Raw genomic sequence first — 163,571 nt, 5'->3', positions numbered from 1 at the left:
ATTTGTCTCCATCAAATTTGGTGACAATGCGATTGAATTTACTTCGATTCAGAAACGAAACCAGTTGAGCAAAAACGTATTTGTCTTGATACATATGCAATCAGATTAATCTGATGCAAAACTAAAAATTCAAGTCCGTTCGCTCGCGAAATGCTTATAACCAACTAAATTTCAAATACTTCAAAGACCATTTTTAGATTTTAATGGGACAGTAATGAAGCTGCTTCTAAAATTACTATTGTAGGAGGTCGTTATCAGCCGGCGAATGCGAAGTGGATTGATCGGTAAAATGCTCTTTCAGATTTAGCCGATTATAGTTATAAAAGAACTCCTGCTTACCTTTGTGAATCATGATCGGGGAAGCTGGAGTTCTTTTATGTTATAACCTTAGTTTCTATTGGAGGATGTTATTTGATTATCAGTGGGTGATTGTTATTTGTTGTCAATGTCATAATACTTATGTCTTTTAAGGGTTTGTCAAAATGCCAATCCGATGAATTCATTTTATCCAAGTATTCGTTTATATACAGCTATGGATAAGCTCACAATTATCGTTTTGTCACAAATCTTGTTCTTTTCCATACTTATTCAATTCCGCTTTACCTACGCTCTTCCTCCACAGCAACTCCACATATGCTCCACAGTTGTCCGGAGCGGAATTCTGAAAAGTGAGTTTTGATAAAACTTCCGGATAATCCCGTTTGGGCAGTCAAAATGATTATTTTGACATTTTGCTACCTGGGAATTCGGAAAATGGGCCGTTTTTTAGGAAGTGATCCTCTAAGGACACTCTAGGGACACTCTAAGGATCCTCCAGGGATGGTCTAAGAAAAGGGTAAAATAGAAAATCGGGGAGAATGGATTGCATTTTTGAATAATCCGGCTAAATTGATTGACAAAATGACAATCCGATACTTGAAGAATATCCCTTTTCAATACAGATCGCATCGTTAAGCAGGATAACTTCCCATTACAAATTATTTCTACGCATAAAAGAATACCGTTCGGAATCCGATTTGAATCATTCCTGATGATGTAATCCGGTAGGAAATAGCGTTAAAAGCAACACTATTATGCTTATTTGTAGTGCCATTGTATATTGTACAATATCCCATGTTTGCACTAAACCGTAATAATCGTATCAGATAACTATTTACAGAGATTTCATCTGTGCGTATAGCTGTAAATGTAAAACAATAAGTATTCTATTTGCCTGAAAATGAGTGGCTGATTGGTTGTTAAATATCAGGAAAACAATAGGTTTACATGAGATAATCCCATGCTGTAATCCGAATTCAACGTGGATTTTTAGTAATATTGCTACCCGATTTTACGGCCTTAAATACATTGCATACCATGAAGAAACAGAATAACCCGGACAATCTTCTACTGTTACCAGTTATTTGACATTTTATCCCAGATAAGAATCCCTGCAATTGCCTGATAAATGCTTGCTTTGACATTTAATTAAAACCCATGATACACTTTATGATGAGCAGAAAGTCTTTCATAACAGCCTTTTTCTCCTGCTGTTCCTTGCTAACTATGGCACAACTGCCTTACCAGAATCCCAATCTGACACCGGAAGACCGGGCAAAAGACCTCACCGGAAGATTGACTCTGAAAGAGAAGATTTCCCTGATGATTGATGCCTCAAAGCCGGTTGAGCGTCTCGGGATTAAAGGTTATAACTGGTGGAACGAAGCCCTGCACGGGGTGGCCAGAGCCGGTATCGCCACCGTTTTCCCTGAACCGATAGGCATGGCAGCCACTTTCGAACCTCAAACGATTTACAATGTCTTTGGCGCCATTTCGGATGAAGCACGAGCCAAAAACAGTCGCTACTCGGCTCAGGGAAGTTATGAGCGCTATCAGGGACTCACGATGTGGACGCCGAATGTCAATATCTATCGCGACCCGAGATGGGGTAGGGGTATTGAGACTTATGGAGAAGACCCTTTCCTTTCCGCACAAATGGGTGTTGCCGTGGTAAAAGGTCTCCAGGGGCCGGAAGATACCAAATACAATAAGCTGCATGCCTGTGCCAAGCATTTTGCTGTGCATTCAGGCCCGGAGTGGAACCGCCACTCTTTCAATGCCGAAAATATCAGCAAACGGGATTTGTATGAAACCTACCTGCCGGCTTTCAAATCGCTGGTTCAGGATGCGAATGTGAAAGAGGTGATGTGTGCCTATAACCGTTTCGAGGGCGAACCTTGTTGCGGTAACAAGAAACTGCTCAACTATATCCTTCGCAAAGAGTGGGGCTATCAGGGTATTGTGGTGGCCGACTGTGGCGCAATCGCAGACTTCTACAAACCGAATGCCCATCAAACGCATGCTGATGCTGCCAGTGCATCTGCCGAAGCGGTATTGACAGGAACGGACCTCGATTGCGGTTCGAGTTACAATTCGCTTATGGATGGCGTGGAGAAAGGGCTGATTACAGAAAAAGACATCGACGTGTCGATTGTCAGACTGCTGAAAGCCCGTTTCGAACTGGGTGAGATGGATGACCCTTCGCTGGTTTCCTGGACAAAGATTCCTTATTCAGTGGTTGCTTCAAAGGCTCATGATTCCCTGTCGTATGTTACGGCGCTGAAATCAATGACTTTGCTTCAAAATAAGAACAATATTTTGCCATTGAAAAAAGAGGCTATTTCTATTGCGTTGATTGGTCCGAATGCAAACGATTCCATGATGCAATGGGGGAATTACAACGGAACACCACCTCGTACCATTACGATTCTTCAGGGTATTAAATCTGCATTTGGGAAAAACAGCAGATTGAGTTATGAAAAGGGCTGTGACCTGGTGGCGAATACTCTGTTTAAAAGTGCGTTTAACGAATGCTCTACATCAAAAGGAAAAGGCTTTACGGCCCGTTACTGGAATAATCAGGAGATGCAGGGTAATCCGGTTGTCGAGAATCGTGTCAGTACGCCATTCCGGTTTTGTACCTCCGGTGCTACGGTTTTTGCTCCCGGTGTAAACCTGACCGGTTTTAGCGCACAATACACCAGTACTTTCATACCAACACTATCGGGCGATGTGTGTATGGATTTCTACACTTGCGGATCTGTCAGGGTACTTGTCAATCAGAAGGAGGTGAAAAGCTTTGCGACCAAACACGGGGGGCGGGGCACAACTTTTACCATTCCGGTGGAGAAAGGCAAGAAATACGATATACAGATTGAGTTCAAATATTTCATGGGGGATGCGCAGTTGAATTTCGACCTCGGATTTAAACTGCCGATTGATATTCCGGCAACCGTTGCAAAGGTGAAGAATGCCGATGTTGTGGTTTTCGTAGGTGGTATTTCTCCATCACTGGAAGGTGAAGAGATGGGTGTAAATATGCCCGGTTTTAAAGGCGGTGACCGCACAGATATTGAATTACCGGCTGTACAACGGGAATTGATTGCCGCATTACATAACGCAGGAAAGAAAATTATCTTCGTCAATTGTTCCGGTTCACCCATCGGAATGACTAACGAAGTGAACAACTGCGACGCCATCCTTCAGGCGTGGTATCCGGGACAGGCAGGCGGTAAAGCGGTTGCAGATGTTTTGTTTGGCAACTACAACCCTTCCGGAAAGTTACCTGTGACATTTTATAAAAACTTAGCCCAGCTGCCCGACTTTCAGGACTACAACATGAAAGGCCGGACGTATCGCTATATGCAGGAAGAGCCGCTCTTCCCATTCGGATATGGACTCAGCTATACTTCGTTTAAATTAGGAAAACCGGAGCTTACTCCTGATGCTTCAAAAGGAAAGGATAACTTCAAACTGGTGGTTCCGGTACAAAATACCGGTAAAAGAGCTGGCGAGGAAGTGGTACAGGTTTATCTGAAAAAAGATGGAGATGCTGACGGTCCTGTCAAAACGTTACGTGCATTTAAACGCGTATCGGTTCCGGTTGGAGGTACTGTAAATGTTGAGTTAGAATTGAATCAGAAGAACCTGGAGTGGTGGGACAATGCTTCCGAAACCGTTCATCTTACTCCGGGAACCTATCAGTTGATGGTGGGGAATAGTTCGCGAACTGGCGAGCTGATTACTGTACCATTGGAAATCAAATAAATTGATAGCAGTAAATACACATATAGCCGTAGGGATGATTTCTCTGCGGCTATTTTTTTAGAAAAAGAGCACGGAGTCCTCTTCCGTTAATCCTAATTTAAATCCGGAATAATCACTTATCTTTGCAGCCTGAAACTACTAACTACATATATGGGCAAATATCCGATTGAAATTAAGAATTGTGCCCTGAATTTTTTATCACAAAACAGAAGACAATGACTTATCAATTAAACACAGTAGCAGAAGCCATCGATGATATCCGGCAAGGAAAAGTTGTATTGGTTTTCGATGATATTGCCCGCGAAAATGAGGGCGATTTTATTGCTGCCGCTGAATTAACCACACCTGAAATCATCAATTTCATGGCAAAACATGGCCGCGGCCTGATTTGCGTGGGATTGACCGCTGAACGTTGTCAGGAACTTTCACTTGAACGCATGGTTCAGAGCAATACAGCTGTCATGACAACTGCATTTACCGTTTCTGTGGATTTGAAAGGTAAAGGTTGCACTACCGGAATTTCGGCTTACGACCGAGCAATGACCGTGCAAGCCCTGGTGGACAAAGAAACCAATCCAGAAGAACTGGGACGTCCCGGACACATCTTCCCATTGATTGCACATCCGGAAGGAGTGCTTGGCCGCATGGGGCATACGGAGGCATCTGTTGATTTGCCCCGTCTTGCGGGTTTATCTCCAGCCGGAGTGATGGTTGAGGTAATGAATGATGACGGAACCATGGCCCGCTGGGATGACCTGGTAGAAGTAGCTAAACTACACAACGTGAAGCTTATCTCCATTACCCAGTTGAAAGAGTACCGAAAAGAGCATAATGTATAACAGCTAATTCAGCTGACGTTAATCTATAAAAAAAAGAGGCTTATTCAGCCTCTTTTTTCTTTTTCGGACGGTTGTGAAGTCCGCACTCTTTATGTTCGGGTGCTTCCCACCACCAACGTCCGGCGCGCAGGTCTTCACCCGGCTGGATAGCACGGGTACACGGTTGGCAACCGATGCTTGGGAAACCTTTATCATGCAGTTCGTTGTAGGGGACATCGTTGGCTTTGATATAATCCCACACATCTTTCTCCACCCAGTTGACCAACGGATTGATTTTGATGATACCGTTGGCTTCATCCCATTCCACAGCTTTTGTATTAAATCGGGTAATGGATTGTTCCTGGCGCAGACCGCAAATCCAAACTTCCAGCCCCTGGAAAGAGCGTTTCAACGGTTCCAGTTTCCGTACCTGGCAGCACTGTTTCCGTTTCTCTACACTATTGTAAAAGAGGTTGATGCCGTTAGTCTTCACCATCTCCTCCACCTTTTCGTGATTCGGGAAAAAGACTTCGATGGCGATACTGTACTTTTTATTGGTTTTATCAATCAACGAGTAGGTTTCGGGAAAAAGACGACCGGTATCCAGAGTGAAGATGCGGGTTTCTTTATCAATCTTTGCCACGAGGTCGGTCAATACCTGGTCTTCGATACTCAGGCTCGATGAGAGGGCGATTTTCCCTTTGTATTCTTTGAGAAAATAGCGTAGCACATCTTCTGTGCTGCTTTTTTCGAATTGTTGTTGTAGGGCTACTATATTCATGTTTCAGAAAATACTATAGGTAATTTGTTGTTGAGCCCTTTCAGGGCTCGGTTTGATATGGAGCTCAATCCACGGGTTTCACCCGTGGTTATTCAAATTAAACCACTTCGTGGTTTGTGGTATTTTGCAATCCAGAAAGGATTGAATCTGAATTGAAAATCGGCGGAACCAATAACCACGGGTGAAACCCGTGGTAAAAGAGTCGAAAGGATGCTGAACCCTGAAAGGGTTCAACTACTCCCTTATTTATCAGATAAATCTTCCATCAGTCACGTTCTCCAAATCATCAATAATCATACCGGCACCTACGGTTTCAAAGGTATTTTCGTCAATGAACACAAGGCTACCGGTGATGCGGTTCTTGCTGTAGGAGTCAAAGACCAGCGGTTTGGCAGTGCGGATATTGATTAGCGCGATATCATTGGCATGAATGGTTTTGTCCGCAAAGTTATTCTCCAACGTATTGATATTTACCTTGTAAACAATCTCCTTGATAATGCCTTTCGTCTCACTGGTCGCATGGCGGATGATGTATTTGTTGTTGAGTTGCAACGGTTTTTCGTTGAGCCAGCTCACCATCAGCGATACGTTTTGGCCTACCTGTGGCAGGTGCTCGTCGTCTTTTACGATGATGTCGCCACGGCTGGCATCTACCTGGTCATTCAGGTGGACGGTTACCGATTGAGGCGCAAAGGCAGTTTCCAGCTCTTTGTCAAAATCATTGATTGACTTCACGGTCGATTTTACTCCTGAAGGAAGAATAACCACCGGGTCACCCACGTTCAGTTGACCTCCGGCCAGGCGACCAGCATAACCGCGGTAGTCATGATATTTATCCTGATACGGGCGAATCACGTACTGAACCGGGAAACGCGCAGCTTCAGAATTGATTTTGTGCTCTACCGGAGTAGTCTCGAGAATGTCGAGCAGGGTTTGGCCTTTGTACCACGGCGTATTTTCAGAACGTTCCACCACATTGTCGCCATCGCGGGCAGAAATAGGAACGAAGCGAACATTGCGCAAAGGTACAGCGTTGGTGATTTTCTTGTAATCCTCCTGGATTTTATTGAATACCTCTTCGGAGAAATCCACCAGGTCCATTTTGTTGACGCAAATCACTACATAAGGAATTTGCAGCAACGATGCGATGTAGGAGTGACGGATGGTCTGTTCCAGAATACCGTTGCGGGCATCAATGAGGATGATGGACAAGTCAGAGGTCGAGGCGCCGGTCACCATGTTGCGGGTGTACTGGATGTGTCCCGGAGTATCGGCAATGATAAACTTGCGTTTAGGAGTTGCAAAATAACGATAAGCCACGTCGATGGTAATACCCTGTTCACGTTCGGCACGAAGTCCGTCGGTCAGGAGAGCAAGGTTCACCTCGTCGGTACCGCTGCGTTTGCTGGCCTCTTTCACAGCTTCGAGCTGGTCTTCGAAGATGGATTTGCTATCGTAGAGAAGACGACCGATGAGGGTACTTTTACCATCATCCACACTTCCTGCGGTGGAGAACCGGAGCAGTTCCATATTGAGGTAGCCGCTTCCTGATTCGTCTTTTTTCTGTATATCTAATGTTGTCAGTGACATAGTTCTTTTGATGTTGGGTTTGGGTAAAGTTGCTTGCTTTGATTATGCGGACAACTATATAGGGGTGTCCGTACGGAGATTAGAAATATCCCTCTTTTTTCCGGTCTTCCATTGCCGCTTCGGAGCGTTTGTCGTCTGATCGGCCACCGCGTTCGGTGATGCGGGAAGAGGCAATTTCGTCGATAATCTCTTCGAGTGAGTTCGCTTCGGAGAGGGTGAGTCCGGTACAGGTCACATCTCCGATGGTGCGGCAACGTACCCGTTTTACAACCGGTATTTCATCCGGACGTTTGTTGACGAACGGTAAGTTGGCCAACAGAATGCCGTCGCGCTCGATGACTTCACGTTCGTGGGTGTAGTAGAGGCTTGGCATTTCAATATTTTCCTGGAGGATATATTGCCAGATATCCATTTCGGTCCAGTTACTGAGTGGAAACACGCGGAAGTGCTCACCGAGGTGTTTTTTACCGTTGAAGATGTTCCATAACTCCGGGCGCTGGTTCTTCGGATCCCACTGGCCGAATTCATCCCGGTGTGAGAAGAAGCGCTCTTTGGCACGGGCTTTCTCTTCGTCACGACGGGCACCGCCGAGGGCCGCATCGAATTTGTGTTTCTCCAATGCATTGAGCAGCGTAACGGTTTGCAGTTTGTTGCGGCTGGCGTTGTAGCCTTTTTCTTCTACCGAACGTCCTGCGTCAATGTCATCCTGCACCAGACCGACCAACAAAGTGGCACCGATTTTTTTTACCAGATTATCGCGGTACTCAATGGTTTCGGGGAAGTTATGTCCCGTATCTATGTGCAAAAGCGGGAATGGTATAGCAGCCGGATAGAAGGCCTTGTAAGCCAGATGCGTCATTACGATGGAATCTTTTCCGCCGGAAAAGAGAAGCACCGGACGTTCGAATTGCGCCGCCACTTCGCGTAGGATAAAAATAGACTCCGCCTCCAGTTCTTTCAAATGGGTCAGTTTGTAGCTCATGTCCTGATATGATGTTTGGGTTTTTTAATTTCGGTTTCCGATAGTGCAAAGTACGTCACTTTCGGAGCGCTTTAAAATCCCGTAATCAGGGCATATTGCTACCTAAAATATGGTATATGGGGAGAAAAATGGGGATTTGTAGTCTGGTAGAATACGGGTCTGTTTGATGGTATCGAACAAATTTGTATTTTTGTATCAAACAGATTTGTATTCTACCATCAAATAACTTGTAAAATGATATTAGAAAGTACTATTGCAGCAATCATTGAGCAACAAAAAAGCAGGATGGTTATGCGTGATACCGGATTGAAACGGGAGTTAGTGCCGGCTACACAAAGTTTATCATCCCATGCATTGATTGTTTCGGGCATCAGAAGATGTGGAAAGAGTACCCTATTGATGCAGATGATGAAAGAAATGGATGCAGAAACCATCCTTTTTCTCAATTTCGAAACTCCCCAACTCTTTGAATTTTCTATTTCTGATTTTGCCAGACTGGATAATATCATCAACCGGCTAAATCCTAAAACGCTCTTCTTTGATGAGTTGCAACTTATACAAGGTTGGGAAATGTACGTTCGACAAAAGTTGGATGAAGGATTTCAGGTAGTGATTACCGGTTCAAATGCTTCATTGTTAAGTAAGGAACTAGGAACAAGACTGACCGGACGCCATATCACCCAGGAGCTTTTCCCATTTTCATATAGTGAATACCTCCGGTTTAAAACACTAGAGCCATCTCCGGAAAGTTTGAAATCTTATTTGCAGACAGGAGGTTTTCCTGAATACCTCAAAAGTGGTGACGATGAGCAGCTGGCAACTCTATTTGAAGATATTCTGATTCGGGATATCGTGGCACGATATGGAATTAAAGATATGAAAAGTCTTCATCGGCTGGCTAATTTTCTGGTATCGAATATTGGAAACCGTATCACTGCATCAAAGCTTAAACAACCGCTATCTATAGGGGCGACAAGTACAATATTAACCTGGTTTTCGCATTTGGAGCTCTCTTATTTAGTGAGTTTTTTACCGATGTTCAGCCATTCTACAAAGGCACAATTAATAAATCCCAGAAAAGTCTATGCAATTGACATGGGATTAGTTGATGTGGTTTCGACTACGATGACGGAAGACTGGGGGCGTAAACTGGAAAATCTGGTGTTTCTCCATTTGAGGATAAAATATCAGGAGCTTTATTACTTTGATGAGCAGGGAGAATGTGACTTTGTGGCAATAAAAAGAGGTGCTGTAGTTGAAATTGTTCAGGTCTGTTACGCTCTTACTCCGGATAATCTGGCACGTGAAGTTGCCGGTTTGGTTAAGGCAATGCGCTTTTTTGACGTCAAGAAAGCACGCATAGTGACTTTTGCCGATAATGATTTTATTCAAGAAGATAATCTTGAAATAGAAGTTATACCTGCATTTAAGTATTTGTTGGAATAAAAGGATTCATTTCTATATATCATAAAAGAGAGCCCTGATTATAACAATCAAGGCTCTCTTTTTATAATAGGTTAGATACGTAATTATTTACTTTCTACTATTTCAAATAAAACTGCACCCGCTCTTCCGTCAGTTTCCCCCGTGAAATCAGCTTCTTATCCTTCGGTAATGCACCGTATAGGCGGACGAAGTTATCTACGCACGAAGGTGACGAGAAAATAATCCCCTCCATCAGGCTCAGGTCGAGTGGTTCGAGGTGGTCGGGGAATACGTTGCGGTATGCCGCAACCGGTGTCACGTCCCATCTCTGCTTTGTAAGACCTTCGGGTAATACATTCAATGCAATCTCTGAACGGGGAATGAGGATTTTGCCTTTTGTCTCTGAATCACGGGGTGACTTGGAGTCACCCTGTGATTGATACGCATTAAACGCATCAATCAATCCGTACGAGCTTTCATCTTTTGAAGCCAGATCGGGGATGATTCCGTATTCCGCCATCGCATTCGAAGTCATTTTACCTAATGAAGCCACCTTGACGCCACATAAGAAACGAGTATCCTTACCTATACGGTGAAGCGATTCGAAGAAATATTTAACGGCAAAACGGCTGGTAAAGATCAGCCAGTCGTAGTTGTGTAGGTCCTGCACATGAGTGTCAAGATCTGTCGTATCTTCCAGCGCTGCCAGGTGAATCAGCGGTTGGTGGACTATTTTTCCATAAGAATAATAGTGATGCGCATCAGTGCCGGTAACTAAGTAAGTCGGTTTTTCGACTGTTGAAGAATCGTGATGTTTCAGTTTCACGACATCACCGATAACTGCGATAAGTGGGGTGGGGTAGTTGACCGGACCTTTGCTCAATTCCTCAAAGGTGGAGTAGAACTCCTGTTGCTCCGGTGTGGAAACTTTGGATACCAGCATGACCGCAGTCTGTGGATCGCGGCCTTCGGCGATTGCTTTGGCTGCAATGCGGTGGATGTTGAATCCCGCCATGTAGCAGACCAACGTGTCCGTATTGGGCAACCCAATCTCAGCCGCATGTCCCGAGATGAAGGAGACAGATGACGAGACATTGCGGTGGGTGAGGGGCACTTTAGTCAATGATGCCACCGCCAAACCGGTTGAGATTCCCGGAATAACCGTGACCGGGATATTATTTTTCTCCAGCAATTCGATCTCTTCTCCTCCGTGGGCAAATACCATCGGGTCTCCACCTTTTACCCGTACTACTTTCTTTCCGGCAAGGGCAGCATCCAGGAGCAACTGGTTAATGTCCTCCTGATTGGCACTGTGTTTGTGTCGGCGTTTGCCTACATATACTTTATCAGCTTTGTATTTTCCTAAAAATTCCTGGTCGATCAGGTCATCGTGAAATATAATGTCGGCTCCGGCAATCGCCTTCTCCCCGGCAATGGTGAGCAAATCGGGATTACCGGGGCCGAAACCTACTAAAGTAACCGAACCGGTAATATCGTTATTCTTTGATTTTGATTGTTCCATTTTCGAATAGTTCTCTGATTTGATTACGAATGTCCACCGACTGGTAAACGTTTTGAGCATTGGAGCCAACCGATACGGTGATATGCTCCTCTTTGTGGATGGCGGGCGATACAAAGTCGCACAACAATGGTGCGTCGCACACGCTGGCAAGGATGCCCCGCTCTTCGCAATCCTGCTTGATTTTGCGGTTTAGCTCGTGATTGTCAGTCACCACATAGACGAGGAAGTAACCATCGAGATCGCTGGATTCATACTCTTTTTCAATGATTTCGAAAGGTAATGTCCTGATTTTATCGCTGATTTCGGGAGCGATCACGGTAACGTTGGTGACAAAGCGTGCCATGATTTCGGCTTTGTGGCTCGCCACTTTTCCACCTCCAATCATCAGGATTTTCTTCCCGGTGACATTGATGGATATGGGTAAAAATTGAAGATCTGACTTGTTCATGATGTTGGGTTGTTGGGTCTTGCCACATGGATGACACGGATGTTTCACAACACGGATTTTCACAGATTATCCATTTCTCTGCAAAAATCCGTCTGATCTGTGTTATCTGTGTGCCAATCGGCTGGCAAAGTTACTAAAATCATTTATCCATTCACGATGCAAAGTTGGGCATTTTCCTCACTGCAATCAATCCCCGGAAAAGGTGATTTTCCTACCTATAATAAGGTAGGTTGAATGGCGGGTTTTCCAGTCTCGGCTTTTTTTTGTTGATTTGCACCGCATTTAGCAGTAAATAGTTTTAAACTCAATAAGCAAATCAAATTATGGTAAAACACATCGTAATGTTCAAACTCGTAGCGTTTGACACTCCTGAAGCCAAAGCGGCAAAGCTGGCAGAGATCAAAACCGGTCTGGAAGCTCTGGTTGATAAGATTGAAGTATTGAAAAGCATGAAGGTTGGAATTAACGCCAATCCGGCTGAAATTTATGACTTTGTACTGGTGTCAGAATTCGAAAAAATGGAGGATGTTGAGGTCTATGCCAAGCACCCTGAACACGTTGCCGTAGCGCAAATTATTGGTGCAGTGAAAGATAGCCGCGCAGGGGTCGATTTTATTGTATAAAAATGTAAATCGAAGGGGGGAGAATGGGAAAAAACCCGAAAAATGCCCCGAATATGAAAGAAATTTAAAGGGGGATTTGGTGATTTAACACTGGAAGCCTATATTTGTGTTAGTTGATTCACAGAGAAGCGGCTAAAATATAGCATTTTAGCCATTCTTACTGCAGAAAATCTGCGGGGTTTCTCTTGGGATTGTTAATGCTGAGAGAGGCTTAGTGTTAAACCAAAAATCAACCAATATGCGTTCTTTCAAAAGTCTGTTTCTTGCGTTATTGATCTTCATTCCGGCCACAGCTTATGTGGGAAAAGACACCCGTCCCGGAGTAGGTTTATCACCCGGCAGTACTGCCCCGGCGATCCGGATCGATAAAACAGGAAATGATTTGTTAGCAGATCTTCACGGGGAGTATCTCGTTGTTCAATTCTGGGCCGTTTATGACGCCCCTTCCCGCACGAACAATCTGCTGATGAATAACTCGGTTAGAGAACACTATTCTGACCGTGTTCGCATGGTGTCCTTCTCTTTAGACCCACAGGAGGTTGTGTTCAGGGAGACTGTCCGAACCGATGGAATTAATCCTACCAACCAATATCTGGTTGCCGGGGGAGAGAATTCCGAAGTGTACAAAGCCTATCGGTTATCAAAAGGTTTTATGAATTACCTGATTGATCCGAATGGCGTAATCGTGGCGAAAAATATTACGCCCGACCAGTTGAGGAAATTAGTGAAGTAAGATTTATCCTACACAAAAAAAGCTGTTTCAGGTAATACTGAAACAGCTTTTTTTGTTGGGTTTATCAATACCTGACAGGTTTTTAAAACCTGTCAGGTAAAGGCGAATTTATTTCTGAGTCAGGTTTCCCTTTGTTAGACTATTGTTTTTAGGTAAAAATGCAGCCTCTGAGTACTGGTTGTTGATGTTCCAGAATATCCAGCCCTTGTATCCGTTTTTATAAACCGCTTCGATTTGTTGCCTAACCTGTTCCGGACCATAAGTTTGGTAATTTCCTTCCCCGATGTAACTCGCCGTGAAGTCCTGTAACCAGGGACGGAATTTAGCCCGGTAATCTTTAACCAGACTTACACGGTCTTTGGCTTTGGCAATGGCATTATATACCACACCATAAGGTTCAAAGTCCGGTTTGTCAAAAGAGACACCGTTTACGGACTGCCCCAATCCATAATGCGAAGGATAGACCATTGGGGAGAGATAATCGACATTCTTACCGATTAACTCCAGGTACTGACCGATGCCTTCTTCATCAGCCGGACTTTCGCAAATGATGCCAAATACGTCTGCAGAGATAGTGACGTTGGGCATTTGCTGACGGGCATAAGCGAGAAATCCGTTGATAGCCTCGTATTTCGGAGGACGATTCAGTCCAAAATCCACAGTTTTCATATTGCCGGAATTGGTGAAACGTACGTAGTCAAACTGGATCTCATCAAATCCCAGTTTAACGGCTTCTTTGGCAATGTTCACCAGATAATTCCAGGTTTCTTTATTGTATGGATTAAGCCAGGATTGACCGTCGTTGTCTTTCCAGTTGCCGCCTTTCTTGTTTTTCATTGCCAGGTCGGGACGTTTATTAGGGAGAACAGGATCCTTAAAACAAACGATACGAGCAATGGCCCGGATGTGGTTTTTATGTAACTCTGAGATGATATGGGCCGGATCAAATTTTCTGGTCCAGGTCTTTAATAATTTCACTTGCGGCACAGATGAAGGATAGCTGACCAAGCCGTCGTCTTCTTTGACATCAATCACATAGGCGTTGATCTCTGTCCGGTTAGCCAGGTCAATGAAGTGTTGCAGGGTAGAATCCTGTCCTACCGCCCATCCCGAGAGGTAGAGGCCGTGTGTCTCATCGGCACTGGCTGTCGTATTATTTTCATTTTCACCCGCAAAAAGGGCGGGGGTGAATAAGATACTTAATAAGAAGATAATCAGGCAAAAGCGGATGCTTCTTTGTCTGTAATGTTTCATTTGCAGCTAAAATATTGATTTGGACTACAAATATATCCAAAGAATATTACAACCGAATGACGTACAGAGAAGGCTTTAGAAGCTATTTTATTCATTTAAAGGATTTTGTGGAATTGGGTTATAGATACACTTCTGTAGCTCACTTATTCAATATCATTTATGACTATTGAAGCTACAGTGTATACTTTTATTGCTACAGTGTACACTGTAGTTCAAATAGTGTACACTGTTTTTCCAACAGTTCGCACTGTAGAATGATCAGTGAACACTGTTGGGGTAAAAGTGTCCACTGATGTTGCTACAGTGCGCACCAATGAAACAATAGTTCACACCAAAGTTTCATCAGTGTCCACTGTTGAAATAAAAGTGTCCACTGATACTTAGAAAGTTTCCACCAAAGTCAGAGAAGTGTCCAGAGTTTTACCTTAATAATCCCGTTTGAATTAAATATGATTAAAGATTCGATATTGAGGATAAACCGACCGCTTAAACGTTAGGGTGTATTATCTTTCTTTCGGTATTGATTAATCGTGAGATTGATTGATTTAAAAATAATTAGTCCTGCGAGAAGCATTTTACGTAAGCTTCAATGCTTATATTTGTCGACTTATTGAATATCGTTTTATGAAAAGATTACTGCTCCCATTATTGTTGCTAATGGTTTTATGGAATTTCTCAGCTTGTAAAGAAGATGAACCAGCTTTAAGCTCAGATTCATCGACTTCAGTTCAACTTAGTGATACGGCGCTGACCAATCAATGGATTTACAGTGCAATGAAATTGGATTATCTATTTTATAAAAGCCTGCCGGACTCAGCTTCACTGAAATACAATCAGGATCCTCAGACTTTCTTTAACTCTCTGCGTTCCACCCAGGAAGAACGGCATGGATATTATTTTTCATATATAGAAAAGACGAATACTACAACGACCAAATCCTCTACAATTTCGACATCGTATGGATTTGAATTCATTTTGTATCCGCTATCGTCATCCACTTATACCGCCCGAATCTTATATGTTCAGCCTAACTCTCCGGCTGCAAAATCAGGACTAAAACGGGGTAACTGGATTTATAAGATTAATGGAAATAATATAACGGCATCCAATTACAGTCTGCTAACTTCGGGAGGAGCGGTTTCGTTGACGATGCTTACTTATAATACTTCAACCCAGAAATTAAATATCGGTTCGACTCTGTCTCTTTTGCCAGCTACTACAGTGGAAGATAATCCGATTTTCCTCGACACAACCTACACCATCAACAACACCAAGGTAGGTTACCTGGTTTATAATAGCTTTACAACCGGACCGACCGGATTTGACGATAAGACTTACGATAATGAACTGAAAAGTGTGTTTGCCAAATTCAAAAGCAATGGCGTTAGTAAATTTATTGTGGATCTTCGATTTAATGGCGGGGGGTATTTGAGTTCTTGTCAACTATTGACAAGTATGATCCTTCCATCCGCCAAATTGGGTAGTTTGATGTCGGTGGAAGAGTATAATGATAAATTATCCAAAGTATATACAGGTAATAAAGACTACTTCCTTGGTTCATCAGAGATAGGCTCGTACAATATTAATCAACAACAGCTATATGTTATTTGCAGCCAATTCACAGCATCGGCCAGTGAATTATTGGTAAATTCCATGAAGCCTTATATACCGGTGACATTAGTCGGAGATACAACAGTAGGTAAAAATATGGGCTCTTTTGAAGTTACCAGCTCTAAATACAATTACACGCTACATCCGATTACGATTAAGATTTATAATAGCCTGATGCAGTCTAACTACTCAAGTGGTTTTTCTCCTGATGTGGAATTCGATGAATATTATGATTTTAATGACTTTTTGCCCCTCGGTGATACCAATGAATTGTTGCTGAATAAAGTTTTGCAGACTATGGGATTAGTATCTTCAACTAAATCGGCTACGGCTCCTTCATCCGCTACCTTTAAGGTATCTCAAATATCATCTCTTCAACGAAAAGGTGAGCAACTCATCATAAAAAAACGCTAAGGGCTTGTCCTTAGCGTTTTTTTATGATACACATCTTACAAGGCTAGTTTGATGATTTCTTTCACCTTTTCAGCATCGATATTTTTATGTTCTCCGTAAACCAGTCCTCTTAGCCGGACTCTTTCCGCTACAATCTCGATAGCTTCGTTATTGATCTGGTATTCGTGTAGTCTGGTTTTTAAACCTATTTTCCGGAAAAACTGTTCCGTCATTTCTATTGCTGCATCAATCTTCTTTTCCGGGTCTTTTTCCTTGATATTCCACACCTGTTCGGCATATTGTAATAACTTATCCTGTTTTTCAGTCCGGGTCACTTTTAATAATGCCGGATAAAGAACTGCCAGAGTTTCCGCATGGTCAAGCCCATATACTGCCGTCAGGTCGTGTCCGACACGATGGGTTGCCCAGTCCTGAGGTACACCCATGCCGATAATATCATTCAGGGCCAACGTCGCGCAAATCATATAATTGGCCATCAGGTTATAATCATTGTGATTATGTACGACTTTCTCACCGATTTCAATCAGTGTTTTGAGAATTCCTTCCGCCCATCGATCCATCACAAAAGCCTGAACCGGATAGGTCATGTATTGCTCCATTACATGCATGAATGTATCGACAACACCATTAGATAACTGTTTCTGAGGAATAGAGAAAGTGACTTCCGGATCAAGGATAGAAAATACCGGAAACATATATTCAGACATAAATGCCAGCTTTTCTTTTTTAGCCCGGTAAGAAATTACTGCCCTGCAATTCATTTCAGAACCGGTTGCCGGAAGAGTCATTACAGAAGCCACCGGGACAGAGGGTTTACACAACCGGGCATCTTTAACCAGCTTCCACGGATCTGAATTGTAACTCATTGCTTGTGAAATAAATTTCGTGCCATCCAATACAGAACCACCACCAACGGCCAGCAGGAAGTCAATGTTATTTTCCTGCGCTACAATTACCGCTTTAAGTAAGGTTTCATAGTCCGGATTGGGTTCAATGCCCCAAAATTCCACGGTGAAGTGATGTTTTAATGCGTTCTTGACCTGGTCATATACACCATTCGTCCGCACACTTCCTCCGCCGAAAGTAATCATAATCCTTTTTTCTGCAGGAATTTCAGTCGCAAGCTTGCTGATTTCCCCTTTTCCAAAAAAGATTTTGGTTGGATTCTTAAAACTGAAGTTGTTCATATTATAACTTTTTTGTGTGAGCCAATTTTAAAGTGGTAAACTTATGAATTTTCATTCATTGGAGAAAAAATTTTCAGCTATCAATTGCTGCAATTTGGATGCTACAATTAAAACAAATTTGTCCCCGAAATTATTTCGAAATAACGGAGACAAAACGAATTTCATACAAAAAAACAGGCCTTCATAGGTAACATTGAAACTACCCATACTTTTTTTACCAGATAAAAATTCGTAAACTTGCACTGTTTCAGGCAATTTACATTACCCAACCCCTTTTATATGAGAAAAGTTCAGACTTTTATTTTTCTGCTTATTATGATTGTTTTACCGATTTATCTGGTAATCTCAGTTCAAAAATTCAGGAAAGAGACTACTCCATTTAAACGTTTCTATACCGTGTCCGAAATTAAGAAACGGGGAAAACTTCGTATTCTGACTCTTTACAGTTCCACCTCTTATTTTATTTACCGTGGGCAGGAAATGGGATATGAATATGAACTTGCTTCAGGATTTGCTGAATCATTGGGGGTACAAACCGAGGTCATTGTTGCTGAAAATACCAATCAACTGATCCGGCTCCTGCGTGAAGGTAAAGGGGATGTAGTTGCCTATAATATGCCTATTTCCAAACAATTGAAAGATAGCATAAGTTATTGCGGACGGCAATTTATTACCAACCAGGTGCTTGTACAACCTACCGGATCCAAGCATAAACCCTTGAAGGATGTTACCGAACTCATCGGCAAGGATGTATATGTAACGGGGAATTCACGTTATCTGCAACGGCTGATTCACCTTAACCAGGAGCTTGGTGGCGGTATTCATATCCATGTAAACAATAAAGACTCGGTTACCTCGGAAGACCTGATCGGTATGGTTTCCAATGGGGAGATTCCATACACTGTATCGGACGATAACATTGCCCGACTGAATAAAACCTATTACGAAAACATTGATATCAGCCTCAAAGTCAGCTTTCCACAGCGTCTGTCGTGGATGGTGGATAAGCAAAATAACTCTTTGGAAAGTGCCTTGAATAAGTGGTTTGCCGAGAATGTTCACTCCGATAACTACCGCGCCATCATCAAACGTTATTTCGAACAGAGTAAAAACCCATCCAGTCTGATTATCCCGAAAATTACCAAAGGGCGTATTTCGGCGTATGATCTGCTATTTCGTAAATATGCCAAAGAGATAGGCTGGGATTGGCAACTGCTGGCAGCTGTCGCTTTCGTGGAATCTAAATTTGATCCCAATGAAGTATCGTGGGCCGGTGCAAAAGGATTGATGCAGATTATGCCGCGAACAGCTGCTTCCGTTGGTGTATATGGAGGAAAGGCTTTCGATCCGGAAGTGAATGTGAAAGGTGCTGTTACCGTTTTCCATGCACTGAACCGGGTATTTTCCAAGGTAAAGAAACGTTCCGACCGGATTAAGTTTATCCTTGCAGCATACAATTCGGGGGTAAGCCATATCGTAGATGCTCAGGCACTGGCAAATAAATACGGGAAAGATCCATTGGTGTGGGAAGGTCATGTCGCTCATTACCTTGCGCTGAAAAGTAATCCTGAATATTACGATGATCCGGTCTGTAAATCCGGTTATGCACGCGGAACAGAGACTTGCAACTATGTTACCAAAGTCATGCATATTTTCGAATTCTACAAAAAGAAGACTGCTGGAAAATGATCGTTTGAACGAATAAAGACTATAACCTGTTATTTCTTAAAAAGCTTTATCCTCATTCACGCAAAGCTTAACACGAAATCAGTCTGTTTTATCGGGAAAAGCTAATTTGGATAAAGCGGTTGAAATAACTTTGCCAATCTATATTCAAAAGGTTATGGTAAAAAGAGTTTTAATCATCGTTGTATTGGTTCTGGTAGGGAAACAGCTGTTTGCGCAAAATCAGGAGAAAATCATCCCGGTAGATATTTCATTATGGCATCCAATCGCGTTGTTTCCCGATTCTCCTCAAAATAAAGTCTTCCTCAATATTGGCTTACCTCAAACCCAACAGCACAACGTTCGTGGATTTAATCTGAGTCTGCTCGGCAGTAAATTAAAAGGTTGTTTTAGTGGACTGAACCTCACTGGATTTATATCTGAAAATCAGTGTAAGGTCAATGGCGTGACCATTGCCGGCCTTGGTAATTTTACGTCCGGAGAACAAACCGGACTAGCTGTTTCTGGCGGTATCAATCTCAACTTCAATAATGTAAAAGGATTTGAACTGGCGGCCGTAAGTAATTTTGATATCGGTCACTTAAAGGGATTTCAGTTCAGTTTCTTCAACAACTTTGTTGCCGGACATTTGCACGGAATGCAACTTAGCCCGGCCATGAATGTGGCGGCTTCCAGTGTAATAGGGGTTCAGCTTTCCGGGATGATGAATGTTACTATGGAAAACCTGGATGGAGTCCAAATCGGATTTGGCAATTATGCCAGAAATTTTCGTGGGGTACAGCTGGGGCTAATAAATTCTGTTGGTCGTGGATTCAAAGGAGTGCAGATTGGCCTCATAAATTATTCTTACGACGATGCTAAAGTGAAATTAGGCCTGATAAATGTTTCCCGGATTACTCATATTCAGTGGTTGATGTACTCTGGAAATAGTTCTTACAGTAATTTTGCAGCCCGATTCAAGGATAAATATTTTTTCAACCAAATAGGAATCGGATTTCCGTCTTATTTATCTAAAAATGCTTTTTCAGGGGAAGTAAACTATCGTGCCGGAATGATTTTACCCATAAAAAGATTTTCTCTTCTGGGTGATTTGGGGTTTTCTCATATTTCGCTGGAAGACAAGGATCAAAGTTCAGCGACACCTAAAAGTCTTTACTCCCTTCAGACTCATTTAACCGGGGAATATCAGCTAATGAAAAAGATATCAGTATTCGTAAGTGGCGGATATCTTATGGCCTCCAAATATGGCGAATTAAAAGTCTTCAGCAAGAAACCTGTCTTGGAATTCGGGGTCGCTCTCTTCTAAAAGAATCACCTATGAGAAAATATTACTTTAAAATATTCTGTTTAATAGCGGTTTTGATTTATACCTCCCAAATCTCAGCCCAAACCCAACCCAAGTCACAAGTTGTTACCTGGTTCAATGACTCAACCGTGGAGAAACATCCTTGGAAAGCTGCCGCTACAGTTTTCGGTGCAAATATGGCAGTGTGGTCGTTTGACCGTTTTGTCGAAAAAACACCATGGTCAGATATTAATCTAAAATCAATCAGAGTTAATTATCATCATGGATTTGCCTGGGATAACGATATGTTTTTAACCAACCAGTTTATGCACCCTTACCACGGCAGTCTGTATTATAATGCAGCCCGGGCTAACGGACTCAATTACTGGCAGAGCATTCCTTATACGATTGGTGGTAGTTTAATGTGGGAAATGTGTATGGAAAAAGAGCCCCCATCCATTAATGACCTGTTTTCTACCTCTATTGGAGGGCTTTTTGGTGAAGTTACAAATCGTATATCAAGTGCTATTGTTGATGAATCGGCCCGGGGGCTTCCGCGTGTTGGAATGGAGGTCGCCGGATTTTTTCTGGCTCCAACCAAATCTATTACCCGCATGATAAACGGTGATATGTTTCATAGTCGTCCCCGGAAATATTACAGGGCATACAAACCATTTCCACTTCACTTTCAGGGTGGGGTAGGAGCCAGTTTCAATGCCGATCAAACCCATCTGTTTAAAGGTAAGTTCAGCAATATTATAGATGTGCAGGTTCAATACAATGATCCCTTCGAAATTGAAGATTGCAAACCATTTGATTATTTCCAGCTGAATGCCACCTTTAAACAATTTTCTAACCAACCTAGACTTAGTAGATTAAGTGCAATGGGGTTACTTTGGGGAAAGAATTTCAGACCTTATAAAAACCATAAAATGCTTTATGGAATTTTCCAGCACTTCGATTATTATAACTCTGATTCTTTATTCAAGACTTCCGATAAAGTTCCATATAAGATATCTTCATCCGCTGCGTTTGGGGCAGGATTACTTTACAACTTCCAGAATGACCTAAAAACAATATCGATGGATATGGGTATTCATTTCAATGCCATTCTGATGGGAGCAAATCTGACTGACCATTATGTGGTAAACGAGAGGGATTACAATATGGGAAGCGGGTTTGGAAATAAGGTTTATTCGCAAATTAAATTCTCAAATGTTGGAACGTTCTATCTTGGGTTGAATTTCTTACAGCTTTACACTTGGGATGGCAAAAGTCCGAACGAGAAACTTCGCCCTAATTATGACACATATAATTCCCAGGGAGATAATGGATTCACCAATCTTCTTATTATCAATCCAAGAATGGAGTTTTATATCAACAAATATCTTTCATTCAATTTGGAAGAGATGTCTCTTATTCGTCACTCTAATTACGATTTTTATCCGAATGTGAGTTACCATACATTCGAAATCAATTCCAGCCTGGTTTACAAACATTAATGGATATATGATTGATATGTCGGTTTTTAGGGTTAATTTTGCAATGTGCATTTCCCCTATAAACCGACTTTTTTCATGTATCTGAGCAATTACCACAGTCATTGTACCTTTTGTGACGGACGCAGTTATCCCGAAGATTTTGTAAAATTCGCCATTAGCAAAGGCGTTAAATCGTATGGATTTACTTCGCATGCACCCCTGCCGTTCGAAACATTCTGGACCATGAAGCATGACGATGTCAATGAATATTTTCAGGAAATCACCCGGTTAAAAGAAAAATATGGTGACCGGATTGAGCTTTACTGTGGTCTGGAAACCGACTACCTCAATGAAGAACATCACGCTGGGATTGACTATTTTGCCAATCTGCCTTACGATTATCTCATAAGCTCTATCCATTATATTTCTCATCCCGTTACAGGAGAGTTGATGGGAATAGACGGGCCATATAGCGAGTTTGAGGAAGCTGTAAACCGGGTTTTTCGTGGAAGTATAGAGGATGTTATCCGGTCTTTTTTGGTTCAAAGTATGAAAATGGTAAAAACCGGAGGCTTCCACATAGTGGGGCACGTGGATAAAATCTATATGAATGGAGGCAAGTTTCCCGGATTTTATGATCACCAGGCACTCATTGACGAACTTATGGATAAACTTCTTCTGGAGATTCAAAAAAAGAATCTGATTCTGGAGATAAACACCAAATCCTTGCTTTCGCAACAAATGACTTTTCCCAATCAGCGTTATTTCAACAGAATCCTTGAACTGAATATTCCTGTTACCATCAATTGCGATAGCCATTATCCGCATCATGTACTCCAGGGTAAAGCCGAGGCAGTCGGATTACTTAAGTCTCTGGGACTCACACATACTATGGAATTGAAAAAAGGAGCCTGGGAAGTACACAAACTCTAAACTTTCGTCTATATTTGTAGTGACATCCTAAAAGTCATACAAATACCTTCCCACCATGATTGTACTTGAAAATATCAATAAGACTTACATCAACGGTTCACCTCTTCATGTCTTAAAAGGAATTGATCTGAATATCGAACAAGGTGATTTTGTCTCTATAATGGGAGCTTCGGGTTCTGGAAAATCAACCTTGCTTAATATTCTCGGCATTCTTGATAACTATGATGCAGGTGATTATTTTCTTAATGGGAAACTAATCAAAAATCTTTCAGAATCGAAAGCAGCTGAATACCGTAACCGGATGATCGGCTTCATCTTCCAGTCATTTAACCTGATATCTTTCAAGAATGCAATGGAAAACGTTGCCCTTCCGCTTTATTACCAGAATATCAGCCGGAAAAAGCGAAACTCCATCGCTATGGAATACCTCGACCGTTTAGGTCTGAAGGATTGGGCGACTCACCTTCCCAATCAACTCTCTGGTGGTCAAAAGCAGCGTGTAGCAATTGCCCGTGCCCTGATTTCCAATCCGCAGATTATTCTGGCCGATGAGCCTACCGGAGCATTGGATAGCGTTACTTCATCTGAGGTAATGAAAATCCTATCTGAAGTAAACAGGCAGGGCATGACGATGATCATTGTTACACATGAAGCAGAAGTCTCTGCCCATACAAACCGTATCATTCACCTAAAAGACGGAGTAATCGGATAATGGATCTTTGGCAGGAAATCATCAGTACCCTTCGCGCCAATATGATGCGCACCTTTCTGACCGGCTTTTCAGTCGCTTGGGGGATATTTATGCTCATTGTATTGCTCGGAGCAGGAAACGGCCTGAAAAATGGCGTTATGCAAAACTTTGAAGGCGAAGCCACTAATGCAATTTACTTGTGGCCGGGAAATACGACAAAGACTTATGAAGGTCTGCAAAAAGGACGTCGCGTCAAGTTCAATGATGACGATGTTTTTATGATGAAAAACCAGATGCCGAATGCCGACAAGGTCTCAGCTACCATATATATAAACGGAATAACTCTTTCCCACGGAAAAGAATACGGTTCATACACGATAAAAGGGGTAAACAATAATTTCCAGGCTGTCGAATTTATTAAAATCATGCCCGGGCTGGGTCGGTTTATCAACGAAATGGACATCCGAACCAGCCGGAAGGTTATTATTATTTCAAAGAAAATGCGGGATGTCCTCTTCAAAGACCAAGATCCTATCGGACAATATGTCAATGCCGGAAATGTGGCCTATCAGGTGATTGGTGTTTATACCACCAGACGGGCTGAAGAGGGAAATGATGCTATCATACCTTTCACTACGGCGAAAAGCGTTTATAACTTCGGAGCTAAAGGGTACAGTAATATTGTTTTTACCATCAACGGACTCAAAACCGAACAGGAAAACAAGGACTACGAACAACTGTTGCGTAACCGGATGGGGCGTCTTCACTCTTTTGATCCTACAGATAATAATGCGCTATGGATTTGGAATAAGTTGCAGGGTTACCTACAGACAATGGGAATATTTAACGCCATCAATCTGTTTGTTCTTATCATAGGTATCGGAACACTGATAGCCGGAGTGGTTGGTGTCAGCAACATTATGTTGATTGCTGTCAAAGAGCGTACAAAGGAATTCGGTATCCGAAAGGCTATCGGTGCTTCACCGGCATCCATATTGCGTTTGATTATCTTTGAGTCGGTACTTATAACTGGCGTTTTCGGATATATGGGAATGGCAGCAGGAGTAATGCTGACAGAAGCCGCCAACTATATCATTTCACAAAATACGCCACCTGATGCGGAAATGACCATTTTTGCCAATCCTACGGTTGACCTCAAAATCGCTGTTTTGGCTACGCTTCTGCTTGTATTTGCCGGTGTCATTGCCGGGTATTTCCCTGCAAGAAAAGCGGTCAGCATTAAACCGATTGAGGCTCTTCATTTTGAATGAAAAAGTTACGTTGGATAATCACGAACAATAAATATAAAAACCGTTGAATATTAGTCGGTAATACGGTTTTAAACAGACCTGCCATAGAACATGACTTTGGCAGGCTTTTTGTTGACTTTACCTTTAGAAAATAATAAACATCATAATAATATGACTCAGGAACACGAAGAATTAGTACAAAAACCAGAGCTAAACACTGATAATGAGGAGATTCAATCGTTTGATGAATCTCAGGAATCGACCCTGACCGAAGAGGGGGATGAAATTGCAGCCGCTACCGAATCGGACAAAATGGCAGTGGAATTGGCTGAGCTGAAGGCAAAGTATGCCGAATTGAACAATTCTCACCTGCGCCTGATGGCAGAGTTTGACAATTACCGTAAACGTACCCTGAAAGAAAAGGCTGATTTGATTAAAAACGGTGGAGAATCAACTATTCTGCGAATCTTGCCGGTGATCGACGACTTCGAGCGTGCAATCAACGCTACTAAAAACACTTCGGATATTAATGCGGTAAAAGAAGGCGTTGAGTTGATTTACAACAAATTTGGCGAATTCCTAAAACAGAATAATGTAACCGCAATAGAAACGGAAAACAGCGAATTCAATACAGAATTTCACGAAGCGATAACAACCATACCTGCTCCAACCCCTGAACTGAAAGGTAAGATTGTCGACTGTGTGCAGAAGGGTTATCTGCTGAATGAGAAAGTGATCCGTTTTGCAAAAGTGGTAGTAGGAGAATAAGTTATGTCAGCAAAAAGAGATTATTACGAAATACTGGGAGTCGCCAAGACTGCTACCCCGGAAGAGATCAAAAAAGCTTACCGTAAAAAAGCTATTCAGTTTCACCCTGATAAAAATCCGGGAAATAAAGAGGCTGAAGAACATTTCAAGGAAGCGGCCGAAGCTTACGAAGTACTGAGTGACCAGGATAAGCGTGCCCGTTATGACCGTTTCGGCCATCAGGGTGTTGGTGGTGCTGCCGGAGGTGGATTTGGCGGACAGGGCATGTCAATGGATGACATCTTCTCTCACTTCGGTGACATCTTTGGTGGTCATTTTGGTGGAGGATTCGGCGGATTCGGTGGTTTTGGAGGCGGCGGTGGCCGTACTGTAAACCGTGGTAGCGACCTTCGCGTAAAAGTGAAACTGAACCTGAAAGAAATTGCAATCGGCGTTGAGAAAAAAATCAAGGTAAAGAAATACGTTTCCTGTAAACACTGTAATGGAACCGGTGCTGAAGATTCAAGCAGCTACTCTACCTGTACCACCTGTAACGGAGCTGGTCAGGTAAACCGCATTCAAAACACTATCCTGGGTAGAATGCAGACTACAACCACCTGTCCGACCTGTAACGGGGATGGTAAAATCATCACAAAGAAATGTACAGAATGTAGTGGAGAAGGTGTGGTTCGCGACGAAGAGGTAATTAGCATCAACATCCCAGCCGGTGTGGCTGAAGGCATGCAGCTATCCATGAGTGGCAAAGGTAATGCAGCCCGTCGGGGAGGCATAAACGGAGATCTGTTGATTTTGGTAGAAGAAGAAGAGCATCCTGAATTGACCCGCGATGAAAACGACCTCATCTACAATCTGCTCTTAAGCTTCCCAACTGCCGTATTGGGCGGAAGCGTGGAAGTCCCAACTGTAGATGGCAAGGTAAAAGTAAAGATCGATCCGGGAACTCAACCGGGCAAAGTACTCCGCCTAAGAGGCAAAGGTTTGCCAAGTGTAAACCGCTACGGAACCGGAGACCTTCTGGTTAACATCAGTGTCTATGTTCCCGAAGCATTGAGTAGCGAGGAGAAGAAAATAATGGAGAAGCTGGAAGAATCTTCCAACTTCGAACCTTCAACAGAGAAAAAAGAGAGCTTCTTCCGTAAATTCAAGCACTTGTTTGACTAAGCCAAGAGAAAAATAAATCAATATCAAACCTGGTAAGGCATTTCCTTATCAGGTTTTTTTCTGCATTGGAGAATACATAATTCTTTATTTTGTCTTCATAAGCATCTCATGACGGTAACCCAATCCATTTAAACTTTAATCAAAAAGAATAATGTTGATTTGAATAGTGATTCTATTGAATTGATATTGGAAATTTATACCTTACTTTGTGATTACGTAAAAAGAAAAGAAAATGGCGAAGAAAAGTAAGAAAGAAAAGCCAGACGGAGCAGGTTCAAAGCGAATCAAGAAAGTCGAAATGATCCGTCGCATCGTTGAGTTTTTGAGTCTCGACCCGCAACGGTCATTCAACTATAAACAGGTGGCGCATGCTGTCGGCGCAAAAACTCATCCACAAAAAGAGATGATCGTGGATATTCTCTACGATTTGGCGCAGGATGATGTCCTGAAAGAGGTCGTTACTGGGAAATTTCGCTTCATCAGCCGTGGGAAAATAGTCATCGGTACTTTTCAACGTAAAAGTAATGGTAAGAATCAGGTTATTACTGAAGATGGCGGTGAACCTATCTTTGTAGCCGAACGCAACGCCAGTCGCGCAATGAATGGCGATAAAGTGGAGGTGATGCTTTTCGCCAAGAAGAAAGGTTTTGGCCCCGAAGGAGAGGTGGTAAATATCCTCGAAAGCGTGCCGCAGGTATTTGTCGGTGTTCTTGAAGTCCAAAAGACCTTTGCATTTCTGATTGTAGATAATAAAGTTCTGGCCAATGACATATTCATCCCGATCGAAAAACTAAAAGGAGGAGAATCCGGCCAGAAAGCAGTTGTTCGTATTATTGAATGGCCACAAAGAGCTAAGAATCCAATCGGAGAAGTGGTAGATATTCTTGGATTTGCTGGTGAGAATGACACGGAGATTCATGCTATCCTGGCTGAATTCGGCTTGCCATACAAATATCCCGAACAGGTCGATAAAGCTGCGGAAAAAATTCCAACAGATATAACCGAAGAGGAAATTGCAAAACGGGAAGATTTTCGTGGAGTTACCACATTTACTATTGACCCGAAAGATGCCAAGGACTTCGATGATGCACTTTCTTTCCGTAAATTGCCGAATGGATTGTATGAGGTAGGTGTTCATATTGCAGATGTGACGCATTATGTACTACCCGGATCTATTCTGGATAAAGAGGGATACAACCGTGCGACTTCCATCTATCTGGTTGACCGAGTTGTTCCGATGTTGCCGGAACGTTTATCTAACGGATTGTGTTCCCTTCGTCCAAATGAAGAAAAGCTCGCTTTTTCTGCAATATTTGAGCTAGACGAGCATGCCGAGGTGAAAACTTCACGGGTATGCCGTACGGTTATAAACTCTGATCGCCGCTTTACTTATGAGGAGGCTCAGGAAATCATTGAGACCGGTAAAGGGGATTATCAGGAAGAGATTCTAACTTTGAATAAGTTGGCAAAGCGGTTACGGGAAAAACGCTTTACAGCCGGGGCAATTAACTTCGACCGTTTTGAGGTGAAATTTGATATAGATGAAAAAGGTAAACCCATTGATGTCTATTTCAAAATGTCAAAAGAGGCTAACCATCTGATTGAAGAGTTTATGCTACTGGCGAATCGTACCGTAGCAGAATTGATTGGCAAAGTGCCCAAAGGTAAGAAGGCAAAAACGTTTGTTTACCGCGTGCATGATCTTCCTGATCCTGAGAAGATGGCCAACTTTGCTGAATTTGTTCATCGATTTGGCTACAAACTAAAAACGGAGGGGCTTCAAACCGATGTCTCAAAATCAATCAATAAACTGCTGGATCAAGTACAAGGGACAAATGAAGAAGATATGATCGAAACTATTGCCATCCGTGCTATGGCTAAAGCGGTTTATTCCACCGAAAATATTGGTCACTATGGATTGGCATTTCCTTATTATACCCATTTTACTTCACCGATCCGCCGTTATCCCGATATGATGGTTCATCGCCTTTTAGAACGTTATTTATCAGCTGGACGTAACGTGCCACAGGAAAAATACGAAGAGATGTGCAAACATTGTTCAGATATGGAACAATTAGCGGCAAGTGCGGAGCGGGCCTCTATCAAGTACAAACAAGTGGAGTACCTCAGCGATAAGCTAGGTCAGACTTTTGATGGTGTTATTTCCGGTGTGACTGAATGGGGTATTTACGTAGAGATCAATGTAAATAAGTGTGAGGGAATGGTTCCTATCCGTGATTTGGATGATGACTACTATGAATTTGACAGCAAGAATTATTGTCTGCTAGGACGTCGTAACAAGCGTATATATCGTCTGGGTGATCCTGTGACAATTCAGGTAGCCCGTGCTAATCTGGAGAAAAAGCAACTAGACTTCATGTTGCTATCATAATCCCAGCATTATAATAAAAAAGAACAGCGTAAATGCCAATTTGAATTTGGAATTTACGCTGTATTTTTTTGATCTCTTAAATAATTAACGTAAGGTTAGCAAACCAAACGATTTCGCTTTAGAAACGTTTTCTGTGAATGCCTTTTTCTCTGATTTTGTCATTTCCCGGGTAATCAAATCCATCGTTTTAACAGCTGTATAAGAACTATTTTCTGCTAACTGCGCGGAAGGGTTTTCTTTCGTACAGAATTTCGCTTGGATATACTCTCTGAAATACTTTGTTTTGGTTTGATCTCCATCTGAAATCTGTTCTGCCATTGGATGTGAAATCGTAAAGCATAAATGGCTTCCTTCCACATAATTTTCGCCACCGATGATACCGATAGGTTGTCCGGCTTCCACCATTTCCCCTTCGTTTACGAATATTCCGTTATTCTGAAATAATCGATAAGTGGCAAATGATCCGTCGGCATGACAGATTTCTACGAAGTTCTCCTGAAATGAATGGAGCATTTTAGATTCAGTTGATGCGCTATTGGCTTTTAATCCGGTTACTATTCCTCTACGCGATGCATAAATGGTATCTCCCGGACGTGTTTTAAATGAAAGCCCGAACCAACTTTTCGGATCCAAATCACAATCAGAAGTTTTTCCGTTGTATTTCAATGATTTTACCTGGGCTGTTTTCCCATTAGAAACAGGCAGTAAATAAGTATAACCTAAATCAGGTTTTGACATCAGATTTCCTTTGATAAAGTCTGATGTAATACTAATCCGGGGAGTAGCATCTGATTTAGTCTTCAATGACAGGAATGCGTCTTGTCCTTTGGCGACAACCACATGGAGCACATCACCTTTTTTGTACTTCTGGTCAAAATTGTCCAGTTCGTCAAGACTGAGCTCAACAGTACAAGGGTAATTTTTTTCACTAAAACACGTAATTTCCATGGCTTTCTTTTTGTAATTCATTTTAGCCTGTACTTTTACGCCAGAACCGCCCGCAAAAAGCGAGCTTTTCACTCCTAAAAAGAAGAAGAAAAGAAGGGTTTTTCTGAACATTAAGGGTTTTTGATAAAGGTTTTAGGGTTAAAGGGGTTATTTTAGGGTTAAAGGTTTCTATCAATAAATTCTTCTATTTCAATTTCATCTTCTGGATGAAACCAAACGATCTCCGGATCACGCTTGAACCAGGTCATTTGTTTTCGGGAATAAACGCGTGTGTTTCTCTTTATTTTTTCAATGGCCTCTTCGAGTCTCAGCTCTCCTTCAATATAACTGAATAACTCTTTATATCCTACGGTGTTAAGTGAATTGTAACCTTTGAAAGGATATAGTTTTTCAGCTTCTCTGAGTAGCCCGTCTTTCATCATTTCGTCAACCCGCATATTGATGCGCTCATATAGTTCTTCGCGGTCGCGGGTAAGGCCGATTTTAATGATGTTAAACGGTCTTTTCTTTTTTGTGTTTGTACGCAATGAAGAGTAGGGCTTCCCAGTCATCAGACATATCTCTAGAGCGTGAATTACGCGTTTAGGATTCATTAGATCCACCTGGTTATAATATACTGGGTCGAGCTCTCTTAATTGCTTCTTGATTGGCTCTAAGCCTTCGGTTTCGTAGAGTCGGATAATTTCTTTCCGAAGTGTTTCGTCGATAGTCGGAAGATCGTCAATACCTTTACATACAGCATCAATGTACATCATTGAGCCACCTGTCATCAAGGCAATGTCGTGTTCCTGGTAATAGTCTTCAAGAAAATGAATGACGTCATTTTCAAATTGTGCGGCACTGTAGTAGTCGGTTAAGGCTAATTCTCCAACAAAATGGTGTTTAACACGGTTAAGTTGAGCTGGTGTTGGAGCGGCAGTGCCGATGAGCATTTCTTTGTATAACTGACGAGAGTCGGAAGAAATGATTTCGGCTTTAAATCGCTGTGCAATTCGTAGGCTTAATTCAGTTTTTCCGACTCCAGTGGGACCTAAAAGGACAATCAGGGTTTTTGCCATTCAGCTAAAGGCTATGGTCAAAGATTGTCTTCAAGGGAGTTACCGGAAGTTCCGTCATTAATATCGAAACCTTCTTCATCTAATTCGTCTAACTCAAAAGAGTCTTCTCCATAGAATGATTCACCGGTTTCTAATCTTGTGTTTTCTTTTTCAAAGGACTCAAATTCAACTTTTTGTTTGGGGGCATCTCCTTTGGATTTGCTGCAAACAGGCTGATCTAAATCTTCTCCCGGTACGATTTCCCGTAATTCCAGGAAGAAAGCCCGATCAGTTAAGTAGTCGAAAATATATAGCAGTTTTTGCTTTTCATCCTCCAGAAGATCACTAAGTTTGGTGTCTTTCATCACCCAACTGTCAAACTCAGGATCTGAATCCATTTCCATGAGAGTGATTTCGGTGCCTTTTTCCCAATCTTCATCACACAAGAAAAACGATGCCATCTCATCTTTTGTGTAATTTACAGAATCCAGAATGGCATTATGTAAATCTAAAAAGGTGTTTTCTGAATCAATCGTTATCTCTCTTGCAAAATTATCAACTTCGTCAGATAGGATCAAAAACTTATAAACCATATTAAGTGTACTAGATACGAATGCAAACATAATACATAAAAGCAATTCTCAGGCGAGAAAAACAGGAAATGTTCAGTCGCTTTGAGATATTAAACACTTAATATGCTTTGTTTGTTTTGCAGACGCGCTTTGTTAATAATTTGATTAGAATCAACATTGCTAATATTGATTCTAATGTTTTGATTGTAAATAAGGTAGGTGTTAAAGACCGGAGTAGCCCTTAATAATACCTCTTTGAGAATTGCGTACGAACAAAATGATATCGTCCCTTTCCTTGGATGCTGGAAGTTCAGCTTCGATTCTCTCGATAGCGTCGGTGTTATTCAGTCCTGAAAGGTAAAGAAAGCGATAGATCTCCTGGATGTCGCGGATAATCTCGTTGCTGAACCCTCTGCGGCGAAGACCGATTGAGTTGATACCTGCATAAGAAAGCGGGTTACGGCCTGCTTTAACGAAAGGAGGAACATCTTTATTGATGTGAGAGCCTCCCTGAATCATAACATGAGAGCCAATATGACAAAACTGGTGAATCAGAGAACCTCCACCGATAATGGCAAAATCATCGATCTGTACTTCTCCTGCTACCTGCACGGCATTTGACATGATGACATTATTTCCTAAAATACTGTCATGCGCAACGTGGCAATAGGCCATAATCAGGCAGTTGCTCCCTACTACTGTTTTACTTTTAGAGGCAGTACCTCTATTAATGGTAACACATTCACGGATAGTAGTATTGTCACCTATGATAGCAACAGAATTTTCACCATGGAATTTCAAATCCTGGGGAACTCCGGAAATAACTGCACCCGGGAAAATATTACAGTTTTTACCGATTCTTGCGCCTTCAAAAATCGTTACGTTTGAACCAATACGTGTACCTTCTTCGATTACAACATTTTTGTCGATTGTAACGAATGGTTCGATCACCACGTTCGGAGCAATTTGTGCGTCCGGATGGATATAGGCAAGTGGTTGTCTCATAAATCGGGTTTGTGGTTTATTTGTTTTTTATGATTTGAGCCATGAATTCGGCTTCCGAAACGATTTTTTCTCCGACAAAGGCATATCCTTTCATATTGGCACAGCCTCTACGGATAGGGGAGATCATGTCAAGACGGAACAACAATGTGTCACCTGGAACAACTTTCTGACGGAATTTGACATTGTCAATCTTCATGAAGTATGTTGAGTAGCTTGATGGATCATCAATTGAATTTAATACAAGCAACCCGCCGATCTGAGCCATTGCTTCTACCTGTAAAACTCCTGGCATAACAGGTTCATCAGGGAAGTGACCGCAGAAAAAAGTCTCGTTTACAGTTATATTTTTTACTCCAATAATATGGTTTTTGCCAATTTCGATTACTTTGTCCACCATAAGGAATGGCCAACGGTGAGGAAGCAGTTGTTTGATGCGGTTTACATCTAATACAGGTGCTTTATCCGGACAATAAATCGGTGTCGGAACTTCCATGCGCTTAATCTCTTTTCGGATCTGGCGGGCAAACTGATTGTTAATCTTATGACCGGGTTTAGTCGCAATTACCCTACCTTTTATTGGTTTGCCAATCAGGGCTAGGTCGCCGATTACATCGAGCAGTTTGTGACGTGCGGGTTCATTGTCGAATACTAACGGTTTGTTGTTTAGGTAGCCCAGTTGAGCTGCTGGTTTGTGTGCAACGCCCATCAGGTCTGCTAGTTTGTCTAATTCGTCCTGGCTTTTTACCTCGTCGTAGATAACGATTGCGTTGTCAAGGTCACCGCCTTTAATCAAATTATTATTGAGGAGAGGTTCGATTTCTTTAACAAAGACAAATGTGCGGGAGGCTGCAATTTGAGCAGGGAATTCACTCAAATCGTTCAGTACAGCGAACTGATTGGACAGGATTGAAGAATTGTAAGAAACCAATGCGTTTACACTGAATTTATCATCAGGAAGCAAAAGGATAGATGATCCGGTTGTTTCGTCTTTAATCTCAGTTTTATTTCTTACAATGTAGTAATCTTTAGGTTCGTCCTGTTCTTCGATTTCTGCTTTCAGTATTTCCTCTACATAGCGAATTGAGCTTCCGTCAAGAATAGGAAATTCAGGAGCGTTTACCAGCATCAGACAGTTGTCAATCTCAAAAGAGTAGAGAGCTGCCAGTGCATGTTCGATGGTGCTAATCTTTACGTCATTTTTACCGATTACGGTTCCACGTTGTGTGTCGATGACATTTTCAGCGACCGCATCAATAACGGGTTGGTCTTCCAGGTCAATTCGTTGGATTTTATATCCATGATTCGTTGGTGCAGGGGTGAATGTAACCGTAATTTCAAGTCCGGTGTGCAAGCCTTTGCCGGAAACGGAAAAGCTTTGTTTTAACGTTTTTTGATTTGACATCGGGTTAAGTTATTTTTTCGTTATTAGTAAATGCAATTATGTGTGGTTTCGCTGCTTGATTAAATGGGAAAAGTGAATTTATTTTGTAGTAGCTTCACTTTTAAGCAGTTCGATTTCCTTTTTCAATGAGGTAACTGTTTTTTGCAGTTCCGGCAGATTGCGGACAACTGCATAGCTTCGAGCGCAGTCTCTGGCATTCTGAGCCGGAGTGCCGAGTAATACCTGTCCGCCAGGAGTGTTATTGCCAATTCCGGATTGAGCTCCGATTTGAGTTTTATCTCCAATAGTTATATGGCCACCGATGCCAACCTGTCCTCCAAACATACAGTTTTTGCCGATTTTGGTAGAACCTGCGATGCCGCACTGTGATGCCATCACTGTGTTTGCACCGATTTCAACATTATGTGCTATCTGAATAAGATTGTCAAGTTTAACTCCTTTTCGGATAACGGTTGATCCCATCGTTGCACAATCTATCGTAGTATTTGCACCGATTTCAACATTGTCCTCAATGATGACATTGCCGAGTTGTGGTATTTTTTTGTAAGATTCTCCCTCCGGGGCAAAACCGAAACCATCAGAACCCACTACAGCGCCTGCGTGTAGAATACAGTTGCTGCCGATTTTACATCCGGCATAGATTTTTACTCCGGGGTATAAAATGGTATTTTCACCGATGGTCACATTCTCCCCAATGAATGCCTGAGGGTATATCTGTGCGTTATTCCCAATTACAGCATTATTACTGATGTAGGTAAATGAGCCGACATATACAGAGTCTCCCAATTGGGCAGATTCTGCAATTTGAGTCATTGGTTCAATGCCGCTTTTTCGTCCTTTAGCCTGTTCTGCCAATTGCAATAACTGCGCTAAAGCTGCATATGCGTTGGGTACTTTGATTAAAGTTGCAGTGATTTCTGAAGATGGAGTGAAATCGCTATTAACCAGTACAATATCCGCTTGTGTGGTGTAAATGTACTCTTCGTATTTGGGATTGGCCAGGAACGTGAGAGTGCCGGCTTTTCCTTCTTCGATTTTTGCAAAATCGGATACCTGAACATCCGGATTGCCAACTACTTCTCCTTTTAAAAAATCAGCAATTTGTTGAGCTGTAAATACCATTGCTTTTCCTTTTGTTGAATTACAATTTTGTGTCAAAATGAAAATTAACTTGCAAAGAACGCCTTTTTTTTTGAATTAGCCGACATAACCAGTCGTAAAAATGACCTTTTAGAGGAATACTAAAAAACCGAAGAGGTGAGTCTTCGGTTTCAATAGCATGTATTTTTCAAGCATTTATTTGTCTGCTATCAGGCTGTCGCAGGAGCAAACCAGATTACGATCTCCATATGCGTTATCTATTCTGGCTACATTCGCCCAGAACTTATTTTCTCTGATCCACTCTAATGGATAAGCTGCCTTTTGACGGCTATACGGATGTGTCCATTCGTCCGAAGTGACGGCGTATTCCGGGTGAGGTGCGTTGATCAGTACATTATCGCTTTTCATCAATTCATTTGAACTGGCTTCTTTTATCTCCTCATAAATATTTAGCATTGCCTCCGTAAACCGGTTTAGTTCCGAAAGACTTTCGCTTTCAGTCGGCTCAATCATCAGAGTGCCGGGGACCGGGAATGAGAGGGTGGGGGCGTGGAATCCATAATCAATCAGTCGTTTCGCGATATCGGTTTCTGTAATTCCGGTTTCTGCTTTTATGTTGCGACATTCTAATATGAGTTCGTGTCCTACGCGGCCATTATTCCCTTTATAAAGAATACCGTAAGTGTTGCTTAAACGTTTGGCCAGGTAATTAGCACTCAGGATCGCTATTGCTGTAGCTTGTTTTAACCCATCTGTCCCCATCATTCTTATATAGCCGTAAGTAATCGGCAGTACTCCTGCGCTACCAAAGGGGGCAGAGGCTACGGCTAACCCGCTTTGATAGCTGTTAGTCCGATTTTGGGTCGTAATGGGCAGGAATGGCTTCAGATGCGAGGCAACGCAAATCGGACCAACACCAGGCCCTCCGCCACCGTGTGGAATAGCGAATGTCTTATGCAGGTTGAGGTGACAGGCATCAGCACCAATGATTCCCGGATTGGTATAGCCGACCTGTGCGTTCATATTTGCACCATCCATATAGACCTGTCCGCCAAATTCATGGATAAGACGACACATCTCTTTGATTTGAGATTCAAATATACCGTGGGTGGATGGGTAGGTAATCATAAATGCCGCCAGGTTATCCTTGTGCTCCTCTGCTTTTTGCCGAAGGTCATTCATATCGACATCTCCGTTTTCGGAGCATTTTACCACTACCACTTCAAATCCTGCCTGAGCGGCACTGGCTGGATTAGTGCCGTGTGCAGAGGCGGGAATAAGGACGATATTCCGATCTCCTTTACCTGTGGCCTGATGATATTCGTGAATAATGCGAAGTCCGGTGTATTCTCCGGCTGCACCCGAATTCGGTTGAAGGCTTATGCCGGGTAGTCCGGTAATTTCACAGAGGTAGTCGGAGAGATTTCGAATTAATTCGTTATAACCTTCTGTCTGGCTTGCCGGAGCGAGCGGATGTATATTCTGAAATTCGGGGCGACTTAGCGGCAAAAGCTCTGAAGCTGCATTCAATTTCATTGTACAGGAGCCTAACGAAATCATAGAGTGTGCCAATGAAATATCCCTCCGTTCCAGTTTTTTGATATATCGCATCAGTTCGGTTTCAGTATGATAGCGATTGAATACTTCCTGAGTCAATATTTTGTCTTCCCGAAGAAGTTTTTTTTCAAAATAGATTTGTACGTGGATATTATCTATTGGCTCTGCTTTTTGTCCTGATGCTTTCGCAAATATCTCCAACAGGTTATTGAGCTCCTTTAATCCGGTTGTTTCATCCAGACTAATACTTATCCGGTTTGTATCGGGATAGTGCAGGTTTATGTTTTTAGCCAAAGCGGCCTGGCGAATGGAGCCTATTTGTTCGTTATAGGGCAATTCGACGGTTAAGGTGTCGAAAAACTGTTTGTTTCGTTGGATGTAGCCCCATTTTTTGAGATGCTGTGAAAGAATGCCGGCCAAGGTATGTACACGTGAAGCTATATTTCGGATGCCTTCCGAACCATGATAGACGGCATAAAATCCGGCCATAGTCGCTAATAGTGCCTGGGCAGTACATATATTTGACGTTGCTTTTTCCCGTTTGATGTGTTGCTCGCGGGTTTGCAAAGCCATACGTAGAGCGGGTTTACCATTCACATCTTTGGAAATGCCAATGATTCTGCCCGGTACGCTGCGTTTATATTCATCTTTAGTGGCGAAATAGGCTGCTGATGGTCCGCCGAAGTACATGGGGATACCAAACCGTTGTGAGCTGCCAAAAGCGATGTCAGCACCCCATTTCCCGGGAGGGGTAAGTAGTGCAAGGCTTAGGAGATCGGCGGCAACGGCTACTTTTGCTCCTACAGCATGAGCTTTTTCAACCAATGAAGAATAATCCTCGATTTCACCAATATTATCCGGGTATTGAATAATTACACCAAAGACCTTTTCGTCGAAAATGAAATTATTCCGTTTTCCAATCTTTAATTCGATACCCTGAAGCGTCGTACGGGTGTGAAGTACAACCTGAATATGTGGAAATATTACTTCATCGACCAGTAGGATATTTGCATTGCTTTTCTGTTGCTCACGACTACGTAATCCATACATCATCCAGGCGGCTTCGGCAGCGGCTGTCGCATCATCCAGCAAGGAGCTGTTTGCAAGTTCCATTGCTGTCAGATCCATAACCATCGTCTGGAAGTTGAGCAGAGCTTCCAAACGTCCTTGTGATATTTCCGCTTGGTAAGGCGTATAGGAGGTGTACCATACCGGATTTTCAAATACGTTTCGTAGTATTGGTGCCGGTGTTACAGTTCCATACCAGCCTTGTCCGATAAAGTTGGTAAATATTTTATTTTTCGAGGCTAATTCATGGATGTGATGAGCGTATTCATGTTCGCTCAAGGCCTGGGGGAGATGCAATTCTTTGGAGAGACGAATGTCTGAAGGAATTGTCTGGTCGATCAACGTTTTCAGATTGTCCACGCCGATAGAGGACAGCATTACTCCAAGGTCTTCGGTTTGAATGCCAATGTGGCGATCGGCAAATTGAGGTGTTTTCATGCGCATGCGTGATTTATAATGAAGTTAATATTACGCATGGAACCGGCAAAGATGGGGCAGTAGCTCATTGTGCCGGTTTCATAGGTGTGTTTTTAGATTAAGGAGAGAATGTAAAAAGCCTTTTATATATTGCCTTTTACGTAGAAGTTATTCCGTTTTTCGAATCCAATGGTAGTGTCAGGTCCATGTCCCGGGAAAACCTTGGTTTCATCGGGTAAAGTGTAAAGTTTCGCCTTGATTCCATTGATAAGAGTGTCGTAATCTCCGCCAGGCAGGTCGGTGCGGCCGATACTCTGCTGGAATAATACGTCGCCCACGAAAAGGCATCCATATTCTTCGGAATAAAAAACAATACTTCCCGGAGAATGTCCCGGTACATGAATCGCCCTCAGCGTTTGTTCTCCGAAACTAATTTCATCGCCCTCATTGATATATTGGCTTATAGTCGGATTCTCCTCGTTGACATGGAATCCAAACCGGGCTGCCTGTTCGGGCAGGCGGTGCAGAAATTCTTCGTCTCCTTTATGGGCCTGGAGTCCTACGTTATAAGTCTTCGAGACGAAGTTGATTCCGAAGCAGTGGTCGAAATGGAGGTGCGTATTGAGTATGTGTTTTACGGTAAGTTCCTTTTCCTGAATAAACTCTTTGAGTTGAGCTTGTTCGGCAGGACTGTAACAGCCCGGGTCAATGATGACACACTCTTTGGTATCGTCGTATAGCAAATAGGTGTTTTCTTCTACCGGATTGAAAACGAAGGTTCTGAGTTTCATATATTATGTCTAATTTGTAATTGGCGTTGAATTCCGGATTGCTTTTAGTGGCTCAAAAAAGAAACCACAGGTTCACAAAAATAATCAATCTTTTTGTTGCAACCTGTGGTTTCATAACTTTCTTATCTGTAATTCCGGATTATAACGGAACGTACACGATTTTCTTGGTATGGAAAAATTCTTCTTTAAAGTAGTCTTTCAAATCAACAGTCATCGTTTTGTTTCTGAAAGGTAGGATTTCGTGTTGTAATTCTCCACCTTTCAGGCAAATGAGTCCATTCGGAAGGCTGTTGATTTGTTTTTTCTTGATATTTTTCGTCACGAGTTTTACCAAATCGGCCAAAGGCATTACGGCGCGGCTAACTACAAAGTCAAACTGCCGTTTTTCCTCTTCGACTCCGCAGTGGCGAACAGTGACATTTTCCAGCCCGATGGCTTTGGCAACTTCATTGGCCACCATTACTTTTTTACCGATACGGTCCACAAGGTGAAAAGTTACTTCCGGAAATAGAATGGCAAGCGGAATTCCGGGGAAACCACCACCTGTGCCCACATCCATGACTTCGCTGCCCGGCTTGAAGTTAATCAGCTTGGCTATCCCCAGTGAATGTAAAATATGGTGGGGGTAAAGGTTTTGGATATCTTTTCGGGAAATCAGATTGATTTTACTGTTCCAGTCTGTATAAAGAGGGAAAAGTTCAGAGAACTGCTGACGTTGCTTTTCCGTCAGATTAGGGAAATATTTTTCGATAATCTCCATTGTCTTATTTTACAAAGGCTGTTAGTGGGTGATTGGGTTTGAGTAATGGCTTTAATTCTGCAAAGGGGATTGTTGCTGTAATAGTCCCCAAAGCATATGCTGCGATGTCATACGGATTGTAGGACCAGGTAATCCCTTTGTCTGTAACGTACAGATTGCCATTGGGGTATATTTCTTTTACGCTGAAATATCCTAATTCTTCAAGTTCTTCAGCTTGTGTTACTTTGTTGTCTTTGGCGATGTGTTTGACGATCAAAGCTGCGACTTGATCCATCGCATCTTCATCAAACAGATCTTCCTGTTTTAGTAATTTACCATTGTTGAGTACAATGGTATAACAGGAGTCAGTATTCATGCCGTGAGCGCCACCTGTGTAGTCGTAGCGGTGGATGACGTAGCTTAAAAGGTTGGCTTTGTTGAATTTAAGTTCAAGCTCGGTGCTGTGCTGGTAGTCGTAGGAGGATTCCATAGGTTCGTAAATGTCCTCTTCCTGGCTGCCTTGTTTTTGCTTGTATGCTTCCTGATCTTTAAGATAGATTGCTTCGAGAGCTTTATATTCTTTGAAGTAGTTCTCGACATATCCGTTTGCAAGATCCTTCATGCTTTTCGAAAAATCCACCGTTCCAAACAGTGTAACCTTGAAATTCTTTTCAATTTCAGAGAGGATGTTTTTTGAAGTATTAGGCTTAGGAACGACCAGTTTGAGCTCTATGTTAGCATTGGCCTTTGATGTGTCATTGAACAAGTGCTTCTCTTTTTGGATAACGAGCGAGTCAAATTGGATGCTGTTTTCCTGTAATTCAGATGTTTTGGCTTTGTTGCAAGAGATGAAAAAGATGCCGAATACAAATGCCAGCGCCAATTGGATGTATTTGTTGAAGCTCATATTGGGAATGTTTTTTGTTCGAACGAACGTAAATTGCATGGTACAAATGTACGCATTTTCATTGTTTTAGAGGTTTAGACGATGGAATATTTATTTTCCTTTAAAATAGAAGGCGGAGAAAATGCGGTATGGATGCGCGAGGTTATAAAAACAAGAAAAGCTCTGTTCAATGAAAATTTGGACAGAGCTTTTCGCTGATATAGGGGTGTGAGAACGGTTATTTTTCAACAAAGCGCATGACGTAATTCTTGTCAACTTCTACAACTTCGGCAATGATCTGATGATCAATCCCCTTGGCCAACATACGTTTAATGATGGTTTTCTTTTGTTCAGCCTGCTCAAAAAGCATATCGCTAAGGTTTTTAAGAGCTGTAATCATCCGTTTCTTTCCTTCCAGGGTTTTGTAATCAATTCCGCAGAACGTGGAGACGTTCTTGTGAAGCACTAGATAGTAAATGCCGGAGATGAATAATGCGGTAATTGCTTCTATGTCAATATTTACATCTTTGAAATGATCGTGTAGCAATATCATTTGTTCACCCGATTCAATTTCACGGCGTTCGGCATTGCTTCGGATGAAGGGGGTGTTTTCGTAAAGCTCCCACAGGATCATATTGCGGAAATCCCGGTTGTCATCCATTGTTTTGTACAGGTCTACCATCAGGTTTGTGAAAGTGGTGTGGATATCGAAATACCCTTCTTCATTTTTCTGGAAAGAGCGTTGAATAATGAAACGAAGCCAAAAATCATTTTTCAGTATATACTCCTCAAGAACCTTTTCAAAAGTCCCGAAGTTTCGGTAGATATATGGTTTTTCCACCTGAGCCTGCTCGGAAACAGTGTTTATACCCAGTCTGCTGAATCCCTGTTCGCCGATTATATACGATACGGCTTTCATTATTTCGTTGTTAATCAGTTTTTTGCTTCTGCGGAGTCGTTTTTTATCCGAGGATTCGGTGCTTTCATGCATGTTGTCTTGCTCTTCTTTCATAACCGTCGTATTTGTTGTGACTGTGAGTTTGGATAGGATAATTGATTCAGAAATACGAAAGTAGTTAATTTTTTTGTATTTCTAAAGGAAGAAGGAGGCTGAATAATATGAAAAGTTTCCGGATTAATCCATTTTGAAAACAAGAGATAATCAGGGGAAAATAGCCCCGAGATAATCTGGTGAAATAAATTTATCTTACAGATTGTCAATCTGTAAAATATTCGTATCTTTGCGCCCGCTAATATAAAGCAAAACTTAATTCATTAAAAACAAAATCAATGGCAACAAAAATCAGATTGCAAAGATTCGGACGCAAAGGTTATGCGTTCTATCAAGTTGTAGTTGCTGACAGCAGGGCTCCACGAGATGGTAAGTTTATTGAAAGGATTGGTTCTTATAATCCGAACACAAATCCTGCTACAATAGATTTGAACTTCGAAAGAGCTTTGTATTGGCTGCAAACCGGTGCTCAGCCTACTGACACCGCAAGAAGCATTCTCTCAAAAGAAGGTGTTTTGTTGAAAAAACACTTGTTGGGAGGTGTAAACAAAGGTGCATTCACTGCTGAAGAAGCTGAAAAACGTTTCGAAAGCTGGACTGGTACTAAACAATCTGCTGTACAAGGCGTAAAAAGCAAATTGAGCGAAGCTGCTAAAGCTGAAGCTGCAAAACGTCTGGCTGCAGAACAAGAAGTAAACAAAGCAAAAGCTGAAGCATTAGCTCAGAAAAAAGCTGAAGCAGCTGCTGCCGCTGCTGCCGCTGAAGCTCCGGTTGAAGAAGCAACTGAAGCTCCTGCACAAGAAGAGGCTCCTGCTGCTGAATAATATTGGCAAATAAAGGAAATCCCTTTTTTACTTTTTGGAAACCTCACCGATTCGGTGGGGTTTTTTTGTGTCCATCCCCTTGGAATTATCGGTGGGGTATTCCATGCTTGCTGCCAAATAATCATAGGGCATCACGTTGTGATTTAAACATTGCGGAAGCACCACGAGATTGATGGAAAAGCAGAAAGGGGACTTTCGCTTACGGATTGAGCGAAAATTCCCTTCCAGAAAAAGATTAATATGCTATTGTGTTATGGATTTACCATTGTCTGTCCACTACAACCTTTTTGTTATCGACAATATATATTCCCTTTTGCAATCCCTCTGTGGATTTGCTTCGAATAACATTGGCACGAATCAGGCGTCCGTCAATTGTATATACATTTACCGGGGCATTGAGATCTGCTGCCAAAACGGTTGTTGATTGAGTGCCCATTGATGCTGAATGGGTACTTAATATCAGGTAGGCTACAATTTGGTTTCCACTTACGGTAAAAGTAAATGAACCGGATGCAGGAGTAGCCAATGGTATTTTGTTGGTACAAACGGTATAGGTTCCGCTTGAAGTCTTTTGGGTAAATACGTAGTTTGTAGATGTAAATGAAGTTCCGTTTAATTCGCTGATGTATGAATCGGTTCCCGCATAGTTGTCATATCCCACAAACATAACGCTATCGACAACGACTCCCGTGGGTACATTAACCGTAAACTTTACACCGGTTGAGAATTTAATACCCATTTCACTTCCGGTTGCGTATGTCTTGGAATTGCTGTTTGTGATGCTGTAACCATCATTGAAGGTCCAGGGAGATGATGCCCCGGAAGTGCCACTGTATGTGCTTTGAGATAGCGTAACTTTGTTTGTTTTAACTGTGTTGTTTGTTGTGTATCCGGCAGCCGTACCTCCGGCGTTTTGATCAGAGATGGTATTCGCTACGAGGCTGTTCAGATATACTTCCAGCATTGTATAACCGTCGTTGTCCAGGGTGTTGCCATCCGAGGCGTTATTGGGATCCAGACTGTTGGCGGTTTCCCATACATCCGGCATACCGTCCTGGTCTGTATCTGTGGGGCAGGGTTTGCTGATAAGGGTAGGCCAGGCATTCCAGTCACTACCCGCATTTGCTGGCTTGTTATCATCCTGCGTATCAATGATGCCATAAACATCGCCACTTCCGGCTCCTGTGTGTGATGCTTTGCCGTAGCGGGTGTCATATACCATTAGTGTGTCCACCCAGTCGCGTGATAGCGAAGCCCCGGCATATTTTAAAACTTTATCATAAGCTGCTTCGGCGGTATGTGTAGTTGTGTAAACAAAATCAATGGGCGCAGAAATCTTCATCGTATCTTTTGTGACATCGGTAAACAAATAATCGTTGGTTGAATTAGATATCTGTGCATAAATACCATTTGTCCAGTTATCGGCAGTAACATTGCTGTAGCCATTGATGTAATTTCCGTTTACGAAATATTTTCCCCATACATGAAGCATCGGGGCGAATGCCGGGTAGGTTTCGCAATACGCAGTGGTACGTATGCCGATAGCTGCGATGCGATAAGGGATAGATCCACCTCTTTGGATGGTTCCGGGTCCCGGCTTATAATAGTTATTTACAATGTTGACCTTCATACCTTCCCCGCCATAGCAGCCGTTTCCGCCCCAATTGTAAATGACATTGTTGCGCATATCCATACGTTCGTCGGTTTGGGTTGTGGCACGCGGGCCAAGACGAGGTGCACGGCTGTCGTGGTGACAAATCAGGTTGTGGTGGTAGCTGGCTCCCGAACCACCCCAGTTACCGCCGTATCCATGGGCTCCTTTTACGTGACCGGCATTACGTAAACTCTGAGATACGATACACCATTGAACAGTCATATTTTTCATTCCATATACCGAGCAACATTCGTCAATACTCCAGCTAACCGAGCAGTGATCAACGATGACGTTTTCCTGATCCATACCTCCCAGACCATCTCCTTCATGATAAGCTACGAAGAGGTTTCCCAACCGGAAGCGCATAAAGCGGATAATAACATTGCTGGCATTGATGGTGAATGGGTAATCGGCTACGCAGATGCCATCTCCGGGGGCGGTTTGTCCTGCTATGGTTACGTACCCCGTTGAGACGCTAAGGGTAGAGGTGAGGTGTATTGTACCCGAAACGTCGAACACAATGGTTCGCTTACCGCTTTTGTTTAAAGCCCAGCGGAAGGTTCCCGCAGAACCGTCATCAGCTGTTGATGTGACGTGGTAAACTGCGCCTCCGCGTCCTCCGGTGGTATATCTGCCGAACCCTTCTGCGCCGGGAAAGGCGGGTGTTATTTCGGCCTTAACTAAAGAGATAGAGGCAAGCAGTAAAAAAGCAACTATAAAGATTCCTGATATGCAGGATTTGTGTAGAGTTGATTTAGTCATGGAGCTAGAATAATGGTTTTTAAGAATTGAAATGTGTTGATTAAAGGTGTTTGTTTTCGGTTTCCAAAGTTACATATCCCCGTTGAGTTGGTGTCTGGTAGCGACGGGTAAAGAATAGTCTTTTCTGGTATATTTTGTGGATAAATTGGTATTGGTTAAATGCTTTATAAATCACTGCGTTTTGAACTTTCTTTTCTTATTTGTTTTCTGTATCTGTAGGTCTTTGATCTTTTTCAAAAGATATTTACCCCATGCTTGTAAACAAATATTTGTTTTTTCATATATTTGCTATCTAAACACAAGAGAATGTTTGATTTAGATCGATGGCAAGAGATCTGGGTGACGATTACCCGGAATAAAATGCGCAGTATACTGACCGCTTTCGGGGTATTCTGGGGAATTTTTATGCTGGTTGTCATGGCTGGTTCAGGGAAAGGCCTTGAGAATGGCATCATGGAAGGCATTCGTGGCTTTTCGACTAACTCCTGCTTTTTCTGGACAAATTCAACTTCTGAACCTTATAAAGGCTTCCGCAAGGGACGTTACTGGAATATGAAAAACAGTGACGTTGAAATCATTCGAAGTAAAGTCTCCCATATTCAATATATTACACCGATGATCTTTGGTGGAAATTCAGCAAACAATACCGTTCACAAAGATAAAGCCGGAGCTTATAATGTTAAGGGCTTTTATCCTGTATATGATAAGATTGACCACCAACAGTTGATTTACGGCCGGTTTATCAATGATATTGATATTTATGAAAAACGAAAAGTATGTGTCATTGGACGGCGCGTTTACGAAGAGCTTTTTCAGAAAGGACAGAATCCAGTCGGAGAGTTGGTTAAGGTGAATGGGATGTACTATTGTGTGGTTGGAGTAATAAATCCGATTACTATGATTGGAATCAACGGCCCGATGGAAGAGAGTGTTATTTTACCATTTACCACCATGCAACAGGCTTACAATTATGGTGATAAAATACACTTACTCTGTATAACTGCAGAAGATGATTACAAGGTGAGTCTGATTGAGGACCAGATTAAGACCGTACTGAAAGAGCAACATAGTATTTCTCCGACCGATAGCCAGGCTGTGGGGGGCGTTAATCTGGAGAAACAGTTTACGATGTTCCATTATCTGTTTTTAGGTATTTCGATCCTGGTTTGGATTGTAGGATTGGGGACGCTATTTGCTGGTATTGTCGGAGTGAGTAATATCATGTTGGTAACAGTAAGGGAACGAACCAAGGAGATAGGAATACGAAGGGCCCTAGGGGCTAAACCGCGCGTTATTATCAGTCAGATTATCAGCGAAAGTCTTATTCTGACTTTGTTGGCCGGGATGTTGGGTCTTTGTTTAGGTGTCGGGTTGCTCACTGTTGTCGATTCGATTCTGACCGCGACGCGGGAAAATACTCATGAAGGCACATTCTTTGCGCATCCGCAGGTGAGTTTTTGGTCGGCAATTCTGGCATTGGTTATTTTGGTTTTTGCGGGAATAATCGCCGGTTTTATTCCTGCCTGGAGAGCTTTGCAGATTAAGGCCATTGATGCTATACGTGAAGAATAAACGAATCCATTTCCTAAAATCATAAATCTTATATGAAACGGGCATACACTAATATTCACCAGGGTGTATGGCATTGTTTGCGAATTCGATCTGAAGGTAAAACAAAAATAAATATTGACGTATGAAAAAAGTATTCAGGATCCTGCTTATAGTCATAATAGCAGCGGCTTTTATCGGGATATTCGTTTTCCTGTGGAAAAAATCACAACCGGCTAAAGAGGTTTTTGAGATTGTAAAGCCTAAAATCGGAAACGTGGAGAAGAAAACTGTAGCTACCGGTAAGGTGGAGCCCCGCAATGAGGTGCTTATTAAGCCCCAGATTTCCGGTATTGTTGCCGAAATTTACAAGAAAGCGGGCGATATGGTTAAGGTAGGGGAGGTGATTGCCAAGGTGAAAGTCATTCCGGAGATGGGAGCGCTGACTTCAGCCGAATCGCGGGTTAATCTGGCCGTCATCTCCAAAGACCAGGCCAAAGCAGATTATGATCGTCAGAATACCTTATTTAAGAAAGGTATAATTTCAAAGGATGACTTTGAAAAGGTTGACGCAACATACAAGAAGGCGATGGAGGAGCTCGAAAATGCAAAAGAATCTTTGCAGATCGTCCGCGATGGTATCTCCAAACGTTCGGCCAAATACAGCACAACTCAGCTAAAGGCCACTATTTCAGGTATGATCCTTGATATTCCGATTAAAGTGGGAAATTCAGTGATTCAGGCGAATAACTTCAACGAGGGAACCACTATCGCTTCGGTTGCCGATATGGGGAATATGATTTTCAAGGGGAAGATTGATGAAACTGAAGTTGGTCGGGTACGTGAGGGTATGCCTATTTCGCTGACCATTGGAGCTTTGCAGGATAAACGGTTTGATGCGGTATTGGAGTATGTTTCACCGAAAGGAGTTGAGGAGAATGGAGCGATTTTGTTTGAGATAAAAGCCGCTGCAAAGATTCCTTTAGGTGTATTCGTACGCGCCGGATATAGTGCTAATGCCGAGATTATCCTGGGGAAACGGGAAAAGGTGATGATTATTCCGGAAAGTACCGTGGAATTCAGTCACGATTCCGCTTTTGTTAATATTCTTAAAGAAGAAAAGCCGGAGCAGAAGTTTGAAAAGAAGAATATCAAAATCGGTATGTCGGACGGAATTAACCTGGAGGTGGTTTCGGGACTTTTGATGAAAGATAAGTTGCGTGGAAATAAGATAGAGAAACTTAAGGTGCAAAACAGATAAATGAAAAGGTTTATGTCATTCAATTCAAAAGGAGTTTGTCTTGTTGTTGGATTTCTAATGGTATCGCTGTTGAGTTATGGTCAGGAAAAATGGACTTTGCAACAGTGTATTGATTATGCCATGTCTCACAATATTCAAATAAAGCAAAAGACCATTGATAAAGAGTCCGCGGAGATACAGTTGCATACGTCGAAGATGAGCCGGTTGCCTGATTTGAGTGGGGGGGTGAATCAGAGTTTTGATTTTGGCCGTTCCTTAAACAGGAGTAATAATATTGTGGATAACAGTCAATCGGCTTCAACAGGATTCAGTCTGAGCTCAAATACTCCGATTTTTACCGGTTTCCGGATTACTAACCAGATTAAGGCTAATGAGTGGAGTGTAAAAGCCGCGATGGCTGACCTCGATAAAGTAAAGGAAGATATTTCCCTGAATATTGCCTCCTCTTTTTTGCAGATTCTTTACAACCGTGAGATCTATAAGGTGGCCAAAGAGCAGATCGTTTTGAATAAAGAGTTGGCAGAGCGAGCCAAAGAGCGGGTAAAAGCCGGTAGTGCTGCCGAATCGGAGGTCTCGGAAGCCAATGCTACGTTAGCTGTAAAAGAGAGTGATGCCACGACTGCATATACAAATTTACAATTGTCTTTAGTTGATTTAGCTCAATTGCTGGAGCTTGATCAGGTAAAGGATTTTGATGTAATAGAACCTCAAATAGACAGTCTGATGTTGGTCGGCTTGTCCAATATAACCGATGCAGAGCTTATTTTTAATCAGGCTTTAGGAACCCGTCCATCTGTTAAAGCGGCAGAATCCCGGTTTGAACAGAGTCGGAATAATCTGGCAATTGCACGTTCCGGGTATTTCCCGTCTTTGAGCTTCGGAGCCTCCTACAGTAATGGTTATTATCATACCTATAATTCGGTTAATCCGTCTCTCTCAGACCAGCTAAATCAAAATAGCCGCCGCACATTGGGCTTTTCACTCTCTATTCCGATATTCAATCGTTTTGAGACCAAAGATCAGGTGAAACAGGCTAAGAACAATATTATCCAGCAGCAACTGGCTCTTGAAAGTGTCAGGAAGACCCTTCGTAAAGACATTCAGCAAGCTTATTATAATGCAGTGGCTTCGCGGGATAAGTACAATGCTTCCCGAAAATCGGTAGAGGCCTCACAAGTGGCTTTTCGATTTGCCTATGATAAGCACAGTGCCGGAAAGGCAACTTCCTACGAGTATAACGAAGCCAATAACCGCCGTTTGAAAGCTTTGTCTGAGGAAATTCAGGCAAAATATGAGTTGGTATTCCGGTGTAAGATTCTGGATTTCTATATGGGAAAACCGTGGTTGAATTAAACTTAATCGTTGATTTATCGGAAGATAAACAAGGGAAAGCTTGTGGGTGAGCCGGAATATTTGTAATTTTGCACGCTTTTCGTAATCTCTGACAGGAAAAAGAGTTACCTGTGTATATTGCGTTTCGTCAAACATTTTAATTCAATAACAAAATGGACTTTATTAAAATTGCCGAACAGGCATTTGAAAGCGGTAAAGAGCATCCTAAATTTAAAAGCGGTGACACTGTAACAGTGGCTTACCGTATTAAAGAGGGTAACAAAGAGCGTATCCAGGAGTATCGTGGTGATGTAATCCGTATCTCTGGTCACGGTCAGAACAAACGTTTTACAGTTCGCAAAATTTCTAACAACGTTGGTGTTGAGCGTATTTTCCCGATCAACTCTCCGTTCATTGAAAGCATCACTGTTAACAAAGTGGGTAAAGTACGTCGCGCTAAGCTGTACTACCTCCGCGCTCTTACTGGTAAAAAAGCAAGAATCAAAGAAAAAAGAGTGTAATCTGTTTTCTGTATTCAAAAAGTACAAAGGCTTCCTGATTTTTCGGGAGGCCTTTTTTATTTTTATATGGGGAGTGCGACTAAAAGTCGTATCCCCAATAGTAAAAACAAAAAAAAGCAGAACTCAGTAAAGAGTCCCGCTTTTCAGTCTTATCGTGGAAGTATGATTAAGCGTTTTTTGCTTTTTCTACGATAGCAGCAAATGCTTCCGGGTGGTTCATGGCCAAGTCGGCCAAAACTTTACGGTTGATGTCGATGTTAGCTTTGTGCAAAGCGCCCATCAATTTAGAATAAGACATACCGTTTACGCGTGCAGCTGCGTTGATACGTTGGATCCACAATGCGCGGAAGTTGCGTTTTTTCGCTTTACGGTCGCGGTAAGCGTAAGTCAAACCTTTTTCCCAGGTATTCTTAGCTACGGTCCAAACGTTTTTTCTTGAACCAAAGTAACCTCTGGTTAATTTCAGAACTTTTTTTCTTCTTGCTCTTGAAGCAACGTGATTTACTGATCTAGGCATAATTTTTGATGTTGTGAATGTTAGCGCCACCTTCGCGGTGAACTTTTCAGGCTAAAGTCATTCGGTTAAATAAAAATCCTTTTAAAAATTGCTTTTAATGTCGGAGATTATTTCAATCTCAGCAACAGTTTAACGTTGTTTACGTCAGCTGGGTGAACTAAACCATCCTGAGTAAGATTTCTCTTCTGTTTGTTGGTTTTTTTAGTCAGAATGTGACGTTTAAAAGCATGTTTTCTTTTGATTTTTCCTGATCCGGTAAGGGTGAACCTTTTTTTGGCACCGGAATTAGTTTTCATCTTAGGCATTTTTTCTCAGTGTTTATTTATTAGTAAATATAGAAATGTCGCGTCTCCGCGATTTGCTTTTGCTCGTTATTCCGCTTTGGGCTTTTCAGCAACAGGAGCTGCCGGTTTTGGTTTTTCAGCTGCTTTCTCTTTTTTCTTCGGTGAAAGCATGATGATCATGCGTTTACCTTCGAGTACCGGCAACTGATCCACTTTTGCGTAATCTTCAAGTTCGTTGGCAAAACGAAGCAGTAAAACTTCTCCCTGCTCTTTGAACAGGATAGAGCGTCCTTTGAAGAATACGTAAGCTTTTACTTTAGATCCTTCTTCGAGGAAGCTTTTCGCATGTTTCAGCTTGAAGTTGTAGTCGTGGTCGTCAGTTTGAGGTCCGAAACGGATCTCCTTAACAACGATTTTGGTGGATTTAGCTTTCTGCTCTTTCTGTTTCTTCTTTTGCTGATACAGAAACTTCTGATAATCCATGATTCTACAAACAGGGGGAACCGCTGTCGGGGATATTTCTACCAGATCCAGCTCAAGGTTTTCAGCCATTTTAAGTGCTTCCTGTACAGGGTACACACCTTGTTCTATGTTTTCACCTACAAGACGAACCTCTTTTACACGAATAAAGTTATTGATTCTGTGTTGGTCCTTTTGTTTGTCTTTTAGTCTGTCCTTTTGTCTATTGTCTATTCTCATTAATAGAAAAATTTCCTCCTTTTACGTTTGTTTATTTGTTGGTATCAGATCAATGAAAAGGTTGTATTAATCCGAAAAACAGCGCAAAAGTAGTAATATTTACGGAATTAGCACTATGTTACGGTGCTTTTGTTTGTGGTTTTTGATTCAATTTTTGTTGAATGCTGAAAAAATGAAAAACGGAAGAGCGAATATATCGCTCTTCCGTTGATATTTAGGGGTAAATTGTTTCAAACCAAAGAATTACCAGCTGGTCATCTGGCGTTCCACTTCAGCTGTGATTTCAGCAGCGAAATCAGCCACTTTCAGTGTTCCTTTATCGCCTTCACCTTGCTTGCGAACTGATACTTCGCCGTTTTCGGCTTCTTTCTCACCCACAATTAAAAGGTAAGGAATACGTTTCAACTCGTTGTCGCGGATCTTACGGCCGATCTTCTCGTTACGGTCGTCCACTATAGCGCGGATGTCCTGTTGAGCCAGTTCGTTAGCCACTTGTTGTGCGTAATCGTTGAATTTTTCACTGATCGGCAGGATAACTACCTGATCCGGAGTTAGCCATAACGGGAACTTACCACCGGTGTGCTCGATCAATACGGCTACGAAGCGTTCCATCGAACCGAATGGTGCGCGGTGAATCATCACCGGACGGTGTTTCTGGTTGTCAGAGCCGTTATATTCCAGTTCGAAGCGTTCTGGCAGGTTGTAGTCCACCTGGATGGTTCCCAGCTGCCAACGGCGACCGATTGCATCTTTCACCATGAAGTCCAGTTTCGGACCGTAGAAAGCAGCTTCACCCAATTCCACGCGGGCGTTTAATCCTTTTTCCTGACAGGCTTCCACGATCGCACGCTCTGATTTTTCCCAAACTTCATCCGAGCCAATGTATTTCTCTTTGTTGTTAGGATCACGGAGTGAGATTTGCGCTTCGAAGTTTTTGAAATCCAATGCGCCAAAGATGATGAAGATAATATCCATCACTTTTTGGAACTCCTCTTTCAACTGGTCAGGGCGGCAGAAGATGTGCGCATCGTCCTGAGTAAAGCCTCGTACCCGTGTCAAACCGTGCAACTCGCCACTTTGCTCGTAACGGTAAACGGTACCGAACTCAGCATAACGCAAAGGCAGGTCTTTGTATGAACGGGGAGCGGTTTTATAGATTTCGCAGTGGAATGGACAGTTCATCGGTTTCATCAGGAATACTTCATCTTCTTCCGGAGTCAAAATCGGTTGGAATGAATCCTTGCCATATTTTGCCCAGTGGCCTGACGTTTCCCAAAGTCCTTTTAATCCGATGTGCGGAGTCATGATCTGTTGATATCCGAAACGTTTCTGAATACGTTTCAGGAAGTCTTCCAGACGGCTGCGAAGAGCTGTTCCTTTAGGTAACCACAATGGTAAACCTTTACCTACCGCTTCAGAGAAAGCGAAAAGCTCGAGTTCTTTACCGATTTTACGGTGGTCACGTTTTTTCGCCTCTTCAAGCAGTGCCAGATATTCATCCAGCATCTTCTTTTTAGGGAAAGTGATACCGTAGATACGGGTCAGCTGTTTGCGTTTTTCATCACCACGCCAGTATGCTCCGGCCAATGCCATCAGTTTAACGGCTTTGATCGGAGAGGTGTTAGGTAAGTGAGGTCCGCGGCAAAGATCGGTAAACGAACCTTGTGAATAGGTGGTAATAGTACCGTCTTCAAGTTCGGAGATCAGCTCGGTTTTGTACACCTCACCACGATCGCCAAACATTTTCAATGCATCTTCTTTTGAAATTTCCTGACGTACGATCTCCTGCTTTTGAGTGGCAAGCTCCAGCATTTTCTTTTCGATTTTTTCGAAGTCGCTGTCTCGAAGCGGCTGTTCGCCTGAATCTACGTCGTAATAGAATCCGTTTTCAATAGCCGGACCAATACCGAATTTAATATGAGGATAAAGCTCTTGCAAAGCTTCAGCCATCAAGTGAGCAGAAGAATGCCAGAAAGCGTGTTTAGCTTCAGCATCGTCCCATTTGAATAACTTGATTGAACTGTCAGCGTTTACCGGACGGCTCAGATCCCATTCTTCTCCATTGATGCTGGCTGCCAGTACATCCTGAGCCAGGCGCGGACTGATGCTTTCGGCTACTTGCAGAGGAGTTACGCCTGCTGCAAATTCGCGGTTTGATCCATCCGGAAAAGTTATTTTTATCATCTTGATAATCTCCTGATTGAGTGTTATTAATTTTGGAGTGCAAAAATACGATTTTTCTGTATAGTCCGGCTACTTTGGTTTGCGAAAATTGAGTTCACAAATGGGATTGGCTTTGCAATGTTAAGCTGCGCTGATATTGTGGATATTTCTGAGGTGTTTCATGTTTTGGCATTTACTATTAACTCAGAGCTCTAGAGGTCGGGTTTGTGAAATTACTGTTGAACTCTGTGCTTTTCTCTGTTAGTTACCTAAGATTAAGAAGGTCTCAAAATGCAATATTGTTTCGTTTTCATGATTTGCTTTTCAGAGGTTGCGAAAGAGGAAAGAGAAAAATCAATAAGTGGTATATACTTGTAAGAGTCTAAAGTTGGAGGGGCTTTGTTTTGATAGTGCGGATTTTTGTGTGTGATATATTGTTGTGGAGTGGGGTGTTTTGGCGATAATTCGTAGGGAATTGTGTTGTATTTGTGTTAGAAACCGTTTGAAAAATCAATTAACAATTAGCTGACTATCAGTTGTTTAGTTGGATTTGTTTTCGTGACTTTATGGATACCAAACACATAGAGTACGATGAAACAATACCCAACCAACCTTACCGATAGCCAGTGGAGCTTAATTGAAGGCGTTTTCAACAACAAACGCCCTCGAAAACATAAATTGCGAGATATACTCAACGCAATCTTCTATTTGCTTAAAACAGGGTGTCAATGGCGAATGCTCCCTTTTAATTTTCCGCCGTGGCAGACAGTGTATTACTATCTTACGGTTTGGAGGCATAATGAAACCATTGACAGAATACACGAACTCCTTCGTGATAAAGTACGCCAAAAAGCCGGTCGGGAAAAATCCCCAAGCCTTGGTTTAATAGACAGCCAATCCGTCAAAACAACCCGCAGTGGCGGTATTTGTCGTGGAATAGATGGTGGCAAGAAAACCAAGAGACGCAAAAGACACATAATTGTTGATACTTTGGGATTACTTTTGGCCGTGGCTGTGCATGCTGCAAAAGAGCACGATAGCAAGTCTGCACCAAAAGTACTCGCTCTTTTAAAAAATCGATTTGACAGACTCGTCAAGATTATTGCAGATGGTGGCTATCCTGGTGAACTAATCGAATACACCAAATCTAACTTTAAGCTCATTCTGGAAATAGTCTTACGTAAAGACGATTCTCCTAAATTTCAGGTTATACCTCAAAGATGGGTAGTAGAAAGAACTTTTTCTTGGTTTGAAAGTAATCGAAGACTGTCTAAAGACTTCGAGTTTAGAACTGACACCAGTGAAACTATGATTCGTTTAGCTATGATAAAACTTGTGCTGAATAGACTTTAACTTGACTTTTGAGACAGTTTCTTAATGTGTAGCCTGAAAATCTACGGCTATCTCTTCTTAACTGTAGAGCATCTCTAGAGGGTCTCTAGAGCATCATCGGAGTGTCTGTAGAGGATGAGCGGAGCTAGCTGTTTTAAATACCCTGAAAGCGCTAATCTGGAAGATTCGTATTTATATCCAGCTTGTTTTCTAACCGCGAAAGCGGCATCAAGAAATGGGGATATCATTACTAATGATAACGTATGATGGATATCCGGATATTTCTCTAATCCACTTTTCGAAGTATATATTATGGTGTGGTGCGCCTAATGCAGAGTGGTATTGTTCATATTTCTACAAATATCAGGGTGCTCTACCTATTATCAGCATGAGACGGGACAGAGTCCCGTAATATTTGTAGAAAAAATTGAATCTCCAGAAAACAAAGGTGTAGAGTACCATAATATCAGAGGTGACTGGATTTATAGGTAGTTATCCGGAATATTCATTTAACAATTTTACCCACATCGTCCGTAGCAGAGTTACCGTTTATTTTGTGCTGTCGCAATCCAAACCGCCTGCTATGTATGTCAGATTTCTTGCTTTTTTAACGACAGCCTATCTTTTCTTCAGAAAATATTTCATTTTAGCAATAACATAACCCGTTAAATCGTTTTACCTTTGCATTTGCAAAATCAAAATCTACATGTTGAAAAAGATTATGTCTTCTCTCCGGTTATACTGGACAAAGCTAAAAGCGTGGCGGGTGAAACGAAGAGCCCGTTTTCGTACTCTACCCTGGTATCGCAAGATTGCCAATCTGATTATCTCCTTTCTGGTACTTTTTTTGCTCTATCTTTTCTTAGTTGATATAAACTTTTTGTGGCTGTTTGGTAAATCGCCCAGTATGAAGAGTATCAAGGATCCTAACCAGAGTGTCGCTTCGCAGATTATCAGCGCCGATGGAAAGGTGATTGGTAAATATTTCCACGAGAATCGTATGCCGGTGGAGTATAACGAGATTTCACCGATGTTGATCAAAGCTCTGATTTCAACGGAAGATGAGCGCTTTTACAGTCACCATGGTGTGGATTTTAAAGGTATTTTTGCAGCGGCCAAAGATGCTATGCATGGGCGTAGTCGCGGGGCTAGTACCATTACCCAGCAGTTGGTCAAGAATATGTTTAAGACGCGTAAGCAGTATTCTACCGGAATTTTTGGCTATATCCCAGGCATAAAACTATTGGTTGCCAAGACGAAAGAATGGACTACAGCGGTTAAGATAGAAATGTTTTACTCGAAGGATGAGATTCTGACGATGTATCTCAATACCGTTGACTTTGGAAGTAATGCATACGGAATCAAAACTGCCGCTAAAACTTTCTTCAAAACAACTCCGTCTAAACTAACGACGGAACAGTCTGCTACGCTGGTTGGCTTGTTGAAAGCGACCACATCTTACAGCCCGATTTTACACCCCAAACGTTCTATGGAACGCCGGAATGTTGTGTTGGATAATTTGCTTAGTCATAATGTAATAACAGCACGGGAGTGCGACTCTCTGAAGCAGTTGCCGATTAAGCTGGATTATAGCATTGAGCAGGCTTTCGACGGTGACGCCCTGCACTTCCGGTCTTATCTGGCCAAAGAGCTTGAGGGTTGGTGTAAGCAAAATGGTTATGACCTCTATTCTGACGGGTTGAAAATTCACGTTACCATTGATACGCGTTTGCAGAAATATGCCGAAGAGGCGGTGGATAAGCAGATGCGACGCGTGCAAAAACGTTTCAACGAACACTGGCAGGGACAAAACCCATGGCAGGATGAGAACCATCAGGAGATTCCTAGTTTTATTGAGGATATAGCCAAAAGAACAGAGTATTATCGTGCGCTTAAGACGCGTTTTGCGAATAACATGGATTCGGTTCATGTTTACATGAACCGCCCTCACAAGATTAAGCTTTTCGATTACGAAAAAGGAGAAATTGAAAAAGAGTTGAGCCCTATGGACTCGATTCGTTACATGAATCGTTTCATGCACGCCGGTTTTATGGCGATGGAGCCGGAGAGTGGTTTTGTCCGTGCCTGGGTGGGTGACGTAAACTTTAAATACTGGCAATACGATAATGTAGGCCAGTCGAAGCGCCAGCCGGGTTCTACCTTTAAGCTCTTTGTTTATACGGCTGCGATGATGCACGGTATGTCGCCATGCGATATGATGACGGATAAACAAGTTTCATGGCCTTACCGTGAAAATGGTGAAGATAAGATGTGGAATCCGCACAATGCCGATGGCCGCTTTGGGGGCTATCCGATTACACTTAAGAATGCTTTTGCCCGGTCTATTAACTCTATTGCCGTGCAGTTGGCACAACAGGTCGGACTGAAAGATATCGTGAAATATGCCCACTTGATGGGTATTAAAACGCCGCTTGAAGAGATTCCGGCTTTGTCGTTAGGTGCTTCGGATGTCTCTCTGTTAGAGCTGGTGAATTCTTACTGTACAGTGGTAAATGAAGGTAATTACCATGAGCGGGTGTTGGTGACTTCCATCGAAGACCGCGACGGTAATGTGATTTATACTTACAAACCGGTGGTGCGTCCTGCGATTCCTTATGAAGATGCCTGGTTGATGCTGGAGTTGCTGAAGGGCGGTCTTACCGAGCCGGGCGGAACCACACAGGCTTTGTGGGAGTGGGATCTCTTCAAATGGAATACCGATTTCGGAGGTAAAACCGGAACGTCTTCCAATCACTCTGATGCCTGGTTTGTCGGCGTAACGCCGAAATTGGTAGGAGGTGCCTGGGTAGGAGGAGAACATCGCGCGGTTCACTTCCGGACTGGTAGTCTGGGTGAAGGTAGTAAATCTGCATTGCCTATATTTGCTATGTTTATGGAAAAGGTGCTTGCTGATCCTGCCTTAGCGCAGTATCGGGGTAAATTCCCGGCTAAGCCTAAGCAGACCATTACCCGTAACTATTCCTGTCACACTTATATGCAGCGTTCGTCTGCGTCCGATTCCCTGGAATCAACCGAAGGTATAGAGCCTATGCCTGATGCGGAGCAGCCTGCTGAAGAGACTCCGGCTGAACCTACAGAATAAGAAAATATTCCGAAATAAATGAAGGGCGCGATTTCAAATCGCGCCCTTTTTTTTGTAGTGCGCCCGGCATGGTCGTTAACTAGTCGGTGTAAGTCCGCTATGAGCTTGGTAGTAGGAATCATTAGCCAAAGGCAAGGGTGTCGTGGGTGACTGCGAATCTAAAGGAAGCCGGCGGCAAAGTCTTGGTCTGACGAACAGAAACTGCATATAAGGCTAACAGAGGGCGGATGAGTTTGCTACACAAAACAAAGTCCTATACTACCCGCCCCCTTTGGAGTAAATGCAGCAGGTATATGAGATGAAAGCTAACGATCTTACCCGGGGAGACCTGATTGGACACGTTTCGTAAAACCCTCGGAACAACACCGGCAGTGATGTCGGTCTGAGCAGTCAGGAGTCAGCAGAGGCCATAGTACCCGTGTATCGAGGGGAAGGGCTGAACATTAACCGGATTAAATGAAGCCAAGTCTAGAAAGATATGTAGACAGCAGTCAACTCCAGTTGAAGGAGACTACCGTATGATAGATAGGCTGGAAGCCGAAGGGTAATATGGAGTGCCGAGTATCAATCTGCAACCACATCAGGCGATCCAGACAAGATTTGTTGGAAAGAATCTTGTCAAGTTTAATGAACCGCCGTATGCCGAACGGCACGTACGGTGGTGTGGGAGGTCGAAACGGGAACTAATCCCGTTTCTCCTACCCGATTCCTTCTTCTAATACCATCTTACCCGTCATCTTTGAGATGAAATAAATTAAACTGAATATCCGGATATTCACCTAAGCCGCTAGACGAAACACATATTACGGTGCGCTGCACCTAAAGCTTGTTGGTGTTATCCATATTGCTGCAAATATTTTGGTGCTCAGCACCAAACATCAGCATGAGAAGGGGTAGAGCCCAGTAATATTTGTAGAAAAAATTGAATCCCGGGAAAACAAAGGAACAGAGCACCGTAATATCAGATTTCGATTGGAGCTATAGGTGGTTATTGGGATATTCATTAAATTAATTTCTCTGGCAATCATACCATTCACACTCTTCCTCTCTTTAACTTCTTTCACGTACTCTAAACCTCAAAATGCAAGATTCCACACAAATACGATAGTGCAAGTCTGCTTTAAGGTACTCCTGGCGGAATCAGTGACTGTCTGTTTGTGTGTTGTTCTGAGGTTGTTACGTAGTTGATTATACTTTTTTCTTTCATTGTTTTCAAAACATATATGTAACATCGGAGAAAGGCTTTTGTTGGAAAGGGAGATTATATGCTCTTTTTCTAAAGGCAGGATAGGAAACGTTAATAAGAAGAGGTAGGGCGATTTTGTCGTTTTATTGAAGGGGTAACTTCAAAGCCACCCCCTCAATAGTCAATGCTTTGCCCTTAATAGCCCGGTGGTAGATGTGGCAATTTATGGCGTCTGGATTTCAGGGGATGGTGGCCTAAAGTGTGTTGCTATTAATCCTTTTGCGGGAAGCAAGGGTTGGTATAGAATGCTATTTAAGTATATGGATTGATGTGTTATGTGAAAATTGATGGCATTTTCACTGTTTTGTTTTGGTGTTGTAGATGAAAAATATTAAAATTGCGGTGTTTATTGTTTGTGGATATAAATTATTGTTTGTTTTTGAGGGGTTAATGAAGAATGAGAATTATAGGATGCTCCTGAGATGAGATTCAGAGGTGTTAATGAGTAATCTTAAAAGTCAAAAGGATATGAGAAGGGTAAGAAATGAATTGATAAAGAGGGTTGCATTGATTATTGCGACACTCTTGATCGGATTATTTGGTGAGGGTTCAGTAGCCCAGGCTACGACTTTTTATTCGGTAAATAATGGTGACTGGACCAATAATACATGTTGGTCGCTCACTTCCGGTGGAGTTGTGGTTGGAGCTGGTGTTTATCCAGGGGCTGGTGATGATGTGGTGCTGGAAGGTGGAAGAACCATTACTGTTTCATCTTCAGGAGCTTGTGCCGGGGTTTCGTTCGCCGGAGGGAAAAGCCAGAATACAACATTGTTAATTGGCGCAGGTGGAAGTCTGGTCGTCTCAGGAACGATAACGATTCCCCGGTCTGACGGAACGGGAACTACATATCACAATACGATTGATGTCGGAGCCGGAACCCTGCAGGCCGGAGCCATTGCGTTTACTGATGGAGGAAGCTACAATCGTCATCAGATACTAATTTCAACCGGGACTGTGACTGTGACAGGGGATATCACCACCGCTAATCAGGGAGCTAGTGCTACTATTGCTTTTTCCGGTTCAGGAACATTAAATGTAGGTGGTGCTTTTTTAACTCAAACCGTAACCGGGACACAAACCGGAGGAGCTCTGGTTGCCGGAGCGGGAACGGTAAACTACACCGGAGGTGACCAGTCCATACATGCATTTACCTATAATAATCTTACCCTTTCCGGCAGCGGAATAAAAACACTTTCTTCTTCGATGAATTCTATTTCCGGAAATCTAGTATTGGCAGGGACAGTTTCTGTTTCTACGGCTGTCGGATTGAGCATTGGCAGGGATTTCCTGATAGGGGATGGAGTCAACAGGGCGACTTTTTCGGTGATGAATCACGACCTGAGTGTGGGCGGAATATCGGATATTGCCAATAGTTCTATTTTTACGATTACTTCGGGATATGGCACGAAGACTTTTACAGGGAAGGTTATAGTGGAGGCAGGCGGTACATGGAACAACACCGGAAATGAGGATGTTTCTTATCTTGGAGGATTGGCCAACTGGGGTACTTTCAATGCCGGTACAGGGATTCAGTCTTTTGATGCTACTCCGCAAACAGTAAATGGAAATCTTTCTATTCCATACCTGACCGTTAATGGGATCACACTAACTAATCAGAATGCACTATCAGTAACGAAGCGGTTGGCTGGAACAGGAACTCTTAGTCAGACGCAAAATGCAATTTTGAATCTCGGAGACGAGATGACGATAACCAATCTTTCTGCTTCTGACCGGGAGAACACGGTTGATTTCAACGGGACGGTTTCCCAGATAGTTCCTGCATTCAATTATTATCACCTGAAGATCAGCGGTGCGCATAATACCACAAGTGTGACCCTGGCTCCGTCTGGTATTATCGGTGTGGCTGGAGTTTTCTTACCTACAGCAACTTTTCAAAGTGGTAAAAAATATGTTACTACGGGAAGTACCATTGATTTTAATGGCGGGAATCAAAACATTCCTGCTTTTAACTACAATAATCTTACATGCAGTGGGATCGGGGTGAAAACCATGAATACCAATCTGACTTTAGCGGGCAACATGAATGTCTTGTCCGGTGCAGATCTGGAAGTTTCACCTGCGGTTCGTTTGAGTGTCAGCGGATCGATAACCAATAACGGGGTCTTTGCCCTGAAAAGTAATGGAGAAAAGGGAATAGCCACATTATTGGATAACGGCCCTGTGGGTGGAAGTGGAGAATATAGGGTGGAACAATGGCTCCCGGCGGGACGTAACTGGTATATTGCTTCCCCGGTTGCATCGGCTAAGGGAGTGGTCGCTTCACAAGCCGGATATGATTTGTGGAAATATGATGAAGCTGGTGCGTCATGGCTTACAGTCTCTGACGATGAACGTTTGTTACCGTTAAGTGGGTATGTTGTCTGTAAATCCTCAGAAGAAGATGGCCAAATCATATTTTCCGGAGGTGTTTTAAATACAAATCTTTCCTCCGTTATACTGCCCCGAACGCTAAACGGTAAGTCCAAACGGGGTTTTTACCTGGCCGGGAATCCTTACCCATCCTGTGTGGATTGGGATAGTCCCAATACGATACGGAAAAATCTCCTTCCGACGATCTGGTATCGTACTAAAAGCAGTACTTTGGGGAAGTATTTCTTTGAAACTTATAATCAGGGAGTAGGGACAAATGTGAGTGGTAATGGCAATGTCTCCAGATATATACCTCCGGTACAGGCGTTTTGGGTGTTTGCGTACGAGTCGGATAATGAATTGGGGTTTCCCAATTCGGTGCGGAGTCATCCGGTAAGTAATAATTTGCGAAGTGGAGTGGTGGATGACCAGAAAATTATCCGTTTACAGGTTTCTAATGGGAAATATTCCGATGAGGCCATAGTGCGATACACTCCGATGGCGCAAAGCGGATTTGATGATCTTGACTCCTACAAAATGTCCAATGGGAATGATTCTATTCCGGAAATTTACACCTATGTCGGTGGTGAAAAGATGGTGATTAACGGTAGGCCAGAGTTTCAGGGGAGAGATAATCTGCAGCTTGGGTTCTCTACCGGGCATGCCAATGCCTATACCATCCGTATGACGGAGTTTCTGAATTTTGGCGCCGGAGTCAGGGTCTGGCTTGTAGATCATCTGTTGAATAAGATGTATGATTTGACTGATAGTACGGCCTATCACTTTTCTTCCCCGGCTATCCAGACTAAAGACCGTTTTTCCTTGTCGATTAATACAATGCCCGAAATCGCGGCAGGCGATTGTCCTGTCGATATTGATAATCTTCAGTTGTATCTTGATGCTGATAAGAGGATTGTCCTGGAAGCTGCAAAAGAGAACAATTGGTATGGATCGGTTGTGGAGGTCACAAATATGGCGGGTCAATTGCTTTGGAGAGGTAAATTGACTGAGATGAAAACAGTCCCTGTAGAGTGTTTGTCTGTAGGGGTGTACTGTGTCATTGTCCAAAATAAAAGAGGTCGTTTTATTAAAAAAGTGGTGGTCCCTTAATGGGGAATATAAAGAAAGCGGTTCTATTCATTGATTTTTTGCTATCAGTCTGGTTTTGGCTAACGATGTCAAAATGCTTTGTTGGTATTGATTCAGCTAATCTGAACAATGCGTAAATGTTTCATGTTATTTTAGTACAATACTTAACTTAAGCCGTTTTATAGAGGGTTTCTCTTTGGCCCTATTATTGTGTCTTTCTTTTATGGTAGAAAAAATGAAAAGATAAACTGTCCTTACATCAAAATAGAGAGATAGGTTTTTTGCTCACAATTTAAAGTGATGGATTGTGTGAATTTTCAATTATAAAGGGCGTAGAAGTGTATTAGTCTTTTATTCTTTTCTGAATAAAATAATAAGTGTTCTTTGATTTAGATAGATGGCATTTATTGTCAATGTGTAGTGAATATCTTTAATTAGATGTCAATTGTTTTTTTAACCTAAACTGTGATTTTAACCTAACCTAACCTAACCTGAGATGTGATTCTAACCTAACCTAAGAGGAGAGTCCTTCCTGTAAAACAACTGTTTTTATGAAAACACGTAGAAGGGGGCTTTTTTGTAATTCGACTGAAAAGCAGTGTTCCCTAAAATTTAGATTAGCCGTTAAGTTGTTGGTATTCATTTGTTTTTTTGGAGTTGGGAATAGCCGGGCGGCATTAGTTGGCCCTAATATTTCAAGTAAAGGCGTTAATTTAACCGGAGTCGGAACTGCTCAATGGTCGAATGCGGTTAGGGTTAAAGCCATTGATGGTTCTTGCGCAAAAGTGTCGTTGGATCCGTCGGAAGTATCTAATTACTTGGTTGGTAGAGGTCTGGGCTTTTCATTGCCTATGAATGCACAGATTTCAGGAATTCAGGTTACTATAGGTTATTATAGTACTACTGGGGTTTCTCGAATACAGGATAGTGAGGTGCGTTTAGTTAAAGGTGGTGTTGTAACCGGAAATAGTAAGGCGATATCCAATACGAACTGGCCTATAACTGAAACAGCTAAGACTTATGGCCAAGACTCATCTTTATGGGGGGCAACCTGGAAAGCTTCAGATATTAACAGTGTGAACTTTGGTGTTGCTTTGTCCGTGAAAAATGCAAGCACGACAGATGTAAATACGGCTTACGTTGACTATATCCAGGTTACTGTTTACTACGGTATGCCTAAGCCTACTATTCAGGCGTCTAACCTGAGTTTTTCAAATGAAACCGGTTCGAGTATGACAATAAGCTGGAAACCCGGAAACGGAACAAATATTATTGTGTTAATGAACGATATACGACAAGTCGATAGCGATCCTGTAGATTTAATCACTTATAAATCCAGTTCTACCTTTGGGGCTGGTGATCAGATTGGTATCCGTAATTTTGTTGTTTTCACTGGTGATACTCTTGTTACAAGTGTTAATGTAACCGGATTGAATTCAAGTACAATGTATTATATATCCGTTTATACATATAACTCACCATCGAGTAAAGGAAATAATACTGAAAATGTTTATATGACACCTGGGGCAACAGGTAGAAATTCAACTAAGCCTGCTTCTCAAGACTATCAGAGTGCACAAACGGGCTTTTGGAAAGATGTAAGCACATGGCAAATCTATAATGATAAAGCAAATCCACCTGGATGGGAAGCTGCAAATTCAGCGCCGGATGCAGCTTCATCTGGCAAAATAACTATTCTAAATGGTCATATTGTCACGGTATCAACAGCTATTACTGCTGATGAGGTGCAGATTAATACCGGAGGAAAGGTGACTGTAAGTTCAACCGGAAGCTGGACGATTCAAGATGGAGCGGGAACCGATCTCTCTGTTGATGGGATAGTAGAGAATTCAGGGGTTATTTTATTGAGTGGCCCTAAACAAAACTCTATCCCAACTGTCGCATTTAATAGTGGAAGTTTTTATTATCATGCGAAAAATGATGGGAATATAATTGTAGCTTCGTGGGATGTAGGTTCGACATGTTTTATTTCCGGGGTTACGACTACAGTTCCACTTGTCGGTGGTTTAAATCAATCTTTTGGGAATTTTACATGGAAATGTCCTGGACAAACAGGTGTATTTGATTTGCAAGGTAATCTGAAAACCATTAAAAAAGACTTTTCCCTGCAAAGTACCGGTTCCGGTAGCCTGTCCTTAGGTAGCATTGCAGGAGATTTGTCTATTGGCGGCAAATATATTCAGTCTGGAGGTGTTCTGTATGGTACTCAATCCGCAATAAACCGTGTGATAACAGTTGCAGGTGACTTTGCTTTATCCGGTGGTACTCTGGATTTAAACACAGGGAGTGGGGTAGATTCGTTGAAAGTTGCCGGTAACTTTAGCCATACAGGTGGCATCCTCACTGTTTCAGGGACTTCGGTTGGTAGTGGTGTAGTTTTTAATGGAACTGTGCCTCAGATTTATACATCCGGTGGAACAGTCAGTAACAAGGTTAATTATACAGTCCTGAGTGATGCTTATCTGCAAATGGGAGCCGGTGCAATTCTGTCTGGTAATGGAAATTTTTCACTTTTGCAAGGTGCTACTCTTGGAGTAACTTCACCAGAGGGGATTTCAAAAAGTGGATCAACGGGGAATGTACAGGTGGCAGGTACAAGGGCTTATACCCTTGGAGCGAATTATGAGTATAACGGAGTTAGTGCTCAGTTTACTGGAAACGGTCTGTCTCAGAGCAAAACCGGAGATGTGAAGATAAATAATGCAGCCGGAGTAAGCCTTAGCCGATCTGTAATAGTTGGTGGAAGCTTATTTGTTAACTCTGGCGCCAAATTCAGTCAGGGGGATAGTTTAATAACATTATATGGTGACTTTGTTAACCGTGGCACATTGATCAGTAGCGGCGGAGGGTTGGAAATAACTGATGTGGCGGATCAAAGTATTGAAACTTATGTTACAACAGGAACTGTATCTATGACAAAGACTGAAGGTTTGGCGATGTTCCTTGGTGATTTTAGTGCAGGAGCCTTGTTGTTAAATGGTAATGGGGGGATATTACATTTGGGGTACGATCGGAATCATTCAACCGGAAACCTTACATTAACCGCAGGTGTATTAAATGCCGGCTCAAGTACCCTTAATATTGGAGGTAACGTTACCAAAACTGGTGGAACCTTTACGGCAAATGCAGGGACGATAAATTATAGTGGTTTGGGGAACCAAACAGTAGTAGACCTTGGTTATAACCATCTGGGATTTGCCGGAAGTGGTGTTAAAACAATATCCATACCACTTATCGTTGTAGGCAATTTGTCTGTAGCATCCGGCCCGTCTTTGGTCGTAAGTCCCGGAAAAGCTCTTACTGTAACCGGTTCAATATCCAATAGTGGGGCGTTTACTCTTTCAAGTGATACAATCGATGGTACCGCAACTCTGATTGATAATGGTGTTGTTAACGGAGGTGGAGCTTTCTCAGTACAGCAATATTTACGTGTTGCCTCACGAAATTACTATATGGCATCTCCTGTTTCAGACGCAAAGGGACTTCTTGCTTCATTTATGTATTATTATGATGAACCAACTTATTCATGGCAGAATGTTATGCCAGGTGACCCTTTGGTTCCTTTAAAGGGATACATACTAAATAATAATACCAAGGGGATTGTCAATTTTAGCGGAGGACAATTTAATACAGCGGGTAAAAGTATTGTGATCAACCGGACTGCCGGTGTCTATAAGGCCGGATTTAACCTGATCGGAAATCCATATCCGTCGTATGTCGATCTGAAAGCAGCAATGCAGAGCGCGTTGGACAATGGAGATCTGGAGCCCACTATCTGGTATCGTACAAAGACGAATACCGTGCCGAGTATATACGTTTTTGAAACAGTGAATACAACTACCGGAGTTGGAACTACTGTTTCTACGGGGGTGCCTGTTACTCAATATTTGCCGCCGATGCAGTCGGTTTGGGTGAGAGTTGCATCAGGGAAAACAAGTGCTTCGATCAGTTTTACAAATGCTATGCGATCTCATACAGATCTGAAATATGCCTCTAATAGACTTAGAAGTGCAACGGTCGATGATAACCGGGTGTTGCGATTAAGGGTTTCAAACGGGGTGAATGACGACGAACTGATCTTTGTGTTTAATCCATCTGCTTCTGACGGTTATGATGCTTACGACTCAGAAAAAATGTTGACAACAAGTGCTAATGTGCCCCAGCTCTATACGGTAGTTAATGGTGTGCAATTATCGATTGACGGATTGAATAATGTATCTTCGGTAAATACGTTGCCTCTGGTGTTTTCTACCGGCGAAGCCAACAGATATACCATCAGAGCTTCCGAAATATACAACTTTGATCCGGATACTAAATTTGTATTGGTCGATAATCTGCAACAAACCAGTTATGATCTGTCATCGGGTGGTTCATATGCATTTGCAACCACAAGTGCTGTTACAACTGCTAATCGTTTTACTCTATTGGTTGACACTAAATCAAATGTAGCTACAGCATTGAATCAAACGGAGGTTTTACCTGATGTGCAGATATATGCCGATGAAAATAAACAGATCGTGGTTGAACAGAACAGCACAAAGGTAAACGGGAAAGTAATTGTTGTAAATTCGCTGGGGCAGATTGTTGTCTCAGAAAACCTGACCGAATCAGCAACTACTTTAAAGCAACGATTATTTTCGGGAGTTTATGTGGTTACAGCAACTGTTGGTAATAGGCAACTCACAAAAAAGATTACAATAAGATAGTTTTTAGGTGCTTATCTATTGGGTAAGGATTCGGGATAAATGATTCCAAAAACTAAATAAAGTGATCTTCAAAGGCCCTTGTCAGAAACCGCAGGGGCTTTTTGTTTCTGAACATAATTAAAACTCCCGTGTAGGGAAACGCAGGGGGAAGGTTCGTTTCTGAATCTGGCCGGAAAGCCGTACTTTTGCAGTCAAATGAATAAGAGTATGCAAAAGTATATTTTAGTACTGGTGATATTGATGTTGGGAGGTAAGGTGTTTGCTTTGAATCCGGTGGATGTGTATGAGGCGACGGTTAAGATAGAGAAGGACACTGCGCATGAGTATATGTGCGGACTTGCCGAGGGTGATCAACTGATCTTTTCCTGTGAGTCGGAAAGAGGAGGGAAGCTGGAAAAGATAGAGGTGCTGGAGTACCCTTCATCATTGAAATTTTCAGATTACCTGACTTCCGAAGTAAAGCCCAAAACGATTACCATAACAAGTACCGGCATTTATCTTTTCCGTTTTACCAATGCAGAGAAGAAACCGAAGGTATTTCGCTATAAAATTCAGCGTATTCCGGCCGGAGAACAAACGGTTCGTTTTAACCCGACGGTTTACTGGAAGACAGCAACCGATACTGTTTGGTATAACGATGGCCAGCAATCAACGACTGTAACCGATACTGTAATTCATAACCTGACCGATCGGTTGGTTAAAGTACACTCTAAAATGAACAGTGGAGGCAATCGGACTTCTTTCAGCTTTACATTGCCACAGGGTACTATTGCATATAGCTACTATGTGGGAGTGAATCAGTCCGGTAGTAAAGCCTTTGCTGATGCCACCGGAAGTTTGCTTCGCTCTACCAGTCCTTTTATTTCAAAGATACCCGGGTATGGTCCGCTGGCTGCCCTGGCTATGAACGGGACTTCCTTCCTAACTACGCTGGTAAGCGGCGAGAGTGTAAAGTATTGGATTGCCGACGCGTTAAACGGAAACCTGTTTAACGTGGAAAAGCCCTTTAAATACATTAAATATGCCGAGGTGGTAAATGATTTTTCCCGCATGACTGCTCCGCTTAAAGGAACATACTTTATCTGCCTGCAAAATGAAAATAAGCTCCAGTCGATTGATGTGACCCTAAAGGTGACGGCAGTTGCACTACGCCAGAAAAAAATAATACGTCCGATTCGTAAATTCAGGCTGGAAAGCAAAAGTGAACCTTATTTGAAGAATTGATTACGGGCGAATTTATTACCACTCTGACTTGGTGTCTTTTCTCCCTTAGGATATACCTACATTTAGCGATTATACGCTTGTCGGATCGGATAACTATAACGACATAGGCACAAAAGATACATAGGATTTCCATAGAAATTCTATTGTGTTCGATGTGTCTATGTGGTTTTGTCGTTTTGTATCAGTGAAAAGTTGTTTAGACTGAATTTGTATTTTGTAATCTCTGGCTGGCAAAAGTGAAGTTTTTGCTAAAAAAAGAGGCTTGATATACCTCATTTTGACATATTTGGATTACATTTGCGCGATTTTATCAGCGACATTGTATTAAGAACACTTAACGGCTTGATTCTGAGAATTCAGGTGTCTGGTGTTTTATTTTCGGAAAGTGATTATTTTCAGTAGTTTATCTTTCTGGGCGTGTCGTGTTGTTCATTGACATCGTAGCAATTGAGACAAGGCATTTGATTCGGACTTCCTTTAAACGTTAGAAACAAGGGAGATGTTCGGTGATTCCTGATATTTTTCAGTTACCGGATAATCTACAGACAGTGTTTCCTAGATTTGCATATTCCTTCCCGGCGAAGTGATCGTTCGCCATTCGATAAATTCGACTTCTAAGTACTATTTTCCCGCATAACTTCATTCAGTAAAATAAATAACACATATTCTTTTCTCGAATATTGCCGTATCTCATTGAATACGATAAAAATAACCCTGAATTAATCTAAGCTTGAAGCATCAACGCATATCGGTGTGGAAGGCTGTCTTTTAAATTTTATATATTATCATAATGGGAAATGTAGCAGTTTTAGTCTTGCTGATTTTAGGTGTCGCGTTTGCGTTCATCGCGATTGGCATTGGGAAAATTTTCGGCATCCATTCGACGAATCCCGAGAAAGGCGAACCCTATGAGTGTGGAATTGTGACCGAGGGTGTGACCTGGGTACAATTTAACGTGGGGTATTACCTTTTTTCGCTGGTATTCCTGATTTTTGATGTCGAAATCGTGTTCTTGTACCCATGGGCTACCGTCTTGAAAGAGCTTGGTATGTTTGCGTGGGTTGAACTCGTTTTATTCTCTTTGTTCCTGTTCCTGGGACTTTTGTACGCATTTAAAAAGAAAGCTTTAACATGGATGTAAAGAAAGATTTTCTCCCCGACTTCCCGGGCGAGGCTTATAAAGATGATTCTGGCAAAACCAGCTTCATTGTAACCAGCGTGGACGCTATTGCCAACTGGGGACGAAGCAACTCTCTCTGGCCGCTTTCATTCGGTACCAGCTGTTGCGCAATTGAGATGATGAGTACCGTGTCGGCAAAATACGACTGGTCACGATTCGGATTCGAGGTAATGCGTGCCAGCCCCCGCCAGTGTGACCTGATCATCGTTTGTGGTACGATTACCTACAAAATGGCTCCGGTATTGAAACGTCTGTATAACCAGATGCCCGAACCGCGCTATGTAATCGCGATGGGTGCTTGTGCTATCTCCGGTGGTCCTTTCTGCAAACACTCTTATTCTGTAGTAAACGGTATTGACAAATTCCTGCCGGTAGATGTCTATATCCCCGGATGTCCTCCACGCCCTGAAGCATTGATTCACGGGATGATGTCATTGCAGAAAAAGGTGATGCATTCGAAAGCTTATGTGATTGAGAAACCTAAAAAAGATGAGACAGCGGAGTAATCCTCCCGGTGTTTTATTTCAATAATAATATTGTATGAACAAAGAAGAATTAAAATCATATCTGACCCAGGCCTTCCCGACGGCAACTGTGGGCGAATCATTCGATTTTCCTCAGATGTACGTAACGAAAGAGGAGCTGTTGGCTGTGTGTGAAAAGCTGAAGGATTCTCCCGAGACAAAGTTCGACTTCTTGTTTTGCGAAACTGCCATCGACTGGAAAGATCGTTTTGAAATGGTTTACCACCTTTCATCGACTACTTACCGCCACGACATGGTAATGAAAGTAACGCTTGAAGACCGCGACAACGCAGAAATTCCTTCCGTTTACTCTTGCTGGAAAGCGGCAGAGTATTTCGAAAATGAGATATTTGACCTTTTCGGTATCAAATTTACCGATCACCCATTCCTTCGCCGCATGATTCTGGGCGATGACTGGAAAGGTTATCCCCTCCGGAAAGATTATGTACATATTAACCTTGATGATACTCTTTAATCATAGATATGGAACCAATTAAAAATTATATTCCCGGAGAAGAGAAGACTGAAGAGTTTGTGGTAAATATTGGTCCGCAGCACCCGTCAACACACGGTGTACTTCGTTTCCAAACCACCCTTGACGGTGAAACCATCAAAGATCTGGTGCCCGTCATCGGATACATTCACCGCGGAATCGAAAAAATGACCGAATCTCTCGGTTACAAACAATCCATTTACCTTACCAGCCGTTTTGACTACCTGTCGGCCCACATGAACAACCAGGTTTGCTGTCTGGCTATCGAGAAAGCGCTTCAGGTAGAAGTGCCCGAACGTGCCAAAATGCTTCGCGTATTGATGTGCGAGCTTCAGCGTCTGGCTTCACACGAATTGTGGTGGGGATCATGTAGTATGGACGTGGGTGCGGTAACACCGTTCTTCCTCGCGTTCCGTGACCGTGAGCGTATCCTCGATATTTTCGAAGAGACTACAGGTAACCGTTTGACCATGAGTTATCTGGTGCCAGGCGGTGTGATGCAGGACATTCACCCGAATTTCGTGGCACACGTGAAAGACCTGATCAAACAGGTAAAAGGCTACATGCACGAGTATGAAACGCTGATTACCGGAAACATCATTTTCCAACGCCGTATGCAGGGAGTAGGTATTCTGCCTAAAGATCTGGCGATTTCGTTGGGTGTAACCGGACCGGTAGCCCGTGCTTCAGGTATCTCTTGCGACGTTCGTAAACTTCACCCGTATGATGGTTACGAAAAAATCGACTTCAAAGAGATCGTGATGGACGGATGCGACAGCTGGGCCCGTTACATGGTGCGTATGGAAGAGATGAAACAGTCGGTTCACATCATTGAGCAGATCATTGATAACATCCCTGAAGGTGATTTCCGTGCTAAAATGAAGCCGGTAATCAAACTGCCGGAAGGCGAATACTATCAGCGTGTGGAAACAGCTCGTGGTGAGTTGGGCGTGTTCATCGTCAGTGACGGTGGAACAAAACCTTACCGTATGAAATTCCGTACTCCGAACTTCTCGAATCTGGCAACTGCCAAACCGCTTAACGTAGGTGAAAAAATCGGTGACCTGATTGCCAGTATGGCGACTATCGACCTGATTATTCCTGACATTGACCGTTAATCGGAAACGTAATTAATCAGTAAAATATTCGATAAAAAAATGATTAAACTATCTGATATAATAGAATGGGTAAACAACCTGCTGACAAGTCTTTTGTCGCCGGGACTGGCATGGTTTGCCGGACTTGTTCTGGTTGCTATTGCCGTATTGGTCGGAGTTCTGGTCATCGTGATTACACAGGTGTACATGGAACGTAAAGTGGCCGGATTTATGCAGTTGCGTCTCGGGCCACACCGCGTGGGACCGTGGGGTAGCTTGCAGGTGTTTGCTGACGTAATCAAGCTTTTGCTGAAGGAGGCATTTACACCGACCCGTGCTGACGGACTTCTGTTTTGCATTGCTCCTTACCTCGTGCTGACGGTTGCATTGATGGCTTTGGCTCCCGTTTCATTCGCTCCGGGCGTACAGATGTGGGATTCCAACATCGGCCTGCTTTACACGACTGCCGTTTCGTCTCTGGGCGTAATCGGTATCCTGATGGCAGGTTGGGCAAGTAACAACAAATACTCATTGCTGGGTGCCATGCGTAGTGGTGCGCAAATCGTGAGTTACGAGTTATCGGCTGCATTGGCACTGCTTTCTGTCGTGTTGATGACCGGTTCGCTTAACTTCAACGATATCGTGGCATCACAGGCCGATGGTTGGTGGATTTTCAAAGGACACCTTCCTGTAATCTTTGCATTTGTGGTTTATACCATTGCAGGTACTGCCGAGTTGAACCGTGCGCCATTTGACCTTGCCGAAGCTGAGCAAGAGTTGACCGCAGGTTATCACACCGAATACTCAGGTATGCAGTTTGGTATGTTCTACCTGACTGAGTACATCAATATGATTGTGGTCTCAATTATCGCATCGTCGGTATTCCTGGGTGGATGGCAGCCTTTCCATATCTATGGATTTACAGCATTTAACCACGTGATGGATTATATCCCGGGTATTGTCTGGTTGTTGGGTAAGGTTTACTTTATGATCTTCCTGATCATGTGGTTCCGTTGGACATTCCCACGTCTGCGTATCGACCAACTGCTGAAACTGGAGTGGAAATACCTGCTTCCGTTGAGCATCATTAACCTGGTAATCGCTGCCCTGTTTGAAGTAATGGGATGGCACTTTTAAATGAAGAAGGGGTAATTAAGAAATTAAAGAATTAAAGGAATTAAGAAATTGATTTCATTCCGTCATTCTTTCATTTTCTTCATTCTCTTAATTTTTTTCATTTAGAATTACTTTGCAGATTAAATCTCCTGCTTGAAAAAGAGCAGGGCAGTAAAATTAATTATGAAATCAATCATTAAATATTTTCGTGAATTAGTCATGGCTTTCTATTCCCTGGCACAGGGGATGAAGCTGACGCTCTATTACTTCACGCACGTGCGTAAAGTAAATATTACGGAGCAATATCCCGAAAACCGTGAGACTACGATTCGTATTCCCGAGCGTTTCTACGGAATTTTGGAAATGCCGCACGATGAGAACAATGAGCACAACTGTACGGCATGTACTTTGTGTGAACTGGCTTGTCCGAATGGCACCATTACCATTGATACAGCAGTAGAGGTGACTGAAGATGGTAAAAAGAAAAAATACCTTGACAAATACCACTACAACCTGGGTACCTGTACCTTCTGCGGACAGTGTGTGGATGCTTGTCCTTCTGATGCTATTCACATGAACAAACAGTTCGAGTTGAGTGAATACGACAAGAACAAGTTGTTGCTGGTATTGAATAAACCGGGTTCTAAACTTAAAGCAAAGGAGAAAAAGTCATGAATATAGAAACTGTTGTTTTTTATCTTCTGTCCGGAATGACTCTGGCATTCGGAGCTCTGACGGTAACGACCCGTCATATTTTCCGTGCAGCTATTTACCTGTTGTTTGCCCTGATTGGCGTGGCGGGTATCTACCTGTTGATGGAAATGAACTTCATGGCTGCCTTGCAGGTGGTAATCTATGTGGGCGGTATCGTGGTGCTGATTATTTTCTCCATCTTCCTGACCCATCAGGTGGGAGAGAAGGTCTCCTTACCAAGTACGAAAAAGGTAGCACAATCAGCCGTGGTTGCATTGGCCGGATTGGCACTGGTATTGTCTGTACTCATTCCATTGGGCTTTGAGAAATCAAGTGCAGAGTGCGATTCGTCAGTGAAAAGTATTGGTATGCAGTTGCTCGATTACAAAAACTATGGCTACGTATTGCCGTTTGAGGTAATCAGTGTATTCCTGCTGGCAGCATTGGTGGGTAGCATCGTGATTGCGATGAAAGACAAAACCCCTGAAGAGAATAAATAATCGAAGAATCAAAATCTATTTAAACAGATATTATGGAACAAGTACCTTTAGTGCACATATTGATTCTCAGCTCGATCTTATTCTTTCTGGGAGTTTACGGCTTCTTTGCCCGCCGCAATATGCTGATGATGCTTATGTCAACAGAGTTGATTCTCAATAGTGTGAATATCAACTTTATCGCATTTAATAAATATCTCTATCCACATCAGTTGGAAGGAATGTTTTTCTCGATGTTCATCATCACCGTTGCAGCCGGAGAAGTATCACTGGCTATTGCGATCATTATTAATCTGTATCGCCGTTTCAAAACGGTAGATGTGGAAGATACCACCACGATGAAATACTAAAAGGATATGAATTACGAAATTCCTATGTTACTGATTCTTTTCCTGCCGCTCATCAGCTTCGTGTTTTTGTCGCTGGCCGGAAGAAGAATCTCACCTTCAGTCGCCGGACTGACAGGTATTACCGTCTTATCGACGGTTGCTGCGCTCTCTTTCTATGTCGCTTATAACTATTTCTTTGTAAATGGAGTAGTAAATGGCGTCTATGAACATAAAGCGGTTTTCAATGAAGTATGGTTGAAGTTTTCCGATGTGTTGAGCATTAACCTTGGAGTTATGCTTGATCCTATCTCGGTGATGATGCTTATTGTCATCAGCTTCATCTCTTGTATGGTACACCTGTACAGCTGGAACTATATGCACGGTGAAGACCGTTTCCAGATGTACTACGCTTACCTTTCACTCTTTACCTTCTCTATGTTGGGACTGGTAGTTGCGGTTAACATTTTCCAGATGTACATCTTCTGGGAGTTGGTAGGGGTTTCTTCCTTCCTGTTGATCGGTTTCTACTACACCAAACCTTCTGCTATTGCTGCTGCTAAAAAGGCGTTTATCGTTACCCGTTTTGCTGACCTGGGCTTCCTGTTGGGAATCCTGTTGGTAAGCCACAGTGCCGGTACGCTTGATTTTGCAACCATGATCGAACGTCTGTCCAATCCACAGTCGCCATTTGCTCAGTCGATGATGGCCGGTTCATTCCTCGGAATGTCAACCTTGTCATGGGGATTGATCCTGATCTTTATCGGTGGTGCCGGTAAATCGGCCATGTTCCCGCTTCACATCTGGTTGCCCGATGCGATGGAAGGTCCGACTCCGGTTTCTGCATTGATCCACGCTGCAACAATGGTTGTTGCCGGGGTATTCCTTGTAGCACGTTTGTTCCCTATTTTTGCTCAATCTGCTCCCGATGCGTTGCATATTGTGGGTTATGTGGGTGCAATCACTGCTCTGTTTGCTGCAATTATTGCCTGTACACAGACTGATATCAAACGCGTCCTTGCTTATTCAACCGTATCTCAAATTGCCTTTATGATGTTCTCATTGGGCGTTGCCGGATGGGGTGAAGAAGCGAGTGAAGGTTTTACCGGATCTCTTTTCCACCTGTTTACCCACGCATTCTTCAAAGCAATGCTCTTCATGGGGGCTGGTGCGGTAATCCACGCAGTTCACAGTAACGAAATGCAAGATATGGGCGGATTGTGGAAAAAAATGCCAATTACCAATGCTGCCTTTGCTCTTGGCTGTCTTTCGATTGCCGGTGTTCCTGGTTTCTCAGGATTCTTCAGTAAAGAGGTTATTCTTTCTGCTGCTTTCCATGGAGACAAACTGATCTATATCATTGGGTTGCTGACCAGCGGTATCACAGCATTCTACATGTTCCGTCTTTATTTCCGTATCTTCTGGTATAAGAAGGCGGCACACGGTCATGGCGAACATGGGCATGATAGCCACGAGGCTCATACTCCAGCCATGAATACTGCATTGATTCTGCTGATGATTGCGACTGTTGCATCAGGCTATATTAAATTCGGTCACTTTGTAAGTGCAGATGGTAAAGCAATCGAGCTGCCATTCCACCTTGCATTGGCTATACCTCCGGTGACAATCGGATTGCTTGGCATTTTCATTGCTTATATCTTCTTTGGTAAGGAGAGTGACAAAGCGGCTAATTTCACTAAAGCTATGGGCGGATTCTACAAAGCGGCTTACAACAAATTCTACATCGACGAGATCTATTTGTTTGTAACCAAAAAGATTCTGTTCAACCTGATTGGTCGTCCTGCTGCATGGGTGGACCGCAACATTGTGGACAACATCTACAACGGTAGCGCCTCTATCACAGCGACAACTTCAGAAGCCATTAAGAAATTCCAGTCGGGACGCGTACAGTCTTACGCTACCTACTTCTTAATCGGTGTAATCTTTGTAGCCCTGTTATTCCTTTTTGCCAATTAATCAGGCGAACGGTAAATTATTAATTATACAAGAAAAGTACAGTTATGAACATATTAAATGTATTAATCCTGATACCGCTTCTGTCTGCCGTTGGGGTGCTTTTTGCCCGCAACGATAAGGCTGTCAAGATGACAGCTTTGGCCGGAGCTGTTTTGGAGCTTCTGTTTGCCGGATGGCTGACTTACGTTTATGCTAAGTTGAGAATAGCAGGGGCTACAGGTGCGATGTTGTTTCAATCCAGCACCACCTGGTTTGAGCCATTAAACATCTACTACCGTCTGGGTATTGACGGTATCTCATTGTCGATGATTCTGCTGACCGCTACGGTGGTTGTGGCAGGTATCCTGGTATCCTGGAAAATCGAGAAACAGGTGAAAGAGTTCTTCTTCCTGATCCTGTTACTGGCAACCGGAGCTTATGGCTTCTTTATCACCACTGACGTATTTGCGATGTTCTTCTTCCTTGAACTGGCTGTAATTCCTAAGTACCTTCTGATTGGTATCTGGGGTAGCGGTAAGAAAGAGTATAGCGCGATGAAACTGGCGTTGATGCTGATGTTCGGTTCTGCGTTGGTATTCCTGGGTATTTCAGGCTTATACTACTTCGGTGGTCACACCTGGAACATTCAGGAGCTGGTAGCTCAACACATTCCGGTGGAAGTACAACGTCCGCTTTACGTGTTGATCTTTGCCGGATTCGGTGTATTTACAGCGATGTTTCCTTTCCACACCTGGGCGCCTGACGGTCACTCGTCAGCACCTACGGCAGCTTCGATGTTCCTTGCCGGTATCTCAATGAAACTGGGTGGTTATGGAGCTTTGCGTGTGGCTACATTCCTGTTGCCGGAAGCTGCACACGATCTTTCCTGGATTTTCATTATCCTGGCTTCTATCGCTATCATCTACGGTGCATTTGCAACCATGATGCAGAAAGACCTTAAGTACATGAACGCGTACTCATCGGTAAGCCACTGTGGATTCGTAATCCTGGGTATTGCTATGCTGACAAAAGCGGCTATTATGGGTGCGGTGATGCAAATGGTTTCACACGGTGTGATGACAGCCCTCTTCTTTGCCGCGATCGGTATGATTTACGATCGTGCCCACACTCGTCAGGCTAACGAACTCGGGGGTATGTTGAAGCAGGTTCCTTTCATCGGTACAGCATTCATCATCTCCGGTTTGACTTCATTAGGTTTGCCGGGCTTTAGTGGTTTCGTTTCAGAGATGACTATTTTCGTCGGTTCATGGGAGCATGCAGGTGCCGGTTACCGTTTGGCAACCATCCTGGCTTGTGCTTCTATCGTAGTAACAGCCGTTTATATTCTCCGTGCGGTAGGTTTTGCTATCTGGGGAAGCGTTACCAACAAAGAATACCTGCAACTGAAAGACGCAGCATGGAACGAACGTTTCGCTACTTTCATCCTTGTAGGCGGTATCGTGATTATCGGTTTGGCTCCATTCCTGCTTACCCGTCTGATCGAATCGGATGTAACAGGTATCATGGGTATGTTATTGCGATAAACTAGGATCTCTACTTTGTTCTGCCCCTAAATCCCCTAAAGGGGACTTAAAGAGAGTACAGGACATTTATAGAGTCTTATAAAGATCCAATAATGCACTAAAGTTCTTGTTTCTGCTACTGCAAAAGTCCCCTTTAGGGGATTTAGGGGCGGTAGGAGATAAACAGAGTCAAGCTCATATCCCGATTACCGGGCGGTTAAAAGCCTTTAAGAAATAAATTAAAGAATCATGGGCACATTAGCATGTGGCTATTAAAAAGAAATATATGAATCTGGAAACCATTTCATTGTTGCGGTTTGAATGGATACTCATTGCGATTATCTTCATTCTGCTCGTTATGAAGTTGATGGATGCCGATAAGAATACCAAGTCGATGCTGACGGTGGTAAACGGACTTCTGCTGATCAACTTTCTGGCAGGATTGCTGCCAATGGCTGAGGGGAGCGCATTCAGCGACTTTTTCCGAACCAGCCAGTTAATTGTTTTAGAGAAAAATATCCTGAACTTCGGCCTGTTGCTGATCTCTTTCAGTGGAGCCCGTTATTTATACAGCATTAAAAACCAGCTGGAGTTTTACATCCTGATGCTTACGAGCGTGGTGGGTATGTTCTTCATGATCTCCAGCGGACACGTGCTGATGTTGTATTTAGGATTGGAAATGTCAAGCATTCCGGTGGCTGCTTTGGCGAACTACAACCGTTCATTGCGCAATTCGAGCGAGGCCGGTCTGAAGATGATCTTCTCATCAGCCTTCTCAAGCGGTATCCTGTTGTTTGGTATCTCCCTGTTGTATGGTGCTACCGGAAGCCTGAGCTTCTCCGCCATCTCTATGAGCATCCAGCCAGGCGCGTTGTCATTGCTTGCCTTTGCCTTTATTCTGGGTGGATTCGCCTTCAAGATGTCTGTCGTGCCTTTCCACTTGTGGACTGCCGACGTGTACGAAGGCGCTCCTGTACAGGTGACCAACTTCCTGTCGGTTATATCTAAAGGTTCGGTGATCTTCGTGATCATCACTGTGCTTTACAAACTCTTTGGCAATATGCACGCAGAGTGGCAATTGGTGTTGTCTGTGCTGGCTATCCTGACCATGACCATCGGTAACTTGTTTACCATGCGTCAGACCAACATCAAACGTCTGTTAGCGTTCTCATCCGTGACCCAGGTAGGTTTCGTGTTGGTAGGTATTGCTGGTGCTTCTAAGGTTGCAAACGCTTCTGTGGTTTACTTCGTGTTGATCTACATGTTGAGTAATATCGCTGCGTTTGGAGTGATCGGTGCCATCTCCGAGTCAACCGGCAAAGAGAACCTGGATGCATTCAAAGGCCTTTACAAGTCGAATCCGATGTTGGCCCTAACGATGGCCCTCAGCTTCTTCTCGTTGGCGGGTATTCCTCCGACAGCCGGTTTCTTCGGTAAACTGTTCCTGTTGGCTGCCGGTTTCGGACAAGGTCTTTACGTGGTATTGGCAGTTGCTGCCATCAACCTCGTGATCTCGCTGTACAACTACCTCCGTGTGGTGAAAACCATGTTTATGGATCAGGCGGAAGTGGCTTTGCCTAACGTGAAAAGCAATGCTCCGCTTACTGTTGCATTGGTGATCTGTGTGGCTGGTCTGTTGTTGGTAGGCTTCTACAGCCCGATCTTCAACTTCATCAGCTCATTCAGCTACGGCATGTAATTGAATATGCTTTAAATAGTAAAGAGCCGGATTACGATCTTCGTAGTCCGGCTTTTTTCGTTTGGGAGATTCATCCCCCCTTTCTCTATGAGCGAAAGGGTAGAGTGGGTTCCCGAAAGGCTCACTCATAGAGTGCCTTTCGATAGGATAAACCGCAAGATTATCATCCGAATCAGATAGAATGCGGTATGCTTTCACGATTATTGGATTCTTGCTTTCTGATTAAATCTATTTTATGCCAAATAAAATAGCGTCAAGATATTTGGTTGTTAAATTTATTCTCATACTTTTGCAAATGACTGCTCCTTTAAAATTAACCAATGAATGAGTGGTCAACATGTGAATTAATATTTCACACCATTGCAAAACTGCCTGCCATAACAGTAACGCGATGGAAATCACACAATGTTTAACTTCTAAAACTTTTTGAACTATGGCACAGAATCTTGTATCAGCAACCATTTCAGCAGAAGACGTTGAAAAAGTAATTCAAAATCTTAGCGAAATTAAAAGCGTATTGCAATTCCTGACGACGCTGCAAAGCGACGATATCCAGGGGTTGTTTAAAGTGGGTAATAATTACCAGCCTTTTATCGAACAAGCCTGCCAGGCGGCTAAGTCTCATCCGGAAATTCTTCCCGGTGTATTTGATAAGGACGAATTTATCCGTGATTGCGACCTGGTTAAAGCGCTTCGTCCGATCGCTGCCCAAATCAAGGAGCTGAACGACAGCTTGCAGAACACCTTCTTTGCAGCCAATAGCGATGCCATGGTGGGGGCGCTCGAAGTTTACTCCGCCGTGAAGCAAAACCGCGATAAAGTACCCGGCCTTAATGTGGTGGCGGATGATATGGCGGTCTTCTTCAAGAAATCAACTAAAAAAGTCAGTGCAAACTAATTGGCCAAAAGTGCCTTGCTAACACTCCGGAGTGCTGTCGTGGCACTCCGGAGTCTCTTTTTTGCACTAAAGAGTGCCGGCGAGGCACTCCGGAGTGTCAAATCAGCACTCCCGACTGCCTCCGCAGCACTCCAGAGTGCTAAAATGGCACTCAAGAGTGCCGCGCCAGCACTCCGAAGTGCCTCGCCGGCAGTCAGGAGTGCCTCCGGGGCACTCTTTAGTGCTAAATTGGCAGTCGGGAGTGCCGCGAAGGCACTTTTTATGCTCGCCTGAATTTTCAAAGAAGAATAAAAAAAGAAATACCAGAATATTACAATGATTTATCGTAAGCTATTTATATTGATGATTTTCTTTTGGGCTACATCTGTTATTCTTAAAGCTCAGGATAATTTTGCCGTAATAAATGACCTGGAAGGATTTGCAAATATTCATGAAGGAAATCTACAATCTAAAGTCAGGAAAGCGATTTCTAATTATCAACCCTTTGATTGTATAGACGATAAAGAAGGTGATCATCAGTTATATCCTAACATGGTATATATCGAGTATGATAATTATATTGAGCATGTAAAAGATCATTATTTCTATTCCAATCCGATCGATAATTCACCACGGATTGGTTATATCCACAAAAGCCGTATTTGCCGATTAAATGACATGCGAAAATTAAAACCGATTTCCATATCTAAATCTCAAGCGGTTTATGGAGGGATAGGATTTAAAGTCGTTATAGAAATCGGAGATTTTGAATCATCAAAACATATCATCAAGGATTCGAAAGGACGAATTATAACAGACAAGAAGAATTATGATGTAGCAACTATTGATGAAAAGCCTATTTGGGGAACAGATGGAACAATACCTTATAGCGAAATCAGATCAATTAAAGTGATTTATTCAGATAAAACAGTCTCATTACCGGCAAGTAGTCTAAAAAATAACTTTTTGCCGAACATTAGTCCCAAGTTCACGTATATATGCATCGGACCACAAAAAGAAATCTATATCTGGATGTCGAATGGAGACGGAGCAGCTTCTTATAATATAATATGGGTTATGGTGGACCAAAAACTTAAGTATGTTTTTCGAAGGTTGAGTTGGTATGTTTAGCTAAGCCTTTTATTTTGAACGAAACGTTCAATAAGCCACAAAAAAAATCCCCTTTGTAGCCATTGTCCTACAAAGGGGATTTATATTTGAGATGAAGGGATTGACTTATGCCTGGTTCAGTTTATCCGCAATGGCTTTACCAAGCAAAACACACTCTTCGAATTTATCAGCCTTAAAGCCCTGCTTGATCTCTACCGCCTGTTCGTCCACCGATTCCCATTTCATGGTTTCGGCAAAGTGTTGAAGGCGTTTTACCGCAGCGCCCGCCCAGGTGTAGCTACCGAAGTAACCGAAGATACGGTGTTTCACGTCGCGGGTCTGTATCTTGTCGAGGATCCCTTTTACAGCAGGGAAAAGCTCGTTGCTGTATGTCGGGCTACCCACGATTAGCGCTTTGTATTTGAAGATGTCACGCACGATGTACGAAGCGTGGGTTTTGGAAGCATCATACAGCACGATGTCTTTGATGCCGTTTTCAGAGAGACCGATAGCCACCGCTTCCGCCATCTGTTCGGTATTTCCGTACATTGATCCATAGACAATCACGGCACCTTTATCGCCTTCGTAACGGCTAAGCTTGTCGTAGATACCCACCACTTTGGAGATGTTCTCTTTCCACACCGGACCGTGAGTAGAACAGATGAGGTCGATCTTCAGGCCGTTCAGTTTCTGGAGCGCCTTCTGTACAGGTCCGCCATATTTACCCACAATGTTGGCGTAGTAGCGGTACATTTCGTCCCAGTATTTATCTGTTTTGAGTTCAGTATCAAGTACGGCTCCGTCCAAGGTACCGAAACAACCGAAAGCGTCACCTGAGAAGAGGATGTTGTGCGTTTCGTCGTAGGTCATCATCGTTTCAGGCCAGTGTACCATCGGGGTGAAGTGGAAGCTCAGAGTACGTTTACCCAGGTTAAGTTTTGCGCCGTCTTTAACCTCCTCGGTACCGTCAGTCAGGCCGTAGTAGCCATCCACCATTGCAAGGGTTTTGCTGTTACCGACGATTTTGATGTTTGGATAAATCTGTTTGATGAAGCGGATAGAGCCGGAGTGGTCCGGTTCCATGTGGTTGATGATGAGGTAATCGATGGGACGGTCGCCAATGACTGCTGTAATCTTATCAAGAAACTGGGCGCCGTAGCACACATCAGCCGTGTCAACCAGTGCAATCTTTTCATCAACGATCAGATACGAGTTGTAGGAAACGCCGTAGGGGAGAGGCCACAGGTTTTCAAAAAGGGCCTTGCTTCGGTCGTTTACTCCCACATAAAAAGTATCGGGAGCTATTTCTATCTTTTTGTACATAATATTATTTTAGTTTGGTGGTGCAAAGATAAGGCAAATTATCTGCAATGCCTTTTTACATCAGTTCAAAAAGGGCGTAAAGCACCTTTTGTACAATGACAAAACGACTTAGCAGGGGTCAAGCGTTGTTTGCACCGCTCCTCCACTTTGGGGTAGGTGAGTAGGGGCTTACAAAGCCCCTTTCCAGACGTAGCAGTTGTCAAAAGCAGGTAACCATTCCGGCAGCTCTTTGAATATACCGAATACAGACGATCCAGAACCTGACATGGAGGCATAAACAGCTCCTTCATGAATCAACTGCTCCTTGATTTTGCCAATCTGAGGGTATTTAGCGAAAACGCTCACTTCGAAGTCATTCACCAAAAGCCCCTGCCACTCTTCGATAGGGCGGCGAATTACCTCTTTCAGCGGTACTTCCGGTTGTGCAGACTTCACCAGAGAATAAGCTTCAGGTGTAGAAACATGGATATCCGGTTTGACCAAAACGCAGTGATAACCTTTGAGCGAAAGATCGGTCTCTTCAAATTCGTTACCGATACCACGGGCAAAGACCGGTTTGTTCTTGATGAAAAAAGCACAGTCGGCTCCAATGCCCGATGCCATTGTGATCAGCGTCTCTTCAGGGATACGCAACGTGAACAGTTCATTCAGCAACAACAGCATCACCGCCGCATCAGCAGAGCCGCCACCCAGCCCGGCGCCGAACGGAATCTGCTTGTGCAGGTAAATGTCGAGGTCGGGGATCATGTACTGGCGTTTGATCAGGCGCAGGGCCTTCATCACGAGGTTGTTTTCAGTTGGGCCGTCCACTTCAATGCCGGAGATGTGAAGTTTATCGCCTCCGGTTTGAGAGGGAACCACTTCGAGGGCATCCTTGATACCGATAGGGTAGAAGATGGTCTCCAGGTTGTGGTATCCGTCCGGGCGTTTGGAGACAATATTCAGCCCGAGGTTTATTTTAGCGTTGGGGAATTTTATCATAAGATCAACTATTTATTTTCTCATTCGGCGACGGAACTCGGCACAGATGATAGACGTTGCAATGGCAACGTTCAGTGACTCCGAGGTTTCACGTCCCTCTGGAAAGTTGGGGATATAGAGCTTCTTAGTTACCAGGGTTTCGATTTCAGGGGAGATGCCGTTTCCCTCATTTCCCATAATGATGATACCCTCTTCGGCAAGATCAGTTTTATACATATCCTCTCCATCGAGGAAGGTACCGTAAACTGAAATTTGTGTTTGCGTTAATACTTCAGCTAAAGGAAGGTAGTGGACTTTCACCCGGGCTAAAGCACCCATGGTCGATTGCACGGTTTTGGGATTGTACAAATCCACGGTGTCTGTAGAGCAAATGATCTGTTCGATACCAAACCAGTCTGCCAGGCGGATGATGGTGCCCAGATTGCCCGGGTCCTGTATGTGATCGGACGCAAGGGTGAGCTTGCCTTTCATATCGGAAGGGGAGAATTGGTACTCCGGTTTCTTGAAGATGGCTATTACATCCTGCGGGGTGGTCAATCCACTCGCCTTGGCCAGTTCATCTTTCGAAGCAGACAATATCAGATTCGCCTTTACATCCGAATGAGCGGAAAGCCATTCGTCCGTAGCGACCAGCCATTCACATTCGAAGGCCGGTGCAAGGTCGGTTACCAGCTTATTTCCCTCTGCGATGAAACAGCCCGATTCGTTGCGGTATTTCTTCTGCTGGAGGGATTGTATGAATTTAATTTGATTTTTACTCAGCATGATTAAGTAAGTGACAATGAGTCAACAGCCTATTTTATTATCCTGAAGGTGTTGAGAAAAAAGCACAATGCGTTATCTTTGTTGCAAAAATAGTATAAAATCAGGTCGGTTGCTCATTCCACCGGTCGACTTCTCCTATGAATACTCCTGTAAAATACCTGCTTTTGCTTATGATCGGACTGCTGGCCTCCTGTAGTCTGACCAAATATGTCCCGGAAGACCGACTTTTGCTCGATAAAGTTGAACTAAAAATTGATCGTAAAGAGATCAAACCCGAAGCGTTGAAAAACTATATCAAGCAAGAGCCCAATTACCGTGTCTTTGGATTGTTTCGCACCTCGCTCTATATCTATGACTTTTCGGGAAAAGATTCCACTAAATGGTTTAACCGCTTTCTCCGAAAATCAGGGAATCCGCCGGTGCTGCTTGATGATGAACTGTCAGAGCGCACACGTGATGATCTGGAAAAAGCGTTGGTCAATCAGGGCTATATGAATGCAAAGGTTGAAACGCACGTGGTCAGGAAGAAAAAAAGGGCGATAGTTACTTATCTGGCAAAAGCGGGAGAGCCTTATCGCCTCAGAAAGCTGGCGTATTACATCGCAGACCCCCGTATTGATTCGTTGGTGAAATCGGATTCAGCTAACACTTTGTTGAAGAAGAATGTGCTTTTTGATCGTTCGCTTTTGGAACAGGAACGTCAGCGTGTTGTCTCTTTGTTGCGAAACAAGGGCTATTTTGGTGTTGACAAGGATCTGGTTAGCTATGTGGCCGATTCTTCCCTGAATACCAACCAGGTCGATCTGGAGTTTCAGCTTTTTCCGGCAGAAAGGAAAGTAAGCGCCTCCCAATCGCTTAAAGAACAGTCTGTGTATAAAATCAAGGACGTTTACATTCAGACTGAATCAGAGCAGTCCCGTTTGGGAATAACAACGACTACTTCGGCGGCAGATACGTTGTTGTACAACAAATTCCATATCATCAGCGGGAAAAAGCAATGGATTCGTCCGAAAGTTTTAACAAGCAGTTGTCTGTTACGTCCTGGCAGAACATATAATGAACGTTTGGTGGAGCTTACTTACTCCTCTTTTAGCCGTTTGAAGGTTATCAAATACATCAATATTCGTTTTGAACCTGTATATGAAGGGGATTCCTGTTTCCTGAACTGCTTCCTTGTGATTACTCCGGGAAAGCCGCAATCCGTTTCGACTGAAGTAGAAGGCACAAACTCTGCCGGAGACTTAGGTGCGGCAGTGAGCGTAACCTATCAGCACCGCAATATTTTTAAAGGCTCGGAAACCTTTTCGGCAAAGGTAAGGGGGGCCTATGAGCGACTATCTGGCTCCTCCATCAATGCCAATTTTACCGAGTTGTCAACGGATATGGGGCTTTCTTTTCCCAAATTTATTTTTCCCTTGCTGAAGACGGAGGTGAAAAGACGGGTTAGAGCGGTTTCTGAACTTACCGGGTCCTATAATTTCCAGCAACGCCCGGAATATACCCGTATCATTGCCGGTGGCGGATGGCGGTATAAATGGAGTGTCGGTCGTAATGGTATCCGGCATAGTCTTGATGTATTAGATATCAATTATGTCAAACTGCCCTGGATTGCCAGCAATTTTTTCGATAACTTTCCGGTTGATAATCCATTATTGCACTATAGTTACGAAAACCACCTGATTGTGCGTACCGGATATACTTTCAACAAAACAAATCAGACGGATGGTACAAATAAAAATAACCTCTACTCTTTCCGCTTTAATGTAGAGAGCGCCGGTAACAGCCTTACGCTTTTATCGAAATTATTTAATGCAACCAAAAAGGAAAACGGTTACCAGTTTCTGGGTGTCAATTATGCTCAATATGTTAAAACAGAGCTGGATTATGCCCGTACGAAGATATTTGATGAGCGTAACTCTCTGGCCTGGCATGCTGGTTTTGGAGTTGCTTGTCCGTATGGAAATTCAGAGATATTGCCTTTTGAAAAACGTTATTTCGGTGGTGGCGCCAACAGTATCCGGGGATGGGCGGTTCGTTCGCTCGGACCGGGAACTTATCGTCAGGTTGGAACATCTGCTGATTTTGTGAATCAATCCGGTGATATTAAGCTGGAGATGAGCACCGAGTACCGGGCAAAACTGTTCGGACCTATTGAGACCGCACTTTTTGTCGATGCCGGAAATATATGGACTATCCGGGATTACAAAGGACAGGAAGGGGGTGTTTTCAAGTTTGATAGCTTTTACAAGCAAATCGCATTAGCTTACGGAACAGGTATTCGTTTTAACTTTAACTACTTCATTGTACGCGTAGATATTGGGGTAAAAGCCTTTGATCCATCCCGTGACGGTTATGAAAAATGGAGGATACGTTATTCTCCATTAAAGAATATGGCCTGGCATTTTGCCGTCGGGTATCCATTCTGATGACAGAACAGAAGACGAACAACTTTTCTGCGAAATTCTGGTTCCCGCATCTTGCTTCTTTGGCCTGTTCTCATTTATCTATACTTCAAAAATTTCCAAAACCCTTGTGGGAATGAAATCAAATGGCTATCTTTGCAAGCCATTTCACAAGTTACCAGCTAAAGAATTGATTATTAATTAAAAACTCACAATAAGGAAATGAAAAAAGATCTTCATCCTGCTAATTATCGTCCGGTTGCATTCAAAGATATGTCAAATGGCGATGTATTTGTTTCTAAATCTACTATCAACACTCGTGAAACTATCGAAATCGAAGGCGTAGAATATCCTTTGGTTAAATTAGAAATCTCTAGCTCTTCACACCCTTTCTACACAGGTAAACAGAAACTGGTAGATACAGCAGGACGTGTGGACAAGTTCATGAACCGTTACTCAAAACATATCCAGAACAAACAAAAATAATTGTTTGTCCGGAAGGTCAAAAAGCCCCGATACGATCAACGTGTCGGGGCTTTTGCATTTCAACCAAATCCTGATGGCGGACGTTTTATTATCAAACTAATAACTGGATTACCATGATAGGATATTGCGGACTCAATTGTGATACCTGCCCGATACATCTGGCTACCATTGAACCGGATATTGAGAAACAAAAAAACATGCGCGAAACAATCGCCCGGGAAATTGAACGGGCGTACGGCACAGTCGTGACACCGGAAGAGATAAATGACTGCGATGGTTGCCGGGCTGAATCTGGCCGCCTGTTTACAGGATGTCTTGACTGTAAAATAAGAGCGTGTGCGATTGAAAAACAGATAGAGAGCTGTGGCCTTTGTTCCGAATATATCTGTGACAGGCTAAAAGATTTTCTGCAAAAAGAACCGGTAGCGAAAAACCGGTTGGAAGAAATCAGGGATGCTAATCCATTGAAATAACACTCATCACCATGAAATTCAGGCACACATTATTGATTTTCCTCATCACCTTTGCTGTCTCTTTTCTGGCAAACGTGGCGATCATTTTGTTTTGGAATCTCTTTATTAGCCATAAGGGGGGTGTGATAGATTGGGAAACCAGTTTCAGGATTCCGTTATTATTGGCCATTATTATCCCTTTTTCGAAGAAATGGAATCGCTAAGTCATTTGACTTTCCAGAACCAATGATTGTCATAATTTGTTCTTTTATAACTGGAACTTCTTTCCGATAAAGATTGGAGTGACAATGATTCATTGATATGAATTAGAATAAAGAAGTCTCTCTCAGGGGCTTCAGGGCTTTATCTCCAGGAGGAGATGTTGTGTATGGAAAGATTAATCTTCTTTTTTGTTGCTTAATCGGGTGAAACACCAATTGTAAAAATCTGAAAATTATGAAAGTATATAATGATCAAAAGCGGTCATTAGCAAGGATGATCGTCAGTTTTGTATACCTGTGGATTACTCTTTGTTCGTTATTAATGTTTACTGCTTGCGATAAGCAAGATCGGGAGACAACCGTAAAGTTTTATCTGACGGATGCACCATCTCTGCAAGGCTATAAGGCTGTATTCATCGATATTCAGGAGGTAAGTTATTCTCTTGATGGAGTAGGGTGGATGCAATTACCTATCACTCCGGGGAACTACAATCTAATGGAACTAACAAACGGTAACGATACCTTGCTCTCAAAGGTGGTACTCAATGAAGGGGAACGCATTCAACAAATGAGACTGAAACTGGGGCCGGAGAATAAATTGGTACTTAGTGATAATACTATTGTTGGTTTGGATACGCCCAGCGGACAGACTTCGGGTATTAAGATTAATATTCACGATAGCGCAGCGGTTTATAGCAGCTACTCTGTTGTCATTGACTTCAATGCCGAAAAATCGATTGTCCGTAAGGGAAACAGCGGTGGATATTTGTTGAAACCGGTGATCCGTGGATTTATCCGGGAGAATACCTCGTTGCTGTTTGGTAATCTACTACCACTCAAAGTTCCGTTTTATGTAAGCTCTATACATGGTGTTGATACTATGACATGTGTGTCTGACACAAGTAGGAATAACCTGTTTGTGTTACAGGGACTGTACACAGGAACATGGAAGGTGATGTTTAAAGATCAATCCGGAAATCCATTGAATTCTATTAACGTTGATATCGTAGGAGGGTTTAATAAGGATCTTGGCGTAATTGATTTGAGTCACTAAGAGGTATAAATACCGATGATTCTGTAATCAGAAAAAACGCGTTATTGCATCCCAATGGTGTAATGACGCGTATTTTTTGATATAACTACTCTCTTCCGTCAATTTGTGACACCATCAGCGTGAGAATGTCTCTACTTTTACCTTCGAATTTAATTTCCAGATAGTAATTGTAAAGAACTACAAAATATAACCCCATGAGATTAAATAAGTTTTCGTTGCTGGTATTCGTCTTTTTGCTGTCAGTTGGCAATTCACTTTACGCTGAAGTAGTATTGCCGAAAGTTATCGGACACAATATGGTATTGCAACGCCGCAAGACTGTCTCCATCTGGGGAACGGCGGCCAAAGGCGAGAAGGTAACTGTAACCTTTGCCGGTCAGCAAAAACAGGCTGTCGCTAATGATTCAGGAAAATGGGAAGTGAAGCTGAAACCGATGGAGGCTTCAGTGGAACCCCGCGAAATGGTTATTCAGGGGAAAAACAGCATTAAGCTGGAGAATATTCTGGTGGGAGAGGTGTGGCTTTGCTCCGGGCAGTCGAACATGGAGTATGCGATGCGCAAAAACAGTAAGTTTTTCGATAAGGTAAAAGGCAGTCATCCTGTCGAAGACGACCTGGAAACAGCCAAAAACAGCAACATCCGTATTTTTATCTCCAAGCGTAAATTTATGTCGCCCGACCCGGAGCACAAAGGGTGGGAACTGGCAACGGGTGCACCGCTACGAGACTTCTCGGCTGCCGGATATTATTTCGCAAAAGAACTTTACCAAAAACTGAATATTCCCATCGGGATGATAGAAGCTGCGGTGCCGGGCAGTCGCATTGAACCCTGGATACAGACTGAAAAGCTGGCTGTTTCTCCAAAGGTGAAAGACGGTAAAATCATGGATCAGCTATCTGCCGGAAAGGGAGAGGATGGGAAATTTTATGATACGATGGTGGAGCCGTTGATTCCTTTTACCCTGAAGGGTTTCCTTTGGTATCAGGGCGAATCGGGCTGTTTCCTGAACGAAGATATTCGCTATGCCTATAAATTTAAGACGTTGATTGAAAGCTGGCGTCACGACTGGCGTGATGCGAAACTGCCATTCTACTTTGTACAGATTGCTCCGTTCCAATACTCTGTGGATAATGAAGGCCGCGGACGTACCGTGGAGTCATTGCCTAAATTCTGGGAAGCTCAGGCGCTGGCATTACGTTTGCCAAATACCGGCATGGCGGTAATCACCGATTTGGTGGACAGTATTGTGGATTTGCACCCGCCTTATAAATGGGAAGTCGGTCGGAGACTGAGTTTGTTGGCTCTTAATCAGACGTACGGATTTCAGAATATAGAATCATCCGGCCCGATGTACAAAAGCATGAAAGTGATAGGGAATAAGATTGAAATCACCTTTACCCACGAGGGAGGAGGATTGGCGAGCCGTGACGGGAAGCCTCTTTCCTACTTTACAATCGCAGGTGTGGAAGGTAAATTTATCCCGGCTCAGGCAGTGATTGAAGGCGATAAGGTAGTGGTTTCGGCTGAAGGTGTGAAACATCCTTACTATGTGCGCTTTGCCTGGCACGAAGCAGCGCAGTCCAACTTTATCAATAAAGAAGGGCTTCCTGCCGTTCCTTTCCGGAGCGATAATCCCTGGTTGAAATTGTTTTGATAAAAAGATAGGTATGTTTTTTTGAGTTGGCCCGTTTCTGCTGTAAAAAGTGGAAACGGGTTTTTATTTTTTCAACTTACAACTTCTCATATAGTGGTTGTTTGAATATTGTCTGTGCAAGCATGTATAGCCAGAGTTCATGCTTGCACACTGACTACTCCTGTAAGAACAGTGAGTGTTACAGCATGAGCACTCACTGTTCTTGCTGTAATACCCACTATTTCCCCTTACACCAGCTTATCCTTGATCTTATCTTCGAATGCCGAAAGAGCTGCTTTTGCTCCTTCGCCCATCGCGATGACGATTTGCTTATAGGGGACCACCGATACATCTCCCGCAGCATAAATACCGGGAATGGTAGTGCGGCAATGTGCATCTATCGCAATTTCTCCCGCACGATTCACCTCTACCCAATGGCTGAACAGGTCGCTGTTGGCTTTTAGTCCGATCTGGACAAATACGCCGTCCAGCTCCAGCTTCTGAACAGTTTCGGTTGATCGGTTTTTGTAATGAATGGCTGTGACTTTGTTGCCGTTGCCTTCGATGCCTTGCGTTTGCACGCCGGTATGCACGGAAATGTTGGGAATCGTGGCGATTTTGTCCTGAAGGATTTGGTCACCTTTCAGTTCGTCGAGGTATTCAAGCACTGTCACCTCCGACGCAATGGCCGACAGATCGATGGCTGCTTCCAGACCGGAGTTTCCACCGCCTACCACCGCCACTTTTTTTCCTTTATAAAAGGGGCCGTCGCAGTGTGCACAGAAGGCTACGCCCGATCCGATATACTGGCTTTCACCCTCCACGTTCAGTCGTCTCCAGCTTGCCCCGGTGGCGATAATCAATGCCGGAGCGGAGAGGATTTCCCCGAGAGAAGTAGTCAGTTGCTTTTGTCCCTCCACGAGATTGACCTCTTTGATTTTCCTGTTATCGAGAATGTCAATCGGATAATCGTTGAGGTGCAGTTTCATGTTAGCAACCAATTGGCTACCGGTCGTTTGCGGTACGGAAATCAGGTTTTCGATACCTACGGTTTCCGCTACCTGACCGCCCACTTTCTCTGCCACGATGGCGACCTTCAAGCCCTTGCGTGCCGAATAAATGGCCGCCGAAACACCCGCCGGACCCCCGCCTGCTACCAGTACATCATACTGTCTTACTTGCGAGGACGAGGCATCATACTGTGTGCCGAACTTCTCCTCCAGCTTACCCAATAATTCACCCAAAGTGGAACGGCCCACATGGAGCAACTCCCCGTTTGCATAGACCGAAGGCACCGCCTGGATGTTCAGCTTCTCCACCTCTTCCTGATTAATCGAGCCGTCGATGATCTCGTGACGGATACTCGGATTGAGGATCGAGAGCACATTCAGCGCCTGCACCACATCGGGGCAATTGGTGCAGGTAAGGGAGATATAACTCTTCAGGTGAATGCCTGCGGGCAAAGCTTTGATGCGTGCGGCCAGCTGTTCATCGGGCAGGTTTTTGCCAATGCCCTCCATATTCAACACAGCGAGTAGCAGGGAGGTGAATTCATGTCCGTTGGGTACGGCTCGAAAGAGAAAGGAGGAGGGCGTTCCCTCTTTTTCGATGTTGAGGCTCAGTCCGTCACCTTCCGTTATTTTCACTTCCGTTTGCTCCGAACATGCGGCCACTTCTTTCATCAGGCTAACCATCTCTTCCAATTCAGAATGGGTAGATCCGGTGGTGATGTGAAAGGTGTATTGCGATTTCAACCCCGCGAATAGCCCTTTGATCTGTTCTTGTAATGCCTGGTCTAACATAACTTCCGGTTTATAAAAAGGGAGATACCGTGAAGCATCTCCCTGCAATTTACACTGTTACTAATTAAAGCTTACCGACAAGGTCGATGCTTGGTTTCAAGGTCTTGTCGCCCTGGTGCCACTTAGCGGGGCAAACTTCATCTTTGTGATCAGCCACAAACTGAAGAGCTTGCAGACGGCGCAACAGTTCGTCGGCATTACGGCCGATATTTCCGGCAACTACTTCATAAGCGACAATTTCACCGTAAGGGTTTACGATAAATGTTCCGCGCTCTGACAGGCCTACCGATTCGATCATTACGTCAAATCCTCGTGCCAATACACCGGTAGGGTCAGCCAGCATCGGGTATTTGATTTTCTGGATGGTTGCCGAAGCGTCATACCAAGCTTTGTGTACGAAGTGAGTATCGCAAGATACGGAGTAAATTTCAGCTCCGGCAGCTTTAAACTCGCTGTATTTGTTTGCCAGGTCTTCCAACTCGGTTGGACATACGAAAGTAAAGTCGGCAGGGTAGAAGAAGAACACGGACCATTTGCCCAATACATCTTCTTTGCTTACTTCCTTGAATCCGTTATTTACGAATGCCTGAACTTTGAAATCTACGATTTGTTTTCCAATCTGTGACATAATCTTCTGTATTTTAAGTTGAATAATAATTTGATTCGATACGTTTCCGTTGTTTGATAATGCAAAGTTAAAGCAGGAAAAGTGATAAGTCAAACAGATAACATCTATGAGGATATAGGTAAAATCTATACGGGTATGTTTGCTTTTGTCGGCTGATTTTCTTATTCAGGTTACTTTGATCATGGAAAATGGAGGAAAGTCTGGTCGATATTATTTACTTTTACAGAAAGAACAGCATAATATAGATGAAAGTTATTTTCAATCCCTCATTCCCTCACCCCCTCAATTCCTATAAAAATATGACTCTCCAACAACTCGAATACATTACCGCCCTCGACAAGACGCGCCATTTCGTGCGGGCAGCGGAACTGTGCGGTGTGACGCAACCCACTCTCAGCTCGATGATTCAAAAGCTCGAAGACGAACTGGGTTGCCGGATCTTCGACCGTTCGGTGCATCCCATTGAGCCCACTGTGGCGGGAAAGTTGATTCTCCAACATGCGCAGGTGATTCTGTTTCATGTGAAGCAGTTGAATGAAAACGTATTGGCACAGAAAGGGGAATTATCGGGCTCACTTTCGCTGGCGATTATCCCGACTGTTGTGCCTTACCTGTTGCCGAAGTTTATCTCCCACTTCCGTAAGGATTATCCGGATGTCTCACTAAAAGTATCGGAGATGCAGACCGAAACCATCATCCGCAAACTTCAATCGGCGGAGATTGACATGGCGATACTGGCCACCCCGCTCGAAAATCCTAAAATCTTGGAAGTACCGCTTTATTACGAACGGTTTATCGCCTATATTTCTCCGAATGAATCGATCTATGAAAAGAAAGAACTGTGTCCTCACGAGCTACCGCTGGAGCATCTCTGGATACTGGAAGAGGGACACTGCCTGCGCAACCAGGTGCTGAACTTTTGCGAAAGCAAAACCTTCACCTCCGCTGTTGAGGCCGGCAGCATAGATACGTTGGTGAAAATTGTGGATGAAAATAATGGATACACGGTCATTCCGGAGCTGCATATCGAGCTGCTGAGCGAAGAGCAAAAGCAAAACCTTCGGGAAATTGTACGTCCCGAGGCGACCCGGGAGATTTCATTGGTCATCCGACATGACTATGTGCGCGAGGGATTGATGAATGCTGTAGCCAGATGTGTCAAGGAAATTATTCCCACTCACATGCTGGATACACGATTGAAGAAATTTGCAATAAAACTGTAACCCCACAACTGCAGCGGCTCAAAGCCGCTTGCCGGATATAAAGAAATTATAGACTATGGAACTCAAACAATTTACCAAAGAAGAACTCGCCCGTTATAATGGGCAAAACGGAGCACCTTGTTACATTGCTTTTGAAGGAAAAGTGTACGATGTGTCGGATAGTACGATGTGGGAAGATGGAAACCACCAGGGCGTGCATGATGCCGGAATGGACCTGACCAGCGATATGGATGATGCACCGCACAGTGCGAAGGTGTTGTATGCTTTTCCAATTGTAGGGGAATTGGTCGACTAATTGCTACAAAACATTGCGTTCCATTGTTTTATAAGGAGAGGTTGATAAAACACAAAGCAATGGAAGCGAAGTCCGGTTTGCCGGGATTGTTTATCGGGACATCCGGCTGGAGTTATAAGCATTGGCAGGGAGTCTTCTATCCTGAAGGAGTGACGCAGGATAGATACCTGGAGCATTACCTGACACAGTTTGACTGTGTGGAGTTGAATGCCAGTTTCTACCATTTGCCTTTGAAAACAACGGTTGCCGGTTGGATAAGAAGAACTCCGGCAAACTTCCGATTCTGCACCAAACTGAGCCGTTATATTACCCATCAGAAATACCTCGTGGAGGTGGAAGAGGCGCTGAAGAATTACTTCACGCTCTTTGGCCGGATGAAGTTGCGGTTAGGGCCTGTATTGGTACAACTACCTCCGGGATTGGCTTACGATGAAGAACTGTTTTCCCGTTTCGTAGAAATGCTCAGGTCTTATCCACAATTCCGATTTGCAGTAGAGGTTCGGCATTCTTCCTGGCTCAGGGATGAATTTTTCCAAATCCTGAGAAAAGAAGGCATTGCTTTTGTGATTGCCGATTCAGGTGGACAGTTTCCTTTTGCAGAGACCGTTACATCTGATTTTGTTTATCTGCGGTTTCATGGTCGCGAATTGTTGTACGCTTCCAATTACAGCGAGGAGGAACTGAATCAATATGCTGATAAAATTGTGAGTTGGCTGAAAGAAGGAAAAGAGGTCTGGGCGTTTTTCAATAATGATTACGCCGGTTTTGCACCTTTCAACGCGATGCAATTGAGAGAAATGGTCTGTGCTAAAGTATGAATCATGGATTTAATTCCTATCAGAGTCGAAAGTTACGCCGGGTATAAGGCAGATGAATCTCCCCGCTTTTTTTACTGGGATAATATCCGCTTTGAAATTAAAGAAATTGCAGATCGGTGGTATCAGGGATATATTGATTCGGAAGAGTTGGCTGCGAACTATTTCAAAGTCATCACAACCGATGATAAGTTTTATTTACTTAAGCATGAGCTGGAAGCGGACCAATGGTATCTCCTTATTAAAGGTGAGATGATGAATGTATTGCCATGAAGTGCTAAATCGACCCTACTGTTCGGATAAATGGCATGGAGGCACGCAGAAATGCTCCGTCGGCACGTAGAAATGCGAGGGAGTCATGCAGAAATGCATCTGCGGCATGCAGAAATGCGTGGGAGTCACCCGGAAATGCGATAGCGGCAGACAGAAATGCGTCAGCGGCACGCAGAAATGCGAGGGAGGCAGGCAGAAATGCATCAGCGGCACGCAGAAATGCGAGGGAGGCAGACTCTCTCGCATTTTTTACTGCCTCCCCGAAGGTTTCGCATCATCTGAGTTTATTTTGAAGACTCATCCAGCTTCCGCCATTATAGACTTCCCGATATCCGCGGGATTTAAGTAAGCTTTTAGCCGAAGCGCTGCGCATACCCGATGCGCAACAGGTGATGATGGGTTTGTTTTTATCTTTTAGTTTACCGAGATTGGCGCTCAGAGCATCGACGGAAATATTGATTGAACCTTTGATGTGACCGCCTGCGTATTCGCCTTTGGTGCGTACGTCGAGGACGATGGCGCCTTGTTTGACCAGTTCGGCATAATCTACTTTCGGACCGAAACCCAGCAATTGTTTGATTGTATTCAGCATATTGTATTGGAATAAATTTAGGTTTGATATTAGGTAAATCGTTGGGGTTGATTATCTCCGCATCATCATCTGCATGATACCTCCGCCATTTTTTACTTTGGTAAATCCCATTTGCATCAGCGCTTGCATGGCGTAAGAGGAACGGGCACCTGATGCACAGTAAAGGGTGATGTCACGCGATTTGCTTCCCAATTCATTTACTCGTCTGGGTAGTTCGTCCAGTGGAATATTTACCGCTCCCGGATAAGCTCCTCCGGCAAACTCTTGCGGAGAACGTACATCTACGATTAGCGGTGTATTTACCGGAGCTGCTTTTTGCTGGCTCTGATTTCTTTTGGCCATCATCGCTGCGATACCACCACCATTCTTTACGTTGGTATAACCGATTTGCAGCAAAATATTCTGAGCGTATGATGAACGTGCGCCGGAAGCACAATAGAGCGTAATATCACGGTCGGCGCGGTTGCCTAATTCCTGATAGCGGCTGGGCAGTTCATCCAACGGAATGTTGATGGCTCCGGGATAAGCTCCGGTCCGGAACTCTTCGACAGTACGTACGTCCACGATGATTGGGGAATTATCGTTTGCGGATTGAGTCGTTGCTTCTGCCTTTTGCTCACTGGCTTCGGCTTCGATAGATTTGGTGACAATTGGTAATAATTCGATATTGATGTTTTTGAATCCGATAGCACGGGCATGACGTTGCAATGAGGTATGTCCACCGGAGATGTTTGTTACCTCCTTAATACCAGTACCGACGATGGTGCGTAATGCCTGGTGTCCTTTTTTGCCGCTTTCATCGTACACAATCACCGGATGACCGACAGGGATAGCCCCGATTTGCTGTGATAACATTTCCAGCGGAATATGAATCGCGCCTTTGATATGGCTTTTCTCAAAAGCGAAAATATCGCGCACATCCACGTAAACCGGATTTATTCCTTCTAGAAATGCGTCCAGTTCCGCTACCGTGACGGATGGACTGTAACCGGATTGGCGGTTTTCAGCCGCGTATGCCGCCATATTCATCGCATCGTTGGCTGTTCCGATGGGAGGAGAGTAGGCGAAGTCCACATCGGCGATGTCCTGAATGGTCAGTTTGGCTGCCGCTGCAGTGGCAATCACATCCAGGCGTTTATCTGCCCCTTTGTAGCCAGCGGTTTGTCCGCCGAGGATTATCCCGGTCTCTTTATCGTAAACCACCATCACAGTCACGATCTCTGCACCCGGATAGTATGAGGTGTGATGTTCTTTGTGAACCACAACGGCTTCAGCGTGGATGCCGACTGCTTTGGCTTGTTTCAGGGAAAGACCGGTGGTTCCGGCCACCGCTTCGAATACCCGAACGATCGAAGTGCCCAATGCGCCTTTGTAGCTGTGATTTCCACCCAGGGCATTCTCGGCAGCGATACGTCCCTGACGGTTAGCCGGACCTGCCAATGGGATGCGGACTTTTTTACTGTTTACGCGGTGTTCGATTTCCACCATATCACCGGCAGCGAAGATGTCCGGATCATTGGTTTGCAATTTATCATTGACCAACAGACCACCTGCTTCACCGATTTCCAGTCCGGCCTCTTGGGCTAATTGCAGGGTCGGGCGAACGCCGATAGAGAGCAATACAATGTCGGCATCCAATGATTTGCCGTTGCTTAGTTTTACGCTTTTGGGCAATATTTCGGTAACACCTGTATTGGTATGAATGCCGACACCGTAGGATAACATTTCATTTTCGATAAATCCTGCAGTTTCTGCTTCCATGATCGCCATCACGTGCGGCATCATTTCCACTACATGCACATTCAGTCCGCGTTTTACCAAAGCTTCCACCATTTCCAGACCGATAAATCCACCGCCTACTACGACTGCATTTTTCGGATGGGTTTCATCGATATGGCGGGCGATTTTGTCCATATCCTCGAGTGTCCACAAAGAGAAGACGTGCTCGTGATTTGCTCCGGGAAGATCCGGATGGATAGGGCGACCTCCTTGTGCCAGTATCAGTTTGGTGTAGGCAAATTCCTTTTGCTCTCCGTTACGGGTATCCACTGCTTTCACCACATGAGCAACACGGTCGATAGCCGAAACCATCGTGTGGGTGTGGACATGTACCCCGTACTGGTCGTTAAAGCTTTCCGGGCTTTGCAGGATTAGCTTGGAACGGCTTTTGATGTCGCCACTGATATAATAGGGCAGTCCGCAGTTTGCGAAAGAGATATCCGGTCCGGCTTCCAGTAAGGTGATTTCTGCATCCGGTGACAGACGACGGACTTTGGCTGCCGCGGTTGCTCCTGCGGCTACTCCGCCTACGATTACGATCTTTTCCATATGATTGATTTTTTATTTGTTTCAATTTGATAATGCAAAGTTACTTTGAAGGCAAATTCAGACGAAGAAATTTGCCATCTGCCTAAACAACCTTTCGATTGATTTAGCTCAGGTTTTTTCTTGATTTAAACTAACTTTGCGAATAAACAGTCATTCGATATGCAACAAATCACCGAAACCGACCAGAATTTTATTTGCGATATACAGGCGCCCTGCTTTCAGATGCTCACCGAAGAAGAGGTGATGCTGGTGCGTTCCAGCCGCACGCAACTCCTTTTCCGCAAAGGAGATACGCTGACAAAGCAAGGAGCGTTTGCCTCTTACGTTTTATTTATTATCAAAGGAATTGCCCGCCAGTATCTGGAAGGGGAGGGAAATAAGAGTTACAACCTGCGGATTATACGCCCCGGTGAGTTTGTGGGGCTTTCGTCGGCTTTTTCATCACCTACTTATAACTATTCATCGTTGGCATTGACGGATTGTCAGGCATTTCTGGTGGAGAAAAGTGCCATCGAAAAGGTGGCGAAGCAAAATGGTGCATTTAGTTTTAGCATCATCAAGCGCTATTGCGAGCAAAATAATAATGTTTTCGAATCCCTCAGTTCCGTATTATACAAGCAGATGAATGGCCGACTGGCCGACGTGCTGCTTTACCTGGAAAGCATCAAGGCGGAGTACCCTGAAATCTTTCAACTCCTTTCCCGCAAAGAGATTGCAGACTTTGCCGGCATCTCCACCGAAAGTGCGGTGAAGCTACTCAAGACACTCGAAAAGGAAAATATTATTGGCCTGAAAGAAAAGGACATCATCATCAATCAGCCGGAGAAGCTGGAGATGATTAGTCGAAACGGATGAGTCTGTTTTATTTGACGTAACCTAGAGACCGGTTGGCGGAACCTCGAGGACAGTTAGCGAAACCTAGAGAATGATCTTTGAAAGCACGAGGACGGCTTCCGAAAGCTCATTTCGTTTGCTTACAATATTTCTTTACCGCTTCTATCGCCTCTATATACCTCATGTTTGCTGCCTCCCTGAAGTCAAGACAAGCATTTTCCAATTGTCCCAATGCTAATTTTACTAACCCTCTGCGGTAATAGGCCGGAGCGAAACGGGAAAACAGGGTTATTGCCATCGTGAAGTCATCAATTGCTTCCGGGTAGTTTTTCAATTCATGTCTGGCCATTCCCCGGTAAAAATAGCCATTGGGGTCATCCGGTTTTATTATAATTATCTGGGAGAAATCATCTATTGCACCTCTGAAATCATTGATTTTGGCTTTGATTATACCTCTGGCGAGAAACGCCTCCTGGCTCAGGGGATTAATCTCAATCGCCTTTGTAAAATCAGCTAACGCGCCGGAGTCGTCATTCAAAGCCTCCTTTGCAATGCCTCTGTTATAGTAGGCAACGTCATATTCCGGGTCAATCTCTATAGCTTTGGTTAAATTGGAGATGGCGCTTTGGTTATCCTGAAGAAGGGAGTTCACAACACCAATGTTGTAATAGGCCCGGGCATTGCGGGGATTGAGCTCAATCACCTTCGTTAAATCGGATATGGCTCCGGTAGAATCATGTAGATAGCTTCTGGCAATGCCCCTTAGAGAAAGTGCTTCAGCATGTGTCGAGTCAAGGCTGATTGCCCCGGTGCAGGCTATAACGGCCCCGACTGGATCGTCTTTGATTAAAAATATACTCCCGAGGGTAAAGTAGGCTGTCGTATCACCAGGATTAATCTCTAAGGCTTTTTGGTAGTCTGCTATTGCTCCATTGTATTCCTTGATTTTTAATTTACAAAATCCTCTTTGCTTGAAATAAACCGGATTGTTGGGATTTATAAGAATGGCTTGGGTCATATCTGTGATTGCAGGTACGAAATCATTTAGTTTTCCCTCGGCCAATCCTCTATGGCTATAGGCATCGGCGTACTCCGGATTGATTTTTATGGCATTGGTAAAGTAATGAATTGCCTTGAAATATTTCTGGCTTTTCAGACATTCTACTCCTTTGTTGAATTCCTCTTTAGCCGTTTGGTTGTATCCGGTCAGGCAAACAGACAATAAGAATAATATGCAGAAAGCCTTTCTCATCATTTATCGATATCAGAAGTTGGGAACAATCTTAACCCCATTTTTATTCAGTTCAATCTTAATCTCTTCAAACGAGAGCCGGTTAATCGAGCGTACTGCATTTTCAATCAATGTGACGGAAAATCCTTCTTTCAGAGCATCTTTAATAGAATAATAGATACAGAAATCACCTGCAAGTCCGCAGAAATAAAGTTCATCGGCCTTTTTTTCGTGAAGGTAGCCAGCCAGACCGGTCGTTTTTATATGTCCGTTATCGTAGAAGCAACTGTAGCTGTCTATTTCCGGATCCATTCCTTTACGGAAAATAGCCTCAACAGGGCGAATGTCAAGCCGGGGGTGAAAATCAGCACCAATTGTGCCCTGCACGCAATGGTCAGGCCAGAGTGTCTGCTCCATACCATTCAGGATGATTTGGTCAAACGGCTTTTTACCCTGATGATTTGACGCGAAACTCTTATGAATGGCCGGGTGCCAATCCTGAGTGGCGATGACCAGGTCAAATTGATCCAGCAAGCCATTGATCATGTCAATAATCAAATCACCTTCCGGTACGGGCAGTGCACCGCCGGGGATAAAGTCATTTTGAATATCTGTGATGATGAGTGCTTTCATTTCTTCTGATGCATTAAGATTAGCTTGTCCCGTTTCTCCTTCAGTTCCTGACTCAGCCCGATCTTATAGATATGCGGATTTTCAAATCGCTTGTATTCGTCGGGGAGTTTGTTAAAGCGGCTTTGGCAAAATGCAGCAAGATTGTTCAGGTGTTGAGGTTCAGCGATGCGCTTGCCCTCCTTCATAACCGGGAAGAGTAGAGGTTCTTTAGTTGCCTGGCCAATGTGCATCGACATCAATGCTTCGAAGGGATGGCACATGATTTTAATATACTCACTCTTTTCCTCGATGGTGGCAACGACGTCAGCTCCGGCGAAATTGCCGGATTCATCCAGTACTCTGTACACCTGTTTTTTATAAGGAATGGTCACTTTGGTCAGCGACTCGGAAAGTTTCAGTCTGGGCTGTTCATCGTAATAGGCCAGCTTGTAAACCCCATCCAGCGCAGCATCAGGATGACCGATCACCAGCTTGGTCCCCACTCCGAATACGTCGATCGGAGCACCCTGTTCCAGAAGGCTTTTAATCACATGCTCATCCAGCACATCGGAAACAACGATTTTGACGTAGTGCAGGCCGGCATCATCCAGCATCTTGCGGGTTTGTTTGGCAAGATATGCCAGGTCGCCGCTATCCAGCCGGATACCTTTCAGCCGGTGTCCCGATTTTTCCATTTCTTTGCCCACTATAATCGCGTTGGGCACGCCACTCTCTAAGGTATTGTAGGTATCGACGAGCATTACACTGTTTTCGGGAAATGTTTGGGCAAAATCACGGAATGCGCTTATCTCTTCGTCATAACTTTCCACGAATGAGTGGGCCATGGTACCGGAGATGGGAACGTCAAAATCCCGTCCCGCCAGCACATTGCTGGTTCCGTTGAATCCACCCACAATGGCAGCTCTGGCGGCATAATACCCTCCCGGTCCGTGTGCGCGGCGCAGTCCGAAATCAATCAGAACGCGGTTGCCTGCCACGGATCTCATCCGTCGTGCCTTGGTGGCAATAAGGGTCTGGAAGTTCAGAATATTCAGCAGCAGGGTTTCAACAATCTGCGCTTCAATAATATTGGCTTCGATGCTCAGTATAGGTCTTACCGGGAAGATCAGATCCCCCTCTAAGCTGCTAAACACATTTCCCCTGAAACGAAACTGATCCAGATAGTGAAGAAAACCGGAATCAAATCCCTGCGCTTTCAGGTACTCCAGATCATACCGGTCGAATTGCAGATTTTCCAACGCCTCCAGGAGTGATTCCAGTCCTGCAAAGACAGCATATCCCCCGTTGAATGGCAGCTTACGAAAGAAATAATCGAAAACAGCCCGGTGGTCTTTACATCTTCCCTGCATGAAATAGGCTTGTGCCATGGTCAGTTGGTAGAGGTCGGTATATGTGCCGGTGAAATGGAGAAATTCACGGTTTTCAGAAGAGGTTGACATCGTTTTTGGGGTTTAGGTTGGTTGCGTAAACGGTTGTTTGAGGGCCGTATGATTCTGATAAATAGTTTTTTCTTACGGGAGTGTCCGGAAGAGTTGGGTAGATATCTTTCTGTATTAAAACATATAGGTAAAGTGGAAAGTTTTGGCCGGGGAATTACAAATCATCTCCGGATAATACAGATTTTAAGCAATTTGTCATTTTAAAAACTCTTTAGCCGACCTTAATCCCACTTCGAATTTATTACTTTTGCAGGTAAATAATCCTTTGCGATGCAAATGGCCGGATGTGTCTTTGCTCTATTTTGTAAAAATGGAATACCCTTCTACGATATTAGAAAATGCCGTCAATGAATTTGCCAAACTACCCGGTGTAGGAAAGAAGACAGCCCTGAGGCTGGTGCTTTACCTGCTTCGCCAAAAGCCGGAAGTGCCGGTGGGTATTGGGTCTGCTTTGATTGATCTTCAAAACATCAATTACTGCAAAGTTTGCCACAATATTTCCGATACGGATGTCTGCGCCCTGTGTGCTGACCCACGCCGCGATGCCTCTACCGTATGTGTCGTGGAGAATATCCGGGAACTGATGGCGGTGGAGAATACCATGCAGTACCGGGGTGTTTATCACGTGCTGGGCGGCATTATATCTCCGATGGAGGGTGTCGGTCCTGCCGATTTACAAATAGAGAGCTTGGTGGAACGTGTGTCAAAAGGGGATGTGAAGGAAATAATCCTTGCCCTCAGTACAACAATGGAAGGGGACACTACCAACTTCTATATTTTCAGAAAACTGGCCGGCATTGATGTGAAAATCACTGTGCTGGCCCGAGGCGTGGCTATCGGCGACGAACTGGAGTATGCCGATGAAGTGACGCTGGGACGTTCTATTATCAACCGAACCTTATTTAACGAAGCATTCAAAATATGATTATAGCTGTAGATTTCGATGGTACAATCGTCGAGCACGAATATCCTCGCATTGGGGCGCCGATTCCCTTTGCGACCGATACTTTGCTGCAATTGCAGCGCGATGGGCATCAACTCATCCTTTGGACTGTACGTGAAGGAGAATTGCTACAGGAAGCGGTGGATTACTGCCGGGGATTTGGTGTTGATTTTTACGCCATTAATCAATCTTTTCCGGGAGAAAGACCGGAGGAAAAGCCTTCCCGCAAACTGACAGCCGATCTTTTTATCGATGATCGTAATCTCGGAGGATTACCCGATTGGGGGCAGATATATCACATGATTAAGCACGACCGGATGTTTGAACCATTCGACTCATCGGTCATGTTGATGAGCCGAAATAATAACCGCAGTAAAAATATTTTCCTGATTATCGGTGAGGCCATTGATCGCATTAAAAATGGCGAAGCCGCCCGATAAAACCCAATTAGCATGAAGTTATCCATTGTCATTGTCAACTATAATGTCCGCCTGCTGCTGGAGCAGTGCCTGCTTTCGGTGCGTAAAGCCACGGAAGGTATTGAGGTGGAGGTCTTTGTAGTGGACAATGTCTCTACCGACGGTTCGCTGGAGTATCTGATTCCGCTTTTTCCCGAAGTCCGTTTTATTGCAAATACTGAAAATGTCGGATTTTCCCGGGCCAATAATCAGGCAATCCGGCAGGCAAAAGGAGAATATGTGCTGTTGCTCAATCCCGATACGGTAGTGGGGGAGGAGTCGCTGGCGAATGCTCTTCATTTTATGGATGAGCATCCCGATGCAGGAGCTGTCGGGGTCAAGATGATTGACGGCAACGGGCGTTTCCTTCCCGAGTCGAAACGCAGCCTGCCCACGCCCTGGAATTCATTCAGCAAAATGTTTGGACTGGCTTCCATTTTCCCAAAATCATCTCTTTTTGGGAAATACCGGCTGCTCTATCTGGATAAAAACGAAGTCCACCGGGTGGAGGTGCTTTGCGGCGCTTTCATGATGATGCGTGCTGAGGCATTAGCCAAAAGTGGATTGCTGGATGAGACCTTTTTCATGTATGGTGAAGATATCGACCTTTCATATCGCATTCTGCAGGCGGGTTATCACATCTATTATTTGCCCGAAACCATTATTCATTATAAAGGGGAAAGCACGAAGAAGGACAGCCTCCGCTATGTGAAGATCTTTTACGGGGCAATGGTCATCTTTTTCAGGAAGCATTATCCCAACTATAGCGCACTGTTTGCGGTCTTCATCAAAATGGCGATTGGGCTTCATGCCTCGCTTTTTGTCCTCAAATTTCCTTTGTTGAAATTGAAAAAAGGTCAGCGCAAAGATTCATCAATGCAGCTCCCCCGTTCCGGAGAGAGCTTTGCAGAGATGATTGCCCGGATAGAACAATCCGCTTGATTGAAGGACAAGTCCTCTTGCTTGCGGAACATTTCCGCAGGAATATCCGAATTCCACCCCGAAGGGACAAACACAAAATCCAGACTGCCCAAAAGCTGTTTGAGCGAGTAGACCATTCCCTAAAGGACAGATATCGTAGGACTTTGTATAGTCGTCCGAGCGAGTTCTTTTGGGCTATGTTTTTGCTTACTTTTTGCGCCAAAAAGTAAGGCCAGCGGCAGGCGATCGGGGGAAATATTCAGAATTCTCGAAACTGATATTTTTCATGATCAGGTTAATTTGTAAAATGGTCAATGACTAAATTGTAAATCCAGAAAGATGTTAGCAACACTCTTCTCCAACGACGCATTTGCCGTCATACACAATAAAAACTTCCGTTATTTTCTCGGCTACCGTTTCTTTATGACCATGGCCACGCTGATGCAGTCGGTCATTGTTGGCTGGCACATCTACTTCCTGACGCACAACGTCCTCTGGCTCGGCTTTATCGGGCTGGTGGAAGTCATTCCGCAGATTAGCATTTCGCTTTTTGCCGGTCACTACATCGACCTGTGGGACCGCAAAAAGATTATCCGCAATACCACTTTTCTGCTGTTGCTTGGGGCGTTGATTTTGTCTCTCTACAGCATTGAGAGCTTCCATGCCTATGACCGGTTGGGCATTTGGCCCATTTTCGTAACCATATTTCTTACTGGTCTTTCGCGCGGTATTCTGATGCCCGCCCATACTGCGTTGCTGGGAAATTTGGTGGATAAGTCGCTCTATGCCAATGCGGCTACCTGGAGTAGTGCCAACTGGCAGGTGGGAGCCGTAATGGGACCGGCAATTGGTGGTTTGATTTATGGCTTTGTCGGGATACAGGCGGCCTATATTTCCGTTTTTGTCATCTACTTTATCTCGCTTTTGATGATTTCCAACATTCAGGCGCCAAAACTGGTCGTTGAGGTAAAATCAGGCGGGGAAAATATTTTCGATCGCATACGTGAAGGGGTAAACTTTGTGATGAAAAGCCCGGAATTGGTGGGCGCTTTCTCGCTCGATATGTTTGCCGTACTGTTTGGTGGAGCGGTCGCGATGTTGCCTGTGTTTGCCTCGGAAGTGTTACGTGTTGGGCCGCAGGGACTGGGCTTTTTGCGCTCCTGTCCGGCAATCGGCGCCATCGTGATGTCGTTTTATCTGATGTTTAATCCGCCGATGAAACATAGCGGCCGATTGTTGCTCGGAGCCGTACTGGGCTTTGGTTTGTGCATGATTGGATTTGCCCTGTCGAAAGATTTCTGGTTATCCTCCTTGTTGCTAATCTTCAGTGGCGTATTTGATAATGTCAGTGTGGTTATCCGAGGAACCATTACCCAACTCTATACCCCCGATCACATGCGCGGGAGGGTAGCTTCGGTCAATAGTATCTTCATCGGTTCGTCCAATGAACTGGGTTCCTTTGAATCAGGCGTTGCTGCCAAGCTGATGGGCTTGATTCCGTCCGTTGTGTTTGGTGGTGCAATGACGTTGCTGGTCGTTGGTGTAACCGCTAAAGTCAATCCTCCGTTAAGACGGTTATGGCTGAAGCATAAAGAATAAGATGTCACAAAGGACAATAGAGATTATGCACAGAGAGCCACAGAGTTTTTACTTCTCTGTGGCTCTCTGTTTGTTTTCAAAAGTCCTCTGTGATATAAAAATTACAAGGTATCGTTCAGTAGATTCAGTTTTGCAGATATCTTTTCAAACTCCGACGTTTGCAGGAATTCTTCCATTGCTTTGATATGCCGCATGTGATGCACATCAGTTGCGAGGAAGTTAATGTAGCCTTTGTTGAGCAAATGCAGGGCGGTTTTCTTCACCTCTTTACCATATACTCCCGCCAGCGAAAGGATATTCACTTGGAATTTGCAATTCAAAGCGTGCAATTTATCAAAGACGGCAAAGTCGTTGTGGTAATAGGTATAGCGTTCCGGATGGGCCAGTATCGGCTTATATCCGGCCAGATGCAGCTCAAATATTGTCTCTTCCAATCTCCAGTAGGGTTGCAGATAGGAGTTTTCAATCAACAGAAAATTTTTGGGAAATGGAATCAGGTCGTTTCTTTCCCAATGTGACAGAAAATTGCCGTCCAAACGGTATTCAGCTGAATACTTTACGTCAAACTGAATTCCCTCGGCATCAAGAGCCGTACGCAATTGCTGGTAGGCTTCGCCAATCGTCTTCTTCTCGTTGGGAAAAACCTCCTCTGTGATATGCGGAGTGGCAATGACGCGTTCTATGCCCAGCGTCTTCAGGCTGCGGATGAGCTCCAGAGATTCTTCCAGGTTATCGGCTCCATCGTCAATGCCGGGCAGGATATGAGCATGCACATCGGTTTTGAATCCGATAGGTTGTAATGCGGTTTGCTTTTTACTTTTGAAAATTCCAAACATAATCAGTGACAATAGATTTGAGTGCAGTGAGAGGTTATTCAACCGGACTCACCTGATGGTTCTTCAATAAATATTTTTCCTGCGTTTCCGGGCAAAAGGCAATTCCTTTCGCGTCAAATTCAAGTTTGTGTCCGTTTTTGCTTACCCAGCCGCATTGTCGGGCCGGATTACCAGTCCAGAGTGAGTATGGCGGAATATCTTTCGTGACCACACTTCCAGCCCCGATTAACGCATAGGCTCCGATGCGGTTACCGCAAACGATTGTTGCATTGGCACCGATGGTAGCTCCTTTTTCAATGTACGTGGTGCGAAATTCTTCTTTCCGGTTGATGAAACTCCTCGGATTCGTTACGTTGGTAAAGACGCACGAAGGTCCCAGAAACACATCATCTTCGCAAATCACTCCGGAATAGAGTGACACGTTATTCTGGATCTTCACGCCATTCCCGATTTTCACCCCGGACGCGATAAAGACATTTTGGCCGATGTTGCATCTTTTTCCGATGATAGCATCACTCATGATATGGGAAAAATGCCAGATACGGCTCTCGGGGCCGATTTGACAACCGGCATCAATGATTGCAGTTTCATGAACAAAGTAATTCGCCATTGTTTTAATGATATAGGTTGAATAAGACGATTTCGTCTTAAACTGGTTTATTGAGAAAGCAAATGTACGAAAATGTTTTCGGAAAGCTTTTTAAAGCCACCTCTGCAATTTTGTCAGAAAATAGCTAGTAAGTACATTTTGTCAGAAATGAGTTCTATAGCATGTCATTTTTACTCAATAGGGAGTCAAAAACAGCCTTTTATCTGTTAAATCCATTTGCAGAATAAATCGTACCGGTTAAATGTGCTTAAAATGAGTCGAAAACGCAATTTTCAGAATGGTGTTTGCAACAAAACTAACAGTTGAACCGTTAAATTAACGTTTAGGATTAACAATTAAATGACTTAGAAAATGAGACAGAATGCAAAACACTGGTTGGGCATAGTTTCAGTGGCCCTCCTCAGTTCGGGAGTAACATTGGGTGCATACTCTTACATGATGAAAAAGGAACGAGCTTTCAACAGCGAAGGGTACTCCTTGCCGGTAAGCTTAGCTTCCATGAATGCCGCTCCGGCTGTACCTACCGATTTTACGGTAGCAGCCGAAAATTCCGTACATGCCGTTGTTCACATCAAGGCAACAGCGATGAAGAAGGGATATACGATGCCTTCAGATCCTTTCTTTGATTTCTTTTTTGGCGAAAGAGGACAGCAGCAGGTGCAACCACAACCACAGGTCGGATTTGGCTCCGGCGTGATTATTTCATCTGATGGTTATATTGTGACCAACAATCACGTGGTAGAGGGTTCCGATGAACTTGATGTCACGTTGAACAACAACCGTTCGTATAAAGCGAAGCTGATCGGAACTGATCCGGCTACAGATATTGCCCTGATAAAGATTGATGAAAAAGATTTGCCAACGATTCCGTTTGGCGATTCAGAGAATCTGAAAGTCGGAGAATGGGTGCTTGCTGTAGGTAATCCCTTTAATCTGACTTCCACGGTGACGGCAGGTATTGTCAGCGCAAAAGCCAGACAAGGAATCATGCCTTCCAATGGTAGTATGAAGATTGAATCCTTTATCCAGACCGATGCTGCGGTAAATCCTGGAAACAGTGGTGGCGCTCTTGTAAATACGAAGGGTGAGCTAGTGGGTATCAACACTGCAATTGCGTCACAAACCGGTAATTATGCTGGCTACTCTTTTGCTGTCCCTGTGACTATTGTAAGTAAGGTCGTTGCTGATATTAAACAGTATGGAACCGTACAGCGTGCTTTACTGGGTGTGGAAATGGGAACCGTAACCGATGAAGTCGTAAAAAAATACGACCTGCATGTCAACGAAGGAGCTTTTGTTTCTAAAGTTACAGAACGAAGCGCAGCTATGGAGGCCGGAATCAAAGAGAAAGACGTAATTGTTGCGGTAAATAACACTAAGATTAAGAGCGGTTCTGAACTGCAGGAACAAATCAGCCGTTATCGTCCGGGTGATAAAGTGAAGATTACCGTAATGCGGGGTAAGGACGAAAAAGATTTCTCCGTGACACTACGTAATAAACAGGGAAATACGGCTGTTGTAAAAGAAGCCGGAACAGAAGTCCTGGGTGCTGCATTTAAACCGCTTTCTGCTGAATTGAAAAAGCAACTGGGCATAAATTCCGGAGTTCAGGTATCTGATTTGTCGAAAGGTAAATTTCAGGAGGCTGGAATCAGAAGAGGATTCGTGATTCTCAAAATTAATGATACCAAAATTGAAAGTAAGGAAGATGTGGATAAAGTTGCTTCGCGTGTAATGAGCGGAAACAGCGGTGAACAGGCGCTTTTCATCGTCGGTGTTTATCCGAATGGAAAAACTACCTATTATGCCATTGATTTGTCCGAATAAACCGTTTGAGCCATGCAGTGAAAACAATTAATCGTCGTCTGATTTATAGCAGTTTGTAATTTCAGACAGACAGGTATTAAATTTAGTTTTAAAGGTAAACAAAAGGTTGTTTATACTGTTTAGTAGTAAGGTTATTGATTGAAAGGAAGCTAACGGAAACGTGATGCTTCCTTTTTTAAAACTTATATGCGCGTAATTAGTCGAAAATGACTATCTTTGCACGCTAAAAATTTTTAGGATAATGAGACAGCTTAAGATCACAAAGTCAATTACGAACAGGGAAAGTGCCTCTTTGGATAAATATCTCCAGGAGATTGGACGCGAAGACCTGATTACTGTAGAAGAAGAGGTAGAACTTGCTCAACGCATCAAAAAAGGCGACCGCGTCGCTTTGGAAAAGTTGACACGGGCAAACCTTCGCTTTGTAGTATCTGTAGCAAAACAGTATCAAAATCAGGGGTTAAGTTTGCCAGACTTGATTAATGAAGGTAACTTAGGCTTGATTAAAGCTGCTGAAAAATTTGATGAAACCAGAGGTTTTAAATTTATCTCATATGCTGTATGGTGGATTCGTCAGTCTATCCTTCAGGCATTGGCTGAGCAGTCACGTATTGTTCGTCTGCCATTGAATCAGGTCGGTTCTTTGAATAAAATCAGCAAGGCATTTTCTAAATTCGAGCAGGAAAACGAGCGTAAACCATCACCGGAAGAGCTTGCTGATGAATTGGATATCCCTGTGGATAAAATTTCGGATACCATGAAGGTTTCCGGTCGTCATATTTCGGTAGATGCTCCTTTCGTTGAAGGTGAAGATAACAGTCTGCTTGATGTATTGGTAAATGATGATTCTCCTATCGCTGACCGTTCTCTGATTAACGAATCGTTAGCAAAAGAGATTGACCGTGCCCTTTCTACTCTGACCGAACGTGAAAGTGATATAATCAAGATGTTCTTCGGTATCGGTATGCAGGAGATGACATTGGAAGAGATTGGTGATAAATTTGGTTTGACCCGTGAGCGTGTGCGTCAGATTAAAGAAAAAGCGATTCGTCGTTTGCGCCAAAGCTCACGCAGTAAATTGCTGAAAGGCTATTTAGGATAAAAAATTATTTGGTGTAATATTTATAGGAGCCGCTTTCGAATTCTTTTCGGAGGCGGTTTTCTTATAATCTGATTTTACCTAAAATTCCTGTATGCTTTTTTGATTATGATTTTAGGAACTAAGCAAATATGTTTGAAAAAGGAGCGGCTGATTGTGAGAGTTAATCGGTTACATTTCAGTATCTTTGCAAGAGATATTAAAAATAGAATTGATGAAGTTTAATACACGTATCCGTTACGGTATCCGGACAATGTTGGAGATATCGATGGGTGATTCTGGGCAAGGAGTATTACAAAAGGATATTGCCAGAAACCAGCTTATTTCTGTGAAATATCTGGATGCTATTATCCATGCTTTGAAAAAAGCTAACCTGATTTGCAATGTTAAAGGAAAGAAGAGTGGGTATATCCTGACCCGGCCTCCGCAGGAAATTACGATGATGGATGTCTATCAAGCTTTTGATGATGAAATTTGCGTTGTAGATTGTTGTGCAAAGGATTTCGACTGCAAGAATGACGCGATCTGTGATGTGAAGCTCTTCTGGGGAAATCTGAATGATATGATTGCCGATTATTTTCACTCATTTACTCTTCAGGATTTTCTTGATAAGAGAGAGGCAAGGGCTTCAATCATTGATGAGCCGGCAGATTAATCTGAGCCATCACGATTCGGTCTTTCCCGAAGATATCTTTGATGACTTCTGCATTTGAATAACTCAGTTCCGCTAACATATTGGCCGTCATTGATCCGAAACGCTCATTTATTTCAAAGTATATTTTTCCTCTCGGATTCAACAGGGAAAGACCTGACTCTGCAATTTTCCTGTAAAATAAAAGCGGATTTTTATCGGGTACAAAAAGCGCTATGTGGGGTTCAAACTCCATCACATTGACGTGCATGGCTTCAGCTTCTTCTTCGCAAACATAAGGAGGATTACTGACAATGATGTCGAATTTTGCAGACATCTGCTCAACGGTCAGATTGAGTACATCTACCTGGCGGAATGTAACGTTGGTTCTGCTTAATTGGTTATTCCCTGATGCAATGGCTAAAGCATCTTCGGAAATATCCCAGGCTTCTACACTTGCCTGGTTCATATTCTTTGCCAGGGAAATCGCAATGCAGCCGCTACCGGTGCCAATATCCAGAACAGCAAGCCCTGCGGCCTTATTTTCCCGGATAATAAGCTCGACAAGTTCTTCTGTTTCAGGACGAGGAATCAATACTCCGGGGGCTACTTTAAACATAGAACCATAAAACTCCGTTTCTCCCAGAATGTATTGGATGGGTTCTCCGGTTTTGAGGCGGCTTAGCATTTGCATTACATCCTCTCTATTTTCCAACAATAAATCCCTATTTTTGTATATCAGAATATTGGTGCGGCTTTGGTTGCATACCTTCTGCAGAAGTTGTTTGACCAATGCTTCAATCTCTTTTTCAGGATAAATATCGTGTAGTAAAATGCGGGCTTGTTCGAAAATCTGTTTCATCGAAATAATTGTTGTAAGCTTGGCAAAGATACAAAATAAAGCGCGTGAATATTTTTGATAACGGAAAAGACTAAACAGGAAACGAAATGCAAATCGAAGAAAAATATATGAAACGTTGCCTTCAACTGGCTGCAAATGCCGTGGCAACGGCCGCACCAAACCCTATGGTGGGAGCAGTTATTGTTCATAATGGAAAAGTCATCGGTGAAGGTTATCATACTCTTTGTGGTTGTGCCCATGCCGAAGTGGAAGCTGTTCGTAGTGTGAAAAATGAAGAGTTGCTGAAAGAATCGACCATGTATGTAAGTCTGGAGCCCTGCTCACATTTTGGGAAAACTCCACCTTGTGCTAAGTTGATTATTGAGAAAAAAATTCCACGGGTTATTATTGGTACTTATGATCCGTTTCCGGCAGTTTCAGGACGGGGTGTAAAGATGCTTCAGGATGCAGGCGTCGTAGTGCATGTCGGTGTGTTAGAAGACGAATGCCGAGAATTGAATAAAGCTTTCTTCTGCTTTCTTGAGAAAAAACGCCCTTACATTGTTTTGAAATGGGCGCAAACCCGCGATGCTTTTATTGATAAAAAAAGATGCGAGCAGGATGCCGTATGTCCGACTCCGATATCGAACGAGTTGACGCGAATGCACGTACATAAATTACGTTCTGAGGTGCAGTCGATCCTTGTCGGAACCAATACGGCGATTAATGATAATCCATCGCTTACGGTTCGTTTCTGGACCGGAAACCATCCTGTGAGACTGGTCCTTGATCGTCAACTCCGGATTCCATCCGATTATCATTTATTTGATGGTAAGATTTTGACCGTTGTATTTACAGAAAAAGAGCATCCATCGAAGTCCGGTTGTGAATATGTAAGGATAGACTTTGAAAAAGAGATGTTACAGCAGATTATTCAGTCGCTTTATGACCGCAAGATACAATCGGTGTTGGTGGAAGGCGGCCGGCAATTGCTACAGGCATTTATCAATGCCAATCTGTGGGATGAGGCTCAGGTGGAGGTGGCGGATATTCGCTTTGGAGAAGGGGTTTATGCGCCCTCAATCTGTGGGGCAGCCGATTATACAGAGAAAGTCCTGACTTCGGAAATGATGTATTTCAGAAATAAATGGTAATGAAAAGAAAAGTGCCAATGTCGTTTGAACCGATCATTGGCACTTTTTTTATTTTTCACCGACCTGAACGGTACGGCTTCCGTTTTCATTGACCTTTATAGTCACCGGAACACAATCTCCGGGTAATAATTCTTCCACCTTTTCGGGCCATTCGATAAAACAGAGGGCTCCGCTATAGAAATAATCATCGTAACCCAAATCGTATGCTTCCTCAATCTTGTTTATGCGGTAGAAATCGAAATGGTAAATCAGTTCTCCTGTTCCCGAGCGGTATTCGTTGATAATCGCAAAAGTAGGGGAGTTGATTACATCATCCACATTCAGCTCTTCGCAGATGGCTTTGATGAAGGTTGTTTTTCCTGCCCCCATATCGCCATAAAAGGCAAAGACAGTATCATCGCCCATATTTTCGATGAAGGTGCGCGCCGCTTCGTGTATCTGGCCGAGGTCTGAAATTTTAATTTGCATCGTCTATTTTTTAGGTTCTAATGTGATAAATGGAATCAACATCTCTTCCATTGAGATTCCTCCGTGCTGGAACGTGTTTTTGTAATATCCTGCGTAATAGTTGTAATTGTTGGGGTAGGCAAAGAAATCGTCGTTCATCGCATAGATGTAGGTCGAACTTACATTTGGAGCCGGTAGCCCCAGTTTTTCCGGATTCTTGATTTCATATACCTGTTTGTAGTTATAGTTCAAGTTCTTACCTACTTTGTAACGCAGGTTTGTGTTAGTGTTTCTGTCACCCACAACTTTTATCGGGTTTTCTACCCGAATGGTTCCGTGGTCAGTGGTGATGATCACCTTATATCCTTTTTCTGCCAGAATGCGGAACATATCTGAGGCAAAAGAATGTTTGAACCAAGACTCAGTCAGAGAACGATATGCCGCTTCAGATGCTGCCAATTCACGGATCATTTTTGATTCTGTGCGGGCATGGGATAGCATATCTATAAAGTTGAGCACTACAACATTCAATTGACTTTTTTCCAGTTCGGATAAGTTTTGTAGCATCCGTTCGCCAAACTGGGAGTCATTGACTTTGTGATAAGAGAAAGTATATTTTTTACGGAAACGCTCAATTTGGGTCTGAATCAACGGTGATTCATTCAGGTTCTTACCCTCTTCTTCCTCCTCATCCACCCAAAGCTCAGGGAACATCTTTTGAATTTGCAAAGGCATCAATCCTGAAAAAATTGCGTTACGGGCATATTGGGTTGCAGTTGGTAAAATGCTATAATACAGCTCTTCTTCAAAGTTGAAGTATTCAGCCAGGTGACCTTTAATTACATTCCACTGGTCTAGACGAAAGTTATCAATCAGAATGAAAAATAGTTTTTCACCTTCGTCGAGGATTGGGAAAACTCGGCGTTTGAAGAGGTCAGGACTCATCATCGGACGGGTATCCGGATTGAGAATCCACGATTCGTAGTTGTTTTTGATAAACTTGGCAAAAGCCGAATTGGCCTCTTTTTTCTGCATTTTGAGCAGGTCATCCATGTTGTTTTGCGCCTGTTCAAGCTCCAGTTCCCAATAAACCAGTTTTTTATACACCATCATCCAGTCAAAATAGGTGAATGAGTCGTTAATTTGCATTCCTATTTTGTTAAATTCCTGTTGGTAGCTGTGGGTGGTGGTTTCCGAAATAATCTCCTTTTTGTGTACGTATTTTTTGATACTCATCAGGATTTGATTCGGATTGACCGGTTTGATCAGATAATCGGCTATTTTACTACCGATAGCCTGATTCATGATGTTTTCCTCTTCGCTTTTGGTAATCATCACGATGGGTACCGAGGGATTGATCTCTTTGATACGGGCCAGTGTTTCCAGACCGCTCAGGCCGGGCATGTTTTCATCGAGGAAAATCATATCAAAGTTCTCCTCCCTGCAAAGGTCTATGGCATCGCGACCGTTAGAAGCCGTTACTACTTCATACCCTTTTTCTTCCAGAAAAAAAACGTAGGGTTTGAGCAAATCTATTTCGTCATCAGCCCAGAGTAGGCGGTCTTTCTTCATATTTTATATTTGATAATTCTGATTATGGTTTAGTAGAATCTGATAGATCGGAATCGCTACTTCTTCCCACCGAAATTCTTTTCATAGAACTTGAAATATTCGTCAAATGTTCGTCCCATCAATAAACTGTCGAAGTTCTTCTCTGAGATTAGCACCGTTTTGAGTTGTGACGGTAAGCGATTGGCAATTCCTTTTGGCCCGAATAATCTCTGGCGGTAAATAAACGCTTCATCAAATGTGTTGAAGCCTTTTACCCTGAGTAGTCCGATTCCCTGTAAGGGAAGCATGTCCATGTCGAAATCACGTACCGCAAAGTTAGCAAAATTGAACCCTGCTACTTCATAAATCAACTTGTTATTATAAGTCGAATCTGCCGGGAATACAAAAAGCATAAGGTGCGGGCTGATCGGGTCAATCGTAAATTGGGTATTCTTATCAGTAGAAGCCATTGCTTCAGATTCGCTGGCCTTGATCTGTTTACTCCAGATATCGGTTGATATCTTTTCACCTGTAACCATGCGGCCCTGCACTGCATTTGCCATCATGGCTCCGGCCAGCGGGCTTACATCAGCGTTGGGGTATCTGTCGAGCAGCTCTTTAAGCTGCTTTTTGAATTCATCATTTTTCTTTTCCGAAATGAAGGTCAAAGCATTCAGCATCATGAATTTCGGCATCAATACCGACATCGGAGCCTCTTTCTGAACCTTTTCGTATGCGGAGCGAACAAATGACAGGTCATTCTTCAGGTAAGCATTGTAGGACTGAGCGTACAAACTATCAATTACGTGACTTTTCTGATTTAAAGCAGCCAGATAATTGGGGTTTGAGAGAATCGCCGCATATCTACTTTGAGGAAATTCTGATATGATTTTATCTTTGTAATAGTCGGCCTGTTTTATATCGTTTTGAGTGCGGGCAATTTGGTATAGATTGAAATAGGCTTCAATCTTATTTTTGGTATCCGGATAGCGTTTCAATAGTGTGTTGTAAGTAGAAACACTTAACGGATAGTCTTCGAGTCTGGTTTGGTAAACGTAAGCCATGTTGAATAGTCCTTCACTGACAATATCGTTTGCGTTTTTAATCTCTTCCGGAGTAGAAGGGATTTGGCTTAAATAGTATTTGGGGTTTTTAGGGTCATTCGATTTTTCTTTCGGATTAGCCGTTATGGAATCCGATTTTATTGCTTCTCCAGTCACTTCGGTTGATTTGGATTCTCCTTTTTCCAGATCAGCAAACACATAATCGCTTTTGTTTCGACGGCGCCAGTTGTCTTCAAGTTTGCGGCTTCCCCAGCGGCTTTGAAACTCAGTTTTACCTTTTGTTACACTTTGAGTATTGTAAAAATACCATGAGTTGTCAGTGTTGGCTGTTGGTGTGAAAGTGTTGGTCTTAATCGCATTCGGAACTCCGAATTCAGCTTCCATCTGGGCTTTACGCTGCAGTGCGATGTCTTCCTGCTTTTCTTTTTCCAGCTTCTCTTTTTCTTCTTTTTCTTTGCGGTTAATTTCTGCGATTACTCTTCCGATCGCTATTAAACGATCAGCTTCATTCATTGAGGCTAAAGTCAACAGACTGTCCTGTAAGTGGACATTCTGGTAATGCACAATCAGTTCATCCAGTGCATCAGAGCGTCTTTTAACCAAATCAATACCGTCAAAATCTTTGGGAAGGGATGCGATTGCACCCGCATAGCAGGGTTGAGCCGGGGCATACATCCTTTTTGCAAAATAAATATCCCCGAGTTTTAGTTGTGCCAAAGCTTTCTGACTTACATTTTTCTTATTTTTCTCAACAGACAAAACATAATTCCGAACGGCATTTGAAGTGTCTTTTTTGCCCAGGTAGATATTACCAATAGCATAATAAAGCTGATCCAGGTACTCTCTGTTTTTTACTCTTTTAGTCAAGGATGTAAGAGTTCGGAGGATACCGGTGGTATTCTCTGAAGCAGCACATTCGGTAAGACGGATGCGTGCTGCAAACTGAGCGTCGTAGGGTGGTGAAAGCCTGATTACTTTGTTGTAAGCATAATATGCCGCCAGACTATTTCCGGTACTTTGGTAGATTTGTCCCAGCAGGAAGTTGAGTCTCCATTTCTGTGTTTTATCTTTTTCTGCTTTTAATACTTCCTGAATAGCATCTGCTGCATGCGGGTAAAGTTTCTGCTTTAGCAGCAAATCAGCCTGAGCTACATTATATTCGTATTTTAATCCGGGTGCTAATGCGTCTTTTTTTATCTTGCCTAAAATGTCCTCGGCCTCATACAGATCTTTTTGTTCTGCACTGCAGCGGGCATTCCATATTTGTGCCTCCATGACCACGTTGGGTAAATTGCGGAAATGGCGGATAATGTAGCTGAATGTTGAAGAAGAGGCTTCGAAATCCCCTTTAAAGAATTGAGCTCTTGCCATCAAAAGCCAGGCGTTGTGCAGGAACGGGTTGTATTCTTCTGTCAACTGCCACTGTTTGTACTTTTTAGTATTTCTATAACCATTGAAATCAGGCTTTGTCTTGATAGAGTGCGTTTTAATCGCTTTTTGACACTTCTCGATGGTCCGGTCGTATTCGTTGTTTAGTCTTCCGTTTAATAAGCTTACCGGGTGTAAAGGTAAAAACAGGGTATAGTCATCTGCTGAATTTTGTAGCTGATTCTGAGATGCTTTGATAAAGTTCTGATTACCGTTATAATAGACATTGTAACGGGTAGTCAGTCCCTGGTAAAACCGGGAAATAGCTGTGTTTTTTTCTGTAGAGCAGCTTCCTGAGATAAGTAGTAACGAACATAAAGCTGCATATATGGTGTAGTTGACCTTTTTCAATTTGATCTGATTTTATTAGTAAAACAGAGTTCGCCAGTAAATATTGTGGGACTGTAATGCAAACATACATATTTTTAAGGAATATTCCGCCTGTTTTTGATGCAACTTCGATGATGTCTGATACTGAGGATATAGTTGGGGATCCTTAAGAGTGTATGCTGTAAATAACAATCAGATAGAGTCTTGAGCGTTATTAGAATTGTAGGTGCCGATAGTTGAATTTGGCCGGAAAAAATTAACTTTGCGCAAAACTTTGCTATGTATATCAAGAATCAATCATATCATTTGGTCAGGATATTCCTGCTTTTTACGCTGGTTTTTATTTCTGTAAATGCTAATGCCGGTGATTTTAAGGTAATTATTGATGCAGGGCACGGTGGAAAGGATCCCGGGGCGATAGGTAGCTTTTCAAAGGAGAAAGACATAAACCTTGCTATAGCATTGCAGGTGGGAGAGATGATTAAAACAAGAAATCCCAACGTGAAGGTTATTTATACCCGTGATGGTGATTATTTTGTGGAACTTCAGGAACGGGCAAATATAGCGAACCGATCTAAAGCACAATTGTTTATTTCAGTTCATACGAATTCATCTACCAGCAGTGCATCGTATGGTGCCGAAACATACACAATGGGATTGCGCCGTTCGAATGAAAACCTCGCGGTTGCAAGACGGGAAAATGCCGTAATTCTACTGGAAGATAATTATAAAGTAAAATACGAGGGTTTTGATCCCAACTCATCTGAATCTTACATTATGTTTGAAACCCTGCATGACAGGTTTATGGATCAGAGTATCTCTATGGCTACCAACATCCAAAAAGAGTTTAGGGGAAATGATATCACAGACCGTGGGGTGCGTCAGGATGTTTTTCTGGTTTTGCGAAATACAGGGATGCCCAGTGTCCTGGTTGAGGTGGGCTATATTTCCAATCGCAATGATGAGAACTTTCTGAATTCAAAATCAGGACAGCAGAAGGTGGCCAATGCAATCTATAATGCATTTGTCCAGTTTAAACGTAACTACGATAAACGTCAGGGGACACTTTCAATTGAACAACGCCCTCAGATAACCGAAAAGAAAGATACAGCAGAGCGGGAATCTACCCGTGTAGTGACCTCCAAAAATCAGGAAGAGGTTATTTATAAAGTTCAGATTCTTGCATCTCCATTTCAACTTAAAGCCAATTCTTCTGAATTTAAAGGCGAAAAGAATATTGATTTTTATAAGGAAAAGGGACTCTACAAATATACTATCGGTAATACATCCGATCTTAAGGAAATCAATCGACTGAGAAGTGAATTATCACGTAAATTCAAGGATTGTTTTGTAATCGGTTACTGCAACGGAGAGAAATTCATCGTAAAATAAAGATGATCTTTCCAATAAATGAGATCTTTATGATTGTTGATTTTGTTGGATTTATCAATATACAATTCAGAATAAATGATACAGGGATAATTTGGTCTCAGTATCGCAACCACGAAATGATTAATAAGAACAGACAATGAAAAAACTTACCAAAGAGGTTAAAATCGGTTTTGCCGCCATAATTAGCTTGTTGTTGCTTTATTACGGGATAAATTACCTGAAGGGAATTAATTTAATGAAACCTGCAAATTATTATTATGTTGTATTTCAGGATGTCAGTGGGTTGACCGTTTCCAGTCCTGTTTACATCAATGGATATAAGGCTGGTTTGGTCAGATCTTTCGAATATGATTATGAACATCCCGGACACATCATTGTCGAACTGGCAATGGATAAAGAGCTTCGGGTGTCAAAGGGGACTGTAGCCGAATATAAATCTGAACTGCTAGGTACAGCAGCCGTTACTCTTTCCCTTAATCTTGAGAGTCATCAGTATCTTGTTCCCGGAGATACTATTCCGGCCCAGGAAGCTTCCGGTTTAATGAAAAAGGTTGAAAAAGATATGCTGCCTAAACTTTCTCAGATATTATCCCGCATGGATACCGTACTGGCAGGTCTTCAGACAGTGGTTAGTAATCCTGCATTGAACAAGTCTCTGGTAAATATTGAAACAACTACAGCCGAGCTTAGCAAGACCTCTGCTTCTTTAAATAAAATCATGTCAAACGAAGTTCCTGTCGTTGTCGGAAACCTTAAAACCATGAGCAATGACTTCTCAACTGTAAGCGGAAATCTTAAACGCATTGATTTTGCACATACTATGAGTACTATGGATACGACTTTGACGAACTTGAAATCTTTAAGTACACAGTTAAACCGTAAGGATAATTCATTGGGCTTATTGGTTAATGATCGCACTTTTTATGACAATCTGTCAGCAACAACAGCCAATGCTAATCGTTTAATGGTGGATTTAAAGGAAAATCCAAAACGATATGTTCACTTCTCTGTGTTTGGTCGGAAATAAATTGCTTATTTAGATTGGTTCTATATTGTTTGTTTTTTTGTCTGAGGCCTGATTCTGGTAAATAATAGTCCTGAAAATAAGGGATTGAGCTTCCTGTGTCAGACTATGTTTTAGGACATTCTAAAATGTAAAATAATGTAAGTGTCTGAAATACAATGAGGTGATAGATTGTTATTTGATGGGATGAAATCTTAAATTTTATTTCGTAACTACCTGAGAATAAATTGGATATTCTATAAGGGGAAAAATCAAATAATAATCCGGTTTTTTTTGTCAGAAATAAGTCTGAAATTTGTATCTCGAAATTGGAAAAGAAAAATTGAAATTGAATATGAAGTTAACTCACAATGAAATCTGGGACAAGTGTCTCCGGATCATTAGCGATAATGTGAGTGAAGCGGCCTATAATACATGGTTTGTACCTATTGTGCCTCTTCAATATCACAATCACGAGCTGTTGATCCAGGTGCCAAGTCCCTTTTTCTATGAATATCTGGAGGAGAAATTCATTGATCTGCTCCAAAATACCATACATAGGGTAGCTGGCCGTCAGACTAAGCTTATGTATCGTGTTTTGGTGGAAAATGAGACAAAATCGACCTCTGATTGGGAGGGTGCGCCTTCATTTTCCGAAAAAAAGAAACAGGCACCGGTCAATGAGCTTAAACGTGTGCCAGATCCCTTTGCTCAACGTGTTTATCAGGATCTGGATCCGCAGTTGAACTTCAACTATACTTTTGAAAACTTCTTTGCCGGTATGAGTAACAAGCTTACCCGTACTGCCGGAGAAACTATTGCACGTAATCCGGGTAAAACAGCATTTAACCCGTTATTTATACACGGAGAATCAGGTGTCGGCAAAACGCACTTGCTGAATGCAATCGGTTCGATGACTAAACACTTGCATCAGAGTAAGCGTGTCTTGTATGTTTCGACACACCTGTTTCAGATTCAATACACTGATGCCGTTCGCAATAATTCGGTTAATGACTTTATCAACTTTTACCAAAGCATTGACTTGTTATTGATTGATGATATCCAGGAATTGGGCGGGAAAATAGCAACGCAAAATACCTTCTTCCATATCTTCAACCATTTGCATCAAAATAATAAGCAATTGGTGATGACCTCTGACCGTCCTCCCGTTTCATTGCATGGATTGGAGCAACGTCTGTTGACCCGTTTTAAATGGGGTTTGACTGCCGAACTGGAAAAACCCGATTACCTGTTGCGCAAAACCATTCTTCGTAATAAGGTTCGTCATGACGGATTGAGCATTAACGACGATGTGCTTGAGTACATTGCTAATAATGTTACTGAGAATGTTCGTGACATGGAAGGTGTTATAGTCTCGTTGATGGCTCACTCGATGGTATATAACCGTGATGTGGATATTGATCTGGCTGAACGGGTATTGAGCAAGTGTGTGAAATTTGAGAAGAAAGAGATTTCAACTGAACAGATTCTGGATAAAGTGTGTGAATACTTTAGCCTTGACCAGAAGATGGTTAATTCTAAATCACGCAAACGTGAATATGCACAGGCGCGTCAGATTTCTATGTATCTGGCTAAAAAGCATACTGATCAGTCGTTCTCCCGCATTGGAGAGTTGATCGGTAAAAAAGATCATGCTACAGTGTTACATGCTTGTAAAACGATTAAAAACCTGATAGAGATAGATAAAAATTTACGCTCGCAGATTGATGAAATCGAGAAAGAGCTGAAAATGTAAATTCTCAGGACGAATAGGTATAAAAATCCCCGGTTGTGTTTCGCAACCGGGGATTTTTTTATCTGCCACTTTGGAGGATTAGGCGTAAAATATGTTGATTCAAATGATGGCTATTGATCAATTCCTCCAGAGTCAAGTGCATTCGGTATCGCCAATAATGCCTTGGATTGGCCGGTATATTAATGCGTTCTTCATTTGCGTCAGCACGTCGTAATTTTTCATCTATTGATAACCAGTCCTGAAATGGGAGGATAACAAGCATAGCCGGTGACCATAAGTGGTTTTCGATGATATTTTCACAGATATATGGATCGGCATGATGTGGTGCTTGCCCGTGTTTCCCTAATATAGCGTTGTAGTACTGTTGCGTTTTGGCATAATCTTCTTCCCACCAACCCCGGATAGTTGTCATATCGTGCGTGGAAGTTGTCGCTACCGAACGATAAGGGTACTGGTTGGTGTTACCAAATTCAAAACGATGATCTTTGGGCATACGTTGTATCTCCAGACTCAGAATCTGAAGCTCCTCCAGTACCTGTGGTACACACGAAGGTATCATACCGAGATCTTCTGCGCAAACCAGCATGGCAGTCGAGGAGATCAATGCCGGCAGTTTCTGCATCGCCTGGTTGTGCCAGAACTCATTGTGCCGGTGATAGTAGAAGTCGTCATATAAGCGATTAAAACACCATTTTTCGTGATCATTCAGTGCCTGATACGCATAGGTGAATTGAGCGGATATGCGGGGGTGCACTTTGTCAGGCTCTTTCGGATCGTAAACAAACAGGATTTCACTGATCAAAGCGTATAATCCGTCTCGTATAAAGAGGCTATTTTCGTCTTTGATACCTTTAAAACGGTTTTCAACCTTCTTCTGAGTGGCAAATTCCGGTTTTAACGCCCATTTGTCGTGGCTTTTATGATCGAGATAGAGTGACATTACCTCATTCGTGTATTCACCGAAGATGCCGCGGATGACATGATCGTGGATGTATGGTCTGGTCATCCACTCATGAAAGTGGAGACCGTAGTGTTTAATTTCATCAGCACTCAATGGCAGGGCAGGGCTGAAATGGCCGAGTAGTCCATGAACGGCCTCGGCGGGAACTTCCCAGATACGGAAGAATCCCAGTACATGGTCGATCCTGTACGCATCAAAATAGTCTGCCATTTTTCCAAACCGGCGGCGCCACCATTGAAAGTTGTCTTTTTCCATTGCTTCCCAGTTGTATGTCGGGAAGCCCCAGTTTTGGCCATTTACTGCAAAATCATCGGGAGGCGCACCTGTCTGGCCATTCATGTTGAAGTAATGAGATTCTTTCCAGGCTTCTACGCTGTTGCGGCTGATTCCGATGGGGATATCACCTTTCAGCACTAATCCTTTGTCATGCACATATTGTACGGCTTCAGTCAGTTGTAAGTGCAAATGATATTGCAGGAAATAGTGCAATGCAATCGCGGGATATGCCACTGACTGGCAGCAGGTCAGATTGGTGATGTTACGAGGATTGAAGTAGGCATAGTTGTGCCATTGGGTAAAGTCTGGTGTGCCGTTCTTGTCCCTCAGATAGCAAAATGCTCCATAAGGTATCAGCCACTCTTTGTTATCGTTGAAGAAATTCAGGAAGTCTTCCGATTTAAGCGTTTTATCTCCCTCTTGTTTAAATATTTCCCGAAAATATTCCCATTTCGTCTTGCTGACCGCTTCGTAGTCAATTTCCTTCAGTTGGTTTAGGTTACTTCGCTTTTGACTGAAATAGGCCATTTTCTTTTTATTCTTAAGGATACCGATTTTCTCCGGATTGAGGTAAATCGGATGCAGTGCAAAAATTGAATTGGCATTGTAGGGGTAGGAGTCTTCCCAGGTATGCAGCATTGTCGTATCATTGATCGGTAAGATCTGAATGATTTTCTGTCCGGTGAGGGTTGCCCAGTCAGCAAGTTTTCTGAGATCATCGAATTCTCCGATTCCGAAACTATCATTGGTGCGTAATGAAAATACAGGAATCGCCACACCGGCTCCTTTCCAGCCGGCTAGCGGATTTTCAAACAGGAGGCCACTGACAATGATTGCTTCACGCAGATAAATTATTTCTGTGTTGAAATGTCGGTTCGCTCCAGATTCCCAGGCAACAAGTTGTTGGGTTTCTGAATCTATCAGTACAAATTTATATTCGAGATAATTAGTCTTGCAATTAGCCATATCGATGCAGATTTCCCATTCCGGAAATGAAGCATCATTTAGCATGATGGCTTTGTCTGGTTTCCAGTTACCCAATACAGGATCATTCCCCAAAATGGCCAGCTTGTATTGAGGCTGAACCGTGGGTGCATAAACTTTTAAGGTAAGGCTTTTTCTATAGATTTTAGGTTCACCTGAAGCGTTATTGTTCTTTCCTCTGGCAAACAAATGTTGGGTAAATGCGGATGAGAAAAAAGGATTGTTGGGAGGAATAGCCTGCCAATGGTCGCATAGCCGGTAATATTCGTTGGTTTCGTTGACCAGAAAGTGGCGTTGTTTACCCCATTCTTCCCTGATGATCTTCTGGCCAGCCTTAATAATATATCCGTAGGTGAAGGATAGGTCGGCTTTGCGGGTTTCAATATCATAGGACCAGTTTCCGTTTCCACTGTAGTGCATAAGCACTGCGTGCTGTTTATCGCCGTTACCCAATTCGGGGATAGAGCCGGTCAGATAAACTTTTTCATCTCCTTTTGTCCGGTAATTAACCTGAAATTCAATCTGTATCATGGTCAGTCTTCTTAGGTTCTTTCCCAAATATATTGAAAATCTTTTTGATTCTAAAGAGAATGAGGATGAAATTGAGTGTTAAAGGGATGAGTTGCTGGAAAATGGGGCGTATTTGCAACGGGCATAGGAGGAAAGTCGTTGGTTGAATAAGCGGATGATGGATAGACCGGATGGGATAAATGAAAGGATTTAGTTGGGTGGAATGGGGTAGAGAGTGAAAGGGCGATCATGAATATCTCGAATTTCATGATTGCTTTAGAGTAGAAAAGTTTATCGTGAATGACTCCTGATTTTGACTCCTGTAGCTTTTGTCCGTTCCGGGTGCGCTTCTTGTCCCGGGTCCTACTATACAATTAGCGCAGTTTCTTATAGGTTTAAGCTTATTACTAGCGTATTCATTAAATTCAAGTTACAGTAGTAACACAGAGATATCACAGTCCTATATAAAACTGCAATAATACTGTGTTACCACTGTGACAATACTGTGATATCACTGTGAAATCTTACTTTAAAAGGCATTTATAGTATGCTTTTGGTGTGGTTTTGGTAGGGTATAAAGACAGTGTTCTGAGATTTACCTCTACTCGTTGTTGAATCTGCTAAATCTGAAAAAAAATAAAAATAAGCCCAGGGTTTGATATAGGAAAGTATCACAATGAAAATAAAACAACCGCTTAATTAAATCTACAATTCGGAGTACTCCCCAGAGTTGTATTCCGAACGTAAGCCACTACGGAATTTATTCCCATTTTAAATTTCTCCTGAAAGATTTCCCTGTAATTATTTCTTTTGCACCTAAATATAAAAGCTCTATCTTTGCGCGTTCTTTTTTAGAAACTATTTTTCCGTAAAATCACTACACATAATGAACAAAATTGTCAGTAAAGAGTACTTCTCGGAGAAGGTGGTAAAGCTGGAGATTGAAGCTCCTTTGATTGCCCGTTCCCGCAAAGCAGGACACTTTGTGATTGTAAGAGTGGGGGAGCTGGGAGAGCGTATACCCCTGACTATTGCGGCTGCCGATAAAGAAAAAGGCACCATTACGCTTGTTATCCAAAACGTAGGACGTTCATCAGCCAAGATTTGCGCGCTGAATGAAGGTGAATATATTACCAATGTGGTAGGTCCGCTGGGTAAGGCGACACACATCGAAAAGGTAGGCACCGTAGTTTGTGCCGGTGGAGGTGTGGGCGTTGCTCCGCTGTTGCCGATCGTGGAAGCTTTCAAAGCAGCAGGAAACCGCGTGATTACCGTGTTGGCTGCGCGTACCAAAGATCTGGTGATCCTCGAAGAGCAGATGAAACAGAATTCTGACGAGGTTATCGTGATGACCGATGATGGTTCTTATGGCAAAAAAGGATTGATTACCCAGGGCGTGGAAGAGGTGATTCTGCGTGAGAAGGTTGACCTCTGTGTAACCATCGGTCCTGCAGTGATGATGAAATTTGTCTCGTTGCTGACTAAGAAATATGAATTGCCAACAGTGGCATCACTCAACACTATCATGGTGGACGGAACCGGAATGTGCGGCGCTTGTCGTATTTCTGTGGGAGGAAAAACAAAATTCGTATGTGTGGATGGTCCCGAATTTGACGCTCATCAGGTAGATTTCGATGAAATGCTGATGCGTCTGGGCTCATACAAAGATGTGGAGTAATTCACGGAAAGTACATTTAACAAAACGAATAACAGCAATGTCAGAACAATCAATCATAGCAGAGAGAAGAAACGAGGCGTGGAGAGATGAGTTGCGCAAAGGCATGAAAGCCAAAGATCGTGCTGCTCTTGCCCGTGTTCACATGAACGAACTGGATGCGGAATACCGTAGCCACAATAACGAAGAGGTAAACCTGGGCCTGACACCCGAGCAGGCGATGTGTGAAGCAAAACGCTGCCTTGACTGTGCAGATCCTACCTGTATGCAGGGTTGCCCGGTAAGCATTAATATCCCTACGTTTGTAAAATATATTGAGAAAGGCGACTTTCTCAGCGCAGCCCGCACGTTGAAAGAGACCAGCGCTCTTCCGGCAGTGTGTGGTCGTGTTTGTCCGCAGGAAAAACAGTGTGAGGCAAACTGCGTGTACACGAAGAAAATGAATAAAGAGGCGGTAGCCATTGGTTATCTGGAGCGTTTTGCTGCTGACTATGAACGCGAAAGCGGTCAGATGTCTGTACCGGAAACCGCACCGAAAAACGGTATTAAGATTGCCGTTGTCGGTTCAGGTCCTGCCGGACTGGCATTTGCCGGTGATATGACAAAGCTGGGTTACTCGATTACCGTATTCGAAGCGCTTCACGAAGTGGGCGGCGTATTGAAATACGGTATTCCTGAGTTCCGCCTGCCAAATAAAATCGTAGATGTAGAGGTAAATATCCTGCGCGAAATGGGCGTAGAGTTCATCACCGACTGCATCATCGGAAAGACTTTGAGCTACGACGATATTCACGATATGGGCTTTAAGGGAATCTTCGTGGGAAGTGGAGCCGGATTGCCCCGCTTCATGGGTATTCCGGGTGAAAACCTGAACGGAGTGATGTCTTCGAATGAATACCTGACCCGCGTGAACCTGATGAATGCTGCCAATCCGAATTCTGATACCCCTGTTTTCTTCGGAAAAAAAGTGGCTATCATCGGAGGTGGAAATACCGCGATGGACTCGGTTCGTACTGCAAGACGCCTAGGCGCTGAGCGTGCGATGATTGTTTACCGTCGTTCGGAAGAGGAGATGCCGGCTCGTCTGGAGGAGGTAAAACACGCCAAAGAAGAGGGTGTCGAATTCCTGACGCTGAACAACCCTGTCGCTTATCTGGGCGATGAGAAAGGTCGAGTGAAAACGATGATTCTTCAGAAAATGGAACTGGGCGAACCGGATGCTTCCGGTCGCAGAAGTCCGGTAGAGGTTCCGGGAGCGCAGGAAGAGATCGAAGTGGATTTGGTGATTGTGAGTGTCGGGGTTTCTCCGAACCCGTTGATCCCAAGTTCTATCGAAGGCTTGCAGGTGAGCAAATGGGGCACGGTCATCGTAAACCAGGAGACCATGCAGTCGGATGTGAAAGATCTGTTTGCCGGAGGAGATATCGTGCGTGGAGGTGCAACCGTGATTCTTGCTATGGGCGACGGTCGCAGGGCTGCTGCCAGTATGCATGAATATCTGACCAGGACGTTGTAATATACCGATCATACAAGACAATAAAACGGGGATGTTCTTGAAAACAAGACATTCCCGTTTTTCTGTCTCTAAACCAACCCGACCTGCGGAATACAACCAATTTCTATCCTCCGATTTTTAACAGATAAATCGGGGGCGCGATAGTTGGTATTTCGTTGTTTTTTTTACCTTTGTGAGGTTAATTAAGGATTATTATGGCCAAAAAGAAACCCGAAAAAAAAGCGGTTACAGCTCAGGTACCACCGCTTGTCGATAAGATTAAACAGTTATGCAACAGTGAGATTACACATTTTGTGATAGGCTTATTGCTGTTCGTGTTTGATGTACTGTTAATAGTGTCATTCATCTCCTTCTTCTATACCGGTGCTGCTGACCAAAGTAAACTGGAAAATAAGACGTTGTTTGAATTGATAAAAGTGAAAAACGGCATTGAAAACTGGGCGGGTTCCAGTGGCGCATTCCTGTCTAATTTTTTCCTGAACCGGACTTTCGGCGTTTCTTCTTTCTTTTTAGTATATTTTCTGGCGCTCACGTCGCTAAATCTGATGAAAGCCCAACAGTTTCGCCTCTTCAGGCATTTTGCATTTAGTACGGTCGGACTGATTTGGGGCTCTCTGTTTTTCGGTTTCTTTTTTGTGGATACCACGGACAGTTCGTTCCTGTATCTTGGCGGTTCTCATGGATTTTATATGAGCGAATTGCTTCAGGCGAATGTGGGCTGGATTGGAACCTGTCTGATCATTGTTTTTACTTTCCTTTTGGCGTTAATCGTGGTAAATGCCGATACCATACCCTTCCTCCGTAAGATTTTTGGGCTCTCTTTTATTCCCAAAAGAGATAAAAAAGAGGCACCACAGGAAGCTGCAGCTTCAGAATCTGTGTTTTCACAACCGGTTGCGGAGGAAAAAGCAGCTCCGGCTTCTGTCGTTCAGCCTCCTGCATATATTCCGAAACCCGATTTGCAGGATGAGGACGAAATGGCAGAACCCTGGATTTCCCAGGGGCAGGTGGATGACTTCGTGGTGGAAGCTCCTTTTCAGGAAGAGACTGTTTTGCCACAGGCAGGAGAGGAGGATCCTGATTTTATTGTTGAGCGCAATGCGACCGACGATGATGTGTGGGATGGCGATTCGTTGGGAACCTATGACCCGACTCTGGATTTGTCCAACTACAAATACCCGTCCGTTGAGTTGCTGAGACGTTACGATAATGCTGATCTGCCCATCAATATGGAAGAACAGTCGGCCAATAAAAACCGCATTATCGAAACGCTGGAAAACTACGGCATTAAAATCAGCTCCATCAAAGCGACCGTTGGCCCTACCATCACGCTTTATGAGATTGTACCCGAACCGGGTGTCCGTATTTCCAAAATCCGAAACCTGGAGGATGATATTGCTTTGAGTCTTGCTGCATTGGGAATCCGTATCATTGCTCCGATTCCGGGTAAAGGAACCATTGGTATCGAGGTACCGAATAAGGATCCGCAAATGGTTTCGATGCAGTCTATCATTGCCTCCCGCAAATTCCAGGAGACGAAGTTTGATTTGCCTATTGCGTTGGGGAAAACCATTACCAACGAAATCTTTATGGTTGACCTTTGCAAAATGCCTCACGTGCTAGTGGCAGGGGCAACCGGTCAGGGTAAATCAGTCGGTCTGAATGCGATTATTACTTCGTTGCTCTATAAGAAACACCCGTCACAACTGAAGTTTGTGCTGGTTGACCCGAAAAAGGTAGAGTTTAATATCTACTCAAATATCGAGCGTCACTTCCTGGCTAAACTGCCCGACGGGGAGGATGCCATTATTACCGATGTAACCAAAGTGGTGAATACTCTCAAGTCGATTACGATTGAGATGGATAGCCGCTATGATTTGTTGCAAAAGGCTCATGTGCGTAACATCAAGGAATACAACGATAAATTCATCAACCGCAAGCTGAATCCGGAAAAAGGGCACCGCTATATGCCGTATATCGTGGTGATTATCGACGAGTTTGGTGACCTGATTATGACCGCCGGTAAAGAGGTGGAATTGCCGATTGCCCGTATTGCCCAGCTGGCACGTGCGGTAGGCATTCACATGATTATCGCGACACAGCGTCCATCTACCAACATCATTACCGGTACCATCAAGGCGAATTTCCCGGCGCGTGTTGCCTTCCGGGTATCGTCCATGATTGACTCACGTACTATTCTGGATTGTCCGGGAGCTAACCAGTTGATCGGTCGTGGTGACTTGCTTTTCTCTCAGGGTAGCGATTTGATTCGCGTGCAATGTGCTTTTGTCGATACGCCGGAAGTGGAAGGGATTGCCGATTATATTGGGAATCAACGCGGTTATCCGAATGCGTATTACCTGCCGGAATATGTGGGCGAAGAGAGCAGTAGCAATGCAGCAGGTATTGATTTGAATGACCGGGATCCGATGTTTGAAGAGGCAGCCCGTTTGATCGTCATTCATCAGCAGGGGTCAACCTCTCTCATTCAGCGTAAAATGTCATTGGGTTATAACCGTGCAGGCCGTATCATGGACCAATTGGAAGCAGCCGGAGTGGTTGGTCCGTTTGAAGGAAGCAAAGCCCGTCAGGTGTTATTGACCGATGAAGTCCAACTGGAGAACCATTTAAAGAATATGCTTTAATACGATAAATGGCATTCCCTGAAAAAGTGTCAGGAAATGCCATTTTAACTGAAAAGATTTACATCAGACAAACATCCCCGATAGGATGATTGTTTGTCCGATAATCTGAATTTTTAATTTGAAATCACACAGTCAATTATGAAAAAACAGGTAGTTTTAGTATTGGGATTTATTATCTCTATTTTTTCGTTATCAGCTCAACAAAATCCGAAAGCAGTGGCCGTATTGGATGAAGCTCATGCCACTTATGAAAAGGCGGGAGGGGTTTCGGCGGATTTTACAGTAAAAGTAACCAACAAAAAGGCGAAACAAAACGAGTCTTACAGTGGTAAGGTGATTATGAAAGGTAATAAATTCAAATATACCTCCGAGGATGTGGAGATGTGGTTTGACGGAAAGAACCAGTGGGTGCTTAATAAAGAAAGTGACGAAGTCAATCTTTCTACCCCGACTCCTGCTGAATTGGATGCGATTAATCCAACAGTCCTGTTCCAGATTTATAAAAGAGGATATACCTGTAAATATTCAGGCGAGAAGAAGGTGGGTGGAAAATCGGTAGATGTAGTTGACCTGATTCCTGCGAATACCAAAAAGGAGATTGAAAAAATCACTGTCCAGATTGATAAAAACCAACACACACTGACTTCTATCTTTATCCAGAATAAAAATCAGAGCAGCCAGCTGATTACGATTAAAAACTACAAAAGCGGCTTGAATCATGCTGACAACCTGTTTGTTTTCAATAAAAAACAGTACCCTAAAGCTGAAGTAATTGATTTAAGATAATCAGAGACAATAAATATGAGCGAAAAAGTGAAATGCCTGATCATTGGATCAGGACCAGCCGGATTTACGGCGGCTATCTATGCCGGAAGAGCTAACCTCTCTCCGGTTTTGTATGAAGGAATTCAACCGGGTGGTCAGCTTACCACCACTACCGAAATCGAGAACTTTCCCGGCTATCCGAGTGGTACGACCGGAGTAGAAATGATGGAGGACCTAAAGAAACAGTCAGAACGTTTCGGCGCAGATGTTCGTGGGGGAATTGCAACTGCGGTTGATTTTTCAGCAGCTCCCTATAAAGTGACCATTGATGGTGAAAAAGTGATTGAGACCGAAACTGTGATTATTTCGACCGGAGCCAGTGCAAAATACCTGGGACTGGCCGATGAGCAAAAATATGCCGGAATGGGCGTTTCAGCCTGTGCTACCTGTGACGGATTCTTCTACCGCAAGAAAACGGTTGCCGTTGTCGGCGGTGGAGATACCGCTTGTGAAGAGGCTATTTACCTGGCCAATCTTGCTAGCAAGGTTTATCTGATTGTGCGCAAACCATTCCTTCGTGCTTCTAAGATTATGCAGGAGCGGGTGATGACCAATCCGAAGATTGAAGTGCTCTTCGAACATGAAACAGAGGGTCTGTTTGGTGATAATGGCGTTGAAGGTGCTCACCTGGTAAAACGTCGCGGGCAGGCCGATGAAGAGAAAGTGGATATCGCAATCGACGGTTTCTTCCTGGCCATCGGTCATAAACCCAATACCGATATTTTCAAACCATACCTGAAACTGGATGAGGTAGGCTATATCATTACTGAGAATGGTACTTCCAAAACAAATGTTCCTGGAGTATTTGCAGCCGGTGATGTGGCTGACCCTGTTTACCGTCAGGCGATTACTGCCGCAGGTTCAGGCTGTAAAGCAGCTATCGATGCAGAGCGTTATTTAAGCGAACTGGGGCATTGATTCCCGGTTTTATAAAGAATATAAAAAGGCAGTCCGGATTTCCGGGCTGCCTTTTTAGCTGAATAACAGATCCTGTAACTTAGCAATATTCTGTTGATTGTTATAATGTTCCGTCAATGCACTTTGCCGGTTAGATAACATCTGTTCATCAAATGGTTGTTTGTACAGCCTTCGAATCTGTTGTTTGAACTCAACCGGAGAATGGCAAACAACGCATATGTTTTGCAAATCAGAACCTATCACCATTTCCGGTGTAACCAACACATGCCGACCGGAGAAAAGGGCATATAGCAGCTTCAACTTCACTCCGGTGGGTTGGAAAGTAGGCAATAAGTGAATCTGCGCATTGGTAATCAAACCGGCCATTTCTTTATCCGACGGATTGCCGATTATTTTGACATTGCTGAATCTCTGACATTGTTGAAGCAGTTTATCCGGCGGATTTTTTCCCGCAATGATTAAGGGAAGCTCCATTTCAGCCGTCAGATTATTAAGGATGTATGCTGCCGCTTCCTGATTCTCCGCCACTTCCAGATTACCATGATACAATATGTATTCACCTGTCCCTTTTTGACAATCTATTCCGGAAAATGGATGAAAAGCCCCTACACATCGGGTGTTTGAGTTTAATATCCGGAAATATTCGCAGTCGGTCTGGGAGATTGCCGCGATACCGGAGGCAAAGGCAAGGTTGGGTTCGTAGCGTTTCAGTTTGAACGCTTCTATTCTGAAATAGATTTTCTTGAGCCAATTCTTTTCTCTATGAGCTAGCAGGGTGTAATATTCGTGCTCGATATTGTGTGTCCGTACGATTTTAGTACGTTTGGCCAATGCCGGATGATTCAGGAAAAGTGTCGTGTGAAGCCCTTCAAAAAGAATCGGATCATTATCCCTTAGTAGATTATCTAAAAGAGATTTGCTTTTACGGGTATTTACAATAAACGGTAAAGCGGAAAACTGGTACCATAGACTGGTCGGCCTGTGGTAGTAATTTACCTTTGTGCAATATTTCTCCAGTTCTCCCCGGTTGCATCTTTTGTATTCGAAAATATGCAGCGTAACATCAATTCCCGCCTCCTGGAAAGCCTTCAGCTTAAAGAGCACATCAATAGCGCCTCCGTAATCCGGTGGGTAGGGGTTATCAAACGAGACGATATGTATGTGCTTGTCCTTTTGCATTTATTGGATTGAATTGAAGATTCCAATCAGCGTTTCTTCGTCTTTTTCCCAGCATAAATCGGCTTGAGCCTTTTCGAAAATAGCCTTTTTATCCGGTTTATTTTCCCATTCAGAAAGCATGTTCTGAATCACTCCGGCCAGATATTGCGGTTCATAATGGTCAATTAATGTGCCTATCTGATAAGCCTCTACCACATTCCGGATTTCCGGAAAATCAGTGGCAAGCACCGGTACTTGTGCCTGTACAAAATCGAAAATACGGTTGGGTAAAGAATAGTAATAGTTCAATCCTCTGTTTTCAAGCAGGCTGATACCCAAATCGGCTGAAATGGTGTAATTGTATAACTCTTCAAACGGTATTTTGCCCATCATGAGTACCTTGTCCTGAAGCCCCAGGCGAAGGATGCGGTCGGTAATTTCCTGCGTAATATCACCGTCCCCGGCGATGCAGAAAACGACATTATCCAGATAAGGCATTGCATCAATGACCCATTCCAATCCTCTCCCCACATTTACTGCTCCCTGGTAGAGCAGCATTTTTTTCCCTTCAAAAGTAAACCGTTTAGGTGTTTTAACTGCGGAATTTCGGGTTAGGGGTGCATTACGCACAACCCCCATTTTAAGTCCGTAACGTTTATTGTAAATGTCAGCGATAGGTTGACATACGGTATAGGCATATTTTATTTTAGGCAGAATGACGTCTTCAAACGATTTCCAGACACGTTTGATTACAGGGCGATGCACCAATTCGGGCACTTCAGTGAACAGCTCGTGGGCATCAAAAACAATAGGCTTTTTTTTGAGTCGGGCTGCCAGGAAAGCTGCGGGTAATGTGTCAGTATCATTTGACAGGATGATATCAAACTTCCCAAACAAAAGCTTGAAGAATAGTTTGATATTGTATTCTGCATAAAACAAAGCGGTTTTTTGAAATCGCATTTCAAAACGCTCAGTATGATAAGTTCGTTTAATCGGTTGGCTAAAGGGGCGGAAAATACCGGTTAGTTGCGGTTCGAAACCATGTTTCAGGAGAGAAAAGCATACTTTGTGAACCCGTTGGTCGGTATGGAGATCGTTAGTGACAACTACTTTAATTATCTTTTTTGACATTGAATCAGATTAAGGTTTGGTTTACTGAAAACGCAATAAGAAAACGATTATTGCCATTTCAATTTGGCAAAGATAGTCATTTGCCAAATTCATTACTACACGTTTGCCGCTCTGCCTAAAAACAAGTAAGTTTGCAAAAAAGAGAAGCTCATGATTAAGATAGAAGAAAACTACTCGTTACTCCCTCATAATACCTTTCATTTGCAGGCTAATGCCCGGTTTTTTATTGAGTACAACTCCGTTGGAGAATTGGTTGAAGTATTGGCTTTACCCTGGATAAAAGAATATCCGGTTTTCCATATTGGCGGTGGTAGTAATCTCTTATTTAAAGGTGATTATAAGGGAGTCATCCTTCATTCGTCTGTAAAAGGGATGGAGAAGATTGGAGAAGATGAAGAATCGGTCCTGGTAAAAGTCGGTTCAGGTGAGGTTTGGGACGATGTGGTAGCTTTTACGGTTGAGGCCGGATGGTACGGCGCAGAAAATTTGTCACTTATTCCCGGCGAAACGGGAGCAGCGGCAGTCCAGAATATTGGCGCTTATGGCATCGAGTTGAAAGATATTGTCGATTCGGTAGAAGCTGTCGAAAGGAGTACAGGGAAAATCCGGATTTTCAATAATGCCGAATGTGAATATGCCTATCGCGAAAGTATTTTCAAGAAAGAGCTGAAAGACCAGTACATCATAACGCACGTAGTTCTCCGACTGCAAAAGAAACAGCAGTTTCACCTGGAATATGGAAATATCCAGTCTGAATTGGCGAAATATGACACCGTGACATTGACGAATGTACGTCAAACCATTATCGCAATCCGCGAAAGTAAATTGCCGGATACAGACAAATTAGGCAATGCCGGTAGCTTTTTCATGAATCCTTATGTCGCCTTGCCGAAATATCTGAATCTCAAGCAGGAATATCCGCAGATGCCGCACTATCCGGTATCGGATGATCTGGTCAAAGTGCCGGCAGCATGGCTGATCGAGCAATGCGGCTGGAAAGGTCGGGAATGGGGCGGTGCCGGTGTTCATGACAAGCAATGCCTGGTTTTGGTTAACCGCGGAGGAGCTCTGGCTTCCGATATTGTAGATCTCGCAGCCAATATTCAGACATCCGTAAAAGAGAAGTTTGACATTGACATAACCCCCGAAGTGATTTATATATGACTAAGGTAATTTTCTTAGGCACCGGGACTTCGACCGGAGTACCAGAGGTGGGTTGTGGGTGTGAAGTCTGTACCTCGGAAAACAGGAAAGATAAGCGCTTACGAACCTCCATACTGGTTATACACGAAGGGAAGCATATTCTTATCGATTGTGGACCTGACTTTCGCTATCAGATGCTGCGTTCGGGGAATAAACGCATCGATGGTGTAGTGATCACCCATGAGCATTACGACCATACAGCCGGACTTGATGATCTTCGTCCTTTTTGTAAAGAGCATCCCGTGCGTGTATATGCCGAACCGGATGTTACACAGAAGCTTCGTACCCGAATGCCCTATTGCTTCAGAGAGGTTCATTTACCGGGTACACCTAATTTGCAGCTTTGCGATATTGACCTTGTGCCTTTTGAAGTGGAAGGAGTTACGGTGACCCCTGTTCGCTTGTTGCATGGCAAATTGCCGATTATGGGGTTCCGTATTGGAGATGTAGCCTTTCTGACAGATTTGAGTGAAATACCGGAGAGTGAATACGATAAGTTGAAAGATGTGGAGGTGTTGATTATTGTCGCTTTGCGAAAGAAGAAGCACATCGCCCATCAGAATCTGGAAGAGGCGTTGGCGCAGATAGCGCGGATACAACCGAAGCGATCTTTCCTGATTCACTCAAGCCACCATTTAGGTCTTCATGACGATATTGTAAAGGAGTTACCTGAAAATGTATTCCTTTCATACGATGGACTGGAAATAGAGATATAATTCCAATAACCGGTAATCAGGGTACCTCGAGGGTAGGAGGGGGTACCCTCGAGGTACCCCCTCCTACCTCAAACCTGAATTCATTCACCTCAAAGGTAACCTCATTCACCTCAGAAGTAAACTAATTTACCTCTGAGGTAGCCCTCACCTCAAACCTGAACTAGTTTACTTCGAAGGTAAACTCATTCATTTCCGAAGTAAACTAGTTCACTACGGAGGTAAATTAATTCAGGTAAAAGGTAAACTCGTTTACCTCTGAAGTACCCTTGTTCATCCAAAAGGTAAACTCGTTTAGATAAAAGGTAAATTCATTCATGTTTGAAGTCCCTTGTTAAGCTTTCAGATATAAAACAAAATCGCCCGAAGTGCATTACTTCGGGCGATTTTTGTAATATGATTCAGAATCAGAACTTATATCCCAGCGTGAATAAGAGTTGATTGTTGGTTGTTTTCAGAGTTGCTTTTTGAGGTACCATCCAGTTGTCGGAAGGACCAATAGGAGAGAAGGCATAAACATCTTCCTTATTAACTCTCGAAACAAAAGCTAAGTCGGTGTAAACACTTCCGAAACGATAACCAAAACCTCCGGTATAATAGTTTGTTCCTCTGTCCAACGTGTAGTGCGGCAATGTTGCACCAAATGTTGACATTTCATAATTCCCATTGATCAGATTGGAGTTCAACGGAGAAGATTGGTTGGCATAACCGGCACGCAGGCTAAACTGTGGGGTAACACGGTATTCAGCCCCGATTTTAATATTGTTACCAGCTCTCATGTCATCTTTAATATAGGTGTTGGCATCCCATCCATAACCGTCCTGGTCTTTCATCGACATGTTTCGGTAATCAACGTATTCGTATTCAAAACTCAGGATGCCTTTCTTTCCTGCAATGTAAGCAGCGCTCGCTTGTAATTTCATCGGTGTTTGAAGGCTGTATTCGGAATAGGCATTAGCTGGGACGAATGCATGTGCCGGGCTTGCATTATAAGGGTGTTCAGACGAACCATCGGCGTAGTCGTTGATTACGTTAGCATCAAAATAATCGGTCAATTTGTAATACGTTGGTGTGTGAACGGCTAATCCGAATCTCAGGTTGTCAGTCGGGCGAAGGATTACACCTGCTTTGAAGTTGATTCCTGAGCCTTTTGTTTCCAGAAAGTTATTTAATGTAAATCCTCCCATATTACTAAAATCTTCATCATATCTGGCAGACATCTTATAGTACAAATCCGTGATACCAACTGTGGCTCCAAAATAGAGCACATCATAGACATTACCCCCGAATGAGATATTATACTCATCCATATAGCCTCTTTCGGAGATTTTTAGATTTGCCGCAGGTGCAATACCTGAGCCAATGGCTGAGTATTTGTAGTTGTTGGCAATGTCAGATGAATTCTTAGGGTCTATCAAATAACCATTCCATCCGAGTACGCTAATCCAGGGGTAGTGATAATCGTAACCGGAATAACTCTGTGTGTCATCAAGGTTTGGAGCCAATATCCCACTATTATTATTATAGCGGTTGGTTGTTTCAGCAATGTAGTCGGATAAGGAGTAGTTCAGAGCAGTATTATGCATTTCATAGTTTCGGTAAAAATCTTTCTGACGGTTATACCCGATTCCAAAATTGAAATTTACAAATCCTTCAGCATTTGATTTGAAAGTACCGATATAAGCAATGTTGTTGAAGTTGAACTTTGCATTATTCCCTGTATTGTTAGTGCCATTCCAGTTAGAATTTGTATTCTGGAAATTCAGGTTCATGGTTCCGGCAAATTCAGAGGTGCGATATACACCAATCCCCGCAGGGTTGTTAGTCAGTGAGGAAATATCTCCGCCTAATGCGCCGAAAGCGCCACCCATAGACATATAACGGGCAGTCCCGTTAAGGTCGGTTTTAGAATATTTCAACGCATCAATTTCTGACTGTGCGAATATTGAAGAGAGAGTTGCCATCAGGCAAACACTCAGTAAGCCGAGTCTTTTCATAATATGTTGTTTTATTACGATTAAGTGTGAAGTATTTAAATGATTACGGGTTACTGACTAACCCGTAATGTATTCTGTGTTGTTATCTTCTGCCACCGGATGAAGAGCGTCCGCCGCCACTGCTTCCTGATGAAGAGCCACCGCTTGAAGAGCCGGATGAACCAGATGACGATGAACGTCCTCCACTGCTGTAGCTTCCGCTGGATGACGGAGCACTGTAGCTCGGTGAACTGTAGGATGGCGTGCTGTAAGATGAACTTCTTGTCGTTCCTCCCGTGCTATAGCTGGATGATCTTCCGCTTGAGTAACCGGAGTTATTGCTCGGACTGCTGGACGAACCGGTTGAATAATTAGTGCGGTTTGCCGGAGCCGGTGTATAGGTATTGTTACCCGATGACCGTACGCTTCTGCCGCCACTGTTATAGGTTGAGCCAGAACCGCTATTGTAAGTTGATCTTACACTGTTGTTGTTGGTTGGTGTAGTGTAACGGCTGGTGCGTCCACCATTGTTATTATACACATCGGAAGCGTTGCGTGAAGTGGGTACAGTTGTGTATCGGCTACTTCTACCGGTATTGCTGTAACCGGAAGTGCTGTATCTGCCGGTCTCTGTTGAGCGGATCGCATTGGTACCGGCACTGCCTCTGCCATAACGGCTATCTCTTGTACCGGAAACGCTGGATGTCGGTCTTCTGCCATTGTCGTAACGTACACCTTTGGAGCCTCCATACCAGTATCCATAGCCACCGCCATAATATCCACCATAATATCCACCATAACAGTAAGGTGATCCCCAATAGCCGTACCCACCGCCATAATACCACGGATCATACCATCCACAATACCACGGGTCATACCAGCTATTGTACCAGCCGTATCCATATCCCCAGTAAGGAGAATGCCATCCGTAATTCCAATACGGACTGTAGCCGCCGTAGTAAGGATAGTTCCACTGGTAATTAGAATACCATCTGTCCCAATCATTGCTGTTGATCAGATAGATATTGGTGTTTTCAGGATTGTCAATCTCGATGCTCAGCTTCGGATTATGGAATCTCCGGATACGATCAGAATATTGGTAGGTGCTATCCTGATTGTAGTTGCCCATTTCCTCTCCTTGTTCTTCGTTGTAAGGGACAGGGTTCAGGGAGTCCTGATACACAGGATTAACTTCTTCAGGGGTGCTTCTGCCATTATATTCGTCAATATCCCTGCCTTCGGATATGGTGACCTTTTTAACACCTGTGACGATTAACGTCTTGCGATTACTATTTTGTTTCGTAACCTCCTTATGTTTCTTTTGAACAATAGGATTCTCGTCACCCTGTTTGTAATAGATATCATCTTCAGGGATTAAATTGCTTTGTCCCATTAAAGCGACAGGAAACATCAAAGCGAAAATCCAGGAGCAGAATTTCATAGTTTTCATGGATTAATCTCCTATAGTTTTAGTGTTTATATTTATATGACATTCCGATTTACAAAAAGTTTAAGGTTCGCAATAAAATGCTTACTTTTGCAGGCTGTGTCGGTAATAAGCCTGAACAAAGAGTAGATGCAAACCGTCATTTTTTTGCTGCATGGATCAGTGAATTATTTTGAACAAAGATAGATTCAAAATACAAATCCGATAGAGCTGAAACATGCTTTTATCTTTATTTATACGAACAAACTATTATTGAAAGCCGGCTTCACAGGTTTTTAAGATATACAGAGACTAAAACCACGGAAATATGAATAATTATATTGAGGTAAACATTAAGTTTACACCTTCAGAAGAGATATATGCTGATATTATGGCATCGATTTTAGGTGAAAAAGGATTTGAAAGTTTTACCTATACAGAGGATGAAATGAAGGCTTATGTACTTGAATCCGTTTTTTCAGAAGCATTACTGGAAGAAGCTAAAGCTGAATTCCCGATGGAGGTTGGCATTTCATATAATTATCAGACCGTTGAAACGAAAAATTGGAATGAGGAGTGGGAGAAGAATTACTTTCAGCCTATCGTTATTGGAGACCAGTGTGTGATTCACAGCTCTTTTCATCAGGATACCCCAAAGGCAAAATATGATATCCTGATTGATCCTAAAATGTCATTCGGTACCGGACATCATGAAACGACCAGTCTTATGCTGGCTGCTTTAATTGATGCGGATGTTACCGGAAAATCCTTTCTCGATATGGGATGTGGTACGGCTGTTTTGGCCATCCTTGCCCGCATGAAAGGGGCTTCGCCTGTCGTTGCTATTGATATTGACGAATGGGCATACGAAAACTCCCTGGAGAATATCCGATTGAACCAAGTCTCGGATATTACTGTTAAGTTAGGCGGCGCTGAACTTCTTGGGGCAGAAAAGTACGAAGTGATACTAGCCAACATTAACCGGAATATCCTTTTGCAGGACATTCAGCATTATGCCGCCTGCATGACTGACGGTTCACAACTTTATATGAGTGGATTTTATGTTGAAGATATCCCGATGATTAAAGAAGAAGCAGAGAAAAACGGGTTGACCTTTATTACGCATTGGGAGAAAAACCGTTGGGTTGCCGTTCAGTTTGTGAAGTAACAGATCCAGAGGAGGGAACTGTTATTTCATTTTTCATCAACACAAATCAGACTTATGCCTTATCGTTTTCTAAAAAATATAAACTCACCGGCTGATTTACGACAACTAAAACAGGAAGATCTGACGCAGGTATGCGGTGAGTTGCGGAATTTTATCATTGATGTCCTTTGTAATAATCCCGGCCATTTTGCAGCCAGTCTGGGCGTGGTGGAAATGACCGTGGCACTGCATTATGTATTCAAAACACCTTACGACCGGATTGTGTGGGATGTCGGACACCAGGCTTACGGTCACAAGATTCTCTGCGGACGGAGGGATGTTTTCCATACCAACCGGAAATTTCACGGAATAAGCGGATTCCCCAATCCGGCTGAGAGCGAATATGATTCTTTCATTGCCGGACATGCTTCAACCTCTATTTCTGCGGCTCTGGGTATGGCCGTAGCTGCCGATCTGAAGGAGGAAAACGACCGTCATGTGGTAGCTGTCATCGGTGACGGCTCCATGACCGGAGGATTGGCTTATGAAGGGCTAAATAATGCTTCTATCAATCCCAATAAGCTGATAATCATCCTCAATGATAATCACATGGCGATTGACCAGAATGTGGGCGGTTTAAGCGAATATCTGGTAAATCTCACCACGTCACAGACCTACAATAAGATTCGTTACGATTTGTACCGCTTCCTGCGCCGGGCTAAAATCATAGATACCGATCGCAAGGATTCCATCATTCGCTTTAATAATAGCCTCAAGTCATTGTTGACTGGGCAGCACAATATATTTGAAGGCCTCAATATACGTTACTTTGGCCCGATTGACGGACATGATGTCAATCAGGTAATCAAGGTGCTGAATGATATTAAAGACCTGAACGGACCGAAGCTGATTCACCTGATTACGACCAAAGGTAAAGGTTTTGAGCCGGCTGAGAAATCGGCAACGGTTTGGCATGCTCCGGGGGTATTTAATAAAGAGACCGGCGAACGTTTGGTTAAAAAAACAGGGCATGAGCCCCCCTTGTATCAGGAGGTGTTTGGAAGAACCCTTGTAGAGTTGGCTGAAAAGAATGAGAAAATCGTTGGCATTACACCGGCCATGCCGTCCGGTTGCTCCATGAATTATATGATGGAGAAAATGCCGCGCAGAGCATTCGATGTGGGGATTGCCGAAGGTCATGCGGTGACTTTCTCGGCAGGATTGGCAAAAGAGGGCTTACTCCCATTTTGCAATATCTACTCTTCATTTATGCAGCGTGGATATGACCAGGTGATTCACGATGTTGCACTACAGAATCTGAATGTTGTGATGTGCCTGGATCGTGCCGGATTAGTCGGAGAGGACGGAGCCACTCACCACGGTGTGTTTGATATCGCTTACATGCGTTGCATTCCCAACCTGACCATTGCAGCGCCAATGAATGAACATCAGCTTCGAAACCTGATGTACTCCGCCCAGTTGCCGGACAAGGGTCCGTTTGTTATCCGTTACCCGCGTGGAAAAGGAGTCTTAGCCGATTGGGAAAATACAATGGAGGAAATTACTATAGGAAAAGGCCGTAAGTTGAAAGAGGGAAATGATGTCGCGGTGCTTTCATTGGGGCATATTGGCAATGATGTCGAGAATGCGATTGAACAGGCTTCGAATAAAGGCTTGTCTGTCGCTCATTACGATATGGTCTTTGTCAAGCCGCTTGATGAAGAGCTGCTTCATGAGATTGCGAGGAAATTCACCAAAGTAATCACCGTGGAAACCGGCATGCTCAAAGGCGGTTTTGGTTCGGCGGTGCTTGAATTCTTTGCCGATAACGGATATGCACCCAAAGTCAAACGGATCGGGTTGCCTGACCATTTTGTCGAACATGGGACGGTGGCTGAGTTGAATCAGCTTTGTCATCTGGATGTAGATTCTATAGCAAAAGAGATCATCGGGTTTTAAAACCGAAATCATAGTATGGGGACGCAGAGTTTTTACTTTACGTCCCTTTTTGTTTTTTATTGAGGCAATTAAAACCTGGGATATGCAAATCCGGGACAAACGTTCGTTGAATCACGATATCTGTTCGTAGGAGAATGACAGCTGTTCGTTGAAGTGATTCCATATTTTTTCTTTTCCCGTTAAACCTTCCCAAAAGTTAGCGGTCATATAATCGTGTTTTTTATTTATCAAACTAACATTTAAAATCTTCCACGATGAGAAAAATCATGTTTTTAGCTATCGCAATGATGTTATTCATTGGTAGCGCAATGGCACAAGACCAACAACAAAGAGGAAACCGCGGTCCTGCAAACCCAGAACAACGCCTGAAAATGCGTATGGAAAGACTCAGTCAATTGAATCTGACCGATGAGCAAAAAGCAAAAGTAGAAGCTTTGTATAAAGATCAGGATGCACAGATGAGCAAGCTTCGTGAACAACAATCCGGAGGCGATCGTGAAGCAATGCGTGCCAACTTTGAAAAAATGAGAACAGAGCAGGATGCCAAAATGAAAGCAATCCTTACACCTGAACAATATGCCAAATTTACCGAGATGAATAGAAATATGGGTCCAAGAGGTGGAATGGGACCCAGAGGCGCGGATCAAAAAGCTCAGGGAGAGGTGAAAGAAAAGGCAGCCGAAGTAAAAGCTGATGCTACCCAAGCAGCAACTGCAACCGATAAAGCCGCTGCAAAAGCTGCTAAAAAAGCTGCAGCTAAAAAGGCAAAAGAAGAGGCTAAGCTGAAAAAAGCGGCTGAAGAAGCGAAATAAGAATCAGCAAACGATATTTGAATGCCGGAGATTTCCCAGTCTCCGGCATTTTTGTTTAGAGTTCATTCTGAATTTTACAGGAAAGACGGCTTAAAGTATTATTTTTGCATAAACAAAGCACAGGAAGATATGCAGGAAGATATCAAAGAGGCATGCCGAATAATGCAACAGGGTGGAGTCATTCTCTATCCGACCGATACCATTTGGGGAATAGGATGTGACGCTACCAATGAAGAAGCCGTTAAACGCGTCTATGAAATCAAAAAACGAGTGGACAGCAAAGCACTCCTGGTCCTGGTGGATACTTCGGTAAAAGTCGATTTCTACGTCAATGATGTCCCCGAAATCGCCTGGGATTTGATTGATCTGGCTGATAAGCCGTTGACAATTATCTATTCCGGTGCTCGTAATCTTGCCAAAAACTTACTGGCTGAAGACGGTAGTGTGGGGATACGGGTGACCAATGAGTCATTTTCCAAAAAGCTTTGTGAACGGTTCCGCAAAGCTATCGTATCTACGTCTGCGAACATTAGCGGCACACCTTCGCCTTCCAACTTCTCAGAAATCAGTCCTGAAATTATTGAAGCTGTCGATTATGTGGTAAAATACCGTCAGGACGATATGTCCAAACCCAAACCTTCGAGCATTATCAAACTCGGGAAAGGTGGTCTGATTAATATCATCAGAGAATAAACGGGTGAAGAAGCGCAAACAAATATTGAAATATCTATTAGCCGACTTTGTCTCTGTTTCATTGGCATGGTTGGCTTTTAATGTCTTGCGCTTTCATATAGATATCAACGTTGAATTTGATTCGTTATCCGATTTTCTGACTTACTCAACTGTACTAAAAGGGCAGGCATTCTCTGCCATTTTTTGTTTGATCCTTTTTTATCATTCGGGATATTATAATCAACCGTTCCATAAATCCCGCTTGTCAGAATTGGTTATAACGTTCAATTCTTCGGTTCTAGCTACATTTCTGCTCTTCTTTATCTTTATAATCAACGATTTGCCAACGGATTATACGGTTTATTATCTCCTTTTGTCTGCATTGTTTCTGTTGTTGTTTTTGTTTACCTATATTTTTCGTCTGATTATTACTCAGTCATTGACGGAAAATATCCATCATCGGAAATGGGGATTTAATACGATTGTCGTTGGTACGGGTGAGCGCGCGGCTAGTATTATTAAGGAACTTAATGCCATGCCTCGTTCTATCGGTTATCACATCCTGGGCTGTGTGGCTGTTGATCAGAAAAGAGCCAGAGTGGATAATGAATTGCTGTTGGGTAGTCTCAATGATTTGGATAAAATCATATTGGAAAAAAATATAGAGGAAATCATCGTAGCGATTGATGCACAGGACAGTGAGTCGGTACTCAATACGGTTTATCCTTTATACAAATATAATTTGCCGGTGAAGGCTGTTGCCGGAAAATATGACCTGCTTTCGGGAAAGGTAAAGATGGATACCATTTATGCAACTCCTTTAGTAGATGTAACTTCCAGCAACTTTAAGGAGTGGGAGAAAAATTGTAAGCAGACGATGGATATGTTTTTTTCTTTCATATTGCTAATTCTGTTAAGTCCCTTATTCATTTTTCTGGCTATACGGATTAAGATGGAATCCAAAGGCCCGGTAATTTACAAACAGGAGCGTATCGGTTATCTGGGCAAACCCTTTATGATTTACAAGTTTCGTTCGATGTTCCAACATGCCGAGGAATCTGTACCGCGATTATCCAGTAGTGATGATGACCGGATCACGCCTTTCGGAAAATTCATGCGAAAGTATCGGTTCGATGAATTGCCTCAGTTCTGGAACGTACTGAAGGGCGATATGTCGATCGTTGGGCCGAGACCTGAACGGAAATATTTCATTGATCAGATTGTACAAAAGGCTCCTTTCTATTATCTTCTTCACAAGGTAAAGCCAGGTATTACCTCTTGGGGTATGGTGAAATATGGATATGCTACAACTGTTGATGAGATGATTAAACGTCTTGAATATGACATTATTTATATAGAAAATATCTCCCTTTTTATTGATTTGAAAATCCTGATTTACACGATTCGCACGGTTTTCACAGGGAGAGGAATTTAGTTGATTATGGTTACAAAAGATTGGTACCTACATTTTCTCCTTTGGAGACAAAAACATATCAGTGAGCGGACATTTATCCTGATTATCAGTTTTCTGATTGGCGTTTTTGCTGCGTTGTCCGGAGTATTTCTAAAGTTTCTGATTCACGAAATCCATTCATTGATTATTGACAGAACGGACATCCGGAATGCCAACTTCATTTATCTGGTATTTCCTGCTCTGGGGATTTTTATTACCGGTTGGGTGGTGCGTAACATCGTGAAAGACGATATCAGTCACGGGGTAACGCGTATTCTTTACGCATTTGCAAAACGGAACAGCCGTATTAAACTGCATAATACTTACTCGTCGATTTTCACCAGTGCGATTACCATCGGTTTCGGTGGGTCTGTAGGAGCGGAGGCACCGATTGTATATACCGGAGCAGCAATTGGCTCTAACCTGGGACGTTTCTTCAAAGTTGAGCCACGTACATTGATGTTGTTGCTGGGGTGCGGAGCTGCGGCTGCTATTTCCGGCATCTTTAAGTCTCCGATTGCGGGAATGGTATTTACGCTGGAAGTCTTAATGCTTGACCTGACTACCACATCCATTTTACCTCTCTTGATTTCTTCGGTAACAGCGGTAACTGTCTCGTATGCATTCAACGGAACGGATGCGATGTTCCAGTTTATGCAAACCGAAACCTTTCGGATTGAGCGAATACCCTATGTTTTACTTTTAGGTATAGCGTGTGGACTTGTTTCCCTCTATTTTACCAAAGCAATGAACCGGATAGAGGGCGTTTTCCGAAAACTGGATCATCCCTACAAGAAGTTTGCTTTCGGGGCAATCTTGCTGAGTTTGCTGATTTTCCTTTTACCACCGCTCTACGGTGAAGGATATGAAACCATTACCGCTCTACTGAATAACCAGATTGATAAACTGGCCGATGGTAGTTTCTTTTATAATTACCGCGACAATTTCTGGATATTCATGGGGTATATTACCCTGATCATCTTGTGTAAAGTATTTGCTAGCGCTGCAACCAACGGAGGTGGTGGAGTAGGGGGTATTTTTGCTCCTAGTCTTTTCCTGGGAGCAATGACCGGATTCGGATTTTCTCACGTCATCAACTTTTTTGGAAAGTCAGTTTATTTACCGGAAAAGAATTTTGCGCTGATGGGGATGGCTGGGATTATGTCGGCTGTTATGCACGCACCGTTGACCGGTATCTTCCTGATTGCAGAGCTGACCGGAGGATACAACCTCTTCCTTCCGCTGATGATTGTTTCGGCTTCGGCATTTGCAACCATCAAATTATTTGAACCAAATAATATCTACGCGATGCGTCTGGCTCAAAAAGGTGAGTTGCTAACCCACCACAAGGATAAAACTGTCTTGACTTTGCTGAAGATGGATGCCGTGATTGAAAAAGACTTTGAAGCGGTTGAGCCGGAGATGTTATTATCGGATTTGGTCAAGGTTATTTCCCGTTCTTCCCGGAATATTTATCCGGTGGTGGATAAAGACAACATGATGTTGGGAATGGTACTGCTCGATGATATCCGCAATATTATGTTCCGTCCGGAATTGTATGAGCGATTTACGGTGCGTAAGCTGATGGTAACGCCAATGGCCAAAGTCCGCATAGGTATGCCGATGGAAAAGGTAATGAAGCTCTTTGATGCAACGCAAGCCTGGAACCTCCCGGTGGTGGATGAAGAGGGACATTACGTCGGTTTCGTCTCCAAATCGAAAATATTCAATTCTTACCGGAAAGTGCTGGTGCATTATTCGGAAGATTAGGATAATTTGAGAATTAGCGGATTTGAAAATTTGAGGATGAATACTAATAATATAGGTATAGCAATGACAAAACAAGATCTTAGAATCGTATATATGGGTACGCCCGACTTTGCTGTGGAAAGTCTGAAAGCATTGGTCGAAGGTGGATACAATGTCGTGGGTGTAATTACAATGCCAGACAAACCCGCTGGTCGCGGACACAAGATTCAGTTCTCTCCGGTGAAACAATATGCGCTGGAACAGAATTTACCACTGCTTCAGCCCGAAAAACTGAAAGACCCTGAGTTTTTGGAGGCGTTGAAGGCGTGGAATGCAGACCTGCAAATTGTTGTAGCTTTCCGCATGTTGCCTGAGGTGGTGTGGAATATGCCGCGATTGGGCACGTTCAATTTGCACGCTTCGTTATTGCCGCAATACCGCGGTGCGGCTCCGATTAACTGGGCTGTGATTAACGGAGATAAAGAGACCGGAATCACTACATTCTTCCTGACGCACGAAATCGATACCGGAAACGTGATTTTCCAGGAGAAAGTTGCTATTTCTGAAAATGACAATGCCGGAACAGTGCATGATGCGTTGATGATGACAGGCGCAAAACTGGTTTGTCAAACAGTGGATGCCGTAATTGAAGGTAACCTGACTCCGATTCCGCAGGAAGAAATGGCGAAGAACGTCAAAGAACTCCGTCCGGCACCAAAAATCTTCAAAGAGACTTGTCGCATCGACTGGAATAAGGATGTGACTTCGGTTTTCAACTTTGTACGCGGACTTTCTCCTTATCCAGCAGCGTGGAGTGAACTGGTAGCTGCCGATGGCACTATTCATGCGGTGAAAATATTCGAGACGGAAAAGGTTTTTGAAGAGCATGACCTTGATAACGGTTCGGTTCGTACCGATGGCAAGCATACACTGGAGGTTGCGGTCAATGAAGGCTTCGTTCGTATTCTTTCGTTGCAATTGGCCGGAAAGAAACGGATGAATGTGACGGATTTCCTCAATGGATTTAAAGATATTGAGGAGTGCGGATTTGTATGAAAGCATTAACCACTAAGGCACTAAGAACACATAGAATCACTAAGTCTTAGTGTTGTTAAGTGAACTTAGTGTCTTTGTGGTAAAAAACTATATTTCCCGTTTCACTTTCCCGGTAGAAGTCTCGTTAAATCGTTTTTTGAAAATGATTTGGCGGGGCTTTTCGTATTTAGAGAGATAATTTGAAATGTATTCCTGCAATATAAGAGTCTCAGCTTCGGTATATAATTCCCCTTCAATGACCAATGCCAACTTTTGTCCCAATATTTCGTCAGATAAGGCAGTCAGGAAAAAGCGTTGAGGGATTGCGGGCGAAAGTTTCTGCTCAATCGTTTCGGGGAAGAGCTTGATGCCGCCCGAATTGATAACATTGTCGAAGCGTCCCATCCAGCGAAAGCGGTAAGGCGAAGATAATTCCACCAAATCATTCGTCACGAAAGGTTCAGCCTGCAAATGCGGGGCAAAGATGACCAGGCATCCCCGTTCATCCAGTTCGAAGCGGACATTTCCTAAGGCAAAATATTCTTCGCTTGCCTCTGATCCGTTTATGCGGCGCAGTGCGATGTGTGAAACAGTTTCCGTCATCCCATAAGTGCAATAGCAGACGGTCGAGATTTCCTTTAGACGTTGCTCAAGCGCGTATGGAATGGCGCTACCACCGATAATCAGGATTTCGATTTGTTCCAACGCTTCCCGACCCGATTCGCTGCTCATCAGTTTCTCTACTTGCATGGGGACCATAGCTCCAAACTTTACCCGTTGAGGTATTTCAGGCATTGAGGCGGGTTCGCAGACAATGAGATGAAGATTGGAAATCCAGGCACGCACTATCATCATTTTACCAGCGATATAATTGGCAGAAAGCGACATTGAAATAGTGTCACCCTCTTTTAATTTGAAATAGTCGTTGGTTAAACGAGCCGAAGCCATCATACTTTGTTTCGAAAGCGCGATATTTTTGGGCGTGCCTGTAGAACCGGATGTTTGTCCGGGGACGGTATCGTTGTTATCCATCCATTTCTCGAGAAAAGCGAAGAATGCTGCTTCCCATTCGGGGAGTTGCTGCTGCTTTTTCTCTTCAATCAGAGCGGGGAATTGCTCCCGGGAATATGTTGTTTGGTTTATGGTCAGTTGCATTTATTCTTCAATAAATTGTAGAATGATATATTGAGAGTAAACCTAACAGGTTTTCAAAACCTGTTAGGTTTTACTTTCGACGAATTTTCTAAATCAATAAATAATCCTTATTATTTGTGTGCCGTCAACAATGAAAGATCCCACAGATTCTCTTTCTTGTAAAATAACTGTTCGCCTTCCAGCGTAAGAGGGGAGGGGAAGTTATTGGTATAAAGCAATCCCGTACCCAACCCCTGTGGCATTGGATTTTGTAAGGTATAACACCATTGCGCGATGGCATTCAGACCGACATTAGACTCTAATGCAGAGGTAATCCACCAGTTGATTCCGCGCTCATTGGCTAAATCAATCCATTCGCTGCTGCCGATGAAAGCTCCATGCAGGCTGGGCTTTAATATAATGTATTGCGGCTTGATTGTATCCAGTAAAAGCGCTTTGCGTTCCGGATTGTTTATCCCAATCAGCTCTTCATCCAGTGCGATAGGGAGAGGCGTCTGTTCGCAGAGGTGTGCCATGGCTTCCCATTGTTCGGCCTTGATGGGCTGCTCGATGGAGTGGAGATTAAGCTTCGATAAGCGCTCCAGCTTATGCAGTGCATCCTCCGGTGAGAAGGCTCCGTTGGCATCTACCCGCAATTCGATACGGTCGGCAGAGAACTCTTTGCGGATAGATTGCAATAAATCCATCTCCGCTTCGAAATCAATGGCACCGATCTTGAGTTTGATGCAGGAAAATCCCTTTTCAAGCTTCTCGATGATTTGTGCGCGCATCTCTTCTTTCGTTCCCATCCAGATGAGTCCGTTGATGCGGATGTAATCTTCTCCTTCGCTGAATGCGGATGGGTGTATGATTCTGTTACCTCCGTTTTGCAGATCCCAAAGAGCGGTTTCAATGCCGAAAAGGATGGATGGGAAATCTTTTAATCGGGTTTGAAGTTCTTCCAGCGGCGGTAAATCGGGCGAGAGGCTTTGTAAAACGGTCTCATAGTCGGGCTGGTCATCGCAACCGAGTCCCCGGAAGAGTGCACATTCGCCCAAACCGAACAATTCGGGCGTTTCTTCGTTCCATATCTTTACAAACCAGGTCTCCTTGGTCGTTAATACTCCGCGTGAAGTGCCGCTGGGCTTTTTAAAGATGAGTTGATAGGGGATAAATTGGGTTTTTAGCATTGTGATTTTTAATTCTCTGCCCCGAAATCCCCTAAAGGGGACTTTTGCAGCAGTTGTAACCTGAATTTTATTACGCTAATAGAGCTTAGACCTTTGCAGAAATGTTGATATTCAGCACTCATTAAGTCCCCTTTAGGGGATTTAGGGGCGGTTATAGAGATATTCATTTCCCTTTGCGTCTTAGCATCTTAGCGTTCATACACCGGGGCAAAATTACAACTATTTCCAACCCTGCCGGCATTGTCCGGTGGAAATGTTGTACTTTTGCACCTCACAAATGGAATCAGAAATGATTAAATCAACAGAACAATTACAGAAATACTTAGATAAAAAGGCTTTTCACCTCGTTTCGGAAGCGGCTGATGAGTTGCAGACGGAATGTTACGTGATTGGCGGATATGTACGCGATATTTTTCTGAACCGCCCCTCGAAAGATATCGATGTGGTGACGGTTGGGAGCGGTATTGCTTTGGCCGAAACCGTTGCGAAACGGATTGGCCGTGGTGCTTCGCTCGCTGTTTACAAAAACTTCGGCACCGCACAGGTGAAATACAAGGATATTGAAATCGAATTTGTGGGTGCGCGCAAAGAGTCGTATAATCGTGATTCCCGAAAGCCGATTGTGGAAAACGGAACCCTCGAAGATGATCAGAACCGTCGCGATTTTACCATCAATGCCCTCGCCATTTGTCTGAATAAAGGACGTTTCGGCGAGTTGGTCGATCCTTTTGGCGGATTGGAGGATATGCAGAATAAAATTATCCGCACTCCGCTCGATCCCGATATTACTTTCAGCGACGATCCCCTGCGTATGATGCGCGCTATCCGTTTTGCCACGCAGCTGCATTTCCATATACAGGAGGATATTTTCGATGCAATTGCCCGCAATAAGGAACGAATCAACATCATTTCAAAAGAGCGAATTGCTGATGAACTCAATAAGATCATGCTTTCGCATAAACCCTCCATCGGCTTTCTTTTGCTGGATAAATGTGGTCTTTTACCAATTATCATGCCGGAATTGGTAGCGCTGAAAGGCGTTGAAAGTAAGGAAGGACGCGGTCATAAGGATAATTTCTACCATACACTGAAGGTGCTTGACAATACGGCTGCCAAAACCGATAATCTTTGGTTGCTTTGGGCGGCTTTGCTGCATGACATTGCCAAACCGGTGACCAAACGTTGGGATAACCAACTCGGTTGGACCTTCCATAACCACAACTTCATCGGTGAGAAGATGGTGCCGCGCCTTTTCCGCAATATGAAGCTGCCGATGAACGAGAAGATGAAGTATGTGCAGAAGCTGGTAGGCCTTCACATGCGCCCGATCGTGCTTTCGGAGGATGAAGTGACGGACTCTGCGGTACGTCGCCTGATTTTTGATGCGGGAGATGACGTGGATGATCTGATGTTGCTGTGTGAAGCGGACATTACTTCCAAAAATCCCGAAAAGGTAAAGCGTCACCTCAAAAATTTTGAGCTGGTGCGTCAGAAGATGAAGGAGCTGGAGGAGAAAGACCGCATCCGCAACATGCAGCCGCCGGTAACGGGGGAGGAGATCATGGAAATCTTCGGACTTGCACCGTGTCGCCAGGTGGGAACGATTAAAACTGCGATCAAAGATGCCATTCTCGATGGCATTATCCCCAATGAGCGGGAGGCTGCCCTGCAATTTATGTACGAGACGGCTGCCCAATTGGGTTTAGAAGCAAAGAAATAGTTTTGAACTGTGATATAACGAAAACCGGCTTCAGTCTGAGAGGGACTGAAGCCGGTTTTGTGTTTCTTAGCAAGCGAACTGCGGCTTCAGGCCGCTTGTCGCGTTATTGATAATGCCTCAAGGAAAAAGCAACTTATCATTGTTCATTTCTGTGTTCCTTTTTTTAGATGTGGAAAACCCGGCAAGCGGCTTGAAGCCGCTGCCCGGTGTGCGCTTCGACTCTTTCTGCGGCAAGCGAACAGCGGCTCAAAGTCGCTTGTCGCGTTTAAAGATAACCCAAGACTACAGAAAATCCTCATCACTTTTATCTATGAGTAGTTGATATGAGGCAAAATAAATTTGCGCCGGCTCCAACTGGAAAATATCCAGACCTAATTGTTTGTTGATTAAGGTTCCGCTTCTTTTGCCGATGTAATCCGGAAATGAAGAGTATTCCCAATCTTCCATTCGTTCGACTAATCCGGCGAGTAGGGGATTTTGATGTACATACATGAAGCAGTTAATACCATAATTATTTCCACTACCATTGATTTTCCGGGATTTAGTATGATGAGCAAACAGATTTCCTCGTCTTTGGGTCTGATTGTTTAATGCCTGTGTGTATGAACTTAGCATTGTGCCAAATGCCTGAGCCATTTGTTGCATGTCTTCATGCTTTTTGACTGTTGAGTAAACTACACCCTCCGCTTTTACGACCAGGATTATGTGGAAATGATTTGGCATGAGGCAATAAGCCAATATATCTGCATAAGGAAGTATGTGCTTTCGGATTTTCCGAAGAAAGAAGAGGTAATTTTCCCGGTTATGAAACAATGTTTCATTGCTTCGGTTATAAACGTGATATGTAGCACCGTCCTCGAAAAACATACATCTCTATTTTAGATTATAATCAAGCAGTTATTTTATATGAGAATATCTGATTAAGATGGTAAAACCCGGCAAGCGGCTTGAAGCCGCTGCCCGGTATACGCTTCGAATCTTTCTGCAGCAAGCGAACAGCGGCTCAAAGCCGCTTGTCGCGTTAATGACTTTTATTCAGGCATTTCTATTTCAAAACTCTTGGTTAAAGCTTCCATTTCAATCCAATGTACAGTAAGGTCTATTAGTTTTTTTAGATCACTTAAGTCTTTACCTTCCCATTTTCGAATATAATGGGTTTCGTCATTTCCAAGCCATACAGCCCGCTTGGCTACTTTTTTAATTCTTACATCGTCTACATATTCATTAATACAAGATCCTAAAAGTTTTTTTTCAATCTTTTCTTGTTCGGATTTGTTCTTTTGAATGAGATACTCTTTTATTAGAAATTCAAGTGCTTTTCTATAACCTACTCCACAGATTTCTATTAATTGATATTGCTCTGCAGCTAATGATTGATTATATATCAAGGTGAAATTGGTAGAAATTGAGTTTATAGTTTCACTAAATTCTTTCTCCTTTAAATTACCCAAAGATGTTTGGTTATTGTATTGGTAATATCTATTATATGGAATGTTTATTTCATCGTAATAACCAATAAAGCTTTTATTGCACACATTGTTTGGGCAAATTAATATTACTTCTAGTGTATCGTAATTTAAATGTCCATAAAGATAATTAGGTGTAATTACTTGATGGCAAAAAGGACAATGATTAGGATGGCCTTCGATCTCTACGGGGCCATTACTGGTTGGAATTTGTCTCATATTATATATAACAATAATTCGTTGTTTATATTTGTTATTAATTGATTGTCTTATTTCTTTTCCCCCTCCTTCATTTCCTTCGCTTTCGCTTCGATTTTAGCCTTAAAATCAGGGATATATTTGCTAAACATGACGTTCATCAGGTCCTTTTGCATTTCGGGCTGCACGGCGACCATTTTTTTTCCGGCGGGGCTTTCGTAAAAACGGATATAGCTCTCGATATCGGCTGCGTTAAAGTACTTTTCGTATAGCGTCACCATATCTTCATTGATCAGCTTCTTGGCCATATCTTTAGCAGCACTCATGACGGTCTCCATCATCACTTTTACTTTTTCCTTAGCCATCGAATCTTTGGCTTCGGATTGAGCTTGTTGGATGACGGTGGCAGAAATGCCTTCGAAAGATTTGTTGATCATTTCATCAGCCTGCATCAGATGGATGAGTTTGACGACACGGTCATGTTTGGTCTGGGCTTGAGTGGATAAAGCAGCGATTGAGCAAATTGCGATAGAAAGAAGTAGCTTTTTCATAACGGTAAATGTTTAAGAGTTGTGTTATATCTGTTTTTAGTAGAGACTTTGTTGAGGATAAGTGATAGAATAATGATTATAAATGAATAAACTCCGGCTGAACCAGATGTCCGGCCGGAGTTTATTGTCCATTTATTATTGGGCAGGAGGGGTGTTGTTGTCGCCTTTTGAAGTTCGGCCACCGGATCCCGAGATAATGGTGCGGGCCTTCTGATATTCGTAATAGAAATCAGGGTGTGATTCATCATATTGCATCACCAGGCGGTCGATAGTGTCCTTAAACAGCGTGTACATCTCCGAATAGAGTGTCGCTATGGTTTTTGTCGCTGTCGAGCTGGCCGTTGTAGCCTGACGAGGAAGACTCAGAGAAGAATCTGCATCCTCGATTTTTTGCTCGAAAGAAGAAATCTTATCTTCGGTCAGACCATATTCCAATAAGGCTTCCTTATTGTCTTTGGCAAATTTGAGGATAAGCCTGAAACGTTTGATACATTCATTTTCACGACCGGTAGTCAGTTCTGAAAAGTTGTAGTCGGCTTGCTCCTTGAGGGTTTGATTGTTTTGAGAGACGGCAAAAGCCACGAGCAGGTTACATACTTTAAATGCACTCTTTGCGGCAACCTGTATCTGGTTCCTTTTGTCGGTAACAATCCCCTTTTTGATAATCGACTGTTTCTGCGAATTATCGCTAATCAGCTTATGTTTCGCTTTTGCGACATTGAGCGCATCATTGAGTGGTTTGTTTTCTGCAAAGATGGTAGAATTACTCTCCAGATGTTTGATGGAGAGACCATACATCTTTTCCTGATCCATTTGAATACTATTCATTGTGTTAAGTTTTATGGTTTACGCAGCTAATATAGGGATATATTTTATATGAAACAATATTACATTAACAAAATGGTTAGTTTTTTATTCTAAAATGCGGATTTTAGTAGAGAAAATGAGTTTAAATCATTTTTGAGATGGCGCATTTTGCATCAGAATATGTATTTATGGATGAAAAGTATGAATAAATCAATCAGAAGAGCGGATAAATCATTTCCAAGATGCTACAAATGAGTTCGAAGCCTGAATAAATTATAATGGATTGTGAATGTATCAGAACGAATTTGGCTCATATCATTCCCGAGATGAGATAAATCATTTCATAATGTGAATATATTAAAATGAAATGGAGATAAATGATTTTCAAATGGACATAAATGGTTTTCAAATGGATATAAACCATTTACATTTGGACATAAATCAATTCTTAGAGTGGATAAATCAATCCATAATAGGCATAAAATGGAAGAAAGTGCGCCTAAATGGATAAAGAGGGGAGGTAAATGGATCAAATTATTCCCCCCGCGACTTAGAGTCGCAGGGGGAATGAAGCAGACATAAAAAAAGGCGAACCTGCGTCCGCCTTTTCCATTATTTTTTGTTGATAATCTCCATACACTCCTCGAAGGTGAGATCTGCCGGAACTTTATCTTTCGGGATTTTGAAGTTTTTCTTTTTGTAAGCGATGTATGGACCCCATCGTCCGTTGAGGATTTGCAGGTCAGCATCCTGTTCGAAGGCCTTGATGTGCTTCTGGCTCTCTTTGATGCGTTTTTCCTTAATCAATTCAACGGCTTCCTCAAGTGTGATAGTCATTGGATCGCCGCCTTTCGGGATTGAAACATATTTATTGTCGTGCTTCACATACGGACCGAAACGTCCGCTGGCCACGGTAATAGTTTTTTCTTCGAAGTCACCCAATGTGCGTGGCAGTTCGAAGTGTTTCAATGCCGCTTCGAGGGTAATGGTCTCCATCGACTCGGTTTTCTTAAGCGAAGCAAAGATTGGCTTCTCCTCTTCGTCCGCTGTTCCGATTTGAACCACGGGACCAAAACGGCTGATCTTCACTGAAACCTGACGACCGGTCTTAGGATCGGTTCCGATGATACGTTCACCCACCTTACGTTCTGTTTTCACCGCCGCAGTAGCTTCTACTACAGGATGGAACGATTTATAGAAGGTGTCGATGGCTTCTGTCCACTCCATATCGCCATCCGCAATATTATCGAACTCCTTCTCCACACTTGCGGTGAAGTTAAAGTCGAGGATGTCGGGGAAATATTCGGTCAGGAAGTCATTTACCACCACACCGATGTTGGTTGGGAAAAGTTTTCCTTTATCGTTACCGGTAGTTTCGGTCTTGGTAGTGTCGGTAATCTTATTATTTTTCAGCTTGAGAGCATTGAACGAACGTTCCACTCCCTCTTTATCTCCTTTTTCCACATATTCGCGGTTCTGGATGGTAGAGATGGTCGGCGCATAGGTAGAAGGACGGCCGATACCGAGCTCTTCCAGTTTGCGAACGAGGCTTGCCTCAGAGAAACGGGCCGGACGCTGGGTGAAACGCTCGGTTGCGTTGATCTCTTTCAGACTCAACAGTTCGCCCACAGCCATTGGAGGCAACAAGCTGCTGTCATCGTCTTTCTCATTTTCGTCATCGTTTGATTCGAGATAGACGCGCAGGAATCCGTCGAACTTAATCACCTCACCGGTTGCCACAAATTTCAGTTTGTGCTCATTAACGCCGATGGTTACAGTGGTTTTTTCAAGCTCTGCATCGCTCATTTGCGAAGCTAAAGTGCGTTTCCAGATCAGGTCATAAAGTTTTTTCTCCTGAGCCGTTCCTTCAATGGTCGGTTTGTCCATATAGGTCGGACGGATGGCCTCATGCGCCTCTTGAGCACCTTTTGATTTGGTGTTGTACTGGCGTGTATTGACGTATTTCTCGCCCATTGTATTGAGGATTTCCGCTTTAGCTGCATTGAGCGCCAGGTCAGAGAGGTTTACCGAGTCGGTACGCATATAAGTAATGTGTCCCGATTCGTAAAGCTTCTGTGCCACCATCATCGTTTGCGATACAGAGAAGCTCAGCTTGCGCGCAGCTTCCTGTTGCAGGGTTGAGGTGGTAAAAGGTGCCGCCGGCGATTTGCGCGTCGGGCGTGTGGTAATATCCTCAATGAGGAAATTGGAATTTTTACAATATTCAAGGAATGCAAGCGCCTCTTCTTTCGTTTGCAGACGTTGGTTAAGTTCTGCTTTTAGCTCTGTAGTATCACCCTTTTCATTTTGAATCAAAAAGAGAGCGATGACACGATAGGCTGCTTCGGGAGTAAACTTCTGAATGTCGCGTTCGCGCTCTACGATCAGGCGCACGGCAACGGATTGCACGCGTCCGGCAGAAAGAGCGGGCTTCACTTTTCTCCAAAGGATCGGTGAAAGCTCAAAACCTACGATACGGTCAAGCACGCGACGCGCCTGTTGCGCATTTACCAGGTCAAAGTTGATGCCGCGCGGATTTTCAATCGCATGCAGAATGGCATTTTTAGTAATCTCGTGGAATACAATACGTTTTGTCTTCTCCGGACTCAATTCCAGTACCTCATACAAGTGCCATGCAATGGCTTCTCCCTCGCGGTCCTCATCGGAAGCCAACCATACGGTCTCTGCCTCCTTTGATAAGTCGCGTAATTCATCCACCAGCTTCTTCTTTTCCTTGGGAATTTCGTAAATAGGAGTGTAGTGATTGGGGATATCGATACTGAAATCCTTCTTTTTTAAATCGCGAATATGTCCGTAGCTGGATAAAACTTTGAAATCTTTTCCAAGAAACTTCTCAATCGTTTTGGCTTTTGCCGGGGACTCAACAATGACTAAGTTTTTTACCATAGGTCTGGTTCTGCTGTTTTCAGATAATGAATGAGCGCTCTTTTCTGTCACGAAAATCACGCCCAAGGCTTTCCTTTTCATTGGAAAGCGCACAAAAGTAACTAAAAATTAAAAGGTAAGTCCGATACCTGCTATAAAATTGAAACTTTGGGCGGGCATTCCATACCAAAGGTCATATTTTTGAAACAAAAGGTTGTTCAATTGAGCAAAGGCAGAGACTTTTTTATTGAACGCATACCGGCTGCCGATGTTCAGGCTGCTGATGGGCTTCATAGATACGGTTTCGTCATTCACCAAAGCGTATCTGCCCGATGCCAGATAGTAATTCATTTGCGCTGAAACCTTTTCAGTTAAATGAAAATCGCCGTCAAGAGATAATTCGAGGTCCGGTTTTCCCCAGGCTTTGGTTTTAGCAGTGATTGTTTCTTCCGGATCTGCTTTATAGCTGTATTTCATTAGTTTGAATGTCAGGTCGGCGATTTTATCATATTTATATTCAGCCAATAATCCGATTTTGGTCTGTTTGATCACAGTCTGATGCGGAGTCAGCACGTTTATTCTGTTGCCGGTTTGCTCCGAGGTCATGAAATAGTCCTCACCGGATTTGTATCCGGTCAATAATTCAAATCCGAAACCCGGTACAGCATTGGTGCGGAAGCTGATAGTTGCATCAAGCGGAGTGAAAGTATCTTTCAGGCGCATGGCAGGATTGAGATAGCGGTATTCAGCATCGGTTTGTTCGAATGAATAAATCTTAGAACCTCCGCCAAACTCACCGATCAGGAAAAAACGGTCGGCAAACTCCCATTTACCGGAAATGCTGGGGGCTAAGTGGATTACATTCTTTTTAGCGAATTCAAATTCTGATTTCAAACCTAAGCGCACGTTGTATTTTTCACCTTCGAAGTCGATGTGTGGAGTGAATTCAAACAACCCATAATTCTCCGGTTTGTATATTTCCTCCACTTCCAGCGCTTTGTCAGTTTGGTAAACGAAATTATTCAATCCAAAATCCAGTCCTATGCGGGAGTTTTCCATGAATCTGCCGGAGATTTCACCTTCAATCAAGATGTGATGCTCCCGGTTGCCGCTAAGGCTGTCTATAGCACTTAATTTTTTACCGAGAAATCCGTATTTGACCATTGCTTTGTATTCCAGAACGCTGTCTTCCAGAGAATGCATTTCTCCTTGCAAAAACAGACGGTTATGGATTTGATGATCGTTGTAAATAGGGACATGTAACAGGGTGTAACGGACAAGAGATGGCTGTCCGAAGTAGTTAAATGCCGAATGTTTGTAACCACCGGATATTTCAAGGGCTGATTTTTCGAATTCATGACCGTAATTTCCCTGCAAAGCATTGTCAGTAGAGAATACAGTGTTTTCATCTCCGGTTTGTTTGATCTTACGGGTGTCGTTGATAAGCCGGTGGTCAAATGTCAGCGAAAGTTTATTGGCCGCATCATTGACCAACAGGATTCCACCGTTGCCGTAGGTGTTAGTTTGTGCACCGGCACCGAGGTTGAGGTAGCCTTTCTGCTCCGAAAAGTCAGGGCGTCCCATCTTTTTTTCCGGTTGAATGGTCTTCCACTGGGTCGGGTAGGCCAAATCCAGTGCGTTGAACTGGTATTGCACGGGAGACTTGGTTGCTTTGGCTTCTGTCACCTGTGGCAACTGGTCGATACGCGATGCATCCTTGAATACCGGCTTAAATTCCCGCTCCAGTACCATTTGACGGTTAAGGGTTGAGTCTTTTGCAGCCGCTTTCTTTTGTGCCTGAAGAGTTACCGAAGCAGCCAGAGCCATGCAGGCTATATATATTACTTTCTTGTTCATTGCTGTTACTTTTATCTTTGTTCTGACGTTTGACTTTACGTATCACTTAAAATGTATTACGTATAACCTATTCTGCTGCCTGTTCCACTTTCGGCAGTCGCTCTTCAATCATTTTGGCAATCTCTTCGTCTTTCTCCTTGTAGTTGTTTTTCAAACTCAGGAGATACTGTTTCGCCTGGAAGAGGTCGTCATTTTTGATGTAAATGTCCACCAACAGGATAAAGCTCTTCGCCAGCCAGTGTTGTTGAGGTGTTCCTTTGTTGATGAAATCGGTAATTTCCGATTCAGCTTTAGGCAGGCTACCGATGTTGAAGTAATATTCCGCCAGCAGGTATTTCGATTCTGCCCCGAAGGCGCTGCGGGTATCTTTAGCCAGGGTAGTCAAATCAGCAACGACAGTCTGGTTTTGGTTTAAAGCCAGATTTGATTTGGCACGATAGTAAATGCATTCCGTTTTCAATTCTCCTTTGGTGGCAGGGTCAGCAAGAAGCTTCGTAGCCAGAGCAGAAGCGTCTGCATATTTATTGGTCAACCATGCACAACGCAAACGGGCAACACGGGCGTCTGTTTTTGTCTTTTGTGCAATGGCTTTTTGCTCCAGTTGCTGGTATAGTGTGTCAGCCTTGGCATAATCGGCTTTGTTGAAGCTGATTTCTGCCGCAGAACGCAATGCGCCTTCGGTAAATTTATTGTCCGGACGACTCAAAATGCTTTCCAGATAGGGGAGGGCATCGTCGTATTTCTTGTTTTCAATTGCCATATTGGCCATATAGTAGTTGGCATTGAGTGAGAAGGCTCCATCCGGAAAGCTCTTTAGATATTTAGTGAAGCTGGTCTGGGCAGAAGTTTTATTGCCTTTCATATAGACCTTTTCAGCTCCGAAATACATCAGCGAATCCTGCTCTGTTGCGGAGAAGTTGACATTTCCACCCAACGTTTTGAGGAAATCGGCATATTCGTCGATACGGTTTTGGTCTTTGTAGATTCGTTTCAAATCCTCATTAGCCACATTGGCTTCATCGCTGCCCGGAAATGAAGAGATAGTTTTCTTATACCATTCGATTGATTTCTCCGTATTGCCCATACCGAAGTAGAGCATCGCCATTTGCACGCCGGCATCACGGGTAAGCGGACTTTGAGGATATTTTTCCGTCAACAGCTGATAGGTTTGTAGTGCCTGGCTGTTGCGGTCGGAGAGTTCGTAAGCTTTGGCCTTTTCATAAAGCGCATCATCGGCATATTCCGATTGCTCGTTTTTGATGATTTTATCCAGCAGGCTGATTTTAGCATTGTATTGCTTCTGAATGCCGAGCATCTGAGCCTGTTGGAACATGGAATAGTCAGCAGCCTGAGGGGAAATGCGCCCCGCTTTTGCATAATTGCTTTCAGCAGCAGCATAATCGCGCTGTAGGTAACGGCAATCACCGATTCGGTTGGTCGCATCGGCAATCAGGTCATTGTTGCTTTTCTCCAGATTGAGGAACTGCTCAAATGATTTTTGCGCTTTGCCAGTTTCTTGTTGTTTGTATTCGGTATAGCCGAGGTTGTAGTAGGCCAATGCCTGGTTTTGCTTGTTGGCGCCGGTTGTATTGCTGAGGTAAACCTGATAATCGTTGCCGGCTTTGTTTATTTGGTTCTGACGATAATATGCTTCACCGCGCCAGAAGTAGGCTTCGGCGAATGCTTCACTATCCAGTTTGCCCATATCGATGGCACTGTTCAGTTTAGCAATGGCTTCATCGGGTTGCCCGTTGATGAGCATCTGCGCACCAAGCTGGTAAAGGATGCGTTGTTTGGCAGCCAGGATTTTGGAGTTTGGTTGTTTGATTTTATTGATTTTCTCCAAAGCCAACGGATAGTTTTTCGAAGTCAGATAAACTTCAGATAAACTACTGCTGACTTTGTCGGCATAAATGGATTCCGGAAATTCGTTGAGGAATTGCTCAAACGACGATACCGATTCATCAAATGGTGAATAGGCAGTTTCATGAACGAGCATGGCATAATTGTAGAGTGCCACCTCTTTCACCTGCATGTTTGCCGTTGATTTGGAAGCCGACTCAAACGCCATTAGTGCACTTTTTTTATTGCCGGTTTTCAGGTAGCAGTTGCCCAGGTAGTAGAATGCTGATTGGTTTAGCGTCTCTTCTTTACCGGTCGCCAGTTTCAGGTAGTTGATGGCTTTTCCGTAATCTCCATTCTGGTAAATGGCTGTTCCGAGAATCAGCATGCTGGCTTGCAGCGGAGTTTTATCCTTCTCTGCATACGAGGTGAGATAGGTTACTGCTTTGTTGGTATTGTGTTGGTAGTAATA

125 protein-coding genes and 2 pseudogenes (1 of these 127 cut by a window edge) are annotated in these 163,571 nt (G+C 43.3%); 73 read left to right on the top strand and 54 right to left on the bottom strand.

The window, feature by feature from the left end; genetic code table 11:
- Positions 1-94: DUF4372 domain-containing protein (locus MLE17_RS12985; RefSeq protein ID WP_243348999.1), on the bottom strand; the 94-nt coding region annotated here is incomplete at its 3' end.
- Between the two features lie 1,397 nt (positions 95-1,491).
- Between MLE17_RS12985 and xyl3A the strand changes: the two genes are divergently transcribed.
- Positions 1,492-4,086 (top strand): xylan 1,4-beta-xylosidase, encoded by a 2,595-nt coding sequence (xyl3A, locus tag MLE17_RS12980; protein WP_410795626.1) that lies wholly within the window; start codon positions 1,492-1,494, stop codon positions 4,084-4,086.
- Between the two features lie 215 nt (positions 4,087-4,301).
- Positions 4,302-4,925, top strand: coding sequence for a 3,4-dihydroxy-2-butanone-4-phosphate synthase (gene ribB, locus MLE17_RS12975; protein WP_243349134.1), 624 nt, complete (start codon positions 4,302-4,304; stop codon positions 4,923-4,925).
- Between the two features lie 40 nt (positions 4,926-4,965).
- Here the strand turns inward: ribB and MLE17_RS12970 are convergent, their stop codons facing one another.
- The 3 genes from MLE17_RS12970 to cysD form a co-directional block, all read right to left on the bottom strand.
- A complete protein-coding gene (locus MLE17_RS12970; protein WP_243349133.1) occupies positions 4,966-5,685 on the bottom strand; it encodes a phosphoadenylyl-sulfate reductase in 720 nt (239 codons plus the stop codon).
- 249 nt (positions 5,686-5,934) lie between these two features.
- Positions 5,935-7,275, bottom strand: a complete 1,341-nt coding sequence (gene cysN, locus MLE17_RS12965; protein ID WP_243349132.1) for a sulfate adenylyltransferase subunit CysN — start codon at positions 7,273-7,275, stop codon at positions 5,935-5,937.
- A 79-nt stretch (positions 7,276-7,354) separates the two neighbouring features.
- Complete coding sequence (gene cysD, locus MLE17_RS12960) at positions 7,355-8,257, bottom strand: sulfate adenylyltransferase subunit CysD (RefSeq protein WP_243349131.1); 903 nt, start codon at positions 8,255-8,257, stop codon at positions 7,355-7,357.
- A 234-nt stretch (positions 8,258-8,491) separates the two neighbouring features.
- On the opposite strand from cysD, the gene MLE17_RS12955 reads away from it, so the two are divergent.
- Positions 8,492-9,703, top strand: coding sequence for an ATP-binding protein (locus tag MLE17_RS12955; protein ID WP_243349130.1), 1,212 nt, complete (start codon positions 8,492-8,494; stop codon positions 9,701-9,703).
- A gap of 97 nt (positions 9,704-9,800) precedes the next feature.
- On the opposite strand, the gene cobA is transcribed toward MLE17_RS12955, so the two are convergent.
- Positions 9,801-11,204 carry a uroporphyrinogen-III C-methyltransferase gene (gene cobA / locus MLE17_RS12950; RefSeq protein WP_243349129.1) on the bottom strand — a complete coding sequence of 468 codons (1,404 nt, stop codon included), beginning with the start codon at positions 11,202-11,204 and terminating at the stop codon, positions 9,801-9,803.
- Complete coding sequence (locus MLE17_RS12945) at positions 11,179-11,652, bottom strand: bifunctional precorrin-2 dehydrogenase/sirohydrochlorin ferrochelatase (RefSeq protein ID WP_243349128.1); 474 nt, start codon at positions 11,650-11,652, stop codon at positions 11,179-11,181. Before MLE17_RS12945 ends, cobA begins: the two co-directional genes overlap by 26 nt.
- Before the next feature lie 323 nt (positions 11,653-11,975).
- On the opposite strand from MLE17_RS12945, the gene MLE17_RS12940 reads away from it, so the two are divergent.
- Both MLE17_RS12940 and MLE17_RS12935 read left to right on the top strand, forming a co-directional pair.
- Positions 11,976-12,275, top strand: coding sequence for a Dabb family protein (locus MLE17_RS12940; RefSeq protein ID WP_243349127.1), 300 nt, complete (start codon positions 11,976-11,978; stop codon positions 12,273-12,275).
- Positions 12,276-12,513: 238 nt separating this feature from the next.
- A complete protein-coding gene (locus tag MLE17_RS12935; protein WP_243349126.1) occupies positions 12,514-13,008 on the top strand; it encodes a thioredoxin family protein in 495 nt (164 codons plus the stop codon).
- A 108-nt stretch (positions 13,009-13,116) separates the two neighbouring features.
- Here MLE17_RS12935 and MLE17_RS12930 read toward each other — a convergent pair whose 3' ends face one another.
- The gene (locus MLE17_RS12930) at positions 13,117-14,262 is read right to left on the bottom strand and encodes a putative glycoside hydrolase (protein ID WP_243349125.1); all 1,146 of its coding nucleotides are present in this window, start codon (positions 14,260-14,262) and stop codon (positions 13,117-13,119) included.
- A 624-nt stretch (positions 14,263-14,886) separates the two neighbouring features.
- Between MLE17_RS12930 and MLE17_RS12925 the strand changes: the two genes are divergently transcribed.
- Positions 14,887-16,287, top strand: a complete 1,401-nt coding sequence (locus MLE17_RS12925; RefSeq protein ID WP_243349124.1) for a S41 family peptidase — start codon at positions 14,887-14,889, stop codon at positions 16,285-16,287.
- Positions 16,288-16,322: 35 nt separating this feature from the next.
- Here the strand turns inward: MLE17_RS12925 and MLE17_RS12920 are convergent, their stop codons facing one another.
- Positions 16,323-17,474 (bottom strand): iron-containing alcohol dehydrogenase, encoded by a 1,152-nt coding sequence (locus tag MLE17_RS12920; RefSeq protein WP_243349123.1) that lies wholly within the window; start codon positions 17,472-17,474, stop codon positions 16,323-16,325.
- Between the two features lie 279 nt (positions 17,475-17,753).
- Between MLE17_RS12920 and MLE17_RS12915 the strand changes: the two genes are divergently transcribed.
- From MLE17_RS12915 to rnr, 9 genes are all read left to right on the top strand, one after another.
- Positions 17,754-19,163 carry a transglycosylase SLT domain-containing protein gene (locus MLE17_RS12915; RefSeq protein ID WP_243349122.1) on the top strand — a complete coding sequence of 470 codons (1,410 nt, stop codon included), beginning with the start codon at positions 17,754-17,756 and terminating at the stop codon, positions 19,161-19,163.
- Positions 19,164-19,317: 154 nt separating this feature from the next.
- On the top strand, positions 19,318-20,466 hold the full coding sequence (locus MLE17_RS12910) for an LA_2272 family surface repeat-containing protein (RefSeq protein ID WP_243349121.1): 1,149 nt from the start codon (positions 19,318-19,320) through the stop codon (positions 20,464-20,466).
- Positions 20,467-20,477: 11 nt separating this feature from the next.
- The gene (locus MLE17_RS12905) at positions 20,478-21,947 is read left to right on the top strand and encodes a DUF3943 domain-containing protein (RefSeq protein ID WP_243349120.1); all 1,470 of its coding nucleotides are present in this window, start codon (positions 20,478-20,480) and stop codon (positions 21,945-21,947) included.
- 75 nt (positions 21,948-22,022) lie between these two features.
- Positions 22,023-22,859: a histidinol-phosphatase gene (locus MLE17_RS12900; RefSeq protein WP_243349119.1), complete on the top strand. Its 837-nt coding sequence runs from the start codon at positions 22,023-22,025 to the stop codon at positions 22,857-22,859.
- Between the two features lie 55 nt (positions 22,860-22,914).
- Positions 22,915-23,571, top strand: coding sequence for an ABC transporter ATP-binding protein (locus MLE17_RS12895; RefSeq protein WP_243349118.1), 657 nt, complete (start codon positions 22,915-22,917; stop codon positions 23,569-23,571).
- Positions 23,568-24,821 (top strand): ABC transporter permease, encoded by a 1,254-nt coding sequence (locus MLE17_RS12890; RefSeq protein WP_243349139.1) that lies wholly within the window; start codon positions 23,568-23,570, stop codon positions 24,819-24,821. Before MLE17_RS12895 ends, MLE17_RS12890 begins: the two co-directional genes overlap by 4 nt.
- Positions 24,822-24,971: 150 nt before the next feature.
- The gene (locus MLE17_RS12885; protein WP_243349117.1) at positions 24,972-25,568 is read left to right on the top strand and encodes a nucleotide exchange factor GrpE; all 597 of its coding nucleotides are present in this window, start codon (positions 24,972-24,974) and stop codon (positions 25,566-25,568) included.
- Positions 25,569-25,571: 3 nt separating this feature from the next.
- Entirely contained in the window at positions 25,572-26,729 is a 1,158-nt protein-coding gene (dnaJ, locus tag MLE17_RS12880; RefSeq protein WP_243349116.1) for a molecular chaperone DnaJ, read from the top strand.
- A 232-nt stretch (positions 26,730-26,961) separates the two neighbouring features.
- Positions 26,962-29,121, top strand: coding sequence for a ribonuclease R (rnr, locus tag MLE17_RS12875; protein WP_243349115.1), 2,160 nt, complete (start codon positions 26,962-26,964; stop codon positions 29,119-29,121).
- Positions 29,122-29,205: 84 nt separating this feature from the next.
- Here the strand turns inward: rnr and MLE17_RS12870 are convergent, their stop codons facing one another.
- The 11 genes from MLE17_RS12870 to MLE17_RS12820 all read right to left on the bottom strand — a co-directional run bounded on the left by MLE17_RS12870 (position 29,206) and on the right by MLE17_RS12820 (position 41,656).
- Positions 29,206-30,180, bottom strand: coding sequence for a M23 family metallopeptidase (locus MLE17_RS12870; RefSeq protein ID WP_243349114.1), 975 nt, complete (start codon positions 30,178-30,180; stop codon positions 29,206-29,208).
- 47 nt (positions 30,181-30,227) lie between these two features.
- Entirely contained in the window at positions 30,228-31,127 is a 900-nt protein-coding gene (miaA, locus tag MLE17_RS12865) for a tRNA (adenosine(37)-N6)-dimethylallyltransferase MiaA (protein WP_243349113.1), read from the bottom strand.
- A 17-nt stretch (positions 31,128-31,144) separates the two neighbouring features.
- The gene (locus MLE17_RS12860) at positions 31,145-31,699 is read right to left on the bottom strand and encodes a plasmid pRiA4b ORF-3 family protein (protein ID WP_243349138.1); all 555 of its coding nucleotides are present in this window, start codon (positions 31,697-31,699) and stop codon (positions 31,145-31,147) included.
- 201 nt (positions 31,700-31,900) lie between these two features.
- Positions 31,901-32,683: an acyl-ACP--UDP-N-acetylglucosamine O-acyltransferase gene (lpxA, locus tag MLE17_RS12855; RefSeq protein WP_243349112.1), complete on the bottom strand. Its 783-nt coding sequence runs from the start codon at positions 32,681-32,683 to the stop codon at positions 31,901-31,903.
- 16 nt (positions 32,684-32,699) lie between these two features.
- Entirely contained in the window at positions 32,700-34,085 is a 1,386-nt protein-coding gene (locus MLE17_RS12850) for a bifunctional UDP-3-O-[3-hydroxymyristoyl] N-acetylglucosamine deacetylase/3-hydroxyacyl-ACP dehydratase (RefSeq protein WP_243349111.1), read from the bottom strand.
- A gap of 78 nt (positions 34,086-34,163) precedes the next feature.
- Positions 34,164-35,207, bottom strand: coding sequence for a UDP-3-O-(3-hydroxymyristoyl)glucosamine N-acyltransferase (gene lpxD, locus MLE17_RS12845; protein ID WP_243349110.1), 1,044 nt, complete (start codon positions 35,205-35,207; stop codon positions 34,164-34,166).
- Positions 35,208-35,381: 174 nt separating this feature from the next.
- Entirely contained in the window at positions 35,382-38,249 is a 2,868-nt protein-coding gene (gene gcvP, locus MLE17_RS12840) for an aminomethyl-transferring glycine dehydrogenase (RefSeq protein ID WP_243349109.1), read from the bottom strand.
- Positions 38,250-38,371: 122 nt separating this feature from the next.
- The gene (locus tag MLE17_RS12835) at positions 38,372-39,019 is read right to left on the bottom strand and encodes an MBL fold metallo-hydrolase (protein WP_243349108.1); all 648 of its coding nucleotides are present in this window, start codon (positions 39,017-39,019) and stop codon (positions 38,372-38,374) included.
- A gap of 139 nt (positions 39,020-39,158) precedes the next feature.
- On the bottom strand, positions 39,159-39,779 hold the full coding sequence (rsmG, locus tag MLE17_RS12830; protein WP_243349107.1) for a 16S rRNA (guanine(527)-N(7))-methyltransferase RsmG: 621 nt from the start codon (positions 39,777-39,779) through the stop codon (positions 39,159-39,161).
- 4 nt (positions 39,780-39,783) lie between these two features.
- Positions 39,784-40,665 (bottom strand): DUF3298 and DUF4163 domain-containing protein, encoded by an 882-nt coding sequence (locus MLE17_RS12825; RefSeq protein WP_243349106.1) that lies wholly within the window; start codon positions 40,663-40,665, stop codon positions 39,784-39,786.
- Positions 40,666-40,882: 217 nt separating this feature from the next.
- Positions 40,883-41,656: a TetR/AcrR family transcriptional regulator gene (locus tag MLE17_RS12820; protein ID WP_243349105.1), complete on the bottom strand. Its 774-nt coding sequence runs from the start codon at positions 41,654-41,656 to the stop codon at positions 40,883-40,885.
- A gap of 278 nt (positions 41,657-41,934) precedes the next feature.
- Between MLE17_RS12820 and MLE17_RS12815 the strand changes: the two genes are divergently transcribed.
- A complete protein-coding gene (locus MLE17_RS12815; protein ID WP_243349104.1) occupies positions 41,935-42,480 on the top strand; it encodes a 30S ribosomal protein S16 in 546 nt (181 codons plus the stop codon).
- Positions 42,481-42,739: 259 nt separating this feature from the next.
- Here the strand turns inward: MLE17_RS12815 and MLE17_RS12810 are convergent, their stop codons facing one another.
- Positions 42,740-44,896, bottom strand: coding sequence for a hypothetical protein (locus MLE17_RS12810; protein ID WP_243349103.1), 2,157 nt, complete (start codon positions 44,894-44,896; stop codon positions 42,740-42,742).
- A 306-nt stretch (positions 44,897-45,202) separates the two neighbouring features.
- On the opposite strand from MLE17_RS12810, the gene MLE17_RS12805 reads away from it, so the two are divergent.
- From MLE17_RS12805 to rplS, 4 genes are all read left to right on the top strand, one after another.
- Entirely contained in the window at positions 45,203-46,468 is a 1,266-nt protein-coding gene (locus MLE17_RS12805; RefSeq protein WP_243349102.1) for an ABC transporter permease, read from the top strand.
- A gap of 121 nt (positions 46,469-46,589) precedes the next feature.
- A complete protein-coding gene (locus MLE17_RS12800; RefSeq protein ID WP_243349101.1) occupies positions 46,590-47,705 on the top strand; it encodes an efflux RND transporter periplasmic adaptor subunit in 1,116 nt (371 codons plus the stop codon).
- Between the two features lie 12 nt (positions 47,706-47,717).
- Positions 47,718-49,058, top strand: coding sequence for a TolC family protein (locus tag MLE17_RS12795; protein ID WP_243349100.1), 1,341 nt, complete (start codon positions 47,718-47,720; stop codon positions 49,056-49,058).
- A gap of 152 nt (positions 49,059-49,210) precedes the next feature.
- The gene (gene rplS / locus MLE17_RS12790) at positions 49,211-49,558 is read left to right on the top strand and encodes a 50S ribosomal protein L19 (protein WP_243349099.1); all 348 of its coding nucleotides are present in this window, start codon (positions 49,211-49,213) and stop codon (positions 49,556-49,558) included.
- A gap of 166 nt (positions 49,559-49,724) precedes the next feature.
- Here the strand turns inward: rplS and rplT are convergent, their stop codons facing one another.
- The 4 genes from rplT to thrS all read right to left on the bottom strand — a co-directional run bounded on the left by rplT (position 49,725) and on the right by thrS (position 53,242).
- Complete coding sequence (rplT, locus tag MLE17_RS12785; RefSeq protein ID WP_243349098.1) at positions 49,725-50,075, bottom strand: 50S ribosomal protein L20; 351 nt, start codon at positions 50,073-50,075, stop codon at positions 49,725-49,727.
- 107 nt (positions 50,076-50,182) lie between these two features.
- Positions 50,183-50,380, bottom strand: a complete 198-nt coding sequence (gene rpmI / locus MLE17_RS12780; RefSeq protein ID WP_243349097.1) for a 50S ribosomal protein L35 — start codon at positions 50,378-50,380, stop codon at positions 50,183-50,185.
- A 66-nt stretch (positions 50,381-50,446) separates the two neighbouring features.
- Positions 50,447-51,058 (bottom strand): translation initiation factor IF-3, encoded by a 612-nt coding sequence (infC, locus tag MLE17_RS12775; protein ID WP_243349096.1) that lies wholly within the window; start codon positions 51,056-51,058, stop codon positions 50,447-50,449.
- Positions 51,059-51,301: 243 nt separating this feature from the next.
- Positions 51,302-53,242 carry a threonine--tRNA ligase gene (gene thrS, locus MLE17_RS12770; protein WP_243349095.1) on the bottom strand — a complete coding sequence of 647 codons (1,941 nt, stop codon included), beginning with the start codon at positions 53,240-53,242 and terminating at the stop codon, positions 51,302-51,304.
- A 570-nt stretch (positions 53,243-53,812) separates the two neighbouring features.
- Here thrS and MLE17_RS12765 point away from each other — a divergent pair.
- From MLE17_RS12765 to MLE17_RS12680, 17 genes and pseudogenes are all read left to right on the top strand, one after another.
- Positions 53,813-54,574, top strand: a complete 762-nt coding sequence (locus MLE17_RS12765; RefSeq protein ID WP_243349094.1) for an IS5 family transposase — start codon at positions 53,813-53,815, stop codon at positions 54,572-54,574.
- Positions 54,575-55,259: 685 nt separating this feature from the next.
- On the top strand, positions 55,260-57,656 hold the full coding sequence (locus tag MLE17_RS12760; protein WP_243349093.1) for a transglycosylase domain-containing protein: 2,397 nt from the start codon (positions 55,260-55,262) through the stop codon (positions 57,654-57,656).
- Between the two features lie 1,714 nt (positions 57,657-59,370).
- Positions 59,371-62,382, top strand: coding sequence for a hypothetical protein (locus tag MLE17_RS12755; RefSeq protein ID WP_243349092.1), 3,012 nt, complete (start codon positions 59,371-59,373; stop codon positions 62,380-62,382).
- A 530-nt stretch (positions 62,383-62,912) separates the two neighbouring features.
- Positions 62,913-67,088: a beta strand repeat-containing protein gene (locus MLE17_RS12750; RefSeq protein WP_243349091.1), complete on the top strand. Its 4,176-nt coding sequence runs from the start codon at positions 62,913-62,915 to the stop codon at positions 67,086-67,088.
- A 207-nt stretch (positions 67,089-67,295) separates the two neighbouring features.
- Complete coding sequence (locus tag MLE17_RS12745) at positions 67,296-68,312, top strand: hypothetical protein (protein ID WP_243349090.1); 1,017 nt, start codon at positions 67,296-67,298, stop codon at positions 68,310-68,312.
- Positions 68,313-69,102: 790 nt separating this feature from the next.
- A complete protein-coding gene (locus MLE17_RS12740) occupies positions 69,103-69,453 on the top strand; it encodes an NADH-quinone oxidoreductase subunit A (protein WP_243349089.1) in 351 nt (116 codons plus the stop codon).
- The gene (locus MLE17_RS12735) at positions 69,444-69,998 is read left to right on the top strand and encodes an NADH-quinone oxidoreductase subunit B (RefSeq protein ID WP_410795625.1); all 555 of its coding nucleotides are present in this window, start codon (positions 69,444-69,446) and stop codon (positions 69,996-69,998) included. Before MLE17_RS12740 ends, MLE17_RS12735 begins: the two co-directional genes overlap by 10 nt.
- A 115-nt stretch (positions 69,999-70,113) precedes the next feature.
- Positions 70,114-71,627 (top strand): annotated as a pseudogene (locus tag MLE17_RS12725) (NADH-quinone oxidoreductase subunit C).
- Between the two features lie 39 nt (positions 71,628-71,666).
- On the top strand, positions 71,667-72,743 hold the full coding sequence (nuoH, locus tag MLE17_RS12720; protein WP_243349086.1) for an NADH-quinone oxidoreductase subunit NuoH: 1,077 nt from the start codon (positions 71,667-71,669) through the stop codon (positions 72,741-72,743).
- A 162-nt stretch (positions 72,744-72,905) separates the two neighbouring features.
- Positions 72,906-73,397: a 4Fe-4S binding protein gene (locus MLE17_RS12715; RefSeq protein WP_243349085.1), complete on the top strand. Its 492-nt coding sequence runs from the start codon at positions 72,906-72,908 to the stop codon at positions 73,395-73,397.
- On the top strand, positions 73,394-73,915 hold the full coding sequence (locus MLE17_RS12710; RefSeq protein ID WP_243349084.1) for an NADH-quinone oxidoreductase subunit J: 522 nt from the start codon (positions 73,394-73,396) through the stop codon (positions 73,913-73,915). The genes MLE17_RS12715 and MLE17_RS12710 overlap by 4 nt, the downstream gene beginning before the upstream one ends.
- 32 nt (positions 73,916-73,947) lie before the next feature.
- On the top strand, positions 73,948-74,262 hold the full coding sequence (gene nuoK / locus MLE17_RS12705; protein ID WP_243349083.1) for an NADH-quinone oxidoreductase subunit NuoK: 315 nt from the start codon (positions 73,948-73,950) through the stop codon (positions 74,260-74,262).
- A gap of 6 nt (positions 74,263-74,268) precedes the next feature.
- Positions 74,269-76,215 (top strand): NADH-quinone oxidoreductase subunit L, encoded by a 1,947-nt coding sequence (gene nuoL / locus MLE17_RS12700; RefSeq protein ID WP_243349082.1) that lies wholly within the window; start codon positions 74,269-74,271, stop codon positions 76,213-76,215.
- A gap of 44 nt (positions 76,216-76,259) precedes the next feature.
- Positions 76,260-77,738 (top strand): NuoM family protein, encoded by a 1,479-nt coding sequence (locus tag MLE17_RS12695; protein WP_243349081.1) that lies wholly within the window; start codon positions 76,260-76,262, stop codon positions 77,736-77,738.
- A 265-nt stretch (positions 77,739-78,003) separates the two neighbouring features.
- Positions 78,004-79,416: an NADH-quinone oxidoreductase subunit N gene (locus MLE17_RS12690; RefSeq protein ID WP_243349080.1), complete on the top strand. Its 1,413-nt coding sequence runs from the start codon at positions 78,004-78,006 to the stop codon at positions 79,414-79,416.
- A 433-nt stretch (positions 79,417-79,849) separates the two neighbouring features.
- On the top strand, positions 79,850-80,314 hold the full coding sequence (locus MLE17_RS12685) for a hypothetical protein (RefSeq protein WP_243349079.1): 465 nt from the start codon (positions 79,850-79,852) through the stop codon (positions 80,312-80,314).
- Positions 80,315-80,629: 315 nt separating this feature from the next.
- A complete protein-coding gene (locus MLE17_RS12680; protein WP_243349078.1) occupies positions 80,630-81,424 on the top strand; it encodes a hypothetical protein in 795 nt (264 codons plus the stop codon).
- A gap of 105 nt (positions 81,425-81,529) precedes the next feature.
- Here the strand turns inward: MLE17_RS12680 and MLE17_RS12675 are convergent, their stop codons facing one another.
- The 3 genes from MLE17_RS12675 to MLE17_RS12665 all read right to left on the bottom strand — a co-directional run bounded on the left by MLE17_RS12675 (position 81,530) and on the right by MLE17_RS12665 (position 84,472).
- Positions 81,530-82,726 carry an FprA family A-type flavoprotein gene (locus tag MLE17_RS12675; RefSeq protein ID WP_243349077.1) on the bottom strand — a complete coding sequence of 399 codons (1,197 nt, stop codon included), beginning with the start codon at positions 82,724-82,726 and terminating at the stop codon, positions 81,530-81,532.
- Between the two features lie 168 nt (positions 82,727-82,894).
- Positions 82,895-83,707, bottom strand: coding sequence for a 4-(cytidine 5'-diphospho)-2-C-methyl-D-erythritol kinase (ispE, locus tag MLE17_RS12670; RefSeq protein ID WP_243349076.1), 813 nt, complete (start codon positions 83,705-83,707; stop codon positions 82,895-82,897).
- A 12-nt stretch (positions 83,708-83,719) separates the two neighbouring features.
- Positions 83,720-84,472, bottom strand: coding sequence for a TrmH family RNA methyltransferase (locus MLE17_RS12665; RefSeq protein ID WP_243349075.1), 753 nt, complete (start codon positions 84,470-84,472; stop codon positions 83,720-83,722).
- 137 nt (positions 84,473-84,609) lie between these two features.
- On the opposite strand from MLE17_RS12665, the gene MLE17_RS12660 reads away from it, so the two are divergent.
- The 5 genes from MLE17_RS12660 (at position 84,610) to MLE17_RS12640 (ending at position 90,742) form a co-directional block, all read left to right on the top strand.
- Positions 84,610-86,898, top strand: coding sequence for a BamA/TamA family outer membrane protein (locus MLE17_RS12660; protein WP_243349074.1), 2,289 nt, complete (start codon positions 84,610-84,612; stop codon positions 86,896-86,898).
- A 198-nt stretch (positions 86,899-87,096) separates the two neighbouring features.
- Positions 87,097-87,360, top strand: a complete 264-nt coding sequence (locus tag MLE17_RS12655) for a type B 50S ribosomal protein L31 (protein WP_243349073.1) — start codon at positions 87,097-87,099, stop codon at positions 87,358-87,360.
- 113 nt (positions 87,361-87,473) lie between these two features.
- On the top strand, positions 87,474-87,833 hold the full coding sequence (locus MLE17_RS12650; protein ID WP_243349072.1) for a DUF3795 domain-containing protein: 360 nt from the start codon (positions 87,474-87,476) through the stop codon (positions 87,831-87,833).
- A gap of 435 nt (positions 87,834-88,268) precedes the next feature.
- Positions 88,269-89,087, top strand: coding sequence for a DUF4382 domain-containing protein (locus MLE17_RS12645; RefSeq protein WP_243349071.1), 819 nt, complete (start codon positions 88,269-88,271; stop codon positions 89,085-89,087).
- A 194-nt stretch (positions 89,088-89,281) separates the two neighbouring features.
- Positions 89,282-90,742 carry a sialate O-acetylesterase gene (locus MLE17_RS12640; RefSeq protein WP_243349070.1) on the top strand — a complete coding sequence of 487 codons (1,461 nt, stop codon included), beginning with the start codon at positions 89,282-89,284 and terminating at the stop codon, positions 90,740-90,742.
- A 227-nt stretch (positions 90,743-90,969) separates the two neighbouring features.
- Here MLE17_RS12640 and ahpF read toward each other — a convergent pair whose 3' ends face one another.
- A complete protein-coding gene (ahpF, locus tag MLE17_RS12635) occupies positions 90,970-92,523 on the bottom strand; it encodes an alkyl hydroperoxide reductase subunit F (RefSeq protein ID WP_243349069.1) in 1,554 nt (517 codons plus the stop codon).
- 64 nt (positions 92,524-92,587) lie between these two features.
- Positions 92,588-93,151: an alkyl hydroperoxide reductase subunit C gene (ahpC, locus tag MLE17_RS12630; protein ID WP_243349068.1), complete on the bottom strand. Its 564-nt coding sequence runs from the start codon at positions 93,149-93,151 to the stop codon at positions 92,588-92,590.
- 299 nt (positions 93,152-93,450) lie between these two features.
- Between ahpC and MLE17_RS12625 the strand changes: the two genes are divergently transcribed.
- From MLE17_RS12625 to MLE17_RS12610, 4 genes are read left to right on the top strand one after another with little or no spacing between them, the layout of a single operon-like run.
- Positions 93,451-94,374 (top strand): hydrogen peroxide-inducible genes activator, encoded by a 924-nt coding sequence (locus MLE17_RS12625; RefSeq protein WP_243349067.1) that lies wholly within the window; start codon positions 93,451-93,453, stop codon positions 94,372-94,374.
- 55 nt (positions 94,375-94,429) lie between these two features.
- Positions 94,430-94,669 (top strand): cytochrome b5 domain-containing protein, encoded by a 240-nt coding sequence (locus MLE17_RS12620; protein WP_243349066.1) that lies wholly within the window; start codon positions 94,430-94,432, stop codon positions 94,667-94,669.
- Between the two features lie 59 nt (positions 94,670-94,728).
- Positions 94,729-95,487, top strand: a complete 759-nt coding sequence (locus MLE17_RS12615) for a DUF72 domain-containing protein (protein WP_243349065.1) — start codon at positions 94,729-94,731, stop codon at positions 95,485-95,487.
- 3 nt (positions 95,488-95,490) lie between these two features.
- Positions 95,491-95,757, top strand: a complete 267-nt coding sequence (locus tag MLE17_RS12610; protein WP_243349064.1) for a hypothetical protein — start codon at positions 95,491-95,493, stop codon at positions 95,755-95,757.
- Positions 95,758-96,031: 274 nt separating this feature from the next.
- On the opposite strand, the gene MLE17_RS12605 is transcribed toward MLE17_RS12610, so the two are convergent.
- Together MLE17_RS12605 and MLE17_RS12600 are read right to left on the bottom strand one after the other, a co-directional pair.
- Entirely contained in the window at positions 96,032-96,349 is a 318-nt protein-coding gene (locus MLE17_RS12605) for a rhodanese-like domain-containing protein (protein WP_243349063.1), read from the bottom strand.
- Positions 96,350-96,400: 51 nt separating this feature from the next.
- Positions 96,401-98,677, bottom strand: a complete 2,277-nt coding sequence (locus MLE17_RS12600) for an FAD-dependent oxidoreductase (protein WP_243349062.1) — start codon at positions 98,675-98,677, stop codon at positions 96,401-96,403.
- Positions 98,678-98,836: 159 nt separating this feature from the next.
- On the opposite strand from MLE17_RS12600, the gene MLE17_RS12595 reads away from it, so the two are divergent.
- Positions 98,837-99,532, top strand: a complete 696-nt coding sequence (locus tag MLE17_RS12595) for a Crp/Fnr family transcriptional regulator (RefSeq protein WP_243349061.1) — start codon at positions 98,837-98,839, stop codon at positions 99,530-99,532.
- A 106-nt stretch (positions 99,533-99,638) separates the two neighbouring features.
- Here MLE17_RS12595 and MLE17_RS12590 read toward each other — a convergent pair whose 3' ends face one another.
- The 3 genes from MLE17_RS12590 to MLE17_RS12580 are packed head-to-tail and all read right to left on the bottom strand — an operon-like array spanning position 99,639 to position 102,814.
- Complete coding sequence (locus tag MLE17_RS12590; protein ID WP_243349060.1) at positions 99,639-100,766, bottom strand: tetratricopeptide repeat protein; 1,128 nt, start codon at positions 100,764-100,766, stop codon at positions 99,639-99,641.
- Between the two features lie 9 nt (positions 100,767-100,775).
- Positions 100,776-101,375 (bottom strand): bifunctional nicotinamidase/pyrazinamidase, encoded by a 600-nt coding sequence (gene pncA, locus MLE17_RS12585; RefSeq protein ID WP_243349059.1) that lies wholly within the window; start codon positions 101,373-101,375, stop codon positions 100,776-100,778.
- Positions 101,372-102,814, bottom strand: coding sequence for a nicotinate phosphoribosyltransferase (locus MLE17_RS12580; RefSeq protein WP_243349058.1), 1,443 nt, complete (start codon positions 102,812-102,814; stop codon positions 101,372-101,374). Before MLE17_RS12580 ends, pncA begins: the two co-directional genes overlap by 4 nt.
- Positions 102,815-103,124: 310 nt before the next feature.
- Here MLE17_RS12580 and recR point away from each other — a divergent pair, with 310 nt between their 5' ends.
- The 4 genes and pseudogenes from recR (at position 103,125) to MLE17_RS12560 (ending at position 106,735) form a co-directional block, all read left to right on the top strand.
- Positions 103,125-103,739 carry a recombination mediator RecR gene (gene recR / locus MLE17_RS12575; RefSeq protein WP_243349057.1) on the top strand — a complete coding sequence of 205 codons (615 nt, stop codon included), beginning with the start codon at positions 103,125-103,127 and terminating at the stop codon, positions 103,737-103,739.
- On the top strand, positions 103,736-104,197 hold the full coding sequence (locus MLE17_RS12570; protein WP_243349056.1) for a BT0820 family HAD-type phosphatase: 462 nt from the start codon (positions 103,736-103,738) through the stop codon (positions 104,195-104,197). Before recR ends, MLE17_RS12570 begins: the two co-directional genes overlap by 4 nt.
- Positions 104,198-104,209: 12 nt before the next feature.
- Positions 104,210-105,070, top strand: a pseudogene (locus tag MLE17_RS12565) (glycosyltransferase family 2 protein); the annotation flags it as partial.
- 405 nt (positions 105,071-105,475) lie between these two features.
- Positions 105,476-106,735 carry an MFS transporter gene (locus tag MLE17_RS12560; protein WP_243349054.1) on the top strand — a complete coding sequence of 420 codons (1,260 nt, stop codon included), beginning with the start codon at positions 105,476-105,478 and terminating at the stop codon, positions 106,733-106,735.
- Positions 106,736-106,836: 101 nt separating this feature from the next.
- On the opposite strand, the gene MLE17_RS12555 is transcribed toward MLE17_RS12560, so the two are convergent.
- Entirely contained in the window at positions 106,837-107,571 is a 735-nt protein-coding gene (locus tag MLE17_RS12555) for a tyrosine-protein phosphatase (protein WP_243349053.1), read from the bottom strand.
- Between the two features lie 34 nt (positions 107,572-107,605).
- On the bottom strand, positions 107,606-108,181 hold the full coding sequence (locus MLE17_RS12550) for an acyltransferase (protein ID WP_243349052.1): 576 nt from the start codon (positions 108,179-108,181) through the stop codon (positions 107,606-107,608).
- A gap of 351 nt (positions 108,182-108,532) precedes the next feature.
- Here MLE17_RS12550 and MLE17_RS12545 point away from each other — a divergent pair, with 351 nt between their 5' ends.
- From MLE17_RS12545 to MLE17_RS12535, 3 genes are all read left to right on the top strand, one after another.
- Complete coding sequence (locus tag MLE17_RS12545) at positions 108,533-110,008, top strand: Do family serine endopeptidase (RefSeq protein ID WP_243349051.1); 1,476 nt, start codon at positions 108,533-108,535, stop codon at positions 110,006-110,008.
- 241 nt (positions 110,009-110,249) lie between these two features.
- On the top strand, positions 110,250-111,110 hold the full coding sequence (locus MLE17_RS12540; protein ID WP_243349050.1) for an RNA polymerase sigma factor RpoD/SigA: 861 nt from the start codon (positions 110,250-110,252) through the stop codon (positions 111,108-111,110).
- Positions 111,111-111,321: 211 nt separating this feature from the next.
- Positions 111,322-111,762, top strand: a complete 441-nt coding sequence (locus MLE17_RS12535; protein WP_243349049.1) for an RrF2 family transcriptional regulator — start codon at positions 111,322-111,324, stop codon at positions 111,760-111,762.
- On the opposite strand, the gene prmC is transcribed toward MLE17_RS12535, so the two are convergent.
- Positions 111,740-112,600, bottom strand: a complete 861-nt coding sequence (gene prmC, locus MLE17_RS12530; protein WP_243349048.1) for a peptide chain release factor N(5)-glutamine methyltransferase — start codon at positions 112,598-112,600, stop codon at positions 111,740-111,742. The two genes, MLE17_RS12535 and prmC, sit on opposite strands and share 23 nt — an antisense overlap.
- 86 nt (positions 112,601-112,686) lie before the next feature.
- Between prmC and ribD the strand changes: the two genes are divergently transcribed.
- Positions 112,687-113,733 (top strand): bifunctional diaminohydroxyphosphoribosylaminopyrimidine deaminase/5-amino-6-(5-phosphoribosylamino)uracil reductase RibD, encoded by a 1,047-nt coding sequence (gene ribD / locus MLE17_RS12525; protein WP_243349047.1) that lies wholly within the window; start codon positions 112,687-112,689, stop codon positions 113,731-113,733.
- A 48-nt stretch (positions 113,734-113,781) separates the two neighbouring features.
- Here the strand turns inward: ribD and tsaE are convergent, their stop codons facing one another.
- The 3 genes from tsaE to MLE17_RS12510 are packed head-to-tail and all read right to left on the bottom strand — an operon-like array spanning position 113,782 to position 118,574.
- The gene (gene tsaE, locus MLE17_RS12520) at positions 113,782-114,201 is read right to left on the bottom strand and encodes a tRNA (adenosine(37)-N6)-threonylcarbamoyltransferase complex ATPase subunit type 1 TsaE (RefSeq protein WP_243349046.1); all 420 of its coding nucleotides are present in this window, start codon (positions 114,199-114,201) and stop codon (positions 113,782-113,784) included.
- A 3-nt stretch (positions 114,202-114,204) separates the two neighbouring features.
- On the bottom strand, positions 114,205-115,752 hold the full coding sequence (locus MLE17_RS12515) for a PglZ domain-containing protein (protein ID WP_243349045.1): 1,548 nt from the start codon (positions 115,750-115,752) through the stop codon (positions 114,205-114,207).
- Positions 115,753-115,808: 56 nt separating this feature from the next.
- On the bottom strand, positions 115,809-118,574 hold the full coding sequence (locus tag MLE17_RS12510) for a tetratricopeptide repeat protein (RefSeq protein ID WP_243349044.1): 2,766 nt from the start codon (positions 118,572-118,574) through the stop codon (positions 115,809-115,811).
- A 258-nt stretch (positions 118,575-118,832) separates the two neighbouring features.
- Here MLE17_RS12510 and MLE17_RS12505 point away from each other — a divergent pair, with 258 nt between their 5' ends.
- From MLE17_RS12505 to dnaA, 3 genes are all read left to right on the top strand, one after another.
- Positions 118,833-119,945, top strand: a complete 1,113-nt coding sequence (locus MLE17_RS12505; protein WP_243349043.1) for an N-acetylmuramoyl-L-alanine amidase — start codon at positions 118,833-118,835, stop codon at positions 119,943-119,945.
- Between the two features lie 136 nt (positions 119,946-120,081).
- The gene (locus MLE17_RS12500; RefSeq protein WP_243349042.1) at positions 120,082-120,972 is read left to right on the top strand and encodes an MlaD family protein; all 891 of its coding nucleotides are present in this window, start codon (positions 120,082-120,084) and stop codon (positions 120,970-120,972) included.
- A 331-nt stretch (positions 120,973-121,303) separates the two neighbouring features.
- On the top strand, positions 121,304-122,704 hold the full coding sequence (gene dnaA / locus MLE17_RS12495; protein WP_243349041.1) for a chromosomal replication initiator protein DnaA: 1,401 nt from the start codon (positions 121,304-121,306) through the stop codon (positions 122,702-122,704).
- Between the two features lie 58 nt (positions 122,705-122,762).
- On the opposite strand, the gene MLE17_RS12490 is transcribed toward dnaA, so the two are convergent.
- On the bottom strand, positions 122,763-125,453 hold the full coding sequence (locus MLE17_RS12490; protein ID WP_243349137.1) for a 4-alpha-glucanotransferase: 2,691 nt from the start codon (positions 125,451-125,453) through the stop codon (positions 122,763-122,765).
- A gap of 868 nt (positions 125,454-126,321) precedes the next feature.
- Here MLE17_RS12490 and MLE17_RS12485 point away from each other — a divergent pair.
- From MLE17_RS12485 to trxB, 5 genes are all read left to right on the top strand, one after another.
- Positions 126,322-127,113 carry a sulfide/dihydroorotate dehydrogenase-like FAD/NAD-binding protein gene (locus tag MLE17_RS12485; protein WP_243349040.1) on the top strand — a complete coding sequence of 264 codons (792 nt, stop codon included), beginning with the start codon at positions 126,322-126,324 and terminating at the stop codon, positions 127,111-127,113.
- A 37-nt stretch (positions 127,114-127,150) separates the two neighbouring features.
- Positions 127,151-128,626, top strand: a complete 1,476-nt coding sequence (gene gltA, locus MLE17_RS12480; RefSeq protein ID WP_243349039.1) for an NADPH-dependent glutamate synthase — start codon at positions 127,151-127,153, stop codon at positions 128,624-128,626.
- Positions 128,627-128,820: 194 nt separating this feature from the next.
- Positions 128,821-131,271 carry an FtsK/SpoIIIE family DNA translocase gene (locus MLE17_RS12475; protein WP_243349038.1) on the top strand — a complete coding sequence of 817 codons (2,451 nt, stop codon included), beginning with the start codon at positions 128,821-128,823 and terminating at the stop codon, positions 131,269-131,271.
- A gap of 138 nt (positions 131,272-131,409) precedes the next feature.
- Positions 131,410-132,057 carry a LolA family protein gene (locus tag MLE17_RS12470; RefSeq protein WP_243349037.1) on the top strand — a complete coding sequence of 216 codons (648 nt, stop codon included), beginning with the start codon at positions 131,410-131,412 and terminating at the stop codon, positions 132,055-132,057.
- A gap of 15 nt (positions 132,058-132,072) precedes the next feature.
- Positions 132,073-133,014 (top strand): thioredoxin-disulfide reductase, encoded by a 942-nt coding sequence (trxB, locus tag MLE17_RS12465; RefSeq protein WP_243349036.1) that lies wholly within the window; start codon positions 132,073-132,075, stop codon positions 133,012-133,014.
- A 54-nt stretch (positions 133,015-133,068) separates the two neighbouring features.
- Here trxB and MLE17_RS12460 read toward each other — a convergent pair whose 3' ends face one another.
- Entirely contained in the window at positions 133,069-134,193 is a 1,125-nt protein-coding gene (locus MLE17_RS12460) for a glycosyltransferase (RefSeq protein ID WP_243349035.1), read from the bottom strand.
- A complete protein-coding gene (locus tag MLE17_RS12455; RefSeq protein ID WP_243349034.1) occupies positions 134,194-135,303 on the bottom strand; it encodes a glycosyltransferase in 1,110 nt (369 codons plus the stop codon).
- 153 nt (positions 135,304-135,456) lie between these two features.
- On the opposite strand from MLE17_RS12455, the gene murB reads away from it, so the two are divergent.
- Entirely contained in the window at positions 135,457-136,467 is a 1,011-nt protein-coding gene (gene murB, locus MLE17_RS12450) for a UDP-N-acetylmuramate dehydrogenase (RefSeq protein ID WP_243349136.1), read from the top strand.
- Entirely contained in the window at positions 136,464-137,222 is a 759-nt protein-coding gene (locus MLE17_RS12445) for an MBL fold metallo-hydrolase (RefSeq protein ID WP_243349033.1), read from the top strand. The genes murB and MLE17_RS12445 overlap by 4 nt, the downstream gene beginning before the upstream one ends.
- 404 nt (positions 137,223-137,626) lie before the next feature.
- Here MLE17_RS12445 and MLE17_RS12440 read toward each other — a convergent pair whose 3' ends face one another.
- Together MLE17_RS12440 and MLE17_RS12435 are read right to left on the bottom strand one after the other, a co-directional pair.
- Positions 137,627-139,216 carry an OmpP1/FadL family transporter gene (locus MLE17_RS12440; RefSeq protein WP_243349032.1) on the bottom strand — a complete coding sequence of 530 codons (1,590 nt, stop codon included), beginning with the start codon at positions 139,214-139,216 and terminating at the stop codon, positions 137,627-137,629.
- An 82-nt stretch (positions 139,217-139,298) separates the two neighbouring features.
- On the bottom strand, positions 139,299-140,645 hold the full coding sequence (locus MLE17_RS12435; RefSeq protein WP_243349031.1) for a hypothetical protein: 1,347 nt from the start codon (positions 140,643-140,645) through the stop codon (positions 139,299-139,301).
- A gap of 304 nt (positions 140,646-140,949) precedes the next feature.
- Here MLE17_RS12435 and prmA point away from each other — a divergent pair, with 304 nt between their 5' ends.
- The 7 genes from prmA to fmt all read left to right on the top strand — a co-directional run bounded on the left by prmA (position 140,950) and on the right by fmt (position 149,469).
- Entirely contained in the window at positions 140,950-141,789 is an 840-nt protein-coding gene (gene prmA / locus MLE17_RS12430; RefSeq protein WP_243349030.1) for a 50S ribosomal protein L11 methyltransferase, read from the top strand.
- A gap of 54 nt (positions 141,790-141,843) precedes the next feature.
- A complete protein-coding gene (gene dxs / locus MLE17_RS12425; RefSeq protein WP_243349029.1) occupies positions 141,844-143,727 on the top strand; it encodes a 1-deoxy-D-xylulose-5-phosphate synthase in 1,884 nt (627 codons plus the stop codon).
- 254 nt (positions 143,728-143,981) lie between these two features.
- Positions 143,982-144,539 (top strand): hypothetical protein, encoded by a 558-nt coding sequence (locus MLE17_RS12420; RefSeq protein ID WP_243349028.1) that lies wholly within the window; start codon positions 143,982-143,984, stop codon positions 144,537-144,539.
- Positions 144,540-144,668: 129 nt separating this feature from the next.
- Positions 144,669-145,232 (top strand): L-threonylcarbamoyladenylate synthase, encoded by a 564-nt coding sequence (locus MLE17_RS12415; RefSeq protein ID WP_243349027.1) that lies wholly within the window; start codon positions 144,669-144,671, stop codon positions 145,230-145,232.
- A 25-nt stretch (positions 145,233-145,257) separates the two neighbouring features.
- Complete coding sequence (locus tag MLE17_RS12410) at positions 145,258-146,646, top strand: sugar transferase (RefSeq protein WP_262920317.1); 1,389 nt, start codon at positions 145,258-145,260, stop codon at positions 146,644-146,646.
- A gap of 6 nt (positions 146,647-146,652) precedes the next feature.
- Complete coding sequence (locus MLE17_RS12405; RefSeq protein WP_243349025.1) at positions 146,653-148,434, top strand: chloride channel protein; 1,782 nt, start codon at positions 146,653-146,655, stop codon at positions 148,432-148,434.
- Between the two features lie 63 nt (positions 148,435-148,497).
- Positions 148,498-149,469 (top strand): methionyl-tRNA formyltransferase, encoded by a 972-nt coding sequence (gene fmt / locus MLE17_RS12400; RefSeq protein WP_243349024.1) that lies wholly within the window; start codon positions 148,498-148,500, stop codon positions 149,467-149,469.
- Between the two features lie 87 nt (positions 149,470-149,556).
- Here fmt and MLE17_RS12395 read toward each other — a convergent pair whose 3' ends face one another.
- On the bottom strand, positions 149,557-150,603 hold the full coding sequence (locus MLE17_RS12395; RefSeq protein ID WP_243349023.1) for an AMP-binding protein: 1,047 nt from the start codon (positions 150,601-150,603) through the stop codon (positions 149,557-149,559).
- Between the two features lie 110 nt (positions 150,604-150,713).
- Positions 150,714-151,772, bottom strand: coding sequence for an o-succinylbenzoate synthase (locus tag MLE17_RS12390; RefSeq protein ID WP_243349022.1), 1,059 nt, complete (start codon positions 151,770-151,772; stop codon positions 150,714-150,716).
- 289 nt (positions 151,773-152,061) lie between these two features.
- Between MLE17_RS12390 and MLE17_RS12385 the strand changes: the two genes are divergently transcribed.
- The gene (locus MLE17_RS12385; protein ID WP_243349021.1) at positions 152,062-153,492 is read left to right on the top strand and encodes a CCA tRNA nucleotidyltransferase; all 1,431 of its coding nucleotides are present in this window, start codon (positions 152,062-152,064) and stop codon (positions 153,490-153,492) included.
- A 282-nt stretch (positions 153,493-153,774) separates the two neighbouring features.
- Here MLE17_RS12385 and MLE17_RS12380 read toward each other — a convergent pair whose 3' ends face one another.
- The 7 genes from MLE17_RS12380 to MLE17_RS12350 all read right to left on the bottom strand — a co-directional run.
- The gene (locus tag MLE17_RS12380; protein WP_243349020.1) at positions 153,775-154,359 is read right to left on the bottom strand and encodes a hypothetical protein; all 585 of its coding nucleotides are present in this window, start codon (positions 154,357-154,359) and stop codon (positions 153,775-153,777) included.
- Positions 154,360-154,523: 164 nt separating this feature from the next.
- Positions 154,524-155,177: a DUF4145 domain-containing protein gene (locus MLE17_RS12375; RefSeq protein WP_243349019.1), complete on the bottom strand. Its 654-nt coding sequence runs from the start codon at positions 155,175-155,177 to the stop codon at positions 154,524-154,526.
- 50 nt (positions 155,178-155,227) lie between these two features.
- Positions 155,228-155,707, bottom strand: coding sequence for a DUF2059 domain-containing protein (locus MLE17_RS12370; RefSeq protein ID WP_243349018.1), 480 nt, complete (start codon positions 155,705-155,707; stop codon positions 155,228-155,230).
- A 135-nt stretch (positions 155,708-155,842) separates the two neighbouring features.
- Positions 155,843-156,535, bottom strand: a complete 693-nt coding sequence (locus MLE17_RS12365; RefSeq protein ID WP_243349017.1) for a hypothetical protein — start codon at positions 156,533-156,535, stop codon at positions 155,843-155,845.
- 591 nt (positions 156,536-157,126) lie between these two features.
- Entirely contained in the window at positions 157,127-159,421 is a 2,295-nt protein-coding gene (gene topA, locus MLE17_RS12360) for a type I DNA topoisomerase (RefSeq protein ID WP_243349016.1), read from the bottom strand.
- 108 nt (positions 159,422-159,529) lie between these two features.
- Complete coding sequence (locus MLE17_RS12355) at positions 159,530-161,257, bottom strand: TonB-dependent receptor (protein WP_243349015.1); 1,728 nt, start codon at positions 161,255-161,257, stop codon at positions 159,530-159,532.
- A gap of 67 nt (positions 161,258-161,324) precedes the next feature.
- On the bottom strand, positions 161,325-163,571 hold the 3' portion of the coding sequence (locus MLE17_RS12350; RefSeq protein WP_243349014.1) for a tetratricopeptide repeat protein. Its footprint extends 765 nt past the window's final position; the window shows 2,247 of its 3,012 coding nt (coding positions 766-3,012); the start codon falls outside the window, past its right edge; it ends in the stop codon at positions 161,325-161,327.

It is taken from the genome of Parabacteroides sp. FAFU027, from assembly GCF_022808675.1.
Lineage (GTDB): Bacteria > Bacteroidota > Bacteroidia > Bacteroidales > UBA7332 > CAXXIC01.
Note: the sequence above shows the minus strand (reverse complement) of the source record. Positions and strands in the feature narration are given on the sequence as shown.

Excerpts from the sequence above, each read along its gene's own strand:
- rplT (WP_243349098.1), bottom strand. The coding sequence starts at position 50,075 with ATGCCTAGATCAGTAAATCACGTTGCTTCAAGAGCAAGAAGAAAAAAA.
- MLE17_RS12445 (WP_243349033.1), top strand. The coding sequence starts at position 136,464 with ATGACTAAGGTAATTTTCTTAGGCACCGGGACTTCGACCGGAGTACCA.
- MLE17_RS12945 (WP_243349128.1), bottom strand. The coding sequence starts at position 11,652 with ATGAACAAGTCAGATCTTCAATTTTTACCCATATCCATCAATGTCACC.
- recR (WP_243349057.1), top strand. The coding sequence starts at position 103,125 with ATGGAATACCCTTCTACGATATTAGAAAATGCCGTCAATGAATTTGCC.
- pncA (WP_243349059.1), bottom strand. The coding sequence starts at position 101,375 with ATGAAAGCACTCATCATCACAGATATTCAAAATGACTTTATCCCCGGC.
- MLE17_RS12395 (WP_243349023.1), bottom strand. The coding sequence starts at position 150,603 with ATGCAACTGACCATAAACCAAACAACATATTCCCGGGAGCAATTCCCC.
- MLE17_RS12620 (WP_243349066.1), top strand. The coding sequence starts at position 94,430 with ATGGAACTCAAACAATTTACCAAAGAAGAACTCGCCCGTTATAATGGG.
- MLE17_RS12740 (WP_243349089.1), top strand. The coding sequence starts at position 69,103 with ATGGGAAATGTAGCAGTTTTAGTCTTGCTGATTTTAGGTGTCGCGTTT.
- MLE17_RS12750 (WP_243349091.1), top strand. The coding sequence starts at position 62,913 with ATGAAAACACGTAGAAGGGGGCTTTTTTGTAATTCGACTGAAAAGCAG.
- gltA (WP_243349039.1), top strand. The coding sequence starts at position 127,151 with ATGTCAGAACAATCAATCATAGCAGAGAGAAGAAACGAGGCGTGGAGA.
- MLE17_RS12710 (WP_243349084.1), top strand. The coding sequence starts at position 73,394 with ATGAATATAGAAACTGTTGTTTTTTATCTTCTGTCCGGAATGACTCTG.
- MLE17_RS12605 (WP_243349063.1), bottom strand. The coding sequence starts at position 96,349 with ATGCTGAATACAATCAAACAATTGCTGGGTTTCGGTCCGAAAGTAGAT.
- tsaE (WP_243349046.1), bottom strand. The coding sequence starts at position 114,201 with ATGCAAATTAAAATTTCAGACCTCGGCCAGATACACGAAGCGGCGCGC.
- MLE17_RS12460 (WP_243349035.1), bottom strand. The coding sequence starts at position 134,193 with ATGCAAAAGGACAAGCACATACATATCGTCTCGTTTGATAACCCCTAC.
- MLE17_RS12685 (WP_243349079.1), top strand. The coding sequence starts at position 79,850 with ATGGCACAGAATCTTGTATCAGCAACCATTTCAGCAGAAGACGTTGAA.
- MLE17_RS12580 (WP_243349058.1), bottom strand. The coding sequence starts at position 102,814 with ATGTCAACCTCTTCTGAAAACCGTGAATTTCTCCATTTCACCGGCACA.
- MLE17_RS12640 (WP_243349070.1), top strand. The coding sequence starts at position 89,282 with ATGAGATTAAATAAGTTTTCGTTGCTGGTATTCGTCTTTTTGCTGTCA.
- trxB (WP_243349036.1), top strand. The coding sequence starts at position 132,073 with ATGAGCGAAAAAGTGAAATGCCTGATCATTGGATCAGGACCAGCCGGA.
- MLE17_RS12485 (WP_243349040.1), top strand. The coding sequence starts at position 126,322 with ATGAACAAAATTGTCAGTAAAGAGTACTTCTCGGAGAAGGTGGTAAAG.
- MLE17_RS12675 (WP_243349077.1), bottom strand. The coding sequence starts at position 82,726 with ATGTACAAAAAGATAGAAATAGCTCCCGATACTTTTTATGTGGGAGTA.
- MLE17_RS12900 (WP_243349119.1), top strand. The coding sequence starts at position 22,023 with ATGTATCTGAGCAATTACCACAGTCATTGTACCTTTTGTGACGGACGC.
- MLE17_RS12930 (WP_243349125.1), bottom strand. The coding sequence starts at position 14,262 with ATGAAACATTACAGACAAAGAAGCATCCGCTTTTGCCTGATTATCTTC.
- MLE17_RS12405 (WP_243349025.1), top strand. The coding sequence starts at position 146,653 with ATGGTTACAAAAGATTGGTACCTACATTTTCTCCTTTGGAGACAAAAA.
- thrS (WP_243349095.1), bottom strand. The coding sequence starts at position 53,242 with ATGATAAAAATAACTTTTCCGGATGGATCAAACCGCGAATTTGCAGCA.
- MLE17_RS12825 (WP_243349106.1), bottom strand. The coding sequence starts at position 40,665 with ATGAGCTTCAACAAATACATCCAATTGGCGCTGGCATTTGTATTCGGC.
- MLE17_RS12470 (WP_243349037.1), top strand. The coding sequence starts at position 131,410 with ATGAAAAAACAGGTAGTTTTAGTATTGGGATTTATTATCTCTATTTTT.
- rplS (WP_243349099.1), top strand. The coding sequence starts at position 49,211 with ATGGACTTTATTAAAATTGCCGAACAGGCATTTGAAAGCGGTAAAGAG.
- MLE17_RS12595 (WP_243349061.1), top strand. The coding sequence starts at position 98,837 with ATGCAACAAATCACCGAAACCGACCAGAATTTTATTTGCGATATACAG.
- MLE17_RS12505 (WP_243349043.1), top strand. The coding sequence starts at position 118,833 with ATGTATATCAAGAATCAATCATATCATTTGGTCAGGATATTCCTGCTT.
- MLE17_RS12665 (WP_243349075.1), bottom strand. The coding sequence starts at position 84,472 with ATGCTGAGTAAAAATCAAATTAAATTCATACAATCCCTCCAGCAGAAG.
- MLE17_RS12925 (WP_243349124.1), top strand. The coding sequence starts at position 14,887 with ATGAAAAGATTACTGCTCCCATTATTGTTGCTAATGGTTTTATGGAAT.
- MLE17_RS12560 (WP_243349054.1), top strand. The coding sequence starts at position 105,476 with ATGTTAGCAACACTCTTCTCCAACGACGCATTTGCCGTCATACACAAT.
- prmC (WP_243349048.1), bottom strand. The coding sequence starts at position 112,600 with ATGAAACAGATTTTCGAACAAGCCCGCATTTTACTACACGATATTTAT.
- MLE17_RS12935 (WP_243349126.1), top strand. The coding sequence starts at position 12,514 with ATGCGTTCTTTCAAAAGTCTGTTTCTTGCGTTATTGATCTTCATTCCG.
- MLE17_RS12815 (WP_243349104.1), top strand. The coding sequence starts at position 41,935 with ATGGCAACAAAAATCAGATTGCAAAGATTCGGACGCAAAGGTTATGCG.
- MLE17_RS12570 (WP_243349056.1), top strand. The coding sequence starts at position 103,736 with ATGATTATAGCTGTAGATTTCGATGGTACAATCGTCGAGCACGAATAT.
- MLE17_RS12695 (WP_243349081.1), top strand. The coding sequence starts at position 76,260 with ATGAACATATTAAATGTATTAATCCTGATACCGCTTCTGTCTGCCGTT.
- MLE17_RS12885 (WP_243349117.1), top strand. The coding sequence starts at position 24,972 with ATGACTCAGGAACACGAAGAATTAGTACAAAAACCAGAGCTAAACACT.
- MLE17_RS12375 (WP_243349019.1), bottom strand. The coding sequence starts at position 155,177 with ATGAGACAAATTCCAACCAGTAATGGCCCCGTAGAGATCGAAGGCCAT.
- rpmI (WP_243349097.1), bottom strand. The coding sequence starts at position 50,380 with ATGCCTAAGATGAAAACTAATTCCGGTGCCAAAAAAAGGTTCACCCTT.
- nuoH (WP_243349086.1), top strand. The coding sequence starts at position 71,667 with ATGATTAAACTATCTGATATAATAGAATGGGTAAACAACCTGCTGACA.
- infC (WP_243349096.1), bottom strand. The coding sequence starts at position 51,058 with ATGAGAATAGACAATAGACAAAAGGACAGACTAAAAGACAAACAAAAG.
- MLE17_RS12795 (WP_243349100.1), top strand. The coding sequence starts at position 47,718 with ATGTCATTCAATTCAAAAGGAGTTTGTCTTGTTGTTGGATTTCTAATG.
- prmA (WP_243349030.1), top strand. The coding sequence starts at position 140,950 with ATGAATAATTATATTGAGGTAAACATTAAGTTTACACCTTCAGAAGAG.
- dxs (WP_243349029.1), top strand. The coding sequence starts at position 141,844 with ATGCCTTATCGTTTTCTAAAAAATATAAACTCACCGGCTGATTTACGA.
- ribD (WP_243349047.1), top strand. The coding sequence starts at position 112,687 with ATGCAAATCGAAGAAAAATATATGAAACGTTGCCTTCAACTGGCTGCA.
- MLE17_RS12820 (WP_243349105.1), bottom strand. The coding sequence starts at position 41,656 with ATGAAAGAAGAGCAAGACAACATGCATGAAAGCACCGAATCCTCGGAT.
- MLE17_RS12355 (WP_243349015.1), bottom strand. The coding sequence starts at position 161,257 with ATGAACAAGAAAGTAATATATATAGCCTGCATGGCTCTGGCTGCTTCG.
- MLE17_RS12655 (WP_243349073.1), top strand. The coding sequence starts at position 87,097 with ATGAAAAAAGATCTTCATCCTGCTAATTATCGTCCGGTTGCATTCAAA.
- MLE17_RS12660 (WP_243349074.1), top strand. The coding sequence starts at position 84,610 with ATGAATACTCCTGTAAAATACCTGCTTTTGCTTATGATCGGACTGCTG.
- MLE17_RS12545 (WP_243349051.1), top strand. The coding sequence starts at position 108,533 with ATGAGACAGAATGCAAAACACTGGTTGGGCATAGTTTCAGTGGCCCTC.
- MLE17_RS12380 (WP_243349020.1), bottom strand. The coding sequence starts at position 154,359 with ATGTTTTTCGAGGACGGTGCTACATATCACGTTTATAACCGAAGCAAT.
- MLE17_RS12590 (WP_243349060.1), bottom strand. The coding sequence starts at position 100,766 with ATGATGAGAAAGGCTTTCTGCATATTATTCTTATTGTCTGTTTGCCTG.
- MLE17_RS12500 (WP_243349042.1), top strand. The coding sequence starts at position 120,082 with ATGAAAAAACTTACCAAAGAGGTTAAAATCGGTTTTGCCGCCATAATT.
- MLE17_RS12515 (WP_243349045.1), bottom strand. The coding sequence starts at position 115,752 with ATGAAGAAAGACCGCCTACTCTGGGCTGATGACGAAATAGATTTGCTC.
- MLE17_RS12455 (WP_243349034.1), bottom strand. The coding sequence starts at position 135,303 with ATGTCAAAAAAGATAATTAAAGTAGTTGTCACTAACGATCTCCATACC.
- cysN (WP_243349132.1), bottom strand. The coding sequence starts at position 7,275 with ATGTCACTGACAACATTAGATATACAGAAAAAAGACGAATCAGGAAGC.
- MLE17_RS12905 (WP_243349120.1), top strand. The coding sequence starts at position 20,478 with ATGAGAAAATATTACTTTAAAATATTCTGTTTAATAGCGGTTTTGATT.
- MLE17_RS12600 (WP_243349062.1), bottom strand. The coding sequence starts at position 98,677 with ATGGAAAAGATCGTAATCGTAGGCGGAGTAGCCGCAGGAGCAACCGCG.
- MLE17_RS12735 (WP_410795625.1), top strand. The coding sequence starts at position 69,444 with ATGGATGTAAAGAAAGATTTTCTCCCCGACTTCCCGGGCGAGGCTTAT.
- MLE17_RS12940 (WP_243349127.1), top strand. The coding sequence starts at position 11,976 with ATGGTAAAACACATCGTAATGTTCAAACTCGTAGCGTTTGACACTCCT.
- MLE17_RS12895 (WP_243349118.1), top strand. The coding sequence starts at position 22,915 with ATGATTGTACTTGAAAATATCAATAAGACTTACATCAACGGTTCACCT.
- MLE17_RS12420 (WP_243349028.1), top strand. The coding sequence starts at position 143,982 with ATGAGAAAAATCATGTTTTTAGCTATCGCAATGATGTTATTCATTGGT.
- MLE17_RS12760 (WP_243349093.1), top strand. The coding sequence starts at position 55,260 with ATGTTGAAAAAGATTATGTCTTCTCTCCGGTTATACTGGACAAAGCTA.
- cysD (WP_243349131.1), bottom strand. The coding sequence starts at position 8,257 with ATGAGCTACAAACTGACCCATTTGAAAGAACTGGAGGCGGAGTCTATT.
- MLE17_RS12550 (WP_243349052.1), bottom strand. The coding sequence starts at position 108,181 with ATGGCGAATTACTTTGTTCATGAAACTGCAATCATTGATGCCGGTTGT.
- MLE17_RS12800 (WP_243349101.1), top strand. The coding sequence starts at position 46,590 with ATGAAAAAAGTATTCAGGATCCTGCTTATAGTCATAATAGCAGCGGCT.
- MLE17_RS12810 (WP_243349103.1), bottom strand. The coding sequence starts at position 44,896 with ATGACTAAATCAACTCTACACAAATCCTGCATATCAGGAATCTTTATA.
- fmt (WP_243349024.1), top strand. The coding sequence starts at position 148,498 with ATGACAAAACAAGATCTTAGAATCGTATATATGGGTACGCCCGACTTT.
- MLE17_RS12745 (WP_243349090.1), top strand. The coding sequence starts at position 67,296 with ATGCAAAAGTATATTTTAGTACTGGTGATATTGATGTTGGGAGGTAAG.
- rnr (WP_243349115.1), top strand. The coding sequence starts at position 26,962 with ATGGCGAAGAAAAGTAAGAAAGAAAAGCCAGACGGAGCAGGTTCAAAG.
- MLE17_RS12475 (WP_243349038.1), top strand. The coding sequence starts at position 128,821 with ATGGCCAAAAAGAAACCCGAAAAAAAAGCGGTTACAGCTCAGGTACCA.
- MLE17_RS12970 (WP_243349133.1), bottom strand. The coding sequence starts at position 5,685 with ATGAATATAGTAGCCCTACAACAACAATTCGAAAAAAGCAGCACAGAA.
- MLE17_RS12765 (WP_243349094.1), top strand. The coding sequence starts at position 53,813 with ATGAAACAATACCCAACCAACCTTACCGATAGCCAGTGGAGCTTAATT.
- MLE17_RS12920 (WP_243349123.1), bottom strand. The coding sequence starts at position 17,474 with ATGAACAACTTCAGTTTTAAGAATCCAACCAAAATCTTTTTTGGAAAA.
- MLE17_RS12870 (WP_243349114.1), bottom strand. The coding sequence starts at position 30,180 with ATGTTCAGAAAAACCCTTCTTTTCTTCTTCTTTTTAGGAGTGAAAAGC.
- MLE17_RS12535 (WP_243349049.1), top strand. The coding sequence starts at position 111,322 with ATGAAGTTTAATACACGTATCCGTTACGGTATCCGGACAATGTTGGAG.
- MLE17_RS12915 (WP_243349122.1), top strand. The coding sequence starts at position 17,754 with ATGAGAAAAGTTCAGACTTTTATTTTTCTGCTTATTATGATTGTTTTA.
- MLE17_RS12385 (WP_243349021.1), top strand. The coding sequence starts at position 152,062 with ATGATTAAATCAACAGAACAATTACAGAAATACTTAGATAAAAAGGCT.
- MLE17_RS12615 (WP_243349065.1), top strand. The coding sequence starts at position 94,729 with ATGGAAGCGAAGTCCGGTTTGCCGGGATTGTTTATCGGGACATCCGGC.
- MLE17_RS12910 (WP_243349121.1), top strand. The coding sequence starts at position 19,318 with ATGGTAAAAAGAGTTTTAATCATCGTTGTATTGGTTCTGGTAGGGAAA.
- MLE17_RS12690 (WP_243349080.1), top strand. The coding sequence starts at position 78,004 with ATGAATCTGGAAACCATTTCATTGTTGCGGTTTGAATGGATACTCATT.
- MLE17_RS12860 (WP_243349138.1), bottom strand. The coding sequence starts at position 31,699 with ATGGTTTATAAGTTTTTGATCCTATCTGACGAAGTTGATAATTTTGCA.
- MLE17_RS12440 (WP_243349032.1), bottom strand. The coding sequence starts at position 139,216 with ATGAAAAGACTCGGCTTACTGAGTGTTTGCCTGATGGCAACTCTCTCT.
- MLE17_RS12650 (WP_243349072.1), top strand. The coding sequence starts at position 87,474 with ATGATAGGATATTGCGGACTCAATTGTGATACCTGCCCGATACATCTG.
- MLE17_RS12645 (WP_243349071.1), top strand. The coding sequence starts at position 88,269 with ATGAAAGTATATAATGATCAAAAGCGGTCATTAGCAAGGATGATCGTC.
- miaA (WP_243349113.1), bottom strand. The coding sequence starts at position 31,127 with ATGGCAAAAACCCTGATTGTCCTTTTAGGTCCCACTGGAGTCGGAAAA.
- MLE17_RS12555 (WP_243349053.1), bottom strand. The coding sequence starts at position 107,571 with ATGTTTGGAATTTTCAAAAGTAAAAAGCAAACCGCATTACAACCTATC.
- MLE17_RS12805 (WP_243349102.1), top strand. The coding sequence starts at position 45,203 with ATGTTTGATTTAGATCGATGGCAAGAGATCTGGGTGACGATTACCCGG.
- MLE17_RS12365 (WP_243349017.1), bottom strand. The coding sequence starts at position 156,535 with ATGAATAGTATTCAAATGGATCAGGAAAAGATGTATGGTCTCTCCATC.
- MLE17_RS12435 (WP_243349031.1), bottom strand. The coding sequence starts at position 140,645 with ATGAAAACTATGAAATTCTGCTCCTGGATTTTCGCTTTGATGTTTCCT.
- MLE17_RS12835 (WP_243349108.1), bottom strand. The coding sequence starts at position 39,019 with ATGAAACTCAGAACCTTCGTTTTCAATCCGGTAGAAGAAAACACCTAT.
- gcvP (WP_243349109.1), bottom strand. The coding sequence starts at position 38,249 with ATGAAAACACCTCAATTTGCCGATCGCCACATTGGCATTCAAACCGAA.
- MLE17_RS12370 (WP_243349018.1), bottom strand. The coding sequence starts at position 155,707 with ATGAAAAAGCTACTTCTTTCTATCGCAATTTGCTCAATCGCTGCTTTA.
- ribB (WP_243349134.1), top strand. The coding sequence starts at position 4,302 with ATGACTTATCAATTAAACACAGTAGCAGAAGCCATCGATGATATCCGG.
- rsmG (WP_243349107.1), bottom strand. The coding sequence starts at position 39,779 with ATGGAGATTATCGAAAAATATTTCCCTAATCTGACGGAAAAGCAACGT.
- MLE17_RS12850 (WP_243349111.1), bottom strand. The coding sequence starts at position 34,085 with ATGTCAAATCAAAAAACGTTAAAACAAAGCTTTTCCGTTTCCGGCAAA.
- dnaJ (WP_243349116.1), top strand. The coding sequence starts at position 25,572 with ATGTCAGCAAAAAGAGATTATTACGAAATACTGGGAGTCGCCAAGACT.
- ahpF (WP_243349069.1), bottom strand. The coding sequence starts at position 92,523 with ATGTTAGACCAGGCATTACAAGAACAGATCAAAGGGCTATTCGCGGGG.
- MLE17_RS12625 (WP_243349067.1), top strand. The coding sequence starts at position 93,451 with ATGACTCTCCAACAACTCGAATACATTACCGCCCTCGACAAGACGCGC.
- cobA (WP_243349129.1), bottom strand. The coding sequence starts at position 11,204 with ATGGAACAATCAAAATCAAAGAATAACGATATTACCGGTTCGGTTACT.
- MLE17_RS12390 (WP_243349022.1), bottom strand. The coding sequence starts at position 151,772 with ATGCTAAAAACCCAATTTATCCCCTATCAACTCATCTTTAAAAAGCCC.
- topA (WP_243349016.1), bottom strand. The coding sequence starts at position 159,421 with ATGGTAAAAAACTTAGTCATTGTTGAGTCCCCGGCAAAAGCCAAAACG.
- lpxA (WP_243349112.1), bottom strand. The coding sequence starts at position 32,683 with ATGAGACAACCACTTGCCTATATCCATCCGGACGCACAAATTGCTCCG.
- MLE17_RS12680 (WP_243349078.1), top strand. The coding sequence starts at position 80,630 with ATGATTTATCGTAAGCTATTTATATTGATGATTTTCTTTTGGGCTACA.
- MLE17_RS12540 (WP_243349050.1), top strand. The coding sequence starts at position 110,250 with ATGAGACAGCTTAAGATCACAAAGTCAATTACGAACAGGGAAAGTGCC.
- ahpC (WP_243349068.1), bottom strand. The coding sequence starts at position 93,151 with ATGTCACAGATTGGAAAACAAATCGTAGATTTCAAAGTTCAGGCATTC.
- nuoL (WP_243349082.1), top strand. The coding sequence starts at position 74,269 with ATGAATTACGAAATTCCTATGTTACTGATTCTTTTCCTGCCGCTCATC.
- MLE17_RS12415 (WP_243349027.1), top strand. The coding sequence starts at position 144,669 with ATGCAGGAAGATATCAAAGAGGCATGCCGAATAATGCAACAGGGTGGA.
- nuoK (WP_243349083.1), top strand. The coding sequence starts at position 73,948 with ATGGAACAAGTACCTTTAGTGCACATATTGATTCTCAGCTCGATCTTA.
- xyl3A (WP_410795626.1), top strand. The coding sequence starts at position 1,492 with ATGAGCAGAAAGTCTTTCATAACAGCCTTTTTCTCCTGCTGTTCCTTG.
- MLE17_RS12755 (WP_243349092.1), top strand. The coding sequence starts at position 59,371 with ATGAGAAGGGTAAGAAATGAATTGATAAAGAGGGTTGCATTGATTATT.
- MLE17_RS12955 (WP_243349130.1), top strand. The coding sequence starts at position 8,492 with ATGATATTAGAAAGTACTATTGCAGCAATCATTGAGCAACAAAAAAGC.
- MLE17_RS12715 (WP_243349085.1), top strand. The coding sequence starts at position 72,906 with ATGAAATCAATCATTAAATATTTTCGTGAATTAGTCATGGCTTTCTAT.
- MLE17_RS12610 (WP_243349064.1), top strand. The coding sequence starts at position 95,491 with ATGGATTTAATTCCTATCAGAGTCGAAAGTTACGCCGGGTATAAGGCA.
- lpxD (WP_243349110.1), bottom strand. The coding sequence starts at position 35,207 with ATGGTATTTACAGCTCAACAAATTGCTGATTTTTTAAAAGGAGAAGTA.
- ispE (WP_243349076.1), bottom strand. The coding sequence starts at position 83,707 with ATGATAAAATTCCCCAACGCTAAAATAAACCTCGGGCTGAATATTGTC.
- dnaA (WP_243349041.1), top strand. The coding sequence starts at position 121,304 with ATGAAGTTAACTCACAATGAAATCTGGGACAAGTGTCTCCGGATCATT.